The organism is Sphingobacteriaceae bacterium (assembly GCA_002319075.1).
In the GTDB taxonomy this organism is placed as follows: Bacteria; Bacteroidota; Bacteroidia; order B-17B0; family Aurantibacillaceae; genus Aurantibacillus.
Genome location: NVQB01000001.1, coordinates 4,552,280 through 4,782,965 on the forward strand (window position 1 = coordinate 4,552,280; position 230,686 = coordinate 4,782,965).

The following is a 230,686-nucleotide window of genomic DNA, read 5'->3' on the forward strand; positions in this document are numbered from 1 at the left end:
GGTATGCTTGTAGCGTTTCCTTGCAAGTTAATTTCCGGATTAGCTGCAGCAGTTGCAGGGTTATAGAATGCCAATAACTGACCACCATCTACCGCAGGTCCAGGAATAGAATAATGCGCCTGATCAAAAAGAATAAACCAACCGGCACCTAAAATACCTTGCATATCTATTATTCCTGACGATTCTTCATCAATGGTTAATGAGTTGGTACCAGTTGTTGTAAAACGGTTAGGGTCTTGATCCGCAACTAAAGTTAAAGCGTCTGTAGAAATTTTGTACTGCCAGATTTTTGCAGTATGGGTTTGTCCACCTGGATCTTCCTGGATCATAATATGTCCGTGATTGTCCATTACCATGTTATCTGCCATTTTTTGCCCTTCTGTTCCATCTAATACAGCAGTAATAGTTCCACCAAGCTCAGGATTGTTAATATCATTAAAACGAAGTCTCCACATACGGCTTGGAGCTGCAAAAGAGTTTGTAGTAACAAAATAGAAATCTCTTGGATTGTTAGGATCCCATGCACCATCTTCGGGACGTAAAAAATTAGTTACTCCAGCGTTGTTGCTATTTGTGTTAAGAGTTGCACCTGTAATATTGTGCACAACACCCATATCAACGAGGTTAAAAGGTGTTCCTGCTGTAGGAGTACTAGTGCTTTGTTCATTTACTAATCCTACTACAGAAACCCCGTACAATTTACCACCTGTTAAGCCGGCCTTTGCAATGTCAGTTCCTGTTGTGGCTTTACTTCCTACATAGATATAAACTTGTCCCGGAGTTGTATCGTCCATTCCGGCTACAATAGTTTTATCCTGAGCGAGCGGACTTGCCACTGAATTCTCCCAAGAGAACTTTCCTAAATGTGGAAGTTCATAGGTATTTCCTGCAGCTGGCCCGGTACTAATGTGAGCAAAAGCACGGCCCTCGTTACCGCTTTCTTCTCCGTTCATAAAAATGCGTTCTTGTGTACCTTTTCCCGTTGCACTATTATAAAATGCAGTTACTGCTGGAAGGTCAGCGGCACAAAATCTTCCGAATTGAGTAAGCGTTGATGTGTTTGCAGAATTGTACATCGTATAAGTTGTACCGGTCCACAAATAAACGTTTTGAATTAGATCGGCACCGCTTACTACAGAAAGGTTAGATTTGTTGATCACCCATTTTGAAACAAAGGCGCCTGTCTGTCCATGAGCATGAACAGCCCCAACAGCCGTTCCCATTTCGTGGTTCATAAGCAGCGTAAATGTACCTCCGCCATTGTCATAAGCTCCAAGGCCGTCACCAAGTCCAGCCAACATATAGCCAGAAACGGTTTCTGTCACAGTTAAAATCGAAGTCATTGTTGATCCAGGGACAACTGGAAGCATATAGGGCGTATGCGCCGTGCTAGGCCCTGTAAGCGTAGTTTGAGCCATTGATGTGGCACCTATTCCCAGACCCACCAATAGCGTTGATAAATGTTTTTTCATAATTTTTAATTTTTATGCTACAAAGCTAGATAAGCCACAGGCAGTGGATATCACTGAGAATTGATGTAATCATTAAGGAAAAGAAACGCATATTAAATGTAAAGTCCAGATTTAACGTTCTCTTTAAAATTCGATTCCATTGAAAGCTATCTCTTTAAATATTTGATTCCATTGGATTGTGAAAAAATTGCTACCCTTGCGTGAAAAGATCGCTAAACAATTGTGAAACCCTTTGTTAATAAGCATTAGCAAGTAAATTCTACTTCATCTATCGCAATTTAACGATGCTTTAACACGTGAACTTGATCTTATACTGAACTTTGCATTGCAGTTTAAAAATCTTTCACTAAAAAAATCAGCATGAAATTACCTAAGACAATAAAAATCTTTGTAACGCTAGTAGTATTTGTAGTAAGTGGCGCATTCACTCCAATTAACAACAAAGTAAATTTTTACAAAGACTTAAAAAAGTATTGCAGCAGTTTGCCAAATGAGTTTAACCAGATAAATGAAGAACGGAAAAAGGAACTATTGGAAATAGCAAATTACATTATCGAAAAACAGATCTCGCACAGGAGTAGCCGTTTGTTATTTATCTGTACAAGCAATTCCAGGAGAAGTCATATGGCGCAGATTTGGGCGCAAAGTGCTGCTATCTATTATGGTGTTGACAGTGTAATGACTTTTTCAGGTGGCACAGAGGCTACGCGCGTTCACCCAAACACCATTGCTACGCTCAGACGTTGTGGTTACAGTATAACTACAAGCCAGGCAAATGATAATCCTTACTATTCTGTTAATGCAGGAAACAAGGTTTCTTTAGGATTTATATATTCCAAAAAATATAACAATACAAGGAATCCTAAGAGTAATTTCCTTGCCGCAATGGTTTGTTCAGATGCTGATAAGTCATGCCCGGTGATTGATGGTGCTGATACACGTATAGCTTTACCCTATGAAGATCCGAAGTACTATGATAATACACCTTCACAAGATCAGAAATACGATGAACGTTGCCGTCAGATCGCCAGGGAAATGTTCTTTATAATGGATTATGTAAAGCAAAAGCTGATTCTTAAGGTGGAAAGCAATCGTTAGGTAAGCTGTTTAAAATCAGTTATTTGTAAACAATTTATCAAGCAGTCTTTTTAGTGTAAAAATAGTATCGTAATTTTACGATTATGGAGAGAAAATTTCAAAACAACAAAGAGCAGATTATTTTTTCGAAGATGTGCAGTGCGCTGAGTAATACAACTCGTATAGCAATATTGCAACAGGTGGCAAAAACTGACTCCTGCATTACCGGGGATTTTATGGAGATGGAAGAGATTTCAAAATTCACTGTAGGACAGAATGTAAAACAGTTAGCCAAATTAGGGCTAATCAATGGTTCGTTCACAAAAAAGACAATGAGCTACTGTATCAACTACGAAAAACTAGAACAATGGAAACAGGGAGTGGATGAACTTTATCTGTCCTTAATAAGAAATAAGGATAAAGTAAATCCCAACAATACACCCTGTTCAAATGAAGAATGTTAAAGAATAACTATGGGAACTACAAAAACAGAAGAATTTACAATTAAAGACAATAAGATTGCCAAATATGCTAAAGCCCTTGGGCATCCTGCGCGTGTTGCCATATTGCAGGTTCTTATTAAAAAACAAGCCTGCATTTGCGGAGACATTGTAGACGAGCTCCCTTTGTCTCAAAGTACGGTATCGCAACATTTAAAAGAATTGAAAGAAGCGGGCCTTATTAAAGGTGATATTGATGGCGTGAAGGTTTGCTATTGTATTGATGAAAAGGAATGGGCAAATGCTCAAAGTTACTTAAGCACATTTTTCGAAGCTTATAAAATAAATAAAAATAAATGCTGCTAAAAAATAGCTGTATCGAATTAGAATGCCAACCAAATAGTAAATACAAAGAATATGAAACTCTCTGAATTAAAAGTAAAACTAAACACTATCCAGGAAATAAATTTTGAATTGCCGAATGGCACTATTGTTCCTCAATATTTCCATGTCACAGAAATAGGTGAAGTAACCAAGCACTTTATAGATTGCGGTGGAACGGAAAGAAAAGAAAAGGTGGTGAATTTCCAATTATGGGAAGCCGGTGATTTTGATCACCGTTTAGCGCCTAAGAAGTTAAACGACATTATCACCCTATCGGAAAGAGTATTAAAAATTGAAGATGGAGAAATTGAGGTAGAATATCAGGGAGAGACTATCGGTAAATACGGTTTAAGTTTTAACGGTAAGAACTTTGTATTGTCTAACAAGCAAACAGACTGTCTTGCTCCTGATAAATGCGGCATTCCTGTTGACAAGCAAAATATAAAACTCGCAGATCTACAAACGGCTAGTCAAAACGCTTGCACCCCAGGCGGTAAATGTTGCTAATTAAATAAAAAAAGTAGAATGATGGATGCCGTTTGGGACGTGTTGGTAATAGGCGGCGGGCAAAGTGGCCTCGCTAGTGGTTACTACCTTAAGCGGGCCGGATTAAATTATATAATTCTTGATGATCGGGAAACAGGCAGTGGAGCATGGCTGCATGGTTGGGATAGTTTGACACTTTTTTCACCAGCTCAACACAGTTCACTACCAGGCTGGATGATGCCAAAATCTGAAACTATTTTTCCCTTAAAAAAGGAAGTCATTAACTATCTTTTAGAGTATGAAAAACGGTATTTACTACCCATTAAGCATTCTGTAAAAGTAAAACATGTAGTTAAAGAAGGTAAAAAATTTAGGATAGAAACAGATAAAGGAGATTTTTTTGCACGCACTGTTATTTCTGCTACGGGAACATGGAGCAATCCATTTATACCTAACGTAAAGGGTATTGAACTTTATACCGGTGACCAAAGCCACTCAGCCAGCTATAAAAACTCAGATTCATTTATAGGATCAAAAGTATTAATTGTAGGTGAAGGCAACTCAGGCGCACAGCTAATAGCGGAAGTATCTAAAGTAGCCAGCGTGAAATGGTCAACCAAAAGGCCGCCTGAATTTTTACCGGACAATGTGGATGGGCATGTGCTATTCAATGCAGCTTCAGCAAAGTATCATGCAGAGAAGGAAGGTAAACCATTTGATCAAACGCAATACAGTCTCGGAAATGTGGTAATGGTTCCACCAGTAAAAGAAGCCCGCGAAAGAGGCGTTCTTCATTCTGTTGGTAATTTTAATGAACTCTACGAGCGTGGGGTGATCTGGGCGGATGGGACAAAGGAGGAATTTGATGCAATCATTTGGTGTACAGGTTTCGGTTATGTTACCCAACACTTAGCATCTCTTATTCATACAGACGAAAGAGGAAAAGCAGAAACGCAGGAAAGCAAGTCGATGGAGGTTGATGGTTTATGGCTTGTGGGCTATGGCGGCTGGACGGGCTTCGCATCGGCTACTCTTATTGGAGTTGGCAGGACAGCAAGAGATACAGTTAAACAAATTGAAGACTATTTAAAAATAAATTAAGAATGTTTACAGCAATAAAAAACTATTGTGATACCCTTAAAACACAGTTCGATGAAATACCAAAGGAAAGAAAAACCTTATTGGAAAAAATATCTCAATACATAGCAAAAAAAGGTTTAGGCAATGAGCCTGTTAATCTTATATACATTTGTACGCATAATTCTCGTCGTAGTCATTTTGGACAGATTTGGGCGAAGGTAGCCAGTCAATATTATAACGTTCCAAATATTACTACTTATTCTGGTGGTACTGAAGCTACAGCGTTTAATAGCAATGCCATTAATGCATTAATCAGAGCGGGCTTTCATATTAAACCAATAAGCTTTGATAAGAATACTATTTATCATGTGCATTACGATGATAATCAAAGTCCGCTAGAGTGTTTTTCTAAAGTTTATGATGATCCAAAAAATCCACAAAAAGATTTTGTAGCAATTATGACTTGCAGCGATGCGGAAGAAAATTGCCCGTTTATTCCAGGTGTCGATTTAAGAATTGGCACTACCTATGACGATCCCAAAGCATTTGACAATACAGAACAACAAGATGCCAAATACGATGAAAGATGCCGGCAGATTGCTTTAGAAACTCTTTACGTGTTTTCTAAAATTTAAAATAGTGCATGCAAGGGCTTAATTTTATATTCATTTCGTTCTTCTTATTTTGTGCGTTAATTCTTAACTCGCAAAACATTAACGATGGAGGGGTCTTTCCCACAATAGATCACTCAGGAAGTTTAATAAGTAAACTGACGGATAAATTTTTACTAACAGGAAGTTATGTCTATCCATGAAAAATTATATTTCACTGCTTATGAGGAAGCTTTTTTCCAACACATTTATAAACCCCGGTGCTGTGTATGGAGAAAATTGGGCGTATGCAGCATCAGGAAAAAAACTAAACAAAAGAAATAAAATTGAAATAGGTATTTTGTATATCACCTGGAACATTGGAAATAGAAATTGGTTTAATCACTATTATTTACAAGCTACCCGGATCACCTACATAGATTTTACAAAAAACAAATAGTAACAAGATATGACAGCAAACGATTGTGCTCCCGCAGCAGGAAGAAAAAAATTAAGCTTTCTGGACAGATACTTAACTTTATGGATATTTTTAGCAATGGCAATTGGTATTGCCATTGGTAACTTCTTTCCTTCTTCTGCAACCTTTATTAATTCGTTTTCAAGTGGCACAACAAATATCCCATTAGCTATTGGATTAATTCTGATGATGTATCCGCCATTAGCAAAAGTACGGTATGAAAAAATGGGCGAAGTGTTTCGCAATACAAAAGTTCTAGGAGCGTCACTGTTTCTTAATTGGATCATCGGACCGATTCTAATGTTCGTGCTTGCGATTCTTTTTTTACATGATTATCCTGAATACATGATTGGTTTAATTCTTATTGGATTAGCGCGCTGTATTGCAATGGTTGTAGTGTGGAACGAATTAGCCGACGGTGACAGGGAATACGCAGCCGGATTAATCGCACTGAATAGCATCTTTCAAGTTTTGTTGTATAGTGTTTACGCCTACTTTTTTATAACAGTATTACCACCGTTAATTGGAATGAAAGGTTTGGAAGTAAATATTACTATTGGAGAAATTGCAAAAAGTGTCGGCATTTATCTCGGCTTGCCATTTGCAGCGGGCTTAATTTCACGGTTGGTATTGGTAAAGCTAAAAGGTATTGATTGGTACGACATAAAATTTATACCTCTCATTTCACCAATAACATTGATAGCATTGCTGTTTACAATCGTTGTTATGTTTAGCTTAAAAGGGGAGTTAATAGTGCAGATTCCCTTTGACGTGTTGCGAATCGCAGTGCCTTTAGTCATCTACTTTGCTATCATGTTTTTTATCAGCTTCTTCATTGGGAAGAAGATGGGTGCTGATTATTCTAAAAGTACCTCTATAGCTTTTACAGCGGCGGGAAATAATTTTGAACTGGCCATTGCCGTGGCCATTGGAGTATTTGGAATCAATAGCGGGCAGGCGTTTGTTGGGGTTATAGGGCCATTGGTAGAAGTACCGGCCTTAATTCTATTGGTAAATGCCGCATTTTGGATAAGAAATAGATATTATAAAACAAACAGCTAATAAATGGAAGGAAAAAAATCGTTTTGGACAACACTAACAGGAGGTCTTGCATCGGCAGCTCCGATTTTGTTTTCAGTATGCAAAGGGGGCGCTTGCGTAGGTGTTTGTGTAAGTCCGGTAGCATCGTTATTTGGAATCTCATCCGCAACCGTGGCCGCATCGCCTATTGTAAATGCACTTGAACCATTGTTGATCGCTCTTAGTGCTGTTTCATTTACTATTTCTTATTATTCGTTGTACGTACTGCCAAAACTAAACTGCACTACTCCGAACGGTTGTGCTTGCGAGCCCAGTGTAAAAGAGAAGCGTAAATTAAATATTAATAAAGCTGTTTTCTGGATCGGTCTTATTTTGAGTAGTGGGTTCTTAAGTTATTTTGAGATAACGAAATACCAAGCTAATGTTGCTGCTGCCCAGCCAACTGAATGCAGTGCGGGAGAAGAATGTACTCCCGGATCATGTTCGGAAGAAAAGGAATCGGCAGTAGTAAGTGAATGCGATTCCACGTCGAATTGTTGCACCTCAGAAGATAATAATGTAATGGGAAAACCTAAAGAAATGGCTTGTAAACTCACAAGTCCTGAACTAAGAAAACGAAAAGAGACCGTTTTGGCCGAGCTCCGAAAAGCGGTGATTGAAAGAAAAGAATTGGTAAATGGCTATGCCTTTAAATTCAATTGTTCAGACCAAATGCTTGATAAGCTGAATGAATTTATAAAATCTGAACGCCAGTGCTGCGATTTTTTCACCTTCAACGTTTTGACTTCAGGTGAAGAAGTTTGGCTGGAATTAACAGGAGAAGAAGGTGTGAAAGACTTTATTAAAACTGAACTGGAACTTGTAGAATAATTAATCTTACCAGTTACAAGTTTTTTCACCTATAACTGGTTTCCGTAAAAGTCCCAAAATTTGAGCAAGAACCCGCTTGTCTTCTAGTAAGTCGTTCGTAATTTGTATCTGAGGGGCTACTAAAGGAAACCTTTCAGTTGAGCTGAAAGGTTTTTTTATTTTATCACCGCACGCAAGCTCGCTTGCAGGCCGGGGGAAAATAAAAAAGGATCAGGCGCAAAAGTTGTGGAAGCAAATATGGATCAGGTGTTGCCCTATCGTAAAAGAAAATGTTAACTCCACTAAACATTTCAAAACGATCGTTTATTGCGAAGGAGTGTCGGTTTTAAAATGGATCGAAACTTTTCTGGCTTAGGCCTGTAAGCGACAGGATATTGTCAAAGGAGTTGAAAGACCTGGAAGCAAATAAACTCATTGTTCGAAAAGTTTACGATGCATTTCCTCCTATTGTTGAGTATTCCGCTACCAAACATACAGACACATTGCCTACGGTTATTGATGCGCTTCGTAAATGGGGGCATTTTCACAGAAAGAAAATTATCGGGAAGTAGTTTTTTTCTTATCAAGTTTTTTTATTTTGGATCAATCGCCAAGCTTGCTTGAGGGTGAATTTGATTGCTGCGCAAGGGGTTGCTGAATGCCAGCATAGATGGATCAATAGGCATAAAATCGACTCTTACATGAATGATTAAGTTTACACCACTAAAATGTTAAAATCGAAAAGGGGCCGGTTTTTCTGCCTGTTGTATCCAGGCCATATTGAGCGACGTTCGGAAGAATTTCTTTAATTCTTTTTTGAACATCTTCCGTCATGCTATTGATGAGATGTGTTGCACCAAGTTCTTTAGCAAATAGCGACCATAATAAAATCTCTTGCCACCCTATCGGTGTGGCAAATTCCTGTCGCCATAATGCGAACCAGAATTTCGTCTGGCTTTGGATCATCGAGCAATACCTTTTTGTAATTCAAATTTGCCACCCTTTTTGCCGACTACCGCGGCTGTAATTTCTTTTTGCATAATAAACTATTTTAATTGGTTAGTATTTAAATAGTTTTAGTTGGCGTTAAACCAGCTATTTAAGTCATTCAGTTCCTGTTCTATAATCTGATGTCCCATTGCGTATTCGTGATAGCTTAACTTTACCTTCTGCTGCTCTAAGTAGGTTTTAGCAGCTTTAGCATAGGCTACCTGTAAAGTTCCATCCTGATTGCCATGCGCAAGAAATACATTGAGTTGCTGGAGATCTTTTGCGTTCAACACAGAAGGCTTAATTTCATCCATCAATCTTCCGCTAAGAACTGCAATGCCTTTGAGCAATTCCGGATGCGTTAGTCCAACATTAAAACTCATGATCGCACCCTGGCTAAAACCACCCAGATACACTTCATCAAGATCATACTTCTTTTTAATTTCCGTTATAAAATCAATTATGATCTTTCTGCTTGATATTTCCTGCTCATGGTTAAAAACGGGTTTGCCAGTTGAAAAGTCAACCTGATACCAGGCATAGCTGCCTTCGCTCAGAGTAACCGGACCTCTTGCTGAGATGACTATAAGGTCTTTTGGAAGTTGAGAAGCCAGGCTAAATAGGTCCTGTTCGTTACTTCCAACTCCGTGTAACAGAATTACTGCTTTATGTTTTACCGATTTGATTTGAGGTTCATGCACCAAATATTTTAAGCCGGACTTGCTGGATATTAATTCGTTCATTTTTATTTCTTTTCCTTTAGTTGTTTGTGCTGCGATAATGCCTGTAATAAAAAGCATTATTGAAATGTATTTTAGTTTAAGTGTCATTAGCCGATTTTTACCGATGTCATTGTTAAAGAACCTCCAACTGCCTTGTCATTAAAAAATGATACCGGCTCATTTTTTCCTTGCAAGCCGAGCGAATACATTAATGGTAAATAATGTTCGGGGGTAGGGATAGCCATCAGTGCGTCTTTTCCAAGGGAAGAATAATTGATCAAAGGTTTGTGATCTCCATTTTGGATAAAGCCTTTGAATTTATTATTGATACCGATTGCCCAATCGTATCCGTATTCGGTATCATTCAATTTATCCCAAGCCACCATGCCAAGGTTGTGAACGATATTGCCACTACCCATAATTAAAACTCCTTTTTTGCGTAGTGCATAAAGTTCTTTTGCAAGATCGTAATGGTATTGAGGCCCTTTGTTATAATCTATGCTTAACTGTAAGACCGGGATATTAGCATCAGGATACATGTGTCTGACAATAGTCCAGGTACCGTGATCTAAACCCCAGTCGTGATCCATCTCAACTTTAGCAGAGTGAATTAATTTTACAGTTTCAGCAGCTAAAGCCGCATTGCCGGGAGCGGGATATTGTACCGCAAAGAGTTCTTTTGGGAAACCACCAAAATCATGGATGGTTTTTGGAAAATCCATTGCGGTAATCTTAGTGCCATTCGTAAACCAATGGGCTGAAATGACCAATACAGCTTTAGGAGTAGAAATTTCTTTCGCCATTTGTTTCCAGCGACGATTAAATTCTGAATCTTCAATTCCGTTCATTGGAGAGCCATGACCTACAAATAAAACCGGCATCACTTCTTCCTGTTCTTTCAATTCTTGTGTAAAGTTTTTAAAAGCCGAAAGTGTTGTGATTCCCATTGCTGCAACTGCTGCTGATTGTATGAATTTTTTCCTGTCCATGATTTCTATGTTTTGAAAAGAAGAGGTACTTGATAGCACCTCTTCTTTTGATTAATTATTATTTTAAACCTAATTGTGTGGCGTAGGTTTGATTGTCCCAGAACAAATGTTCTTCTATCATCACACCGTTTTCCCAAAGTCCTACAGTTGCCATTGGCATTTTAAAAGCTTTGCCAGTTGGTTGAATAAATTTGCCACCACCAATTGGCATTGGTAATGTGAATGTTCCTTCAAAAACGCCGGTTACGATGGTGTATTTTCCTGAGCCAAATTTAATTGGATGTTCTTTGATACGTGTATCAGGAGCATGTACAAATAATTTTTTCAGATCTTCAATATGCGTTTCAATACCTTGCGCAAGGTGTCCATCAGGCCAGAATACTTTAATGTTTGCTGCATGGCTTTCTTTTAATCTGTCCCATTTTTGGTTGCTGAATACATCAAAATCGAGTTCGTCAAATGTTTTTAAGTGTGCAGCGATGCTGTCGTTTTCAGAAGCAACTTTTAAAGCAAGTTGTTTCAAACTTTCGATTTCTTCGTTAGAAACTTTAGAAGAATTGTCCGCTGGTTGTTGGCAGCTTTGAAAAAGGCCTGCTGAAAGCGCAAGAGTTAAGATTGTCAGTTTAATTGTTTTCATGTTGATTGGTTTTATTTTAAGGTTAATTGTATTTGAATTATATTTTTGATTTTGCTTCTTCAAGTGTGACAGCTTTACCCATAGCTCCGAATTCATGCAGATCTCCGAAAACTTCCATGCGAATAGATTGATCTAATGCCCCAAGTCTTACAGGTTCAAAGCCGTTATCTTTTATAAGTTGCTCAATGGCTGGATTGATTGTAACATCGTCTGTAGCATAAAATTCTACTGAAACTGGATTACTAAAAGCAGCAATCGAAAGAGAGGCAGCACCGAGACTTCCGAGAGCTTTTGCCAACTTTGCGTTTTCAGGTAACAAGGTTGAAAGAATTTGCCCGGACGATTCATTTTGTCCGATTATTTTTTTGAATCCGCCTTTTTCGTCCGGTGCAATTGGATTAGAAGGATCGATAATGATTTTGCCTTCTAATTCAGTAGCATATTCGATAAACAGTTCTTTAATAGAAGCAAAGTAAACGGCAAATACAATAATATCTGCCCCTTTAATAGCATCTGCTATTTCCGCTGGTTGAGCAAGTGTACCTAAAGTTTCAGATAGTTCTTTAGCTTTTGAAAACGTTTTATCTGCCAGAATTACTTCGCGTTTGCTTTTTACAAGATTTGTAGCAAGTGCGTTTCCTATATTGCCTAGCCCAATAATGGCTACTTTTTGTTTTGTTGAATTTTCCATGATCGTTTGTATTAGATTAAATTTCTGATACAAAGATCGGTAGAGTGAAGACCTCGGGCCAATGACCTAGTTTAGGAAATACTCTTAAACTAGTTTAAGGGTGCTTCTGGGATACCCGCTCATTGCGGATTCGGCTTAGAAATTCGGGCGTAATGCCGAGAAAAGAGGCTATGTAAGTATTAGGTACACGGTTCACAATAGTGGGGTATTGTTTCAGAAAGGACTCGTAGCGCACCCGCGCATCGGTACTGATGTTTTGTAATAGTCGCTCTTGTAAACCCACAAGATTATTTTCCATCAATACTCTAAAGATCTGGTTGAATTTTGGAGCAATTTCGTAAAGATTCAATAGGTCATCATGGCTAATCTGCAAAACTACCGTTTCTTCTATGGCCTCTATATTCAACGCAGAAGGATACCGTTTGTAGAAACTTCCAAGATCTGACACCCACCAGTTTTCAATAGCAAACTGAATAATATGTGTAGTTCCCGAATCATCTACTTTATACATGCGTAAACAACCTTTAACCACAAAGGAGATGGTATTGCACAAATCACCTTCCTGTAGTAAAAATTGTTTTTTTCGATACAGGCGGGAATGAAATTTATTTGATACTAACTCTGTTTCCTCTGTCGTTAACGGCATAATGCGGTTAAAATAATCCACCAAAGGCGCGGCAGAACTGGGTAATGGAGTTGCTTTCATTATTTAGCCGTTTTTCTTTTTACTGATTTGCGCGTGGATATTTTCTTTCTGATCTTACTCAGAAATTGTGGTGTAATACCAAGATAGGAAGCAATCTCTGTATTGGGCAGCCTGTTGATCAATTGCGGATATTGTTCCCTGAATGTAACATACCTGTCATCTGCCGTAGAGCTGATGCTTTGCAACACGCGATTTTGCAATTCGATATATTTTTGTTCAATAATGATCCGAAAATTACGATCAAACTTATGGTAATTGATATACAGGTAAAGCAGATCGTCATGCGCAATTTGCAGAACCAGCGAGGGCTCTACAGCCTCAATATTCAGCTTGCTTGGGCTCATCTCATAAAAGCTTTGAAAGTCTGCTATCCATTCGTTTTCGGCAGCGAACTGCAAATTATGTTCAACACCTTTTAGATCAACAGCAAACATTTTAAAACATCCTGACACAACAAATGAATAGTGTTTGCAAACATCGCCCTCCTGGAGGAGATAGTTTTTACGTTTTATAGTACGTTCAGTAAACAGACGTGTGACTTCATCACGCTCTTTTTTATTCAGAGGGAAAAACTCTTTAAAATGACGATAAACAATCTCCTGAGACTCTTTTGATATTTGATTTTGGGCTGCGATAGCGGTAGTTTTGGTTATTGGTAAAGGTATGAAAAAACCGCTTTTTAGTTGTCTTTCATACAACTTTTAAGGTCTGAAATAGTCTTGATTTTTAGTGTACTGGCTTGTTGCTCTCGCATCATAAGCGCATAGGTATTATTGAAGCCAAGCGGCATTAACCATTTAAGTCTGTATTTGTTTTGAAACTCTGTACTCACATAGTTGTAGGTACTTTTGGAATCGGCAGTCGCTCTTTTCACAACTTCGGGCGAGGGATTCAGAAGCACCAGTAGACCGGTTCCTGTATATTCCGGATAGAAGTCAATGCCATCATTCATTAAAGCGTCAAAGCATATTTTAGTGCCGCCTAAGCCTGTTTTTGTTTGTACTTTGTAATTGGTATAGCCTTCAACTATTATTCTATAGAGTTCTACCAGGATATACTGTTCTCCAAATATTTTCGAGCCAATTCGGACAGTGCCGTCATGACCACCTCTTGGCTCCTTATAAATACCGGCGCTAATTAAGAAATCCTTAGCCACTTTTTCGGGAGTTTGATTTAAATAGTCAGTTTTATAATTTAAATTAGTCATTACTGAATCGGTGATTCTTCCAGCCAGCAGGTTAAGTGTTTCTTCCAGATCAGGAAATTTTTGGAGCGTTGTGAACTTCATTATCGGTGCGGCCTGATAAGGTGGAAAGATCTTTTTATCATCATCAAGCACAGTAAGATTGTAAGCCTTGATCCTTCCATCCGTTGAGTAGCCACTGATCACATCCAGCTCTCCTTCATAAACAGCTTTATACATGATGGCATCACTAACAATGGTTGGATTCATATGCAGGCCATATACGGATCGTAATCCAAGATCGCCATCCTGCCGGCCCATAAACTCAGGTGTGAATGCTGCCACTAATTTTGAATTTGACCTTGGTATAAAAAACCAAAGACATGGAATAACAAGTATAATAACAGTAACAAACAGAACTTTTTTAAAAGCTCTGTAACTCAGGCGCTGCAAGCCCGCAATAACAGTATCAAGCACTATTGCCATAAGCGCAGCGGGTATAGCGCCTGCCAGTATCATGTTTGTATTGTTTAGAGAAATGCCACCAAATATAAATTCACCCAGACCTCCTGCCGCAACGAAAGAGGCCAGTGTAGCAACCCCAACATTAATAACAGCAGCCGTACGTATCCCGGCTATTATTACAGGCAGCGCCAAGGGTAATTCAACTTTAAAAAGAATTTGCGATTTACTCATGCCCAATGCGCGGGCAGCCTCCGTGGTGTCTAAGCTGACACCAACAATGCCGGTGAACGTATTACGAATAATGGGAAGTAAGGCATAGATTAAAAGCGCAACGATGGCGGGTTTTGCGCCAATGCCTAAAGCGGGAATCATGAAGCCTAGTAATGCAATGCTTGGTATGGTTTGCAACACACCTGCAAGGCCAAGAACCGGTTTTGAAAATCCTTTTCTGCGGACGATAAGAATACCCAATGGAACACCTATTGCAATCGCAAAGAGGAGGGAAATAAAAGTTAAGCCCAAATGTTGAAGTACTTGAGTAAACAACTTTTCGTGTTGATCGGAAATGAATTGCCAAAAACCTTGTTCTTCCATCAGTGTATAACTTTTTTTCGATAGTCATGAAATGCTTTGATCAGTTCATCATAGCTGTCGGAATATTTTTTATCGCTGCTCAGCTTTTCCATAGCAGCCCATACGCTCGCATTTAGGGGGAGAGCTGTGTCGATATATAGCTGTTGTGGATTTGCATGCAGGTGACCAAGATCTTGTAACTTTACGACCTGGTATTCCAACAAAAGCCTGTGGCTATTTAAAAACGTTTTCGCAAAATCATTTACCGGATTAAATAATAGCTCGGCAGGACTGCCTGTTTGTACGATAGCTCCTTTATCCATAAGGCAGATCTTGTCACCAAGTTTAAATGCTTCCTGCACATCGTGTGTTACCATTACAATGGTTTTGTTTTTCAGCTCTTCCAAAGCTTTAAATTCTGATTGAATGGCTGCTCTGGTAACATTATCTAAAGCACTGAAAGGTTCATCCATTAATAACACCGGACTATTGGAAATGAGTGCACGTGCGATACCAATACGCTGCTGCTGACCACCGCTTAATTCGCGAGGATACATATCAAGGATTTCTGTAGCGAGATTCAGCATTTGTAAGAGTTCGTATGTGCGCTTAGATATTCTTTTCTCATCCCATCGAAGTAGACGCGGAACAATTGCGATGTTATCGCGGATGGAATAATGAGGGAATAAACCGCCGTGCTGCATTACATATCCAATGCCTCTTCTAAGTTCTTCAGGTTTTTGATTCCGGATATCATTACCGTTCATTAAAATAGTCCCGGTATCTGGTTCGATCAGCCTATTCAGCATTTTAAGCGTGGTTGTTTTCCCGCAGCCACTTGTGCCCAGCAATACCAAGGTTTGTGATGAAGCAGCGCGAAAGGAAATGTTGTCTGCCGCTAATGCAGTACCAAATTTTTTTGAAATTTCCTTTACTTCTATCATCCTGTAATTATTTTGCTAGTCTTATACCTGTGAATTGCCATTTATGCCAGGGCTGAAAAAAGTTCCGGTAGGTTGGGCGGCTATGTTCTTTTGGTGTAGCAACAGATGCTCCGCGAAGTACCATTTGATTTACCATGAACTTCCCATTGTATTCACCAATAGCGCCGGCTTCTTTTTTGTATCCCGGATAGGGCAGATAAGCGCTGCCAGTCCACTCCCAGCGCTGCCCCCAGTTCGTTTTATCAGAGGCAACTTCCCATTCAAATTCGGTAGGAAGTCGCATCCCTTTCCATGCTGCAAACGCAGAGGCTTCGTAAAAGTTGATGTGGCAAACAGCTTCTTTCGGTGCTATTGGTTTTAACCCATTTAAGGTATAATTCATCCAGCCTCCATCCATTTGATGCCAGTATAATGGGGCTACAGCATTATGTTCATTTACCCATTGCCAACCATCGGCGTGCCAAAAGCGAAAATCGGTATAGCCTCCGTCTTTAATAAACTCAAGATATTCTTCATTGCTCACCGGTTCTGAAGCTATTTCAAAATCATGTAAAAACACTTTGTGACGTCCTAACTCATTGTCAAAACAAAAGGCGTTTTCTTTGAAACCGATCTCGTAGATACCTTCTGGTATTTTTATTGATTGTGCTAAGGAGATAGATTTTTCGGAAATTGACAACTCATTACCGTAGGCCGGAAATAAAGGATTGTGTCCTAAGATATATTTAATGTCAGAGTATAATAATTCCTGATGTTGTTGTTCATGGTTGAGACCTAATTCGAGCAAATCTTGCAGTTCAGAAGAGAGCGAGTGATTTTTTAAAAAGAGAGCCATTTCCATATCAACGTGCGTGCGATATTTGTAAACGTCATCAACGGAAGGCCTGCTTAAATTTCCCCTGTCTGTTCTGATCACACGGGCCCCAATGGTTTCATAGTAGCTATTAAAAACAAAATTATAGTGCGGATTGAATTCCTTATAATCCGGAAAATTAGGCTTTAGTATAAATGTTTCAAAAAACCAGGTCGTATGACCTAAGTGCCATTTGGGAGGGCTTACGTCTGCAATAGGTTGTACCACGTAATCTTCCGTTTCTAATGGGCTGCAAATTGCTTCAGAATGTTTTCGGACTTCGGCATATTTCTTAATAAGCTCTTGTGTGCGGGTATCTATTAAGGCTTTATTTTCCATGACTGTAATATAAATTTAAATTGCGAGCCAAATTGAATCGACAAACCACTTTTTAGAATCCATTACCTCGCTAACTGGCTCAAATCCTGACTTTTCAGCCATATCACGTGTATTGGAGAGTGAGAATTTCTGAGAAATTTCCATAAAGATAGCCTCATTCTTTTCGAAACAAATAGTTGCATTGTCTATTTGGACCTCCTGTTTACTAAGGCTTATCAGGTAACTCTTGCAGGCACCGGTTTTGGGATCGTAAGTTTGATAGTGTTGAAATTGTTTAAGATCGAAATTTGCATCTAGCTCCCTGTTAATACGTGTTAGCAGGTTCAGGTTGAATTTAGCAGTAACGCCGGACTTGTCGCTGTAAGCGTTTAAAATTGTTTGGGGATATTTTTTTAAATCAAAACCTATGAGAACCAGATCTCCGGGATGGAGTCTTTGTCTAAGTTCACTGCAAAATAAGTAGGCATCTTTTATCGGCATGTTACCAAGATTGCCACCAAGAAAAAGCACTACTTTTCTGCGCGATGATAAGGTGGATGCTTTGGAGAGCATATCGAAATATTCGCCCTCTAAACAAACAACATCTAAATCGGGAACCTCTTTACAAAGTTTTTCATCCAACACTCTGAGAATATTTCCAGAGATGTCTATCGGCATGTAGCTGAATTTAGCATGGCGCTTAACTAGTTCCTGGAGCAGGTAAGAAGATTTTGTCGCATCCCCGGCACCCAACTCGATAAGGTCGAATGAGTCGCCTTGTTTAGTGATCGCAGCAATGAGTTCTTCTGTTTTGTTTTTAAAAATGTCCAGTTCGCAACGTGTAAGATAATACTCCGGCAGTTCCATGATCTGCTGAAAGAGCTTGTCACCCTCTTTGTCATAAAAATATTTTGAGTGAAGGTGCTTAGGGCTGTTTGTCAGACCGTCGAGAATTTCTTCACGGAATTTATCAGAGGAATTAACCGGAGAGTGTTCCCGGTTTAATGTGGTTCTGTTTTTGTTTAAGATCATGATCAATTTTTTTATGTTACAATAACTATTTTACCGCCTCCCGTATTGCTTTCCATATAGCGGTGGGCTTCTGCAATATCTTTTAATTCAAACACCCTTTTAATACTTGGAATAACCGTGCCATCGGCCACAGCATCTACAAACTGCTGAAAAAACTTAGCTTCTACTCGCATTTGTCCACTATCATACACCGTGAGTCCAACAGTGGCGGGAATCACTTCCATTGGAGCGAAATCTTTAAAAGACCATTGCTCGGCCAGCATTCCCGTCATGCAGACAAGTCCGCCTTGTATAACGCAACGCAGCGAGTCTTTTAAAGTTGAAGTACCGATCAGTTCAAGCACTTTCTGCACTTTCACATGGGCATTGATCTTTATTCGTTCCGAGAGATTTCCATCATCCATAAGAACTTCATCAGCGCCGTTTTTAAGCAGCAAGTCCTTTTTCTCTACATTCCGTGTGGTGGCAATAACTCTTAATCCAGCATTTTTAGCGATTTGAGCTGCTAACAGCCCGACAGAAGATGTGCCGCCACGGATCAGCAATGTTTCTCCTGCCTGGATTTTAAGGCCGAGGTGTAATGATCCGTAGGCCGTTTGAAACATTTCGGGAAGTGCGCCCAAAGTCGACCAGGGAAGGTCACTTTTAAATGACTGTATTATTTCAATGGGAAGAAGCGTAAATTCAGCATAACTTCCATCGTAATCTCTCCCCATTCCACCCATAAAAGCAGCAACTTTTTCCCCTTTTTTAAATGTGCCTGACGGATCAGCTTCAACCTCGCCCACACATTCTATTCCCAAAACCCGTGGAAATTTTACACCAGGTGAGAATCCCTTGCGAGTCATTAGTTCCGAGCGGTTAAGCCCAAAAGCTCTCACTTTGATTAGAACTTGTCCTCTACCGGGTTGTTCTATCTCTTTTTCGAGAAGCTGGAAGTTTTCTGATCCACCCGCTTGTTTTAAAACTACTGCCTTCATAGTATTATGTACTTTCTACATTATTAAAAATGTAGCGATGTATTTTCCAGTTAGTGTCTTCGTTTTTTAATACAAAAAAATCGCGGCTGGACTTTTTTATAGTCTTTCCTGAGATTGTATCCAAGCTACTGGTATGTGCAATTGCTTCTACAAATGCGAAAGAGCCCTCTTCTGTAACATTAACCACTGAATATTCAATTGCAAATTTGTTGCTAGATAAATTGTTTTCGCCAGCCTTTCTTAATAAACCCGGATGTAAAGTTTTTACCCCTTCAGGCATGAACCTGGCTTCTTTCGTATAAAAAGAAGGGATCAGGTCTGCTTTAGCTGAATTGAGTACTGCGGCATAATCAGATAAAGTTTTTGAGATTGAATTATTTTCCATTTTGTTCTTTTTTATAAATACAAATTTCGTCAGTCTTCATCATTCCCACCCATCAACTAGTTTCATAAATACAATGAATGTTGTTTCACAGTATTTCTTAAAATAGATCAAGTGACCAAAAGGTTTGATTGCTGCAACTTTGCACCCTAAAATTTATAACATGAAAAAAATAATCTTAACAACAGCAATCATCGCTTCGGTATTTGCTACACAGCAAGAAGCAAAAAGTCAAACAAACAATGTAAAAACCACTGAAGTAGCTAGTAAGTCTGATAAAGGCACAATTGACAAATTAGTGCACACTTACTTTGATGCCCTAAATGCAGGAGATGCAAGCAAAGTTACTGCTCTATTCACTAAAGACGGCGTATTATTGGCGCAAGGCGCTCCAACAGCATCTGGTAGCGATCAGGTTAACGGTACATTCAAATATGTATTCGATAACTTTAAGTATTCATTACAAGTTACTATTGGTGACATTAATGTTATTGGTAATTACGCCATTGTGAGTTCAACTTCTAAAGGTTCATTCGTAATCACTGCAAAAGGAGAAACTGTACCGGCTGAATACCGTGAAACATTTGTTATGCAAAAAGAAAACGGCACATGGAAAATTGCCCGTTACATGTATAACCAACCAAAATAATTTTTCTTAATCAAAATGAGCCGGAAGTATTGATTAATCAATACTTCCGGTTTATCAATTAAATAAACATAACTATGGATGGAATATTTGTTGTAAGATATGAAGTGGGCGCCGAAGAATTAGATGTCTTTGAGACGTGGAAGTCAAAAATGGAATTGGTAATTCGCACGTTTAGAGGGTATAAAAACATTATAGATATACACGCTTCACCGAATAACGCCTATCACTATGTTGTAGTGAGATTTGATTCGACGGAGCATGCAAATGCATGGAAGAGTTCGGAAGAAAGGAAAACAATGCTTGAAGATTTAGGTGCCATGTGGTTAAGTTCAAAAGAAGAAGCCATTCATGAGTGGGACACATTCTGGCTCAGCAAAATGGTGAAAGCAAAAAAATGGAAACAATGGTTGGTAACACTAATGGCAGTGTATCCACTCACGATAGTTGTTCCTGTTGTAGTGAATTTTATAGAAACGCTAATCCCGCTTTCCTATTTTGCCGGGATTTTAAGAGCGATTTTTATTTCCGCTGCAATGATATTTTTCTTAATGCCGTTTATGATTGGAGTGTTTAAAAAGTGGTTGCAGAGATAGGTAAACCTAGAATTTTTAATTGTTTTTATTAAGTTTGTAACTATAGTCCGGTTGAAGAGGCGATCTGTCAAGCTTTAAAATAAATTTCAGAAGTATAATTCAGATTTGAAGGAGATTCTGTTTTATTCAAAAATTAAGTACTTTTATTTTGATATAATTGCCAATAATGATGGAAAATCAACTTTTTCAAATAGTAGAAAAGGCCGAAATAAGCAATCTACTTTTTAACTATTTCAGAGCTATTGATGAAAAGCAACTCGATAAAGAAATTGTCGAAAACACCTTCACCAGTGATGCAAAGGTCATTAAACCTAATGGAGCAATATCAGTAGGGCCTCATGAAATACTTGAAGGACAACTAAAAAGCTTTTTACGATTTAAGGCTACACAACACGTGTGCACCGATTTCATTATTGAAATAGCAAATGATAGTGCATCCATCAGAACTAACCTAAGTGCTATGCATGTGTGGGGATTAATTAATGAAAATCCTTCACTGGAAGGCAAACACTTTCATGCAGGCGGTGTCTTAACGACTAAGGCGATCAAAGTGGAGGGTCACTGGCGAATTAGCGAATGGATATTCCGAAATACATGGCGCTCAGGAGATGGGTTGAATGAGATGGCTAAATTTGCCCGTCCTTCATAACATTTCCATACAAGTCCCAAATCTGAGCAAGAACCCGCGCGTCTTCTAGCTTTCCATTCAAATTGGGTCCTGTGTGGCGTACAAGAAGGATATTGGCAGTTATTGGCCGGTATTAAAAGATAAGGCCACCTATTGGTGGCCTTTTTTTTGTTTATTATTTTACAGCCAAGGAAAATATAGACTTTGATGTCTCAAGATTTGTCCGGTTTTTTAAGGGGTTAGTCCAGCTTTATAAACTTAGCTTGTCGCACCTTTGTAGCTTATCAAACTAAAATGAAAATTGAAAATCAGAATAACTCCGCGCAAACCGTACTAATTACAGGTGGCAACGCCGGACTTGGATATGCTTGCGCGACAGAACTACTAAAGTCAAAAAAAGGAGCGCACTGGCACGTTGTTATTGCATGCAGAGATCAGCAGCGCGCGAACGAGGCGGTGGGCAAATTAAAAACTTTAGCTGGAAAAGATGCAAGGGTTGAAGCGATGGCACTTGATTTAGCGTCATTTGCATCTATAAGAAATTTTGCGGCCGAAGTGAAGAGTAAATTAAATAACGGGTCACTACCTCCTTTACATGGCATAGTATGCAATGCAGGAGTGCAATCAGGAACTACAAAAACATATACAAAAGACGGTTTTGAAACTACTTTTGGAGTGAATCACCTGGGTCACTTCTGTGAGAACAGCGTCAACTATTGTTGAGGAATAAATAATTTTAAGTTAGTCTTAGAGCTCATCTGCACACTTTATGTTGGATCTGTTATATTTTTCATAGTTGGCAAAGACCCTTTAAAATTTATGTGAACGAGGAAGAATTTCAAGAAACAGTTTTGGGGATATATAAAGAAGGTTAGATTTGAATTCAATGAAAAAAAATGAATATGATATGAATAATTTGGCCGCGGGAATTTATTTTATAAATGTGAAAACCGGAAGTACAGTTCGTTTTTTTAAGATGATTAAACTATAATTGTTGCAAGAATTTTAATTATTTTCATAAACTTTAATTACAATCAACTAAGTGTCAGACTATCAAAAAATAAAGAGGTTAGCATTGTTTTTTCTGCCGATTGTTCTTTTCACGATTAATCTAGTTTCTAAATTCATTTTCTTAAATTATGAAGATATTGGCCTGGATGAACCGTTTACAATTTATCATGCTCAATTCAGTTTGTCGACTATCATTGAACAATTAAAGAATTACAATAACCCCCCTCTTTACGAACTAATTTTGCATGTTTGGATAGAGGTATTTGGAATTTCGTCAGTGTCTGTTCGCATACTTCCCCTTATTTTTGCTTCTCTATGTCCAGTAATACTCTATTTTTTTGGTAAGCGTTTTTTCTCACTTCAAGTGGGAGTTGTCAGTAGCTTTTTATTATCGTTTTCTGAATTGTCATCCTATTACTCCCACGATTCGAGGGTTTACAGCCTATTCTTACTTTTAAGTTTGTCTTCTATGTATTTTTTCATGGAACTTGTTCGTCAGGAAATCCAGAAGGTATCTACGATTGCCGTTTTCATAACATTAAGCAGCCTGTTAATTTACGCTCACTATTTTGGAATTTTTATCCTTCTTTTTCAAGGTATTTACCTCCTATGTTTTTTTCGAACGAAATGGATCAAATTTCTTTTTTATTACCTTACTATAGCTGCTCTCTATCTCCCTCATCTTTACCCTCTGCTAACCCGAATGGGGGATTCGGTGAAAAACGGAACGTGGTTGCAAAAGCCAAATGGTACTGAAAGCCTGTACAACATGCTTTGGGCTTTTAGTAATTTTCCTGCTATTACGGTTGCTTTAATAACGATTTTTGTTCTATCTCTGGCTAAATTAGTTATCACAAAAGATTTCTTCCGGTTAAAAAAGGAGTCGATCTTTATAGCTGTGTGGTTTCTATTTCCGTTTTTTGGCATGTTCGTTATTTCCTATTTCGTGCCGATGTATCTAAGTCGGTATTTAATTTTTGCGCTTCCCGCTTACTACATCATTATTACTCTGAGCATAAACTACCTTGTAAGGAATGTGATCCTGAAAAACTTTATTTTTCTTGCTGTTATTGTAAGTTTCAGCTTGTCAGTAAATTTCCGAAACAATAAAAAGCAAAAGATGCAGGAAGCGACTGCCTTTATTAAGTCGAATAAGGGTCCAAACACTGCAGTTATTATTTCACAGCACGATGCATTATTGTCATTAACTTACTATTATAACAGAGTTTATTTTGCGTCGATCTCTGACAATCGCGAATATCACATGATGGACAGCTTGATGCAGAGAGAAAATGTTTTTGTTTTATCTGAATCAGTTCGTGAAAGTATGACCGACGCGAAAAACTATACAAATATTATTTATTTTAAAGCTGGCAACAACAACGAAGAGTTAGAACGGAAATTTATAAGTGACTTAAAGCTAACTAAAACGCTTACCAAACAGCTAAGCACCACCCATCAAATATGGATTTTTACGAAAAGATAAGGAAGCTCTGCAACTTTAAATACCGTAATCAAAATAAATGGTCGCAATAAATATCTTATTTATAAGATTAGAGAGACTAATAAAGATTTTGAATGTCTTGAAAGTATTGATTTTATTGATGTTTTGGTGTTATTTTGTTTAGCGTATTCAACATCAAATTCCCTTTTGGTTTAGAAAATTCGGTTTACGAATTTAAAATAGACCTTCACTCATTGAAATAAAATATATTAAAAATATTTTCTGAATATTTAATAGGTCCTAAAGTATTAATTTTACTGGTGTTTTAAGGCTTGTTTAAAATCATTCCGAATAGTCATTCGTACTTTTCATAAAAAAAAATTATTGCAGAATAAAAAAAATGATTTACATTTGTGTCAGAAATTAAAAAACAGAAAAATGAAACCAAGTTTAACATATCATCAAAACCTACGCCAGGAGGGGATTTCCCCGGTATGCTGGAGTATGAGGTTATGTTAAAGCTTGAAAAATAATTATATTTTTTAAAACATAACCTCGGCTAAACACCGGGGTTTTTTATTGAGCAAAAATGAAGCAACCCAGTTTGCAGAATATATTTTTCTATCAAAAAGGTTTTACCTGACATGGGAATCGTATGCAATAGTGTGAACTATTTCAACCCGATCCCCTAAAGGATCGGGTTTTTTTATGCCGGGTAGTCAAAAAGGCAGGAGAGTTATCGGGAGCCACCCCGACAAAAAAAGAACGGGAAGTAGTTCAGTTGGCAGAACGCGGGCTTTGGGAGCTTGAGGTCGCAGGTTCGAGTCCTGTTTTCCCGACATATGTTGAGATTGGTGTAAGGGTTAACACACTGGTTTGTGGTACCGGCAATATGGATTCTCCCGATAGCTATCGGAACCTTATCTCAACCGGTAAAAATTATGAAGTGAAAAATAATTTTCATTTCATAATAAGGACAAGTAGCAGACGTGGTGTATGCGTTGCTCTGAAAAAGCAAAGAAAGTGATTCTCCCGATAGCTATCGGGATCACTCTTGTCCACAACTAAAAGAAAACGAATTAAAAAATTTTGCTTCACAAAAAAGAAATGGAAAATGAAATACATATGGAAGAACAGATCCTTGAAGTGGATAGACTGTACGAAGATGGTGAGTATTCAGAATGCAAACGCCGTTTACTCGACATGCTTGAGCAAGAGCCTGGTTTTGGTCGCGCGCATCACCTCATTGGTTGCCTGTATTACTACATATTGGATGACCAGGACAAAGCGGAAAAACATTTACGACTGGCAGTAATGTTTGCACCGACTTATCCGGCAGCATTTGTGAATTATGCACGCGTACTCAATCATCTGAACAGACAGGAAGCTTTACTGAAACTTGTATCAGAAGCATTGAAAGTAGAAGGGATGAACAAGTGTATTATTCTTATGGAAAAAGCAAAGTCGCATGAGATAAACGGAGATCTTAAAAAAGCTTTGAACAGTTACTATGATGCAGAACGTTTTGCAGTTTCGCGTTACGAGGTAGAAGAAGTGAAAATTGGAATTAAACGAATAAAAAGTAAAACGCTAAGACCATTCAAACGTTTGTTTTCAGTCAAGTAAACTATGATTTATGTACACAAATCCAACCTCTTGCTCTCCCTATAGCTAGCGGGATTGCCGCTTCTACCGTAATACTGAAGTGAACGAATGGGATTAGTTCTACCTCAAGGGTAGTTCTTTGAAAAAAATTGTTCCATACAATGGAACGAAGATCTTTCCTGAAAAGGAAAGCCGGTGCGTAAATGCGCGTACTGCCTTGTTGCGGGTTTCCAAAAGCCCCATAGTGTTGTCATCCCCTGACTGATAATATTCTGCAGTAGTGATTATTTAGCGTGCCACCAACACGTTGTGTGTTATGGGTTCAATTCCCGTTTCGCCTGAAAAACGAATAGCTCAATTGGTTAGAGCAACAACTCAAAGCGCAGGTTCGAATCCTGCCGCGATTTCTGATCGTGTAACTCAGTGGTAGAGTGCTGGACTGTTAATCCAGAAGGGGGGAGCAGGCTCGCTTCCAAAAAACAAATGAGTCAACCGAAAGAAGGAATAAAGCCGTTCTGCTTACACTTAGCAATAGGTAAAAAGCAATTGGCAATAAACCAAGGTATGCAGATACCGCTTATGCAAAAATGCTGCTTTCTATAAAGCAAACAAATCTTCACGAAGGTTTGCAGATGTTATAAAAACCAACATTGGAGGCTTTAGCTCAAGCAGATCCTCCGTTTAAATTTAATGAGCGATTTTGTTTCTTCTTTTAAATAAAATAAATAAACAATGAAGCGATATTCTGCTTCATTAGAAAATAAATATCAACCCGATGAACGTTGCCGGTACGTTTATCAAAAAACAAAAACAAATGAAAATAGTAAAAATAAATGCCTGGAAAAAAGGCTTAGTGTTTAAGAACGATAACCTGGTAAGGGTATTGAACGAAGGTGTATACTGGCTAAACCTGTTCGCCGAGGTAAAGGAGTATGATATGGCAAGACCATTTAATGCACCGTTGAATTTAAATATTCTGTTGAAGAACGAAGATTTTGTAAATGCAACTATTCTTGTTGAAGTAAAAAATAACGAGATCGCCTTGCAATATGAAAACGGTTTATTCAAAGATGTATTAACTCCAGGTAGATATGTATTCTGGAAAGGTTTGATCAACTACAAGTTTATTGTTGCTGATTTGAATGCCAGAGAAATGGATGTTGGAATTGATAAGTCACTGCTGTCAAGAAAAGAGTTGCTGGCATTTGTAAGATCGTACACTGTTGAACCATATGAAAAAGCGGTGATGTATGTAGATGGCAAGCTCACTAAAATAATTGATCCAGGAACTTACTACTTCTGGAAAAACAGCACCTCGATTGTGATCACCAGAGCTGACTTAAGAGCTATTCAAATGGAAATAGCCGGACAAGAAATTCTGACTAAAGACAAAGCTGCATTAAGAATTAACTTTTATGCACAGTACAATATCAAAGATATTGTTAAGGCAGTAGTTAATAACAAAGAATACGACAAGCAATTGTATGTATTAATGCAACTGGCTTTGAGAGAGTTTGTAGGTTCATTGACCTTAGATGAATTGCTGGAAAAGAAAGAGAACGTATCATCTTACGTTATAGAAACTGTTTCTAAAAAAGCAGAAGCGTTAGGTGTAACCTTAAATGGATGCGGTATCAGAGACATCATATTGCCAGGCGATATGAAGGACATCATGAACCAAGTATTAGTAGCTGAGAAAAAAGCACAGGCAAATACTATCATGAGAAGAGAAGAAACCGCATCGACCAGAAGCTTGTTGAACACTGCAAAATTAATGGAAGATAACGCGATGTTATTCAAATTAAAAGAAATGGAATATGTAGAAAAGATTGCAGAAAAGATCAACAACATTTCTTTGTCAGGTGGTTCGCAGTTAGTGGATCAATTAAAACAAATATTTGTTCCGGCTAAGTAATTAACCGAACAAAGATAAGCCCCTCGTCTCAGTAGGGACGAGGGTTTATTCCGGTATACCTTAGTGGTAGAGTTGCTGTTTGTAAATAGCGTGTTGCAAGTTCTCCGGATACCTATCGGGATTGCTATCGAATCAAACCGGTTTATGGCAGAAGGAGCGCTCAATAAGGTTAAAATGGCATAACTCGGTAACTTTATTGTTTTTCGGGGCGGCTGTGCCTAAATATAAATAAACTTACAAAAATTATTTTTTCTTCCCCACAACTTTTGCGCCTGATCCCTGATCCCCGATATCGGCATTTAAACCGACAACGGTCAAGAAAAAACCCCTGAAAATACTTGATTTTCAGGGGTTTAATTTTATTTCTGCGGACTGGACGGGACTCGAACCCGCGACCTCCGCCGTGACAGGGCGGCATTCTAACCAGCTGAACTACCAATCCGTTTGATCATTAAACTTTATTTCTAAATCTTAATGATTTCCCGTGGTTAAATCGGGAGTGCAAATTTAGCAGATTAATTCTAGTTTACAAAATTTATTTTCAAAAAAAATAATTTTAAAGAGATAAAATTTGTTGACCATGATTTTTACTTTCTACTTCTCTTATTATTTCTTTAATAAACCCCTTATAATCAATGATAAACGTTGTTCGCACGATGCCATCATAAATTTTCCCGAAAAGTTTTTTTGTACCCCATACATCATACGCTTTAATTATTTTCATATCAACATCAGCTAAAAGCGGGAAGGGGAGTGAAAATTTCTTAGCAAATTTCGCATGCGATTTTTCGTCGTCAGCACTCACTCCAACTACTGCGTAATTTTTTTGAGCAAGAACTTTGTACTCATCGCGTAAATTGCACGCCTGGTTAGTGCAGGTTGGAGTATTGTCTTTCGGATAAAAATAAAGGACCAGGGTTTTGCCAGAAAAGTCTGCTAAGCGAATAGTATTTCCATCCTGGTCCTTTGTTTCGAAGTCGGGAGCTTTATCTCCCGGTTTTAAAGAACTCGTATGTGCTTTAAAAGCCGCCTCGTTATTCTTCTTCTTCGTTACGGACATTTTTATCTCCACGTGCAATATCTTCTCCATCGTTATCATCATCATTTACTGATGAGTTCGTGTTCGCAGAGTGATCGTAATTGTTGTTTGCTTTTGTATCGTTTTCTTCGTCGTGAGAAGGTGTTATTTTTTCCATCACGTTGTGAGCTGCATTTTTTACAAAATCAGTAACAGCACCTGTTATTGCAGCAATTGTACTTATTTCTTTTTTAGGTGCCGCTTTTTTAATTGCTTTTTTTACCACTTTTTTTGCAGGAGCAATTTTTTTGGTAACAGCTTTCTTAACCGTTTTTACAGCTTTTTTCGCTGCTTTAACCACTTTTTTCGCTGCTTTTTTAGGAGCTACTTTTTTTATAGCTTTCTTAACCGCCTTTTTTGCCGCTACTTTTTTAACCACCTTTTTTGCAGCCTTTACTACTTTTTTAGCGGTCTTTTTTGCTGCGCCTTTTTTTGGTGCTGCTTTTTTAACGGCTTTTTTTGCCGTAGCTTTTTTAGGCGCAACTTTTTTTACTGCCTTTTTTGCTTTAGCTGCAGTTTTTTTAACCGCTTTCGCTACTTTTTTCGCTGTTTTCTTTACTGCTTTCTTCGCAGTTTTTTTAGCTATCTTCTTTGCCATAGGGTTTTTATTTTTTTAAATTATTGATTTGATCAGATTTTAATTTTTTCGTCGAAGCCTTAGTTGGCGGGGTGTTTGGCTTCTGTATGTTTATATAATTTTTTTCAAAATACTTACAATACATCGTAATCGGACAAATTTCGCACTTTGGAGTTCGTGCCAAACAAATATACCTGCCATGTAATATCAACCAGTGATGTGCTTTCGGTACCAATTGTTCTGGTATAAATTTAATTAATTGTTTTTCAGATTGCAAGGGATTTTTAGCATTCGTAGTTAAACCTATTCTGTTGCTTACTCTGAATACGTGTGTATCTACAGCCATAGTAGGTTTATCATAAATAACAGAAGCTATTACATTGGCTGTTTTTCGGCCCACTCCGGGTAAAGTCATTAAAGTTTCCACATCTGATGGTACTTTACTATGATAATCTTGTGCCAATTTTTTTGCCATGCCGGCCAGATGTTTTGCTTTGTTGTTGGGATAACTAATGCTTCTGATATATGTAAACAGAGTGTCAGAACTGGCCTCTGCCATGGCTTGCGCAGTAGGGTAATCTTTAAATAATTTTGGAGTTGTAAGATTTACCCGCTTATCTGTGCATTGTGCACTCAAAATTACGGCTACAAGTAACTCAAAGGGATTAGAATAAATGAGTTCTGTTTCAGCAGGTGCTGAGTGGGTGTCAAAATATTCCAATACTTTTTCGTAGCGCTCCTTCTTTGTCATAGAAAAAGTAAATTTAGTGTAATTTGTAATCAGAGCTATAAAGGAATCCTTAATTTTGTTTAAAGATATATTTATTTATTCTATGCGAGACTTCACTTTATTACTGTTTTTGTCAGCACTTATTTTTCTTCCCGCTGCATGTGAAAATCATCCTAAGGAAATTCCTCATCAACAAGATAACGCAGCAACAGACAAACAAATTCGTGAGCAATTTATCAGGGCCAATCAACAATTAGCGCAAAAAGAAAACGATGAAATGGATTACTACGCGAAGTCGCATAAAATGGCCTTTGTAAGAACTAAGTCGGGTATACGGTATTTTGTGTACAAACCGTCGGTAAAAGGAGATAGCATTAGAGATGGAATGACGGTTGGTCTCGATTTTGACATTAAACTTTTAGATGGCACTTTGTGTTACTCTTCCAAAACAGAAGGACGAAAAACTATTGTGATCGGACACGACGATGTTGAAAGTGGCATTCATCACGGGCTTCAGTATTTAAAAAGTGGGGATAAAGCTTTATTATTAATACCCTCGCCGTTAGCTCACGGTCTTTTAGGGGACTTTAAAAAGATCCCTCCGCAGATGCCTATTTTGTGTGACGTAGCTATTTATTGAGTAATCGCGTTAATGATTTCGAGCCAAACAATGGCACATTAATCATAGATGCAGAATAGAGTATCGAAAGATAAGAGGTAGCCTAAACCAGGAAGACAGAAGAAGAACACGAATTCGTTAAACCCGAACCCCGATCACCAAAACGTCATCTACCTGCTCTAAATCACCTTTCCATTCTTCAAAGCGATCTGTGATGATTTCTTTTTGCTTGTCGATTTGCATTTCAGAGACTTCCACAAAGATTTTGCGGAGTTGTTTGTGCATGAATTTTTTGCCGTCAGGTCCGCCAAACTGGTCCCCGTATCCGTCTGTAAAGGTATAGATCATATCACCTTTTTCAAGGCTTATTTCGTTAAATGTAAAAACGCCACTATCGTCATGTGATTTACCAACCGGCATTTTATCAGCCTTACAATTGATTATAGTTTTGTTACGAATAATGCAGAAGCTATTGTTAGCTGCCGCAAACTGTAATTTCATATTACGAATGTCGAGCTTGCATAAGATGGCATCCATCCCGTCTTTACTTTCTTCTGAGCTCCCTTCAGGATTAAGGGCTCTGATAATTCCCGCTTTAACTTCGTTTAAAACAAGATCGGGACGTGTAATTTTCTGATTGATGGCGTCATTCAGTTTACTAATGTTCAATAAGCTCATAAAAGCTCCAGGAACACCGTGACCTGTTGAGTCGGCCGTAATATAGATAAAACTGTCTGGTAAACGGGTAGCCCAGTAAAAGTCACCGGCAACAATATCTTTAGGTTTAAATAGTACAAAATGTTCGGTGAGATTAGCGCTCATCAAATTACTGTTGGCCATTAAAGCCGTTTGAATTCGCTTCGCATAATTTATACTATCAAGAATTTCTTTTTGTTTCTCGTCAACCAAATGTTTCTGAGTTTCAATTTCATTTTTTTGTTCAGATAATAATTTGTTGGCACGTCTCCTTTGATTGTTACTTCGGATAGTGAAAATTAATAACAGCACTGCAAAAAACGAAAGGATGGTAATTATGTAAATTACTGTACTCTGCTGTCCGATTTTAGCGACGTTGGCATCGATATCGGCTTGTTTTTCACGAATCTCTTTATCCTGTTTTGCCATCAGATCTTTTTGCTCCTGGATGCGCGTACTTACCTGGTCATACTCATGCTGCTTCGCTTTCAAAACTTCCAACTTTATACGCAGGGTATCTTCCATCTGCACAAGCATGGTTTCTTTTGCTTTCTTCTCTTCCTCAAGGGTTTTATAACTGGAAACTAATTTTTTAATATCGTCCTTGTCAACGGCTATCTGCCCGTTACCCGAAGATGCTATAGCGCTGAATTTATCGAAGATGGATTTCCATTCTTGTTCTTTTACAATGGCTTTTTCGTAGAGGTAGTCTTTAACGATCAAAGGCGACTCCTCCATTTTTGATTTATTGATAATGTATTTTATCCTTCCATCTGTTTCTACAAAAGAGATCATGGATTTTTTGAAATCCTGGAGCTTTTCTGCCACCATCAATACCGCCTTACCTCTGATTTTTGCATAAATAGACCAGAAATTATCGTTGCGGGAACCGTCTATAACAAGCATCTGGCAATTCGGACTAATGTCATTAACTGTTTTACAGTAAACAACTTTGATCGGAATTCTGCCACGAAATTTAACCAGATTTGGTATTCCTTTAAGTTGATAATGAAGAGCTTCTGAACTCATTACACAAATAACAAATTCATTCATTCTATCTTCAAATGGCCATGTAATGTAATTGGTAAACTTGTAGATATATACCGCCTTCATTTGAGCTGGGGTAATACCTTTCTTTTGAGAGAATGCGGAGAACGTGAGAATAAAGCTGAGAATAGCAAATAAGTATAACCTGATTTTTATAATCACTGTAAATTAAGGTTTAGAATAAAGTTAATTGTGTGTGCTCAGTTCTTTTGTGTGTGCTAATATACTTTTTCATTTTCAATTAATACAACTTTTTGAGTATTTTGAGGTCAAAAATCATTAAAAATTTAGTTTTATCGCGACTCTGTTTCTTAAAAAATGTTTATAGTCTTTTTTCGATTAATCGGTTTTAAATAACGACTAAGTTATACAATGCGTCTATAAGATTGCGGTAAATTCAATTAACCCCCCAATCCCCCTAAAATTACCACTATCGGGGGATAAATATATTGAGAAGACCTGTTTTTTTTTCTCTATTTTTGTTTTCATAACATTTTTGCACCGTGTGTGCGGTATGTTTTCACCCAGACGTTACTTTCGAAGAGGATATGATGAGTCAGAGATTTACTTTATTTTATGCCGGATTCACTGCTTATGCGCCTGCCCTTTATTTTAGTGAGCTTGAGTTTATAGAATTTTGTAAAAACGAGAAGGACGAAGTTTTATCAGAATACATTTCAAAATTTTCAGACACTCTGCAGGACAAGTACTACGAAAGTAATGCGCATCTTAAAACAGCTATAAGTGTTGCAGAACATCTTGATATTGACATTCAAAAACATCCACAATCTTTTGAAGAGTATTTTAATTGGGTGTCGCACTACACAGAGTGTTTTGAAAGAGAATTCCCGATGGCAAGAATTGATCACTACTACTTTTTGTTCGCGCGAAAAATCTCAGAAATTCTAAACAATCTTGGACTCTTAAAAATATATACGGATCTTAAAATTTCACACGAATCTTCTCCCGATCTTTCTAAAAAAATGGAGAAGTGTTTAAAAGATATTGAGTATATCCTTTTTAAGCTGATGGCTGCCGCAGCACTCTTATCAAGCGAACCGAGACAAAACTATTTTAATGTGTTTTATCGCAGTATTTGCCAGGAATTTCACGCTTTTAAAGGAATTGATCTAAACGATTTGCAAGAGCCGCAGCTTAAACAATTAAAAAAAATGGTGGAAGATTACAATCTTCACGTAATGGATGGTTTTAAAAATTGCATTAGTATGCTGAAGGAGTTGGGGATTTAAGAGAAGAGAACCTAAAACCTTGTTGCCTTCGCGTGTGTAGATGGTATTTATTGGATGATCTTAGATTTTATGCCATTTGAAAGCTCTAAATGAACGTCTTGATACCTGGAACCCTTCATCAATCAACGCCTTCAGTCCAATTTTACATTCCTCTGCAACTTTTAGCTAAATCAAGGGGGTTTTAATACTCAGCACCTTGTGAACCTTTGAGTAAGGTGATTTTGCCAGTTAAGGTTTTTGGTATTGCCGGAAAAATTGGTAATCGTAATTTTCCATGCATAAGCATCTGTTTTGCATAGTTTAGATTTGTAAGTTCCATCCCAACCCATCGCAAAATCGTAGGATTAAAAGATGCTTTCTCCCCAGCGATAAAAAATTTCAATGCTGTATTTTTTTATTGCACTTCCCTGCGGTTTAAATAAGTCATTTAGTCGATCGCCATTTGGAGTAAAAGCGTTTGGTATATATAATCCAAACTCGTCATTGATCAGAACCGGTTTTATAACTGTGTCTTTGCAACCCCATTTGTTTTGGGCAAATAATACTACTGGATAGTTCCCTGCGAGAGTGAATCTGTACTTGATGTTTTTTTTAGTCATTGCCTTAGAATCTAAGGTGGTAAACCAGCTCCACGAATTAAGACCATCACCGCGGCTGGTATTATAAAAAATTACGTCATCAAGCCCGGCAATGGGGTTTACTGGCTGAAATTCAAAATCCGCTTCTGGGTTTGGATGGGCAATTACTCAAATCTTAAATCCAATAACAAGAATATCATCCACCTGTTCATTTTCATGTTTCCAGTCTAAATGTTCTTGTTTGATATTTTTTTCCTGTGAATCAAAATCAAATTTCGAATTTTTAACCAGCAAATCTTTAAAGCGGGATGTGCTGTATTTTTTATCTTTTAATCCTCCAAACTGATCTGCGTAACCATCTGTAAAAATATAGAAGATGTCGCCTTTATTAGTCTCTAGAGTATGCGTAGTATACACGATGGTTTCTTCCCTGTCTTTTTGCTTGGTACCAATAGGGATTTTATCTGCTTTAATTTCTGATAATACACCGTTGGAATTTACTATCCAAAGTGGGCGCATAGCACCCGCGTATTCTAAAGTGTTTTTCGAATGATTTATTTTGCAGATCGCAATATCCATTCCATCCTTTGATTCAGATTCATTTTTATGTAGAACACCTAAAACACCATTGTTTAATGCCACTAAAATATCTTTCGGGTCTGTAATTTTTTCTTCGTTAACTATCCGGTTTAAAAGATTATAGCCGATAAGACTCATAAAGGCACCCGGAACCCCATGTCCTGTGCAATCTACAGCGGCAATAATTGAACAGTCTTCAAAATGTGTAAACCAGTAAAAATCACCACTCACAATATCTTTAGTCATGTATAGCACAAAAGATTCGGGGATATACGCTTTTATAAGATCATTTGCCGGTAAAATGGCGTGTTGGATTTTCCTGGCGTAAGAAATACTGTCGGTGATGTCTTTGTTCTTTTGAATGATGATCTGCTCTTGTTTTTTTCTTACAGAAACATCCGTATCGATAATGATAATTTTTTTAAGCTGACCCTGATCATCAAAGATCGGTGTAAGAGTGGAAGATTCCCACGTTTCAGCTCCGGATTCTATCTTCTTATTCAAAGACTCGTAATTTACAGAACGTTTGTTACGAACGGCATCCTCAATAATAGATCTAATATCCTTGTTGTTACTTAAAGAGTAGATGGTGTCCCCATAATTTTTCTTAAGCTCATCCAGATCCATTTTATTCAGCTTCACAAAACTCTCGTTTATGTATTCTAATTTGCCATCGGCTTCAAGAATTAAAACAACATTGTCGGTTTTACTTGCCACCAGAGAGAGTTGCTCGAGTTCAATATTTTTACTTTCGATAATTTGCGATTGTTTTTCAATTTGCGAAGTCCTTTCTTTTACGCGGCGTTCCAATAAAAGATTTTCACGTTGCAGGGCCTTTAAACGGTATTTTACGAACAAGTAAATGGATGAAGCTCCCACAGCTACAACCAGGATCCAAAACCACCAGCGCTTCCAGATAGGTGTGAGAATGATAAAAGCATGGCCGGTGGGGTCGCTCCAAACATCTTCTTCATTCTTAACCTGCACTTTAAACGTATAGGTACCCGGACTAAGGTTGTTATAATTTACGATGCCACCCTCGTCAGAATAAATCCAATCTTCGTCCTGTCCATGCAACATATACCGGAAAAGAAGTTTGCCGGGGTTTTTTAACCAGATGCCATTGTATTCGAAAGCAATATTATTTTGATTGTGTTTGAATTCATAAATAGAATCAAGAGGGAAAGGTTTAAAATTTAAGAGGAAGGAACTAATAAAAATTTGTGGTTTTATAGAATCGCTTGTCTCGGTATTAGTTCGAAAAGTGAGAACGCCATTGTTTGTGCCGCTGTAAATTTTATCCTGTGAATAAAATACCGCGTTTAAATTCGGTTCCATATCTCCGTCGTAAAGATCGTAGTAACTCACGGAATTATCTTTGCAGTTTATTTTATCTATCCCTTTTGAATTTATAGCATAAACCGTGTTGTCTGAAGCAACCAATTGCTGAGGTTGTTCATCTCTTAAACCATTTGACATTTTAATGCTTAACAAAGATTTGCCATCGTATTTTATTACGCCGTCGGCATTAGAAGTTGCCCAAATGTTGTTGTACTGGTCTTTGCATAGAGAAAAAACCGTATTGGAATTAAGTTTAAATTTTTTAGTCAGATCAATAAATTTTTCCTGTTCAAGTCTTTGCAGCCCACCTCCATCCGTTGCTAAATAAAGATTTCCTTTGTCATCGGTAATGGAGGCGTATACATAATTACTTCCCAAGCCTTCTGCTTCTGTAAATGTTTTTTCGATGGAGAACTTCTTTTTCATACCATCCATTTCTACTCTTGCTTTCACGAGTCCTCCGCCAAGTGTGGAAATATAAACGGTATTCTTATCGGCGAAATAAATGTTGCTAATGTTGTCATTAGCCAGTTTGTCTTCTTTAGAATTAATAATGACGGTGTTTTTTGTCTCAGAACTTAAAATAATAATTCCATTTCCATAAGTGCCGAACCAGATATTTCCATCCGGAGCCTTGGTAGCACAGGAAATCGTATATTTATTAAGATCCTGAATTTTATTCACGATGGTTTTACCTTCCGCATCGTTCATTATCTTCGAGATTCCTTTTGTAGTACCAACCCAAACGGCGTTATCGTTATCAATCGCCAGGGCAAGTATTTTATCATCACTGAGTCCTTTGGTGGTATTAATAAAATTAAAACGGCGCTCTGTAAAATGGCTGATTCCTTTTTTTGATGCTAACCAAATTTGTTTTTCACGATCAATAAAAACCTGATTAATGCCGGAACTTTGAATGTAATCTTCGTAGTTATATACAAAGATAGAACCCTTGTCAATTTGAATCAATCCGTTTTTTTCAGTACCAACAACCATCTTAGTCGTAGTCTGACTGAAAGCATTCATTACCGGACCCAGGGCCCAGCTCGTGAAGAAGGGATTACGTTCTATCTTCTTTTTCGCAAAGTTATAATAACAGATCCCTGAATCCTGCATAGAGATGAGTAAACGGCCATTATCAAAAGTAACGTCTCTTACAATGTTATCAGGTAATCCGAGTTTGTTTGAGATAATTGTAAAACGTGGATTTGTGATTACATTGTCAATTTCTGTAATCCCTGCGTCTGTGCCACACCAGATTTTATTTATAAGATCACTGCTTAATTTGTAAATAACATTATCACTAAGACCTTTTTCGCTGGTAAAATGAGTAAGTTGAGAACCAGACCAATAGAAAACACCGTTGCCATAGGTTCCAATGCAAACACCACTCTTTAACTCGCAGAAAGAAGTGATTTTTTCTTCATTAGGTTTTGTAAAGAGAAGAGAATCAATTTTATTTTTTTTGATATAATATACTTTACCCGATTTTGTTCCGATCCAAATGGTTTCTTTAGAGTCGATAAAAAGAGCACTGATTTCTTTTTTTAAAATTGCGTTTTCTTTAGCAACTTCTGTGCAGGAGCGACCATTGAACTTATAAATCCCGTCGCTAGTGCCAAGCCATAAATAGCCCGAAAAATCCTGCATTATTACGTTTACAGAAATGTCTTTTTTTCCTGTTAACGAAAAATAATTTTTAACCTGGAGTTGAGAGAATAGGAGTGAGGAATAAGCAAATAGAACAAGTGTTATTTTAAGTTGCTTCAACACAAATAAGAACTAGGCTTTAGGTTTTAAAGTGGCTTTTACTTCCACCATAATTACCGAAGCTATTTTTTGGTTTACGACTTTCGGAATTTTAATATTATGATCTTCAAGTGGAACTTCAAAAGAAGTTTCAACAAACATGTCCTTATCTTTTATAGTAACTTTTACTTTTATGATTTTTTCCTTGTCGGTACCGTGAATGGTAAAGATACCTTTTGCCCTTACAGATACCATTCCGTTTTTTGAAAAATCAATATCTTCAATAATTTTTCCTTTAAATGTAGCTTTCGGATATTTTACAGTTTCCATATAGTTTTCACGGAAATGCTCTTTTTGCAGGCCACTGTTAAATCCTTCGAATGAATCAATGTCGATGGAAAAGGCAACGTTTTTAGTTGCGCAGTCTACAACTCCGGTGGTTTTATTAGTATGGGCTTTAATAAGTTCCAGCGGAGCTTCTGAGGTAAACTTTGTTTCTCCATCTTTACACATAACCACTTGTGAGTGAAGCAGATTGCCAGCAAACAATAAAAGAATCAAGAGAAGTTGCTTCATGGGCTAAAGTTTAGATAAAAGTAAAAGTAAGCAATTTGTTTAAACTATTGCAGTAAAAAAAGCACAGCACAGATTTCTTATCCCAGTGCTTGTTTTAGGTCTTCAATTAGATCTTCAATGTCCTCAACACCAACGCTTAAACGCAATAAATTATCGGTAACACCGGCTTTTTCACGTTCTTCTTTTGGAATAGAGGCATGTGTCATGGTAGCTGGATGATTGATGAGAGATTCAACGCCACCCAGGCTTTCTGCCAGAGAAAAAACTTTGAAAGAAGAGGCGATTTTAAAAGTATTTTCGATGCTTTTGTCTTTCAAAACGATAGAAATCATCCCTCCAAAGTCACGCATTTGTTTCTTAGCAATCTCATGATTGGGATGATCTGTAAAACCAGGCCAGTATATTTTTTCAATTTTAGAATTGGTCTTAAGGTATTCGGCAACCTTACGTCCGTTAAAACAGTGACGTTCCATGCGTAAATGCAAAGTCTTGATGCCACGCATTACTAAAAACGAATCCATAGGGCCAGGATTGGCTCCACAACTGTTTAAAATAAAATAAAGTTGTTCGTGAAGTTTGTCATCATTGGTGATTAGAGCTCCCATTACAACGTCGCTATGACCTCCTATGTATTTGGTAACAGAATGCATTACGATATCGGCACCTAATGCTAAAGGATTTTGAAGATAGGGAGAGGCAAAAGTATTATCTACCACTAAAGTAATATTATTAGCTTTTGCAATGGTTGAACATGCCACAATATCAATGATCTGCATGGTAGGATTAGTGGGAGTTTCTGCCCATATCATCTTTGTATTAGCATTCAGGTATTTTTTAATATTGTCTGCATTGGTAAGATCTATAAAATGAAACTTAATGCCGTAATTTTGAAAGATCTTGGTAAACATCCGGTAAGATCCGCCATACAGATCGTCCCCGGTAATAACCTCGTCTCCCGGACGAAGTAGTTTCATTACAGCATCTGTTGCACCCATGCCACTGCTGAAACAAACGCAATGTTTGCCATTTTCAAGAGCTGCAATATTTTTTTGAAGTGCTTCTCTTGTTGGATTTTTTCCACGTGCGTAACCGTAGCCTTTATTTGTTCCCGGAGATTCCTGAACGTAGGTGCTGGTTTGGTAAATCGGGGTCATAATGGCACCGGTACTTGGATCTGGATCTGCACCCGCGTGAATAGCCCTGGTACCGAATTTGTAATTTGAAAAATCAGACATATGAATTTCGTTTTAAATTCTTTTTTTATTTAACTGGTTCTGTAGCATTAGCCGGAGCCGCTGCTTGTTGAGGTGTGGTTGTATTTCTTTCGTAAATGTAAATTACATTTTGTCCCTTTGGCTGAAAACCATTCAGTTGTTCTTTCCACGCGTAAGTGGTTTGCTGACCATCTACCATATCGGCAACACCAATAATTTTATAGTTTTCTGCAACGTATTTATTTACCCAATCAAAAATGTATTTATCGGTATTTGGTTGAACAAATAAAGAAATGCCATGGTTATAAAACACAAGGTATCTTGGCTTTGCTTTCTCAACGTCCTGGGCATATTCTCTTTGCCACTGTGGATGTTGTTTGAAGTCAGCTACAATAGCCGCAAAATAAGCGTGGCGTGACAGGTAATTTTTATTCGTGTAAATATAGAATTCCGGTTCTGAACCAATGATAGCCGTTTGATCCTCGGGTTTTGAATTCGCATTGATATAATTCGCTATCTCCAACGTTTCAGGGAAGGGATTGCTGCCATAAACGGTTCTTAAAATACGCTCGTAATTCGGGTGAAAATAATATGACTTTAATGCGCTTACATGTTTAATGGTAAGAATAAAAAAGATGGCCAGGTATGCATATTTTATAACAGGCTGTTTTAAATTCATAGAGTCGCGAAGGAAGTTTATAATTCCGAAATAAGCCAGGGCAGATAATATGGAAAGTCCCGGAATAAGCTGAATCCAATAGTGTCCGTAAAAATAAAAGCCGGGAACAATTGTCATGAACGAAAAGAAAGCAAGGGTTACGTAAATCAATTTATTTCTCCAGCTTATAGATTTTAAAAGGCAAACGAAAACGCCAAGAATGGCGTACATCCAGAAAAATTTGTAATTCTCAACAATGGCGTCGCGTGTGTATCCGAAATATTTTACACCGTCTTCGTACTTTATTTTTCCAACGTAATTTTTAGGCACTTCATAAGCCCAGAACATCATTTCATTGAAAGAACCTTTTAGCAGAATCAGCGCGAAGAAAAATAAAATCACCAGGAAACCACCGGCTCCGTAAATACCAATGTTGATCAGCAACTGTTTAACGCTCCTGTTTTTATCAAATACATAATTTAAGATCAGAGTGCCACCACCCCAAAGTACGAGAAACACGCCATTGGTCTTGATCATAAAAGCCATTCCAAAAGAGATGCCCATTAAAAAAAGATGAAGCCATTTTCTTTTGTCATTGTATAAAGCAAAAAATAACATCCCCAAGCTTATAAAAAAAGCAACACCATGTTCCGACTGAATAGTAAAACCGCTGAGGTTTGGAGTCAGTGATACGAAAGCGTAAGTAGTTGCGGCAATTATTGCCGCAAACGGATTAAAAAGTTTGCGTGCGGCAAAATAGATAAGGATAACGGAGGCCATGTTTAAAAGCATAAAGCCCATGTGAAGTCCTTTTACCGTGAACCCAAACAAACCAACCATTAGGCCGTAGAAATAAAATATCCCTGGAAATTTTTGTTCGTAAAAGTCAACGTAAGGCGTTTTGCCTTCAAGTAGAAGTTTCCCATAATAGCTATATGCCCCTTCATCTCTCTCAAAGCCAATACCCGAGAATTTTGAACGAATGCTGGCGATCACTATAAGGATAATCACTAAAATACCAAGTGAGATTTTCTCTTCGGGAGATAAATTCAAAAATGATTTTTTTGTCTCACTAGTTTTTTCTTTTTGAACAGTTGTTTTCATATAATTATTAAGCTTTCACAGCGCCTGGAATATTTGAATTTTGAATAAGATACAATGGACGATTAATAACGTTCTTGTTGATACGGCTAATATATAAACCGATAATTCCTATGGAAATTAACTGTATTCCTCCTAAAAACAAACTGCTTATGATCAGGGAGGTCCATCCGGTAAGTGTTCTGTGGGCTATGAAGTGACCGTGCAAGGCAACCAGAATCACAATGAAGGATAAAGATGATACAAATACTCCGATTTGCGTTACAAAGGTTAAAGGCTTGTCTGAAAATGCAGTAATACCGTCAAGAGCGAAGCGGATCATTTTACTAAGCGGATAGCCGGTAGTTCCGAATTTACGCTCGTCCCGGCTATATTCTACTGAGGCCTGGTTAAAGCCCAGCCAGGCAATTTGTCCACGCAAAAATTTATTTTGTTCAGGCATCAATTTTAGATAGTCCACAATTTTGCGGTCTATCAAACGAAAATCGCCTGTATCAATTGGAATTTTGATATTGGTAATATTAACCAAAAGACGGTAAAACAATTTCGCTGTAAATTTTTTGAAAAATGTTTCTCCTTTTCTTTGCGAACGGGTAGCGTAAACTACTTCATTGCCCTCTTTGTGTTTTTTATACAGCTCCGGAATAAGTTCTGGCGGATCCTGCAGGTCTGCATCAATAATAACTACTGCGTCGCCTACGCAAGCATCTAAACCTGCGGTTACAGAGATCTGGTGTCCGAAGTTTCTACTAAAATTTATAAAGAAAACTTTTGGATCGGTTTTCGAAAGGTCTATCAGCTTTAACAATGAGCGGTCTTTACTCCCGTCGTTTATAAAAATAAATTCGTAGTTACTTGTAATACCGGAGACACTTTTAGTTAAGCGGTCGTAAAGTTCGGGAATTGATTCCTCTTCATTATAAATTGGAATAATTACAGATAGATCTGTTCTTCTTTCTATATTCATTTCAGTGAGTTTAATTAAAAAGCGAAGTTAATTTCATTAGTCTAATATTCTAAAATTATTAAGATTAAACAAGATTATTTTAGCTTCCGTTGTGTGTATTTATTTTTTAAAGGTAAAAAGTAAAAATACTTATAATAATTGTATCCGGGTGCAGATTTAATAAGAGAAAGCAAAGAATTTCTTTTAAAAAAATAGGGAGGATTCGGGCCTGCTACAACGAGTCAGGATTAAATAAAATTCGTAGTTTTGGAAGAATAATAAATTTGACACAAAATAAAATTTTATGACAATTATTTTAGGGGCAGGTCTTGCGGGTCTTAGCAGTTCTTATCATTTGAACCATCAGTGTGAAATTTTTGAAAAACACAGTCATTCCGGTGGACATATACATTCTCAGAAAATTAATGAATTTACCTGGGATGAAGGGCCTCATGTATCTTTTACAAAGTACGATTACGTAAAACAGCTTTTTGCGGATAGCTGTGAATATTTGGAATATCCTACTTTTCCAACCAATTATTATAAAGGACATTGGGTGGCTCATCCCGCACAAACAAATCTTTATGCTTTGCCTGAGCCAATCCGCACCAGATCATTAGAATCTTTTCTTTCCTCAAGACAGGAAAATAATACGAATGCCAAACCCGAAAATTATAAGGAATGGTTGTACCAGGCATTCGGCGAGGTGTTTGCAGAAGAATTTCCGTGCATTTATACCCTGAAATACTGGACTACTTCAGCTGAAAACCTTACCACAGATTGGGTAGGAGAACGTGTTTTCTTTCCGGCTATTGAAGATGTAAAATCAGGTTATTTAAAGGCTCCGGAGAAATCAAAGCATTATTTAACCACTGCGCGTTACCCTAAGAAAGGTGGTTATTATTCTTATGCCGACAAATTGAAAGAGGGCGCTAAAATTCATTTCAATAAAGAGCTTGAGTATATCGATCTTGATAAACGACAAATTACCTTTAAAGATGGGAGTACTAAAATTTATACAAGGCTTATAAATACTATTGCCCTTCCAGAATTTATATTAAGGTCGAATGCTCCGAAACCGATTAAAGATGCGGCAGAAGAGCTCTCGTGTTCAGAGCTTCTCCTCATTAATGTTGTGGCAAATCATCCGGCAACCATCCTTAATCAATGGTTGTATGTGTACGATAAAGAAAAGTACTCTAGCCGTATTTCCATAACAGAGTTATTCGCAGAGTCAAATGGTTTTCGTGGTAAAACTGGTATTCAGGTGGAGGTCTATTTTTCTAAATACAGAAAACAAACCGAAAATCTTAATCATATTATAGATTCTGTTTGCAAAGAATTGGTTGAAATGGGACTTATTAAGAGCCTTGAGAATATCGAAGAAGTCAACACGAAGCAGATTTGTTACGCTAACGTTATTTTTGATCATCAGAGACGAGGTGCCCTGGAAAAAATATACACATATCTTTCTAATTTCGGCCTGGCGAGAGAAGAGGATGATTTAGAACCCACAACAGATTGGAATAAAAAATTAGACTCTGAAAATTCTTTAGGAGATTTGGTTATGGCAGGACGTTTTGGGCAGTGGAAGTACTACTGGACGGACGATTGCGTGATGCGTGGTTTAAATATTGGACAATCATTGCTTAAAACCTAAGTGCACATCAGTTTAAAATAAATTTGTACAAGATCTTTTTAAAAAAAGTTGAAAGTACTACTGCGAATAATCCTACTCTGTAGTTGAATTTTGTTAGTTGATACTCCGGAGCGGAAAACACTTTTCTAATAAAATTTTGTTGATCTGTTTTCTGCCTGTTAATTATTTTTGTGCTCTCTGATTCATTTGATACTCTGAAAATACATACGTTATCTGGTATGACAAATAAGTCGCCATGTAATAGCATTCTGAACCAAAGATCTAAATCCATAGTGTAATAAATACTGGCGTCAAACACGCCGGTTACTTCAAGAAGTTCTTTTCTGAACAATACTACACCAGGTTCTCCAATTATATTTCCTCCAGAACGGATATTTTTATTCACTGCATCTGTTTTGCTTACCCTGATTCTTTTTTTGGAAAAGCCCCGGCTAAAAATAATTTTCCCTTTAGCGTTTACAATATTTTTTCTTCCACTAACAAGACTTATTTCCTTTTTTTTATCCTGGTCTAAAATTTCGCACTGTAATTTCAGACAGTCAGGATAAATTGCATCATCAGCCGGCAGCAATTTGATGTACTCACCTGTCGCAAGAGTCAGAATTTTATTCCAATTTCCCAACATACCCAAATTTGATTCATTCTGAAAAAGTTTTATTCTTGGGTCCGTATAATTCTTTACAACAGCAACAGAATTATCTGTGGATTTATTGTCTAAAATGATAATTTCGAAATCCTGAAAAGTTTGGTTGAGAACGGAATTAATTGCTTCGCTGATATATTTTGCTCCATTATATACAGGAATACAAATACTTACCTTAACCTGGGCCATGTTCAATTATAAATGTAACTTATTTGGCGCCAAATATAAAATATTTTAGCTACATTCGACATCAATTTATTATCCAATATTACTTTCTATAGCATGTTTAATGTAGTACAAACAAAAATTTCCGGGTGTTTCGAAATCCAACTTAAAAAGATTGAAGACTTAAGAGGATCGTTCACAAAAACATTTCACGCACATATATTTAGGGAGTTAAATCTGGACATGAAGTTTACGGAAGAATTTTTTATTTATTCTCATAAAAATGTATTTCGCGGTATGCATTTTCAAAATCCTCCAACTGCAACTTATAAACTTGTTTATTGCGTTCACGGTGAAGTAACAGATTACATTGTAGATTTAAGAGTTGGCTCACCAACTTACGGTCAATATGTTTCATTCGAACTAAATGCAAAGTCTCCCAAATCTATTTTCCTTGATAAAGGCCTGGCACATGGCTATATGGTTAAATCGGATTTTGCAATCATGCAATATAAGTCATCTGAAGTTTTTGACCCCGCGACGGATGGAGCTATTGATTACAGGTCTTTTGATTTTGCAAAAGATATTGTAAATCCCATATTATCAGAGAAAGATATCAAAGCAGTATCTTTTGAAGATTTTAAAAATGATTTTAAATTTTAATAAACGTATTTGATTTATGAAAGTTCTAGTGACGGGCGCGACAGGAGGTTTAGGAACACTGATTGTAAATAATCTATTGAGTCGTGGAATCGAAGTTGTTGCAACATCCAGAGATCAAGCGAAGGCTGAAAAAAGTGACTTTTTTAATAAGGTGATATTTAAGGCTTACAGCATTGAGAACAATCCAAGAGAAGATCTTTACGCATATTTTGAAAAACCAGACGCACTCATTCATTGCGCCTGGGATAAGTTGGGAGCTGCCGAATATAAAAACCCCATGCACACACAGGTGATCCTTGGGCAGCATAAAGACTTTCTGAAAAATCTTTTACAAAATGGATTAAAAGATATTACTGTGATTGGAAGCGTTTACGAGTATGGAATTACCGAGGGAGAATTATCAGAAGATATGCCTTCGGAGCCCACGGTAGAATATTCCATAGCCAAAAATTTACTGCGGGAGTTCCTGCAGGAAGAACAAGCAAATTTTGATTTTGTATTAAAATGGATGCGTGTGTTTTATGTGTTTGGTGAAGTAAAGGGCAGAAAAAATCTTTATACTTTATTAGCCGAAGCCGTAAATAGAGAAGACAAAACATTTAATATGTCAGGCGGCCAACAAACACGCGACTTCCTTACTTCAGAAGAAATTGCGGATATTATTGTTCGTGCCTCTATTCAAAAAGAGGTAAATGGTATTATTAACTGTTGCAGCGGCAAACCAGTGGTGTTGATAGATATTATCCAGGATTATATCAAAAAACACAATTCAAGCATTGAATTGAACTTAGGATTTTATCCTTATCCGGACTATGAACCTATGCATACATGGGGTTCGGTCGAAAAATTGAATAAGATAAAATAGGTAAATTTTATTTACCTATTCTTTATTAACTTAATATTCTCCGTTCCATTCTCAGAAGATAATCTCGCGAAATAAACCCCGCTAGGATAAGACGCGATATCTATTTCAATATTTTCATTAAAAAATTTCTTTTCGAAAACTAATTTTCCGTCAGTACTTTTTACCTGCACAGAATAGGAACCTTTAAGGTTTGTTTTGTAATAACCATTTCCAGGATTCGGGAAAATTGCGGAACTATTATTTTTTTCTAAATCCTTTATGTCGGTGCACTTTGACACGCTAATGTTAACTGTAGAGTTTAAAGCGCAGCCAGATGAATGTTGGGCGTTGATTATGTAAATTGTAGATACGCTGGGAGTTACAGTCAATAAACTTCCCGTTTGTGAACCGGGCATCCATGTATACGTGGAGGCTCCTGATACTGTTAATGAAACCGTTTGTCCAGTGCAAATTGTATTGCTATTACCAGATAATGAAACCTGAATCGAACTCACATTTACTGCCAGTGACGATGATGATCGAGCACCGCAGCTACCACTTACCGATACGCTTATTACTCCTGAGTTTATACCACTTGTAGCCAATAGTGTGTTTGTACTTGAACTTCCTGTCCAGCCAGATGGCAAACTCCAGGTATACGATCCGGTGCCCATAGGCGTTACGCTATAAACAGACTGGGCAGATTGGCAGGGCGCAGTGTTTCCGAAAATGGGTGCTGAGCATGCGTTGTATAGCTGCTGAATATCAGCAAGGCTTAAGGCTCTGTCGTAAAGGTAAAAGTCATCCAGATCCCCCGAAAAAAATCTTGTCTGGGCATCATGTATTTTACCAATCGATATAGGAAACATAGAGCCTGTGTTGATGGTCTGGGTAGAGCCGGTTATAACACAAGTAATACTGGATAATAATATAGCATCTACATAAAAATCAACAGAGCTGAGTTGAATTCCTATTGAGGAGTTTAACACCGCCACAATATGATGCCATTGCCCATCAATGATACATGAATTGCCCCTAGTCAGAGCCTGATTATTAACGTCTATTCCAACTCCGGTGCAATTATAATTGTATTGAAAGCCAATTGCTTCACCAGCAGTTCCATTACCATAGGCAAATAAACACATCAGGTTTGTATTTGTAGTTTTTGCCCAGAAAGACAAAGAACGGGATGCACTGCCGGTTGGCCCGGCGCTTAACATGGAAATATAATCACTTGTCCCGTTAAAATGGTAGGCGCTATTTGGATTTCCACACCTGTCGTTTGTGAGAGTTGCACCTGAAACCGTTCCATGATTTAAATTTAAAGAAATATCATTAGCATTTCCAGAAAAAGGCCATGCTCCAACCAATCCTGAAGAAGGAATTTGTGATTTAACGAGTAAGTTTAAAGTGAGGAAAAAAATAGTTATTCTCATGGGATTTTTTTGTTAAATGTAATGCTTTTTCGATTTACCCAACCACTTTTTTTGATAACCCACCATTCCTTGAAAGATTTTTGGTTTAAATTCTTATATTCGCTTTTTAAAATTTTATGAAAGTTGTAATACTAGCGGGCGGACTTGGAACAAGACTCTCGGAAGAAACAGACATTAAACCAAAGCCAATGGTAGAGATTGGCGGTAAACCAATTTTATGGCATATCATGAAAATATATTCACATTATGGTTATAATGAGTTTGTGATTTGCCTTGGTTACAAGGGTCATGTTATAAAAGAATTCTTTTCGAATTTTTTCCTTCATAGTTCTAATGTAACTATTGATTTAGCAAATAATAAAGTAGAAGTCCATAATTCGGAAGCGGAGAACTGGAAAATTACTTTGGTGGATACAGGTAAAGAGTCTATGACAGGGGGCCGTATTAAACGCATTAAAGACTATGTGAATGATTCAACCTTCATGCTCACTTATGGTGATGGTGTAAGTAATATCAATATCCCTGAACTTGTTGAATTTCATAAAAAAAGCAAAAAGGCGGTAACGGTTACTGCTGTGCAGCCAGAGAGCCGTTTTGGTGTTTTGGATATTAATGCCGATAATGAGGTAAAATCATTCATGGAGAAACCAAAAGGAGAGAGTGGTTGGATTAATGGCGGATTTTTTGTTTGCGAACCGGCTATTTTTAAATATATAAAGGGAGATGACACGATTTGGGAGAGGGAACCTTTAGAAAATATTGCTAAGGATAAAGAGATTGCCGCATTTAAACATTTTGGGTTTTGGAAACCTATGGACTCGCTGAAAGATAAACAGGATTTGAACAAATACTGGGATACAAATAAAGCAGAGTGGAAAATCTGGTAAGAATTTCATAAATAAGTAATCGCGTTCAAATTATGACAGATCTGTTTTCCGGCATTTACAAGGGTAAGAAAATTCTGGTAACTGGTGACACCGGCTTTAAAGGCTCGTGGATGTGTATCTGGCTTAAAGAATTGGGGGCTGAAGTATATGGGTATGCCTTACCTCCCTTAACTGCCAAAGATAATTTTGTATCAACAGGCCTTGAAAATAAAATTCATCACCAAGACGGGGATATCCGAGATCTTACAAAGTTGAAAAAATATTTTGCTGAGGTGAAGCCTGACATAGCGTTTCACCTGGCCGCGCAACCGCTTGTTATTGAATCTTATCATAACCCCCATTATAATTTTGAAACAAATTTAATGGGTACAGTTAACTTTTTTGAAGCTGTAAGAGCATGTGATTCTGTAAAAGTGGCTATAAATGTTACCACAGATAAATGTTATCAGAACAATGAATGGATATGGGGTTACAGAGAAAATGATCCCATGGGAGGGGATGATCCATATAGCGCCTCAAAAGGGTGTTCCGAATTAATAACCAATTCTTACATAAAATCTTTTTTTACAACAGAAGGCAGCGCTCAGGTAGCTTCGGGAAGAGCGGGGAATGTTATTGGTGGTGGCGATTGGGCTGAAAACAGAATTATTCCGGATATTATAAGGGCTTATCAGTCAAACCAAACAGTTATTATAAGAAATCTGGATTCAGTAAGACCCTGGCAGTTTGTTCTTGAACCCATTTACGGCTATTTAAAACTTGCTCAGAAATTATTTAACGAGGGCAAGAAATTTAGCGGGGGCTGGAATTTCGGTCCTTCGGCTTTTGAAAACTATAGTGTTGGAGATGTTGTAGCCGAAGTTAAAAAAATTATTCCTTCGGTAAAAATAGACGCTCCGGAAATGAAGGGGAAGAAGCATGAGGCTGGTTTATTAAAGTTAGATATTACCAAGGCAGTCAATTTTCTTGACTGGAAACCTAAATTAAATTTTGAGCAAACCATTCAATATACTCTTGATGGATACCTTGATGAAATAAATGCGGTTGATAATTTATATTTGAGAAGAGCTTCTCAGCTAGAGATGTACTGCAGTTTATAATTAAATCGAAGCAACTTTGCCGCCCTCCGGGTAGCGGACCTTACCATCTATAATCGTTGGGGAAATGTAGTATATCGCAATAAAAATTACGATAACAGTTGGAACGGTAAGGCAAATGTTTCTACACTGAAATTCGAAAATGGACTACTACCTGAAAGAACTTATTATTACACACTTCTGATCGAAGAAGGTGCAAAGAAAAATTATCATGGATTTATAGTCATACGAAATTAAACAAAAGATTACCCGAACTTAGTTAGTAGGTCTTTTGTGTTTCCACCTTTTATGTGTCCATAACCAGGTGTAGGGCTGTTCTATAATATTTTTTTCGAGAGCTTTTGCATGAAGTTCAGAGATAGCCCCATCCGGAAGTTCATTTGGAGTTTCTGTGATAATTATAGCATCCATTTCGTAATAGCCTCTTCTTAATTTCTTTACCGGAACATAAATCATCGGGTAATTAAATTTTTTCGCAAGTTTTTCTGGGCCATTAAAAACAGGAGTGTCCTGGTTTAAAAAGGTGGTCCAGTAGGCGCTTTCGGGCGGCGGCGTTTGATCGGCGATTAACCCAACCGTTGTGGGAATATTTTTTTGTTTAAGACCAAGTAGTTCGCGGTAAAGATTTTTCATAGCTACAATGTTTCCACCTTTTCGTCCACGTAGTTTCAACATAAAAGCGTCAAAGCTTTTGCTGCTTAAAGGATGGTAAACGCCGGTAATAAGCTGGTCGAAATAAAATTGATGAGCGATGGCGCCCCATTCCCAGTTTCCGCAATGTCCCATCACTCCTATGATGCTTTGTTTCCTGGCTTCATAATTTTCAATTATTGCAATACCGTTCGCTGTAAAGGCGAAACGTTTTTTAAACTCGGCGTCTGAGATCGTCATAAGTTTTAAGATCTCAAAAATAACGTCACAGAAATGTTTGTAAAACTGTTTACTGATTTTTTTTATTTCTGCGTCCGATTTTTCAGGAAAAGAATTTTTCAGATTTTGGAGAACTACTTTTTTGCGGTAACCTACAACATAATATACTAGTACATAAAGTTTCCAGCTGAAAATATGGTGCAGCCAGAACGGTAAAACGGAAATAAAGTAGAGTAGAGGCAGTACGAATATTTTAAAAAGCCAGCTCACTAGAAATTTGGTTTGAGTAGATATTTGCTGTAAAAATCAACAATGTGTTTTGCCGCATCTTCGGCTGTATCCACGATTTTAAAAAGATCAAGATCTATCGCGTTAATATTATGCTCCTGATCGAGCATGGTGTTTTTCATCCATTCAATCATTCCTTTCCAATAATCGCTGCCCACTAATACAACCGGAAACTGTGCAATTTTATTGGTCTGAACGAGGGTCAAAGATTCAAATAATTCATCCATGGTTCCAAATCCCCCGGGCATACCAATAAATCCTTGCGAGTACTTAAGAAAGATTGTTTTGCGTACAAAGAAGTAGTCAAAGTTGATAGACTTGTCGGTATCAATGTAATCGTTATTGGATTGTTCAAAAGGCAATACAATATTTAAACCTACCGATTTCCCTTCACCCCTGCGAGCTCCTTTATTAGCGGCTTCCATAATACCCGGACCACCACCTGTAATAATACCATAGCCTTCTTTTACCAATCTAAAAGCTATTTCTTCTGCCAACTGATAATATTTATTTTCAGGTTTGGTGCGTGCGCTTCCAAAAATAGAAACACAAGGTCCGATACGACTCATTTTTTCAAAGCCTTCTACAAATTCGCTCATGATTTTAAAAATCTGCCAGCTGTTTTGTGCTTTGATGTCGTTCCAGTCTTTGTTTGCAAACGCGTCCCTGATTCTGTCTTCTCCTTCTGATGTCATTAACTAGTTTATAGTTTAAAGTTTATAGTCGATAGCCAATAGTCAATATTAAACAGTTAGTACACTACTTCTTTCTAACTATTTACTATTGACTGTTAGTTTTTAATTCTCCAATCCCCCTTCTTTCATACGTTCGGCATTTTCCGCGAATTGAAGTTTGTCAATCATCTCTTGTATGTCACCACTCATAAAACCAGTGAGGTCGTAAAGCGTTACATTGATACGGTGATCGGTTATGCGGTTTTGGGGATAGTTATACGTTCTGATCTTTGCACTTCTGTCTCCGGTACTCACCATGGTTTTTCTACGCTTGGTAGTTTCTTCCAGACGTTTCTGATATTCGATGTCGTAAATTTTCGAACGTAACATTTGCATCGCTTTTTCACGGTTACCGAGTTGATTACGTTCTGTTTGACAAGTAACAACGATGCCTGTGGGCTTATGTGTAAGAATAACCTTACTTTCTACCTTATTTACATTTTGCCCGCCGGCCCCGCCACTTCGCGCAGTTGCCATGTCGATATCAGAATCCTTTACATCTACATCCAGTTCTTCGGCTTCGGGCAGCACAACAAGAGAGGCCGCTGAGGTATGCACGCGTCCCTGTGCTTCGGTTGCAGGAACACGTTGTACACGGTGAACACCACTTTCAAATTTCATGGTTCCGTATGCACCGCTTCCTTTTACATTAAAAACAATTTCCTTAAAGCCTCCCATAGTGCCGGGACTAGAGTCCACGACTTCCAGCTGATATCCTTTTTTCTCGCAAAAGCGTGAATACATTTCAAAAAGATTTCCAGCAAATATGGCAGCTTCGTCACCACCGGTTCCACCACGAAGTTCCATCACACAATTTTTAATGTCTTCCGGATCTTTTGGTATGAGGAGTAAACGAATTTCTTCGGTCAGTTTTTCTTCTCTTTCACGATTCTCTTCCAGTTCAGCTTTCGCCATATCTAAAAAGTCTTTGTCCTTCTCGGTAGCAAGTACTTCTTTAGCACTTTCCATATTGGAAAGAACTTTTTTGTATTCGTTAATGTGCGTTACAATTTCACCCAGTTCTTTATATTCAATATTTAATTTCTTAAATAATTTCATATCGCTGATCACCTTTGGATCTGCAAGCTTCAGCTCAACATCTTCGTAACGGCGTTTTATTTCTTCTAGCTTTTCTAACATAGTAATTTTAGGAGTGTAAAGATAGGAAATTGCCCAATTCTTTTGGCTGTTTAGCTAAAAAATCCTAGTATTGAATTGCTGAAACAGTAAATTGACCGGAGGTCGCTGTAAAGCTTTATTCACCGCTACATGCCTGATTTTTTTCATAAAATAAAACCTCACTGCTTTTTTGTTTTTGCCGCCGTTTTATGTGAAATTTTGTTTAATTGGGTAACGCCGCCTTTGCAGTCGCCCGATGAATTCAATCATTTTTACCGCGCTTACCAGATTTCGGAGGGGTATTTTTTGCCGCAACAAAAGCACTCTAGATTGGGAGGCGATATTCCTTATGATGTTTCTGATTTTGTGGCGCCTTTTAAAATGGCAAGCAGAGTACCTGAATTAAGGCCGGCCAGAAATGGTCACTCAGATTCTTTTCCAAATGCGGTGTCTAATCAAAGCGCCTTCCGCGATTTTCCCAATACCTCCTATTATTGTCCTGTATCTTATTTGCCGCAGGCTTTAATCCTTTTTGTATTTAAACAATCTAGTGTCTCAACCGCCACATTGTATTATGCGGGCCGGATTTTTATGTTTCTGGTATGCCTATTTGCTATGGCTTTTGTCATTAAAATTATGCCGGTTTATAAGTGGCTCTTTACTCTTTTGGCCCTGCTTCCCATGAACCTGTTTATTATGAACTCTTTCAGCGCCGACAATGTGACCAATATTTTGTCTTTTTTATTTATTGCGCTTGTTATTAAATCTGTTTTTGGTAAAGATAAGATCACCGATCAGATCCTTATCTGGCTGGTGGTTATAGCCGGTTTATTAGCTCTTGCCAAACTGGTATATGTAGCTTTGATTTTCTTGCTTTTTCTTATTCCTGGGCAAAAATTTAAGTCGGTTAAACAGCGTGTCGTCGCTATAAGCAGTGTTTTTGGTGTGTCGATTTTATTTTTTTTGTTTTGGTCGTCGGTTGTAATGAAAAACTACCTGTTGTATGACGAGTATGCCCCTGCTTACCGCAACGCCGCAACAATAGTGCCTGAAGCTAACTATTACGAACAAAAAGCTTACATACTCAACCATCCAACTTATTTTCCGAAAGTGATTTGTAATACTGTTTCTAACCCGGATAAAACCTATTTGGCCACTTATATTGGTGCCTTTGGGGCTTTTTTAGATGTCACCCTTCCACTTTGGCTTATCGTTCTTTCTTACGGTGTAATTATTTTTGTAGCTTTTAGTGAGAAAAATGAATTGAGATTTTCTGGACGTCAAAGGCTTGTTCTTTTTATAGCTGCGTTCAGCTGTTTTGTTTTACTCTTACTTTCTCAACACCTAACCTGGGATAGTGTTGGAAGCGGGCGTGTAGAATTACTACAGGGCCGTTATTTTGCACCTTTGTTTCCTTTAATATTTATGGCTTTGGGCAATCCTTTCCCGAAATTAAAATTTAAAGTCGCTGCCATGGTTGTAGTTTCAGTTTTTTGTTTGATGGCTTTTTCGGTGTGGGCACTTTACGAACGGTATATCTCTGACCCTTATGATGATGTAACGGTCATTACCTGCGGGGCTGAACAGCTTGATGAATCAGGGAACTATAAAACCTCTTCTCCTGGTGTTTATCTCGAAGGCCGTTCCAATCAAACTTCTGTTGAAAAAAGAAACGGCAATTATTCCGCTGTAGTTTCACCAGCACTGCCTTATATTCTCACTTATGTTTTTAAAGGATTCCACACCGGAGATCTAATAGATATTAGTGCCTGGCAAAAAGGTGACGCTACTTTGTGCGTATTGGGAGGAAAAAAAGAGTGTGGCGATTTTTATAATGAATTCAGCGACGTGCAATACACTGATAGAAACGGATGGATAAATCTGCATGGTATTTTCGTAATTGATTCTTCGTGCGATACTGTGAATGTTGGATTTTTTATGCGAAGTAAATCTAACCAAACAGCTTACGTAGATGATCTTACTTTTAAGCTGAAACGAAAATTGAAACCTTAATTGGCACGGAAGTTAGCGATTAAGACGCATACGCAAGGTGATCTGAATTTTTAATGTTCACAGAGCGATGCGATCATTTTGCTGTTTGCAGGAAAAAGGGTAGTATTGAAATTTCAAAAAATAACCCATACAAAAAACTAAGCAGTTCATGTTTAAATCCCTTATTACTATAAAGCCCGCTTCGTTTTTTATTTTTGCAGCGGTAACTTTTGGCATTCTTTATGGCTGTGTAAGGCCACCTTTGCAGTCACCCGACGAGTTCAACCATTTTTGCAGAGCTTACCAGATCGCTGAAGGAAAGTTTTTTCCGGAAAAAACGGATAAAAGATTAGGTGGTCAAATTCCAATGAGTTTTGATCAATTAAGATTTTTATATGTTCCATGTACTTACCTGCCTGATTATAAAACGCGACTAAAAGAAATGAGGGAAGGTTTGGAAATTAAACTTTCAACTAACGATACAAAGTTTATAGATTTTCCTAATACGTCCTATTACTCGCCAGTATCGTATCTTCCACAGTCATTCGCGATCTTTATACTTAAACCATTTAATCCCTCGGTAGGCCTTTTGTATTATGGCAGTAGAATGTTCTCATACGTGGTGTGGCTGATAGCTATGTTTTTTGTGATCCGTAAGCTGCCAATCTATAAATGGCTTTTTGCTTTACTGATTCTTATGCCTGGAGATATTTATATTAACAATAGTTTTAGCGCCGATCTAATGACCAATGTTCTGACTCTGTTGTTGATTGCGCACATTCTGCAAAGAGCATTCGATGATAAGCCCTTCACCTTAAAAGATTTTTGTTGGCTATTGATTTTCGGAATTCTGCTGGCGCTAACTAAGATAGTTTACATAAGTTTAGTGTTATTGGTCTTTGTTATTCCTGCCGAAAAATTCGGTACACGTCGAAGAAAACTAATTTACAGTGGAATTATTTTTATTATTGCTTGTATTGTAGCCCAGTTATGGTCGGCACAGATCATGAAATATTATATTCCCTACAATGAGTATCATGAAGTAATGCGGGAATTCTCAACTGTACACGAGAAAGCGAATTATTACCTGCAAAAAGAACATTTAAAACAGCACCCTTTTCATTTTTTCGAAGTCATTCTAAACAGTTTGTTTAAGGATGATTTTTATTTGCACAGTTATATAGGCAGGTTTGGAACTTTCCTCGATAGTCCGATACCAAATTGGTTATCGCTGCTCTATTACATGGGGATCATTTTTGTAGCTTGCACAGAATTCACAAAACGATCGCTCTCTTATTTTCAAAAGATGGTCCTTTTTCTCTCAGCATTTGGAACATATGCTCTGTTATTATTAACGCAACACCTTACGTGGAATAGTATAGGAAACACTATTATTGGCTCTTTCCAGGGAAGATATCTGGTGCCTATATTTCCGCTCATCTTTTTACTTTTAAATAATAGCTGGCAAAAAATCAAACTGAATCCTGCTTTATTTGTAATGGTTTTGGTTGTTTTCAGTAACATCTATTGTTGTCGTATGCTTTATGTAAAGTATATAAATAGTTTTACTGAGATTACTGAACTTTTTTATAGTGCTGATTCTTTTAAAGAAGAGGAGGTGTTGAAGATGAACGGCGAAATTATAAATGTAAAAGGAAGAAGCTCCAATCAATTTAGAAGTGCCAGGTATTCTGTAGCGCTGGCTCCCGACTCTTCCAGAAGATTTATTTACAAATTTAATAAAGCACAAAAAAAAGATCTTGTAGAAATTTTCTTCTGGCGAAAAGGTGAGGGTGCAGAAATAGAAGCAACGGGTTTCGAAAGTTGTTCGCCCTATAAATTCCTTAATCATAATGTTAAGTTAAAAAGCGATAGTGGATGGAACAGGACGCAAGTGTTCTTTTCCTTTTCAAATGATTGTGCCGCTGACGGAGAGTTTTCTGTTTTTAATCGGGGCAACGACACCGTTTATCTCGATGACTTTCGTTTTAAACTCATTCGAAATAAATAATCTCAAAAAGCTTAATATTTGCTGAGTAAATTGGTCAGCTTATAATCTTCTTTTATCGAAAATCAAGCACTCTCATCGCATTAGAATTTAAAGTAATTACAAATTAACTATATTTGTTCGCATCCCTAATCTTCTTTATTATGAAAAAAAATCTACTACTATTAATAGTTCTTTGTTTTATTGGTACTGTTAAAGCCCAGGATTTTTTAGGACTTCAAAGCAGTAATTACGCCGGAGTTACCGGGGCTTATAGCAATGCCGCTAATATAGTTGACAACCGTTTTGTTGTTGATATTGCTCTGTTAGGTTTAAATACAGGAATTCACAATAACTATTTGGGAATCAAACGCAGTAGCATTGGCTTTTCAGACACGAGCTGGAACAACAGGGATAATAATTTTAAGCTCAACAATAATGGTAAGTCTAAGGCTATTTATATGACCAATAGACTTGTACTTCCTTCTTTTATGATTTCTTTAAACAGAAAAAATGCCATTGCTTTTAACTGGAGTGTACGTAATTTCATTAATGTGAGTGGAATTTCGCAGGATCTCGCAGATCTTTTATATAGTGATCTGTCCTTAACACGCCTTTTAAATAAAAGATTGCAAAATAAAAATCTTGACATGCAGCAAATGTCATGGGCAGAGTATGGTTTAACCTACGCAAGGGTTATAAAACCCGATGGTCCGCATTTTCTTAAAGCTGGGGTTACAGTCAAACTTCTTCAGGGCCTCGAAGCGGCTTATGTGTATGTGAGAGATCTCGACTACCAGGTAAGTACAAAAGATACCATGAGTTTTTTTAAAACAGAAGTAGCCTATGGTCACTCAGATAATCTTGATTTCACCAGCAATAACCCTGCAAGCGCCTACAAATTCACTTCGTCACCAGGTTTTGGTTTTGATTTAGGGGCAGTATACGAATGGCGACCAAAATATTTGGATTACCAGTACGAGATGGACGGTAAGTCTGGATTATTTCGCCGTGATAAAAATAAATACAAAGTAAAAGCCAGCTTAGCTATAAACGATATTGGAGGAATACGCTTTAAAAAAGGAGCTTTGTCTAATGACTTTACTGCTGATGTAACGCGCTTTAATATTGGCGTTTTTAATAATGCGGATAACATTACAGAATTTGATTCCATTATTAAAGCCCATCCACAGGAATTTCCGGCAAAAAACGATAAAAGAACTTTCACCATGCGTTTGCCAATGTCTGTAAATGCTCAGGTGGATTATCGAATATGGAAACCTTTTTACGTGAATCTGACGGCAAATTTTACTAATTTTTTTAAGAAACAAGAATCCAAAGTTTATGACTACACAAACATTAGCATAGCACCGCGTGTAGAAGGTAAATGGTTTGGGTTAGGTATTCCGGTTTCATACAACACCTTAGCAGCCAAACACGGACAATTCGTAGGCGTTGGAACTATGGTGCGTCTCGGGCCATTGGTTGTAGGTTCTAACAATCTTCTTAATTATTTTGCTTCAGAAATTTATGGTGCCGATTTTTATTTTCTCCTGAAAATTCCAATTCCATACGGTATGAAGAAGGATCGTGACCATGATGGTATTAGCGATAGAAAAGATAAATGCCCGAAAGTACCTGGTATATGGGAGTTTAAAGGTTGCCCTGATAAGGATGGCGACCACGTTCAGGATTCGGAAGACCGTTGTCCTGATGAGGCAGGGCTTGTTCAACTTATGGGTTGCCCTGACCGCGATGGTGATGGAATTACAGACAGGGAAGACATGTGTCCTGATTCGGCAGGAACAGCCGAGTTTAAGGGATGCCCTGATACAGACAATGATAAAATTATTGACCGGTTAGATGAGTGTCCTGCCGAAGCTGGTTTGTCAGAGTTTAATGGTTGTCCTGATAAAGATGCCGATGGCACACCAGATAAATTGGATGACTGTCCGGACGTATTCGGAACAAAAGAAAATAAAGGTTGTCCTGATAGAGATAATGATGGTCTCGTTGATAAAAAGGATGATTGTCCTGATCAGTCAGGTCCTGTTGAAAATAAAGGTTGTCCTTATCTGGATACAGACAAAGACGGTGTGTTGGATAAAGATGATGACTGTCCTCTAGTGGCTGGTGTAATTGAACTTAAAGGTTGTCCTGTTTCAAAACCATCCGATCCTGTAGCACAGGAGGTTCCAATGAAGGCCGCTGAGAAAAAAATTATCGAGAAGGCCTTTGCCAGTCTGGAATTTGCTTCAGCAAAAGATATCATTAAACCAAAATCCTTACCGGCATTGAACGAACTTGCCAAATTAATGATTGCGCATTCTACTGATTGGAAATTGAAGTTAGCTGGACATACGGATAATCAAGGTATAGCAGAAAAAAACATGGTACTGTCCGAAAAACGTACCTTGGCTGTGAAAAAATACCTGGCGAAAAAAGGTGTTAAAGAGGATCAATTAATCACCGAGTGGTTTGGACAAACAATGCCGATTGACGATAATGCAACTCCTAAAGGACGCCAACGTAACAGAAGGGTAGAGATGAAAATTCTTCTAAAAGAGTAAGCGGATGATTTATTTACTGGTGCTGGTATGGATAATTGTTTTACTTATTGTTGTAAGGTTTGTCATAAAAAGCATCAGGAAAAACAAACAGTGGAATAAAAGATCCAGATAGAGTTCTTATTTCATAAAATTAAAAGCACCTATGGGGAAGGGAATTTATTACTGAATTTTCTTCCCCATGTCTTTTAATAAGAATACTGAAAAGAAAATAATACTTGCTGCACCCAAAACAAGACACAAGCACAAAAAAGTTTTTGTTTCAAAAAAGGGTGGTTCAGCAACAACTACAATTGGCTCTGGCGCGATCTCTTTTAAATTTAAGAGCAAATCGGGCAGGAGTTGTGGAAGGGTTGATTCGAAAAAATCGGAATCATAGTTTGGGGCTCGTAGTTTTTGATTTCCACATTTCAAAGTATATCTATTTAAAGAGTCGAGGTAACACACCAAATAGCTTGCAAACTGCTGACAGCTGATACTTTCGATGGGCAGAGGAGCAAGATCTTTATTTTCAATCTCAAGGAAAATTTCTTTTTCATTTATAGCTGGTACATTCACAATCAAAGATTGGTTCGACGAGAGATCAAATTCGAAAAGGTTATCTCTGTAGTGAATTGTTTTGTGTTTTTGCTGCTCTGTTTTATTGGTGTAAACTGTTACGTGACGAACGAAAGCGCTCGTGTCTTTCATTCTAAAGGTTAGCCGGTCTATTTGCTGGTTTTTTTCAAAAGAAAGTCTAACAACGGTTAGTTTCTTTGCAGGCTCTTCCATAAACATACTTCTGAATTTAAGTGGAAAGGTCTCGCCAGCCAATAAAGAGTTTTTAAAGTTTCCTAAAGAAATTATGTTCAAGGAATCTGTGTCAGGACCTTCCAGCTTGATGCGGTAAAAACGGTAGTCAGATGGCGCAAAATAAACACAGCGATATAAAGAATCGTAACTGGCTAAATAAATTGTGTTTAATGCCTGAGAGTTGCCAACACTTAGCCATTGCAGAGAGTCAATGCTCCCTTCTACAGAACAATAGGTGTAAGAACCCGGCGACGAGGTTTTAAAAGCAAGATTTGTCAGTTCTTCATCGGCAGCAATTTTTACAAGCAGTTCAGTGCAGTTTTGAAAATGCTTTTCAGAAAGAATTTTAAAAGGCGTAAAATTTTCTTTTTCCTTAAACGGACCTTCACTTAAATAGTAATAGGGAACTTCATGATTTGCGGAGTCGAAAAGACGTACATCGCGCAGATCTCTGGTCATGTGCGTTTTTACTTCCGGATTCAAAGGAATTTTATAATAACTCGTGCGTTTGATCCCCTTTAACTCACCTTCATGCGAAAAATTTTGAGACCTGCTAAAAGTTCCGCAAAAAATAAAAAGTGCTATGTAGAAATAGTTTGTAAGCATACAGCATTTGTTTAGAAACCTTTATTGAAAACGGAAATGCGTTTACCGCGCTGGTCCGGCTTCCAGACCTTTATTTACACGTTGTACCAGGATAGCTGCGATTTTTGAAAAGTGCTTATCAATAATTTTTTTTGGATTGTTTAAAGCAGGATCAAACTCTTCCTCTACAATTCCTGAATTTATTTCTTTAGCATCGAACGTGTAAACCGTGTAATGCACAACGATTTTTCGGTTTGGATTTCCTGCACCCATTTCATTAGGGTCTTTTGATCCGCTGGCAAGAATGTCCAACTGATTTATAAAAATAAAAATATCTGTCTTGTATTTTCCGTATAGCAGAGGCACAACTTTGGGACTTGTTAAGCGGGCTTCCATGTAACGCTTGTCACTATTGGTTTCTACAATTACCTGGCCCTTCTCAATTTTCCTTTCTTCTTTTTCTCTTTTTGGGGCTTTGTAATTAGCCTGGTCCGGAACCTTTAGATACTCGTAACTAAGGTATTGATAAACGCCATCAAGTTCTTTTTTGTACTTAACGGTGTCTTCCATCAAATCTACCACTGTGTATTTGGCCGCTTTAAAAGCCCTGTACATTTGGTCATTTAATCCGTCACGAAATTTGTAACGGATTTCTCTAGACGAAAGTTTTGTTTCGGCATGTATGAACCGATCCACTTCACCCATATAAAGTTTGGGTTCAAAAGGAATCAACATCACTTTATGGGCGGTTGCAGTTTCTTTTTCGACAGGTTTTTTTTGACTGCGAGTTGTATTCTGAGCCTTTATCAGGATAGAAAAAAATAGAAAAACAGTTATGTAAAAATTGATTTTCATTTTTAAATCCTCTCGGGATTTTCTAGTTGCGTAACCAGTCGGTATTTGCGTAAATCATAAGACCGAGTACTATGAATAAACCAACGTTATTAGCGTAATAAATTATCTGATCAGAAACTTTTTTACCAGTGATCATTTCCCATAAAATGAACATAATGTAACCGCCGTCTAACATAGGAATTGGTAAAAAATTCATAAAGGCCAGTGCCAATGATAAAAACCCTGTAAACATCCAGAATTGTTGCCAGTCCCAGGTAGAATTCATTTGTTGAACCATTGTATAAAATCCACCAACTTGTTGATGCGCGTCTTTCACTGTAAATAGTACAACAAATTGTTTCGCCTGCATCACAATCAGTTCCATACCATCTTTTAACCCCTGCACGAAGGCTTGGCCGATGTTGAAGCTTTGTTCTTCCATTTTTACCTTTTCTATTGCAGTCTGAAAAAATCCAGGTGTTCCAATATCACTAATCATGCAGGAAGTGGTCACTGTATCTTTGCCGCGTAATAAAGTAAAATCTACTTTTTTATTTCTATTAGCGTCCATCATGCTTCTGTATTCGTCATAATAGATTATTTTTTGACCGTTCACTGCAAGAATGCGATCTCCTTTTTTTATATCCGCGTTGGCGGCAAAACTTGTTGCATCAACAGAGTCTATCTTAGCTGCAAAACGAGGCTGAACAAAGTTAGACTTCTTCATCCGTTTCAAAATTTTTCCTCTATCGTCGTTATTTACCGGGACAGAAAATTTTTCACCGTTTGCGTGCACACCTTCGATGCTGCTTACGCCATTCATAATTAATTCTACAGGAATACGATTTATCGAGCGTACAGGCCTGCCATCCAGTGAAGTAATAAAATCGCCATTTCTTAATCCCAGGTTATAAGCAGAGCTATCCACCATTAATCCATGAGTTATGTTTGTAATAGGTAGAGTTTCTTTTCCGTAAGCCAGTAAAGCCATCCAGAAAATGAATACCCCCAAAATAAGATTTACAAGAATTCCACCCATCATTACAAGAAGACGTTGCCACGCCGGCTTGCTGCGTAATTCCCAGGGTTGTGGCGGCGCATCAATTAAAGTTTTATCCATTTGCTCATCAACCATACCGGCAATCTGAACATATCCGCCAAATGGAAACCAGCCCAAACCATATTCCGTATCACCGATTTTCTTTTTCCAGATCGCAAAATTCATTACCGAAGCGAAAGGAAATAAGAAATCAAAAAATAAGTAAAATTTATCAACGCGGCATTTAAAACGTTTAGCGAACCAAAAGTGTCCGAATTCGTGAAGCGTTACTAAAATGGTTAGACTTAGAAAAAGCTGGGCTATTTTTATGAACATAGTGAGACTTAGTTGTGTGTTAGTGTTGTAGCTTACAATTCTCTACAAGCAGCGTAAAATTAATGTTTTTTGACTGATTTAATAAGATTTTGTTGGCTTTTAAAGAATATTATGATTTGCAATAGTGTACCGCTATTTCCCTGGTTTCCTTGTCGGTGGCAATAAATGCAGCGTAATCAGGTGACTTTATAAAGGCTGTTTTTTCGAGAACTTTCTCTATGATATCACTCATTTGTAAAAATCCTATCTTGTCTTCAAGAAAGGCCTGTACCGCAATTTCGTTCGCTGCATTCAAAGCGCAAGGTACATTTCCTCCTTTTTTCATAGCTTCATACGCCAGTCCAAGATTAGGAAACACGCTCATATCTGCTTTTTCAAATGTAAGTGTGGGATAGTTTAAAAAGTTGAACCGTGGAAAATTATTTTTTATCCTCTGAGGATAAGTCATAGCGTATTGTATAGGGAGCTTCATATCAGGCAAACCCATTTGTGCTTTTAAACTTCCATCTTCAAACTGAACCAAACTGTGCACGATGCTTTGAGGATGAACAATAACATCTATTTGTTCTGGCTTTAAATTAAAAAGCCACTTTGCTTCAATAACTTCCAGACCCTTGTTCATAAGGCTTGCAGAGTCAATGGTGATTTTTGCACCCATTACCCAGTTGGGATGTTTTAAGGCCTGCTCTTTTTTTACAGACGATAAAAAGTTTTTGTCTTTACCTCTAAATGGCCCCCCACTGGCCGTTAAATAGATTTTCTCTACTTTATTTTCCCACTCACCGGCAAGACATTGGAAGATGGCCGAGTGCTCACTGTCTACCGGATAAATATTCACCGCATTCTCAAGTGCAAGTTTTGTTACCAGTTCTCCAGCAACAACCATGGTCTCTTTATTAGCAAGTGCAATATTTTTTTTATGCTTAATGGCATTGATTGTACTTGCCAAACCTGCGTAACCCACAATACTTGCCAGCACAAGATCAATCGTGTCCATCTCTACAATTTGTTCAACGGCCTTCGCTCCTGCAAAAACTTTGATGTCGTGCGGAACTAACGCGGCTTTTACTTCTGCGTATTTTGATTCATCGGCAATTACAACGGCATTTGGATTAAATTCCAATGCTTGTTTAATTAGTAATTCCGAGTTTGAATTGGCAACCAGAACTTCTGCTTCAAAAAGATCGGGATGTTCTTTAATTACTTCTAATGCTTGGGTGCCAATACTTCCTGTGCTTCCAATAACGGCAATGCGTTTTTTCTCTTCCATGTGCTGCAAAACTCCGAATAATTTCGGTGTCGCAAAATTATTTTTTGCACAATCCATTTACACAACGTAATTTCGCCCCGTCTTAAGGGGTGCTTGATCAGGTTCAAGTTCGAAGTTTTTGGTTTGTAATTTCAAACAAAAAATGAGGAACAAGAAACTAACCAGGCTGAGATTAAACCCGTTAACAGTAAAATGACCAACATTTACTGTTAAACACCTGATCACGGTAATTCGTGCGGAGGGAAAACTAATTAAAAGTTGACACACCCCTGTGTCAATGTATTAATTAACTGGTTAAGCAGGAGCAAATACTCCGCTTGCCTAAAACACAAAAAAATGAACCACAAAAAAATTGCAAAAACTTTTTTTGCAACCGCATTGGCTTACTCCATGAGTTCGCATGCACAATCTGTTCTTTCAGGGCAAGTAAAATCAACAAGCGGAGAGCCCGTTCCCTTTGCCGTTGTTGGAATTAAAAACACGCAGTTGGCTTCTACGGCTAATTCAGATGGCAGTTTTAGTTTTAAAAATCTTAAGAACGATGTCTACATCCTTACAACAAGAAGCGTGGGTTTTCTTGAAAAAACGGATACGATCACACTTACAGGCGACTTTTCTTTTAGTCCCGTGCTTGTAGAATCGAACAAGCAACTCGATGTGGTAGTAGTGAATGCCACGCGGGTGGATAAGAACAACGGAATGGCCTACAGCAATGTGGATGCAGAGACTTTAAAAAAGCAAAACCTTGGGCAAGACGCTCCTTACATGCTAAATCAGCTGCCTGGAGTTGTTGTAAACTCAGATGCAGGTAATGGTGTTGGATATACGGGACTTAGAATTCGTGGTTCGGATGCAACGCGTATTAATGTTACCATAAATGGTGTTCCAGTAAATGATGCAGAGTCGCAGGGAACTTTTTTTGTAAATATGCCTGATTTTGTTTCCAGTGTCAACAATATCCAGGTGCAGCGTGGAGTAGGGGCCTCAAGCAATGGGGCAGGTGCTTTTGGAGCTAGTATTAATTTTCAGACAAACGACTTAAAAGATAAACCTTATGCAAACGTGATCTCTACAGCGGGCTCTTTCGGAACGTTTAGAAATACGCTTGCTGCTGGAACTGGTTTACTAAACAATAAGTTTACACTCGATGCCAGAGCTTCAAATATTTCCAGCGACGGATACATCGATCGGGCCAAATCAAATTTACAGTCTTATTATATTGCTGCGGGTTATTACGGAAAAAAGTCCGTGCTTAAATTCATAAATTTTTTGGGACAGGAAAAAACCTACCAGGCCTGGAATTATGTTTTGGAAGATTCAATTAAAAACGGAAACCGCACTTATAATTCCTGTGGCGAATATTACGATGCAAATGGTAAAGTGAGATACTATAAGAACGAAACCGATAACTACAAGCAAAATAATTTCCAGTTACATTTTATTCATCAGGTAAATTCAAGAATAAATTTCAATATCACCGGCCATTATACCAAAGGAAAAGGATATTACGAGCAATACAAAGAAGATCGTAATCTCGCTGATTACAACATTGCAAACGTTATTACCCCTAAGCAGGACACGATTTCAAAAACGGATCTCATCCGTCGCTTATGGCTAAATAACGATTTTGCAGGTGGAATTTTTAATTTAAATTATACAGCAAATTCAAGATTAATATTTACCCTTGGCGGCGGTTATAATACGTATTTTGGCATGCACTATGGAAGGGTAATGTGGGCACAGTATGCAAGTGATTCAGAAATTGATCACGAATACTACAAAAACACAGCGAACAAAAATGACGGAAATATTTATCTCAAAACAAATTATAAACCCCTTTCTAATTTAAATGTCTTTGTCGATTTACAAATTAGAAAAGTAGACTACCGGTTTTTAGGATTTAACGATACTATAGCGGGAGCTTCGGAATTGAAAATGCAAAGTCAGGCCTACACGTTTTTTAACCCGAAAATGGGTTTGAGTTATGACCTGAATAAAAATGCAAACCTCTACGCATCTGTTGCAGTTGGTAACAAAGAACCCAATAGAAATGATTTTGTGGAAAGTACCCCCTCAAGCCGTCCAAAACACGAGCAACTAGTAGATCTGGAAGCAGGATTAAAATATAATTTTAAAAAATTATATTTTGCGACCAATTTTTATAACATGCAATATAAAAATCAACTCGTGTTAAACGGGCAGATTAACGACGTGGGGGCATATACAAGAATAAATGTAGACAAAAGTTTTAGAAGAGGTGCTGAGATCGAAGTGAACTACACATTTAACCGATTCGTAAATCTTGGTGGAAACATTGCTCTCTCGCAAAATAAAATTTCGAAGTTTGTAGAATTTATTGATAGCACCGACGCCGACTACACAGTTTACTCGCAATTTAAAAAAGAATATACTAATACGGATATCTCTTTTTCACCAAACGTGGTATCATCTGTTATGTTAGGCCTCAGACCTTTAAAAGGTTTGGAAATATCTCTGATCAATAAATATGTGGGCCAACAATTTTTGGATAACACAACTAATTCGAAGAGAAGTATCAGTGCCTACAATGTTGTAGACATTCGTGTAAACTACACGATCAAAACAAAAGTTATTCCTGAAATTAGTTTCATGCTTTCGGTATACAATGTGCTGAATAAAAACTATGAAACAAATGGCTATACCTATAGTGCTTACACCGATGCTACGCTCTATACAAGCAATTATCTGGCTCCGGCGGCCCCTGTAAATTTTTTGGGTGGTGTAAGTCTGAAATTCTAAAAAAACATTCCTTAAAAATCCCGGCATCACCGGGATTTTTTTTTCACCCTGCAAACATAATTGGGAATTTTATACCTATTCAGAAACTATTCATTACCCGGAATTTGCAATAAATCGTATTTTGCAGGATTAAACTATGAACCTCTGAACGCGAAGTTTAAAACATACTTGAAAAAGATAGGACTACTAGGATTTGTATTTTTCCTTTTGAAAGGCATTGCCTGGCTTTTTATTTTTTATTTTGTAAAAAGTAAACTTTGAATTTACCTTATAAATGGTTAGCAGATAAATTATCAAAAAAAAAGTCCCGGAAAATAATTTCCAGGACTTTTTTATAGATTGCACTGCGATTAGTAAATCGAGCCGATCACCTGCATTAACTTTTCAATCTGGCTGTGCCATAAAAGTTTAGAAGATTCTCTGTCGCTAACTGAATCCGCAAAATCAGTAATAATTAAAGAAATATCATTTGTAAGATCATCACGTTGAATTTTAAACTCAAAATAACTTCCATCGGTCTTATCTACCCATTGGAAACGAACCAATTGCAAATCTATTGTTTTAAGTAAACGTGCTTGCTGCAATTGATCTTCCCAGATAAAAGTATAAATGCCATTACGAATATTTAAATCATCGCAAAACCATTCAGAAAGTCCACTTGGTGTCGACAAGAATTCATATAACATCTCCGCAGAGGAATGTACAACAAATTCTAATTCAAATTTTCCATTTGGTTCTTTCTCTGGTTTTATTGCATAAGAATCTGTTTTTTTAATCGGATTCGTTATAGAGTGAGATATAGAAGCAATTTTCGATGCTGAAATTTCGTGCTTTGCCTTTACAGGTATGGTATTTGTTATGGCTAAAACTTCAGTTGACTTTTTCTCAGCCAATTGTTTTTTAGTAGCGATAGCTGTTGCAACTTCTGCTTTTCTTAATTTTTCATCGGCCGCAGCACCTTCCTTCTTTGCAACTGGCGCACTAATTGACGGGGTTTTCCCTGATGTTGCAGCGCTTGTTCCGTTAACTTTCGCGGCTGTTTTCTTAACCGGTAATGTAGGTTCTTTACTACCTGACTTTGAAGGTTTCGTAACAGCAATCACTCCTTTGGGGGATGCTTTTTTGCTCTCAACTTTCTTAACCACCGCTTTTTTTGATCCTTTAGAGCTATGGTCAGCTTTTTTTGCAATTTCTTTAGGCTTATTAGTTTTAACAGCAGCTTTGGGTTTTGATGCTTTTACCGGAGTACTTTTTGTAGGTTTAGCAGCCTTAACACCTGTTTTTTTAACAACTGGTTTCGCTTTTTTTGCATTTATAGGCTTAGAAGTTTTAGCAGCATTTTTAGTCGGAGCAGGTTTGGTCGAACCTTTTTTCAAAGCCTTTTTATCCGCGGTCTTTTTTCCAGCGTTTTTTGACTTTTCTTTATCCTTTTTCTTTTTCGACATACTGTAAAATTTTGTGAAATATATAGAAAAATTCCTACAAAGCAAATTAAAAGCTTAAAATAAATGTTTTGGCGATTATGCACGAATGTTTTATATTTGCAGCCCGAAAACGGCGGGATAGCTCAGATGGTTAGAGCGCAGGATTCATAACCCTGAGGTCTCGAGTTCAACTCTCGATTCCGCTACAATAAACCCTTGAAGATTAGATCTTTAAGGGTTTTTTTTATGTGATTTATGCCTGAAATTGGCAGCTACACTAAATGTCTTTTGAAAGCGATAAAAGCAAAAAAACTCATTAAATACCTTTAAATGAGTTAGTTATAAGTTAATTTCTTCGAAAAGGAATTTTAGATCAGCTCGGCTATTTTAACTTTTGATTCCGCACTTACAAGAATGTTGTTGCGGTTAATCCAGTCATTAATGCCTTGTGCGAAATTTTCACGGTACCGAATATGCTCTAATTTTATAGCGACAGTTTTACGGTTCTTTTTTACAAAATAAAAAATATCGTGTCTGAATTCAATGATCATAATTTCCGAAGCAAAAACTTTGGTGAATTTGCTTTCAACAATTAATAGATAGTTAGCGTAAATATTAACGAAACATAGACCCTTTTTATATTTCAAATAAAGAATACTTGCTTCAGTAGCTGCAACAATAATACAAATAGGATAGAACAGTTTCACACTGCTGCGTGAAAAATAAAGTAACAAAGCAAAAGCAACAAAAATGCTGATTTTTAATGAACGAAACATAATGAACTTACTGGTGAAATACGGATAACGCTGCACTGGCAAAGATGCCTTGTAGCTGGCGTTGAGGTACTCGTAACAACTAAGAAATATGTATGCTAAACCCACCAGGCTTTGCACGCCAAGTAGTTCTTTCCAATTTAACCAGGTATAAAAAAAATTAAAGGCCGAAAGAAAAACGATCGCCACTAAAATAAGATTCTTTCCAATGGAAGCCAGTGCAGAGTTCATAATTTTGGTATTAGCTATGTAAATATACAAAAAAAGTACATGCTAAGTAATTATTGTAAAATTGAACAGATCTTCCTCTAACGTAGTAACTACGTGCCCCTGGCGAAATCTTTCTTAAATTATCCTAAAGGGTGTTTGTGCAACCGCGATCAAATTAGTATTTTTATGATCTATGACGTTTGTTTCTCCCTTGTTTTTGTGGGCTTTAGCGGCAATCGCTGTACCTGTTATCATTCATTTATTTAATTTCAGAAAATACAAAGTTGTTTATTTCAGCAATGTTAAATTTTTAAAGGAACTTCAGCAGGAAAGTAAATCTAAATCGCGTTTAAAGGAACTTCTTATACTTGCTGCACGCTGCCTGGCAATCGCCTGTTTGGTATTCGCATTTAGTCAACCTGTTATTCCCGATAAAAACAATCCGGTAAAAAACGCCGGAGCAAATGCCATTAGTATTTACATTGATAATTCCTTCAGCATGGAAAATGTAAACAAGCAGGGCCCTTTATTGGAACTTGCTAAAACCCATGCAAAAGAAGTAGTGAATGTTTTTGGCAATGCAGATAAATTTCAAATTATCACAAATGACTTTGAAGGACGGCACCAGCGTTTTCATAGTAAGGAAGATGCACTCAATGTGCTGGAGGAAATTAAAATTTCTTCGGCAATAAGGGATTTGAGTGACGTTTTGAAACGTCAATCGGATTTTCTGAATAATTCCAATCTTATAAATAAAAAGATTTATGTTTTTTCGGATGCGCAAAGCTCAACGTTTAATCTCGCTAAAATTCAACCGGATACTTCTATTTTAACGACGCTGGTTCCTCTGGTAGCCAACCAGGTAAACAACGTCTTTTTAGATACTTGTTGGTTTGAATCGCCGCTGCAACAAAAAGGATTTATTCAAAAACTCCATGCAAAAGTGGTTAATAACGGAAATACGACCATACATGTTTCGTCAGCCAAATTATTTTTGAATAAACAGCAAATTGCTATTGCTACTTTTTCTTTAGAACCCAATTCTCAAACCGAAATTAAATTTACCTTCGAGTGTAAACAAAGCGGACTAAATTACGGCTCCATCAAAATTGAGGATTATCCGGTAACTTTCGACGACGAATTGTTTTTTGCCTTCAACTCTAAAGTAAATATTGCGGTAAGCCTCATCAATGGCCGGGAGCAAAACCCCGTTAATTCCTTTTCATCACTTTTTAAAAATGATAGTCTCTTCAACTTTACTTCTTTTTCCGAGCAGACTATCGATTATACTGCTTTTAAAACAAGCGATGTTATTATTCTCAATCAATTGGCAGAACTCAGCAGCGGTCTGGTTTCAGAGCTGGTAAAATTTTCAAATAAAGGTGGAGCTCTTGTTTTAATTCCTTCGCAAAAATCAACTATAGCCTCTTACAATCTTGCCCTTAGTTCATTGAAACTGCCTGCACTTGTTGCTTTAGATAGCAGTACTGTAAAAACAGATAAGATTGAATTAGCTTCTAAATTTTACGATGGGGTTTTTGAAAAAAATGAAGATCGTCTGAATTTACCCGTAGTTACAAAACATTATTCGCTGGCTAAAACAAGTCGCAGCGATTTTGAGCCCATCTTGTCTTTACAAAACAACGAGGTGTTTTTAGGAAGAGCAAGATTTGGAAACGCAGTCCTTTATTTGTTTTCAGCACCGCTCAACGAGTCTTCTACCAATTTTAATAAACACGCTTTATTTGTGCCTACCTTTTACCAGGTTTGTTTCAACAGTTTAAAATCGGCGCCTTTATTTTATCAAACGAGTTCTAATGTTGTAGTTAATTTAAAAAATGCGGGAAATATGACCGAGCAGCCTCCGCATATTAAAAAGGCAGATAATACGCTCGATGTAATTCCCGAGATGCGCATCATAAATAACGGCGTATTCCTTTATACACAGCGACAAATAGGTACTCCCGGATTTTATGAAGTAAGTCATAAGGGCCAGGTTTTACTACCGATGGCATTTAATTACTCACGTAAAGAATCTGATTTAAAATGTTATTCTGACGACGAACTAACAAAACTTCTTTCAGAAAAAGGGTGGAAGTCGGTGAGCCTTATTAACGATACACAGACCGATATCTCTAAACAAATTTTGCTTGGTGCTGAGGGAAAAAAATTATGGAAATTATTTATAATTTTGACCCTGCTATTTATCGCATTGGAAGTAGCATTATTACGGTTATTAAAATAAAAACGGCATGAATATTTTAATTAAGGACGCAACAATCATCTCAACAAACAGTTCGTTGAATACTAAAGTAATGGATCTTTTGATTGAGGGTGGTGTTATTGTAGAGATAAAAAAGAACATCAATCCCAAAGCAAATGTAAAGGTGATTGAAGAAAAAGGGTTACACGTTTCAGCCGGCTGGATAGATATGCAGACCGTAAGCTGCGATCCGGGATTTGAATTCAAAGAAAATCTTGACACACTTATTAAATGTGCATCATCTGGTGGATTTACCGCAGTATGCGTTCACAATTACAATCAACCCGCACTGCACAATAAAAGTCAGATAGAGTACCTGATAAACAGTACACGAAATAAAGTTGTGGATGTTTTACCTTTTGGAACTATTACAATTGATGGAAAGGGAAAAGACATGGCGGAAATGTATGACATGAAAATGTCAGGGGCCATGGCTTTCAGCGATTACAAAAATCCTATTAAGGATGCAGGGATGGTAATGCGGGCTTTGCAGTATGCCGGAGGTATCGATTCCTTGATTATTACACATTGTAACGATGAAAGTATTTCTCAGGGCGGACAAATGAATGAGGGTGAAACTGCAACTGCTCTTGGTTTAAAAGGCATGCCCGCGCTTGCCGAAGAGTTAATGATTCAGAGAAATCTGTCTATTGCAGAGTATACTGAAGGTAAATTACATATTCCAACCATTAGCACTAAAGGAAGTGCAGAGCTGATTAAGAAAGCCAAAGCCAATGGAGTGAATGTAACTTGCGGAGTAGCTGCGGTAAATCTCTTTCTCGATGATTCGGCTTTAAAAGAATTTGATACTAACTATAAATTAGATCCACCTTTAAGAACTAAGAAAGATGTGCAGGCTTTACGCAATGCCGTTGAAAGTGGAATTATTGACGTGATTGTAAGCGATCATTTACCACAGGACATAGAGAGTAAAGAGTTAGAATTTGATCATGCCGATATGGGGATGATAAATCTACAAACCGCGTTTAACTGTGCGCTTGAAGGCCTTAAAGAAAAAGGTATTGAAAGCATCGTTCGTGCCTTCACAACCAATCCAAGGGCAATTTTGGGAATGGATGAAGTAGAAATAAAAGAAGGGAATGAAGCTAATCTTACTCTATTTACGCTAAGCGATCAAACTACCTTGACAGAGCGAACTAATAATTCGCGCTCGCGCAACTCTCCGTTTTTAGGACAAAGTCTTAAAGGAAAAGTTATTGGAATTTTGAATGGAAGTAAAAGTTTCTTTAACTAAATTAATCTTCCTTTTTACCGTTAATTGGTCTTCCGAGTGCTTGTAGAAAATGCGGCAAGGTCTTCTTATTATTTTCAACTAAGAAACACCCGTAAAAGTCAAGGCGTTTAATAGTAAAATTATAAAGGCTGTCATATCCTCTTCTATCGAGGTCATAATCAGCACAAAGTATGACGAACCTTGGTGTAAGGCGTTTCTTCTCTTCCTCAATCCTCCAGGTTCTTCTTTCTCCATGCGTTAACAGAGTGTTGGGAAAGTTTTTATCTATTGCAGGACCACCGAACCCTAATTCTTCTTTGCAGAAAACATCATCCATGATAACGAGATCGTTCACTTTATTTTCTAAACAAACCTTTTTATAATGTTGAGTAATTTCCAGTGTATTTTTAATAGAACCAAGATGCATGAAAATCCACTTTTTGTTATCTGTTTGGTAGGCAATATTTTTTTCAAAAGAAAATAGTTTAAATCCTGTAAATAATAAAGCAAGTGGAATCAAAATATAAAAAAACTTTTGTGAACTAAAAGAAACAGTACTGAGAAAAAGAGAAAGGATTACCGGAATGCCAAGATACATGCGACTATACGAAAAATAGACCCATGTAGAACCATCAGCAACTTTCGAAGAAAAAAAGCTCAGGAGTATAAAAAGTAGGAATAAAGTATAAGCATAAAATACTTTTCTGTTTTGCCTGAAGAATAAAACTCCGCAAATGAACAATGTCAGTAACAGGTAAATGCATTTTTCGTCTTCGAAAAATGTAATATTTGCAAAGCGCTGATCAAGGCTATTAAGAGCTTCTGTAAAATAGTATCCTGAAAATTTATTTTCGAACGGATGCTGAATATAATCAGGGTGTATAGTGTAAAAGTGATTTAGCAAATAGGCAAAAGGTAACACCAATAAAAAACCTGTAGCTACATACAAATAAGCTTTTTTAGATTGAAAATTAATCAGAAAGAGGTAAAAAAATAAGGGAAAGCTAATAAGAAGTGAGTTTGGATTGACAAGATATGCAAGCCCGGCGCAGAAGCTATTTAATAAAAGATAACGAAGCTTCGTAGGATTCTGAATACTTAGGATAAAAGGAGTGGTAAAAAAAATTCCGCTTACAAAACCCCTGGGAATGGCATTCATAATATCATACCCAGTAGGTAGAAATAGTAAAAGTATTAACACCAGTAAGGCCTGTAATTTTTTTTGTAAGTGAAATAAATAAACGGCCATGAATAAAAAAGGCACCAAAGATAAAATATGCGTTACTATAGGCACAGCATAATAAACCGGAACTCCTATTCTTACAAACGGCACAGCCAATAAAGCCTCCAGCAGAGTATTGTAGCTTTGACCATAAAACCTGGGTTCATAAAAAAGTCCCTCTGAAAAATGTCGTGCCCCAAGCCACATAGTGGGTTGATCGGAATCAATATGATCAAGGTTGAGAAATGTAAACAGAAGTACTCTGTTTCCTAAAACGAGGAGGATAAAAAAATAAAAGAAAAAGTCGAGCCAGCGAAGTCTTTTGACAAATGAGGTATGCACTACTGATTCCAATGCCTGAAATTACTAAAAAATCAGAGTTCTTTTTTTAGGCGGTCAAGACGATAATGCGCTTCGAGATCAAATTCGTTATGAGTGAGGTCATCTGTTATAACCTGATATAAGAAGAGCGTTTTCAGTTTTAAAGCTTTATAATGTTCCAGATCTCCAATTTCCTGGTAGTAAGTCATTTTTTCGAATAAAAGATTGGCAAGAATTTTCTTCTGATCGAATTCTAAATGGGAAGAATTAATTTTTTGAGAGAAGGCGTCTAATGAGATATTTTCAAGTTCCAGGATTTCAAAATCGGTAAACTGCTTCACAGCTTCGGCCATTTCTTTTTCAAAAGCATCATAATCATTGAGAAGCTTTTTAGCCAAAAGGCTGGCAAGTACCTTTCCAAACTGCTCAAATTGTCTTTGTATATAATCTTTTCTAAGCATGCTGAAACTTAAGCAGGTCTTTGTAAACAGCAACTACCTGTGGAGTAAGTAACTGCGTTGAAGAATTATAAATGACGTAATCTGCTTTTTTTATTTTTTCTTCCTGTGGCAATTGACTGTCTATTTTTTTTAAAACTTCCTCCCGACTTATTCCGTCGCGTTGCATAACACGTTGAATGCGGGTTTCGTCGTCAGCCACAACAAGAATAATTTTATCCATTTGTTTTTCCAGCTTTGCTTCAAAAAGTAAGGCCGTTTCTTTGATCACGATCTTACCAGGATTTGCGTCCACAAACAAACGTGATTTTTTGATAACGGCAGGATGAATTATGCTGTTAAGAGACTGCAGAAGCTTTGCGTCTGAAAATATTTTGGAGCTAATGTACGCTTTGTTGAGAGTGGTTTCAGACAAATAACTTTCTGCCCCAAGCAGCCCTATCACCTGCTGACGCACCTCCGGATCAAAATAAATTTCTTTAGCCACTACATCACTTTCAAAAGTAAGGCAGCCCATAAGTTCAAAAAGCCTGGCAACTATGCTTTTACCGCTACCAATGCCTCCTGTTAATCCTACAACCATTATTTTTTAAAGATTAAGATTTCTACTTCATGAGGCTCAACGCTCATAATGGTAACATGGCCGGGGTATGTACTGAGCAGCACGGGACATTTTTTACTATCGCGGTTTATTTTCCGACTGTCAATTGTGGCTTTAAACAAGCTGGTATCTTCAGCGTTAAAAGAATTTTGAATAGATGTAAATTTTACTTTAACGGAAGAAGGAAAGATGTTAACCCTTTGCTGAAGAGAGTTATGAATGTCCTGAACAGGTAAGATGAGTGTTTGTTCTACAAGCTTGGCTACTTCAATAAAAATACTGCCTTCACCTGAGCTTGTGTAGATCATAGGATTGGGTTTTAATAGCTCCAATTGTGCATTTACATTTTTACTCAGATTACTGAGAGTGAGCGGTTGGGTATAAATAGTATCGATTTTGCTAATCAAAGCACTGTCGCCCCACATGGTTACAAAAGCCGGATTGATGACAGGTTTTTTATAGCCATAGCCTTCCTGGCATTTGATATAAAGTGGAACTTTAACCGGGACATTTTTTTGAAAACCATTCTTCTCCGAAAAATAAAGTGTGTCAGGACTAATGTGTTTTATTTGAGTCTCAAATTTAAAAATGCTTTTAAAATCAAGATGAGAAGACGAGAGCACATAATTTTGATTCCTGTTAACTGACTTTAAAGTATTGAAGTCAATTTCCAGTTGTTTAAACGGTTTGTTCAACAAAATCAAAGTCAGTTTAAGTCCGCTAGCCTTTACATCCAATAATAGATGTTCCGGAATTTGAAAAAGAGGTTTTTTATTTTGCGGTTGATTTTTAAAAACCACCGGTACCCTTAAAGAGTAGGTGTATACCGTATTCAAAGAATGTACGAGCCATAAGAACGACGCAATGAGTAAACAAATAAAAAAAGCCTTGGCTTTACCAGGCTTTTTTTTATCAGATGAATATTTTGTACCCGGTGTACTCAAGTTTTTTACAGTTTGTTTTCAGCATTTAAACCTGCTGTAGCGTCGTTAGATACTGCGTTTTTAGATATCTTTAATTTTGATCCATCTTCTACTTCCATAATAATGGTAGCATCATCGCGCACTTCAACAATTTTGCCGTAGATACCGCCGATGGTTAAAATTTTATCTCCTTTTTTTAAAGCTTCAATATATTTTTTTTGATCTTTTGCTTTTTTCATCTGAGGGCGGATCATAAAGAAGTAAAATACCACTACGATCGCGATCAAAGGTAAAAAAGACATTATTCCTCCGCCACCTGATCCTGCTTGTGGAGCCATTAAAATTAGTAATTGATTCATTGTTTGTTTTTTATTTTTGATTGATTTTTACTTGGTTTGTTCCGGAACAATAATTTCCGTTTTAATTCTGATCACACGCGTTGCCGGTTCACAATTAGTTATCACAGTAACTGTTTTTTCCTGCATTCCACTTTTTCCTTCACTGCTGAATACTACATTGATCGTGCCTTCTTCCCCAGACTTTATTGGTTCTTTAGGCCACTCAGGAACTGTGCATCCACAACTTCCGCTTGCACCACTAATAATTAAATTACCCTTTCCTGTGTTCTTAAAAGTAAAGGCGTGACTCACTTTTTCACCTTGTGTAATTTTTCCAAAATCGAACACTTCTTCCGTAAATTTTATTTCAGGAAGATCGCCTTTTTCATCACCGTTAGCGCTGGCTGAATTGCTTACAGAATCCGTATCCACACCATCGACATTAGAATTAGTGCACGAAAAAAAAGCTAAAAAAGAGAGAACAATAAATGATTTCTTCATAATGGGCGTAAAGATAAATAGTTTATGATGGAATAAGAAATAAAAAATCCCAATTTAAAAACAATTGGGATCTTTAGTTTCAAAAATATAAAGAATTAGAATTTTGCTCTGATCTTACGCATCTTACGCTTTTTACTGAAGAAGCCGCTGTTTCTGGTTCTGTAGAAACTGCTTTTGCCTCTCAACACATAGCTGTAAGAAAGACCCATAGTTAAATACGCATCTTTATGTTTACTGTCTCCGCGCTTGTAACCGCCAAACTGATGAGACTCAAATGCTCCTGGGTTACTTGCTACCAACTGAGGATCTGTGGTTTGTAATTCTGTAGTTCTTAAAATTAAACCATCCTGATAAGGGTCACCCGTAGCTTCTGGGTAGTTCCCGCTGATGTCATCCAGGTAATCTGTAAACGTTTTTCTATAGTTAATTTCAAAACCAATTCTGCTTTTCTTGTTGAAAGTAAAATAAAAACCAACACCCATAGGAATGTTCATTACGAATTTCCTGTACTGAACGCCTTCTGTAGCTAAAGGTTGTAATGCAACCCAGGAGCCCTTGTAATACGTTTTGGGATTAGAATAAAAACCTCCAACACCAGCAAACACATACGCTCTGAATCCATTTCTGTAACGGTAAGTATTTCCTAAGTCATTGTTCTCATAGAAAAAATACTCTCCTGTTAAACCTACATCATAAATATCATTTCTGAAGTTAAAGTTCCTGAATCTACGGCCAGGGTTGCTAGACAGCTTATCGTCGCCTTCAAGACGAAGATAATCTACAGCCAGTTTTAAAGAAAGTTTTGGTCTCCATTTATAACGCGCAAAGCCGCCGAAATTCCAACGTGTTTTAGCAAGTTTTAAATCGGATACAAAGCCACGGCGGGTTCCAGCGCCTCCACCAATATCGCCAAGATAATTAGCAGCCGACGCATTCACTCCAAAGTCCCATAACCACTGCGATTGCATGGATAATGTGAAAACGGAAAACAAAAGAAGTATATATAGTTTCATTCTTATTAACAAATTTTAAAGCCAGTCTCAAATATAAAAAAAATTAACGGTTTTATAAATAAAATCATCGTTTTTTGGAGCTTTTACATTAAAAAGCGTTAATTTTCTCCAAAATTAGTGAGTTTTGTTTATGAAAAATAACCGCATTTGCGAATTATTTAAAATTGAAAAGCCCATCATTCAGGCAGGTATGATCTGGTGTAGTGGGTGGGAACTGGCGAGTGCTGTGAGCAATGCCGGTGGATTGGGACTTTTAGGAGCCGGAAGTATGTATCCTGAAGTACTTCGAACACACATACAAAAATGCAAATCTGCAACCTCCAAACCCTTTGGTGTAAATGTTCCTCTGCTTTATCCCAATATTGAAGACCATATGAAAGTAATCATCGAAGAGGGGGTGAAGATTGTATTTACTAGCGCGGGAAATCCTAAAACCTGGACAAAAATTCTGAAGGAAAAAGGAATTACTGTAGTGCATGTAGTCAGTGCAGTAAAGTTTGCTCTTAAATGTGAGGAAGCGGGTGTTGATGCTATTGTTGCAGAAGGGTTTGAAGCGGGGGGACATAATGGTCGCGAAGAAAGTACAACACTGGTGCTTATTCCCATAATTCGTAAGGCAGTAAAATTGCCTTTAATTGCAGCCGGAGGTATTGGTTTCGGATCTCAGATGGCTGCCGCTTTTGCACTTGGTGCCGAAGGTGTGCAGGTGGGCAGTCGTTTTGTTGCGACGCCGGAAAGCAGTGGTCACCAGAATTTTAAAGACGCTATTTTAAAAGCAAACGAAGGAGATACACATCTTACTTTAAAACAACTTACACCTGTACGATTAATTAAAAACAAGTTCTTTAACCAAGTGCAACAGGCCGAAATGCGCGGAGCTACCAACGAAGAGCTTACTGATTTGTTAGGAAGAGCGCGTTCTAAAAGAGGAATGTTTGAAGGCGACCTCATTGAAGGCGAACTTGAAATAGGGCAGGTAAGTGCCGGCATTACGGAAATAAAACCCGCGGCCGAAATTGTAAATGAAATTTATTCGGAGTTTCAGAATGTTGTTAAGAATTTAACTAGCCTTAGTGCTTAAGGAATTACGCGCACAGGTTAGAATTTAAGCTATTTAATCTTTAATTTTAAAGTTTCATTATTTCTTTATGATCCAGTTCGACAAATTCAAATTAAAAAATAATCTCACTGTTATAGTTCACCAGGATAAAAGTACCCCTTTAGCCTGCCTCAATATTTTATATGATGTAGGTGCACGTGACGAAGACGAAAGTAAAACGGGTTTTGCGCATCTTTTCGAACATTTAATGTTTGGCGGAAGTGTAAATATTCCTAATTACGATGAGCCTTTGCAGCTGGTAGGTGGAGAAAATAATGCTTTTACTACTAACGATATTACAAATTACTATTGCACTGTTCCTGCCGAGAATATTGAAACTGCGTTTTGGTTGGAGAGTGACCGCATGTTGAGCCTTGCCTTTACCGAAAAGAGCCTTGAAGTACAACGAAGCGTTGTAATTGAAGAATTTAAGCAACGTTACCTGAATCAACCTTATGGTGATGTATGGTTGTTATTACGTCCGCTTGTGTATAAAAATCACCCTTACAAATGGGCAACTATCGGAAAAGAAATTTCGCATATTGAAGACGCTACGATGCAGGATGTAAAATCTTTTTTTAAAAAACACTACAATCCTTCAAATGCCATTATGGTTATTGCCGGCGATGTGGAATTGGAGCAGGTAAAACAGCTTTGCGAAAAATGGTTCGAACCCATTGAAACTACTGAAAAACCAAAACGTAATCTTCCTGAAGAACCGAAGCAGACAGAACCACGCAGATTGACTGTAGAACGCGATGTGCCTGCGAATTCGATCTACAAAGCTTATCATATGTGTTCACGCAAAGATCCAGAATACCACACCATCGATGTGATCTCAGATATTTTAAGCAGGGGAAATTCTTCGCGTCTCTACAAAACTCTCATTAAAGAAAAGCAACTTTTCACAGAGATCAACGCATACGTAATGGGCGATTTTGATAAAGGACTATTCGTGATCAGCGGAAAAACGCCTGATCATGTGAAAATGGAAGATGCTGAAAAGGCCATCTTTGAAGAGCTCGAGAAAATCAAACAGGAATTAGTGGATGTTGACGAACTTCAAAAATGTAAAAATAAAGTTGAATCAAGTGTGACATTTAGCGAGACCGATGTGTTAACCAAAGCAACTAACCTTGCCATTTCAGAGTTGTTAGGTGATGCAGCTCTGATTAACCAGGAGATTGAAAAGTATGCAGCCGTTACACGTGAAGGCATTAAAGAACAAGCGAATCTTGTGCTGGACGAAAATAATTGCAGCACCTTATATTATTTAGCGAAAAAATGACAGAATTTAAAGACTCCTCTTTTTTTAGCGCAGAACATAAACTCGATGCTGTTATCAGCCACGAGCTGGAACAGTTTCACTTACATCAATCGCTACGTTTGAAAGAGTACATTTCTTTAAGGTCGGAATTCTTAAGAAAACAAACTTACGCTCAATTGAGTCTGGATTATTTAAAAGTTTTTGCTCCAAAAATAGCGGTCTTCGCCGGCAGCTTTAATCCTTTTCATAAAGGTCATTACAACGTTTTGCAAAAGGCAGAAAAGATTTTCGACAAAGTCATTATTGCCTTTGGACAAAATCCTGAGAAGGAAGAGAGTATTAAGAATGCCCCCAATTCTATTAAGAACCGGCAACTTGAAAATTATGATGGATTACTTACAGATTTCGTAGGGTCACTCGAACACGAAGTAGTTGTAATACGTGGTCTGCGAAACTCTACCGACTTCAACTATGAACAAAATCAGTACCGGTACATACAGGAGTTAATGCCAGATATTAAGATCGTAAATATTTTTTGTGATAAAGAATTTGAGCACATCAGTTCTTCTGGTATCCGTACATTGCAAAAATATAATAAGCACCAAAATTATCTCTTAGATTAAGATGTCTGTCTTCCCCGAAAAGCATTTTGATAAATTTTACTGGCTCAGTTGTGCTATAGTATTTATACTTGTTGTATTACGTTGTATTTTAGTTCCTTTTTCTCACGATGAAGTAGCAACCTTCAATTTCTACATTCAACCCGGAAACTTCCTTCCCTTTTTATCGCATCCCGATGCAAACGGACATTTTCTTACCAGTGCTACGAGTTGGATTTGTTTTAAACTCGTAGGTTCCTCTCCACAGGCATTGCGCATTCCCGATATCGCTGCTTTTGCTGTTTTATGTTTTGGTGTTTTTAAAATAAATAAACTATTTAGCGGACTCTTTACTAAAATTATTTTTAGTTCCGCATTTATTCTATCCTACAACTTTATCTGTTTTTATTCCCTTTGTCGCGGCTATGGTATCTCAATGGCATTTTTAACCGTAGCGCTTTATTACTTTTTCGTCTATCTGCGTTATGGTGCTTTTAATCACTTCTGGAAATTTATTCTTTTCTCGCAAATTGCATTAAGCGCCAATCTTACCTTGGTTTTTGTGGTAATGGTTACAACAGCATTCGTTGTAATCATGCAGCTTAAAAATAAATTATTAAGCGATGCAAAAACACTGATTATTCTTGTTACGCACGCAGCACTCACAATTTTTTGGATCAAGTATGCGTTTTTTCTTAAAGAAAGCGGTGCTCTTTATTACGGAAGTGGCGAAAGTTATTGGAAGGTTACTTTTGAATCATTGATAGAGACCATCTTCTTTAAAGACAACATGGTAAATATAATCATGGTGGGAATCTTTTTTATCATGCTTATTTACTGGGTTTATAAATGCGCCAAAGAAAAAATGGACTTTGTATTGAACAGTAGCTTTTCTATCTCCTTCCTTACGTTCTGTACATTAATTGTGTTATTTTATCTTTTGAAAAAATTAGTGGGTGTAAATTATCCAGAAGACCGCACCGGCCTTTTTTTCTATGTGTTCTATTGCATCTCATTTGCATTTATGATCAGCGAATTGAAGAAGTATCTGCAGGCTTTTTTACTTGTAATACCATTTGTATACCTGGCGCATTTTGCTTTACATGTAAATTTAAGAGTACATCCATGGCGCGTTTATGAAACTATGCCCGCAGAATTTTTCAGTATTCTTAAGTCAGAACAGGCTACCGCCGATCACCGTATTACTATTGGCGGACACCGCGTGCGTGAGTTCTTTTATGCTTTTTTAAATTACAAGAGCAGCATCAAGTTAAATCACATGACGTCTCCGGAAGCACTTCAGATGAATACAGATTATGCACTTGCTTACAAAGAAGATAAGCCCTGGTACGATCCTTACTATACGGAATTAGCTTCCGAAGACGATTGGGGTTTCCGTCTTTTAAAACGAAAAACAGCCTTGCAAAGACATGTTTTATATGCAACTAAAAATAGTGCTGATTTTACAGGAAACTCAGAATATTACAATGCATACGAAAAACTGGATACCACATTTAATTCGGAAAATCCTTTGGTTGCAGAGTTTAATTTTGATGTGAAACTGGCACCTGAACCACTTAATGCATTTCTTGTTTTGCAAATAGATACAGAGAATGGCGAAAATAGTTTTCTGCGCATTCCTATGAATCTTGTGCGCTACGATTGGAATGGCGCCAATAACTTTACACTTTCTATTACCAGTGGAAACATTCCATTGAAAATTAAACGCATCGTTGCGTATTTGTGGAATATTGATAAAAAACAACTTCATATTAAAATAAACTCTTTCCGTCTTTATCAATTAAAGGGCGATGGTGTTAAAGTAATTTCAAAAGCTAAAATTTAAAGTTATGTTGAACAGAAGCAGTGCTCCCTCTTTTAAAACGATTGATAAAATTGATGTTATCAAAGCAGAACATCAAAAACTAAATAATGGAATAGATCTTTATTCTGTATCTGCCGGAAGCCAGGAAATAGTGAAACTTGAATTTACATTTCGCGCGGGAATGTACCATCAGCCGGCAACCCTGATAGCCTCTACAACCAATGTAATGCTCGAAAGCGGAACAAAATCTTATACTGCAGATCAGTTAAGCGATGGAATCGACTTTTTTGGTTCGTTTCTCGAATTGCAGGTAGAGCAGGATTTTGCAACCATTACTTTGTTCTCTTTAAATAAATACCTGGATGAAAGTCTGAAGTTTATAGAAGATATTATTAAATATCCTGTGTTCCCGGAACATGAATTTAAAGTACACATTACAAATAAAAAACAAAAACACGCCATCAATTCTCAAAAGGTAAGTGTATTGGCGCGTAGAAAATTTTCGGAGTTATTGTTCGGTCCTGAGCATCCTTATGGACGCGATGTATATGAAGCAGATTTTGATAGAATCAGTATAACTGAACTTAAAGATTTTTTTAAGAGCCACTACAATGCCCTCAACTGCACCATTTTTGCGTCTGGAAATCTTCCTTCTACTTTACGGGATACTTTAAACAAGTATTTTGGTAAGGATAAATGGGGTGGCGTGCAGGCCGAACCATCTAAAGCACTGGTTGCATTAGATACTACCAAACAACAAAAACACTTTATTCAGAGAGATGATGCGATTCAATCTGCCATTCGCATTGGAAGGATTTTGTTTAATAAAACACATCCCGATTATTTTAAATTCCAGGTACTGAATACTATTTTGGGAGGTTATTTTGGCTCGCGCCTTATGGCGAATATCCGTGAGGACAAAGGTTATACCTATGGCATTGGTAGTGGTTTAAATAACCTGGTGCACAGTGGTTACTTCTTTATCTCCACAGAAGTGGGAGCAGACGTAACAAAAGCAACCCTGACAGAGATCTATAAAGAAATAGCTTTATTACGCGAAAAACTTGTTGACCCTTCTGAATTAGAGACGGTAAGAAATTACATTCTCGGTAATTTTTTAAGAAGTGTAGACGGACCTTTTTCTCTTTCTGATAAATTTAAATCCATTTGGGAATTCGGTCTTGACTATTCTTTTTTTGACAACTATTTTCACGCCGTAAAAACGGTGACACCAGAAGAACTTAAAGACCTGGCAAACAAATACCTTCAGGAAAAAGACCTGATTGAATGTGTAGTTGGGAAGATGTAAACGCGTTTGGGCAATGGCATGTTACTAATTCCGAAATCCGATCTTGCGCGTTACAGACAAAATAAGGTTGGTGGAATTTGTTTTAATTGTTTTACCGTTTAAATAACTTGCTACCGGGGTTATGTTTCGAAGACCTGCACCGTGCCTTACCTCCAGACCTAAAGCTGTTTTGCTGCCGAATAGAAATGAGCAACCTAATTCACGACTGATACCATAGTCTGTTTTTTTTTATTTTTCCGGATAATAGATGACGTTACCCCGGGGTTGAGTTATCAGAAGGAAATTTGTGTAAATACCAGGATGCAAAACAAACAAAGCAGTGGTCGGAATAATGTCATTATTTTAAATTAAAGTAGAGGTAACTATGGGTGATAAGCTTGTAACTATATAGAAATTATTTGCTTTCCTCTTTAAACAAAAAAGCTCCTGTGATCTTTCACAGGAGCTTTTTTTAATGTTATCAGAAATTATTTTTTTGTTGTTTTTGTGTCGTTTGCTTTTTCAGTAGAGGCTTCTTTTTTGCAGCAGGATTTTCCTTCTTTAGAACATCCTTCTTTTTTTTCGCCAGCACAAGATTTACCTTCTTTAGCGCATTCTTTTTTTGCTTTTTTGTCTTTGTCATCACCAAAGGTGTTGGCAATTGCTGAGCTTCCTAACAATCCTGCGAAAGCAGCCATTAAAAATATTTTTTTCATTTTGTTTTGGTTTACGTGATTCATACAAATATAAAACATTATTTGCCTGGCAGTTGTTAAAAAGAATCAATTAATGTAGCCCATAAGCTTGATATTAATCAGTTTAACTCCATTATTTGAACCAGTCGATGTTATCAAAATATGCCGTTATCGGGTAATGGTCGGTAAATGTTTCATCGCTTCTTTTATATTTACTACAATGCAATCCTTTATCATGCAGAATGTAATCTATCCTGAATTGTGGCCATTTGCCCGCATAAGTTCTTCCAAAGCCCAACCCTTTTTCTACAAAAGAGTCTTGGAGTTTCCGCGCAAGTTGCTGATAAGAGTAGGAGGCAGCCGTTTCGTTAAAGTCACCACACAACACAATCTTATAGGGACATAACTTCATATGCAATACAATCATATCTACTTGCATTGTGCGTTTTAAAAAGGCCCTTTTTAAGCGGCGAAGGATGTTTTTACTGTTAACTACTTCATCCTCTGCATTTTTTTTCTCAGATATCACATCGTCCAGGAATTGGTTATCAGATTTACTGAAACTTATGGATTGCAGATGTACATTGTAAACTCTCAGCGTGTCTTTATTCACCAATATGTCGGAGTATATACAAATGTTATTACTCGTGGTATTAAAAACTATTTTGCCTTTTTTAATGATGGGGTATTTACTAAAGGTAGCAATACCCCAGTGATCAAACTTCCGGAGCGTGGTGGTATACTCACAGTGATAATAAGGTGTATTTAAAATCTGTTTTACGCTGTCAATATTGTTAAAGTCTCCTTTTTCTTCAGAGGTGTAAAATTCCTGCAGACAAAGAATATCTGGTTTAATATCTACCAGACTGTTCATGATTTTAGGACGGGTCTCGTGATTTTTTTTCCAGTTATAGAGATCAAACAACATGCTATTGTAAGAAGTTACTTTAAGTTGCTTGGTTTCTACTTTGGTTCGGGTAACGCTAACCTGCACATATCTTAAAGCAGTAGGAGTGCCAATTACAAAAGCCGCGAGTCCAAACACAAATGCGGGTTTAAATTGCACCATCCAGTAAAGGATGAAGAAAAAATTTAACAGGAATAAAAAAGGAAAAGCGAGTCCGAAAAAAGCGGGTAGCCAGAAAAGTACGGGCGAAATGTATTTGGCAAAAACAGCAATCAGCAGACTCAGAATGATAAGGTAGTGAAGCCACAACACAATTCTGTTAAAAACAGAGAGCTTGCGCTGTTCTCGGGAAATTACCAGGTACCGTAATTCGCGGATAGATATTTTATTAAATACGGAGATCTAAAAATTATTTTACCAGTGCCAATGCCTCTTCAATATACGCGTAGGAACTAAGTATTTCAGGTTTTCCATCAATCACCGCTACATCATGCTCAAAGTGGGCACTCGGTTTATTGTCAGCTGTAATAATCGTCCAGCCGTCGTTTAATTGTTTAATGTTTTTTGTCCCCATGTTAATCATAGGTTCAATAGCGAGTACCATGCCTTCTTTAATTTTAGGACCATCCCCGCGTTTTCCATAATTAGGAACTTCTGGTTCTTCGTGCATAGTTCTTCCAAGACCGTGACCCACTAACTCTCTCACTACGCCAAATCCGTTTTTTTCAGCGTGTTGCTGAATGGCGTGACTAATATCTCCAATCCGGTTACCACTTACCATTTGCTGGATGCCGAGGTAAAGACTTTCTTTGGTTACTTCAATCAGTTTTTTCACTTCGGCGCTCACTTCACCCACGGCAAACGTGTAGGCGTGGTCTCCATAAAAGCCATTTTTCTTAACACCACAATCCACCGAAATAATGTCTCCCTCTTTTAAAGCTTGTTTGGTTGGAATACCATGTACTACAGCTTCGTTAATTGAAATACAAAGTGTTGCAGGAAAATCAGGAGCGCCTCTGGGACCTTTAAAGCCTTTAAAAGCGGGAATTCCGCCATTATCACGAATGTATTCTTCAGCAAGTTTATCAAGATTGGCAGGAATAACTCCTGGTTTTATTTCGCGGGCAATAATACCTAAAGTACGCGACACCATCAGCGCCGACTCGCGCATCAATTCAATCTCTTCTCTATTTTTTAAGTAAATCATTTTGTTCCGAATATTTTTTTAAAGATAGAGCTTTCACTTTTCTTATAATTGTGATGAGCCTCTGCATTTTTTAATTGATGAGAGAAGTCGCCCCCTTCAGGATGAAGTGCTTGCCAGACCTCGCTCCAGCCTATGAAACCGCCTATGCATCTGTCGTCGATGAAAATATCTGCATTCAATTTGCGTGAGGTTTTTTCATCAAGTACTTCTTCAGGATAATTTTTATTTACGGCGTAAAATTCCACACCATTTTCTTTGCAGTAATTTACGGCGTCCTGCAAAAGATCGCCCGTGCGAATGGTCCACAAAATAAGCTTGTGACCTTTTTGCTGCAATGCCTTTAAAGTCGCAAAAGCGAAGAGCATCTCTTTTCCAATGGCTGGATACTTATGCTCTACAACAGTTCCATCAAAATCGATGGCCAGTACTTTGCTATTTTCACTTAAAAAGGATTTCATTGTTTTATAAATTTTTTGCTGATAAAACCTTCATGTCTTTATCCAGTTCATAAAGCCGAGGTTGTGCCGTGCCAATTTCAAATTCTAAAATTTGTTCTGGGGTCATTTTTTCAAGATACATGATCAACGCACGAAGACTATTGCCATGAGCAGCGATCACAACATTTTTTCCGGCCTTTAATTTCGGAATAATTTCAGATTCAAAATAAGGAATCACACGCGCCGCCGTGTCTTTAAGACTTTCTCCGTTTGGGGGCGGAATGTCGTAACTTCTGCGCCATACTTTTACTTGTTCTTCACCGTATTTGTTTGCGGTTTCTGTTTTATCAAGTCCTTGCAAGTCGCCGTACATGCGTTCGTTCAGCGCTTTATCATAAACGGGTTTAAGAGGCGCGTGTTCTGCTGTTTCTAATGCCAGGTTCAAAGTGTTTTGCGCTCTTTTAAGGTCAGACGCGTAGGCATAATCAAAGGACATTCCTTTTAATTTTACTCCCGCATTTTTAGCTTCTTCAATGCCTTTTGGAGTTAATTCAACATCTACCCATCCTGTAAATTTGTTTTCTAAATTCCAGGTGCTTTGTCCGTGACGGAAAATAATTAATTGTGCCATAATTTTGAGGCAACAAATATAGGGTTAAATAGCTAAAATTCAGGGAGATTTTAATCAAACCGAGATCAAAAAAAATATTAAATTATGATGCGTTAGGCCTTAAAGTGTGAATAGATGAAAGCCTGGAGAACTCAAAATTACAACTGAACACACTTAGAGCTAGATCTCAATTGCCTTTTTAAAATCAACAAGATTGTCAGCAGTTCCCGGTAGTTCTTGCAGGCTAAAAGTTTTGCTTTCGGCTTCAGCTGATTTTCTAAAAAGTTCTTTGTTGCAGAGGTACAGCTTATTTTTAGTGAACACGCAAATAGAATAGGTCTTTTGGGGATCATAAACCATTTTAAAGTTAGTGGCTTTGTCTAAAGCATACACTGTTTTATTAGAATGATCGATAAGATAAATGAGATCCGGGCTAACTGCTTTTTGACTTTCCTGCATTACAAAAGTAGGAACTGTTGTATTTCCAGCAGGGGCAGAGTGTGGACAATCGGAATTATAAATACCAAAACGTGATACCTGGAAGAGCCGGGTAGCTTTAACCTGCAGACTCATGGCATTAAAATTAGAAGCCATCTCATTTTGTTCTGCCACATTGTATTTAGCCTGCATGGCTGCTTTTTCTTTATCGTAATCTGCTTGTTTTTTCTTTTGTTCAGCCAAATAAGCAGCTTGTTTGGATTGCATTTCGGCTAGTAATTTTTTTTCTTGTTGCACCCGTTTTTCAACAAGACTTTCGTAAGCCTCAAATTTTTGCTGGTAAATGGTTTCAGCTTTTTCGAATTCATTTTCCGGAAGAACAGGATAGACAACCAGTTTTTCAGAGCGGTTACGGTAGATCAGGTTCAGGATATAATTTTTTCCTTTTACAGGTCCCTGCGAAATTTTCACATCACTCCACGTGATCTCGTGTAATTCCTTAGTGTAATTTTTATTTTCGGGTCCCACTTCAAAAACGATATTATCGAAAGCTGCGAGTTCAGGGAACTCAGAATAACTGCCATCTAACTTAAAGGTAGGCTTGCCGGGATTGAATTTTACAGGTTTTGCAGGCTCTTTAGGTCTGGGTAGTTTATCTGCCTTTGCTGTATATACTACTCTTACGCTGTCAATTTTCTTAGGAATTATTTTTTCTATTTCATTTTTTAAGACCTCAAGCTTTGTATTCCTCGCAGCTGGTAAATTGACAGCAGTTTGTGCTTTCTTTTTATTTTCGAATGCCTTATCTTTTTGAATATACTTCCAGTTTCTTTCAAGTGTATCGAGGTAGTATTGATTGAATTTGTCTTCAGTAGTTGCAGAAGCCAATTCTACCTCAAGACTTTTATCGGATTTAATAAAAACGGGTTCGCCATCCTGAGAGCCTTTTATATCAAACATTCCGGCGCTTTCAAGATTATAATGCCTTCCAGAACTATCATAGGCCATAGGAATACCGCTGGCGATAACATCTCCCATATCATGAAATTCCTGGTACTCAATAGTTACGTCTCCAACAATGTCTTTCCCGTTTTTATCTACAAAACTATTTTTGGGAACTTTGATTTTAGAGGATGTTGTATGCGTAATATTTCCTCCTTTTGCATTATTTACCTTGTAGGTGGAGTAAGAAGGTTTTAATTTTTGCGAAGGAGCATTTATAAATGCTGGCTTACTGGTATTTTTTGGAGTAGTATTCTGAGTAATTAATGTTTCATGCGTTTTGTTGTTTTGTTGTTGATTGCTGAATAAAGAAAAATAAGTAACGGTACAAACTACCGTTATTCCGGCTATTACCGTGGAGTATCGGATTTTCTTATTCTGCCACCAACTCTCATCCCCGCGGGCCTGTTTTAAACTTTGCTGTTTAAAGCGTTCAACTAATTCAGTAAAATTCTGGTGTTGCTTAATCTCCTCGTCGCTTACTTTCGGTCTGTCTATATTAAATTTAGGGCTCATACTACACTTTTAATTTACTCAATGATTTTTTTAATTTCTCAATAATCCTGTACATGCGTACTTTGGCGTTAACTTCGGTAATGTCTAATATTTCGGCGATTTCTTTAAAAGGCCTTTTCTCAAAGAACCGTAATTCAACCATTTGCAAATCATCGCTGTTTAACTCAAGGATAAGTCTTTTTATAGCCGGAATATATTCTTCAAAAAAAGGCTCTTCGTTTTCTTCGCAAATAAAACGCAGATCGCCAATGTCAGCATTTACAGCACGTTTGTCTTTCTGTGTTCTAAAAAGCTGCATCACTTCGTTATGAGCGATACGGTACAGCCAGCTGGCAAAAGGCACACCTTTAAACTGGTATTTAGGGAGGTTCGTAAGTGCTTTTAGAAAAACCTGCCCCGTAATATCAAAGGCAGTATCTTTTGAATCCATACGTTGATGCACGTAATTAAAGATCTGCTTGTAGTACTTGTTATACAAAGGAGCAAATTTTTCCGGATTAAGCTTCGCAGCTTCGATAATTACTAACTCCTCGTTAAGCTGCTGATTAGTGTGGTGAAAATGGGGGTTAATTGCCATAGTGGAGGGTTAAAACTGCTTATAGACTTATAACCTAAATAAGCCCGCAGGGTTACGCCAAAATTTCAAATAACTTTACCTTTATAATTAAGTACTTGATACTCAGTTACATTTTTTTTATGTTAAATGAGTGGAATGGCTTTTATTTAGGGTGAAACGTATGTCTCAATGAGTGAAGTGATTTGTTTTATGTAGCAGACCGCTCAAAAAAGCTAATTTTAATCTCTTCTCATTAAAAAAGGCAGCTCGTTGGAAGCTGCCTTTTTATTAAAACCTTTAGCGTATGACCGTGACGTGGCCAACCATGAAATGATTTTTATTAAAGACATCTGTTACCTGGGCTTTCCAGGTGTAAGTATCTTCTTTAATGCTTTCATCATCTTTCGATTGACCGTTCCATACATCTGTAATGTCATTCGTTTTAAATACCTGGTGTCCCCAACGGTCATATATTTGCAAAGTAAATTTAATTATACCTACTCCTTTGGGTCTGAAATCATCATTCACACCATCGCCATTGGGTGTAAAAACGTTTGGAAAATAAACCGTGTAAGATGGTTTGATATCCAGAACCTGCATGATCGTATCTATGCAACCGAATTGATTTTTTGCTATCTGCACAACCATTGGTTTGGTTTGTCTCAGATTTTTAATGAGGTGTGTGAAGTCAGGGGTACTGAAATTAGATCCATCACTTACATAATAACGTATGCTATTTGCATCTGCGGAAGCCCCATTACTAATGGTAATAATAGGCTCATCTTCGTCAACCTGCTCTGGTTCAACTTTAAAGCCGGCCTTAGGAAGGGGATAAACGTTGATGTAACCCGGAAAAAGTTGTCTGGTTCTGCAACCAGCATTGCTCACAAGCGTTAAGTCTACATCGTAATTTCCGGAAGCAGGGAAGCAACGTGTTGCAGCAGAGAATGTGGTAGTTGGACTGCCATCACTGAAATCCCAGGCAGTAGTCCACGATCCGGTAGCAATACTGGACGCATCTTTAAAATTAACGCACAGGGTAGGACAGCCAGATTTAAAATCAGAAGAAACGCCTGCTATTACTTTTGGATTTACTGTTACCTGTCTTAAAGTATCGTCAGAGCAACCAAACTCGCTCGTTACAGTAAGATGGATCTGGTAATTACCAGGAGCACTATAAACATAACTTGGTGTAAGTGTTGTTTGATCTGGTATATTATCTCCGTTAAAGTCCCAGTCAAACCTTGTAAGAGCTCCATCCTGGGTGGTAGATAAATCCGTGAAGGATAATTTTTCCGTAGCACAAATGGTGGTGTGGGTAAAGTTAGCGGTAGGTTTATTATGCACAATCACATTCGAGGCAAAGTTGCTTGAACAATTTTTATCGGTTACGGCAATCAGTGTTGTTGCATAGGTTCCTGGGCTGGCATACTGATGCGACGGAGTAATTAATCCAGAGGTGTTAGCTGAACCAGAGGACGGATCACCGAAATTCCAGGCATAAGTCACAATATTACCCTGCGTCAGGTTATTAAATTGGGTGTTCTGCCCTATGCAGGTCTGGGAGTTCGTGAAACTCACTGAAGGTAGAGGATAAACCGTAATGGTTGAATTAAAAGTACTAGAACAGCCAAGGTCTGATGTTGAAGTTAACCCCACCGTGTAGGTACCGGCACTTAAGAAAGGGTAAGCCGCGTCAGTAGTAGTTAAAGTCGTATTGTCAATAGCCCAACTGAACCCTGCTGGAGAACCCTCCGGAAAGCTCGTGGAGTTTGTAAATACACTAGGCAAACCTAAACAATTATTAGAAGTGGTGTAAAATGCAACCGGATTCTGATAAATTTTAACTACATCTTGAAAAGTATCTCTACACCCAAATGTATTTAAAACAATAAGCGCAGCGGTATAAGTCCCGGAGTTAGAGTAGGTGAAAGAAGGGTTAGGAGCAAGACTGCCCAATACCCCATTGTTATATTGATACCAGGAGTAACCAGCTGTGTTAAGTGTTGGCGTTAGATTTGTAAATTGAGTAGGACTTCCTAGGCAGACTGCATTGCTTGCGAAATTTGCTACAGGCACAGGAAACACTGTGATAGTCTTGGCAACGATAAGACTGCAAGTTAAAGGTACAGCGAGTAATGTTCCTTCGGGATAACTCAGTTCGGTCAACGAAACCGCATAGACACTGTAAGAGTTATTTGTCTGGAAAAAATGGGTAGGATTTGATAAGGTGGATGTTGGAGTTGCGCTGTTATCATTAAAGTTCCATAGATGTGAATCAATAGTATAACCTGTTGGTATGGTACTTGAATTTGAAAATTTCGTAGAATCACCATAACAAAATTTACTAGCGGTCCAGTTTACAAATGGTTTAGGGTAAACGATAATAGGAGCGCTAGTGTCCTTTTTGCAACCGAAAGTAGAGATGGCAGTTAATATAATAGTGTAAGTATTATAAGCTGTATATTTATGATTAACAGAATAGGTAGATGAAACATTTGTGTAAGTTGTAGTTTGTCCATCGCCAAAATTCAAAGAGTAAGATTGAACGGCATCGGCAAAAATGTCGATATTCGTGTTTATACGAATAGAATCATTTACACAAGAGTTATGGGTAGGCGTAACGGTAACCCCAGGATAAGGATGAATAGTCAGACCCCCAACGGTTGAACTGGAACATCCTAAAAGCGAAGTGGCACCTAGTGTAACGGTGTAAACCCCATAGGTACTATAATTAGCAGCTGGGAGCATTTGGTTGGAAGTAGTTCCGTTGCCAAAATTCCAGGTGTAAGTAGTAATGCTTCCGGTTAATATATTTTGGGTAACCGAAAACTGAACGGGGGCTCCCTGGCAGGCATCGTGGGGACTGAAACTCAGTTCTGGAAGTGGATCTATCACGAGTGTATTTATTACGGTAGCGATACATCCCTTGTCGGATGTTGCCATAACTGTTGGATTTTTGGTTCCGGCAGTTGTGTAGGTAAAAACTGGATTTTGAGAAACTAAAGAAGCTGTGCTTGCAAAGAAAGTCGTGTAGCTTGCTATAGAACCGGGCGCCGGTACAGTAGCGTTTGACGTAAATTGGCTAGGAGTATTTAAACAGCCCCCATTAACTGCAGATGTGAGGGTTGGAACTGGGTCTACGGAGACGGATTTTGTAATCGTGGTTAAACACTCATTGTTGGTTATGAGTGAATAGGTCACAACGTAGTTGCCAATCGCGGCGTAAGTATGGCTTGTGATGGCGTTTGACCCAAAGGTTCCATCCCCAAAATCCCAATTCATAGCATAAATAACACCAGGAGGAGCTATCGTGGGGTTGCTGGTAAATTGCACTCCACTATTCAGGCAGGTTGTACCGCTGGTTGTAAAATTTCCGACTGCTGAAGGATAAATGTCTATTGTTTTCTGCGCAACAGAAGTACATCCCATATCACTGGTGGCCGTGAAAGTAACATTATAGTTACCTGGTACAGTCCAGGTATGCGAACTCAGGGTTGTTGAACTTGGCAATATGGCAAAATTTCCGTCTGCATAATTCCAGAACAAGCTACCTACAGAGGCGGTGGGTAGAGGAACAGGGGAAATAGTAGCCGAAGTGTTGATAGTAACAGGTAAATTAACGCAACCTGAATTTAAAGAAAAACTTAACTGTGGCAAGGGATGCACCTGTATAACATGGGTTGCCGTATCCTTACAATTACGATTTGTAGTAGTGATATGTGTGACTGTATACGTGCCATAACTTGGAAAATTAATTGTCCCCGGATTTGAAAAGGTACTAATACCCGCAGGGAAGCCGAAATCCCAATAGCTACTGGCAATACTGCTCGCACCAATACTTGCGACGGATGAATTGTTGGTATAGGTGAAAGGAAGCGAACAATTATTTAATGTGGCGTAGGTAAATGAGGCAACGGGATTTGGATAAATTGTTATAAGAACCGTCTGGGTCGAAGGACAATTGGCATTACTCACTATGCTAAGGGTAAGTACAAAAGTATTTGTTTGGGCATATAGATGTATGGGATTCTGCAGGGTCGATGTATTCGCCGCTCCTGAAGAGGGTTCTCCGAAATCCCAGGCATAACTAGTGATGGTTCCACTCGATGGATTTGCGGAAGCTGTAAAGACCGCACTTTCACAAGAAGCAGGGACAGATACGGTTAAAGTTGGGAGTGGGAAAACCTGGATCTTTTGGGTAACAGTGTCGCCGCAACCTAAATTAGAAACACCAATAAGTTTTACCGTATAATTACCAATAGAAGGGAAAAAATAAGTGGGATTTGTTGCAGTAGTCGTATTTGTTCCCCCGAAACTCCAGGTGTAAGTTACAAATCCAGAAGAGATACTTGAATTATTTGTAAAGGTAAAGTTCTGAGTACAGGCATTAACAGAGGTTGTGGTAAACGCGACAGTAGGCGAAGGTGAAATTTGCAGGCTATGGCTAATTGCAGCATAACAATTGTGATTACTCATGGCTAATAAACTTACCGTATAAATGCCGGGCGCGGTATAAGTGTGCACGGGACTAGGTTGTGCAGAAGTTTGACCATCACCGAAATTCCAACTGAAACCAGCAAGGCTTCCGGCCGCAACCGAAGTGGATATAGATGGCGTAAATGCTGTACCATTTTTATCGCATAAAGGATTTGCAGTAAAGTCAATAATAGGAGGTGGAAAAATGCCCATAGTTTGGGTAAGTGTGGAAATACAGCCCTGGTTACTTTGTCCCACGAGGGTTAAAGTGTATATCCCAATAGTGGTGTAGGTTTCCGTTGGATTATCTGTATAGGTGGTTTGTACAGAAGTATTCCCTGTGCCTAATGACCAGGTGTAACCAACAATAGATCCAACTGGGATATTCGAGGTGTTGGTAAACTGAACAAGGCTGTTTATACAATTTGTAAAAGGAACAAAGCTAAGGTTAGGGTTAGGATAAATGGTTACAAAACTTATAGTAGAGTCTGCACAGCCCCGGTTGGATACGGCTCGTAGTTTAACAGCATAGGTTCCTGAATTCGCATACACGTGAACTGGATTGGGGGCGGTTGATACAGGCGTTCCATCTCCAAAATCCCAGTAAAAAGATTGTATAAAACCGCTGGAAATGGTCTTAGTGCTTATAAAGCTATATGTTGGTGCGCAGGCACTGGCGTTTCCTGCGGTGAAAGATAAAACCGGTGCAGGTAAATTCGTTAGAGTGTGCGAAAATGTTGGTCCTGGGCAACCTGGTACCAATAAAGTTGTACAGGTGTAAACACCAGGAATGGTTGCAATAATACACTGGTTAGGATCATTCACAACACCTGGTCCATTCCAGTTAGTTGTCAAAAAACCGGCAGGAGCGCACATAGCAACAGGAGTGTTAGGACAGGCAGTATCCTGCACTGCAGTTTCGTAACTTGTACAAATACCGTCAAGATAAGCATACGCAAAGTGACCGGAAGGACCACAGTCATAAACGGTAAACTGAAGCGTAACATTTTGACCGATGTTTGGAGTAAGGTCAACCGTAACGTTGGTCCAGGGTTTATAAATTACGGGAGAATTATTTCCGGGAGCTCCTAATGCAGAAGTACTGTAACCGGTAACACCGCTTCCGGCAGAAACCTGGTAAAATGTACAGGTAATAGGGTTGCCCAGTGTATCAATAATCTCACTGGTAAAGCGGGGTTGATCTGCCACGCTATGTCCACCGTCGTTTAAAACAGCTGCGTAACGGTAAGTAAAATTTGCAGTTGCCGCGGTAACAAAAAAGGTTTGTGAAATACGATCCGCCCTACCACCGGTGGCAGTGCTTCCCAGTCTTGCCGAAGAACTTCCACCACCTGGATAAACCATAGGAAAACCACCATAAGGATCATTCCCGGTGGTGCTGATTATCGTTTGATCTCCATTTGCAGTGCCACAGCAACCGGCCACATTGGTTAAGGGATTAAAACCGGTGCTTCTTGTCCAGCCTGCAAAAGTGCCTTGCTCAAAATCAATGTTGGTACAGGGTCCCGCGTTTGTATAAGCTCCGTTATATTTTTTTCCCTTAGCGCCAACAGGTTCGTGGGTCACCCAAACCAGATCTTCATCCTTTACGTGTTTATGAGTGAGTTGCTCAAGGTAAATAGATTTCTGACCCGCAATCATTTCAGCCCTTTCAGCTGCTGTCATGTGTTTTTTGTCAGCAACTCCGTTCCAGTACTTATAATTAAAGAAACCGGTATCTGCCTGCAAAGCTTTCTGTTTCTGAGAAAAAGCGGTGACTGAAACAAAAAAAGTCAATATAAAAAGAAGGTAAATTTTTGATTTCATTTTTCGGTGCAATTATTTCTGTGTGTTGTCACTTATATTCTGTTTTTTATAGGTATACTTAAATATCTGTAAATTAGTTTTTTACATTACTTTAAGAGCGCTTTTTTTATAAATAGTCACTACTCGAAAAGAGTGTTAAAGATAGTAAAATTACTGATTCAAAAAAGAGCATTTTTTATATATTTCTGTTAAGGTTTTTCTTTTTAAGGTCTATTTCACAAATGTTTACGGACTAATACGGAAAAGGTTTTTAACAAGTTATGCAATTTAGACGAAGCATTGTTTTTTAACCTCGAAAAACTGAGAATTGCGTGCGCTCAATCCATTTTAACAAAAAGAGCTTCAAATTTTAACACTATCTTAACAAAAATACGGCTTTAAACTTTTTATCAGGAAATTTTCTTTGAAGCTTCTTCGCCTACGTAACTGCCAATGGCTATTCCCATTCCGCCCATACGCACTGCCGCCAGAACATTAGCACTTACAAACTTAATAATAGGCTGTTTTTCTGAACCTACACCCATTATTCCACTCCATCTTTGATCAATTTCGAAACGGGTATCAGGCAAGATCATTTCCTTTAATAATTTTTGCAGGTGATCTTGAATTTTAGAATTTAGTCCCTGTTGTTGAGTTGTTTCTTTTTTGAAATCCAGATTTCTACCCCCGCCGAACAAAATCCTGTTATCTATGTTTCGGAAATAATAGTAGCCCTTAAAAAAATGAAATGCCCCTTTTATTTTAAGGTTAGTAATAGGTTTTGTTATTAAAACCTGCGCTCTTGCAGGTTCAACGTCCTTTATAGAAAGAAGTGTTTTGGCAAAACCATTCGTTGCAACAACTACTTTAAGGGCTTTAAAAATTCCTTTGTCGCTAATTATTTCAACGCTTCTCCCCAAATCGTTAAACCCTGAAACAGTTACACCATTTAAAATTTCAATCCCTTTTTTGCGGGCGAGCAGTGTAAGGTTTTTCATCATCAACTGCGTGTCAAGTTGTCCTTCGAATGCGTTTAAGATTGCGCCCTTTGTTCCATTGAAACGCATTTTTCCAGTTGAAACTTCAGAGTAACATGTTTTAAAACCTAGAACGCGTTTCATTTCCTTGTTTAAAAAAGGAAGTTGCTCCCTGCATTGCAGAAATTCTTTTTCATCGGTGAATAATTCAAAGCCGCCATATGGCCTATAATCTATGTTTTTATCTTTCAGGCGATCTCTTAAAATTTGGAGGCCATCGCTTCTCATTTTTACTGTTTTCCACACGCTTGTTTCAGGCATCTGGCTGAGGTCATCCAACACTTCGCCCGCACTGCCAAAACAGGCAAAACCGGCGTTTTTGGTACTTGCTCCATTAGGCATGAATCCCGATTCAAGAATTAACACAGAGGCCCTGGGATTCTTTTCCCTGAAAGAAATGGCTGTACTAAGCCCTACAATCCCGCTTCCAATGACCAGTAAATCAAAGGGATTAAAAAAATGTTTTCTTTCCCAATAGCTATAGTTTTGGTCGTTAATAAATTGCATAAAACGTGCGTTTAAGGAAGGATTTTTTTTGTAAATTTATTTCCTTAATTAGAGTATTCCAATAGACATGTTTTTTAATTTTAAGCGGGTAGTATTTTTCACTTCTTTAGTATTTAGTTGTTTTTCTTTTTTTGCACAAGACATTTTGGTCGAAGTTCAGGGTACCGTCTCTGATGAAACTTCCGATTTGAGTGGAGTGAACCTCCAGGTTAACCAGGGAGGCAAGGTTCTTAATAATGCTTTAACCGATCCAACGGGAAAGTATAATTTCAATGTTCCCCTCGGCGGCGAATTTTTGATTGTAGTTTCCAAAGCCGGTTATGTATCGAAAAAATTCACCATTAGTACTAACGGTGTAACACCTGAGCGTGCAGCTTTAAAATTTAAGCCCATTGGTGCAGAGATCTCTTTATTTAAAAAAGTGGATGGAGTAGATTATTCTGTCTTAAATCAACCTATTATTAAATACGTTTATAATCCCACAAAAGAAAACTTCGAATACGATAAAGGATATTTAAACCAGATGCTTGAAGCCCTTGAAACTGTTAAAGAAGCAGAGAGAGCTGTCAAAAATAAGGAAAAAGCATTAGCGGGAAATTACACGGACCTTTTAAAAGACGGTGATAAGCTTTTTGCTGCAAAAGATTGGCCGGGAGCAACAAGTAAATATCAGGAAGCCTTAAAATTAAAGCCAGCAGAAACCTATCCTAAGACACAGATAGCAGCCATTAACAAGGCAATGGCAGATGCAGAGGCAAAAGCAAAGGCAGATGCGGAAGCAAAAGCAAAAGCAGCGGCAGATGCAGCAGCTAAGAAGGCGGCCGAGGAAGCAGCTGCGAAGGCAAAAGCAGACGCAGAAGCTAAAGCAAAGGCAGAAGCAGACCGATTAGCAAAAGAAAAGGCAGCTGCAGACGCTGCAGCTAAGGCCAAGGCAGAAGCAGACGCATTAGCAAAAAAACAAGCAGAAGAAGCAGCCGCTAAAAAAGCCGCAGACGAGGCAGCAGCAAAGGCCAAAGCAGAAAAAGAATTAGCTGACAAATTAGCAAAAGAAAAAGCAGAAGCAGAAGCAAAAGCCAAAGCTGACGCAGAAGCAAAAGCTAAAGCCGAGGCAGCTGCACTTGCAAAAAAACAAGCAGATGAGGCAGCAGCAAAAGCTAAGGCTGAAGCAGAGGCCAAGGCAAAAGCGGAGGCTGAAGCAGCCGCTAAAAAAGCGGCCGAAGAGGCAGCGGCTAAAGCAAAAGCGGAAGCAGAAGCATTAGCGAAAAAACAAGCAGAGGAAGCAGCAGCTAAAAAGGCAGCGGATGAAGCAGCTGCAAAGGCAAAGGCAGATGCTGAAGCACTAGCCAGGAAACAAGCAGAAGAAGCTGCGGCTAAAAAAGCAGCGGATGAAGCGGCGGCAAAAGCAAAAGCAGAAAAAGAATTAGCAGATAAATTAGCAAAAGAAAAGGCGGAAGCAGAAGCTAAAGCAAAAGCTGAAGCAGATGCCAAAGCAAAAGCGGATGCTGAAGCATTAGCGAAAAAACAAGCAGAAGAGGCAGCGGCAAAAGCTAAGGCTGATGCCCTGGCAAAAGCAAGGGCTGAAGCTGAGGCAGCAGCAAAAAAGGCAGCCGATGAAGCGGCAGCAAAAGCCAAAGCAGATGCGGAAGCATTAGCGAAAAAACAAGCAGAGGAAGCTGCGGCTAAGAAAGCTGCAGAAGAGTCTGCCGCCAAAGCCAAAGCAGAGGCTGAAGCATTGGCAAAGAAACAAGCAGAAGAAGCTGCGGCTAAAAAGGCGGCTGACGAAGCAGCGGCAAAAGCAAAAGCGGAAAAAGAATTAGCAGATAAATTAGCAAGGGAAAAAGCGGAAGCTGAGGCAAAAGCAAAAGCCGAGGCCGAGGCAAAGGCGAAAGCAGATGCAGAAGCTTTAGCGAAAAAACAGGCTGACGAAGCAGCAGCAAAAGCTAAGGCAGAAGCCATGGCAAAGGCAAGAGCAGATGCAGAAGCCGCGGCTAAGAAAGCAGCAGATGATGCAGCAGCAAAGGCTAAGGCAGAGGCTGAAGCATTGGCAAAGAAACAAGCTGAAGAAGCTGCGGCTAAAAAAGCGGCAGATGAAGCGGCAGCCAAAGCAAAAGCAGCGGCAGATGCGGCAGCCAAGGCAAAAGCCGACGCGGAAGCTTTAGCAAAAAAGCAGGCAGAAGAGGCAGCTGCTAAAAAAGCAGCTGAAGACGCAGCTGCGAAAGCTAAGGCAGAGTCAGATGCGAAAGCAAAAGCGGAGGCAGAAAGATTGGCGAAAGAAAAAGCAATGGCAGACGCAGCCGCGAAAGCCAAAGCAGACGCAGAGGCAGCTGCGAAAGCCAAAGCCGAAGCAGATGCGTTAGCAAAAAAATTAGCAGATGAAGCAGCAGCTAAAAAAGCAGCGGAAGATGCAGCAGCAAAAGCGAAAGCAGATGCGGATACTAAAGCCCGATTAGAAGCAGAAAGACTTGCGAAGGAAAAAGCCTCTGCCGACGCGGCCGCCAAGGCGAAGGCAGATGCTGAAGCAGCAGCGAAATTAAAAGCAGAAGCAGATGCGAAAGCGGCGGCAGAAGCGGCAGCAAAGGCTAAAGCAGCAGCTGACGCAGCCGCCAAGGCGAAGGCAGATGCTGAAGCAGCAGCGAAATTAAAATCAGAAGCAGATGCAAAAGCAGCAGCAGATGCAGCAGCTAAGGCTAAAGCAGAGGCGGATGCCAAAGCAAAAGCAGATGCTGAAAGAATAGCAAAAGCCAAAGCGGATGCCGACGCAGCCGCCAAGGCAAAAGCAGAAGCAGATGCAAAAGCGGCAGCAGATGCAGCGGCTAGAGCAAAAGCTGAAGCGGATGCCAAAGCAAAAGCAGATGCTGAAAGAATAGCAAAAGAGAAAGCAGCAGCAGATGCAGCGGCGAAAGCCAAAGCTGACGCAGATGCGAAAGCGGCAGCAGATGCAGCAGCCAAAGCAAAAGCAGAGGCGGATGCCAAAGCAAAAGCAGATGCTGAAAGAATAGCAAAAGAGAAAGCAGCAGCAGATGCAGCGGCGAAAGCCAAAGCAGACGCAGATGCGAAAGCAGCAGCAGATGCAGCAGCTAAAGCAAAAGCAGAGGCTGATGCTAAGGCAAAAGCAGAAGCAGATAGAATTGCGAAAGAAAAAGCAGCAGCAGATGCAGCGGCGAAAGCCAGAGCTGACGCGGATTCAAAAGCAGCAGCAGATGCAGCAGCTAAGGCAAAAGCAGAGGCTGATGCTAAGGCAAAAGCAGAAGCAGATAGAATTGCGAAAGAAAAAGCAGCAGCAGATGCCGCAGCGAAAGCTAAGGCAGATGCTGAAGCAGCGGCGAAAGCCAAAGCTGACGCAGATGCAAAAGCAGCAGCAGACGCAGCCGCTAAAGCAAACGCCGAGGCAGATGCTAAAGCTAAGGCCTTGGCTGACGCCGCTGCCAAAGCCAAAGCAGCAATGACAGCGGGTGCAGCCGATCAGAAATTTAAAGATGCCATTAAAAAAGCAGATGGATTTTTCGCAGCGAAACGCTATGCAGACGCTAAGGGTGTTTATGAAGAAGCTTTATTATTGAAAGGTGGAGATGCTTACGCAAAGGCTCAACTTATAGAATGTGAAAAAGTAATTAATGCTGATGCTGCGCAGAAAGTAGATCAAAGACAAAAGGCATTATTAGCAAAATATCCTGCAGGGGTTACGGAAGAAATGCTCCCTGGTGATGGGGTGGTTATTATTAAACGTGTACTGGTTAAAGGTCAGGTGGCTTATGTTTACGAGAAGAAGATCTTCAATTGGGGCGGGATAGCTTGCTTTAGAGATGGAAATTCGATTACTGAGGTTGTATTTGAGCAGGAAACAAAAAAATAAGGTTTAGTATGTCTGGTTTACCCGCCTTTATGGCCGAAGAAATTTACTGTTCTGTTTGTGGAAATAAAGATCCGAATCATTTTACAGTCAAGTATGAAAAAGAGAATTTTGCGGTAGTTACCTGCAATACCTGTTTATTCCATTTTATACCGCCGTATTACCGTAAAAAGATTGAATACACACAATATAAAAATGCCGATGTTACTGCTGCCGTGCGTGCAGGAAATAACTGGATTAAAGTACAAAGGCATAAGTTAAGGTTTAAGTTTATTCAGAAATTTATCAAGTCCGGAAAATTATTTGATCTCGGAGCTGGGTGGGGACACTTTATGCTTGCGGGAAAAGAGTTAGGTTATGACGTTTATGGGGTAGAGATTTCAGAACAGCCTTATTTATATTGTGTAAACGATTTAAAGTTACCTGTAGATCACATTGATTTTTTTGAAATGGACGAGTCTAAAAAATTCGACGTGATAACCATGTGGGACGTTTTAGAACATATAGATAAGGCGAATCCGTTTTTAGCAAAATGCTCGAAGCTTACAAAGCCGGGTGGTTACTTGTTTTTGCAAGTGCCGCAAATAGATAGTTATTTCGCGAAAAAACATAAGGATAACTGGAAAATGATGGGTCTCGATCACGTAAATTATTTTGGAAAAGAAACTATCACTAAAATTCTTGCAAATAATGGCTATGAAGTGGTGCAGATAAAATCTTCTTTCGAGATCAAGTTATTTATCATGTACACATTACTGCCGCTTATTAAAAAACTAAGGAAAAATAAAAATCAAAACCTTCGCCAAACTAATACAACCATTAATGCTGCTGAACGTCAGCAGTATTTCAATAAGTTTACAAGCCGACCTATGTGGCAACTGAAACTTTTCGTTTTTGTGCATAACCTTATTTACAACACCTTATCTTCTTTAAATGTTGGTGAAGAAATGATGGTGGCTGCCAGAAAAATAAAATAGAACAATGAGTAGGTGGAAAGTCTTTTGTTTAATGTTTTTGATTGTAAGAGCTGTCGCTACCTCTCAAAACTTAGTTCCTGCAGTAGTAGAAAGTAATTTAATTTTTGTTTCAGAAGACAAGGCTGGTCACGCGGTTAAATATTCGGTTGGCAATGCTTATATGCTTTTATCGCTTTCGAACGGAGATTTTACTTTAAATGCAGATCTCTCTGCAATTTCCACAGGAAATAAAAGACAGGATTCTCTTGTTTCCAGTTATGGTAGTCAGATGCTTTCATTCAAAGGAAATATCGGAGAAAATTTAATGGTCTTTAACCGCCAGGAAAATGATGAGAAATCTTATCCTATGTCGGGTGTTCTAACTGTAAATACTAATTCAGTTTCGGGCGTGGCTCAATTCGATCCTATAAATCTTGCTGAAAAAGGAGAAACTAAAAATTACAGAATGGATTTTCTGCTTTCTATTGACCCTTCCAAAATAGTAATCAAAGGCATGGAGAATATGTTTGCCAAGCAGATCGTTTTGGAGATTGTAGCAGGGAAATTGAATGTTCAACAGTAGTGTTCTCGACTACGCTCGAACTGACATCCTGCTATGCTCGAACTGTTCTCGACTACGCTCGAACTGACATCCTGCTATGCTCGAACTGTTCTCGACTACGCTCGAACTGACTCCCGCTATGCTCGAACTGACATCCTGCTATGCTCGAACTGTTCTCGACTACGCTCGAACTGACATCCTGCTGCGCTCGAACTGACTCCTGCTATGCTCGAATTGTTCTCGACTACGCTCGAACTGACTCCTGCTATGCTCGAACTGACATCCTGCTGCGCTCTCATTGACATTTTGCTATGCTCGCACTGACGTTGCTTGCGCTATTGCTGGCCTTAACATCCGCTGGATGTTAATCCTGCTCGAACTGTTCTCGACTACGCTCGAACTGACATCCTGCTGCGCTCGAACTGACATCCTGCTGCGCTCGAACTGACATCCTGCTATGTTCGAACTTACATCCTGATACGCTCAGCAAGACAACATCTGGCAATGTCACTTCGTGGTAGTGGCGAAAATAAAAAAACCGTTTCGATCTGAAACGGTTTTTTTTATGTGTTGAGGTTTGTTATAAATTAAGCTTTGATACTTGCTCTGATAATGTTAAGAGCGCCACCGGCTTTAAACCATTCAATTTGTTGCTGGTTATAAGTATGATTTACACTTATTTCTTCCTTACTTCCATCCGCGTGGTTTAATACCAGTGTTAATGGTGTATTTGGAGCGAAAGAGGTCAAACCAATAATGTCAATTGTATCGTCTTCTAAAATTTTATCGTAATCCGATTTTTCTGCGAAAGTTAAACCCAACATGCCTTGTTTTTTCAAATTGGTTTCGTGAATACGAGCAAATGATTTTACAAGTACAGCACGTACACCTAAGTGACGAGGTTCCATTGCCGCGTGTTCACGTGAAGATCCCTCGCCATAGTTCTCATCGCCCACAACAATAGATCCGATGTTTTGTGCTTTGTAAGCACGTTGAACAGCAGGCACAGCTTCGTGTTTACCGTTTAATTGGTTTTTAACGCTGTCAGTTTTTTCGTTGAAGAAATTAACGGCGCCAATAAGCATGTTGTTAGAAATGTTATCTAAGTGTCCGCGGTATTTTAACCATGGACCCGCCATAGAGATATGGTCTGTAGTACATTTCCCTTTTGCTTTAATAAGAAGTTTTAGTCCTTTTAAATCAACACCTTCCCAGGGAGTAAAAGGATCTAACAATTGTAAACGATCACTTGTTGGAGAAACATTTACCTGAACACCACTTCCATCTGCTGCAGGTGCCTGGAATCCTGCGTCATCCACAGCAAATCCTTTTTTCGGTAATTCATCTCCTTTTGGCTCATCTAATTTTACATTTTCTCCTTTTTCATTTACTAAAGTATCTGTTAAAGGATTAAAAGTAAGATCACCTGCAATAGCCATAGCTGTTACGATTTCAGGTGAGGCTACAAAAGCAAATGTGTTTGGATTACCATCGGCACGTTTCGCAAAGTTTCTGTTGAAAGAGTGAATGATGGTGTTTTTTTCTTGTTTTTCGGCACCCATTCGGTCCCACATGCCAATACATGGTCCACAAGCGTTGGTAAATACTTTTGCTCCGATTTCATCAAAAACATCTAAAAATCCATCACGTTTAATCGTGAAACGAATTTGTTCTGAGCCTGGATTGATCAGGTATTCTGATTTTGATTTTAAGTTTTTTGCGGATACTTGTTTTGCCAGGCTTACTGCGCGAGAAATGTCTTCATACGATGAGTTAGTGCAAGATCCTAAAAGTCCCACCGATATTTTTAAAGGCCAACCATTTTTAATAGCCTCTTCTTTTAATTTTGAAATAGGAGTCGCTAAATCCGGGCTGAAAGGTCCGTTTACATGCGGCTCTAGTTCAGATAAGTTAATTTCGATAATTTGATCAAAATATTTATCAGGATTTGCATACACTTCAGGATCTGCTGTTAAATGCTCGCGGATACCATTTGCTAATTCAGCAACGTCGGCACGACCAGTAGCTTTAAGGTAACGCTCCATAGAATCGTCGTAACCAAAAGTTGAAGTAGTAGCTCCGATCTCAGCGCCCATATTACAAATAGTGCCTTTACCTGTGCAGCTCATTGAAGTTGCACCTTCACCAAAATATTCAACTATTGCACCTGTTCCACCTTTTACAGTAAGAATACCAGCTACTTTTAAAATCACATCTTTTGGCGCTGTCCAACCGCTTAATTTTCCTGTTAACTTAACGCCAATTAATTTTGGAAATTTTAATTCCCATGCTAAGCCTGCCATCACATCGCAAGCATCAGCTCCACCAACACCAATTGCTAACATACCTAAACCACCGGCATTTACCGTGTGAGAATCAGTACCAATCATCATTCCACCTGGAAAAGCATAGTTTTCTAAAACTACCTGGTGAATGATACCTGCTCCTGGCTTCCAGAAACCAATTCCGTATTTATTGGAAACAGATCCTAAGAAATCAAATACTTCTTTACTTTCTTTATTAGCAAAAGCTAAATCTTCAGCGGCGCCATTTTTCGCTGTGATTAAGTGATCACAGTGTACCGTAGAAGGTACTGCTACTTTTGGTCTGCCTGCCTGCATAAATTGCAGTAAAGCCATTTGGGCAGTTGCATCCTGCATAGCAACTCTGTCTGGTGAGAAGTCAACATATGATTTTCCTCTTTCAAAAACATCCGGACTTTGATCGCTGTGTAAGTGCGAATAAAGAATTTTTTCTGTAAGTGTTAAAGGGCGGCCGACCAATTTGCGGGCGGCTTCAACTTTAGAAGGTAATTGTGCGTAAACCTTCTTAATCATGTCAATATCAAAAGCCATAGGAGTTATTTTTATAGACCCCTAAATTATGTAATTATTGGGAATATTAAAACATACATAAACTAAACTTTTGAGTTTTTTGACTGTAACAATAGGGCAAAGCCCTTAACAGATAAGCAAATCGGGACTAATTAGAATTGAAATAAATATCGCTAAAAAGGTATAGTCTAAAGTCTATTGCATCTTGCAAGCAGCAGGAAGTCAGCAATAACGAGGGCAGCCATGCTTTCTACAATAGGAACAGCCCTTGGTAAAACACAAGGATCATGCCTGCCTTTTCCTTCTAATATAATTTCTTCGTTGTTTTTGTTTATGGAATTTTGTTTTTGAAGAAGGGTTGCCACAGGTTTAAAGGCTGTATTAAAGTAAATGGGCATTCCGTTACTTATACCACCCTGAATGCCGCCACTGTTATTGGTTTTAGTAAGACCAGCCGTGTTTTGTTCTTTTGAATTAAAAAGATCGTTAAGTTCAGAGCCTTTAAAGTTCACACTTTCAAATCCGCTTCCAATTTCAAATCCCTTTACTGCATTTATACTTAACATGGCATGGCCTAGTACCGCGTGCAACTTGTCAAATACGGGTTCTCCAAGACCAATGGGTACATTCTGAATAACGCATTGAATAACTCCACCAACAGTATCGCCTTGTTTTTTTATTTCTTCAATGTAAGCAATCATTTTTTCAGAAATCTCCGAATCAGGACATCTCACAATACTTTGCTCTGTTTTTGAAAGATCCAGTTCTGAAAACGATTTTGTGACTTTAATTTCACCAACCTGTTTTACAAAAGCCGCTACAGTTATATTTTTTTGCCTGAGAAATAGTTTGGCGATGGCTCCGGCAACAATTCTGCAGGCTGTTTCACGTGCGCTACTTCTTCCGCCGCCTCTGAAATCTCTGAGTCCATATTTATGTTCGTAGGTAAAATCTGCGTGAGAAGGACGAAAGGCATCTTTTAAGTGAGTGTAATCATTTGATTTTGCGTCTTCATTCTTGATTGTAAACCCTATGGGTGTACCGGTTGTTTTTCCTTCAAAAATTCCGGATAAAAATTCTACGGTATCTGGCTCTTTGCGTTGTGTGGTAATGTGCGATTGTCCGGGTTTTCGGCGATCAAGTTCTGATTGAATAAAAGCGACGTCGATTTCAAGACCTGCCGGACAACCTTCAATGGTTCCTCCAATTGCGGGACCATGACTTTCGCCAAAAGAACTCAGTTTAAAAAGTGTGCCAAAAGAATTTCCTGCCATAAGCAGTAAAGATATTAAAATTAAACCAGAGGTTTTTTTATTCTCCGGGTTTTCGAATCTAGAATTTATAGAATAAACTTACATCTGAGATCAGGCCATTAAAATTCGTATCTCCCATGCGCGAAGTCCCTTGAGGAGTCTTAACGTTATAAGTTTTGAATGAAACAAGGAGGCCTGTGGTGATGACCCATCTTTTTGAGATTTGGTATCTTAGAGAATAATTGAGATTGATACCGAATTTATCGAAGTTCTGCGATCTGTTCACCCTACCAGAATCCAGCGTTGTGGTATGTGCGAAAACATGTCCCTTTGAATCAATAGAATCGCTGGCAGTAGAATAATAAGTTCTTTCGCGTTCAAATTTGTTATTGTAAAGAAGGTCAAGTCCAATTACGTGTTTAATTTTTCCTTTACCCAGAATGTATTCATATCCCAAACCCATTTGAAAATTGGAAGGAGTGGCTTTTTCGTAGGTGGAATAAAGCGTAGTATTATTTACGCTGGATAATTTTGTCGATTCCAGTTTATTTGCTTCCGAGTTAAAAATACTGGCACCTGCAAATAATTTAACAGCCTGTTTTTCGGTAAACAAATAGCGGTAAGTTACGTTGGTATATCTTTCATTAAAGTCAGAAACACCCGCTAACAAAAAGAAAACGGAAGATACACTAAATCCTATTTCGTGAGGTTTTGCTGGTTTCTTTTTTATGGATAAAGTGTCCTGGGCTGAGACAGCAAATGTGAGTGCTACAAACACCAAAGTGAAATTCTTTTTACGCATCATGGCATTTAATTTAAAACGGTTTTTATACCTTAGGGCGCTTTAGAACAGGGTATTATCGGTACTTTAATCCCTTTGAACCTCTAACGTATAAAATAGAATTTTAGTATGCAAAAATTGCTTTTAAAAAATATCAAAAACCTTATAGGAGTGCATGATATAGCACCTGAGCGCTTGAAAGGAAAAGAAATGAAAGTGTTGCCAGGTATAGAAAATGCCTGGCTAGCCTGCGATAACGGATTGATAGCAGATTATGGAAGTATGGACGATTTTCCCGGAATTACAGACTGGAAAGGGCTTGAAGTAATTGACTGCGCCGGGAAAATTGTGATGCCATCGTTTGCTGACAGTCATACACACATTGTTTATGCAGGTAATCGTGAACAGGAATTTGTGGATCGTATCAGTGGTTTGAGTTATGAGGATATCGCAAAGCGGGGAGGGGGAATTTTAAATTCAGCAAAAAAATTACGCGAGACTTCAGAAGACGAGCTGTTTGAACAATCTAAACAAAGGCTGAAAGAAATTATTTCTCAAGGAACCGGAGCGGTAGAAATTAAAAGCGGTTATGGCTTGAACCTGGAAAGCGAATTAAAAATATTGCGTGTTATCAAGCGTTTAAAAGATCTTAACTGGATTCCGGTAAAAGCTACTTTTTTAGGCGCACACGCGGTGCCTGTTGAATTTAAAGATAATAAAAAAGGATACATCGCTCTTATCATTTCTGAAATTTTGCCTGCAATTGAAAACGAAAAGCTGGCTGATTTTATTGATGTGTTTTGCGAGAAGGGGTATTTTGATGAATTTGAAACGAAACAGATTTTAGAAGCCGGCAAAAAACACGGGCTCACCGGCAAAGTGCATGCAGAGCAAATGAGTCATGCTAATGGTATTAAAGCCGCTGTTGAATGCGGTGCCATTAGTGTTGATCACCTGGAATTTTGCAATGATGACGACATTCGTTTACTCGGTAAATCTTCAACCATGCCAACCATTTTGCCGGGAGCCGCCTTTTTCCTGAGTTTACCTTTACCACCTGCCCGTAAAATGATTGATGCAGGATTATCTGTTGCTTTTGCAAGTGATTATAATCCTGGAAGCTGTCCGAGTGGCAATATGAAGTTGGTTTTAAGTATGGCTTGTGTACAATACCGTTTAACTCCTGAAGAAGCCATTAATGCAGTGACATTAAACAGTGCTTATGCTATGCATTTACAGCATCAAGTTGGTTCAATTACTCCAGGTAAATTGGCTAATCTCATTATTACAAAAGAAATAAGTACTTACGGTTACCTGCCATACGCATTTGGAAGTGACCTGATTGATAAAATAATTCTTAACGGAAAGATATGGGCATAAAAAAACCGCCCAGCGATCACGAGGGCGGTTTTTTTACTAAGTTTAGGTTTGATTACTTAATAACACAAACAACTTTAGAAGTGTAACCTCCTGAGCTAGCATCAGAACTTCCGTTTTCACATGTTGTTTTTGCATCATCTTTTTTGTCCTTAATAGTTGTGCTTGCAGTAGTCGATGTAGTGCTACCGTTTTGACCTACAGTTGCTGTACACTCGCAAGTGTATTCTTTTTTACATGAAGTCATTGCGAACATTGCTACAGCAGCTACTAATAATACTTTTCTCATAATTTGGTTTGTTTAGGGGTTATAATTCCGGTAAATATATATGTGGGAAATTACTAAACAAAATAGTTGGTATTAATTTTGTATGATAGTTTGTGGATGGCTGGTTTTAATTTGTGAAAATGCAGTCTGAGTTTGTGGAATGATAAAACGGAGGATTTCTAAAATAAAAAAGGCCCCTGAAGCAGGGGCCTTTTTTACTCATAATTTAATACTTCTTTTTGGTAATAATTAATCAATAACAATCACAAGGTATTTTGAAGCATCCCAAAACTCTTTTGCGTTTGTAATTTCGATTTTTTCAATAGGTTTTTCACCCACCAATTTGTATGAGTTTTTAGGGTGAGTAGATAACAATTTTACTTTTTTAGCACCAATGTTAATGCTCGTAGTTTGCTCGATGTTGATTTTGGTAAAGTATTCTTTGTTAAAATCGTCAGTTACTTTCGTTGATTTACCTAAACCAATAAAGCCACCTTCTTTAGAAATCACTTTTTTGTCTTGTAATTCTTTGCGGGTACCAATAGTGTAATAGGCTGTATTTAACATATCTGTTTTTTGCAAGCTTTCTCCTTCTACAACTTTATAGTTTGTGTTAAGGTTAGCCAGTTCAATGTTCAGACCTTCCATTCTTGTTTTTAACTCAGCAATTTCTTCGTCTTTTAGCGTAATAGTATTTTGAAGATTCTCAATCATCTTCTCCATGCCAGCAAGTTTGAGGTTGCTTTGTTTCAATTTTGCGCTTAAAGAAGCAATCCTGTTTTTATTCTTGGCCATTAAATCATAGATAGCCTGAATATCTTCCTTAATCTGGTTGCCTTTATTTTTAACATCGCCTTTGCTGCTTGCGTTGTCTACAATTTTTTCTTTTTCTTTAATGGCATTTAGGTTTTCCTGGATCTCGTTAAACGATTCAATAAACTCCTGTAAGGCAGCTGATTTTTCGTTGAGTTGTCCGGATAGATCTCCGTTAGCTGTTTTTAGACTATCGGCCAAAGGATTTCCTTTATCCTCTTCTTTACAATTTGTAACGGTAAGACTTGAGAATGCAAGAAATAAGCAGGCAATAATAATTTTTATACTTTTCATAATGTTAAGTTTAAGTTTTGTTGGTCGTTGGTTCGGGACAAAAGTAAAAAATTATTCTTCGGGAAATGAAAAAAGACGCTTAAAGCGTCTTTAAAATTACTAGTTTGGTCTAATGTCTAGCAGAATTCGTCATAAACCGCCTTCAGATGTTCTGAAATTGCGTTTGCATTATGACCTTCAATATTGTGACGTTCAACAAAGTGAACCAATTCTCCGTTCTTAAACAAAGCAATAGCAGGACTGCTAGGAGGATAAGGACTAAAATGTTTTCTCGCCTGGTTTACAGCATCTACATCATACCCTGCAAACACAGTAGTTAACTTCGATGGTTTTTTTGCATTGTCAAGACTTTTCTTAACACCCGGACGGGCTGCACCTGCAGCGCAACCGCAAACAGAATTTACTACTAAAAGAACAGTGCCTTCATTTTGAATGGCTTTGTCTACATCTTCTGGATTTATTAATTCCTGAAAACCGGCGGTAGTTAACTCGGCCTTCATCGGACTTACAATAGCTTCTGGATACATGATTTGGTTGATTTTGTTTTACAAAGGTAGCTACAATTTATCAACCCTAGTCAGAAGCATGTTAAATTGTTTTAAAACGTTTTAATTTATGAATTGCAAAATTCTACTCTATATTTGCCGGACAAAATTCAATTCATGCAAAAATCAATTATTACCGGTGCCCTGTTATTGTTTGGTTTAACGGCGGCCATTGCTCAAAAACCCGCTTCCAATACCAGCACCAAAGCGAGTGAAAAGCCCGTGTTCTTGGAAGAAGTTAAAAAGACAGGAAATGAGATTGTTATTCCCTACAAGCGCTATAAATTACCGAATGGTTTAACGATCATCATTCACGAAGATCATAGTGATCCGATTTGTTACGTAGATATCACTTATCATGTGGGAAGTGCTCGTGAACAGGAGGGTAGAAGTGGTTTCGCCCACTTTTTTGAACACATGATGTTCCAGGGTTCTAAGAACGTAGCAGACGAACAACATTTTAAGATCATAACAGAAGCAGGTGGGACTTTAAATGGTACAACCAACACCGATCGGACCAATTATTTTGAAACAGTTCCCAGCAATCAATTAGAAAAAATGCTGTGGCTGGAAGCCGACAGGATGGGATTTTTATTAGACTCTGTAACACAGAGAAAATTTGAAGTACAACGTGCTACTGTAAAAAATGAAAGAGGTCAGCGTTACGATAATGCTCCTTACGGTGTAGTTGGCGAAAAAATCGGAGAAGCGCTTTATCCACAAGGCCATCCTTACAGCTGGACCACCATTGGTTATATCGAAGATTTGAATCGCGTAGATGTAAACGATTTGAAACGTTTTTATATGCGCTGGTATGGGGCTAATAATGCCGTGTTAACAGTTGCCGGTGATGTAAAAACAGAGGAAGTATTAGTTCTAGCTCAAAAATATTTTGGAAAGATCGATAAAGGTCCTGCTGTTACCAACCAGGTGGTGGCCCCTTTTAAATTAGACGCAGACCGTTATATTTCTTATGAAGACAATGTGAAGTTTCCGATGTTAAACATCGCATATCCTACAACTCCGGCTAACACCAAAGACGATGCCGCTTTAGATGTACTTGCTGAAATTTTATCTGGAAGTCAGGGATCTCCTTTGTACAAGTCTTTTATTGAAAGTAAAAAGGCGGTAAGTGCCCAGGCGTACCAGTATTCGCGTGAACTGGCGGGGCAATTTCAAATTGTTATACGTGCAAATGCTGCCAGTTCTTTAGCTGATATTGAAAAAGAGTTAAAAACAGTTTTAGCTGAGTGGGAGAAAAAAGGCGCTACAGACGATGATATTGTGAAATTTAAGGCACAATTTCAAAGCAATCTTTATAACCAGTTAAGCACTGTTCAGGGTAAGGGCGCAAGTTTAGCTTCGTATTACACCTTAACAAAAGACGCTAACAATCTTAAAAAAGAAATTGCGCGCTACATGTCGGTTACTAAGGCTGATGTTATGCGTGTTTACACTACTTACGTTAAAAATAAGCCGGCTGTTATTTTAAGTTGTCTTCCTAAAGGAAAAGGAGATATGCGCGCTCATGAAGATACCTGGAAAATGTACCAGCGTAAAGTGGAAACAGAAAGCGCCGAGTATAAAAATTTAAGTTATATTGAACCAAAAGATGACTTTAAACGTTCGGAAATGCCTGCTGCAAAAGCGGCCGTAGCTATTTCTGTTCCTGATTTTTATACAGCGAAAGTTAATTCTACTATACCTATAATTGGTATAAACGAAAATGAAATTCCAAAAGTAAATATCCTGATCACTTTTAAAGCAGGTCATCGTTTTGAGCCGAAAGAAAAGTCAGGTCTGTCACAGTTGTTAGCATCAATGCTTGAGCAAAGCTCTCAAAAAACAAATGCTGAAGAAGTAGAAAATAAATTAAACCGTTTGGGGTCAACTTTAAGTATCTCTTCTGGTGATGAAGATTTTAACATCAGCATTCAGGCTCTAAAACAAAATTTAAAAGCCACTTTAGCAATTGTGGAAGAAAATTTATTTGAACCAAAATTTGATGCTTCAGAATTTGAGCTTGAAAAGAAAAAACAATTGGATGGCATTACGCAAAGTCAGACTAACGCTTCGGCAATTGCCGATATGGCTTATCGTAAAATACTTTATGGTACTAATCATGCTATGGGATATACAAGCAATGGTACTATTGAAACGGTAGCGGGAATTACTTTAGATGATGTGAAAAACTATTATGCCCAATTAAATTCGGGAATGGTTTCGATAGCAGTGAGTGGCGACATCAGTAAAGATGAAATTACAGCCGATCTTGCATTTCTTTCAAAACTAAAAAGTGGCAATGCATTAATGGCTGATGTTTCTCCAACGCCTACCATAGAAAAAACAAGGATTTATTTTGTAGACAAAAAGAACGCGGCACAAAGTGAAATTCGTATCGGTTATATAGCTATGCCCTATGAAGCTACCGGCGAATTCTTTAAAAGTACCATCATGAATTTTAGTTTCGCTGGCGCTTTTAATAGCCGAACCAATTATTTGTTACGTGAGATCAAAGGCTGGACTTATGGTACACGCGGCGGATTCAGCGGAACAAGATACCCAGGTGCATTTACTATAAGCGGCGGCTTTAAAGCCAATACAACTGACAGTGCTCTTGTAGAATTTTTCAATGAATTTAAAAAATACACAGCAGAGGGGATTACGGATGAAGAAATAAACTTTACAAAAAATGCCATGGCACAAAGTGATGCTTTAAAATATGAGTCTCCGATCCAAAAACTAGGATTTATTAAACGCGTTCTGGATTATGATCTTCCGAAAGATTACGTGGCTCAGCAAACTGCTATTTTAAATTCAATTTCAAAGGAAGAAGTGAATATACTTGCTAAGAAACGTCTACCGTATAATAACATGGTTGTTATAGTGGTAGGTGATAAAGCCAGCAACTTCGAGAAAGTGAAAAAACTTGGTTTTGATGTCATAGAGATCGATGCTAATGGTAAAATTATTAATTAAGAGAACTATTAAACCTTATAAAATTTAATAGTAAATTAGAGCCTTTAAAAACAAGCACACATGAACTACGATATTATAGTTATAGGCAGCGGCCCTGGGGGATATGTAACAGCCATCAGAGCTTCTCAATTAGGATTTAAAACGGCCATTATTGAAAAAGAAAGTCTTGGCGGAATTTGTTTAAACTGGGGTTGTATTCCAACCAAAGCATTGCTTAAAAGCGCACAAGTATTTGAATATTTAAACCATGCAAAAGATTATGGTATTGGAGCTGATAATATTAAAGCCGACTTTAGTGCGGTTGTGAAGCGCAGCCGCGATGTGGCAGAAGGCATGAGCAAAGGTATTCAGTTCTTAATGAAAAAGAACAAGATCGATGTAATTATGGGCACTGCAAAAGTAAAAGCAGAAAAAAAAGTGGAAGTAACAGGAGCTGATGGAAAAGTAAGCAGCCTGGCCGCTAACCACATTATTATTGCAACTGGAGCACGTTCAAAACAACTTCCAAATTTACCACAAGATGGTAAAAAAATTATCGGGTACCGTGAAGCGATGAGCCTTCCGAAACAACCGAAATCATTGGTAGTTGTTGGTAGTGGAGCGATAGGTGTAGAGTTCGCTTATTTTTACGCTACTATGGGCACTAAAGTAACCATCGTTGAGTTTTTACCGAACATTGTTCCTGTTGAAGATGAAGAAGTAAGTAAACAACTGGAAAAATCTTTCAAAAAAGCGGGTATTGAAATCATGACTGATGCTTCGGTTGAAAGCGTTGACACTAAAGGAACAGGTTGTAAAGTAAATATTAAAACAAAAACCGGAAATATCAGTCTTGATGCCGACATCGTTTTATCAGCGGTAGGTATTGAAGCAAATATAGCTGGAATTGGCCTGGAAGAAGCAGGAATTAAAACGGACAAAGGCAAGATTGTAACAGATAAATTTTACGCAACCAATGTAGCGGGATATTATGCTATTGGTGATTGTGTAAGTGGACAAGCGCTGGCTCACGTAGCAAGTGCTGAAGGGATTACCTGCGTGGAAAAAATTAAAGGCATGCATGTTGAAGCTATTGATTACAATAATGTACCGGGTTGTACGTATTGTCAACCAGAGATTGCAAGTGTTGGATTTACTGAGAAAAAAGCAAAAGAAGCGGGTTACGAAATCAAAGTTGGTAAATTTCCATTCTCTGCGTCAGGAAAAGCGAAAGCTGCCGGGGCTGCTGATGGATTTGTAAAACTGATTTTTGACGCAAAATATGGTGAGCTTTTAGGAGCGCACATGATTGGCGCGAATGTTACCGAGATGATTGCTTCAGCCGTTGCAATGCGTAAACTGGAAACTACAGGTCACGAAATCATTAAAACTATTCATCCTCATCCAACCATGAGCGAAGCTGTTATGGAAGCTGCTGCTGCTGCATATGGTGAAGTGATTCATTTATAGTTTTCAACCACTTCAAACAAATTAGAATCAAAAACGCTCCCTGTGGAGCGTTTTTTGTTTCCTTTTTTATACTTGTCATTACGTATATTTATAAAGACTTAAACGGCTGCCAGTAAAAAATGATTCAAAGTAAATATTATAGTAACAAAAACTTACTTGTAATAATTTGTGTTTTGCTCTTTGTTTATGCCGTGGCGCGGGCCTGTTTGGTTTCGCTGACGCATGACGAAGCATTGACTTACGATCTTGTAAAAGATCATGACTACTTTGGCTTTACGGCTAATAATCATTTAATGAACACCTGGCTCATGGCTCTTTTTATCAATATTTTTGGTGAGAAGGAATTAGTTTTGAGACTGGCATCTATCCTTCTTTTTGCTGTTTATTTGTTTTACAGTGCTAAGCTGTTTCTTAAATCCACCAAATCTGTTTATATTTTTTTCGCTATTCCCCTGGTCTTTTTAAATCCATTTGTAATAGATTTTTTTGGTCTGGCGCGCGGCTATGGAATTTCCATGGGCTTTATGATGGCAAGTGTTTATTATTTTCTAAGATCAACTTACATAAATGAGAAGACTTCATCATCTGTAATTATAGACTCTGCTTTTTCTTTGTTATTTGCTGCCGGAGCCCTGATTGCAAATTTGTCGCTTATAAATTTCTATATAGCCTTGATCGTACTTTTTTGCGGGGACTATTTTTTTGTGCTCAAAAAAAACAGAACTGGAAAAAATAATTTGAAATTTGCCGGACTTCTTTTACTTGCTTGTGTGCCCTTATTTTTTAGTTTTAAACGGTTATTGGTCTTAAAAGAAGCCAATGATCTTTATGTAGGAGCGAGTGATTTTGATGAGACAATTTCTACACTTATAGAGCGATCAAGTTATTTTATGCCTTATCCTCTCTGGTTTACGGAGTTTCTTCAAACATTTATTGCCTATATTTTTCCTGTTGGACTCATAATCACGCTTCTTAGAAAAAATTACAAGGGTCCGCTTTTTAAGCTGGGAGTATTGATGACTTTACTGTTATTAGGATTTCAAGCTGAACACTTTTTATTTTCTACGCTTTTTCCAATTGGACGCACCGGTGTTTATTTTATTCCTTTGTTTGGATTATTTATCTCTTACCTTTTTATTCAGTTTATCGAAAACAGAAAAGTTTCTCAGAAGCAAGCTTTTTTAGCTGCAGGTTTGATCATAGTTTCTTTGCCATTAACCATTCATTTTTTTAGGACAATGAATCTTAGTCAGACTTTTGAATGGAAATATGATAAACATACCAAGGAGGCGGTAATGACTATAAATGATCTGAATAAGACTGCGGTAGTTGGACATAACTGGATTTTTGGTCCAAGCATCAATTATTATATCCGCTCGCGTAATTTAACTATCAAAGCTGTAAAACTGGAAGGTGCTCCGTACGATCAAAATTTTATTTACGAGTTCAAAGACCAGCTAACTGATACCAGCTGGTTCTCAGTGAAAAAATTTGTAGACACAGGATCTGGAATTTATAAACACGATTAAAATACTCTCAGCCTTTACGAGAACTTTGTTAGCCGCCACCGGGAGGAGGTCCTCCCGGAGGTGGGCCCTGAGGCATTCCCGGAGGTCTTCCATTTGGAAAAGGATTGTTTGGGTCTTCTGATGTAGGCGCTTTGCTGCCATTCTTAAATCTCTTGATGGTATAAGTTAAGGTCACCATGCCGTAGCGCCTCAAAACAGACGTATAGTTGTCTTCGGTGTACGCGCCGGTTACCGTTCTGCTGATGCTTCTGTTTTGATTTAAAATATCGAAGACAGAAATTTTTGCTTCAAGTGCGTTGTTTTTCAGGAATTTATAACCAATGTAAGCATTCCACAAAAAATACCTTTGGTTGAAGCTTTGACTTAGTCCGTTGTATAAGGTCTGACTAATATCACTGTTAATCACAAAGCCTTTATAGATGTAATTTATCTTAGCAGTGGCGGTATGCGTGAAATAGCTGTTATCTGAATTGGTTTGCGTAGTGTTTTTTACAAGGGTGTAGTTACCACTGTAACCCAAAGAGAAATCAAGGTATTGACTTACATTGCTTCCAATAAAAATTCCACCATTAGTAGCGTAAGTATTCGAATAATTTAAAACGTCGTTAATGAGTGTAGGCGTATGATTGTAGTTTACGCCTCCGTTTACATTCAAATTGCTTTTAATGGCTTTGAGAGGAAAACCATAAACTCCGAATGCTCTCATGCTGTAAAATCCATCTACGTTAACAGGTTTCGTTAATTGACTTCCTGCCGACACTGGTAATCCCTGAATTACTGAATCATTTTTTAAAATGTAGGTGGCGTTGCTAATGTAATTCTCTGTGTAATTACCATTTATAAAAATCATAGCATTACGCGCTGTTTCTTTATTAAAACCACCAAAACGAATATTCAGATTGTTTTCGAAGGTTTGTTTTAAGGCTGCATTTCCTGATTTTACCTGTAGAGGATTAGAGATGTCGAGTACATTTTGCAATTGGGAAATATTGGGAATGTTTGTGGAGGTTCTGTAGAAGACGCGCAAGTTTTTTGTTTTGCTGAATTTGTAGTTCAGCATAGCGTTTGGTAATATGTTTTGAAATGATTGATTCAGATCAAAATCATTGGGATAGGTTTGTTTGCCGGTTAACGTAGATTGCTGGGCATCTGCACCGAAACTCAGGTTTAATTTATTTTTAGTGTAACGGTATCCAAGTCCCGCACGCTGCGTTTCATAAACATTCGTGTATTTATTAGATAGCGTTGTATTAAAATCAGAGTATGTATTTGTAACAGCATCGTAATCGTTTGTTGATTTATCAGATTTGCCCTCGGTATAAGAAGGGTTGTAGTTTAATTGTATTTGCGCGTATTTACTTAAAGGTTCGGTATACGAGAGATTTGCAGAAACCTTCTTATTATAACTATAAGTGTTATATTTCTGATCGCGAATAGTTTCTGCTGTGTCGCTATACAATGAGTAATAACTTCCATTGTTATCTCTTTCAGAAAGTGTGGTTCCAACGTTCAAAGAAATTGTTCTGCCCTTTTTTTCGAACTTGTGCTGGTATAAAATAGAATTATTAAAATCATAACCTGTATTTAAACTTCTTGAGTTTGTTTGGGCGTTGTTTAAAATAATGTTGTCCAAATGACTGGTTGTTCCATTCATGGCGGTTTTTGCATCATTGTTTTGAAAACTCAGGTTCGGAACAATGGTGAGTTTATTTGAAGAATCAATAGCGTATTCAAATCGAAAATTAAAACGGTGGTTTTGATTAATTCGGCTTGTGTTATTTGTTTCTTTGTAAAGTAGATTGTCTTCTGTAAAATAACTGCGCGTGGTATTGGATATATTTTTATTATCGGTGTAATTAAAGAAATAACTTCCCGAAACATTTATCTTTTTTCCCCAGGCATCAGAATAATTTAAGCCCGCCGACTGCGTGGCAGTGTTGCCATTTTGTGGAGCAGTTAGTAAACTCGAAGCGCCACCGCCGCCACCACCGGGACCTCGGCCACCGCCTCCGTTGCCACTTGAACCTGTGTTGCCAAGAGCGCCGGTTATATCAGAGATGCTGAAATTTTGCTGGTTAATATTATTCGACAATAATAAAAGAGAAATTCTTCTTTTGTCTTTAAAACTGTTTAGTGTTGCTCCTCCGTTGTATCTTAGTGTACCCTCTTCATCCGCACCAACACCTCCATAAACTTTGCCAAACTGCCCTTCATTCTTTCCTTTTTTGGTAACGATGTTAATCGTTTTTTGCTGATCGCCGTCGTTAAAGCCTGTAAACGCTGACTGATCACTCATTTTATCGAATACTTCCACACGATCTACAATGTCGGAAGGTAAATTTTTAAGAGCGGCATTTGGATCATCGCCAAAAAATGGTTTGCCATCTACCAGAACTTTTTGAACTGTTTCACCATTTACTTTTACACCGTTGTTATCGGAAGTTACCCCGGGCATTTTTTTAAGAAGATCTTCGGCTGTAGCGTCAGGATTGGTTTTAAAAGCATCGGCATTAAAAGCTGTAGTATCTCCTTTTTGCTCGCCACGCTGTTGCAATGTTTTTATTTCTACTTCCGATAACGTAGTTGCATCTTCCTTCAACGAGATCTGTCCCATATTTAATGGAGCTGCCGTTACTTCAATGTTACGGAATTTGTCGCGGTAACTTATATATGAAAAAACGAGAATGTATTTTCCCGGAATGAGCGACAGGCTGAATTTCCCTTCAATATCTGAAGCAATTCCCTTAACGTACCCCGAGTCGGAGTTTAAAATTTTTACCGTTGCCCCTGGAAGTACTTGTCCCACTTTATCCATCAGCGTTCCAGTAACTTCAGTTTGAGAGAAAAGTTTTGAGGAAATTAAAAGGAAAGTAAGGAAACTAAAAAATGATTTGAGAGAAGGTTGCATGGTATTTAGAATGTGGGCGGATTTTAGTGAAATGATTTTGTGTCAATGAATTCCTGGAATTTTGTCTTGTATTGTTCTGCAACGGTAATACGCTCGTTGTTTATAAGGATTTGCCCGCGCTCGATGGCAGTTATTTTATCAAGGGCAATAATAAAGGAACGGTGTACGCGCATGAATTTTTCTGAGGGAAGTTCTTCTTCAAGATTCTTCAAACTCATGAGGGTTAAAATGGGCTTGGGTTGGCTGGTAAGCCAGATTTTTATATAGTCTTTTAACCCCTCAAAATAGAGTACTTCATTAAGATTAATTTTTATTTGCTTGTACTCTGATTTCACAAACATAAAATTATCGCGGGAGTTCTGATTTGTTTTTTCGTCGCCGGGATAAATGCGTTCTATAGCTTTGTTGGCAGATTTTAAAAATTCGGCATAGTTAAATGGTTTCAGTAGAAAGTCTATAGCATCTACTTTAAAGCCATCAAAGGCGTAATCTTTAAAGGCTGTAGTGAAGATTATTTTGGTATCTGAAGAGAGCGTCTTACTAAAATCGACGCCATTCATATCTGGCATTTGTATATCCAGGAAAATTAAGTCAATTTTTTGGCTATTAAGAATTTGCATAGCTTCAAAGGCGTTAAAGCACTTTCCTTTCAATTCGAGAAAGGGTGTTTTCAATACGTAGCCTTCAACCAGATCAAGCGCTAAAGGCTCATCATCGACAACAATACAAGTTAATTTTTTCATCGTTATTTATCTTAATTCTTAGGCCTTAGTGTTAATCTCAAGCAAAACAGTGAATACTCTTCCGTCTGACTTTGTTTCAAATTTGTAATTTCCGGGATAAGTAAGTTCTAACCTCTTTTTCAAGTTGAGTAAACCAATTCCCGAGCCACTCTTATCTTTCTCTGTTTTAGGAAAATTAGTATTCTCTGAAAAAAAACGAATGCTGTTATCATTCACCGTAAGACTGAAAAACAATTCGGAAGGATGTGTGGCTGAAATTCCGTGTTTAAAGGCATTTTCAAGTAAAGAGATAAAGAGAAGAGGAGTAATCTGGTGGGATTTTGACAACGTGGGGAAATCTACTTTTATTTTAGTTTTATCAGTTAAACGCAGTTTCATTAACTCTACGTATTGCTTCATAAAATCAATTTCTTCGTTAAGGTTCACCTTACCACTCTCGGTTTCATAAAGCATGTAACGCATAAGTTTGGCAAGACTGTGCACCGTTTCTTGCGCTACGGCTGGAGATCTTTCAATAAGCGCATAAATGGTATTCAGTGAATTAAAGAAAAAATGAGGTTGAAGTTGGTACTTCAAATGTTGAAGTTCAGAATTCAGGATATCTTTTTCTTTTTCTTTTTTCTGAGCTTCTGTTTCTGCCACCTTCTCATTTGTCTTTACAGCATAAGCTATTATAACAGGAATAAGCATAGAAATAATGTCCTTGTAAATAAACAGTTTAAAGGGCGGTTTTTGAGGCGGCGGCATTCCACGCATTGGGGCAGGCTTTATTTCTGAGACCATTTTTAAAAAATCTTTTATCTCGATCTGTAAAAATGTAAATAAACTTATCAGGGCGATATTGATCAGCACAAACCATAAAGTTTTTTTTCTGAAGAGAAGTTGCTCTGTGAGAAAAAAATAATTCGTGTAAAAAATAGCAGCGTAAAGGAGAAGTGGCAGCCACGCAAATCTTAAAAGATGAATGAGGTTTGCCGGAGCATTTTGATCCTGCGTAAGTACAAGAGGAAACAAGAAGAGAACAAACCAGGTTGTAAAATGGAGTAAGATTTTAAGAAGAGGGAGATTTTTATTAGTTAAAACCATTGTTATAATTTACTCAAATTTCGGAAAAAGGAGGGACCTATGTTCATCAAATGGACGTTTGGGGGGTTTTTACCGACAAATATCCACTTTTGTTGTAACAAATAGAGCTGATTTGTTAACCACTCTTCTGGGCCAGTATTTACTATGGTTCTAAGCATGTTAAATACTCATAAAAATAAACTTGTTTTTCTATAAGTGTACGGTGAAAAAAACCGCAAATTCTGTTGTGTTTTTAGATTCTTATTTTTTAGTTGACCATAGTGCTGCAATTCCCTTTAAGGAAGTCGCAGCAGAAATCAGAAAGCAATTGTATGTTTTAAATGGTAGACGGACAAGTAGATTTATCATGTGAAAAAATGGAGTTAAGTGTAGTCAGGGAATAGTTAGTTTCAGTTATTTTGCTTTATTTTATGAGCTACTATTTACCCAAATGACCTTTTGTTAGCGTTGACGGATGATCTGATAAAATGGAGAATAACTTGTTCATTGCTAGTCAAAAGTCTGGTATCAATAAAATAATTTAAAATGGCAGTTTTTATTTCAATTGTTGCTTTTGCAATACTGGTTTATTTAATCAACAAGAATAGTTCCCTTAGAATTAAACAAGAGGAACTTACCGCCCACTTAAAAAAACTGGAAGTCCGTATTAAAAAATTGGAGCTAAACGAGACTAAACCAGCAAAGGAAACTTCAGAAATTAAGAAAGAAGTAGAAAAAATAAATCCACCCGAAGATAAACTTCCGGACTTGCCTTTTATTGTCACTGAAGTTGTAGAGACTATAATTCCTGTAGAAGAAGAGATAAAAAAAGAACTTAAAGAAGTTCCTAAGGTTGTTCTAAATACTAGCGAAAAAGAACCGGTTGTACCTCATTTAACGGAAATCGATCAAGTTGTACCAGAGATAAAGGTAGTTAAACCGGAAAACGTTGTTAAAGATGAACCTGCAAAGGCTTATTATACTGCGCCCGTGCCAAAGCCAACTGAAGTTAAAAGGCCTGTAGTTAAAAAAGAGAAAAGCGAATTCTGGGCAAAATTAGAAAAACAATTTATCGAAAACTGGACTGGAATTTTAGGGTCAGTGATAATGGTAGTAGGTGTTGGTTTTTTAGGAGTTTATGCAGCGTTAAAAATTTCAGCCCTGGGAAGATTTATTTTAATTTCAGGATTTGCGGCCACCCTTGGAGGTTTGTTTTTTTATCTACATAAGAAACCGGAGTGGCTTAAACTTGCATTGTGGCTAAGAAGCAGTGCAGGTGCGATTTTTCTTTTTGCCTGCGCAGGATCTATTGCCGTGCCAGGTTTAAAATGGGTTGAAACCGAAGCCATGCAGTTAGTTATTCTTTCGTCGGGAGTGTTAGTGAATTTATTTTTAGGATACGTCGGTAAGAATCAGGGTCTGGCTTCTTTGCATGTACTATTGAGTTTAGTCGGCGTTTGGATACTGCCTTCTTCACCGATGACCCTTATAATTGCGGGACTTATCACACTGTTTGGAGTTGCCCTCACTTATCGCGAGAAATGGGATTATCACTTGTTGTTGACTATTTCCAGTTTTTTTACGTTCCATTTACTCTATTGGATAAGCATTAAAAGTACTTTCTCAAACACTGACCGGATCTATGGAATAATAACTGTTCTTTCTGTGGGAGTAGCGGTAGCATTGGTTCATTACCGTGAAGCTTACTCGAAAAAAACCTTTGAAAGAATTCCGTTTATCGTACACTTATTTAACTGGTTTTATTTTGCTTTAAGTTTATACCTCTATTCAAATGGAAGCAAGTTTTCAACCTTTGTACTGGCAGCGGGATCAGTAACAGCGTATCTTTTATCAAGGAGGGCAAAAAAACTGGATATCCGCTGGCTCTTTCTCACGGATAGTCTGGTGGCGCAGATTACGGCCATCGTTGCGATTATTACGCTCACCAGATGGGAAGTAGACAACTCTATTATATTGGCCAGTATATTTATGGAAGGGCTTCTTTTCTTAGTCATTGCCAGAAAAGAAAACGATTCAGTCTTGTATAAGATTGGATCTGTTGCCATTAACCTGATAGGAATTGCCTTGCTTTTTTATTGTGTAGCTTCCTCCAACTTTTCCTACACTATTTTACGCTACAGACAATCTGCATCACTTTTAGGATCGGCAATAGTTGGAACCATTTTTCTATTTTACTCCACCACTTCGAACACCCTCGATGTAAGTGGTCTATTCAAAGCATTCAATATTAACGTAGACGAAAAAACCAAGCATCCTATTTTAAGTCTGCTTGTTGGTATTTTCTTTGTGACGTCTTATGCCTATGTTTTTCAAATTAGCTGGACTATTTATGTTGTTGTTTTCTTACTCGCAGGCATACTTTATTTTCGAAATAAATCACAATCTGCAGAGTTTAATTTAATAACCCTTATTTTTCTTTTGGGTTCTCACTTTGTAAACTGGGTAGCACTTTCTGATTTAAAGAGTCAACCTGTTTCGCAGATGTTAATTGTGGGCGCTCCCATTCTGTTAGTTGCACTTTTAAGTATTAAGTTTTCATTTGTCAATGCAGTGTCGAAATATCTCAACTGGATAGGATTATATCTGTTTTCTACTCAATTTATACTTCTGAGTTATTACTTGTTCAATGCTGTTTCTCCACTAGCGGTGAGTGTGGCGTGGTTGGTTTTATCGTTAATTGCTTTGGGAACAGTTAAGCTTATAGCTAAAAAAGCACTACGGTACCATCATCTCGATCGCTATATTTTGCATGTTGGTTATTTGCTGATAGGTCTCTTCTTGATACGCCATACATTTTATAATTTAAATGTCAATGAATTCTGGGGGCCTTTAAAAGGCCGTGTCTGGACCGAACTAACTGCTTTTGTTGTTTTTCTTATTTGGACTATTGCGAAAAATAAAGAAAACGCTAAGTACAAATCCTGGCTCTATCTTCAACCCTTAATGGTGGAATTGGTTCTGGTATTTTCAATTTTGTCTTTAGCCTATGAAGTAAACTATCAATTTTTATCGCTTATATTTTTAGGCATTTCGGGCATTACTTTTGCTTTGGCGAACTGGAAATATCAATCTGTTGGCAGACTTACGCTCTATTCTTTCGGCTTGTTTCTTTTCGCCATAGCTCAGCAAATTTACATTTGCTCTATCATGCACTTTAAAGCTAACAATGCCACTCCTTTTCCAGTTCAGGAGCTCATAGTTGCCAGTGTGTTTACAATTATGGCTTTAACTTACCTTTTTGTATTTTATAAATATGCCAGACTTTCAGATATCCCCACACCGGGTTTACTTAGTAATTTAAAATACCTTGGCGATAAGCTGCAGGCCTCAGCAGCTTTTATGGGTGTGTATGCCTTCGGCGTATTTATATTACTGATCACGTATTTTATGTTCGTGCACGTATCAGAAATAGTTCCTGGAGTTATCTGGCTTTTGTTGTCGCCACTCATCGCCACTTTATCACTTTATTTTTATGGGAAACGATCTGCTATTCTCAATGTTGACAGGTATATGCTGCAAATAAGTTATTTTTTTATTAGTGCTTTTGTAATCAGACACTTATTGGTTCATATTCAAATAGAAAGTTATCTTGGCGGTGTTAAAATCAGGTTGCTAATCGAATTATTGGCTTTGGCTGTATTTACTTATTGCGCCACCCTAAAGAAACCCGAAACCACAACTTACAAGAGTTGGGAATACCTACATCCTCTATTACTTGAGCTGTTAGTTTTGTTTTCTATTTTTACAATCGCATTAGAGGTCGATGGTATCTGGCAGCCTTTAATATGGGTAGCGCTATCGTTTATTTTTTCCCTGGCCGGAAATTCTAAATATGAAAATCTTTCCCGTTTTTTATTTTACGCTCTTGTACTTTATTGGGTGGCCGCGTTTCAAACGGCATTTATAACGAGTTCTTATGTTGTGCCGTCTAATGAAGTTTTCGCGCAGCCTTGGGTTTACGGAAGTTTATCTCTTTTGTTTCAGTTTGCTTTCTTGCTTTATTTTTATCTGAAATGCAGTTTTGAAAAAGTTGTTTTACCAAAATCCTTATCGTTCTTAACAGAGCTTATTGCTAAAGTTGACAAGAGCAGGAATACTTATGTTTTTTATCCGCTCATTATTTGTACTGCGATATTTTTATTCTGGACATTTGATAAGTCCTTGCTCACACTGCTCTGGGTAATTGAATGTCTGGCTATTTTTATGATAAGTTTGATACTTAAAAAACAACATTTTCGTTACGTAGCATTGGGGGCTCTTGCCCTGTGCATTGTTCGCCTGATATTTTTTGATCTGGCACAATCCAGTACGCTTACCCGTGCTATCGTTTTTTTAAGCGTCGGAATAATAATGTTGGTGATGAACTCGCTCTACAATAAATTTAAAAATAGGTTTGAATGAGTAGATGGAGACTAATTTTTCTATTGCTGATCTTGTTGGGAGGTTTAGCTGTGGTTTATGTTTTATCTAAAAATAAATTGCATGCACCCCTGGGCGCTAATTTTTCGCCTGCTTTTCAATTACTTGGCAAATCTACAAAAAGCTTAAATACAGCTCTAACAAGAGTAATGCCGATAAACAGATCAGATGAGATGGCTTATGGTGATGCTATTGCAGAGAGTTATTCAGCCGTGGCAGATTTAAGTGATACAGATTATGTGTATTTAAATAAGCTCATAAAAGAATTAGCTGTATTTTCAAAAAAAGGTTTTGACTATCGGGTGTTTCTAATTTCAACTTCGGCACCTAATGCATTTGCCCTGCCAGGCGGGGTTATTTGTGTTACGAAGGGATTGCTAATCACTTTAAAATCAGAAGCGCAGATCATCTCCGTTCTCTCGCATGAAATGGGACACATAGAGCGCGGCCATTGTTTTGAAGCTATAAAATATGAGCTAAGTTTAAAAAAAATTAAATCGCAGGCTGTTGGGCAGTTTGCCGATGCTGTTTTCAATTTATTTTTAAGACATAGTTTTAGTAAGACTCAGGAAAATGATGCGGATGAATACGGCTACGCACTTTTGTTGAATACGAAATACAATCCTATGGCTTTTAGTGAAGCCTTTGTGGAACTGGAAAAATTGGAAGGAAGACGAACTTCCCGGTCTACAACCATTATTAGTGATTATTTAAGCACACATCCTCCCTTGCCTTTGCGTATTTCAAAATTCAATCAGATGGCTGCAGAGTGGTGGATGGTTAATAAGGACCTTGCTAGACGTTATGTGGGAGTAGAAAACTTGACTTGCCGTGTTCCGTTAAAGGAACATTCTTTTCCAGGCGAGTGGGTGAGCAACTTGTAATTTTCGGAAGGGCATTTGGCAGATGAGTACACTAAAAATTAATCGGCCAATAAGCTCAATGAAATTAGGCCATATTATTTTGGCATCAATGCTAGTTAAGCGCCTACCTCTTCTTGTAAATGTGAAGGATGTTTTTCATTCAGGCGAAGCATTTTATCATACACCGCTGTCATCTGTTCAATACAAGTTTTAAAATCATAGTTATCTAAAACATGTTGTCTGCCGAATTTTCCGAGACTCTTTCTCAACTCAGGTGATTCAATTAATTGCATAATGGCCTTTGCCAGTTGTTGCGCATTTTCTTTTTCTACCACAATTCCAATATCGCTCACAACTTCTTTTAGTCCGGGAGAATTTGAAACAATAACAGGTTTTCCGCAGGCCATGCCCTCTATTACCGATACGCCAAAGCTCTCGTTTACAGTGCTCACATTTAAAAGAATGTCGAGCAGGTTGTGATAAGTCGCTATGTGTGTATAGGAGATTTTTCCTGTGAAGACAAAAGTTTCCTGCAGATTTTTAGAAGCAATCATTTTTTTATAGTAACTAGAACGTTTGCCGGCACCAATCAGGTAAACCCTTAAACTAGTATCCGGCATACATTTTTTTACCAGATCAACAGCTTCTACAATAGTTTTAATACCATACATATCTTCCATGGCCTTTATAGTGCCTAAGCGAATAACATCTCTGTTCTCCTCAGGCTTTTCGCGCATCGGATAAAATACTTTAGTATCCACACCAAAGGGAATAACGTCAACCTCTTTAGAACTGTACTTCCAAAGTTCTCCCTTCATGACATAACTCGTAGATAAAATTTTATCGGCACGCTTAAGGTTAAATTTTAAGATGGCTTTATGAAAAAAAGATTTTTGAGGAAATTCATATATATCAGATCCCCAGGCTGAAATAATGAAAGGGCTAAATCCGCACAAGCTTCCCAATAAGCCGTAGCTGCTGGCGTAATGCGCATGTACAAGGTCTGGTAAAAAACTTTTAATGCAGGAGTGGAGATAAGTAATATTAAATACGTACGATAACTTTTGAATAAAGCTGCCTGTTATTTCCTGTGGACCATCGTATAATACCTCAATATTTTGATAGGGGATGTACCACTGCGTTAGTGATTTGTTTAAACTGAAGATACCGATGTGGTAGCCTTTTTTTGCCAGGCCTATGGCCCATTTTTCTGTATGTGATGAAGAAATGTCGGCAAGTAATAGAACGCGAGGAGCCATAATAATGTTTTATAAAACCGGAAAAAAAGTATGCGATTTCTAACTTAATGCCACACACCTAAATAGAAACAATGCATCTTCTTCGCCGGTTATTTTTTTAGAATGAATTCTAAGGTTTGACTTTACAATTCAACGAAAGTTTAATCTTAAAGAACTTTACTTTTAGAAAACCGGAATAAAAGAGTATGGAAAAAAACCTTTTGCAAGGCGAAATAACTCTTTCATCCCGGTCGTATCTAAACCTGCATAAAGGTAAAACAGGCATCAACTGATTTAAAACGCAATATAAGTTCAAGCTTTTTTTACCGATGATTGCCCCTAATTAGTCTTTGGATTTTTTTAATACCCGTAAAAAGTCAAACTTTTTATATTTGTATAACGAATCAACCAACGACTTTACTTCGTTTTAATTGTACTTTTAGCAACAATGAATTCACGAATTATTTCCTTTCCTGTTTTAACGCTGCTGTTGATGATTTCAACGGTAATAAAGACTCAAACTTACACACACGCAGACACTTTAAAAGGAACGGTCTCGGCTGAGCGCGCCTGGTGGGACGTTCTGCATTATGATCTGGATGTTACTTTTAATAATGCAGATAGTAGTTTGAAAGGAGTTAATAAAATAACTTATAAAGTTTTAGGAACGAATGCAAAATTGCAACTTGATCTTATGACGCCCATGATTCTTGATAGTGTTCTTCTGGATTCTAAAAAGTGCAGTGTTGAACGGGATGGTAACGCGCATTTTATTTATATCGGTGAAATACAAAAGAAGAATGACCTTAAAACCATTGTCGCTTACTTTCATGGTAAGCCCCGCGTAGCTAAACTTCCCCCCTGGGAAGGCGGTGTTATCTGGTCACGTGATCTAAAAGGAAATCCATGGATCTCGATCGCCTGTCAGGGAATGGCTGCGCAGGTTTGGTTTCCTAACAAAGACCATATGTATGATGAAGTAGATAGTGCTTCCGTTCATATTACTGCTCCCCAGGGTTTGGTAGCGGTTGCCAACGGCCGGTTAAAATCTTCAAAAGTCAACGCTGACCAATCAGAAACGTATTTCTGGAAAGTTGTAAATCCTATCAATAATTATAACATCATTCCTTACATCGGCAAATACACCAACTTTACGGATACCATTCGTGGTGAGAAAGGATTACTGGATCTTTCCTATTGGGTGCTTGAAGGAAACGAAGCCAGGGCAAAAAAACAATTTCAACAAGCTAAAACCATGTTGCATTGTTTTGAATACTGGTTTGGACCTTACCCTTTTTACGAAGACAGTTATAAGTTGGTAGAAGCGCCTTTTCTTGGCATGGAACACCAAAGTGATATAGCTTATGGAAATGATTTTATGAATGGTTACAAAGGACGGGACCTTTCGCTTACCGGATGGGGCTTTAAATGGGATTTTATCATTGTGCACGAATCGGGGCACGAATGGTTCGGAAATAGCATCACTGCTAAAGACGTGGCAGATAACTGGATTCATGAAAGCTTTACGGCTTACGCTGAAAATTTATACACCGAATATTTGTATGGGAAAAAAGCAGGGGCAGAATATGTGATCGGCACACGCAAAGCAATAGCAAATGATAAACCCATCATAAGCGACTATAATGTAAACGCTGGAGGCTCTATAGATCTATATTACAAAGGGGCAAATATGTTGCATGCTATGCGACAGATCGTAAACAACGATTCTTTATGGCGTGAAATGTTACGCGACTTAAACAGAACATTCTGGCATCAGACAGTAAGTACCAAGCAGATAGAAATTTATATGGCCGCTTATTTGCGACTTGATCTTCAAAAAATATTCGATCAGTATTTAAGAACCACAAAGGTGCCTGAACTCGAATACAAAGTCGTAAAAGACAAATTGCTGTACCGCTGGACCAATTGCGTAAAAGGATTTAACATGCCTTTAAAAGTTAGCGCTTCACAAAAAGAATTTGTGTTAAAGCCTACCGATAAATGGCAGTCTGTTTCTTTTGATGATACTTTCCTTAACGCGGATGTAAATTTTTATGTCACTACAAAAAGACTGGAGTAGTGGATCTTTGCAAGTTGATGTCCTTTGATAAAAGCTCGTTCTTAACAATTTGGTAACCTGTTTTTTGGAGTACTACCACATTTCGGGTATTGTTTATAATTGATCTAAATAAGATCTTTGCTGCGGAAAACAATCTAAACCAAATCGAATAAAAATGAAAAGAATTAACCCTGTCCTTTTAGCGGCTCTTTCCACTTTCGTGGTATTTACAAACTGTAAAAAAGACGAGAAAGATCCTGAACCTGAACCAGTTGTTGAAACTCCGGCTAGCTATACTGTGCCTGTAACTTATGACTTCGGGGCAAACATGAGCCTTACAAGTTCGAACCAGCGTGTGGCTATGTTCAGAGAACTTATTACTTATGTAAGATCTACTCATACTGCCACTGCAAATGTTACTCTCTCAGAGCAAAAAATGATAAATATGTTTTCCAATACAGGAAACCCTTTTGCTGATGCTGGAAATTTAGGGTTAAATGCGAGTGGAATTTCATTGAAAGAAAAAACCAACAATATCTACGGGGCTGCACAGGAATTAGAAGCGATTTTTAAAGAAGCTGCGACCGTTAGTCAAACAACCGTTAGTGGAACAAATGGAACTGCCGGTAAAGTACTAGGCCCTGTGCCAACCACTACAGGAGCTGTTCAGGCTGCTTATTTAATGAGTTCGAAAGGTTTTGAATACAAAGAACTTGTTGAAAAAGGCGGAATGGGTGCTTTAATGTATTCTGAAGCAATGACACTTCTTAAAAATATTGGCAGCTATGATAACACAACCGTGATTGCCGGTAAGGGTACTGCTATGGAACATGCATGGGACGAGGCTTTTGGTTATTTCTCAGTTCCGGTTAGTTTTCCAACTACTACTACAGGTGTTGCTTATTGGGGAAGTTACTGTAATTCTGTAAACGGTGTTCTTGGTACCAACGCAACTATCATGAATGCCTGGTTAAAAGGTCGCGCTGCTATCAGTAACAAAGACGTGGCCGGTCGTGATGCGGCGCGTGACATTGTTGTAGCTACCTGGGAAAAAGTGGGTGCGGCACGTTTTATCACTTACATGAAACAAGCGAAAACAAATTTTGCAAACGACGGTGCACGCAATCATTCTTTATCTGAAGGTGTTGGTTTTATCCGCGCATTCAAATACAATCCGGCTAAAACTATATCTGATGGAGACATTAACCTTTTAATGGGATACATCGGAAGCAATTTATACGAAGTAACGGAAACTAACATCCAGCTTTCAATTGATAAGATGGCTGCGGTATTTAACCTTGATGCTACTAAACTTTAATACATAGTTACTTACACAAAAACAGATCTGGTTTTTTCCGGATCTGTTTTTGTATTTTATTACAAAACACCGCAACATGATTTTTACTAAAAATAAGCTTATAAAATCCTTCACCGGCGTACTTTTACTGGCTTCCCTTACGCTTATTGTTTGTTGCAAAAAGAAAGATTCAAAGAAAGAAGAAACGCCTGCAGACGAAACGTTTGATAAACAGGCTCTGCTAACCAACCTGGCAGACAATCTTATTTTACCGGCATATAATGAATTTAAGACAGCATTAGATAGCGTTACACAAACATTCGAAACGTTTAAAGTTTCCGGGTCCAAATCTGATTTTTTAAGCGTAAGACAAAAATTTGCTATCGCCTATTTAAAATATCAGCGCATCAGTATCTTCGGCTTTGGTCCGGGTGAGGATGCCGGTGTAAGAACAAATTTTAATATTTTTCCCTGCGACACAACTAAAATAAAAGCAAATATCAGCTCTGGAACCTATAACCTTTCTTCGGCTACAAACTTTGCCTGCAAAGGCTTACCGGCGCTTGATTACCTTTTTTACGACCTTAATAGATCGGATGATGTGATTGTTCAATCCTTCACTGATGCAAAACGCAAAGCTTATGTTAGTGATGTTATTGGTGAAATGTCGGCGAAGCTGGCTACCGTTATTACAACCTGGAATTCAACCTACCGCACAACATTTGTAAATTCTTTGAGTACAGATGTAGGAAGTTCTTTGGGCTATGTAATCAACCAAATTAATTATGAACTTGATTATTTAAAGAATTCAAAAATAGCAACACCTTTGGGTTTGAGAAGTGCCGGAACTCCCTTACCAGCCAATAGTGAAGCATATTATGGCCAACAATCCATGCAGTATGCTTTAGAAACTTTAAACATGATGGAAAATGTTTACCTTGGCAGAAGTTTAAAAAATGCAGACGGCTTGGGCTTTGACGACTACCTCGATCATTTGGGAGTAATGCATGTGGATGTTTCATTGAATACGGCTATAAAAAGCCAGTTTGGAGTGGCACGCGCAAAATTTACTGCGGTTGGAAATCCTCTTTCAGAAAAAGTTTTGACAACTCCAACTGTTGTAAATGAAGCCTATACGGAATTAGTGAAATTATTAGTGTTATTAAAAACAGATATGCCGTCCAGTCTTGGAGTGGTTATTACATATCAGGATGGAGACGGCGATTAAACGCCTTTTAAAATATTTAAGTTTCCCCGTAAACATTGCCCCGCTGGTTATCTTCAGGATTGCCTTCGGGGCATTGATGTTTATTTCTATCAGCCGTTTTATCTATAAAGGCTGGGTTTATTCCATGTATATTCAACCGAAACTATTTTTCCCCTATTATGGTTTCGAATGGGTAAAGCCTTTTTCGGCAATGGGCATGTACCTTGTTTTTGCACTTTTGTTGTTGTGTAGTCTGGGAATTATTTTGGGTGCCTTGTATCGTGTTTGCATCCTGACATTTTTCGTTTTGTTTACCTATGTGGAGCTCATCGACAAAACAAACTATCTCAACCATTATTATTTTGTGAGTATCGTCTCTTTTCTTTTGATTTTTTGTCCTGCCTCAGATAATTTTTCGCTGGATACAAAAATTTTCAGAAAGGAAGAGCATTTCACTATTCCACGATTTTACATTTTTATGCTTCAGTTGCAGATGTTTTTGGTTTATTTTTTTGCAGGTGTTGCAAAACTAAATGCCGATTGGTTGTTTGATGCAAAACCTCTCAGTATATGGCTTCCGGCGTTTTCTCATTTTCCGGTTATTGGAGGGTTTATGGAAGAAAAATGGCTGGCCTATGTTTTTTGTTGGTTTGGCTGCACTTATGATCTTCTTATAGGGTTTTTGTTATTCAATCGCAGAACTGTTAACGCCGCCTACCTGGCTGTACTTATTTTTCACCTGGCAACTGCTTTGTTTTTTAATATTGGCATGTTTCCTTACATCATGATCACCATCACCAGTATTTTCTTTAAAGAAGAATTTCATATAAAATTACTTCACGGTTTAAAAAAACTGACGTCTTATAAAACACACCTCGCCGAAAAATTTGAATCGAATCCTTTAAAGAAATGGATTCCAGCATTTTTTCTACTGTATTTTGTTTTCCAATTTGTTATGCCTTTTCGTTATCTGCTTTATCCAGGCAAGTTATTCTGGACCGAACAAGGGTATCGTTTTTCGTGGCGTGTAATGTTGATGGAAAAAGCAGGCAGCGCTTTTTTTTATGTAAAAGATACAGCAACAGGACGGCAAACCATTATCGATAATAAAGAGTATCTCACGTTTATGCAGGAAAAAATGATGGCGACACAACCTGATATGATGGTAGATTATGCGAAATTTTTGAAAAAGGAATACCAGGCCAAAGGTTTTACCAATGCCAGTGTTTATGCGCAAAGCTATGTTACCATGAATGGGTCAGGATCGCGCGAATTTATTGATCCTACAATTGATCTTTCGGCGCAAAGCAATTCTATTTTTGTTTCTAAAACCTGGGTTAAGAGTTACTAGTGAAAGCGTTTTATCTGCAAATATTTATTTTTCTGAATCTGACTTTTTTTTCGCAGACTAAAGTTACTGTGAGCGGCTCCATACAGAATTCTCAATCGGGTTCTTTTGTTAAGTCTGCAATTATTTCCCTCGATAATGTTACGGTAAGCGCCGATTCCAACGGCTACTTTAAACTGGAGGCAATGCCGAATGCTTTATCACATCTAAAAATAAAACACGCTGGATTTAAGGCGTATTCCATCTACATAAATTTTAAGAAAGATACTGCGCTCAGTATTTTTATGGAACCTGATCTTATTTCATTAGAAGAAATAACCATCCAGGCTGAAAAAGATAACAGTTTCGGTATATCGCGTTTAAACAATGTAGAAGGCACAACAATTTACGCCGGAAAAAAATCAGAAGCCATTTATGTTCAGGATTTAAACGCAAATCTTGCATCTAATAATAGTCGCCAGATTTTTTCAAAAATTCCGGGCATAAATGTTTTCGAAAACGATGGTTCGGGAGCAACCATAGGAATAGGAGGAAGGGGACTCGATCCTAACAGGATCTCCAATTTTAATGTTCGCCAGAATGGGTATGATATTTCTGCTGACGCGCTGGGCTATCCCGAAAGTTATTACACGCCGCCAACCGAGGCTATCGAACGCATCGAGATCTTAAGAGGCGCCGCGGCTTTACAATTTGGAACGCAATTTGGCGGCATGATCAATTATAAATTTGCTGAAGCGCCTGCCGATAAAAAAATAGCGGGTAACTTTAGACAGACAGGCGGCTCTTATGGTTTTGTTAACTCTTTTAACCAGCTATATGGTACAGTCAAAAAACTTTCTTACAATGTGTTTTACCAGTATAAGCATTATGATGGATGGAGAGCCAGGTCAGAGCTCAATAGTCACACTGCTTTTGGAAGTTTAAAATACCAATTCACTGAGAGGTTTGCAGTAAAAGCGGAATATACCAAATTAAATTACCTTGCCCAGCAACCGGGAGGACTTACCGATAAACAATTTGAGTCAGATAATTCTTTGGTGACCCGCTATAGGAACTGGTTTAAAGTCAACTGGAATTTAGTTTCAGTAAGCGCAGATTATAAATTGAACGATAGAACGCGCATTGATCTAAGAACGTTTGGATTGTATGCCGGAAGAGATGCTTTAGGAGTGTTGGGTCGCGCCAACCGCCAGGACGATACCAGTGCGAATAGGAATTTATTAAGTGACGTTTACAAAAATTATGGTGCAGAGTTTCGTTTTTTACACCGTTACACATGGTTGAAGAATAACAGTCATTTCTTAATTGGGGCCAGGTACTATCATGGGCAAACGGTGAGGCGGCAAGGCGATGCAGATAAAAGCAATAAAGCCTCTTTCACATTTTTACATCCAGACAATCTTGAAAATTCTTCCTACACTTTTCCGTCGCGCAACTACGCTGTGTTTATTGAAAATATCCTTCAACTTACAAAAAAATGGATGATCACTCCGGGCTTACGTTACGAATACATCAATACTGCCTCTCAGGGATATTACCGTCTTATTAATAAAGATCTTGCAGGAAATAATCTGCTGGATCAAAAAATAGAAGACACTCGTAAAAGTGAGCGTCATTTCTTATTGGCCGGCATGGGCACACAGTTCAAACTTAATAAAGCAATTGAGTGTTATGCCAACTTTAGTCAGAATTACCGCGCCATAAACTTTAACGATATGCGGGTTGAAAATCCCAATTTTCAGGTAGACCCAAATATCAAAGATGAGAAAGGATTTACAATAGACGGAGGATTTCGAGGTATTATAAAAGATGTTTTATATTTTGATGCCAGCGTTTTTTATTTAGGATACAATAAAAGAATTGGTACTACCTTGATTGTAAATCCGCAGACCTTTCAACTTATCCGCTATCGCACAAACATTGGCAGGAGTCGTACACAGGGGGTTGAAGCTTTTGCTGAACTGGATTGGATAAAACTCATTACGAAAAAATCAGCTCACAAATTTTCGACCTTCGTAAATTTCTCAGTCATTGATGCAAAGTATATCAGCAACGAAAAAGCATACGATGGCAAAATCGTAGAATTTGTACCTAAAACTATTTTGAGAACAGGATTTACTTATGCTTATAAAAAGTTCGGAATGACTTGTCAATATTCACATACGGGCGATCAGTTTTCAGAAGCAACGAATTCCACCAGCGACAGAGACGGGGGAATTTATGGAATAATTCCAGCTTACAGTATCGTCGATCTTTCTGCAAATTACACGTATAAAAAAGTGGGTATCATAGCCGGAATTAATAATATGGCCAACTCCAAGTATTTTACACGAAGAGCAGAAGGGTATCCCGGACCCGGTATCATTCCTGCCGATCCCATCAATTTTTATGTGACTTTGAGGGTTAAGTTTTAGGTGTGCGCGAAAACTGACGCAGATTTCACAGATGCTTTTAACTTCCTGCAAGCGAATTGATTTATCTGATTTTTATGCGCACAGATCTGTGTTATCGGCTTTAATCTGCGTCAAACTTTAAGCATACAGATTCTTGCGATCAACGAATCTGATAGTTATAGAATCTGCAACTAAAAGTACGTCGAGAAGCCAAACTGTATCCCCGACGTCCTGGCCGCTGGATTCCCAAGCAGGTCCGTTTGCCAATGATAGCGATAGTTTACACGAATTACCGTTTGTTGTGAGGGACGAAAACTGAGTCCCGGTACTACGGCAAAAATATGATCAGAAATAGTTCCATTTGTTTCTTTAAAAGTCCCGACGTTGTAATCTGTATACTCTAAACGCGCTGCAACATTGACTGTACTGTTTTCCCAGCCAAATAATTTTCGTTTTATAAGAGGTTGCACAATGTCTAAAAAACCTCCTTGTTGTTGACTGCCGTATTGCTGACTATACGTGCCCGGAACATCTACCAGCACCCAGCACCATTCACCGGTTATATAAGTTTTAATTCGCGGAATGACAGAATTAAAATCAATCGCAAATGCATCGACCCTTCTCCTTTTATCCAGCACTAACCCATCGTCTTCAAATTTATTGTAGATGCCTCCCATCCAGGATAAGCCGATTTCTCCAACCTTTCGGTGTCTGAATGCCGTTTTAGCTGTAATCAAAGGCACACCATTAAAACTTTCTTCAAACCTATCCCGATTCGGTTTGCTGGCCGCTAAATGAGTTCTGTTCTGTGCATTAGAAATTATTTTATCATCAAAACCATTGCTTGCATAAAATTCGTAAGCCCAAACAAAATTATTGTGTGCGTATTTTCCAAACAAACCAAAACCTGCTGTGCTCCAGGTGGCTGGAAGAATAGTGGTAGCCGACAAAGGACGGCTCACAAATTCCCATTTCGGCCCATCGTGATTTTGATTAAAGGCACCAATAGGATTCATAACAATACCGCCACGTAAATTAAGCAGAGGGTGTAATTCAATATCCATCGATGCAAACTCAATAGAAATTTCTTTCCCACCTTCTTCAAATTCGATCTCCGATAAAAACTTGATCCGTTTTTTTATACTAGAGGCGACAAACAAAGTCATGCGCGGCACCTGGAACGATAGTCCGTCTGTTACCCCGTCTGTAATAAAATAGCTGCTATTGGCTTCTAAATACCCTCCAAGCGAAACCGGTAGTTTTCCGGCTTGCAGAAAAGGACGGTTATAAACTGCATCCATATTCAACTTCATTTTAGAAGTATCTGCCGGAACTCGTTTAAACAAAGCACTGTCGCTTTGCGTAAAATTCTTTGTGAAAGACAATATTAAAATTAAAAGTAGTGTTGTTTTCATTGTTGTTTCGTGTTTTTGTTCCTTCATGAATCTCTTCAGTCTCTCCGGTCCTGATTCCCTTCAGTCCTGGCTCCCTTCAGTCCCCTTAGTCTTGTCTCTGCTCTAACTCAAATGCACATAAATCTTCAATTCATCACTCGTCACCTTAAATGCATGCAGCTTCTCTTCAGCCGGACCTTGAATAACTTCCCCTTTGTTGTTAAACTCACTGCCATGAGCTGAGCAGGTCATGATGTCGCCATTTAGGTTCAACTCACTGCTTTGATGCGTGCAGCGTAAGAGCAGGGCAGAATACTCCGTATCTGAAAAACGGTAAACGACAATCGGAAAATCTGAATGCTCAGGTTTAGTGACAATGCTTCTGCGGAATTTTTTTTTCTCTTTGTGAATGACTTCAAATTCGCTCTTGTTAATTTGCAATTGGTTATTGGAAGTCACACTTTGAACTTGTTTTGCCGGCTTGCAATGTTGTAATAATGACATTGCTGTAACACCAAGACAAGCAGTCCCGCAGGTTTTTATAAATTCTTTCCGGTTCATATTAAAGACTTTCTAAAAATTGAATGAGATTATTTTTATCTGTAACCGAGAGGCTCTGATAATTCAGTTTACTTTTTTCTCCTTCACCGCCATGCATTAAAATGGCTGACTCAATAGAGGTAGCTCTGCCGTCATGCATTAAATAGTAATTGCCACCCTGCGAATTTTTTGATAAACCTAAACCCCAAAGCGCTGGTGTCCGCCATTCGGCCGTTGTTGCTGAGCCTTCGGTATATCCATCGTCCAGACCAGGTCCCATATCGTGCAACAATAAATCTGTATAAGGATAAAATGTTTTGTTAGCTAACACTGCGATTTTATAATCTCCGGTTTTTAGTTGTGCTTTATGGCACGTTTCGCAGCCCAGTGACGTAAATACTTGCCGGCCACTTTCTACTTTCGCAGGCTGACGCTGGATAGGTGCTTTTAGTGTTCTTAAATAAAAGACCACACTATGAATGGCAGCGTTACTTATCTCAGGATCTACTTCTGAATGCGAATAAGTGTCTATAGGTTCAAAAGAGGAATTAATCCCCATGTCCTGGTTGTAGGCATTCGCCGTTTGTTGCAGCAGATCGTAAGCGGCTCCTTTTCTTCCGAAGCGACCAATGTGTTTTCCATTGCGCTCGATGCTTTGCGCACGGTAATCACAATAAGAGGGTGTATGAACCCAATTTGCTACACCAGATATGCCATCTCCATCGGCATCATAAGGATCTGCCATGGCTAGAATATCTGCATCACTAACCGCATCCAGATATCCAAGGCCTGTATTGGCAGGAGGTAACAGTTTGGAGCTTCTTGCGCCCAGTGGGAGTACTTCAGGGTTATATCCTGGGATCGCGCGGTTCTGCAATTGTGGACCGCCAAAATCTAAATACTGATTGCCGGTGCTATCGTATTGACCAAAGCGTATTAAAGAAGTAAAAGGGTGTCCCTTACCATCACCGGCATGGCAACTACCGCAGGAGTTGGCCACGAAGATCGGACCCAGCCCGTTTTCTTTAGTGAAAATGTCATTATTGAATGCACGATCTCCTTTTAAGAATTGTTCTTTCTCCTGTCCGCTTAATCCTTCCACCGGACCATCCAGCAGCTCTTCTTCCGCTGCGGCTTTTGGTCCTGTTTTTTTACAGGCCAGTAAACTAAGACACGCCATCACGATACAAACTATGTATTTTCTTTTTATCATTTTCATTACTTAAAGGTCTATTTTAATTTATGAATAAGAATTATTAAATTTGGTAGACCTAATATTTTTTTTATGCGGAACGAAACCATTGAGAATTACTTAAAAACGATCTACCATTTGTCGCAGGATAATAAAGCTGCGGTAGGGAATTTTCAACTTGCTAAAAAACTAAATATTAAACCTTCGTCGGTTACTGAGTCTCTTCGTAAATTACATGAGCTTAATTATGTGATCTATGAAAAATCTTATGGAACACGTCTCACAGCGCAAGGTTCAAGACTGGCTTTAAATATTATACGCCGTCATCGTATCTGGGAAACTTACCTGGCAAAAGAACTAGGATTTGGCTGGGACGAAGTGCATGAAATAGCAGAAGCTTTAGAACATGTTCAAAACGATAAGCTCATTCGGAAGCTTTCTGAAATATTAGGTAACCCTAATTATGATCCGCACGGAGATCCGATTCCTGATGAAAAAGGAAAAATCATCAAAAGTAATTTCCTAAGTCTGACCGAAGTAAAAGGAAAATCGGAGTACCGTATCATGGGTGTTTCAGATCACTCACCTGCTTTTTTAAAATACCTCGACAAAAATAAACTGGTTATCGGCGCACGCATAAGCATTAAATCTATAGAAGAGTTTGATAATTCTATGATTATTTTATGCGATAACAAACAACTCATCATCACACCTAAGGTGGCAGAAAATATTATTGTGGAGGAGGTTTAGGAGTTGGGGTAAATAGTTGGGAGCCTGCATGCAATTTCCTTTCCCTTACCCTCGCTGGTTATAAATGCAATTAGAACGTATTGAACTAGTTAATATTCTTACCATCCATCATCATCAACTCCCTAATATATTTCACCGGGGCACTTCCATAACTTAAAAATTTCTCATGAAAAACTTTGAGATCAAATTTATCTTTTTGTTTTGCTTTTAAGTCTTCGCGTAATTCATAAATTTCTTTAAAGCCGGTGAAGTAGGAGCAGAGCTGTACCTGGCTCAGGGTTACGCGTCTCCATTTTCCCTCCGCTTCGGCCTTTTGTTGAAAGGCTTCTTTGGTCAAGAGGTCGAGAGCTTCCTGTTTCTCCATGTTTTTGGCATGCACTGAATAATCTAAAATGGTATTGCAGGTACTTCTTAAATTCCATTTATAATACATGAGCCACATTTCGGCACTAGCCGTCTCTGCTCCGTTATCAGCACCATAGCCATTTTCCAGCATCATACGTTCTGTGTAAACAGCCCAGCCTTCTACCATAGCACCGTTACCAAGTAGTGCTTTGATGATACTTGGTGATTGGTTCGAATAAATAAGTTGCGTATAATGTCCGGGAATGGCTTCGTGTATGTTTAAGATCTGTAAAATGTAATGGTTGTATTCACGTAAATAACTTTCCGATTTTTCCTTGCTCCAGCCATTCATGCTGCCTACGTTGTAATAAGTGTTTCCGTTTTTATCATAGGGACCCGGAGAAGAAATCGAAGCGCCTGCCAGTCCAGCCATATAAGCCGGTTCTTTGCGCACTACTAAAGGTTTTGAGGGGTCTAAATAAAGGAGTTTCTTTTTGTTGACGAAGGCCACAAGTTCCGGAATTTGATGTTCGATGGCCGACTGAAAGGAATCAGGTTGCACATGTTTTACAGATAGCACCTCAATCATTGACTTAATGGCGTCTAATTTGTTTTCAGGAATAGGTGTGTCTTTTAAATATTTTGGCCAGAGTTCCTGGGTCAAAGCAAACATTTTTTCATGCAGCTCTTTTTTATGGGCCAGGGCCTTTTCAAAGATCTGATCAGCGCTATAGCCAGACTGAATATCAAACTCAAACTTTTTAGCATAGAGCTCCTTTCCTAAACGAAAACTTCTTGGATTTTTATTTTTGTAAGTCTTTAAAAATACTGCGTAGTCTTTAACAGCTGCGGCACAGTTCTTAGAGCGGGTTTTTAGTTTTTCTTTTTCGTCAGCACTTCGTTTCGATTTTTTTAAAACCTCTTCCAGGTCCGCCTCAAAAGTGGACACTCCGCCAAGATTTTGACTGATCGCCAATTCGGTATGTTCTAAGGTAGGACTTTTGATATTTTTCTTCGCGGCTTCATAGTACCCTGGAACTGCGGCCATTCTCAAATAAAAATTATCGAGCCGTGTATCAAGACTATCGTAAGTGTTGTTCATCAACTCTGCAAAACTTCCGCAGACATTATAAGTAGAAGGATCCAAGTCTTTTAAATTCGGCCGTCTTGTATTGCATTATTTCTTTATCGGTAAAATCAGGGTTTTTGTTTGTTTCTAATTCTGGGAATCTTCTCAAAAAATCGGAAATTTTCTCCATTTCACTTAGAAGAGCACGTATACTCCTTTCTTGAAATTGGATTTCCAGTTCTCTTGTCATGGCCTTAATAGTTTACTCTTTCAGCCCAAACAATGTTGTTAATATCAACCTTCTCTTCCAAAGAGTTTTGTTTTTGCTTGTTCCCGTTTTCTTCAGCTCGTTTCCACTCAATCATATTAAATGTTGGAATAAAGCGATAAACGGTTCTAGATTCACCATCCTCATGATGCGTCGGGTCATAAAGCACTCCAGATAGTTCCTTTCCATTTTTAAGTTTAAAAACGATGTGCTTGTTATGATATGGAAAAAAATCTACCTCATTCATTTCTTGAAAATTAAATAAAAAATATGAGTATCCAAAATCATTTGGCAATGCTATCAACGCCTAAGCTTATCAGGATAATTCTTGGGTTTTAGAGGGGTTGTACGACCACTTGTATGAGATCATCCAGCTTCGTCGATCTCATCAGCTCTTTCTTTAGGGATTGGCTCTCCTATCAATTCTTCGGCTGCCCCTTCTTTAATTTCTTCTTCCTTTTTTATTGACTCACCGTATTTTTCATTTAAAGCTATTGAGATGTATTCCCGTAATTTCTCTTCACTACCTGGAAGGGTTGCCTCTGCTAATTCTGTTTTGTCTTGGAAGTTTGCCTTTCGCTGGCCTGATTCAGGGCCATTTCCACCTTTGGCTTCACCTACCTTGACAGCAACCGTTTGAGCATTTTGACCATCTGAGCCAAGTTCATTGGCCATTTGATTCATTTTAATGTCAGAGATTGGATCACCGAACTCCTGAGCTTTAGAATTGTCTTCTAGCTGTTTGGTGTTAGTTTCTGCATCTTTTTGAAGGAAATTATTTACTCCTTCCATCAATGTTTTGCGGACTAGGTTTCTTATTTCTTGTAGTTTATTCATAACAGCATTTTCTTATAAATAGAAAAAAAAAGACTTTTTTGAGTGGGTTATTTTTACTAATTTGAAATAAAGTAGGATAACTATGTCATCAAAAAAGAACAACAAAAATATAGCAGAACATATACGGCAATTACGGAGCCGAAAAGAGTTTGAGACTTTTTGGGAACTAAGAGAAGCATTTACCAGAATTGGTAAAATTTTAATAGAGTTGAAGAAATCTGACACTCCTGTACATAAGGAACTGATAAAATATGTGCCAGTCAATTTAGTCGGATCAATGGAATCATTTTTAAGATCAACCTGTGCCAAGCTCATAAATCATGATGAGAAATACTTGAACAATGCAAAAGATCTTCTTAAATCAAATTTGGACTGGGAGCTAATGCGGCAAATTCAAAAAAGAGAATTTACTTTAGGGGAACTCATATCGCATCAACTTTCTTTTAGCAACTTCGATCAAATTGCGACAAATTTTAAGACGATTCTTGGCACAAATTTTATTAAAACGCTCCAAGAATTTGATCCAACTCCATACTTTATTAAACCATACTTCAGCGACAAAATCAAGAGTTTTAATTCAATTTCAAAACACATTTTTTCTGATCTGAATGATCTTTTTGAAATTCGACATATCGTTTGCCATGAGATGGCTTCAACAATGGAATTAGATTTAAAAAAGGTAACTAGGATTGTAACGAGTACAAGATTATTTAATTACCAGGTGTACTACTTTGTTTATCCGATCCTCTTTCCAGATACCTTCGAAGAAGAAGAAATTTTGGCAGAACGAGCAAAAGAAGAATTTTTTAAAGCGGAAAAAGACTTGGAAGAATATGTGGCTGCTATTAAAGAAAACCCTATGGGTCCTATGGAGTGTAACGTAGACTATGATTTACTTATTAAGTCACAAGAGCACTGGATAAACTATAGGAACACGTATTTGGAAGCGGTATGTGCGAACTTAAAGGATGATCCCCGTAATACCCTCTACTATGAGGAGGCCAGAGACTTAACAATAGAAAGAATTACAGACTTAAAATTTGATTTTGAAAATCTTGTAGTAAAACCTTAATCTTAAGAATAAAGTGCAGCTGATAGAATATTCGTTTCAAATTTATAGTCGGCATCTGCTATATTTTTAATCTCACTTCTTTCGAGAGTAACTGTATAAAAATCAACGAAATTTAAATTGGGTATATTAGGTATAACTAATTTTTCAAGTGCTCAAAATGTCCGTTATCATTAAAATCGCCGCAAATGCCATGTTTCTTCTCAATTTTTCCTTGGGCGACATGTGTGCCTAATTTCTTGTATAAATTAGGCTTGTCGTGACATATTCTATCTAATTCCTTCACCGCAAAGTCTTCAGCGGTAAACAAGGACAGTGACCAGCCACCACATTCTTTGCCAATTTTTTCTCGACTGGGGTTTGAAGGGTCCATTACTCTTGGTCTAAAGTTGCGTTCATCATTAATATCTTCAAATGTCCAACGATAAGTATCACAATCCATCTCCGAATAATCTTTCCCAACACAAGGAGTTTTTTTTGCGTCCTCCACAGTAGATATTTGCTCTTTATACTTTGGTACTTTCGCCATTCATACTAGTCTACAGCGGCACAATAAATGTCAGGTTGGCCTCCAAATGGAACACTATCAATTGAACAATTATAAATGTAAAGATATTTACGCACTAGAACGAAATTTCTAATCCAATTATTCCTTAAGGATTTTAAACACCTTATGTTTATTACCGTCTTGAACTTTTAAATAATATAATCCGGCTGGAAAATTACTCAAATCTATTTCCTTGTATTGTATACTATTATCAAAACTGCAAACGGTTTGACCTAGAGAGTTAATTAACTGCAAAGTGATCTTATTCGTTTCAAAACCTGAGAAATCTAATTTTAATTTGTCTTTTACAGGATTAGGGTAAATATTCATATTAGATTTATTTATACTCTCTCTTATACCAACTGTACTCATATAAATACCAACATCTTGACTGCATTCGGTCACGGTATTTCCACCATTCCATTTTAAAAACCCCAATACTGAATCGTTGCCCATCTTTTTTATTGCTCCAAAAAGATAGACATCATTGTTGTATTCTATTAATCCATTAATTTCATTATCTGACGGAGGGCTAAATAAACACCATTTTTGGCCGTCAAATTTCGCAATGTTTGTATACAATGGTTCACTTGTTGGATTTCCTATACCCTCAATATAGTTGAAGACGCCCATTGCATAAATTTCTCCATTAATTTTTTTCACACTTTTAATAGTTTCCCAACCACTATTAGATAAACCAGACCCAAATCCATACCAATTTTTGCCGTTATAAGCTGCCAGACCCCTACAATTTGTTCCGGCAATACTATTGAATCGTCCATAAACATATAACATAGAATCAATTACTGTCATTCCTGCAACATACTTCGCAACATCCCCCGATACCCCGACCCACGGCACCCACTTTGCACCATCATAGTAAGATATATTCGCTGAAGAAGATTGTTCAGTTATTTGAGCTGCAATGTATGGAACGCCCTTAAATACTTTCATAGCAGTTACCAGATTGTCTTTCACGGGGTGACCGATATTATACCATTGATTACCATCATATTTTGATATACAATTGGATGCAATGCCACCTATTGTATCAAAACTTCCTGCTACATATAATTCATTATTGTAAACATCAGAAAACCAAATATCCCCACGTGGCTTAAAGTTAACTGAATCCCAACTTATCCCATTCCATCTACCAATAAAGCGACAAAAGTACTTACCTGTTTTTTGAAAAGTTCCAAAAACGTAAAGTTTATTTTGAAATATTTGCATTGATCGCACGACAGTACCACCGTGATCTTGATCATCTAATCCACTCTGCAAGGTGTCAAATACCATTCCATCGTAACGAATTATTGCATTTGTATTATGTTGGTTGACTCCTGAGAAGTCTCCTCCTAAGTATAGAATATTGTTAGTGGAATCCACGATTGAAGAAGCAAACCAGCTATAGCTGTTTGGGCCAACATTTGAAATAACATTATTCCAAACCTGCCCCTGCATAAAGCAGAGACAGGTTGAGAATGTGATGATGAAAAATACTCTCATTAATTTTTTATCAATTTATAAACTGTTTGAGAATTATTATTAGTAATCTTAATTAAATATACTCCATTTGTCCAAGACTCACAATTTATTGCGGTTTTATTATTATCAATTGTTTGATCCAACAATATTTGACCCATTAAATTATATACCTGAATTTTAGCACTTGACAATAACTCGCCTTCTAACTCTACAATAAATTGGGTACTGGTTGGATTAGGATAAATACTTAAAAGTGCTTTATCAAAGTCAACATTTGATAAACCTGTAACTTGATAATTTATCAAATCAAACCGACTGATATAACCATCATTCGACCCATTATAACTCTGATCAATTAATAAAGCATTTGAAGAGTTATATGCTATCGGAAAGTCATTACTCGTGGTGTTACCTACTACCCATAATTTGGAATTTTGACCAATATCGGAGCTAGCAATCCTATCATCGGACGAGCCGCCAAAATAATGTGCGTGATACAAGGTTTTGCTCGGTGAATATACTGCAATATACCCATCTTCGGAGCCATTTATTGCATTGTCGTTATAAACGACATTAGTTGGTGTACTAACTGGATATTGTAAGGTATCGTTGTTTGTCCATCCACTTAAATATGTAACACCGTAGTCGTCAACTGACAAGCCTGTTACATTGTAAGTTTTATTCACACCTTTACCGTAAAAAGACGACCATAACTTAGTTAAACTCCCATCCATCATTCCTATAAACGCATTTCTTTTCACGCGATATTGGCTGTTGGTTGCACCAGTTTTAGTATGAAAAGGAAATGCAGAGGATGAGTCGGATTCACCTGCAAAATAGATTTCATCATGGAGAGAATTATAAGCAAGGCGGGTAATTTTATCTTGGCCCTTTCCACCAAAAAAAGACCTAAAGTCAGGTGTACCAGATGTTGAAAAGCGAATTAGAAGACCATCAACAGAACCTTTTCTAGTACTTTGATAAAACGTGTTAGTATTTCCAGTGGAATTGCCAATAGGTGTGCTAAGTGATTCTGTCCATCCCGCACCAATGAGTCGGCCACTATTATCAACAACCACATCAAGAGCCTCCTCATAAGCAGAACTTGTATTTGTTCCGTTAGCTGCACTGCCATAATAAGTCATCCAAGAGGTTTGCAGATTAGTATTTATTTTCCCAAAAATAGCGTCTCTATTATAAACAACATTCCATGTACCCATCGAAGATTGCCAAGCATTGGTCATAATCATGTCCGGTGAATCTGCATAACCACCAAAATATAAAATGCCGTTTACATCTACACAAACGCTATTAATGCAATCCGATCTTGAACCTCCAACATAACGGCTCCAAGGGAGTTTGTTAGTTGGAGCAGCTGAGGGAACGTATTTGAACAAGAACCCATCCGCCTTGAAACCTAGTCCCGGGTTCCCCGCATACCCATTCACTGTTTGGTTAGAAGCTCCTGTTAGGTAAGCGGTGTAAAAATCTGTTGAAAAAGTTTGACCTCCTACGAATACGTCTCCGGATGAGTTCAACGCTATTGAATTACCCACATCCGCACCGGTGCCACCGAGAAATGAGGCGTACTTTAAAGTGTCATTAGCAAGATATTTCACGAAAACCACGTCTTTATTGCCTTTATAAGGCTGTAGGGAATTTACGGCCGGAAAAGTAATTGCATCGGCGTATCCTACAGCATGTCGGTCACCATTATTAGCAGCAGCTATATCGTTGAACCATTCATTCCCTGGCCCACCGTAGTAAGTTGAATATGCAAGGTTACCTATACTTCCATTAGGTGTGGAAGTAGGAAGGGTTCCTGATGAGACCTGAATTATTAATGGTAAGGTGGGAGTATAAACAGGTGGTATAATTTTATAGGTATTGCCCCCAAGACTAGACCAAGAGGCACTTCCGGCGATAGACACTACCTGCCCTAGATTGTCAACGGTATATGCAATTGGTTTCTTGAGCTGTATGTCATCTAGAACGCCTTGAATTTTCAAGTTGCCAGTTGTTCCGTCTAGTGAAGTCGATGAAGAGCCGTCAACTTGTAAATGCACGTTATCAAGCAAGGCACCGGGTTTAACCACTAGATAATATTTTATCCCACTTGGTCCACTAAAGTAATGTAAGTCAATATATGGATAAAAGTTCGGCACAAATACTCTTTGATTCCCTTTAATATCGGTTATTTCCGGTTTGCTAGCGTAGCCTAGGAAATAGTTATATTCATATCCTGAAGGCACAAAGTCGTGATGATTTGCAAATGAATTTGAATGAAGAAATTTGCATTTAATTTTTTCGACCGTGTCTGTTGCAGTTCCGCCTGTATCGGGTCTGTTAATATCTGTTTTTCGATAGACAATATCAAAAGCATCTTTCTCAATAAATATTTCCGGGTTAGCGTTTGCTGTATAATAAAGCACTTCGTTAGCTCGGCTTGAGTTGGTTTTAAGTAGTTGACCTTGGTTTTTAATATATAAATGATTCGGATTTACTGGATCATTATTAAAATCAGGCGGCCAATAAACAGGAGTTTGATTTAACTTAATAGTTGTGTAGTCAAACTGAGCACTAGAATTTCTGGACATAGCCCCAACGTAAACTACTCCAACGCCGTTAACAGCTATAGCTGTTCCAGCATCATTATCGGTATCAATTCCGTCAATGTTCTGACGCCAAGAGGTATTGCCGCTCGGAGTTATCTGATAAACATAGATATCTTTCGTACTCATCAGTTTTTCCCCTGCAACATACCAATGATGTGCAATGGTATCATTAGCAATTGTAGGATCTGTAACAAGTATTCCTAACCCTGTACTTTCTATGTTCACGGCATACTGAAACCCAAAGCTCGAATATAAAACTGTATGATATTCATAGGATGCACCGTTTAACACAGTTCCTACAACACCAATATTTCCCATAGAGTCCCTAACCAAAGCAGTGGCCCGGTTAGCCGTATTATTGTAGTCGTAGGAATTTTGCCATAAAATTGTTCCACTAGCTCCGCTGTATTTAATAACAGAATAATCGAGTCCAGTAGTAGCATTAGTTTTTTCGCCACAAATGATCACGTCCGTCCCATGCATCATTATTGCATTACTTCTGTCAGTGGCGTTAGCAGAACCATTTGTGACTATCGGTGAAGACCAATATGATGTTCCACTTCCTGTGTTTAACGCATGAGTTACTATATTCCATCCTGTGCTAGAATTAAATGTATTACCTGTTATGTAAAGATAGGAACCATTAGGGGACAATGCCAATGCTACGCCGTAATCATCGAAACCACTCCCTGTGTAGGCGGTCGACCACGTTGTTACTCCTGTAGAGCCATTCAGCTTTAGAGTAACTATGTCATAATTTCCACTTGAATTTTTGCTTTTTCCAGTTACGTAAACATTTCCATTAGCGTCTACAGCTAAATCGCTTGCTTCGTCATCTCCATTAACGCCGCGATCATAAGTTTTCACCCATTGTTGAGTTCCTGACGAATTCAATTTCACGATTATATAATTTTTTGCAGTTGTACCGCTTGTCGCTGTTGTCACTCCTGCAACATAAACATTTCCGGCAGAGCTAACTTTTATTGAATTACCGACATCGAAAGAACCCCCATTGTACGTGTAAACAAATTGTTGTACACCCGTAGAATCGTATTTAATTGCCACTAGATCAGCTCCGCTTGTAAAGCCAGAATAGCCTGTTGTATAAACGTTACTATTCGCGTCAATTGAACTTGGCGCACTGCTGACGGTGTCTCGCTGACTATAATAATTAATCCAATCTATGTTTGGAACAACATAAGGTGTCGGAAATTGAGCTTTCGCGGTTATAACCACTATGGTTAACACGCAGAATAATATTTTTTTAATCATTTTAATGTTAGGTTTTTGAATGAATAATTAGTTAAGAATACAGTTCCGGTTTAATTTTGTAACCTCCTTTTTTAAAAATTATAAGATTGAATATAAATTGTGTTAGTTTTCTGTCAGAAATAATGGGACAATTGACATAAAAACTTATTTAGCAATTATAAAGAGAAGTATAATATCTTGTATACGTAGAATTACGTGACTTTTGGATTTAACATTCACGTAATTTTACGTGATTTCTTTGCGGAAATACGCAAAAAAAATTTCGTATTAATACGAAAAGAAGACTTTTTGCAAATTAAGTTATGCGATTAAATTGTGCTCTAACGCATACGTGATAAGGGCGGCGAGATTTTTAGATCCTGTTTTATGCAAAAGATTATATCTAATACCTTCAACAGTTCTTTCACTGATATATAAAAGACCTGCAATTTCTTTATTTGTTTTATTCTGCCTAAGTAATTCTAAAACTTTTAATTCGCGAGTCGATAATTTGATTTTAGATTTCGCAGGATATTCGGAGTTTAAAATGTTTCTAATCTCGTTAGCTAAAATTTCTGATAAATATTTGTCGTAATAATGACCAAATTCATAAACTGCTTCTATCGCTTCAATAAGCTTTTTTATTCCGCATTCTTTTGGCAAAAATGATTTCGCGCCTATTTTAATAAATTCGATTATAAGATTTGCTGAGTAATGCTGACTTAATATAATCACTTTAATTTTAGGATATTGATTTACGATTTGTAGTAAAGCTTCCTTACCACTCATGAAAGGCATATCAATATCAAGAATTATAATGTCCGGGATATTATTTGCGATTTTAAGTTTTTTCAAGAGGTCTAAGCCATTATTTGCGTCGAGAGAAACCGTAATATTTTCAGTCCTTTTTAACAGAGCAACAAGACCTTCCCGAGTTATAAGATGGTTATCGGCTAAACCCACTCTTATTTTTTTTCTCATTATAATAGTTTCAGTATCAATTAGCAATATTTAGTTAATAGCTCTTAATCCTAGCATGATTTTCATATTAGAAAAGAAGGAATGTTATTTATTCCACTATATAACACATTCGTTTATATCAAGCTTTATTTTTTTATTCAAGATTTTTTTTCTTAAATAAGACCCGGCATTATTAGTTTCTTTTGATAATTCCGCCTTAATGGAATCCTTAAATTTCAGAACATTTAGAAAAACCTTTTCGTTGCAATAACCAAAATCATTAGCGTATTTCCATTGAATCTGTTGAATTGTCTTACACGAAAACGATTTTAATTTACCTTTGAAATCTTCGTCAATCTTAAGCTTATATATTGGTGTGTTGAAAAAATCATCCCAACCATGATCAAGTGCTTTTTTAATTAAGCTAATTTGAAAAATTTTAACAATCATTTTTTTGTAATTTTCATAGTTGTCATGTAGCCATTTTACAAGGGTATCTATAAGATGCTGTGTAATCAAATCCCTCTCATAGAACATTTCTAATGCCTTACTATTAATTAAAAAATTATTGTCCCGGTAAATTTCAATAGCGATAACTTCTTTTTTGTTCATTGTATTTGTGTAGGTTTTCCATTCAGACCAAAAGTCTTCATAACGTCCGTACCAAACTTTTAATTGTTCTAATTGCAACATAATTATGGGGTTTTGTTTCGAGGTAAAATTATTGAAGAAAAAAGTATTTTACACCTAGCCGCGTGGCTAGTTTTTTCAATGATGAATTTTCTCTAATTTCGTTTAAACCCCAGATTTTGAATAAAGGTTTAAATCGCCAGATTTATGAAAAAAATAAAAATGATGGTTGCAGAAGACCATAAACTTGTTAGAGAACTACTTTTCAAAGAGATTCCATTGTATTCTGATCGAGTTGAAATGGTTGGCGCGGCCAAAAATGGAATCGAATTGCTTCAATTGTTAAAGGAACATATACCGGATATAATACTTCTTGATATTTACATGCCTGAAATGGATGGCTGGAAAGTACTTAAGGTTCTTCAAACTGATTATCCAAATATTAAGACAATAATGTTAAGCAGTGAATTCGATACCCTTACAGTTAAAGAAGCGATTTTGAAAGGAGCTCGCGCTTATATTGACAAGTTAGATGGGACAATGGAGGAGATAGTAGCAGCGATTGATAGCGTTTCTGAGGATGGATTTTACTTCAATGATTTGATTGCACAGGAAATAATAATTAAGCTCAGAAGTGGAAAGGACATTTCATCATTAGAAGGCGAGTCGTTTTCAGATAGAGAAGTAGAAATAATGAGGATGATTTGTGACGGAATGCAAGTTAAAGAGATTGCACATAGTATGAATATTAGTGCAGGCACGGTTAAATATCATAAAGCAAATGTATTTCGAAAAACTGAAAGTAAAACAAACATGGATTTACTAAAGTATGCGATAAGAAAGGGCATATTTAATAACAATATTCAGCAGCCAAAACCGCGCAAAAAACGAGATTAATAATCCCCTAGCTACAGGGCTAGTTTTTTTATGGTTCATTATAAGCATTTTACTTTGCAACAGTGTCAATTTGAAAAAAAATTGACTTATAACGTATATATTTAAGTCATTAATCCTCAAAGATAAATTACATGTTTACAGACTTCGACCAAACAATCACACTCGCACAAGCAGTAGCATTAACCCAAGCTTTCCGAGCAGCAAACCCTCCAACAGCGGTAAAGGCTGAAGTATCAGGAAAAACCATAATCGAGCAAATCCTTGCGCAAACCGGTTGCAAGGGGATTCGGGTCTATAAGGGTTTAGACGCAACCGGAGTACCTTCTAACGTATTGGTAGGAATTGATGCAAATGGCAACGACATGGTTGATGGTGTATTGGGAAATAGGTCAGTTAAAGACCTGGGTTCACCAAACGTTTTGAATTCTTGATGCTTTCAAAAGATTTTTATAATTCACTTACTTACATTTCCATTATAAGTGTAATTATTCCAATTGCAGCCTGTTTTTACATGCGAAAAGCCCTTAGCATAACACTAAGGGCTTTATTCGTTTACCTGTGTATCTGTCTTCTTTCGGACATTTTAAGTTATTTTTATTCGGAGTATGACGAAATTCAAAATCTATTTCGAAATGGTTTTACAGTGATAGAATGCGTTATTATATCACTTATTTACTATATAGAATTTAAAGATCAAAAAATAGAAACTTTCGTGATTGCTTCTTTATTGCTATTCATAGGACTTTCGTTGTGGCAGTTTCTGTATTTAAATTTATCTACAAAAATCGAGACAATTGCTAGCACTTTTGAGGCGGTTATTTTGAGTATTTTTTCTATAATTTACCTTTTAAAATTTCTATTTACTTCGGATGTAAATAGTATAAACTATCAATATTTCTTTTGGATTGCTTTCGCTAACCTTTTATATTTTGGAACGGCTTTTATTTTTTTTATGTTTAGAAATTTTATTAAAAATGCGCCGGACGAAAGCTCTGATTTTATTTGGGGGATTCACGATGGTATTAATGTTATTTGTAATACTTTATTTACCATTGCGATATGCAAGACACAAAGGAAATAACACTATTTATTGTTTTAACTGTTTTTGCAATTCTTTTTCTTATAGTTCTTATTGCTGTAGTTATTCTTTGGTCAAAGCGCAAAATTTTAGAAAAAGAAAATAAGTTCGCTTATTTAGAGAAGCAAAGACAAATAGAGCTGATTAAAACCATTGTTGAAACAGAAGAATCACAAAAGACAAAGATTGCAAGCGATCTCCACGATCAAATAATACCAGTTCTTACTTTAACGGCATTAAACCTTATAACAGAAATTGAAAAATTAGAAAAAGGCAGCAACGATTTTTCAAAAGTTAAGACTACAATAGACAATTTTGCTAATCTTGCTGATAATGTTAGAGAAATTGCTCATGGGATAATTCCGAAAATGTTTACTACGTTCGGTTTACTTAAATCCATTGAAATTGCACTAAAACAATTGAACAACGAAAATATAAAGGCTGTTTTTAAAGATAATTCACTTAGCAATATAACAATTCCATTATCTCTTAATAAACAATTAACCATTTATAGAATATTTTTAGAGCTTTTAACTAACTTAGTTAAGCATGTAAAATATAATAATCTAGTTGTTTCTCTTGAAGAAATGCCAATATGTTTTAGTTTAGTATTTACACACGATGGAATTGGAATTACAAACCAAACAATTGAAAACCTTACAAATCAGAGTACCGGAATAGGGCTAAAGTCATTAAAAAGTAGAGCGTTATCACTTAACGCAACAATTGATTATTCGATTGAAAAAGAGGTGTCATTTATAATATTGAGAGTTCCGATAGATCATGAAATCATTAATTAAAATAGCACTGGCAGAAGATCATGGTACTCTGCGACAAGGTTATATAAGCTTGTTAGAAGCTAAACAGAAATTCGAAATACTTTTTGATGTTAGTAACGGTAAAGAGCTGTTAGAGAAACTCAAAGAAATTAGACCTGAAATATTATTATTGGATTTAGAAATGCCTGTAATGACAGGACAAGAAGTTCTAAGAGTTATAAGATCGAAATACCCTAAATTAAAGGTGATTATTGTGAGTGGCCACTTTCAAAAGGATTATATAGTCGAGTGTTTTAAACTTGGAGTTAAAGGGTTTTTAAGAAAGGAGTATAAAATTGACAAGATTGTTGAAGCGATTGAAACTACCCATATTGCAGGTGGATATATTGATAATGAAGTAGCACTCATTTTAGCTAGCGAACTCAGCACACTTTACGACACTCAAAAACTGGATCTAACCGAACACCAAACAGAAGTCTTAAAATTAATTTGTAAAGGCCACACAAATAAAGAAGCTGCTGAGATTTTGGAAGTTTCGGTGGCTGCTATTAAATTCCACCGGGCAAATATTATGGATAGAACCAAGTGTCAGAATTTACAGGACTTGATGGCGTTCGCTATATTTAATAAATTGATTTAAATAAGAATTACCGTGGCTGACAAAACAGTAAATCATATGACTGAAAATAAGTATAACGAAGCTAAAAAAGACGACAAGAATCTAATTGTTATTTCTATTTCAATATTTTTCTTAATTATAGCTTTATGGTTATTGACATTGTATACATTGAGCGGAAAGACAGAGACGGCCAGAGGTACTTTCGGCGATATGTTCGGTGGTGTTAATGCACTATTTTCAGGTTTGGCTTTTGGAGGAATAATTATTACAATTCTCCTACAGCGTAAAGAGCTGGCTTTGCAGCGAGAGGAGTTAAAAGATACCAGAGAAGAGTTGAAGCGATCAGCGGATGCACAAGACGCGCAAAATACAGTCTTGTTAAGTCAGCAATATCAAACAACTTTTTTTAGTTTACTTAATGCGCATACTACATTAATTGAAGGCCTAAACTTTCACAATAAGATAGGTATTCAAGGCCTATCTAATTTCTACAATGAGCTTTTCCACGATACTTCAAATTACAATGAACGGATAAAAAAGAGGCATTTTGAAAGCGCGAAATTCACTAATAATAATCCCTTCTACACCTTACAAAATTATAGCCATGCATTTCATTCGTTTTTTGGTGACTTAATTACTTTAATAAAAGTAGTAGACGAGAAACTGCCAGAAACCTTATACTATGACATTCTATTCAATTATTTAACTGTTTATGAAAAATTTATAGTCGGATTATACTGTGATTGTATTGAGGACGAATACAGCAGCTTTATAATTAATCATCAGTATGACTTTCTCAAATATTATAAAGCTCAGAAATCGAAATACAAACTTGAACCTTCTAATTATTTCCCTAATATAGTTATTCAGAGAAAGTCAATAAATACTGTATACATCAACGAGACTCTAGCTCCTGACAATTTTTTTGAATTTAATATTTGGATAGAATTTGACTTCTATTCACGCGCTTTAACTGTTGAAAAAGTTAATATACATTTATATGATTACGACAGTGATAATAATGTAAAAACACTGTTTCAGAAAACCATTGACGGGTCTGCTCCACCTGCAATAGGGAATTGGCAGGATAATTATGAAGTCGATCTTACCAGATTTGTAAGTGAAGAAATTATTAAAAGTCAAAACGGCTATTATTACGTCGATTTTAATTTTCATTTTAAATATCAGTTACAAAAATATACAGTTCTTTACAGAAGCAATTTTAACTTGCTTACTAATCCACCGATAGTTAAAGACCGGAATGAGGGGAGAATGTTAACTTTCCTTCATGGGGAGTAGAGGACTTAATATTAGTAAAGAAAACTGGTGTCTATAAATATTCAGAAATTTTATATTACAATTGGCTATTGTTTAACTATGGAAATAAAAGCGTACCATGCTATTTGAAAGTAAAGAACGATATGATAATGCAATTGGCTCCCAGTCAGAAAGTCAATATGACTTTTTAGATCGATTCCCTAATGAAGAGTGCGAGAAAATAAGAAACTGCTTAAATGAGTGGTTTTCTGTTTATCCCACTGCTGAACAATCTGAACTCAGGACTCGATTTAAAGATTCATTTTCGCCTGCATTTTATGAACTCTATATCTATACTCTATTCATTAAACAAGGCTTTAAACTATCATGTCATCCTGAGATTTTAGGGTCCCTAAAGCGACCAGACTTTTTAGCTACAAAAGGGGGCATCCAATTTTACATTGAAGCCACAGAAGTTAATCCATCAATGACAAAGAAGGGCGTTAATAATCTTAAAAATTCTTTATACGATGCATTAAATAAAATAGAGATTAGAGGCATGCTATTTAGTATTGAGGAATTTTCTTTAAAAACGTCAAATCAACCAAATAGTAATTTAATTGTAAAATTTTTCAAAACTGAGTTGGCTAAGCATTCTTATCAAGAAGTGAGTTATAATTTGATTAATAATCATCAAAAAACTACTATCAAATATGAAGATTCGGCTATTCTGGTCATAATTTCATTAATTCCTGTGATAGAGAATTTCAAAGAAAACAAAATCGCTCATCCAATAGGTATTTTTCCCGCTGAGGAATATGAAAGTCCTACAGAGTCTATAAAAAATTCAATAATAAAAAAGTCAAATAGATATGGCGCTTTGGATAAACCATTGATTCTCTGCGTTAATTCACCTTACTCATTTGGATTTTCTGAAATATTAGTGAATGATGTATTCTACGGTGCAAACAAAATTACGTATTCGCTCGATGCACCCCATAAAGACGAGAAGATGGAAAGGTGCTGGGAAGGAGTATATGGGAGTCCAAAAAATCCAAAGCTAAAGCGAGTTTCCGGTGTATTAATATCACATGTGACCGCAAGTTCAATGTTGTCAAATAATTCTTGGTTATCTAAAAATCCTTTCAGCAGCAAAACACTTGATTTTGATTTATTATCCTTATCCTATTCAACGGTACAAGACAACAGAATAAAAAAAATTGCAAACAAATCTATTCAAGATATTTTATTGCCTGATCAAATTATGAAATAAATAGGGCTTACAAAAGGATACTTCGAAAAACCTGCAACAAAAAAGAATTGCAGCTTATCATATCAGACATATTAAAAGATATTTAATTGTCATTTTTTTCCTATTTATTTTTTCTCTTAGCTATAAGCTAAACTAACAAGTAATGAAGCTTTGCGAGTATTTACACGACAGGGGATTTTTTATTTAGTCCTTTAAACCATGAATGCATCAGATACTTAATTAATTTAAAAAGAAATTTTATCAAAAGCATCTATATTACTTGCCCTTTCTTCGTTCCATGCGTCTTTCGTCTTATTAATATTTGTGAAGAAGTTTGCGATACTTGTGATTATTTTTTCTACGGTTTTATCGTGAAATTTATATGCTGTGATGTAAGTGGTAATTTGATTTTGCTTTTTATCCTCATAACCAGTATACTTAAAGTCAAAGAGGTTTTTGGCAAGACCTAAACCAAATTGTGCTTGAAAAATGGTGATGAGAACCCCAAAAGAAACGCCACGAACATCTAGAGATTTAAAGTGGATCGAAAGGGCGATAATGTCGGCATGCTGAAAGTTTATACTATAATGCGTGCTGTATTTATCCTGTTGAGTAAAAGCATCAATAAAACTGAAAACTGAGCGCTTATTTTCACGCTTTGTTGTTTGTAGCACATCATTTAAGGAAAATATTTTCTTACTATCAGCTGCTTTTACTATTTCAATTTCCAATTCGTCTCTGACCGTGTGATAAAAGTAGTCTCCACCATTTCCCTCCGTAATTTTATAGTTATCTAAGTTTACCGACTTTACCCAGCTATCTTTATTTTTTGCAATTTGGACCTTCAGTTCTTCGAAAACCTGTTTGCGAATTTCTAACGGAACGTCAGGGAAGTGTTCTTTGCCTATTTCAGTTTTCTTTAAATCCTTTTTATTTTCCATAGTTTTATTAGGTTTAATTTTCTCAGAAATACCGACTTTTTTTGAGGAAGCTTTTACTTTTTGAGTTTCGGTAATAATCGCAAATGGATAGAGACCTATCGCTCTACTCTCAATGACAGGCGTCTGTTTGAACTTACTGTCTTTAGCAGTTTCTCTAGTTACCGAATCCATTATTCTATTTACGGTAAGTGTGCCTTCTTCATAGTTTTTATCATTTCTTATAGCGCTAAGAAAATGATGAGTAAAGCGGCCATGCTGCAAGTTGCCTAGCTCTGTTGCTGACTCATCTTCTGCGGCAGCAAACATAAAACATATTCCCTTACTCTTATTTAAATAGCTAGTAATTATTTCTTTGGAATTTTCTTTGGTACTTCGAGAAAGAACTTTTGCACCGGATTCACAAGCATCGATAACATAGCATTGATATTTTGGCTGGAGTGCACTAATTTTATCAAATATTGCTCTCATTTCTACAAAGCTGTCATTAAATAGTAGGGAAGAATTTTCAAAGGAAAATTTACCGTGACCAGCAAAGTAAAAAAATAAAGAATCCTCATTTTGGATCATTTTTTCTTTTATTTCGTCAAGAGCTTTTTCAAAATTCTTCCAAATATCCTTAATCGATAATTCTTTGCTACTTGTGATTAAATAAATATCATCTTCCAAAAAACCGCACCGCTCGATCATCACCGATGAAACTGCGTTAGCATCATTTACACAGAACTTCAGAGGCCTGTCATCATAATCGTTGATTCCTATGATTATAGCGAATCTCCTATCGAGCACTGGTATAGTTTCGTTACGTGATTTCTTATTCATAAACTAGATATGGGATTTAGCCTAACTGATTGTAAAAATAATGACTTTTCAGATTCAAAACTTCCTTCTATATGTATTTGGCTTGAAATTTTTTGGGATAGGTTAAAGAATCTTTCGGTTAAACAACTTTTAAGTTTAGATTTGGTACATTCAATTACGCACAAATATACCACAACTTTCAACAATAGATCGTTATGAATAAAAAGGGGATCGAATCGAAACGACTCAAAAACTATCGAGAAGGCCAAATATCAAACGTACAAAGATTTCTACAACTTTATAAGGTTTTGGATGAAACTCAGAATTTTGAAGAATTTTTATCAGGGAATTATATTAAAATACAATCTAAAATCGACGAGTATTGTTGTAAACAGAAGAGCAACGGTGCAATAGTGAATTTGGTATGGCTTGTCACCCTAGCTGATGCTTTACACACAACTACAGAGCAAACTAAAAAAAGTGTTGTAGTATCTAATGCTGATAGATTAAAAGATCTCATTGGCTTAAAGATAGTTGACGAGCTCAATCCACAAATGCGGAACATTTTAACTTGGGATTTTGAGCGCCGAACGTGGAAAAATAAAGAAAATAAAATAGCTTTTCTTAATGCCACAATTGAAACAATTAAGGCAGAAATAAACGGAGAAAAGGACAATCTTATTGAGAAATACATTGGAATATTACTAGATTTTTGTCTTTATCATTTTGATAAGATTATCAATGACTTGAAGGATATTGATTTTCAAGGTAGAGGTTTCGACAGAGAGAGTGTTCACGACACCTGTAATAAACTAAAAGAGATTTCCAATAAAACTATGTTGAAAGACGCTATTGATGATGAAATGAAATCCGGATTTTTAAACATGTATAAGCCTATAGCACAATCATTTTTAGAAGGACTTTTTAAATCGTCAAAAAGATATGATTATATTATAACTGCATTCATAACAGCACAAGACGATTTTAGAAACTACATGGAGGGTTTGCTTGGTTCAATAACAAGTAACAATATTTCGAACTTAAAAGCGAGTCTTCAAAATGAAAACGTTGACGAGTTTATTGATATTATTCACACAGTTTTCGCAGGTATTCCTTACCATTTATCCAAAAAATCTGGCGAGAATTACTATCACTCAATTATTCATTCAATGATGTACGTCACCGGATGCAACGTAAAGTCAGAAGAAGCTGTAAACAATGGAAGAATTGACTCGGTTGTTGAGTTTGATAATCTTACTTATATAATAGAATACAAAACTTCTGACAGTACTTCTGCTATTAAACAAATAAAAGAACGCAGGTATTACGAGAAATACTCTGGTAATAACAAAAAGATTGTTATGCTGGGAATTTCGTTTAGTTTATCTGAGAGAAATATTAATCGAGAGTATGAAAAGGAATATTATAATAACGGACAATAAAGGTAGAACTTCAACATGGCGTTAAGGTATTCTTAAGCAGTTTTCCGTGGATGTACACTAAAATTAAGAGAAGAAATTATATTAAACATCTGAGGTACTCAAAAGGTAACCAATCAAAACAGGCGAATTATCCATCAATATTGACGGATAATATTTAGAATACAGCTTTTAGTCTGTAGATTTTTAGCATATCTTTGTACAAGCGACTTCGACATTTTGACCCTCCGCCTGACAGTCAAACCGTGCTTAAATGCGCTGGTCATGGACTACGCTCGATCTGACAGTCAAACCGTGCTTAAATGCGCGGTCATGGACTACGCTCGATCTGACAGTCAAACTGTGCTTAAATGCGCGGTCATGGACTACGCTCGATCTGACAGTCAACTGTGCTTAAATGCGCTGGTAATGGACTACGCTCGATCTGACAGTCAAACCGTGCTTAAATGCGCGGTCATGGACTACGCTCGATCTGACAGTCAAACTGTGCTTAAATGCGCTGGTAATGGACTACGCTCGATCTGACAGTCAAACTGTGCTTAAATGCGCTGGTAATGGACTACGGTCGATCTGACAGTCAAACTGTGCTTAAATGCGCGGTCATGGACTACGGTCGATCTGACAGTCAAACTGTGCTTAAATGCGCTGGTCATGGACTACGCTCGATCTGACAGTCAAATCGTGCTTAAATGCGCGGTCATGGACTACGGTCGATCTGACAGTCAAACTGTGCTTAAATGCGCGGTCATGGACTACGCTCGATCTGACAGTCAAACTGTGCTTAAATGCGCGGTCATGGACTACGCTCGATCTGACAGTCAAACTGTGCTTAAATGCGCGGTCATGGACTACGCTCGATCTGACAGTCAAACTGTGCTTAAATGCGCTGGTAATGGACTACGCTCGATCTGACAGTCAAACTGTGCTTAAATGCGCTGGTCATGGACTACGCTCGATCTGACGGCGCACACGCCAATTGGCTTTAAATCCATTGGATAGTAATGCTGCTCCATCTGACCGAGAGCTCACCCATAGTCTCGTGTGAAAATTATTTTCCGTCGGTTGTGTAGGTCACTGTTTTTGTCGCAGCGGCGCTATCCTGAGAAAGCCCCATGTCTTTGACTTTTCCCTGCCCGGTACCAACAGGGTCGTCTGTAGCGGTTTCTGGTTTGCAGGCGCTCATACAAGCGGTAAGAATAAAAATGGTGATTAAAGTCTGAACAAGTAATTTCATAAAAGTTTTTTCTGGTATACTGAAAAGATGATGCCATGTGGTAATGCGATTCAAAGAGCAGTATTTCGCCACCGACCAAAGCGGGATATAGCGGCGGGCAGGGCCCTCAGAAGCGAAAGGCCAGAGGGAGATAAACCAGGCCCTTCTGCTTCATAGGGAGGCGCCCAAAAAATTCCTGGATCAGGCTCAAAAGGAGTGGTTTAAAATTCACCCGCTTTATACCAGCTCCCTGGTTCCTTGCACAATACTCCCTACTTACCCCGTACATATCCCGTCTTTTAGTACGAAACACATCCATTCACTCAGCTTCTCATACACCTTCCCTCAGAGGTCAAGGCACTCTTACTCATTCGTCCAATTTTTCGTCCAATTTCCAGCTATCTTTGTATATGGCATTTCAGGTCGGTGATATAAAACTCTCAGGTACTGTATATGGTATTTCTTTTTACCACAGTGTCTTTGGCTGGCTGGCCAGGGCCAAGGGAGGGCCGGGCCGCAAACAATTCAAAACCTCACCGGCATTTGTCCGATCAAGAGAGAACAGCGAGGAATTCACAGCCTGTGCCCGCGCTGCTGCTGCTCTGCGCCGCCTGGTAATAAGACACACTGGTTATAAAGATAAAACCCTTTACCACCGCCTTATGAAGTTGATGCGCCTGCTCGCCGATAACGATAAGGTCTCCCTTCGTGGAAAGCGCGACCCAATGAAAGGGATGCAGACAAGCGAAGCCCTGTCACTTTTAAAGGAATTCAAAATAAGCGAAAATCTTTGCTTGTATGATCTTCTGCTTATAAAAGGGTTGGTTAAAAAAACTCATGAGAAAGTGAAGGAATGCAAGACAGCTGCTATTAAACGAAGACGAACCAAAAAGCTATCGCCTTTTTATCCTCTTCACAAAGTTCTGCCGCCACACCTGTCTTTAAGCCCGGGCCAGAAACACATACAGGTTAACACTGCTTTCGGTTAAAGGCGCAGAAATTATTTATAGGCTTAGCACCTGCATTACAATCAAACTTTATTTTCTTCCCCACAGCTTTTGCGCCTGGTCCAAAGAATTTTTGTAAAGAAAATTTTGAGCGATTATCTAAAAAGGAAAAGGGGATAGAATTTACATAAAAAACAAATGCTCACACAACGCAGTTTATTTTTATTTTAATTGTAAATTCTATCGCCCTTTTTTTGCTGAGTAAATAGACATCTAAATAATGTCAATAACCATACCATAACGTAAATAAAGGGCTGTAGCCTGTGTTGGGGAAAAACCTGTGAAAAAAAATCTACATTGTGAGTATTAAAATCTTCAAAATGAGATTTTAACGCTTTATTTGTGCTTTAACTGCGTGATAGTTTCGAGAGGTTTTGGAGAATTAAAGACCGTATTACCGGCAACCAAAACATCGGCACCGCAATCTATTAAATTTTTGTAATTAACCAGGTCAACCCCACCGTCAATTTCTATAAGAGCCTTTGAATTTTTTTGAGTAATCATTTGTTTCAGGCGAATCACTTTATTGTAAGTGTTCTCAATAAATTTTTGTCCGCCAAAACCAGGATTCACACTCATCATGCAAACCAGGTCAATGTCTTGAATGATATCTTCGAGTACATGAACAGGGGTGTGAGGATTGAGAGCCACACCGGCTTTCATGCCCAGATGTTGAATGTTTTGAATTGTACGGTGTAAGTGCGTGCAAGCTTCGTAATGCACGGTTAAAGTCTCAGCGCCGGCATCTTTAAAGGCCTGTGTGAATTTGTCAGGATCCACGATCATCAAATGCACATCAAGTGGCTTTTTAGCGAACTTCTGTAATGCTTTAATAACAGGGAAGCCAAAGGAAATATTGGGTACAAAAACCCCATCCATAACATCCACGTGAAACCAATCAGCATCGCTGCTATTTATCAATTCAATATCCGCTTGAAGATTAGCAAAGTTTGCAGATAATACCGAAGGAGCAACAAGATGTGACATAGAAAAACTAATTTTTGTGTCGGCAAAGATAAAGAATGATCGGCAATTTAAGTTGTTTTTTATTTTTCACAGACTTAATTGAGAGATAAATAAGCAAAAATTTAGTGCAGGTACATCCTGTTTTTGAGAATAAAATAAGCCATGTAATTGTATTGCTGCTGTGTAAATCTGCAGCGCAGTCCGTAGTGCGACATCAGGTTGTCGCAGGGTGGCAGATAAAAATCGCCATGGCCGTCTTTTAATCCTTTGGTATTGGAGCAATTCCAGGTTGCAGAGACAAAAGTTTGAGTGGTAGCAACTGATGGGTAGGGGTCGGCTTCCGTATCGCAAAAACCATCACCATGTTCCTCGCAATTTTGCATATTAATACGGTTAACAAATTCGCGCGTACCGATCGGAGTACTGACATTTGTAGGTGGCTGTGGAGTAACGGCAGCTGCGGTACCTGGATTGATCTCAGCGTAAGTATGCGGAAGACCAAAAAAATGGCCCATGGCATGGAGCAAACCCTCACCCTTAAACCCGAGTGCATTTGGTTTCGCCACATCGATGTACTGAACAACTATACCATTAATTGCGGGTGGCGTAGTAGGGGTAGCTGGTGTGGACGTGTAAGCGTAATTGTTTTCCGGCACGTCGGGAAGTGCTGGCACAAGCTCGTTTGGAAGATAGATTCCCAAAGTATTTTCCATATAATAATTATTCATGGCGACCTGGCCATTTCCGAAGGGCTTCCATTTGTCGTAATTATAGTCCGGTATAACTACAAGCTTACAGTATTCGAACGACACACAGATATTGCTAAAAGCATTATTTAAAATAGTAATTACCGAATTGAGCTTTGCCTGGATAATGGGAGTATTTGTAGTATTCAGCAGGTTAAAGGTCGTATCCTGTATCAGGTAGAACACAACAGAGAATTTTTTATCCAGACAGGTATCATGCAGAAGCTTATTTACGAGAGCGGCTTGTGTATTTGCCGGCTGGTATTTTTTCTGGGAAGTTTTAGGAGCTTCTTTTGTAGCTTGTTTTGGAGCATTCTGTTTTACCTGGCCAAAGAAACTGGATAGTAAAAAAGTAAACAAAACTATCAGGGAAATTTTTTTCAAGGCCTTTGGGTTAAGGTTAAATAATTATTATATTTATAATTGATAAGCCCAAATTAATAATTTTTCCCAAGATGTACAAGCAAAGATCAGTCTCCTTTCTTTTTCTATGTTTGCTTTTATGTTTTAAATCAGGTTTGGGACAGATTACGGCAACACCGTCTTTTACAGGTTGCGCGCCCTACTCGGTATTACTGTCAGGCCCCGCAGGAGCTACCAATATTTATTGGACATTTGGATCAGCAATGGGTTCGGCTACTTTGAGTACTCCAAATCCCATTTTTTCAACTCCCGGAACTTACAATATAACCTATACCGCTCTTGTAAATAACGCGCCTGTTAACTATACCGCGCAAATTTTGGTAAAGGCGAAACCGAGTGCAAGTTATGTCGCAAACATTGCTCAAAATCATTGTGCTCCTGTGGCGGTGAGCTTTAATGGGTCGGGGGGAAGCCCCGGAAGTATTTATGTATGGGCTTTTGGAGATTTGAGTGCTCTCGGGTCAGGAGCGAGTGTTACGCATACTTACCTTACAGCTAATAGTTTTGTGCCCATATTAACAGTGATTGACGCTGTAAGTGGTTGCACTGCTACAGCACTTAATGTTACTACCGTCAATGTTTCGTCTCCGCCTGTCTTAACTCTAAATTCTTCCAATGGTTTTAATGCCTGTGCTCCTCCCTTTACAAGTAACTTCGATGCTAATGGCAGCGCTACGGGATCACCTTTGGGCGGTGCACTTACTTATGCCTGGTCATTTAACGCAGGTAATCCCTCTAATGCCGCTGGTGTGTCATCAGGAGCTATTACTTTTGGCGCCGGCATTCATACAATAACGCTAACGGGTACAGATAACAACCAATGCAGTGGTACCAAAACAGAGTACGTGTCTGTTGTAAGCCCTAGTTTAACAGCTAATTTTCCTGGTACTGTATGTATTAATGCTGCTATACCAGGCACCATCACAACAAATCAGTCTATCGCTACCGTTAGTGTCTTGGGAATTCCGGGGTCAACGGCTCTTCCGGTATTTAATGGTGTATTTGTAGAGGACACCGTATTTCTTTCGAACATACCTCCGTTTATAGCAGGATTAAATACTCTGGTAGTTAGCGTTCAACCTGCGGGTTGCCCTGCACTGACTTACACACAGGCTGTATTCGTCGAATCGATTACTGCAAGTTTTTCATGGGTAAACCCCACAGTTACCTGCCATAATCCGCTTATAGCTAACTTCGTAAATCAAACTACTTTAAATACCAGTAGCATTCTTACCTATACCTGGAATGCCGACAATGCGCCGATTAACTATAATCATGGAACTCCTTCAAGCTCGATCATTGTAGGATCGGCAAGTCCTTCATTCACTTTTACTCAGAATCATCCAAATCCTTACACCATTTACCAACCTTTCCAGCCCATGATTACGCTTATTGCGGAATCGCCTTTTGGTTGCAAATCTAAATTTTTACTGGATGGCTCTATCCTAATAAGACCCACCGCGTTTTTCAAGAAAGATACAATGCAGGGCTGCGTGCCTTTGGTCGTCACATTTACGGATGTGAGCACCTCGCACACCAACTTTCCAATTACAAGTTACACCTGGTGCAGTGGCACAGCGCCACCTACCTACACAACAGGTACCATCTCTAGTCCACCCCCTTTTGGTAGTGGAATTCCAACCATCAGTGTCACGTATTCTATCCCTGGTACCTATCACCCTTATTTAATAATTGCGACTGCCGGAGGATGTTCGGATATTTCATTTCTGGACTCCATCGTAGTAGCAGCTCCGCCTGTTTTAAGCGCTACTTTTCCTGCGTCTGTTTGTGCCGGACAACCCTTTACGATGTCGTTGAGCAGCACACCGAGCTCTACTTTGGTAGATCACTGGCATGTTACTACAGATACCTCTTTTTTCTCCGGATGCGTCACCTCCTCAAATCCCTCTTTTGCAATGACACATCCGGGAACCCACTCAGTCACCGTAACAGGATATACGGCCGGCTGCAAGGGTGAAACGGCTTTAGCACAGACTGTACTCGTAAAGGGGCCGGTTGGAAAATTCAGGATGATCACGGATTGCAGTGGCAACAAACGTGAGGTAAATTTTAATGTTCGCCTTCAGGAAGCTGCCTCTGCGACACTCAATTTTGGAGACGGCAATAGTACAACCTTATCTGGTAATCCATCCGGTTCTGTAAGCTACACCACCGGTATTAGTCATATTTACGCTATAAGTGGAAATTACACGGTTACGCTCACCAGCTCCGGCAATAATGGGTGCGCACCTTATGTGTTTCAGCAGATCGCCAAAATAAGAAGTGCAAAAGCCAACATCCTTTATAATGGCAATCCCATTCCCGCCCTACCAGCAGCTATGGCATGTGTGAGGGATCCCTATGATTTTACCGGAAAATATTCAACCGATCACGATCTAAGCTGCGAGAGTCATTACACCTGGTTTTATGAAGCGCCCACTTATACCCTGGCTCCTGCGCACATGAATTTTATTTCATCACCTCCACATCCGAGGGAAAATTTCTCCTCGGTAATAATGCCGCCGCCGATTTATTTTATGGTTGTTGACCCCATCTCGCGTGATACTTTTCGCTATGCAGGCACTTACACCATTGGTTTGCGTGTAAAAGATATTAATGGCTGCATCGACGAACAAAGAATACCATTTCGAATAAGCAGTGCTGTACCTGTATTTACCTTCGCGCAAAATCCGGCATGTTTATCTGCCGGTGAAGTTACTGTGATAAATACGACACAAAACGCGCAGATCCCTCCCGATACCATTACCAGCTATACCTGGAACTTTGGCGATAATACCGCTGATACGAGTGGTAACAATCCTTATTTTATTCCCAAACATAAATATTACAATACACCACCTCCAAGCCAAACCTTTGCAGTAATGTGTATCGCGTCGAACGATGCGGGCTGTATTGACACGACGATTCATGCTATTCAAATAAATAATCCTATCCCTAACTTTTTTCCGAGTACCTCCTTTCCATGCGTACCAAAGGGTTCGGCCGGACTGGTTTCTTTTTCAGCAACATCCGGCTATGCGTCTTATAGTGTTAATTATGGTGGACCGGCATCTACGTGGAGCAACACGAACACTTACAATGGCGTTATAAAAAGTTTTTCGCCGCCCGGTATTTATATTCCAACCCTTACCGTTACTGACAATGCCGGGTGTAAGGCAAGTGAATCTTTAACCATTACGGCTCTTGGTCAGCCTACCGCGAGTATAGCTTTTCCGGATGGTAGAATTGGTTATTGCAAAGGCTCAAATGTTATCTTAAAAAGTAATTCCAATATTCATGTTACTCCTATCACGAATTTTAGCTGGCATGTTGGGAGTATTATCAGCAGTCAGAATGCAGATACTCTTGGAAATACTTATTTTGCGCCGGTTACCACGGTGAGTTTAATCGTATCTATGACGAGTCTTTCGTTCTGTCCGAGTACAACAACCGTGAATGTTTATATTTATGATCCTCTAGCGTATGCTAACGTTAGCCCAACACTCATTTGCCTCGGAGAAAAATTAAATGTCAGTATACAAATTGAACGTGATGTGGCGCACTGGCAATGGTTCTTTGGCGATTTTGTACAACAACCCATTCGTTACAACACGGCCTTTACACCAACTTTAGAGAGTTATGCTTACACCACATTTCCAACATCCGGAGTAAACGGAAATGCAGTGGTGACCTTGTCTTACAATGCCACTAATGATGGAAAAAATGGCTGCCCTCAATCAGTTGAGGTCCCCATTCGGATAATTAAGGTGGAATCTGATTTTAAAAACCTGGCGGACATCTATGCTCATTGTTTAAAAATCGGCGACACCTTCACCAGCACAGCTACCAATTTTCCTGAACTGAATTTAAATTACGATTGGAATTTTGGCGATCAAACTACCGGTAGTGGTCCGCAGGCTGCGTATACGCACACTTATACAAATGCCGGAGTATACACAGTCACACTAACTACGCGCGACATAGATTACGGGTGTAAAGCGATCTCCACAAAACAGATGACTCTATTTCCATTGCCTTCCGCCACAATAAGTGCCAGGCCAAATGTTTGTCCGAATGCACAGTTTCTTATTGAAGGCCAGGGAACACCGGGAATTTCAGGCTTACTTACAGGAACTATGAATCCTGTGATGAGTGACACTTTAAAATTTAATGCAGCCAATACTTTTACCAGCATAGGAACTTTAACACTCAGCGGAAATATTTATTTAACCGTAACTGACGAGAATAAGTGTAGCAATGTATCGAATAATTATTATGTAAATGTTCAAAAAGCAGCTCCTCAAATCATTTGGGATACAACCGTAATTATTGGCCAGATTGTGCCATTGAATGCTTTTGTGGGCGCTGGCTACACTTATACATGGACACCTTTGACTTCCTACCTAAATTGTGATGTCTGTAACATTTATAACCCGGTTTCAAGCACTACTGCAAGTATTGTTTACAGCGTAGCCGTGGAAGATGAATTGAATTGTTCGGTTGTGAAAAATACTTATAGAATTAATGTGGAAATAAAAGTTAGTCTTGATGTGCCCACCGCTTTTACGCCTAACGGGGATGGCATTAACGACATCATTTATCCAAATGGTTGGGGCCTTCGTAAACTAAATTACTTTAAAATTTTTAACCGCTGGGGTCAGCTTATTTTTGAAAGTAATGATCTGAATATAGGTTGGGACGGGGTTTTTCAGGGTGTTCCGCAAAATATGGAAACTTATGTTTACCAGGTATCGGCTGAAACTTTTTCGGACAAACAGCCCACACTCTCTAAAACAGGAACCTTTAAATTACTTCGCTAAACTCAATGCAGGTAATGTCGCTGCGTTAAAACAATGGTTGCCATAAAATTATATTGTTCCTGAGAGAAACGGCAGCGGCAGTTAAAATAACTCATGTAATTATCTACAGGAGAGATATAGTAGTCGTTATTTGCGTCCTTTGCTCCCGGTGAATTATCACATGGAGGGCCGCCTCCTGAGTTTTGAGGATAACCATCGGCCTCGGTATCACAAAAGCCATCTCCTTTGGTAGTGCAGTTAGTTCGGTTAACGAGTTCCTGGCTTGGCGTTGATGTAGACGTTGAACTTATTTCAGAAAAGGTATGTGGTAATCCTAAAAAATGTCCCATTTCATGAATCGCTACAACTCCGGAAGTATCAGCCATGGAAGCTTTCTCCACAACTATCACATCTTTACCACCCGGATAGTAAGCATAGCCAGCTGCTTCTCCTAAAATTGTCTGAGGAATATAAAAGTTAATGGTATTCTCTGTGTACCAGTTTTTGGTAACTACAGCTTCTATTGTGTCTTTAGACCAGCGGTTATAAGGATGCACCGGAATTATAACAGTACTGCAATTCATAAACGAAACACAAATGCGTTTGAAAGTTCTGTTCAAACGGTTGATGATATCATTGAGATTGGTCTGAGTTACACCATTGTTTCCGCTGCTGTCGGCAATGATGTAAAATACAATGGAGAGTTTTTTATTTACACAAATGTCATGGTTTAGTGTATTGACAAGGTTTTGGGTGTTAGCAGCATTATATCTTACCTGCATATAATTTGCCGGAAGAACAGCTGCGCAACCTGAGTTGCCCGCTGATGGAGCGGTTTGAGAATATCCTTTAAAAAAATAAAGTATAAAAAAGAGGAAGAGTTTGTTTTTCAAAATTTGGGTAGATCTGATGTAAATGAATTTTTTAATTATATTTGACTTTCAAATTTAGAATTTTTCTTAGATGCCCAAACAAAAAAGTTCCATTTGGTTTATATTATTTTGTCTGGTACTTAGCAACACTCTTCTTGCACAAATAAGTTCAACAAGCGGACCCATTAATTTATGCGCTCCTTCCAGTGTTTCCTATAGCTCACCGGCAGGCGCTTCCAGCGTCACCTGGAATTTCGGAGCCTATGGAACTTTCAACATTCCCTCTGGTAACTTTAACGTAACCACCGCCAGTACTTTTAACGCTGTGTTTAGCGGAATAGTAAATGGCAGTAACGTCACTTTTACGGTTCCTGTTGCTGTACACGCGAAGCCTACAGCCAGTTTTAGTGTTAGTGAGCCTGCAAATTCCTGCGCGCCAAAAACAGTGACACTTACCGATGTAAGTACTTTTTCTTCTCCACTGCAAAACTGGCAATGGGTTTATGGAGACGGTAACCAGTTAGTTTCCTCCACCGGAGGTACCCATGCCTATACTTATACGTCTCCCGGCGCATATAGCATTGCGCTCATTGTAACGGATGCAAATGGCTGTGATGCACAATATACCTACGGGCCCATTACCGTTATAAATCCGCCTATTGCAATAATTAATTCTAATCCTGCTTTACTAACAGGCTGCTCTTCGACTTTTGCTGCGGCGTTCAGCGCCAGTAATTCAGTGGGATCCAATCTTAGCTACAATTGGGATTTTGGCAATGGTCAAACATCCACACAGATGACCAGTTCCAGTATTACCTTCACTTCTCAATCGCAATCTTACCCGGTAACTCTAACAGTAAGCGCAGGCGGTTGCACTGCAGTGGCATTGACTTATGTGACCGTTAGTCCTGCTACATTAAGTGTTGTTATACCCGGTACCCTTTGCCTGAACGCACCTTCAGCGGCTACAGTAACAACCAACCAACCATTCACTTCCTGGAATCTTGGTAACGGAAATTCTATTTTTCCGGCTTCCAATTCATCTGTTACGGTCATCTCTATTCCTGGTTATACAGCTTCAGGAATTTATACCATCACCGTGTCGGCGGGAAGTGCTCCTTGCATAGCTACCCCGATTATACAAACGGTAATTGTAGATCAGGTAACAGCCGCGTTTACAGGTCCTTCGAGTGTGTCCTGTAGTTCCATAGCAGCTTTAACTTTTACGAACCAGTCTTCAGCCAACGCTACGCAGTATTCGTGGACTTACAGCAAATATCCCACGGGTAGTTCACTTACTAACACACTGGCAAATCCAACGCTCACATTCACCCAGGGGAGCATAAATCCTTATACCATTTTTTACAGTGCTTATGTTTCTACAGTTAACCTGGTAGTGAACTCGGCGGCGGGTTGCATAGGTACTGCCAGCCATGTTTATACTGTTATAGAAAGGCCTACAGCCTGGTTTAATAAAGATAAAAAAGAAGGCTGCAGTCCGCTAACCGTTAATTTTAGAGATAGCAGTTTTATATTTACAGCAAATACACCTAGTCCAAACCCTATTACCAGTTACACCTGGAATAGCGGGGAAACACCCCCTGTTATTGTCTCAGGAGCGGTTGCCCCTCCAAATAAAATTCCTGCACAGTCTTTTACCTACAGTGCAGCCGGAACTTATACGCCTTTTTTGATTATTCAAACAGCTAATGGCTGTACTGACATCTCTTTCATTGACACGGTAATTGTTGTGAACACTCCTACTATAAATTTTTCATTTGCTCCTGCAGTTGTATGTCCGAATCAGGCTGTACAAATAACCAACCTCACTACAAACTCTACGGCTATACAACACTGGCATGTGGAAAGTGATGATGGTTTTTTCTCAGGCTGCGTGAATGATGCACAACCTTCGTGGAAATTTACACATATCGGAACGCATACCATTTCTTTGTCAGGTTACCTGCACAGTTGCAAAGGTAGTTCGCTGTCTCCGCAAACCATACAGGTAAAGGGTCCCATCGTTGAAACCAGATTTGAAACCAATTGCACTAACCGTTTAAATGTTGGTTTTGTTTCTACATTAGAAGGAGTTAGTAATGCTACGCTGAATTTTGGAGATAATAGTTCTACGACCTTTACAGGTAATCCAAATGGCGTTGTTGTCAATTCTTTTCCCGCGCATACCTATTCGGCCAGTGGCGATTATACAGTAAAGATCGAAGGCAGTAATGCTACCAGCGGATGTGGTAACAGTACATTTACAACAGTGGTGCAGGTAAGGGATGTTTCCGCAAGTTTCTCAAGTTCTTCTGTAAGTTGTATTTCGTCAAATGCTTCCTTTAATGCAAGTGCGTCTGCTGATGTTCTTGTTTCCTGCCGGAGAGGGTATGTTTGGTATGTTGATAATCTTCCTCCTGTTGAAGATGATTCTCCTTTTTTTAGTAAGGTATTCACAAGCACGGGTATTCATACTATAACTTTATGGGTAAAAGATGTAAACAGCTGCAGTGATACCGTGATAAAAACCATTCGGGTAAGTAGCGTGACGCCGGTTTTTTCAATGAATTCAAACACGGTTTGTTTGTCTACAAGCACTATTCAACTTACTAATACAACTTCGCAACTTACCGATCCGGTTACAAACTACAGCTGGAATTTTGGAGATGGCCAATCATTTACTACTACCTCCCAGGCACCTATTACACATTCTTATAACTCTGCCATTGTTCCTTTCACAAATTACACTGTAAGTTTAACGGCCTTAAATTCTGTAGGTTGCAGCAAAACGGTAAGTACTAATCTGCAAGTAATACTTCCTCCGGTTGGTTTTTTAGCTTCGCCACAGAATCTTTGCCTTGTAGGAACATCACCTGGAACCGTAAACTTTACTTCTCAAAACGCGAATTCCAGTTATACTTTAAATTATGGCGTTAGTCCGGGTTCAACCCTAATAACAAGTGCTGCCAGCACATCTTATACTTACGCAAATGCTGGAAGCTATTTTGTAACAATGCAAGTGAAGAATGCGGCAGGTTGTTTAAATTCCGGCAGCCTTACCATTAATGCCGTTGTAACGCCCACTGCCGAGTTTCTGTTTAATGGCGCAGGTTCTACAGGAGGCTATAATTTTTGTTCTGGCAAACTGGTAACTTTTACAAATGTAAGTCTCCCTGCGCCTGGCACTCCCACCTGGAATTTAGGTTCTGGTATTCTTACAAATAATGGGGATGTGGTGACTGCTTTTTATACAACACCAACCTCAAGTGTCGTAGCAGTTACTCTAACGGTTGGCACCGGAGCACCTGCTTATTGCAGAGGCTCTGTCACTAAAAATTTTACCATCACTGCTGTGAGTGCAGAGATAGCGCTTAGCAAAACACTTGTTTGTGTGGGTGATTCTATTAAGCTTACAATTGCAAATGCAAATAATGTTGGTTCGTGGATTTGGGATTATGGAGATGCTACGCCAAGCGGAACTGTTTTTGCGGGTGGATCTGCAACTAATTATACAACCCATGCTTACACAAATTACACCTCTACTACAGCTGGAATTGCGAGTGTGTCGTTAATCTATTGGTCAAATGGTGGCGCCTGTAAGGAGGGTACAGATACGCTTGTAAGAATTGTGAACATTGATCCGGATTTTAAACGTAACAACGAGCTCTTAATGGTAGACTCTATGCACTGTGTGAATGTGCCCGATCTTTTTACAAATGCTTCTGTGTCTAATTCATCCTTCTTAAATTATGCCTGGAAGTTTTCAGATGGTTTTAATTCAACATTAAAAGATCCTGCTTACACTTTTACAAATGCGGGTTCTTACCAGTTAACACTCACCGCTACCGGAGAAAATAATTGTAAAGTTTCTGCCATAAAAAACATGACGATTTTTCCTTTGCCTACGGCTACAATTTCAGGTGGAGCGAATTGTCCGAATCTTCCATTTTTAATTTACGCCAACAGTGTGCCCGGAGTGGTCAGCGGCACCTGGTCGCCGGCTTCAGGCATGGTTAGTGCTCCTGCATTTACCACCGCATCTTCTGCATTCTCGTCTTCTGCCATAGCCTCGTACGATGCTACTTATTCTTTAAGTGTTACTGATGAAAAAGGATGTGTGAGCATGCCCACATCAACAACTATTACTATTCAGCAGCCGCCTCCGGTTATTATCTGGGATACAACGGTGGTTGTGGGAGAACCTGTACCTATCAATGCCTATGTTGGTGATTACAATTATACATGGACTCCCGTTGTGAGTGCACTCAATTGTGTAAATTGTTATAGCCCACTATCAACGTCAACTGTAGATATTACTTACAGTGTTTCTGTTGAAGATACTTTGCATTGCTCTGCTATAACAAGTAAATACAGTATTAAGATTTTACCTAAGTCGAGCATCGATGTTCCTACTGCCTTTACGCCCAACGGAGATGGTATTAACGACGTGATATATGTAGCAGGTTGGGGCATAAAAAAACTAAATTATTTTCGTATATTTAATAGGTATGGACAATTAGTATTTGAAACAAACGATTTAAAAACAGGTTGGGATGGGGTGTACAGAGGTGTAATGCAGAACATTGAAACTTATGTTTACCAGGCTTCTGTAGATACTTATATCGACAGTGAACCCATTTTAAAAACCGGAACTTTTAAATTAATAAAGTAGTCTTGAAAAAATTTAGCTTTTATAGTTTGTTGATGGTTCTGTTTTTAATAAATACAGCATCGGCGCAGGATATTCATTTCAGTCAGTATTATTTTTCCCCTTTGTCTTTAAATCCTGCAAACACAGGCAACTACCACGGCGATTACCGCATCTTCGGAAACTACCGTAGTCAGTGGAGAGAATTAGACAAGGCTTATAACACTTATTCAGCTGGAGGAGATCTTAATCTTTATCCTAACAATGTAAATGTTAGTCCTGGCTTATTATTTATCAGCGACCGCTCTGCGAGTTATTTGTCGGTAACCAAAATATTACCTTCTGCGGCAATACATTTAAAACTGGCTGGTTTTAAATTGCATGCAGGTGTGCAGCCGGGTATTGTTATTAAGACTATTGATTTTTACAAACATTCTTTTCCGAATCAGTTAAACTGGAATACAGGAGAATTCGACAACACGCTTCCTAATACAGAGCCTAATGTTGGTCAACGTTTCACCTATTTCGATCTCAATGCTGGGTTTGCAGCTTCCCGGAAGATTGGAAAGTTTGAACCCGAGATTGGCTTTGCCGCCTTTCATTTAAATCGTCCACGCGAAAGTTTTTTAGACAATAAAAATAATAAGCTTCCGGTAAGAGAGGCTCTCAATGGGGCCATCAGCTATTCAGTAACTCCCAAAGTGATTCTCAAACTTCACAGCTTATATGGCTACACTACCAAGGCTAACGATTGGGTAAGTGGTTTAAATGTGGAATACGTTTTATCGCGTACAGCCTTTTTCGCTAATTCTGTATTTGTGGGGTTCATGTGGCGCGATGGTTTTAAAAGAAATTACGATGCAGGAATTGTAACAGCGGGATTTAACTATAGTCATTATACTGTTGGGTTTAGCTACGACATTACGCTGTCGGAATTAAAAACAGCAGTTAATAGTAAAGGAGCCCTGGAGTTGGCTTTTATTTACCGCGCAAAAAGTACACGTCTGACCAAAAAAGTTATTCCTTGTGAGAGATATTAGGCTTATATGTTTTTTTATGTTTTTGGTTGCGACGTGTTGGTCGCAAACTGATAGTACTACCTTAAAAACGGCTGGTGGTAAGTCTTTAAAACGCCTGGGAAAAAGCGCTTTAAAGCAGAATGATCCCAGCTCTGCCATCATTTTTCTGGAGGCCTACGTGGCAAAAAATAAAAAAGATGCCGAAGCCCAGGCTTTACTCGGAAAAGCTTACATGGAAATTCGTGACTACGACCGTGCTCAGCACATGTTTTTGAAGGCTTACACCACCGACAAAGCAAAGGCTCCAGAAGCCTTGTATTATCATGCTTTGATGATGAAATCGAATGCCCAATACGATAGCGCGAGAATGAATTTTCAAAAGTTTAAAAAAGAATACAAAGGAGACAATAAAAAATTAAAAAAATTGGCGACGCGTGAAATCGTTTTTTGCGATTCGGTTGTAAGAATTATTGGTTCAGAATTTAAAATTGTTATCCAACATCTTGATACTTCTATAAATAAAATAAATACAGAGGGCGCTCCTGTAAACTTTGATGACGATAAGCTTGTTTTTACCTCTCTGCGTACAGAAAAAGAAGAGTATCTCATCGAAGACGATACGGCGGCGGCGATTAAAAGAAAACTTTATTTTGCGAAAAGAGTAAATGACAATTGGCAGTTTGGCAGTGAATACGCTTCCAATCTTAACGACCCGGATTTTAATACAGGAAACGCCAGTTTTAGTCCCGACAGGCAACGAATTTATTTTACACGGTGCAAATTAAATATTATGGAAAAAATGGTCTGTGCCATTTATGTTTCTGAAAAAAGTGGTGATGGATGGACTGAGCCAGTGAAACTTCCTAAAGAAATTAATAATCCGAAATATACGTCTACCATGCCGGCGGTAACCATCGATCCTGTAAAAGGAAATGATGTTATTTATTATGTAAGTAACAACAAGGAGGGCAGGGGAGGTCTGGACATCTGGTACACGGTTTATGATAAGAAAAATAAAAAATACAAAGCCCCTAAAAACGCGGGATCCAAAATAAATACTTCGCAGGATGAGATCAGTCCTTTCTTCGATACAGAAACGCGTACACTTTATTTCAGTTCTAATGGACTAGGTGGACTAGGCGGTTACGATATTTTTAGAAGTAAAGGAGACGGTAAAAGATTTACAGGCAGCGAAAATATTGGTCAGCCTATTAACACTGGCGCTGACGATATTTTTTATACGATTTCTACCAATAGGGGTGAAGGTTTTTTTGTGAGTAACCGCAAAGGGGGGAACGCTTTAAAAAATAAAACCTGTTGCGACGATATTTATTTTTATAAACACGCTGAGTACGTTCGTTTATTTGTTGCAGGAAACATAAGTAATATTTTAGATAAGAGCGATGCTGTTAAAAACGCGACCATAGAATTGTATATTAAAGATAAAAAAACAAACGAAAAATTTCTTGTAAAGACAATAAACACGGATGATCTGGGAAATTACAGAACCGCAGTAGATGCCGGTCAGGAATATTTCCTTGTGGTGAAAAAAGATGATTTTCTGGGAACCAGCGAAGACGTATCTACAGTAGGTATTACAAATTCGAAAGATATTATCAGAGATTTACAAATGATTGAGAAACCGAAAGAGCCGGTTAATATTCCAAATATTCTTTATGAGTTCGATAAATCTAATTTGTTGCAGGAAAGTAAATCTGCTTTAGATGCTACTATATTAAAAACAATGCTATTAAATCCGGAAATTATCGTCGAGATTCAGTCTCATACCGACAATAAAGGAAGTGACGCCTATAACCAGAAACTCTCTCAAAAACGGGCAGAGAGCGTTGTATCCTACTTGATTAGTAAGGGTATTGATGCTAAGCGTTTAAGAGCTAAAGGATTTGGCGAGAGTTCTCCCATCGCTCCAAACGAAAAACCAGATGGCAGCGACAACCCAGAAGGCCGGTCAAAAAACAGACGTACAGATTTTAAAATTGTCGGTGTTGTGGATGCTGAAATTATCAATTATTCTAACGAGGAGTAATCGCGCATTCGCATATCTGTAAATCTTTTGTCGGGTAAAAATTCTCTTTCTAGTATACTTTCAGTAGGGATGCGTTGGTTAATTTTTGTTGAAGGAGTTTAAAAAGCACTCGTTTTAATGTATAAATGCTCAGCCTTATTTGACGGTTCAAAAAGGTTAGGTTATTCTATTTTTAGCGGGTAAAACAAAACGCGACTAATTAAGTCAAACAGTGGCGATATTGAAGAGAGAATGGGTGAGAGCTTACGCACACTGATTTCAAAATCGTGGGTGTTATAGATGCAGAGCTTATTTACGATGAAAATGGAGATCAATAGTTCACTCCTGGATCTGCAAATCTTCTATCGTATAAAAATTCTTTGTCTGTAAGCGTCATTAAAAAAGCGAGAAGATCTTTCTTTTCTGTCTCATTTAGTGTTCCTATTTTTAAAAGGGAAAGATCTGCAGATTTCTCAAAATTTTTTGGACTGGAATAGTAGTTCACTACTTCTCTTAAATTCCTGAACCGCCCGTCGTGCATGTAAGGATAGGTCATCGCAATGTTTCTTAAACCGGGTACTTTAAAACAATTTTTATCTTTTTCCACACCAGTAATTTTAAAGCGTCCGGAGTCTTTGAGTGATGTATCTGTTTTTATGCCGTTGTTTCTGTAACTATTGTCTGTAAACAGCGGCTCTGTATGACAATTAGCGCACTTTGAGCGGAAGAGTTTTAATCCCTGTAATTCAGCTTTTGAAAAGGTATCCTGATGGTTTAAAAATTTATCGTAGCGGGAATTTGAACTAACCATAAGTCCTGTAAATTGTGCGAGAGATTTCAGAAGACGTTCAGAATTAATGATTGTATCGTGGTAGGCTTTTTTAAATAACTGTGCGTAAGTGGAATCCCTTTTTAGTTTTAAGAGAACATTGCTCAATGTTTCGTCCATTTCAAGGGGATTTGTAATAGGATTTAAAGGCTGAACTTCTAAATTATTTACGCCGCCATCCCACATATAACTGTCTTGCCAGATCAGGTTTTGTAATGCTGGAATATTTCTTGTCCCTATGCGTCCATTAATGCCATGACTTAAGCGGTGATCAATGTGCGCAAATGCTGCAATACGCTGATGACACGAAGAACAGCTAATGGAATTGTCTTTTGAAAGTATGTTGTCGTAAAATAATCTCCGCCCCAATATAAAAACATCGGGACTCAATTTATTTTTAGCAAAGGTATACTTAGGTTTAGGAAATCCTTTTGGTATTTTTAATTCAACATCCTTCGCTGTTATATTGAAAAAGGGATTGTCATTCGTAAAGCTTACAAAGAACAAGCAAAGCAGGAGAAGTGTAAAAGAGAAATATGTAATTTTAATTCTCATGCTTCGAAGTCAAAAGTTTGAACATCTCTTTGTAATTGTCTGCAATGCCGGGAGCGTTATGAAAGTCTGTTACAGAAGGAAGTTTTTCAAAATCGACTGGAGTGTTGCTCATTAAAACTTTTAACACGTCTGCTTCTAAATAAAGTGATTGCCGCGAATCTTTCTCAGTGAATTTTAGATCTTTTAGCGGAAGGTAAATTTTACGTATGCAGTTATTTGCGTTTTTATAGCCACCAATATGGTATTCCAGAATATGTGCGGGCAGGGGCGAAACAGGAGAGCTTCCTTCCAGTTTTAAAAAAATGTAGCCGCTATTCCAGGCCCAGAACATAGCATTAACAGGGTCTAAAGCGCCTGACTGGGCACCACTGCAATTATGCAAACTGTCTACTCCAAGTATAAAACTTAAAGAAGTAAAATTCCCAAAAGGAATGTTTTCAAGGATCAGATGTTTTGATTGCTGCTCGTCTTCGTTTACTAAAAAATACAGGTCTGATTGAAAAACTTTACCGTTGTCCTGCATTAATTGAAATTGTCCGAGATAATATTTGAACTTGCTAATAGTAAAAGTTTGATGAAGTGTGTTGGTATAACTCGTCGAGTCTAGCTTTAAGGGAAGAGATCCAACAACATGTGAAATAGCGAGTTCTAGTTGCCCCTTATTTTGAGCACTTAAAAAGAAAGAAAAGCCGGATAAGATTACCAAGTAGATCACTCGTAGCAAGGAGCCTGACCCCATTTTTACCCGGCTTTTCACTAGTTATTTTTTAATGATTTTCTGAGTGATTTTGTCTTTGCCTGCCTCCATAACCAAAGAATAAACTCCCTGTGGAAGATCTGTCATGTCAAGTGTGTAAGCGATACTTGGCTGTAAATATTCCATTGTTTTAACGAGTTTGCCGCTAACATCATACAAGTTTCCTTTTACATTGTTTTTACTTTGCTCATCCATATAAATAAAAACATAATCCTGGGTTGGATTCGGCATCATCTTAAATTTAATAGTACTTAATGGATTTTCTTTTAAGCCGGTTGCAAGAGGACTATAAACAGTAGTTGATTCCGTAATAGTATTGTGTCCTCCCGGATTGTTTGGTCCAGCGGCTATGTTACCACTTTGCACCACTCCGTAATAGGTTCCGAAAAGTGTATAAGGAAATACCGGGTTCAGGTTCGCGTCTATTGTAACGAAGTACGCATAAGTCCCATTCGGATATTCAGGTGTTTTACAAAACCTTCCGTTTCTGAAATCAAGGTCTCCTGAAGCTGCAGTGAAAATATGATCTTCAATAAAACAGCCTGCAGGATAAGTAGTGTTTACTGCAGGTCCGTTAACACGGGTTGTTGCTGTCGAAACCGAATAACTGCTTACCATACGTTTAATTCCGCCTGTACCATCTGTATTTGCATACCCATAGGCGCCATAAACAGGAAAACCGTCAAAAGCATAACCGATAATTGGAGAATGTTTTGTATTATCATTCACATCGTATAAACACTTAGGACTCACATGATGATGGTATTCGCCCTGTTGTTGTGCATGACCCAAGCAATTATCGAAGCTCGGCTCTTCAAAATAATAGGCATTTCTATTCCAAACACCAGCATTGTTATAAGATTGAGCGTCGGACACATTAAAAATGCTCACGCCATTACTAAAAACGCCAATGTGCCCATTTCCAATGGCAGTTGCGGTACCTGTGTTTTGTTGTGGATTGCGCGTTATTTTAAAAACGAAATTCTGGTTACTTGCCACATTTGGATTAGACCAGGGACCAATGGCATAACCCGGAATGCAGGTACAACTCACATAAACGTCGTTGCTTGAGTACTGCACGGTTTGCACGTTGGAAAGAATACCAGCATAACCCGTAGCGTTAGTTGTGTTACGGATCCAGGAACTGATTTCTGGACCTACCTGTGCCTGTGCGGTGAATGCCGCTGAAAATGCGACTGCTAAAAATTTTGTTTTATTCATGTGTGTTAGTTTATTTTTGACTGTTGTTTGTTTAGATGTTCTTTTAAAATAAAACTTGCGCGCTTCTGAAAATTTATTTGGGTGGACCATTGTGAGCAAATAAAGCTGCAAGATCATCTGCTAGTAAATTGAATTTTTCAAGTTGATCTTTTTTGCAAAGGGCTTTAATTTCGAGAAAGTGATTAAAATTTACATGATCAATCGCTTTTTGGTTTAAGGCAATGAGGTTCATTAATGAGTCGGATTTTTTCATATACTCTGGCTCCTTTAAAAGAGAAAAAAGTTGCTGATGAAGTGCGCGCGAGGCTTGTTCTAATTTGCGACTATTGCGACGGTGCGCGTCGATGGTGATTTGGTAAGCTTTCTGTTGCGCCGCGTCATAGCCAAGACGGTCAATAATAATTTGTTTTGGTCCTTCGCCTCGTGGTGGCCTCCCGAAATTTTCGTGTCTGGCCGTTTTGCTGAATAAAACGAATGCAAGGGTAGCCAGGTTTACTAGCACTAAGATCGTCACTGTTAGGATTATTAATTTTGAGCGCTTCATTTTAATTGTAATTAATGCTGTTTGTATTCATTAATTGTAAATCGTGCGATAAAGGTTCTAGTCCGCTGTTAGTTGTGCCAAAACCGGATATGCTGATAACGAGCAGATTTATACAAAGCAGCAAAAGCAGCGTTGCTCCTGCAAGCCAGGCCAGGCGGGTGGGAATGGATTCCTTTTCCTCACTCTGAAGTCTGTTTAAGATTTTAGAATACAAATAAGGGCTCGCCTCAGCCGGACGTATACGCTCCAGGCTATTTTCGGTTTCGTTTATCCACTTTTCTTTTGCGTTCATATACTATTAGATGTTTAATAATTTAAAAACTTGCGCTATTTTTCATTTTCTTCGTAATAATTTTTCAAAAGCCCTTGCAGTTTTTGTTTTGCCCTGAACATAAGAGATTCTACAGAACTTAGTGAAATATTCATAACACCGGCTATTTCTGCATAACTCAAATCTTCGAGCTTATGCAAGATAAAAGCTGTTTTTTGATTTTCAGAAAGCTGGTCGATTGCCTTAAATAAAATAACAGCTCTTTCTTTATTTTCGAGCCTCACTCTCGGATGATAAAAATCAGAAACAGGCAATTTCATTTCTTCACCTTGATTAGTGAAGAGAGACTGTAAGAACGCAAATCTTTTTTTTCGTTTTTTTCGTCTTAAAAAATCAAGCGCTGTGGTAACTGTAACACGATAAACCCAGGTGGATAAAGAAGATTCGCCTTTAAAGCGCTTAATGGATCTGTAAATAAGAATAAAGACTTCCTGACTAAGATCCTCCGCATCTTCAGTGTTTTGAACAATTCCAAGACAGGTATTGTAAACCTTGGTTTGAAACTCTTTTACAAAAGATTCGAAAGCAAACGAATCACCCGATTTTAGAAGCGCTATTTTTTCCGACTCTGTCAAAATTATTAAGCAATGATAAACTTCTTTATGCAAGGAAAAAAGAAGTAACGCTTTATTTCACCTCATTTTTTGAGTGTTTGTTTTCTTCATCGCATTGTAGTATTTTCGCGCGTTCCATTTATTTAAAGACGCACACATTTTATGCTGGAGACCCATCTGCATGAACATCATTTATTACGTTTTTCCGTGGAGATAAAGAGTTCTTCGACGGTGTTAACTTCCGGTGCGCTTAAAACGGATAAGAGTGCAGCGATCGTTTTTTATGATGAGAACGATAAACGCGCGTCCACATATAATTTATCCGTTCTTTCTAAAGAAGAAATATACGAGCGTATTAGCAAGGGGGAGACTCTTAATCTGGATAATTCCTACATCAAAGATTTTTCACTCAGCGAATACCGCAGACTCAATCATCTGGATGAGCACCAACTCGTTATTCTTCATGATCTTTCAGCAAAAAAAACATTTTTTGATTGTGATCTGGAAACGGATTTTTCTTACGCGCAGTTTGAAGGTGCCAAAACAAATTTCGAGTCTACTGTTTTTGCAAATGGTTTTACAAATTTTTTTAATGCCAATTTTGGTCACGGAGATGTAAGTTTTCGCAAAGCCAAATTTGGAAGTGGCAGCACAAGCTTTCGGTCTGTTAAGTTTGGCGACGGACATATTACTTTTAATAACGCCAACTTTGGAAGTGGCGACCTGAGTTTTGTGGATGCTGACTTCAGCAATGGCAATGTGGATTATAAGAACACTTATTTTGGAGATGGCAACGTGGATTTTAAATTCGCGAAATTTGCAAGCGGTGATATTACTTTTGAAAAGGCCAGCTTCGGAAAAGGCAGGAAAGATTTCAAGAATGTTGAATTCGGTGGGGGAAAGATTGATTTTAAACGTATTGATTTTAATGACGGGGACGTTTGTTTTGAAGGCGTTGAATTTGGCGATGGTAAAGTGAGTTTTAGAAGTTCCGTTTTCGGTGAAGGGCATAAAACTTTTGAATTTGCTGATTTTGCCAGGGGAGAAGCACAGTTTGACCTGGTGAAGTTTGGAAAAGGAACAATAAGCTTTAATCAGGCTTCAGCTACCGATATTTCTTTTAGGAATTGTCATCTTGATGCTTACATGGATTTACGCTTTGGAAAATGTCATTTAATCGATCTGCGAAGTACAATTGTGAGAGATATTCTGGATGTAAAACCCGAAGGCGAAAAAGTGGTTATTAAAGAAATGATCCTTGCCGATATGCGTATTCTCGGACGTCTCTTTATCGACTGGAGAGGCAATGATGTGTATGATCTGATTTACAATCAAAAAACAACTTCCATGTTTCAGAAGGCGGAACAGTTTCGCATCTTAAAAGAAAACTTCCGCAATAACGGGCAGTATGAAGACGAAGACGCGGCCTATTTGGAGTTCAGACGCTGTGAGGCAAAAGCAAATTTGCAGGAAGCATTTTCGAAAAAAGGCATTGAAAGGTTAACAGCCTATCCCATTTATTATTTTCAAAAATACGTTTTTGATTTTGTAGGCCGTTACGCAACTGCTCCCACTCGTGTACTCCTGAACGCTTTAGTAGCGGTAATTTTATATGCATTCCTGTTTTATGGGTTCACCGAATTTTTCCCAGACTTAGGAACAATTGGTTCAACCTTGCCTCCGGATTTAAGTCATGTTCACGATTTTTGGAACAGTGTGTATTATAGCGCGATCACATTTTGTACGGTAGGCTATGGCGATTATTTTGCGCAAGGCTATCTGAAAATTTTCGCGGCCTGCGAAGGATTTACAGGGATATTTCTGATGAGTTATTTTACGGTTGCCTTTGTAAGGAAGATTTTGCGCTAACTATTCCCCATTCTAAGGCGTTAGATTTGAAAAGTTTTACAATAAATCTACGTAAACTTTACCAAATTTATTCCATAAAAAAAGCCGGTGTGTAAACCGGCTTCTAAAATTATACTGTTCTGTTAATATCCCATTGCTCAAGGTAATCAGCAACGCGACGTAAGAAGGTGCCACCTAAAGAACCATCCACAACACGGTGATCGTAGCTTAAGGACAAGAACATAAATTGTCTTATAGCAATTACATCTCCTTGCGGAGTTTCTAGTACTGCAGGTTTCTTTTTAATGCTTCCTACTGCAAGAATGGCTACCTGAGGTTGAAGAATGATAGGGGTGCCCATTAAATTTCCAAAACTACCCACGTTGGTTAAAGTAAATGTACCACCCTGAATTTCGTCAGGCTGCAATTTATTTGCACGTGCACGGTTAGCTAAATCGTTAACCGCTTTAGTAATGCCTAAAAGATTTTTCTCATCTGCATTTTTAATTACCGGCACAATTAAATTTCCTGTTGGTAAAGCCGCAGCCATACCGATATTAATATTTTTACGTTTAATGATCTTAGTTCCTGTTTGATCTACAGATACGTTGATTAACGGAAAATCCTTGATAGCTCTTGCAACCGCTTCAATAAAGAGTGGGGTGAAGGTTAATTTTTCTCCATCGCGTTTTTCAAATTCTTTTTTCGCTTTGTCTCTCCACATCACAAGATTTGTAACATCTGCCTCTACATAAGAAGTAACGTGTGGCGACACGTGTTTACTCATTACCATGTTGTCGGCAATCATTTTACGCATACGGTCCATTTCCACGATCTCATCACCAGCACCCACCGATACCGCAGGACGATTTACAATGATAGCATGTTCTCCTACCATAGTTCCGGCACCTGTAGATTTTGTTTCTGTTTTTTGTGGAGCAGGTGCAGAGCTTGTTGAAGTTTCAGTAGCTTTTGAAGCTCCTTGTTTATTACGGTTAGGTAAATAAGCTAAAATATCCGCTTTGGTAACGCGACCTTCTTGTCCGCTGCCCTTAATAGACTCAAGCTCTTCCAAAGAAATACCTTCTTCTTTAGCAATACTTTTAACAAGTGGCGAATAGAATTTATCAGAGTCAGCATAGTTTGTATTGGCAGCAGCTACAGGAGCGCTAACGTTTGCGTTCGCTTGGCTGGTTTCCGTTTTTGCAGTTTCTGGAGTAGAAGTTTTTGGCGCTTCACTTACAGAAGCATTAGCATCGCTGCTAATCACACCAATTACGGCGCCTACCTGAACAACGTCACCTTCATTAAACAGACGTTTTATCAAAGTCCCTTCAAAAGGCGAAGGAATTTCGCTATCCACCTTATCAGTAGCGATCTCTAAAACTGTTTCATCAATTTTAATTTTATCGCCTTCGTTTTTAGTCCATTTAATAATAGTAGCCTCAGCCACACTTTCGCCCATTTTAGGCATGATCAAATCAAAATTCGCCATTGTTCCTTTTTCTTTTTAAGAGTTACAAAAATAGGTTTCTAAAGGGGAATAGCCAATTTTTTGTTTTAGTATTTTTCATATCTTTAATTAAATTACCGGATATTTATTTTTGATAAAAAGATATCATTGTAAAACCCAATTTTATGAAGAAGTGTCTCGTTTTTGTTTTTTTCTATGTGCATCTGATGGTCGGAGCTCAGGTTCCCCCTGTATGTTTTAATGGTCTTACAAGTGCTAACATATCAACCGTCGGATCTACGCCAAGGGAGGTGTGTTCAGCGGATGTTAATAATGATGGAAAGCCTGATCTTATTACGGCTAATGAAGGATCGAATAACATATCTGTACTTATTGGTTCGGGTACCGGTAGTTTTGTATCGCGTACAAATTATACTGTTGGGGCGGCTCCGCGCTCCGTTTATTCGGCAGACTTTAACAGCGACGGGTATCCTGATTTGGTTACTGCCAATTCCGGCACAAATACTATTTCGGTTTTGTTCGGATCTTTGTCGGGAACCTTTGCCACAGCTTTGAATTACAGCGTGGGCACAGCTCCTTCTTGCGTTCGCGGTGGCGATTTTAATCTTGATGGAAATAGTGATCTTGCTGTGTCAAATTCTGGTTCCTCCGACATTTCGGTGTTATTAGGTTCAGCAAGTGGTACTTTCGCTGCTGCGGTGAGTTATACAACTTTCGGGGCGGGCGGTGTGTTGTGCATTGCCGATTTTAACAACGATAGCAACTCAGACATTGTTATAACGGGGTCTGGAAATGGATGTGCATTATTACTCGGATCTTCAACAGGAACTTTTGCATCGTCTTTTAGCATACTATCAGCGGCTTTGCCTTACAATGCTTCATGTGCAGACCTGAATGTTGATGGAAATGTAGATCTTGTAGTATGCGACTATGGATGGAATCATTTTGTTGTTTTATTAGGTACAGGCACAGGAACTTTTTCAACTCCGGTCTTCTATCCCATACCCATTGGTTTCGGAGCGATACCGAATGCTATTGCAGATTACAATGGCGACGGGCATCTTGATATAGTTACAGGTAATTACGCTGGCCATAGCGTTTCGCTTTTCCTTGGAAATTCTACCGGGTCTTTCACTCCCTCAGGAAACTATCAGTTGACCGATCAGTCGATGGCTTTAATAGCAGTTGACCTTAATTCTGATGGTATACCTGACCTCGCTTCATGCAGTCCTCAGTCAGGTAAGGTAACTGTTATCATGAACGAAGGAGGTAACTCTTTGGGTTCGTCTAATGTTTATCAGGCTGCTTCTTTTCCAACAACGTTAGGATCGGGTGACTTTAATTCAGACGGAAAAATCGATTTGGTTATGTGCAGCGGTTCTACTACTATGTCAATTTTGTTCGGACAAGGAGATGGGGTATTTTCTCCACCCGTAAATTATACTGTAAATGCCGGAGCAGGCAATGCACTAGTTGCAGATTTTAATAACGATACGCATCCAGATATTGCAATCACTGTAGGCAGCCATTCTATTTCAATATTGTTAGGCTCTGCATCGGGAACATTTTCACTATATGATAACTACTTAGTGGGATTAATACCTGAGGAAATTACCTTCGGGGACTTTAACCAGGATGGAAATATTGACCTTGCAAGTGTAGATCTAGTTTTCAACACCACATCTATCTTATTAGGACAAGGAACAGGAAGCTTTTCAGCTGCAATAACCTACACAGTTGGAGAATCTACTGGTATAGCAGCCGGTGATCTAAATGGAGACGGATATGACGATCTGGCTATTTCACTTCAGCTCAATTCGAGTGTGAGTGTGCTCTTTGGTTCGGCCTCGGGAACTTTCGCTGTGGGAGGAACTTTTTCGGTGGCAAGTAGTCCGGCAGATATAAAAATTGCAGATCTCAATGCAGATCTTATAAATGATATTGTGGTAGTAAGTGCGAGTCCGATCAACAGTCTCACAGTATTAGTAGGTCTTGGTTCTGGCAGTTTTGCTGCACAATCAAATTACGCTACAGGTAATAACCCTTTTTCAATAACTACGGGCGATTACAATTCAGATGGGATTAAGGATATTGTGGTTGCCAATTACACAGGTGCAACTATATCTGTATTCCTGGGAACAGGAAACGCTGTCTTTGCACCACATGTGCAATTTACAGCTGGATCGAGTGCTTGTAAAATAATTTCCGAAGATATAAATAATGATGCTAAAGCAGACCTCGTTATATTAAATGCAGGCATATATTATTTACAGATTATTTTAAATGCGCCGCCCACACTAACACTTAGTACTACCAATATTGCTTGTCAGGGAAACAGCGTTTTGATAAAAGTAAAAGGTGCTAGTACTTACACCTGGAACACCGGAGCAACTACTCATTCTATTTCAGCTGCTACGAGTGTCATCACTACTTATACAGTAGTGGGCAAAACTTTCGGAGGATGTTACGCGTCGGCTGTAACCACCGTTCCAGCCAATACTCTAACAACTACTTTACCTTTACCCACAGTTACTGCAAACAGCGGTAGTATCTGCCTTGCACAAAATTTTACTATCATGCCATCGGGAGCAAATTCTTACACCATTTCAGGTGGCCAGGCAATAGTGCATCCCACTGTTACCACTTCATATACCGTTGTTGGAACTAACACACTTAATGGTTGTATATCTCTTCCCGTTTCTATTGATGTTACAGTTGTTCCATTACCTGTAATTAGTGCGAGTGGCGGAACTGTCTGCCAGGGAAAGAGTTTCACTTTAAGTCCATCGGGTGCCGCGTCTTATACTTTCGCAGGTGGTTCGGCAGTAGTATTTCCCGCTGCAACAACATCCTACTCGGTAATTGGTTCGGGTACACTTAATAACTGCGTCTCACTTCCAGTGTCGATAAATGTTTCGGTTATTCCTTCTCCTGTTATTAATGCAAGTGGTGGAACGATTTGTTCCGGTCAGAGTTTTACATTAAATCCCTCGGGAGGCACTACCTTTACATTTTCCAGTGGTGCGGCTGTGGTAAGTCCTTCAGTAACGAGTTCTTATTCTGTAACAGGAACAAATAGCAGCGGATGCGTCTCAGCAATTGCGGCTGTTGCTATTGTTACTGTTAATAATCTGCCGGTTATTTCGGTAAATAGTGGAACAATTTGCAGTGGTCAATCTTTCATGCTTATTCCAGCGGGAGCTGCCACATATACTTTTTCTTCAGGAAGTTCCGTTGTTTCGCCTGTCTCTACTACGACGTTTGCAGTTGCCGGCACAAATAGCCTGGGGTGTATTTCTTCAGGCAGCGCTATAAGCCAGGTGTCCGTTATGCCTTTACCGATTATATCTGTAAATAGTGGCTCTGTTTGCGCGGGAAATTCTTTTACATTTATTGCTTCAGGTGCCGATACATTCACCTATTCAGGGGGACAAGTTGTGTCGCCCGTTTATAATAGTTCTTATTCAATTACAGGTTCAACCAGTTTTGGCTGTATATCTTCGGTACCTGCAATAGGTCAGGTAACCGTAGTTGCGCTGCCAGTTTTTAGTGTAAGTGGAAATTCTTTTGTCTGTCAGGGTTCTCCTTTGAGTTTAATTGCAAATGGAAGCGCCACCAGTTATAGTTGGAGTAATGGTTTGACAGGAAACCTGATAACTTTTACGCCAACTGCTTCAGCTGCTTATAGTGTAACCGGATTTTTAAATACCTGTTCGGTAGTTGTTACAAAGTCTTTAACAGTTCTCAACTTACCAATAATTTCGGTAAATAGCGGATCTGTTTGTGCAGGCGAATCTTTTACTTTTAATGTTTCAGGTGCAAATTCATATAGTTATCCAGGTAATTCTTCAGTGTATAGTACGGCCAACAGTACTGTAGTTTCAGTGAGCGGTACAGACGCTAACGGTTGTGTAGGTGCCGCAAATTCATCCATTACGGTAAATGCATTGCCCATAATAAACGTTTTAAGTACGCAACCTGCTATTCTATGTTTAGGTGAAACTGCTACCCTCACAGCCATTGGAGCTGAAACTTATGCCTGGAGCGGAGGTGAAAATACGAATCCAATTGTTATCAGTCCTGCACAAACTCAAACAATCACAGTAACAGGTACCGATAATTTGGGTTGCACTAATTCTATGCAGCTTGTTCAGAATGTAGACGCTTGTTTATTTGTGAGTTCTTCAGTGCTAAGTACTTTTCCTTTGTCAATTTACCCTAATCCCAACGCCGGAGAATTCACTATAGAAAGCAGTTACGAAACTTCCATTCAAATTTTAAATGCTTTGGGACAGTTAATCAGAAATGAAGAACTCATTAGCGGAAAAAACAAAATCAATCTAGAAGCGCAGCCGAATGGTATCTATTTTGTGCGCTGTTATAAAAACGGAAGTCAGCAAACCTTGAAAGTCATAAAACAGAACTAACTGAAATCCGGATACAGTAAGTACCGTTTACGCATCTCTTTAAAGGTATCCAGACCCGGCTTCCAGCTTTCGCGAATCTCAGCTTCTGAAACCCTGTTTTTGATTTGCTCCTGCAATAAAGCGTTTCCGGAGTGGTAATTAAAATTCATTTCGAAGAATGCCTGGTTACTGAGATTTTTATAAGCGGTCATCAACCATTGCAGATTTAACTTTCGGGGATGTTGTTTTAAATAACTGTCTTTTCTTAAATCTACGCCATAACAGCGTTGATTAAAATAACGCGGTCCTTTCGAAAGTTTTGTGGGCTTAGGAATAAAACAAAAACTGGTGTCTGGATACTGTGGATGGCCAATAACCTGGAAAGGAAAAGAGGTGCCTCTGCCCAAGCTCATTATAGTGCCTTCAAATAAACCCAGACCCGGATACAAAAGCACTGCTTCCGCATTAGGAATGTTTGGAGAGGGATTTATAGGAAGCCTGTAAGAGGCGTTACGATCATAATTTTTCAGGGTAATCACAGTGAGCTTACAACTTATTTTTCCTTTCAACCAGCCTTCGTTATTTACCATTTGCGCATACTCCCCGCAAGTCATACCATAAACAACCGGCACATGATGCAAGCCCAAAAAACTTTTAAACTCATCATTTAAAATGGGACCGTCAATATAAAAACCGTTAGGATTCGGACGATCCAACACTATCATTTCTTTGTTGTTTTCAGCACAAGCTTCCATGGCATAAGCCATCGTAGAAATGTAAGTATAGAAGCGAACGCCTATGTCCTGGATGTCATAGATCACAACATCAATGTCTTTTAATTGTTCCTTGGTAGGTTTTTTATTAGCGCCATAAAGCGAAATCACGGTTAAACCCGTTTTAGGATCTTTGTTGTTTTTAACTTGAGCGCCAGCCTCAGTATCATTGCGAAAGCCGTGTTCGGGTCCGAATATTTTTTTGATGTTTACCTTTAATTTTAAAAGTGTGTCTACAATACTGGTTTTTCCAACCAGGCCCGTAAGATTAGTAATTACAGCTACTTTTTTGCCCTTTAACTTTGGAACGTAAGCTTCGAATTGCTGCGCTCCTATGATTACTGTACTGTACTCTTTAATGGCTATGGGACCCTGCGCCAGGCTTAAAGAAGATAAACACATTAAAAAGAGGCTTAAGCGAATCAATTTATTATTTTTGTGAGATAAGTATATTTTTTTGAGCATAGAAAGATTAATAGCGGCAAGGATTTCAGATCCTAAACAAAACAAAGGTAGTATCTCCAAGCCTATTGTAAAAATAGGAATTATTGGCATTACAACAGGTATTTCTGTGATGCTTTTAGCCCTTAGCATTGGTTTGGGCTTTAAGAAAGAAATTATCTCAAAAATTACAGGTCTTACCACGCATATAGTCATAAGCAGCATCAACCTTAATTCGAGCAATGAGCCGGAACCCATTTATATCAGCGACGACACAATAGAAACAATTCGCAATTTGCCTTTTGTGAAACACATTCAAAAAACAGGCTTTAAAAACGGACTTCTTAAAACAAAAACTGAGAATGAAGGGGTGCTTTTAAAAGGAGTAGATGAAAACTACGATTTTACTTTTCTTAAAAAGCACATAACGGAAGGAGTGTTACCGAAATTTAAAAAAGGCGAAGCCAGCAAAGATATTTTGATAAGCGAAGTTCTGGCGAAAAGAATGGATCTGAAAGTTGCCGAAAAGGTTTCTGTTTATTTTATTTCTCAGAAAGAAGTTTACGATAGCCTTGCGAACGAAGTCATAGTGCGAACCGGACAGCTTTCACGAAAGTTCACCATTTGTGGAATTTTTAAAACTGATTTTTCTGATTTTGACAAAACATTGAGCCTGGTAGATCTGCGTCAAATTCAAAATATAAGTGGGTGGGACAGTTTAAGCACTGGTAGTTATGAAATAGAAGTTAAAGATTTTAAGCAGGTGGAAGCTAACCAGGAAAAAATAGAAGAACTAATAGGTTACAATTACTCAATAAATAATGTTAAAGAAATTTACTCCAATATTTTTGTTTGGTTAGAAAAGCTCGATATCAATGGCGTGATAGTAGTGGTGCTTATGATACTGGTAGCTACCATGAATATGATCACTGCCCTGCTAATACTCATTTTAGAGCGTACAAACATGGTTGGTCTTGTTAAAGCACTTGGCATGACTAATCCTAACGTTAGAAGAATCTTTCTCTACATCAGCTTCAGATTAATAGGCAAAGGCATGTTGTGGGGAAATGTGATTGGTATAGGATTCTGCTTATTGCAATACTATTTTAGATTTGTAAAACTCGATAGTGAAACCTACTATGTAGACCATGTAGTAGTTTATATTAACTGGTTTTATTTCCTGCTTCTGAATATTGGAACATTCATCATTTGTTCGTTGATGTTGCTATTACCAACCCTCATTCTTACAAAACTGACTCCGATTAAAACATTGAAATTTGATTAGGAATACAGATTTCTTTTTTTGTCAAGACTCTGACGCTACAGTAGATTATGAAGCTGTTTCTTTATCCGAAAACTTCTCTGAATAGATCATAGTTATCAATCCAACTATAATACTAATTCCTGAACCCTCAAAGAACACGAGTAGGGGAGGCACTAGTCGTGACATTCCCTCAGTATCCATAATAAACATGCTATTAAGATAGGGATCAGAAAACGAGTAAAAAAACAGAAAAATGCTAAATAAAAAGAAGGAGATAGTCCCTGTAAAAAAAGTGATACTCATTACCTGGAGAAAAGGGATGTATCCCTTTAATTCCTTAATAAGGCGATTAATGTGCAGCAGTGAAAACACGGTAAGGAAAACATAGTTAACAGTTCTTAACCCTGTAATATGCAACAAGCCCGTGTATTTTACCAGCATCATAAACCCAATAAAAAATAAAAAGTTCAGCGCAGAGAAAAATACAATTGTTTTTCTTGCCTTAAAAATGGTTATACGGGCGGCTTTGAGCATCGTTTTTTTTCTAGAATACCTATAAAATCATACCGTTTATTTTACCCGCATTTGTCTTTAAAAACTGTGGGAAAATTAGTACTATGAGGTTTTTATTGCTCAATCGTTTAGCTGATGGATTGGGAGCAAAAAAGTTATTTCACAAATCTTGTCATATTTACCTTTCTGTTTGGAAAATTTAGTGTATCTTTACACAACTTCTTTTGAAGATTGTATCTCAATCTATTTGTAAAGCTTCATTACTTTCAATATTTTTTTACACATTTTTTCAGGAACAGGCTTTCTCTGCGAAGACGCGGCCGCTTTAAAAACATTAAATAATAACCGTCACCAATTGGTGGCAAAAAAACAAAACAAAATGAATAAAGGAACAGTAAAATTTTTTAACGAAGCAAAAGGCTTTGGATTTATTAAAGGTGAAGATGGACAAGATGTATTTGTACATGCTTCAGGACTTGTACACGAAATTCGTGAGAACGACGAAGTAACTTTCGACATGCAAGATGGTAAAAAAGGCCCTAACGCCGTGAATGTAACCAGAATCTAGTGATTCATATAAATTAGAATTAAAACGCAGGCTTTTTGGTCTGCGTTTTTTTTATGATAAATCCGCTGGAGCTCACACTGTCTGGCGCAAAAGTCTACCTGTGCCCATTTAAAGCACTCCTGAACACTATTACGGGTTGCGAATCTGTAAAATCAGTGGATCTCGATTTAAAAGTTTTCTTGATTTGTCTTACAGCTCCTCCGGTATAAATACCACAAACTTCGATCCCACATTTGGTTCACTTTCGGCGTAAATAAATCCTTTATGATTTTGCACCAGTTTTTTGCAAATAGTTAGTCCAATACCGGTTCCCTCATAGTTTTTAGAACTTGAATGCAATCTCTGGAATAACTCAAAAACTTTTTCAGCATAGTTTTGATTAAATCCAATACCATTATCCTGTACCACAAATTTCCAGTAAGCTTTTTTATACAACTTTCCCTGTATGGTAACGTCGTTTACTTTATCAAAAGCAATAGTGATTTTAAGCGGCTCATTTTTCTTAGAATACTTTATTGCATTGCTGATAAGATTCGAAAACAGCTGGCTGATTAAAGGCGCTGCACCTTTAATAACCGGTAATTTCTGGTAATCCATACTTCCCCGTATTTTCTCCAGAGCATCCTTGTATTCTTTTCTCAGCTCGTCAAAAATAACATTCAGATCTACTGGCTGAAAGTGCACATTCGTTACATGGGTTTTAGAAAAATCCATCAGGGCCTCAATCAAAGCCTGCATGCGGGCGGTAGAGCTTACCATACGGTCAAGGTAATGTTTACCGTTATCTGAGAGTTTTTCATTCTCGGCATCCATCAGTAATTTAGCAAAGGTCTGAACTTTACGAAGAGGTTCTTTTAAATCGTGACTGGCAATGTAATTAAATGACACTAAACTATTATTAGCTTCTTGTAGCTCCTCATTTTTTTGCGCTAACAAGTCGTTCGTATTACGAATTGTTTCGTTTGCTTTCTCGAGTGATGTAATATCCTTTGCAAGATTAAGAACTCCTACTATGCGCCCTTCGATCCATAGAGGAATAAAGGTGCTTTGAATTTTTATGTTTTCATTTACTACTGTTGCAATCACATCAATCTGGTTCGTCTCGCCTTCAAGAGCTTTCAACATATATTTGTGGCGCTGATCATTACGGGCCTGCGGGTACATGTCAAACGCGTTTTTTCCAATAAGCTCGCTTCTGGTATGTTGCAGATATTTTTCACCGGCATTATTAATCGAGGTGTAATTAAGATGCTCATCAAACGTTAAAATAATGTCTGACGACGAATCTAAGATCGCCTGCAGGTAAGTCTTTATACCTGTTAATTCTTCATTTTTACGATAAATGTCTGATTTGTCTTTTCTGATCTTAAAAAACGAAACTATAATAATTGCCAGGGTGAACGTAATTAACGATAGGGAAAAGGCCGGTGTAATCGAAATGTAATTATCCCGAACGGTAATGCGTTTTGCTAAAAGAACTTGCTCTATCTCTTCAATCTCCACCACTTTATAACGGATCATATCCATCAAAATCTTGCCTTTTTTAAGAACAGGTTTGAGATTTGCTTTCCATTCGGGTGAAGAGATCAAGCTATTAATGTGAACTATCTTTAAGGCAAGTATTTTATCCAGCGTTTTAATTTTTTCGTGTTGAATGACATTGTCTTTGCTCAATGAATCCAACTCATACATAAGCATTGGAATTTTTGGAAGGGCCCGGTGATAGGGTATAAGAAAGGAAGAATCTCGCGTAAGTAAGAAGCCACGCTGACCGGTTTCTACATCTTTAATAAGAGAGAAAACCTGTTCAAGCCTTAAAACTAAAGCGTTAGAATGATTTACATAATCAGAAGACCGGATAAGGTCGTTAATACGTTTAAACGATAAAAGTGAAACCGCAATGATAATAAAAACAAAGAGTAAAAGAATTAGGTCGAAAAACGGAGTCTTGCGTTTCATACGAACCAAATATAAAATTTATTTATTTACTGAAAAAGACAAAACCCTTGAAACCACCGTTATATTTACGATTTGACCTCATAATTGTTTAATTTTGCCTCTATAGATTTACATGACTCCACTATTTTTTGAAACACCGGCGCTGTTTAATTCCTGGCTGAAAAAACACCATAAAAAGGAAAAAGAACTGCTTGTTGGTTTCTATAAAATTGCTACCGGGAAAAAAAGTATAACCTGGTCTGAATCTGTTGATGAGGCTCTCTGTTACGGCTGGATTGACGGCGTTAGAAAGTCACACGATTCAGAAAGTTATACCATACGCTTTACCCCGCGCAAATCAACCAGCAACTGGAGCAGCATTAATATCAAAAAAATTTCCGAGCTTATTAAGCAAAAAAAAATGCAGCCGGCCGGACTGGAAGCCTTTGAAAAACGTACCGAGCAACGCTCAAAAATTTATTCCTACGAGAAAGCCGAAGCAAAGCTGGAACCCTCTATGGAAAAGGAATTTAAAAGCCATAAACTCGCCTGGACATTTTTTCAATCTCTTGCACCGGGATATAAACGCTTGGCCATTCATCATATTACGAATGCAAAACAAGAAGTAACGAGGCAAAAAAGACTTCAGCAATTTATTAAAGATTGCGAGGAAGGAAAAAAAGTACGCTAATTCTGTTCCAACAGGTGCTTAAAATTTTTTGTCACCCTTTTTTAAGTTGTCTTTTTGCTGATGAGGCCTAAAGCTTCGTATCTCAAGGAACCAAGGCAATTAATTTTTTTTTCGGGGTAGTGTGACTTGATCGAGGAACAGCTTAACTCATATTTGTTTTGGATTCCCTCAGTACAAACCGCCTTTCCCTAAATCACAAATGCTATCTCTTTTCTTTCGTTTACTTTTGGCAAATGAATAGACTTTTACTCCTTTTTATTTTCCCTCTTTTGTTAACCGCACAAACTCCTTATAAAAAAATAAGGGTGCTGTTTATTGGCAACAGTTATACCTATGTAAATAATCTTCCATTATTAGTGCGCGATCTGGCCCTGGCCAAAGGCGATACGCTTGTTTACGATAGTTATGCCATTGGTGGTTATTCTTTTGGAAACCATTTTACGGATGCCAATTCAAAGGCCAAGATTGCTTTAGGCACCTGGGATTATGTTGTATTACAGGCACAAAGCCAGGAGCCTTCGTTTCCACCTTCGCAGGTTAACGCGCAAACCCTGCCTTATGCCAGGAAACTTGACAGTCTTGTAAAACACTATAATCCCTGCGCTCTCACCGTTTTCTACGAAACGTGGGGACGTAAAAACGGCGATGCTCCCAACTGCGCGTTCTATCCTCCTTTATGCACTTACAGTGGTATGCAGGGGCGGCTGCGCGATTCTTATATACTATTTGCCGATACTTGTCACGCTTTATTAGCTCCGGTAGGGGAGGCCTGGAAGCTGGCACGGGCAACCAATACGGCCATTGAGTTTTATCAACCCGATGAGAGTCATCCTGCACTAGAGGGTTCCTATTTGGCAGCTGCCGTTTTTTATGAAACACTGTTTCAAAAATCAGTACTTACAAGTACTTACACTGCCGGACTGGCATCACAAACAGTTTCGCTTTTAAACCAAATTGCGCATCAATTAGTGAATGATAGTGCAGCCATTACTAATAGTCCTAAATATATTACCAAGGGTTCTTTTACGGTGACAGCCCAGGGTGCCGGAGCCTTTCAATTTCAATCAGCAACGCCCGCAGTGCAACATTTCTGGAGTTTTGGAGATGCCACAACATCCACTTCCGTAAACACCACTCACACTTATACAGCTTCCGGAAATTACACGGTTAGTTTAGTCATAAGAAATTCACAAGGCTGTAAGCTCGATTCCGTAAGCTCTATGGTGACTGTAACAATTGCCACATCTACCACAGGATTGAAAGAAAATACACTTGAGCACATAAGTTTGTACCCAAATCCTGCTAAAGAGATTTTAACTATTAAAGCGGACATTGTTTTTTACCAGAAAAATACAAAGATTGAAATCACTAACCTTATGGGGCTGGTAATTTTTGTATCTGATTTTACGGAAGCACTCACTATCAGTTCACTTCCGGCAGGCTTATACTATATTAAAATTTATAACTCCCAGGCTGAATCGAATTCTTGTTTTATTAAAAACGAATAGTATTTTTATACTCTGCAATGGTACTACTATTGCTGAATAAAACTATGATTCGAAAAATTGCTTTTTTTACCTGCCTCTTATTTTTGATTCTTCCCAAAGCGCATGCCCAGGAAGTCTTAAACAGCACGCTATTGAGAGCGGATAAATTATTTATTAACCGCCATTACGAGGAGGCTGTTCAGGTTTATCTTAAATACCTTGAAAAATATCCCAGAGATTATTATGCCGAGCGCCAAACCGCGCTGTGCTACAACCGTTTAAACAAACCCGATGACGCCATTGATCACTGGCCAATCGTAGCAGAGAGTAGCGAAGCTACCGAACAGGATTACCTGGAATATGGAAAATCTTTACTGGCAAACAACCGTCTTCCGCAAGCAAAGAAAATCTTCATGGTTTTGAGTCGCAGTGCAGACAAATCTTTAGCAGCATGGGGCAAAATGTATTTGAATCCCGCAGCACTTTATATCGATTCGGGAGCAACGCGCATAGTAGAAGTAAAAGGGCTGAACACAGAACTTCCAGAATCTTCGCCGGTAATCTCAAAAGGCAAACTATTTTATGTTTCTGAAGCGCTGAGGTCTCCAAGACTTTTTTATGCTTTAAGTGATGAAGAAACCCAGCATGTGGGAGGTGCACTGCAAAAAGACTCCTTAAATCTTTTTCCAAGTATTATATTCGAGAAACTTCATATTTTACCAATCAGTGGAGCCTTTTGTTTTTCACCTGACGGAGCCTATTTGTATTTCACGCAGGCAGTTTCTAACCGCGAATTGAAAGTGAAAAGTTCGGTGCCGTTTTTTAAATATCAGATGTATGTTTTAACGATGAGTACGGTAAATAATCTTCAACCTGAAATAAAAAAATTCAAATACAATCTTCCCGATTACGATTTTATGCATCCTAATATTAGTAAAGACGGGAAGCGATTATTTTTTGCAAGTGACATGAAAGGGTCGTTGGGTGCAAAAGATATTTTTATGTGCGAATGGACCAGCAATGGCTGGGGAACGCCTGTAAATGCTGGTCCGGAAGTGAATAGTCCCGGTAACGAAGTGTTTCCGTTTATTACAGACGAAAATACCTTGTATTATTCAAGCGATCATTTACCTGGTCTTGGAGGATTAGATATTTTTATTGCGGGACCATCTTCTACAAAAGGTAAAATTTTTGAAGAATCAGAAAACGCGGGAGCAAATATGAACAGCCGTTTTGACGATTTTGGTGTATTGGTTTTAAAAAACGGCTCCAGGGGCTATCTTTCCAGTAATCGCAAAAACAATACCGACGACGATATTTATTATTTTTACAAAACCCGGTAGAATTCACGCGATCGGGATTAAATTTTATCTAGCATCCTCTCACGACTAAATGCTTCATTCGGAAAGTGTAGAAGTTTCGGAACACAGATTGGTTTCGCTACCCTGCCAGGATAATCAATCCAATTAAAGCTACCCACAAAATCACGCTCACAATGCCCAATACAAAACCAACCCGGGCTTTCTTTTCCGCGCCATAATGTTCCGGATCGCCTGCAATGAGATGCAGTTGAATGGACGAGGTTATTATCGCAATAATTCCGCCAATAATAACCAACGGATAAAAACCAAGAATACCAAATATCAAACTATTCGTTGCCAGAGCTGTTCTCTTCTTCACATACCGCTGCGGAGTGTAATTATTCGCCTGAGCAGGCTGCTGCGCCGGAGCTTCCTGAACTTTAAAAACTTCGTTTGTGCCATTAGAGTATTTCAGCATAAACACATTGCTCTTCTCAACAATGTAGTCGGGACCATCAGGCATAGAACATTTTTTATATTTAATGGTTGTACCTGTCACTTCCAGAATTTTTATTCTATCCTCAGAACCATTTTTATAAATGATCACGTCGCAGGAATCAGTAAAAGATTTAAAAACAGAAGTTTTCTTTGCAGGTTTAAACGCAATAGTTGCCGACGCATCAGCATTAAGTTCAGTTTTCTGCTCTTCTTTAACAGCTGAAGGAATTTCCGTGGAATTTTTTTTAGTCAGCGCTAAGGTTGGTTTGTTGCTCTGGGTTTCTTTTGCAGGAGCATGCTTTTTCCAACTAACAAAATACCCCTTTTGATAGTGGCGCTTTTGTACACTGCAGGAGAACAGTAGCAGTAGTGGAAGGAGAAATAAACTGTTTTTCATAAGAAAGTAAAATTAAATTACTACAAGTAATAATATAAGTAAAACAAGCAGATAAATACTTGCAATCACCATCCCGATTATCATACCTGGCATAGCAAGTCCTTTGCCTTTGTATAGCTCGGGCTGTTGGTTGATTTTACGCAACGCTACAATTCCGGTAATTATCGCAATCAATGCAAATAGAAAAGGTAAAAGATATATTGCGCTAACAGCTATTGCACCCAGCGCCCCAAGATAAAGTATAAACAGCGCGAGAGACGAAAATACAAGTGAAGCAATAGCTGCCGGATGAACCTGCCTGGCATACTTACTTTTACGGTAATCAGTAGTTTGATTGCTATTTGGACGTGAGCGCACCGGCTCAGGCGATTGAACGCGCGGGGCAGGCTCTGATTTTATAACTTCCCGAGTACCATTGGAATATTTGATCATGAAAATTTCTGACGTCTTACTAACGTAAGTGGGACCATCGGGAATATCGCAACGTTTGTATTTAATTTCACTGCTTCCTATTTCCTTTACTTTTCCTTTTATCTCTGAACCATCTTTAAAGACCAAAACATCGCAAGTGTCTTCAGGAGGAGTATTGGCTTTTATAGATTTTTGAAAAGTCAGGTCATTACGATTCAGAGCAGGTAGATTTTCGTGTGCTATTTCTTGTTTTTCTTGAGTTTCGGCAGCAGTAACTGGAGCCTTCTTATAAGTTCTGGAAGCGTAGGTTTCTTTCTTTGAATTTTTAGCATGCCAGTCTACATAAAATCCATTTTGGTATTTACGTTTCTGTACGCTGCACGACAGTAAAAGAAAAAAAGGCAGAAATAGAAATAATTTTTTCATCAAACAAATGTACTATTTTAATAAAAGTGGTTCTGTTACAAATAGCACAATTCTTAGAAGCTAAAGCCGATGGCGAAACCGGTCCAGAAATAAAGGGATACGGGATTGGGCAGCGGATTGATCGCCTGGTTGGTTCTTGGGTCAACAACCTGTTTGCTTAATCGGTCGCTTTTAAAACCAAGGGATCCAAACATGTTCAGCATCAATCGGGATTTGGTACGAAAAATTAACCCATTGGTAATACTGTAGCAGTAGCTTGACAGCGTTGAGCTTTCCGTTATAACAGTTCCTGCCTGATAAGGATTAGAAGGGTTATAAGGTGGTTGGTAATAATACGTCTGATCACAATCATATTGCAGGAAGCGAAACGCTGGTCCTACATAATAATTAACCGGAAAACGCAACGAGGGGTAGTAATTAATTCCAAAACCGGCTTCAATAATTTTATGATTTAAGGTAAGGTTGGCGTTTCCATTATTGTAATAGATAGATTCAGTCAATACAGGCTTGTCGAGACCAAAAGCCACTGGAATAATAATATTAAAATTGCTCTTGTAAAATTCGCGTTGGTAAATTAAACTGATTTCGCTGTTAATGAAATTAAAAAAGTTAAGAGAAAGACTTGAAGCGTGGCGGTAATATTTTAATGAGTCCGCCTTCGTCATCCCTATGCTGCTTCGGGGCTGCGCTGGCATCACTACAGGTCTCTGGTCATAAGTGGCTGGTTTAGGCGACACATCTATTACTTCGTGCTGACCATTCTCATAGATCAGCAAACTCACTTCACTTTTATTTACAACATAAGCGGGACCATTGAGGTTGCTGAACAGTTTGTACTTAATCTCCTCTGGGGAAACCTCTGTAATTTTTACCAGTAATTTGGTATTGTCTTTTTTATAAAGTTGATCCTGCGCCTTGCTTACGAAAGCAAGAGTCAAAAGCATACAGAGAAGCGTTAGTTTGTTCATGGGTTTAGGTTTAAAGTAAAGATATTAATTTTCACCAAATTAGCCTCATCCGCTCAGAGATTCCTTTGACATTTGTCAAAAAGGAAAATCACCCTGATAGTGTAGAGCCTTAGCCACTATTTAATTTATACAAGTGTAAAATAAATTGAAAATAAATAGTTTAACCCTCCGGATATTTTTTAAATTTAAAACTTAAGAATCCGGCTCTGGTATTAACTGGGCCGGGCAACCTTTTCAACGACTACTAAAAACAATTTAAAAAAGAAATGAAACGCTTTCTCAACTTTTTTCTTCAAGGTCTCATTTTATTTATTCCCTTAATCATTACTGGAATTATCCTGGTGAAACTTTTTGATTTCTTTGCAGGCCTTTTCTCCTTCATTGGATTCAGTAATTATCCCATATTAAACACATTGTTAGGCTTTCTGGGCACCCTTGGTTTTGTGTTGATCCTCGGTTTACTGGCCTCGTCGTACATTTTTAAACAAGTATTCAGTTATTTTGAAGATAAGCTCGAACACGCGCCCTTCATCCGGCACATTTATTCTCCCGTAAAAGATTTTACCAATGCCTTTGTGGGAAATAAAAAAAAATTCAATAAGCCTGTTTTAGTACTTACCAATCCTGCGGCGGGTATTTATGAAATCGGATTCATCACGCAGGAAGATTTAAAAGATTTTCATATTCACGATAAAGTGGCGGTTTATTTACCTCTATCTTATTCTTTATCAGGTAAATTAATTATTGTTTCTCCCGAAAATGTAAAACCTTTAGAAGGCAACGCCTCAGATGCTATGAAATTTGTTGTAAGCGGTGGTGTTACCGATGTCGATTGATTTTGCCCGCTCATGTAAATCTTATTTGCGGCTGTATAAATTCTTTAAATTTGAAAATTATTTTTTAACATGTCAGAAATTCTAACGATCAATAATGTTTCAAAGCGCTATGGCAGTCACGTAGCTTTAAATAATGTATCATTAAGCGTTGCTGAAAAATCTGTGCTTGGTCTACTGGGCCCAAATGGCGCGGGTAAAACCTCTCTTATACGCATTATCAATCAAATTACTGGTCCTGATAGTGGAGAAGTGCTTTTTAAAGGAAAGAAATTAAAATCAGATGATGTAGAACAAATCGGTTATCTGCCGGAAGAACGCGGCCTTTACAAAAAGATGACAGTTGGTGAACAGGTATTATATCTCGCGCGCTTAAAAGGGTTGAGTCGTCAGGAAGCAAGAAAACGTATAAACTATTGGTTTGCCAGGTTCGAGATGGAAACCTGGGCGAAGAAAAAGGTAGAAGAATTAAGTAAAGGGATGCAGCAAAAGGTTCAGTTTATTGTTACGGTCATTCATCAACCGGAATTACTTATTCTCGATGAACCCTTCAGTGGTTTTGATCCGATTAACGCTGAGCTGATAAAAAATGAAATTCTTGAATTAAGAAAAAATGGAGCAACCGTTATTTTCTCCACTCATAATATGGGTAGCGTGGAAGAACTGTGTGATACTATTGCTTTAATAAATAAGGCAGAAAAAATTCTCGATGGTTCTGTAAAGGATATTCGTAAAATGTACAGGTCTAACACCTATAAGATCGCTTTTAAAGGCAATGCTCTGGGGTTTACCAATGCTTTGTGGACAGGAGGAGAGATCCTTCAAAAAAACACAGAGGACGATATTCATAGTTTTATAATTAAACTGGCTCCCAATTTTTCATCCAGTAATTTTTTACAGACGGTGCTGCCAACTTGCGAAATCGTTTCTTTTAATGAATTGATTCCAAGCATGAATGATATCTTTATTACCAAAGTAAATGAGGGTAATGGCACTGTAGTGGGAACTAAGAGTAGTTATACGGAGTAAGTCAATAGTGAATAGTTATAGTTGCAAGTCGATAGAAACAACACGAAATAAAAAACACGAAACTCGAAATAGATATGAGTAAAATAGGATTAATCATAGGACGAGAGCTGAAATCAAAGCTGTATAATAAAACTTTTATTATCATGACTATTTTAGCGCCGCTGCTACTTACGGGCTTTATAGCTTTTATAGTAAAAATGTCGGAGTCTGAAAAAACGGAACAAAAAGTCTTAGTGATAGATGACTCAGAATTATTCAAAAACAAACTCTCAGGTAACGACTATATTTCTCTTTCTTTTTCGAACCTGAAAATTGACGAGGGCGTTGAAAAGTTTTACAAGCAAGGTTACACCTGTTTGTTATGGATTCCCAAAACCGTAGTAGGTGGCGCTGCCGGAACAGTGAAACTTTATTACAAAAAGTCACCGGGATTTGGATTTCAAACTTACATGAAAGATCAGCTTGAGAAAATTATTTATGAAAACTCTTTAAGTGCAAATAACATCGATCCTAATATCATTCATAATTCAAAACAAAATGTCCGGATGGTGATGGAAAAAGTCGACGATGTAGGTAAAACCCAGGAACAAACGGGCTTTGGCTTTATCGGTTTTATCTCCGGAGCGTTGATGTTTATTTTTATCCTGCTTTATGGCATGATGGTTTTTAGAAGTGTTATGGAGGAAAAAGCAAACCGGATTGTTGAAGTGATCGTGTCTTCAGTAAAACCTTTTGAACTCATGCTTGGTAAAATTTTGGGCGTTGCCATTTTGGGAATCATTCAGTTTGTGATCATGGGAATTATAACCTTTGCCTTAAGTACTTTGTTAAGTGTCTTTTTTCTTAAGGATTCTATGGCACAGCTCCAGGTTTTTAAGCAGCAGCAAGAACTGGTTAAAAAAAATGGTACAAACGTGGATTTTACCAAACTCGAAAAATTTGATGACAAACTTGAACTTTTTGAAACACTTGAAAAAATTCAAAAAATCAATTTTACTCAGGTCTTTATATGTTTTTTCCTCTATTTTATTTTAGGCTACTTATTCTATAGCTCCATAATGGCGGCCATTGGCAGCGCGGTAGATTCAGAGGCAGACTCCCAGCAATTTATCACTCCGGTCATGATCCCGCTGATGATAGGCTATTTCCTCGCTATAAAAACGATGACCGATCCCGATTCAAGCTCTGTTTTCTGGGGATCCATGATTCCCTTTACTTCGCCAATAGTGATGATGTCGCGTATTACAAGTGGTGTGCCGCTTTGGGAACTTATGCTCTCACTATCATTATTATTCCTTTCTTTTCTGCTAACCACATGGCTTGCAGGTCGCATCTACCGCACAGGTATTTTAATGTATGGTAAAAAAACAAGCTGGCGTGAAGTAGGAAAGTGGCTTTTTTACAAATAGAATCTAGTTGTTAACTAACAATCTTAAAATTAAAAGCTCCGGTTTTTTTTACACCATACACTCTAAGCCATATCAGCATGAGGCTTTCTGTGGCTCTTGCGCCGCTTATATCGCCAAGGTCAAGAATAGATTCGCTTTTCCAACCCAGTTCATTTAAAAAAGAAATTACTTTTTGTTTTGCTTCCTCATCGTTGCCACAGATATAATTGACATGTCCTCCATTGTCAATCATCGCAGGATTCAACATTAATCCATTCCACATTGTATTTAAAGTCTTCACTACTTTTGTATCGGGGAAGTTCTTTTGTATTTCTTCACCCAGCGAATAGGTATTGCTTAAAGATGGAACTAATGATGGAGGCATGCCATTGCTGAAGTCTAGTGGGTTAGAAATGTCAACCAGAATCTTCCCTTCCAGATTTTCTTTCCCGGCTGCCTTAATCACATCTAAGGTAGTTTCGCCTTTGCTTACATTGATCACAAATTCTCCAAAAGCTGCCGCATCAGCAAAAGTTCCCAGCTTTACTTTTGAATTGTTTTCGAGGAACGCTTTAAATGTTTTATCTCCTTCTTTAGAAAGAGTAGCCGACACATTTCGTGTTCCTACCATCACTTCATGTCCGAATTCCGTTAACTTTACTGCGAAGGCTTTGCCAACGCCGCCTGTGCCTAATACCGCTATTTTCATTGTAAGTGTTTTTGTTAATGTGAAAAGTAGAGCGACAAAACTAAATACTCCATCATTCATAAACAACAGCCCTGGTCTAAACCCTTTAAAAATAGTTTCTAAATCCTACTGACAATCTTTAGGAATTTCTTTACTTTACATCATGTCTGAACACAAAATAGAGTTTAATACTGCCGTTTCAGTGGTTATTGCCAATATGATTGGTACGGGAGTTTTTACAAGTCTTGGTTTCCAGGTAATGGGGATGAGTTCGGTATTTTCTATTTTATTATTATGGGTTTTGGGTGGTGTTATCGCTCTTTGCGGGGCTCTTACCTACGGTGAGATTGGTTCTGCTTTTCCCGAAAGTGGGGGAGAATACAATTATCTTTCTAAACTTTATCACCCTGCTCTCGGATTTTTAAGTGGTTGGGTGAGTGTAACCGTTGGTTTCGCCGCGCCAATAGCTGCAGCCTCTGTGGCACTGGCCCGCTACGTAACAAAAATTTATCCCGCCGTAGATGAAATGGTTTTGTCTTGCTCTGTAATTGGTGTTATCACCATTATTCATTCTATTAACCTGAAAGCGGGCAGTGTTTTCCAAAGGGGGTTTACATGGGTGAAAATTATTTGTATCATTATGTTTATTGGGTTTGGCTTGTTCTATATTCCAGAACATACCATTAGCCTTGTACCAGGAGCCGATGCCTGGAAAGATGTATTTTCAACTGCGTTCGCAGGTTCTTTAATTTATGTAACTTATGCTTATAGTGGCTGGAATGCAGCCGCCTATATTTCGGGAGAAATAAAAAATGCACAAAAAAATTTACCTCGTGCTTTGATCTTAGGGACGCTTTGCGTTATGGGCATTTACACGTTATTAAATTATGTCTTCCTCTATACTGTGCCGATTAATGAATTAAAAGGTGTATTGGAAGTGGGTTACTTAAGTGCCGGGAAAATTTTCGGATTACAAGTGGGACAATTTATGAGTCTTGTAATAGCTGTTCTTTTAATTTCTACAATCAGCGCTATGATCCTGGCGGGACCGCGGGTTATGCAAAGTATGGGGACAAACATAAGCGGACTCCGGATTTTTGCAAAAGCTAATAAAAATAATGTACCCTACGTTGCTATTATTTTTCAATCGCTAATTGCGCTGGCTCTGGTTACAACTTCTTCTTTTGAATCGCTGATAACCTATGTAAGCTTTACACTAAACATGTTTACTTTTTTAACCGTGTTCGGAATTTTTATCCTGCGGTACAAATTCAGGCATATTAAAGCATGTTATCGCACGCCCCTTTATCCTTTAACGCCCATCATCTTTTTAGTGATTATTCTTTGGGTGCTTATTAATATAGTTATAGAAAAGCCAATAGAATCCTTGTATGGTATGGTAACGGTCTTGGCTGGACTGGCCATTTATTTCCTGACGAACAAAAAGGATACGTCATCTTCCATCTCAGTAAGAGATTCTGAAAACTAGTTTGTTGAGCCTGCAAATTTAGGTTGATGCTAAAAATTGAGTTCCTCCTCATCTCTGAATCGCTGTGTTAAATTTCTATCCTGGATTCGCGATCAGCGGATCTTTAATGGCTATATAAACTTACATTTTCTGCTTGCAAACGCGCACATGCGCAACAAGATCACACCATGTTTAAAGCGCGAAATATTTGTAGACCCATATGTTCTTTCTCTGTAGCGAATGGGAACTTCCACAATTTTTAAATTTAATTTGTGCGCTCCGAATAACAAATCGAAATCACCAAATGGATCAAACTCTCCAAAGTATTTTCTGTTTTTGGTGAGTTTAATATAATCGGTTCTGAACATCACTTTAGTGCCGCACAGCGTATCCTTAAAGCGCTGATCAAGCAGCCAGGTAAAAGCCCAGCTGAAAAAATGATTTCCCAGATAATTTAAGAAACGCATTGCTTCTTTATCCATGGGATAAACCAGGCGCGTTCCATTTATAAAATCGCCTTTGCTGCTGGCAATCGCATTGTAAAATTTAGGAAGGTCTTCAGGCGGTACTGTAAGATCGGCGTCCAGGATCATTAAGATATCGCCAGTCGCAATTTTGTATCCTTCGCGCACCGCATCGGCTTTTCCTTTACCTTTTTGTTGCCCAATTTTTATGTCATGCGTCGCCGCATATTTTTTCTGAATCTCCTGAATCTTTTCCCAGGTATCGTCTGTGCTATTTCCTTCAATAAAAATAATTTCCACATGCTTTCCAAATTTTGGGAGACGTAAAATGGCATTCTCAATATTTCCACTTTCATTACGTGCAGGAATTACAACGGTTGTAGAGTAGTTTTGCAGATAATTTTCTTCGTGTATCTCTGGTAAGGGCTTCGCGAAGCTGTATATATTGATACTAAAGAACCTGAAAATAGGGAACTTTGCCAGGTACTTATTAAAGATAAAAGATAGGATAGGGAAGAAAAAGGGGATGATCAAACGCTTGCTATTTCTGTAAACATCAAATCCTGAAATGTACAGTAAGTTATTAATGTCGCTGGTACTTAACCAGTTTTGTACGGGTGTTTTTTGTTTCAATCCAAGCAATTCTGCAACCTTGAAAAAGGGTTCCCATAAAGAATTGTAGAACTGCACAACAACTTTGGTATTTGCATGCGAACATTTTTTAACCTGTTCGAATACATTTTGAATATCGTCGACGTACCCAATTAAATTACTGATTACAATTAAATCGAATTTTTGATCGAATTGAATGTCGTTAGCATCCATCACTAAAAACTCTATATTTTTATCGCCGTGTTTTTCTTTTGCCCAACGGATGTATTCTTCACTAAAATCAATTCCAACTTTTTTCTTTCCGGCAATTCCGGCTAGTAAATCGCCACTTCCGCAACCCACTTCAAGAACGGAGCTGTCTTCATGAGAAAAATAATTGGTATAATTGGTTATTTCATTCCAGTAATAAGCACTGAATTTTCTTTTCTGACGCTTAGCGGCGAGGGTATTAAAGTATTTTGTTGGTTCTTCCACTTAAATTTTTTCTATTTCAATAGTACAAAATAATCCTAACTGTTTAGCGAATGGCGAGAGTAACCATTCCGACAATTTTACAAAGCTATACATAAAATATGGAAGCATAGCACTGCGCGAAACGCCACCACTAATTACGTAAGAAAAGGGAGAGTGGTAGTTTACAGACACTATTTTTAAATGGGGATAGTCTTTTTTAAAAAGATCGAGATCACGTTCAAAATAAATGTAGGGTAGGGCCTGGTTACTGTTCGATAAAGGATTTCCGGCCTCTATTTCACGCCCTCCGTTTTCTTCAAAAGGTTCGTGGTGATAGTTTTTATAAATAAACCTTCCCAAAGCACTGTTGGCAGGTTCCGTCATAATTATCTTACCACCCTTAACCAGGGTACGTTGCGCCTCTCTTAAAAAGGCATGCGGTTTTGGAATATGATGAAAAACATTTAGCATCATGATGGCCCCGAGCTCATTTTCTTTAAAAGGCAATTCTTCAGCGCTAAACACCTGGTCTACATTAGGCAGAGCCAAAATGTCACTAGTGATCACTTCCGGGAATACGTCTTTTAAAAAACCACCTCCTGAGCCAATCTCAAGATATTTACCAGTCTTTACCTTTCGGGCCTGTTCTATAAAAACAGTATACCAGTCGAGATAAAGCTTCTTTAAAAATGGTTTTTGTAAAATAATATCACGGTGAGCCAGTGTTGTTTTTGGATCATCGAGGTCAAAGGGTATAGTGTATTTTTTAAACATTTGAACGGCTTGCAAAAATATTAAAGTAAGTCTCTTCTCCTAAGCCTTCAAAACTTAAAACTTTGTCGAGACTTAATTTTTCAAGTGAGTTTTTTGTAAGCAGGTAACAGTTGAATCCCTGTTCAGTTAAAAATGTGAAATAATCAGTCACCGAACTACCGGCTTTTTTTAATCCGTAAGGCCAAAATTCGGAAATGATTTTGATGTCGGTGTTTTTTCTTAATATACTTTTCATGCCTTGAATAGCCTGCATTTCGAAGCCTTGTATATCCATTTTTATAAAATCAACGCGACCAGCTTCCGCGGGATCTTTTTTCACCCAGTAGTCATCCATGCTTACAGCTTCGATTTCCAGCTCCTGATCAAATTCTTCAGGCTTGTAAGTACGGTGATCGACATTTAGATTTTTGGAAGTGTAAATTTTTAGTGTTTCGGTTTTAGGACCAGCGGCAAGATTATTAATTAAAATGTTTCCATAATTTAACGTGGCATTCTCGAGATGTGAGAAGTTTTTCTTATCTGGTTCAAAACAATGCACGCGTCCTTTTTCACCAACCAGTTTAGCAAGAATTAAAGCGTAATAACCAATATTGGCGCCAATATCAAGAACTACATCGCCGCGCTGAACATATTTTTCAAGAAGTTGAATTTCAAAAGCATCCTGCCTGTTTTTAAAGCTGGTATAAAGCGGCTTGTAGAGTGCAAAAGCATTTTTATAAAGAAAATTACCGAGTTTTATACTGAATGACATTTTTTTAATTTTTTTTAATAACACTGCATGCCCTAACTATCAATTTCTAATAGAGAAATTCGTACAACTCTGTTTGCTCATAAGCGCCTTCTGTATGAACCAGGCGTAATTTGTCAGGATAAGCTTCCATGATAGGCACAATAATGTGGTGAACCGTATTTATAATGCCCATACCAGGTTCATTTGGATTTGCTCGCAAACTTCCCAGCATAACATGGGTTACTTTATTTTTCTTGAAAAAGGCGAGTGCACTGTCGGGGTTAGACATGCGTGTGGCTGTGTCTCGGTAAATTACACTGTAAATAGGAAAGAATTTTTTTCCTTTGCCATATACAAAACTCATCGGTGCTTTACGACTTGCCACAAGCGCACTGGAATTAAGACTGTCAGCACACCATTCACTGCATTTTAAAAAGTTCTGCCAGTCTGCTGTATAACCAAAATACTTATCGCCTTTAAGATTTTTTTGAATGACAGGAATGTTCTTAAATCCCCGTTTAAAAGAAGACAAGCAAACAGAACCAATTACAAGAGCGGCAATCACTATATATATGCTTTGTCCGATACCTGGTTTGAGCGTTAAGCTGTAAATTGCGTAAAATATCAGAATTAAAACAATTGGCATACACACCAGGGTAATACGTGGTTGATCCCATTTGGTTTGCAGTATTAGAAAAGAAAGTACAAGCTGAGCTCCGGTAAATAAACTGAAAAGAAGCATGACTTTGTTCCGCGATTTTACAAGTTTATAAAATCCAAAAAGGACCAAGGCTACAGTTATCACAGCAAGAATACCGTGGGTATCTGTGTTCATCTCATCTTTCCAACCTATTAACTGATAAAATCTTTTGCTTAAAGAGAGATTTGTGTTCTGAAAAAAACGTACAATAAAACCTGCAAGGTCTTCATCTCCCTGAGATTTATCGTAGGGGTCTTTTTGCAGGAGAATCTTACTTTGTCCTGCAAATTGATTTTGCGCAGTCCACACAGTTCTTACAATGAGTTCATAGGGAATTTTAAAAACAAGATAACCTGCCAAAGAAAGACCAAGTGCTTTCCAGTTTTTTTCAAGCGTAAAAAATAATAAAACCGCTGGAATAACAACAATGGCGGAACTTTTGGCGGTGCTTATTAAAAACATACTAAAGCCAAACATCAGCCATGTTTTCAGTTGCGGCTTAAGATCAACACCATCGCGTTTTATAAGATCAAGAAGTTTTACAGCATAAAGAAAGAAAAGACCCTGCAGGAAAAAATAGAAAGCTTCCGTAAAAGTCATACTGGCATAATAAATAATCAAATAATTGCAAGCCTGAAAAATAATAACAGGAATAAAAACGATAGCCGGAACCCTTCCTTTTAACGCTTTGTAAAAGAAGATAAATCCAAAAACGTTAAACAAGGTCGAACAAAGTTTAAAGACTATCAGTTTAAAACCAATAATTTTAATCAGAAAAGCCAGGAACAAAGGGTAGAGCGGTGCATTCTGAGTGTAAAAATACTTCGGAAACTCATTTACATAGCGCCAGCCGCCTTCCAGGTAAAGAGCGTCGTCATGCGCTTCACTTATGCGTGCATTAAAAGATATAAAGGATAAAAAAATACTTAGGATGACTAAAGTACCAAAGATCTTTTGATCGTTTTTGGCTGCCCAGTTCTCAAACTTTTCGTAACTCGTTTGAGGGTTCTTTATCAGTATAGGAGCCACTTTTTTGTTCGCGTTCATAGTGGGCAAAAATAACAATTTATTGTATCACAACTAGTCTGTTAATCAGTATTTTTAAGCTTTATTCAGGGTAATTGTTCTGAATTTTGAGAGAAGTAATGCCTACTCTTGAGTGGTAGGATATGCTGCCTTTTCCGTGCCGTTTTGATCTTGTTAAAGCGCATATCTCAGCTAAATTAAGATCAGGATAACTATTAGCGCATCAGCACCATTTTGCCAAATTCTTTTACAAAAAACTTATCAGCACCACTGGCATTTCTCTCAATGTTTTGCCCGTTAAGTTTTGTGTTCACTTTATATAAGTAAACACCATTGGCCAGCCGGTCTCCATAATTATCCCGCCCATCCCAGGCATAATCTGTAATATTTCTGCCAATGTGAATGTTGCCCAATTCGGCACGGGTAATTTCTCGAACGATCTTCCCGGTAATGGTCATTATTTGTATAGTAAACACTTCGGGCACTTCACTACCTGTTAAAGTAAATACAAAACGCGTGCTGGTGCTAAAGGGGTTTGGATAATTTAAAACCTGTGTTACCGTTGGATGATTGTTTACTTCGAATTGAATGCGGTAGTCCCTGGCAGCAGAGGTATTTGCACTGCGATCTTTAGCCTGAACAATTAAAGTGTATTTTCCGTCTACTCCAAAGGTAGGACTGTAATTGATACTACAACTGTTTTTTGGAAGATTAGCCGGTGTGAAAGTCAGTTGCTCCCCAAAATAAATCCTTTGCTGCAGACTCTGATCCGGCGACTGCAAATAAATGGTGAATGCACTGGTGTCATTCAACGCCAGGTATTTATTTTCATCTTTGAGTGTAATAAGAATATTAGGTTTTGCAGAAACAATATCTCCATTCAATATTCTAACCCCGTCAAAAGTCACATCCAGTAAGGGGTTAGTGATGTCGGAGTTTACTTTAAAAGGATAGCGTCCAATATTGTTAAATTGACTCTGTTCGTACTGATACTTCGAATCAGTAATGGGGTTTACATAAATCCACAGCGCATTGTCGCCTTTATACTGATAGGTATTAATGGTAACTGTGTCAATCAGTATTTGTCCCGCAGCGAATGGCGCTGCTTTTAACTTATGCGGAAGTGGAATTTTAGTACGGTCTTTATTTTCGATCCAATAGGTAATGACTAGACTATCTTTGAAATTTTTCGCCCCGATATTTTCAATAGGAAAGCGGAAAGAAACAGCGTCGCCTTCCTGAAGTGTATCATTAATGCTTGCAAAGCCTTTTAATGGATTGATGGCGCATTCAGGAGCTTCGTCATACAATACCTGCCAGCGACTCAGCTGCGGAGAGGTACGGTATACGTCATCCGACATAAAGGCCACTAGTTTTAAATAAGGATAAACAGAAGCATCGGCATAAGCCGAAAGTGCCATTACATCCGAACTGTCTTGGTTAAATGTTACGAGGGTGTCTACTTGTCCATTGGCTTTTATCCCAACTACTTTTAAAAGCGTTGTATCTCCAGCTGTATTGTCCAGGCTTTTTAATTTCCAATGCAGACTGTTCCATGTATTAGAAGGACCAATAATTTCGGAAGCAACAAAGCCACTGTGCCAGCGGCTTTGTATACTGTCGTCGAGAGTGATAATAGATTTTTTGTTGGCACCGATTAGAACATGACCTTGTCCGGCACTCATTCCTTTTCTACCATACAGAATATAAGGAACTGTATCTGATGTGGTACGTATATTTTTAGCTCCAAAGCTTTCAAAAGCCGTATAAAGAGAATTACTGTAGGAAGAAATCTGGGAATAAGTAGTATCCCCAAATAATTTTGCACCGGTGGTGTAAGCCAGAATGTATTGATTATGTGGAATGGAATTCAGGAAATTTTCCAGGTTTGCCTTCCACACAAGAGATGATGTTCCGCAAGCATTTATACTTCCAAATGAATAAACATAACGTTCGCCATACTCTACGCAATTGTTATACTGTCCAACCCCTGTGTTAGGGGTGTTAAGACTATAGATCTTATTTGGTTGCCCGCTGTTCGTATCAAAAACCGCAATATTCCATCCATTAAATGCCGAGGGCCATTCTTCTTTTAAGATGTCATCAAAAAAGAAAGTGAATTGATTTAGCTTCAGAGTCGGGAACAGGCCAGAGGTTGCCTTTAAAGTATGTTTGTCATTAAAAAAAATAAACTGCCTCTGAGCTTTATTGTAGCTCACATATTGATAAGCATCATTCTTAAACTGATGAAATTGTGCCTGTCCCCAACCGCGTTTATCGCCAAGGGTTTGAAAAGAACTTTCTTTCCAGATGAATGCTTTTTGAGGGGAAATACTGTCGCGGCTGATGCGCCAGAAATAAACCGTACTATCTTTATATGGTAAATTTACTTTCCATTCTACAACGCCACCGGCACTTGTAATGAGAGTGGTACTAAGCAGACTGGTGAATTTGTCGCAGGTATCTAATTGCAAGCGGTAGGTAGTTAAGGGGGCAAAGGGATCGGTTGTAGAGGCTTTTAAAGTGATGGTTTGCGTTTTTGGAACCACGGCATATTTATATGGATACACTGGTAAGACGTCACCACCGGGAATAAATAATTCTAACGCCCCAACGGTATTATTGGTCTCAGATACTTCCGTAATTTTTTCGTACTGATCTACTTTTACAGAGAATTTATTTAAACCAATGCCCCTGTTAAAGTCGATCGGAAAATAATAAGTAAGGCTATCCATGTACATGGCAGCTTTCAATCTTTTAAGAACGGTTGCTGTGTCTCCGTTTGCCAGTGTGCGCACAATTTTTAGTCCCAGCGTATCACGGATGCCCTTGCCCAGGTTTTTGTATTTAATACGGATACCAACAGAGTCTGTGTATTTTTTTAGATCGAACGAAACATCGTTGTTAAAGATTTGGTAATCGGGCAGTAAACCATTGCTGATCCTCACAGCCGGATCACCACTTAAAGTCATTTCAAGACATACGAGTTTATTTAAAATATCTCCGTTAGAATTTTTAGATGAAGTTTCTTTAATAAGATCTCCAACGCCCTGATCGTAATTGGTTTTGGACAAAGCTTGATAAAAACCGTTTGTGAATTTGTCAAGATTCCAGGGAAAACCATAAGACGTTGTTGCTAAAAATCCAATACTTCCTTTTTGATTCGCAATTACAAAACGTTCGCTCACCGACCGCTCCTTGTCTACATGAATGTCGCCCGAATAACAGGAGTTCGCTATTACAAAAGGATATTTGTCTTTATTGTTATATGTTTCAGGATCATCTACGGCCTGGTCGAATCCGCTTACGGAACCGTGTCCGAAAAAATTAATTAAGGCTGCCCCTCTGTTAATCACATTGCGCAAACTATCGCTGATGTTACTTTGAACAGGAGCAGTTGTGTTTTTTTTAACGGTTGTCACATTGCCGCCAAAAAGAGAATCTTCAATAATTTGCTCAAAACCTGTCATGTACCCACTGAGCTGATTTAATAATACTTCATCATCGCCACCAACAAAATGCAGAACCTGTTTTTTCCAATCTACCAAAGCCGCTGGTTCTTCGTATTTTTGAACCTTCGCAAGGTAGGTCATTACCTCGCTGTTAGTAATCATAGCAAGTCTCCCAATCGGAATTTCAGGATAATAGCCGTTTGTATTGGTCGCTGTTAGAGAAGCCACTAAAAGATTGTCAGCGCTGGGAATTCCGATGGTAGGTACTAAATTGTCTTTTTCACTCGCGCTTTGTAAAAGGTAAGAATAGCCCATGGCTTTTCCAATTATCATAACATATAAAGGTTCCTTCGATAAACTATCCTTCAAGAATTTTATAAAATTCTGAATCGACAGTGGATGTTTTCTCACCCCATAAGAAAATTGTTCGTACAAAGTTTCTATATCTACGTCTATTACGTTAAAATTGCCGCCAGCCTGACTCTCCCTGTATGATTTATAACTCATCGCAGAATTTTGCAGAGTCTTATGATAGATCATTACATAAGGCCTTGCAGCATTGATGGTTTTGTAATTGAAAAAGCTCCCACTGCCATTTACTTTACTAAGTTTTCTAACTACAATAGTGTCCTTTTCAGAAGCAAGAAAAAGTTTTTTAGAGCCTCCGCCATTCGGAATAACAGCTCTCAATAGCGTGCCGTTTACCACCACACTTATACGTTTACCATTTGTTAAGTCAAGCAGGCTTGCGTTTGGATTGCTTCCTGAATTAAAACTGCTGAAATTGTAAAAGGTTTTTTGCGCAGACGAATTGTCATCTACAACAAGATGCATTTTCGAATCATAATTTAAATCGGTAGTGTGCGGATAATAATAGTGCAGGTAATGCATTACTGTACCATTTGTATTGGTGAAACTTGGTGCAGCCACAGAGCTAAAGGTAAGTCCTGCAGTCTGACTCACGTTTGGCGCATTTAATGTGAATTTTTTTCGCGCAGGAGCATAACCAAAAAAGGTACTGTCGTGTAATAAAACAGGTGCGTTACTTTGATCATGATAAAAAATCTGTACCTGGTGATCGGGACTGTAGCTGCCGGAGAGACTAGAACCGGAATAATTTACGGTAACATAAAAAGGAAGTGGGTTTGCTGTATAAATATTTAAACCAGAATGGGATGAAGTATAAGAAGCGTTCTTTGAAAAGAAAAATCCTTTTCCTTCGGACTGTGTTAAATGCGGATCGCTGCTGGAACTCGAATGTTCTAATACCGCATTATACCATTCATTCAGTGTAAAAACTTTAGTTGTATAATAATGATCTGCTGTAGGATAAAGAGCGGATGCCGTATCTGTTTCGAGTATAAAACGTTTGTTATTCAGAGATGAATTTACAGTGAGGAAGGCACATAAAGTATCATTGTAAATGCTGAGATAGGGATTCGGCATATAAGCGATATTAGTGTACACCAGCGAGTCAATATCTCCCATAAGAGGATTGGCATAGAACTCCAAATAATCACCTGCATTTATTTTCCCATCCGCTTCGCCTTTAATATAAAGATGTTGTTCCCTCCCTTTGAAAAACACCTGGAAGTTTCTGGGATCAACGGTAGTGAGATCGTAATAATTTGATAGAGTGGTGGAGTCAATTCTATGAATGCCTTCTTTGGCAATCGGAATTTTATAATACTGTTGAGAAAAATTGATCCACTCATTGCCGTATTTTTGAGCGTTTCCGGCAAATGCAAAAATGAAACTTATGATTAAGAGAAGTACGAATCTCACTTGTTCATCTTTTTATTTATGTCAACTTTTAATGAAAAAATATTTGAATACAATGCTGTTGAGTGGTCTCCAATATCCGTTAAAGCATAATCTAAAGTGAATATTTTATATTTTACACCCACCCCAAAATTGGGCTGCACAGTAGTTATATAAAGTGTTGCTCTATCGTTTAATTGCTTTTGAATGTTGCCTAATCCACCGCGTAAAAAGATAAAGCCTTTATATCCCACTTCCAGACCAAAAGCAGGCTCCATGCTCCAAACCTCCGAATTAATTACGGTGTTACGCATACCGTCGAAAGTATTTATGAAATTTACTTCTCCTAGAATTGAAATCCGATCCTTCCACACTTTATAATTCCTTGCTACACCCAAAATCAATTTAGGCACCGTAACTTCCAATGAAGAGCTTGGAATTTCATTTCCGGTCTGTTGTAAGGTAGCTATCTGTTTTTGATCCAGATTAAAAGTCCATGCGTTAAATGTTCCGGTGATGTCGCGGGCCATAGCTGCGAAGGTCCAGTGTTTGTAAGAGTATTTAGCCCCCGCATCTAAACCAAATCCCCACGCTCCGGCAAGATCTCCCAAACGGCGACGGATAACTTTAAAATTTCCACCCACTTCAACACCTTTAAGTTTAGGCATTACGCGCGCATAACTTAATAAAGCTGCAAAATCAACAGCGTTAAATTTGGTAATTCTGTCATAATCAAAATTTCCGTTAGCATCTACAAGGTCTAAAGTGTTGGGAATATTGTCCACTCCGAAACGTAAAATAGAGATCCCAGCTACGCTATTGGAATCAATCCGTTTAGAGGCTCCTATATAATCGTATTTAGCAATGCCGGCAAAGTACTCGGCATGCATTAAACCTACTTCAATATCGTTCTTTTGCTTCAGAAGGCCTGCCGGATTCCAATACCCCGAATTTACCCCCTCAACGGAAGCTATGTTGGCATTACCCATGCCTAAAGCTCTGGCACCCACACCTATACTTAAAAACTCATTACTGTATTTACGAACCTGCGCTTGCAGACCAAAAGAAAGAAAAAGAAGGAAAAATGGGGTAATTCTATACATATCTAAGCAACTAATTTAAGCTAAAATTCTCAATGTTGACCTTGATTTAACGAATGATTTGCAATTTTATTGTTAAGATCCACGCACGTTTTTCCCAAGCCTGATCTCGGATTTATTTACGTAAACCGGGCTTTTTTCGATTTAATAAAAATTGCTTTAAATCATCAGAATAATACAAAGCTCCAAGGAGTAGAAATAACATCGCCGGACTTCTGTACCTAAAGATGGCGCCGCTGTTAGGCGCCGTAAATCCTATTAAAAGACAAAGTGCTAGAGTGAAAAATAAAAACACCAGAACTAGAAACTTCTGCCTTTTTATTTTTATCAAACCGAACAACACGATGATTAGAGCCGCAAGGATGACTAGGTTTTCAGCCGCCGCGAGTACTTGTATAGCGCTTTTTGCTGAGAAGAATGTCGGGTAAAATAAGGTGTAATAAAGACAAGCACCCGCAATCGCCACTATATTGGAAGTAGGCAATAGTATATTAGAATTGCTTGGCTCAATACTATAGGCTAACTCATAAACAGAAGTTGTATCGCTGTTTAAGGGCACAAACAAAGTGTCGTTTTCGCTTCCCCGCCAATACATATAAGAACTATTTTTTTTGATCCGGAAGTGATTTTCTTTGTCACGGATAATTTGATTTGTGTCGTTGGTTAAACGTATAAAAGTGATCGAATCACTTAAGAAAATGCCTCCTTTTGAGATACCAGTGAAGCGCTGTTGGTGCCTGGTTGCAGCTTCTGAAAGAGATCTGTGTTTTACCAAAATGGATAGTGTATTAGCAGTCATAATCAGCACACAAATAATAGAAAAATATACAAGTATTTTTTTATTGATTTTTTTAGAATGATGAATCACAAAAAATAATCCAAAACAAAACACTGAAAACAGAAGCAGATAGGGTTTTAAAAGCAGCGATAAGAATAAAAGGAAAAGTAACCATAACCCTTTAAAAATAAAGAACTTGCCGTCGATGAAACCTTTCAGCTGAAACAAAACATTACCAAGAATAAAAATGGTAATTCCTTCTTTTAATAATGCTCCGGTATAAAACCAGAGCGATGGAAAAAAGCAAAATAGGAAAAGCACTTGCACTTCTTTGCCAATAAACCATTCTTTGAATGTTTTGTATAAAAAAAAGAGGCCTCCGAAACTTAAAAAGCAACTAAATAGAGCGTGAACAGGGTAGCACCCAAAAGTAAACACGTTAAGTAAAACATGTACTCTTATAACAACCCGGTTATCATTGTAGAAATAATCTTTTGCAGTACCATTGTCCCAATTCAAAGTGTTTTTTAAAACATGCTCGTAGTCTGCAGAGCCAGGATTGTCGTTTTGTAATCCAAAAATAAGGCGGACCAAAAAATTAAAATCGGTTTTGCCATAATCGTAAATTGTTGTTACATCATGGTAAAATTTACCTGTGTCCAGATTGTTTATCCCACCATACAGTTTTGTATGCAGATAGAGAAAAACAGGAACAGCGAGCGCTTTTCCAAAAAAGAACAAACTCAATTTTTTACCGGTAATACTCGTATCTTCAAGTAGCCCAAAGAAGCCATTGAAGTAGATCAGGCTTAAGAATATTAGCAGGTATAAACTATAGACGATCAAAATTCAGGAAACCGGAATTAATAATCCGTTATCTTTTTACGCATTTCTTTTTTTTCACCGCGTTGCTTTTTATTATCCAGTTTTTTCTCCTTTGCCCCTTTCCCTGGTTTAGTGGGAACGCGTTTTTTAACAGGTTTCAGGAGTTTGTTAAGTAAGGCAATAAGTTTGGTTTTTGCCTCTTCTTTATTTTCAAGTTGACTGCGGTGTTTGTTGCCAACGATCTGGATCACCGATCCTCCAATAAGATCCGTGTACTTTCTTAAGATCGCTTCTTTTTGTCTTTCACTCAGGGCAGTGGAAGCATTTACATCGAAATCAATAGCCACTTTTGTTTCTACTTTATTCACGTTTTGCCCACCTTTACCGCCAGAACGGGAGGTTTGAAAACTTAATTCTTTTTTCAGGATTTTAAATTCCTGTTCTTCTGTCAACATAATTGGCTCTTCTTGTTTTTAAAAATACAAAAAATTCTTCCATGTATTCTTAGGATTTCATGGATCAGATTAGCACAACTGTTAACAAATAAAGACTCATAATACTTCTCAATTGCTGTATTTTATCTATTCCGGCGCTTTAAATTTATAGCGATGAAATTTTTGTACCTCTTTTGTCTTTTAACTTTCTTATCAGCTGCACAAAGCATTCAACAATGCAAACAACGCTTCGATACTTATCTTAATTTTCGTGGATCTTTAACCGGGGAGGTTAAATTTGAATCGGATGCTATTTACCTGCTTAATGCGGGCAAGAAGGAATTCGCTGTTTACGAAAATGAAATAAAAGTGTTGTCAGAATTCCTGCAACACAGTTCTATCAAACAACAAGAGCAGTTATTTCGAGCAAAAGGAATTAAAAGATTGTCAAAACAACAAATCGATAGTTTGACACTAAGTTTAAGAAAGCCGGAACAACCCAATCTTAAAACACCTGAGCAGCCTCTCAAAGGATACAGAATAGCGCTCGATCCTGGACATTTTTCCACGAATATGACCGACGCACAGTCTGAACAAAAATTTCTTTTTTTTGTACCCGATAGTTCACATGGTAGAGATACCGTCAGAATTTTTGAGAGTCTTCTTACTTTCAACACGGCTCACATTTTAAAAAATTTATTGGAAGCTAAAGGAGCTGAAGTTTTTCTCAGCCGTAATCAATCTGATTTCACTTCTTTTAACTGCACTTACCCCAACTGGATTAAAAATCACCGTAAACGTCATCTCGACAGTTTAAAACAAAATGGATCCTTGTCTGCTGAAAAACACGCTAAACTTTTAAAATGCAATAATTACACCCTGTTCTGGGATTTTTTCAGGGACTATGACCTGGCTAACCGAGCAAATAAAATTAATGCCTATGCGCCAGATGTTACGATTATTATTCATTACAACGTGGACGAGAAAAACGCGCCCTGGAAACAGCACACTAAAAAGAATTTCTCTATGACCTTTATTGGTGGCGCTTTCACAGATCTGGGCAAAATGGAAAGTAAGGTCAACTTTACACGTTTATTACTAAGCGACCAGTTAAATCGTTCAGAAGATCTTTCCGCAAAAACGGTTTCTAATTTTAATAAAATCCTTGAGATTCCAATAGCTAAAGCTATGGATGCAGATTACCTGAAAGATAATTGTCTCATAACTGCCAGCCCGGGTGTGTTTTGTCGTAACCTTGCACTTTGCCGTAAAATTAATTCACCCCTGGTATACGGAGAAAGTTTATACCAGGATAATGAGAAGGAGTCTTCCATGCTTATGCGTTCAGATTTGGACATGTACGGCGTAAAGGCAAACGAGCGCTTAAATAAAGTAGCAACAGCCTATTATAATGCGGTCTTCGATTTCCTGAAAAAATAACACGCTGCTACTTTTTCAATACAGGAACATCCAAATGTATTTCCACCTTATTTCCCATCATCCTGCTCTTTTTGCCTAGGTCATAATCTAAACGATTAATCTCGAAGTCGCCACGAAACCAAGCTGTATCTTGATTTGTAATAAATTCAAAAGGAATGGTAACCGGTTTTGTGAGGTCTTTTATAGTCAGATCTCCTTCTACAATAAAATATTCTCCCACTTTTCTAAAGCTCGTTGAAGCAAAGCTAATTGCGGGAAATTTTTCCACATCAAAAAAATCAGGACTTTTTAAATGGCTGTCTCTTTTTCTGTTTTTTGTAAAGATACTCGATGAGCTTACACTGGCTTTTATAGTAGAGCGCGAAACTTCGTCGGGATAAAATTCAATGTCACTTTTTAAATTCGAAAGACTTCCTTTCACATCCTTTCCAAATGGACCATCAATTTTAAAAGTCACCCGGGCACCTCTCAAAGGCTGCCAGTTGGCCTCAATCAAAAGGCCAGCCGAACAAAGAATACCTATACAAAAAAGCGCTACAATTTTTTTCATGGCTAAATCTTTATCTAAGATAACGATTCTGCCAGAATAAGGCTGAGCAAAGCTTATGCACACTCTAAAGTTTGTGAAAACAGATTTAGATCATTTCTGCCTGCGGAAAATAAAATTACCTTTACCCACATGGAAACAAAAGATAGTAATGGCAATATTCTTGCAGATGGAGATTCAGTAACACTTACAAAAGACCTCAAGGTAAAAGGATCTTCCATCGTTTTAAAAAGAGGCAAAACGGTTAAGAATATTAAGCTTACGGAAGATCCGGCAGAAGTAGATTGTCGTGTTGACGGAAGCAGTATAGTTTTAAGAACAGAGTTTTTGAAAAAAATTTAAACATCCATTTAGTATATGGCACCAAAAGGAAAGCTTCTGATTATTGGGGGACATGAGGAAAAAGGGGACGAAGAAGAAAGCTTAAACGTTGTAAAACGCGTAAAAGGCTATGAACCTTTTGAAATACTTGGCTCTCTTATTAATAAAACCGCCGGGTCAGAGACGATAATCGAAATTATCACATCTGCTTCCTCCGTTCCTGAGGAGATAGAAGAGTGGTACCTTGAAGCTTACAAGCGAGAAGGCTTTCATAAAATTGGCTTCTTACATATGGATAAGTGGACAAGGGATGAGGAAACGGTCTACCTCGAACGCATTAAAAAAGCACACGCCGTTTTTTTTACCGGGGGCGATCAGGTAAAACTGGTTAAAACTATAAAAGGAAGCGAAATTCTTAAAGCTGTTATAAAAAAATACCAGGAAGACGAACAATTTATACTTGCGGGTACCAGCGCCGGAGCCATGTCTCTCTCTGACATTATTATTGAAGATGGTTTGATCGGTGAAGTTCTTTTTAAAGACGATTTGCAGATAGGAAAAGGATTTGGTTTGATTAGTAATATGATTGTAGACACACATTTTATTCAGCGCGGCCGCTTTGCAAGATTAGCGCAGGCAGTGATACAAAATCCTTCCTGTCTGGGGATTGGTCTGAGTGAAAATACATCGTTGCTAATTAGTGGTGAGAATGAAGCAGAATGCAAAGGTTCGGGTATGGTTATTATTATAGATGCCAGTAAAATGGGGCAGAATAATGGTAACGATGCCAACGAGAATACGGCAATAGTGGCTGAAAATCTCACCGTGCATATCCTTGCAGATAGTTGCAAGTTCTTTTTAAAAGATAAAAAATTTGTTATGGCCTAATACTACTTTAGCCCTTTAGAATTTTTTGTTGTCTCTGAACTTTGTCTTTCTCCAGAATTCTAATCACGTATATACCATTTGGAACGTCGTCAATGGCTATAGCAGTGAGTTCTTCAGAGATTTTACTACTATAAATTAATTGACCCAAAGCATTGTAGATCTCCACTCTTGTATTTTGGGTAACATCGCCCAAATGAATTGTAAAGGCTCCGTTATTTGGATTAGGAAACACAGAGAAAATTGATTCTCCCGTTTCCTCTAATGGGAAAGAATTACTTTTTTTACTTACCGAATTTGCCAGGTATTCTGTATAACACAAATCAACATGTTGTGTGAATTCTACGGTACTTTTACATCCAGCAGTATTAATACCGGTAACTTTGTAGGTTTGCGTCTCAATAGGGGTAATAGTCATTTGCGAAGCAATCGGACCAAACTCCCATTCATAATAAGTGGTACCGCTTACAGTAAGCGTTGCTGTTTCATTAGCACATACACTGGTTGCATTACTTGTAACTGTTAAACTTGGACTGGGATAAACCATCACCACCTCCATAGATGTAATTTCGCTGCGAACCCCATTATTTTCTGCTACAGCATAGTAAGTATAATAACCGGTACTGAGAATGGGAGTTATAAAAATCGGGCCTGTTGCTACAGGAGTGCCAAGCGGCGGTGGAACGGTGTACCAGTATATAGAATGCCCGCTGGTTGCCGTTAAACGTGTGCTGTGACCTGTACAAATTTCTAGGTCACTCGCATGGCTGGTTAGTATAGGAGCCGCGGGTTGTGCAAAAGAATTGTAAGTTGATAGGTTTAATCTCTCCAGGTCCGATAAATAAGAATACTCACCTCTCTCAAAAAATAATCCCGATGAATAGTCTAACGACAATAGGTTTTCATGTACAGAAGTGTGCGTTGCGGGAAATATCTGGGCACTGATTGACAGGCTATAAAAAACAAGCAGTATTGAAATTTTGCTTTTCATAAATTGGGTCCTTATGAATACAACAGGCATTCTTTATTCAAATGCCGCGTTGTTTTGTCTATTTTTTTAATGTGTTTAAGAGTAAAACAATCTGTATGGTGTGTCGCCAAACAGTTTGTGCCTGGCTAAAAGTACTTAAAAAAAATAAAATGCCAAACAAATTTTTCGCTGAAAATTAGATAAAGGTTGAAAACCACCCTATGAAAAGGGGGTTTTACCGGAATAAGATGAGAAAATGTGGTTTTATGAAGGATTTAAAATCATTGTCCTTTGCCGCGAAGCTCATCCAGCAAGGTATTAAGCTGTAGCACCTGGTCAGGGTTCAGGCTTTTAAAAATATCTTTCGTCGATTCGTCAATGTAATCAAGCTCTTTCAGCAACTTAAGTCCCGAATCAGAAATAAGTAAATTCACACTTCTACGATCACTCGGGCATTCATTACGTATCACGTATTCTTTTGCTACAAGCTTGTCTACAATACGTGAAGCATCGCTCATACGGTCAAGCATACGTTCTTTCACAAGTTTTAAATGACAGGGAGTAGGGTGCTGGCCTCTTAAAATGCGAAGAACATTGTATTGTTGAACGGTAAGGTCCAGATTCTTGAAAAATTCACTGTAATGATTGTTCAGCCAATTAGTCGTGTAAAACAGGTTCACAGCCAGTTTTTGATATTCTGTCTTGAACGATTTTTGTTGTATTTCATCTTCGAGCTTCATGGCGCTAAATCAGACTTTAAAAAAAAAGGACACAAGGCGTCTGAATCCCTGTGTCCTCACCAATAAGAACTATTATTTTTCTTTGTTTAACTCAATGTTCAGGTTAATTTGAACCTCTTCACTTACAGCAACACCACCAGCTTCTAAAGCAGCATTCCAAGCTAAACCGAAATCTTTACGGTTGATAACACCTGTAACTTTGAAACCATTTTTAATGTTTCCGTATGGATCTTTTACTGTTTTTGCAGCACCAATCGCGTTTAATTTTACTCTTTTAGTAACACCATGCATAGTTAAATCACCTTCTAAAATATAAGCTGTTTTACCACCTTTTGGATCTGGTTTCATGCTAACACTTTTAAAAGTAATAGAAGGAAATTTTTCAACGTCAAAAAAGTCAGCACTTTTTAAGTGACCGTCACGCTTAGGATCTTCTGTATTGATAGAAGCTGGATCAGCAGTAAATTCAATTTTAGCATCTGTAAAATCCATTTCACTTTTTGAACTTGCAGTTCCGTCAAATACTTTAAATTTTCCTTCTGTTTCGCTAACCATCATGTGGGTTACAGAGAATCCAAGTTTTGAATGGGAAGCATCTACTTTCCAGTTAACTTGTGCAAATGTTGCAGACATCATTAATAACGACGCAGCTGCAGTTGTAAATACTTTTTTCATTTTTGTTTGTTTTATAATTATAGGGCAAATGTATGTTATAACATCTAATGTTTAAACATCTAATTGTTAAATTTTTGTAAGCGAAATGTTATTGTAATGATTTTTAGTCGGTTACTTTAGCTTAAAGAAAATAACTTTTGCTCACCTGAACCGAGATCGTTAAGCTCGTAACTGTCAACACGAATTCTTTTTAATTCGGTTACAGTAAATCCGAGGGTCTTGCACATACGCCGTATTTGTCTGTTCTTGCCTTCTTTTAAAATGATCTTAATTTGATTGTCATCCATTCGCACACAATAACAGGGTGCGGTAAGGTAATCTCCTAATTGAACGCCGTTTTGAAAACTGGTAAAAAAATCTTCCGTAGGTGTTCTATTTAAACGCACCAAATATTCTTTTTCTTTTTCAAATTTCGGATTACACATCTTTTCTACCCATTTTCCATCATTGCTTAAAAGCATCAGGCCTTCCGATTGTTTGTCGAGTCGCCCCGCTATTGCCAGATCAGGATTATTGGGAAAGAAAGTGGAGAGATTTTCTGAGATGTTTTTGTTTAAAGTGCTTTCATATCCGGTTGGTTTATGAAATTTTAAATACACAAACTCCTTTTTCAAACGCTCAATTTTTCCATTCACTTTTATTTCAGAATGATCTTCGAGAAAAACGTTTTCGAAAATTTGCAGAGAATCAATTTCTACCAGGCCTTTTTCAATAAGTTCTGCGGCTGCCTTATTACTGAGCATTAAGGTATGCACTAAAAAATATTTTATTCTTCGGTAAAAACTCATTTTAAAAGTTTAAAGTTAAATGTTATTATTAAACGCCGTAATCTTAAATCCATCAAGGTTTTAATCGAACCATCTTTTTCTGCAAAGCCTGAAGCATTAAACAAAATATCCGAAATTGTTACGAGTGGTTTTTTAATCATGTTGTAAAGGCCTAATTTTACAGCAGTGGAAGAACTCATTTCAATAAGAAGTTTAAAAAAGACTTATAAAATAGGCGACGAGATCATAGAAGCGCTTAAAGATGTGTCGCTAAGTATTTATAAAAATGAGTATGTAGCACTCATGGGTCCTTCCGGCAGCGGCAAGTCTACCCTGATGAATACCCTTGGTTGTCTCGATAGTCCTACTTCTGGTCAATACATTTTAAATGGTCTTTCGGTAGCGCAAATGACGGACAATGAATTGGCAGAAGTGCGCAACAAAGAAATAGGTTTTGTTTTCCAGACTTTTAATTTGTTGCCCCGGGCTACAACACTGGATAATGTTGCTCTGCCGTTGGTTTATGCCGGTTTCAGCAAAGCAGACCGGGAAAAACGCGCAAAAGAAGTTTTAGAAAGTGTTGGCTTGGGTAATCGCATGAATCATAAGCCAAATGAATTAAGCGGTGGACAACGCCAGCGTGTGGCCATTGCCCGAGCACTGGTTAACAATCCCGCCATCATTCTTGCCGATGAGCCAACCGGAAATCTCGATAGTAAAACTTCTGTCGAAATTATGGGGCTTTTTGAAGAGATACACAAAAAAGGAAATACAATCATTCTTGTTACTCATGAGGAAGACATAGCTCTTCATGCCCACCGCATAGTACGTTTAAAAGATGGGCTTGTAGAAAGCGATTCTTTGAATACAAAAATCACCACCTACAAAAACCGCATGGAAGAAATGGATAAAAACTGATTGTTTTTGTCATTTCCATTTTTTGCCCGATTTTAACCAGATAAACAGATTTTAAGCAATTTGGGTTAATCGGTTTTTTAATCCCATAATATCACTTAATTTTAAGGCCTTATGAGATTCCTGATTCCGCTCTTATTTTTATCTTTTTTCCTGCAGGGGCAAAAGGATTCTGCAATAACTGTTCCTTTAGTTGGAGTTAATTTTGGAGGACAAATCCCTTATGGAGATTTAGCCAATCGTTTTGGTTTAAATTTAAGGGCCGGTGGTTCTTTCCTGATCAAAACAAAAAAGAACTGGATCTATGGCCTTGATGCATTTTACATATTTGGAAGAAATGTAAAAGAAGATGTTCTTGTAAATCTTAAAACCCCCGAAGGCTATGTTACCGACAATGAGGGCTATCCTGCAGATCTGCGGATAACAGAGCGTGGCATCGGAGTTCATGCACACTTCGGACGCATCTTTAATATTGATAAGAGCTTCCCCAATTCGGGTATTATGGTAACCGTTGGCATAGGCTATTTGCAACACAAGGTTAATCTTTACGACGCACAAAATCGTGTAGCGGCTATATATAAAGATCTTAAAAAAGGCTACGACCGTTTTAGTGGAGGGCCCTCCATAAGTCAGTTCATTGGCTATTTGCATCTCAGTGAGAATAGGCTTTTAAACTTTTACCTCGGTTTTGAATCATACCAAACCTTCGCGAAAAGTTTCAGAAAATTAAACTACACCACGGGACTACCTGATACAAAACAACGCTTCGACGGACTTTTAGGCTTCAGGGCAGGTTGGATTCTTCCACTTTACAAAAAGAAACCTAACGAATTTTATTATAATTAATTCTGAATGTTTTTTTACAATTTTATCGTTCGTTTATACGGCTTTGTAATTCTTGCAGCTTCTCTCAGAAAAGAAAAAGCAAAACAATGGGTGCGCGGAAGAAAGAACTGGAGATTGGAACTTAGCCGCAAAATCGCCCCTTTTGCAGGACGTAAAAGAGTATGGGTGCATTGCGCCTCTTATGGCGAGTTCGAGCAGGGACGACCGCTAATGGAAGCCATTCGTAAACAACATCCGGATTATGTAATAGTGCTTAGTTTCTTTTCACCAAGCGGATATGAAGCATTTAAAACCTGGAGCGGAGCTGATCTTATTTGTTATCTTCCGTTGGACACCAGGGCGAATGCAAAAGCGTTTATTAGTAGTATTAATCCGAACATAGCTCTTTTTATTAAATACGAATTCTGGGTAAATTTTTTATTCCGCTTAAAAAAACAAAATATTCCAACATTCCTGGTTTCAGCGGTTTTTAAGCCACACCACCCTTTCTTTAAATGGTATGGAGGCTTATTCAGAAGATCTTTAAAAACGTTCACAGAATTATTTATCCAGGATGATGCCTCCGCTGCTTTATTGCAAAGTATAGGGATGAAGAACTACGAAGTGTGCGGTGATACGCGTTTTGACCGGGTGGTGGAGATAAAAAATAATTTTACGCCGCTTCCGTTTTTTGAAGAATTTTGCGGTAACAAAAAAGTAATTATTGCGGGAAGTACCTGGCCCAAAGATGAAGAACTTTTAATTGAGATGTTTAAAAATTTAAATGATCCTGATTTGAAACTAATTTTAGCACCGCATCATGTGGATGATAAAACCATTCAAAACCTTGAGAACCTGCTTTCAAAAAACGATCTCGTTTATACTTTGTATAGCGACCAAAAACAAAATTCCGCTTCGTCCATCCTAATCGTAAATGCGATGGGTCTCCTAAACAAGATTTACCATTACGCGACTGTCACTTATATTGGCGGTGGTTTCAACTCCGGTATTCATAATT

At 38.1% G+C, this 230,686-nt stretch carries 185 protein-coding genes, 3 tRNA genes and 3 pseudogenes (2 of these 191 cut by a window edge); 84 read left to right on the forward strand and 107 right to left on the reverse strand.

Annotated features, from left to right (window positions below; translation table 11 throughout):
• A protein-coding gene (locus CNR22_19730; protein PBQ33919.1) for a hypothetical protein crosses the window boundary here: on the reverse strand, positions 1 to 1,472 show its 5' portion. 988 nt of this gene lie to the left of the window's left edge; the window shows 1,472 of its 2,460 coding nt (coding positions 1–1,472); the start codon lies at positions 1,470 to 1,472; the stop codon falls past the left edge of the window.
• Positions 1,473 to 1,955: 483 nt separating this feature from the next.
• On the opposite strand from CNR22_19730, the pseudogene CNR22_19735 reads away from it, so the two are divergent.
• The 10 genes and pseudogenes from CNR22_19735 (at position 1,956) to CNR22_19780 (ending at position 8,469) form a co-directional block, all read left to right on the forward strand.
• Positions 1,956 to 2,507 (forward strand): annotated as a pseudogene (locus tag CNR22_19735) (protein-tyrosine-phosphatase).
• A gap of 146 nt (positions 2,508 to 2,653) precedes the next feature.
• Positions 2,654 to 3,013, forward strand: a complete 360-nt coding sequence (locus tag CNR22_19740; protein PBQ33920.1) for a hypothetical protein — start codon at positions 2,654 to 2,656, stop codon at positions 3,011 to 3,013.
• Positions 3,014 to 3,022: 9 nt separating this feature from the next.
• Positions 3,023 to 3,355, forward strand: coding sequence for a transcriptional regulator (locus CNR22_19745; GenBank protein ID PBQ33921.1), 333 nt, complete (start codon positions 3,023 to 3,025; stop codon positions 3,353 to 3,355).
• Positions 3,356 to 3,406: 51 nt separating this feature from the next.
• On the forward strand, positions 3,407 to 3,880 hold the full coding sequence (locus CNR22_19750) for a hypothetical protein (GenBank protein ID PBQ33922.1): 474 nt from the start codon (positions 3,407 to 3,409) through the stop codon (positions 3,878 to 3,880).
• Between the two features lie 21 nt (positions 3,881 to 3,901).
• The gene (locus CNR22_19755; protein ID PBQ33923.1) at positions 3,902 to 4,960 is read left to right on the forward strand and encodes a pyridine nucleotide-disulfide oxidoreductase; all 1,059 of its coding nucleotides are present in this window, start codon (positions 3,902 to 3,904) and stop codon (positions 4,958 to 4,960) included.
• A 2-nt stretch (positions 4,961 to 4,962) separates the two neighbouring features.
• Positions 4,963 to 5,574 (forward strand): protein-tyrosine-phosphatase, encoded by a 612-nt coding sequence (locus CNR22_19760; GenBank protein ID PBQ33924.1) that lies wholly within the window; start codon positions 4,963 to 4,965, stop codon positions 5,572 to 5,574.
• A 175-nt stretch (positions 5,575 to 5,749) separates the two neighbouring features.
• Positions 5,750 to 5,989 (forward strand): hypothetical protein, encoded by a 240-nt coding sequence (locus CNR22_19765; GenBank protein ID PBQ33925.1) that lies wholly within the window; start codon positions 5,750 to 5,752, stop codon positions 5,987 to 5,989.
• A gap of 9 nt (positions 5,990 to 5,998) precedes the next feature.
• Complete coding sequence (gene arsB, locus CNR22_19770) at positions 5,999 to 7,069, forward strand: arsenical-resistance protein (protein ID PBQ33926.1); 1,071 nt, start codon at positions 5,999 to 6,001, stop codon at positions 7,067 to 7,069.
• Positions 7,070 to 7,072: 3 nt separating this feature from the next.
• Complete coding sequence (locus tag CNR22_19775; protein PBQ33927.1) at positions 7,073 to 7,918, forward strand: hypothetical protein; 846 nt, start codon at positions 7,073 to 7,075, stop codon at positions 7,916 to 7,918.
• Between the two features lie 371 nt (positions 7,919 to 8,289).
• On the forward strand, positions 8,290 to 8,469 hold the full coding sequence (locus tag CNR22_19780; GenBank protein PBQ33928.1) for a hypothetical protein: 180 nt from the start codon (positions 8,290 to 8,292) through the stop codon (positions 8,467 to 8,469).
• A gap of 151 nt (positions 8,470 to 8,620) precedes the next feature.
• Here the strand turns inward: CNR22_19780 and CNR22_19785 are convergent, their stop codons facing one another.
• From CNR22_19785 to CNR22_19845, 13 genes and pseudogenes are all read right to left on the reverse strand, one after another.
• Complete coding sequence (locus CNR22_19785) at positions 8,621 to 8,863, reverse strand: hypothetical protein (protein PBQ33929.1); 243 nt, start codon at positions 8,861 to 8,863, stop codon at positions 8,621 to 8,623.
• Positions 8,864 to 8,973: 110 nt separating this feature from the next.
• On the reverse strand, positions 8,974 to 9,687 hold the full coding sequence (locus tag CNR22_19790) for an esterase (protein PBQ34955.1): 714 nt from the start codon (positions 9,685 to 9,687) through the stop codon (positions 8,974 to 8,976).
• Positions 9,688 to 9,716: 29 nt separating this feature from the next.
• Complete coding sequence (locus CNR22_19795; GenBank protein ID PBQ34956.1) at positions 9,717 to 10,550, reverse strand: 4,5-DOPA dioxygenase extradiol; 834 nt, start codon at positions 10,548 to 10,550, stop codon at positions 9,717 to 9,719.
• Positions 10,551 to 10,656: 106 nt separating this feature from the next.
• Positions 10,657 to 11,235, reverse strand: coding sequence for a polyketide cyclase (locus tag CNR22_19800; GenBank protein ID PBQ34957.1), 579 nt, complete (start codon positions 11,233 to 11,235; stop codon positions 10,657 to 10,659).
• A 92-nt stretch (positions 11,236 to 11,327) separates the two neighbouring features.
• A pseudogene (locus CNR22_19805) lies at positions 11,328 to 11,926 on the reverse strand (NADP oxidoreductase coenzyme F420-dependent).
• 94 nt (positions 11,927 to 12,020) lie between these two features.
• The gene (locus CNR22_19810; protein ID PBQ33930.1) at positions 12,021 to 12,632 is read right to left on the reverse strand and encodes a cyclic nucleotide-binding protein; all 612 of its coding nucleotides are present in this window, start codon (positions 12,630 to 12,632) and stop codon (positions 12,021 to 12,023) included.
• The gene (locus CNR22_19815) at positions 12,632 to 13,228 is read right to left on the reverse strand and encodes a cyclic nucleotide-binding protein (protein PBQ34958.1); all 597 of its coding nucleotides are present in this window, start codon (positions 13,226 to 13,228) and stop codon (positions 12,632 to 12,634) included. Before CNR22_19815 ends, CNR22_19810 begins: the two co-directional genes overlap by 1 nt.
• An 83-nt stretch (positions 13,229 to 13,311) precedes the next feature.
• Entirely contained in the window at positions 13,312 to 14,874 is a 1,563-nt protein-coding gene (locus CNR22_19820) for an ABC transporter permease (GenBank protein ID PBQ33931.1), read from the reverse strand.
• A complete protein-coding gene (locus CNR22_19825; protein ID PBQ33932.1) occupies positions 14,874 to 15,797 on the reverse strand; it encodes a glycine/betaine ABC transporter ATP-binding protein in 924 nt (307 codons plus the stop codon). Before CNR22_19825 ends, CNR22_19820 begins: the two co-directional genes overlap by 1 nt.
• 7 nt (positions 15,798 to 15,804) lie before the next feature.
• The gene (locus CNR22_19830; GenBank protein PBQ33933.1) at positions 15,805 to 16,989 is read right to left on the reverse strand and encodes a sulfatase maturase; all 1,185 of its coding nucleotides are present in this window, start codon (positions 16,987 to 16,989) and stop codon (positions 15,805 to 15,807) included.
• Positions 16,990 to 17,004: 15 nt separating this feature from the next.
• Positions 17,005 to 18,000 carry an L-histidine N(alpha)-methyltransferase gene (egtD, locus tag CNR22_19835; protein PBQ33934.1) on the reverse strand — a complete coding sequence of 332 codons (996 nt, stop codon included), beginning with the start codon at positions 17,998 to 18,000 and terminating at the stop codon, positions 17,005 to 17,007.
• Between the two features lie 11 nt (positions 18,001 to 18,011).
• The gene (locus CNR22_19840) at positions 18,012 to 18,980 is read right to left on the reverse strand and encodes an NADPH:quinone reductase (GenBank protein PBQ33935.1); all 969 of its coding nucleotides are present in this window, start codon (positions 18,978 to 18,980) and stop codon (positions 18,012 to 18,014) included.
• Between the two features lie 4 nt (positions 18,981 to 18,984).
• On the reverse strand, positions 18,985 to 19,365 hold the full coding sequence (locus CNR22_19845; GenBank protein ID PBQ33936.1) for a hypothetical protein: 381 nt from the start codon (positions 19,363 to 19,365) through the stop codon (positions 18,985 to 18,987).
• A gap of 160 nt (positions 19,366 to 19,525) precedes the next feature.
• On the opposite strand from CNR22_19845, the gene CNR22_19850 reads away from it, so the two are divergent.
• The 8 genes from CNR22_19850 (at position 19,526) to CNR22_19885 (ending at position 27,207) form a co-directional block, all read left to right on the forward strand.
• Complete coding sequence (locus CNR22_19850) at positions 19,526 to 20,011, forward strand: DUF4440 domain-containing protein (GenBank protein PBQ33937.1); 486 nt, start codon at positions 19,526 to 19,528, stop codon at positions 20,009 to 20,011.
• 74 nt (positions 20,012 to 20,085) lie between these two features.
• Positions 20,086 to 20,604 (forward strand): hypothetical protein, encoded by a 519-nt coding sequence (locus CNR22_19855; protein ID PBQ33938.1) that lies wholly within the window; start codon positions 20,086 to 20,088, stop codon positions 20,602 to 20,604.
• Positions 20,605 to 20,770: 166 nt separating this feature from the next.
• A complete protein-coding gene (locus CNR22_19860; protein PBQ33939.1) occupies positions 20,771 to 21,253 on the forward strand; it encodes a hypothetical protein in 483 nt (160 codons plus the stop codon).
• Between the two features lie 273 nt (positions 21,254 to 21,526).
• Positions 21,527 to 21,955 (forward strand): hypothetical protein, encoded by a 429-nt coding sequence (locus CNR22_19865; GenBank protein PBQ33940.1) that lies wholly within the window; start codon positions 21,527 to 21,529, stop codon positions 21,953 to 21,955.
• 319 nt (positions 21,956 to 22,274) lie between these two features.
• Complete coding sequence (locus CNR22_19870) at positions 22,275 to 23,729, forward strand: hypothetical protein (protein ID PBQ33941.1); 1,455 nt, start codon at positions 22,275 to 22,277, stop codon at positions 23,727 to 23,729.
• Positions 23,730 to 24,453: 724 nt separating this feature from the next.
• Positions 24,454 to 24,526: transfer RNA gene (locus tag CNR22_19875), tRNA-Pro, on the forward strand.
• A 268-nt stretch (positions 24,527 to 24,794) separates the two neighbouring features.
• Complete coding sequence (locus CNR22_19880) at positions 24,795 to 25,313, forward strand: hypothetical protein (protein ID PBQ33942.1); 519 nt, start codon at positions 24,795 to 24,797, stop codon at positions 25,311 to 25,313.
• A 793-nt stretch (positions 25,314 to 26,106) separates the two neighbouring features.
• Entirely contained in the window at positions 26,107 to 27,207 is a 1,101-nt protein-coding gene (locus CNR22_19885) for a peptidase (protein PBQ34959.1), read from the forward strand.
• Between the two features lie 368 nt (positions 27,208 to 27,575).
• Here CNR22_19885 and CNR22_19890 read toward each other — a convergent pair.
• The 4 genes and pseudogenes from CNR22_19890 to nth form a co-directional block, all read right to left on the reverse strand.
• Positions 27,576 to 27,649: transfer RNA gene (locus tag CNR22_19890), tRNA-Asp, on the reverse strand.
• Positions 27,650 to 27,763: 114 nt separating this feature from the next.
• Positions 27,764 to 28,267: a thioredoxin-dependent thiol peroxidase gene (locus tag CNR22_19895; GenBank protein ID PBQ33943.1), complete on the reverse strand. Its 504-nt coding sequence runs from the start codon at positions 28,265 to 28,267 to the stop codon at positions 27,764 to 27,766.
• Between the two features lie 202 nt (positions 28,268 to 28,469).
• A pseudogene (locus CNR22_19900) lies at positions 28,470 to 28,883 on the reverse strand (hypothetical protein).
• A 7-nt stretch (positions 28,884 to 28,890) separates the two neighbouring features.
• On the reverse strand, positions 28,891 to 29,613 hold the full coding sequence (nth, locus tag CNR22_19905; GenBank protein ID PBQ33944.1) for an endonuclease III: 723 nt from the start codon (positions 29,611 to 29,613) through the stop codon (positions 28,891 to 28,893).
• 82 nt (positions 29,614 to 29,695) lie between these two features.
• On the opposite strand from nth, the gene CNR22_19910 reads away from it, so the two are divergent.
• Positions 29,696 to 30,232, forward strand: coding sequence for a peptidylprolyl isomerase (locus tag CNR22_19910; protein PBQ33945.1), 537 nt, complete (start codon positions 29,696 to 29,698; stop codon positions 30,230 to 30,232).
• Positions 30,233 to 30,349: 117 nt separating this feature from the next.
• Here the strand turns inward: CNR22_19910 and CNR22_19915 are convergent, their stop codons facing one another.
• Positions 30,350 to 32,116, reverse strand: coding sequence for a hypothetical protein (locus tag CNR22_19915; GenBank protein ID PBQ33946.1), 1,767 nt, complete (start codon positions 32,114 to 32,116; stop codon positions 30,350 to 30,352).
• 341 nt (positions 32,117 to 32,457) lie between these two features.
• Between CNR22_19915 and CNR22_19920 the strand changes: the two genes are divergently transcribed.
• Positions 32,458 to 33,204, forward strand: coding sequence for a hypothetical protein (locus CNR22_19920; protein PBQ33947.1), 747 nt, complete (start codon positions 32,458 to 32,460; stop codon positions 33,202 to 33,204).
• A 344-nt stretch (positions 33,205 to 33,548) separates the two neighbouring features.
• Here CNR22_19920 and CNR22_19925 read toward each other — a convergent pair whose 3' ends face one another.
• The 6 genes from CNR22_19925 to CNR22_19950 form a co-directional block, all read right to left on the reverse strand.
• Positions 33,549 to 33,803, reverse strand: a complete 255-nt coding sequence (locus CNR22_19925; GenBank protein ID PBQ33948.1) for a hypothetical protein — start codon at positions 33,801 to 33,803, stop codon at positions 33,549 to 33,551.
• A gap of 147 nt (positions 33,804 to 33,950) precedes the next feature.
• Positions 33,951 to 37,475 (reverse strand): hypothetical protein, encoded by a 3,525-nt coding sequence (locus tag CNR22_19930; GenBank protein ID PBQ33949.1) that lies wholly within the window; start codon positions 37,473 to 37,475, stop codon positions 33,951 to 33,953.
• A gap of 9 nt (positions 37,476 to 37,484) precedes the next feature.
• The gene (locus CNR22_19935; protein ID PBQ33950.1) at positions 37,485 to 38,027 is read right to left on the reverse strand and encodes a hypothetical protein; all 543 of its coding nucleotides are present in this window, start codon (positions 38,025 to 38,027) and stop codon (positions 37,485 to 37,487) included.
• A 77-nt stretch (positions 38,028 to 38,104) separates the two neighbouring features.
• Positions 38,105 to 39,262, reverse strand: a complete 1,158-nt coding sequence (locus tag CNR22_19940) for a cystathionine gamma-synthase (protein PBQ33951.1) — start codon at positions 39,260 to 39,262, stop codon at positions 38,105 to 38,107.
• 25 nt (positions 39,263 to 39,287) lie between these two features.
• Positions 39,288 to 41,003, reverse strand: coding sequence for a hypothetical protein (locus CNR22_19945; protein ID PBQ33952.1), 1,716 nt, complete (start codon positions 41,001 to 41,003; stop codon positions 39,288 to 39,290).
• Positions 41,004 to 41,010: 7 nt separating this feature from the next.
• Positions 41,011 to 41,967, reverse strand: coding sequence for a glycosyltransferase (locus CNR22_19950; protein PBQ33953.1), 957 nt, complete (start codon positions 41,965 to 41,967; stop codon positions 41,011 to 41,013).
• 283 nt (positions 41,968 to 42,250) lie between these two features.
• Here CNR22_19950 and CNR22_19955 point away from each other — a divergent pair, with 283 nt between their 5' ends.
• Positions 42,251 to 43,606 (forward strand): hypothetical protein, encoded by a 1,356-nt coding sequence (locus CNR22_19955; GenBank protein ID PBQ33954.1) that lies wholly within the window; start codon positions 42,251 to 42,253, stop codon positions 43,604 to 43,606.
• A 7-nt stretch (positions 43,607 to 43,613) separates the two neighbouring features.
• Here the strand turns inward: CNR22_19955 and CNR22_19960 are convergent, their stop codons facing one another.
• Positions 43,614 to 44,438 (reverse strand): glycosyl hydrolase, encoded by an 825-nt coding sequence (locus tag CNR22_19960; protein PBQ33955.1) that lies wholly within the window; start codon positions 44,436 to 44,438, stop codon positions 43,614 to 43,616.
• 93 nt (positions 44,439 to 44,531) lie between these two features.
• On the opposite strand from CNR22_19960, the gene CNR22_19965 reads away from it, so the two are divergent.
• On the forward strand, positions 44,532 to 45,077 hold the full coding sequence (locus CNR22_19965) for a dTDP-4-dehydrorhamnose 3,5-epimerase (protein ID PBQ33956.1): 546 nt from the start codon (positions 44,532 to 44,534) through the stop codon (positions 45,075 to 45,077).
• Between the two features lie 16 nt (positions 45,078 to 45,093).
• Positions 45,094 to 45,942, forward strand: coding sequence for an epimerase (locus CNR22_19970; protein ID PBQ33957.1), 849 nt, complete (start codon positions 45,094 to 45,096; stop codon positions 45,940 to 45,942).
• 11 nt (positions 45,943 to 45,953) lie between these two features.
• Here CNR22_19970 and CNR22_19975 read toward each other — a convergent pair whose 3' ends face one another.
• Positions 45,954 to 47,357 (reverse strand): hypothetical protein, encoded by a 1,404-nt coding sequence (locus tag CNR22_19975; protein ID PBQ33958.1) that lies wholly within the window; start codon positions 47,355 to 47,357, stop codon positions 45,954 to 45,956.
• A gap of 116 nt (positions 47,358 to 47,473) precedes the next feature.
• Between CNR22_19975 and rfbF the strand changes: the two genes are divergently transcribed.
• From rfbF to CNR22_19990, 3 genes are read left to right on the forward strand one after another with little or no spacing between them, the layout of a single operon-like run.
• Positions 47,474 to 48,244 carry a glucose-1-phosphate cytidylyltransferase gene (gene rfbF / locus CNR22_19980; protein PBQ33959.1) on the forward strand — a complete coding sequence of 257 codons (771 nt, stop codon included), beginning with the start codon at positions 47,474 to 47,476 and terminating at the stop codon, positions 48,242 to 48,244.
• A gap of 32 nt (positions 48,245 to 48,276) precedes the next feature.
• A complete protein-coding gene (gene rfbG, locus CNR22_19985) occupies positions 48,277 to 49,344 on the forward strand; it encodes a CDP-glucose 4,6-dehydratase (protein ID PBQ33960.1) in 1,068 nt (355 codons plus the stop codon).
• A 45-nt stretch (positions 49,345 to 49,389) separates the two neighbouring features.
• Positions 49,390 to 49,578, forward strand: coding sequence for a hypothetical protein (locus tag CNR22_19990; GenBank protein PBQ34960.1), 189 nt, complete (start codon positions 49,390 to 49,392; stop codon positions 49,576 to 49,578).
• An 18-nt stretch (positions 49,579 to 49,596) separates the two neighbouring features.
• Here the strand turns inward: CNR22_19990 and CNR22_19995 are convergent, their stop codons facing one another.
• The 3 genes from CNR22_19995 to CNR22_20005 all read right to left on the reverse strand — a co-directional run bounded on the left by CNR22_19995 (position 49,597) and on the right by CNR22_20005 (position 52,373).
• Positions 49,597 to 50,505 carry a lipid A biosynthesis acyltransferase gene (locus tag CNR22_19995; GenBank protein ID PBQ33961.1) on the reverse strand — a complete coding sequence of 303 codons (909 nt, stop codon included), beginning with the start codon at positions 50,503 to 50,505 and terminating at the stop codon, positions 49,597 to 49,599.
• Positions 50,481 to 51,194: a TIGR00730 family Rossman fold protein gene (locus CNR22_20000; protein ID PBQ33962.1), complete on the reverse strand. Its 714-nt coding sequence runs from the start codon at positions 51,192 to 51,194 to the stop codon at positions 50,481 to 50,483. The genes CNR22_19995 and CNR22_20000 overlap by 25 nt, the downstream gene beginning before the upstream one ends.
• A 102-nt stretch (positions 51,195 to 51,296) precedes the next feature.
• A complete protein-coding gene (locus tag CNR22_20005; GenBank protein ID PBQ33963.1) occupies positions 51,297 to 52,373 on the reverse strand; it encodes a peptide chain release factor 1 in 1,077 nt (358 codons plus the stop codon).
• A gap of 129 nt (positions 52,374 to 52,502) precedes the next feature.
• On the opposite strand from CNR22_20005, the gene CNR22_20010 reads away from it, so the two are divergent.
• The 3 genes from CNR22_20010 to CNR22_20020 all read left to right on the forward strand — a co-directional run bounded on the left by CNR22_20010 (position 52,503) and on the right by CNR22_20020 (position 58,901).
• Positions 52,503 to 54,365: a hypothetical protein gene (locus tag CNR22_20010; protein ID PBQ33964.1), complete on the forward strand. Its 1,863-nt coding sequence runs from the start codon at positions 52,503 to 52,505 to the stop codon at positions 54,363 to 54,365.
• A gap of 148 nt (positions 54,366 to 54,513) precedes the next feature.
• Positions 54,514 to 56,355 (forward strand): hypothetical protein, encoded by a 1,842-nt coding sequence (locus CNR22_20015; GenBank protein ID PBQ33965.1) that lies wholly within the window; start codon positions 54,514 to 54,516, stop codon positions 56,353 to 56,355.
• Between the two features lie 140 nt (positions 56,356 to 56,495).
• Positions 56,496 to 58,901 carry a hypothetical protein gene (locus CNR22_20020; protein ID PBQ33966.1) on the forward strand — a complete coding sequence of 802 codons (2,406 nt, stop codon included), beginning with the start codon at positions 56,496 to 56,498 and terminating at the stop codon, positions 58,899 to 58,901.
• 159 nt (positions 58,902 to 59,060) lie between these two features.
• Here CNR22_20020 and CNR22_20025 read toward each other — a convergent pair whose 3' ends face one another.
• From CNR22_20025 to CNR22_20040, 4 genes are all read right to left on the reverse strand, one after another.
• Positions 59,061 to 60,296, reverse strand: a complete 1,236-nt coding sequence (locus CNR22_20025) for a hypothetical protein (GenBank protein PBQ33967.1) — start codon at positions 60,294 to 60,296, stop codon at positions 59,061 to 59,063.
• Positions 60,297 to 60,338: 42 nt separating this feature from the next.
• Positions 60,339 to 61,130, reverse strand: coding sequence for a hypothetical protein (locus tag CNR22_20030; GenBank protein PBQ33968.1), 792 nt, complete (start codon positions 61,128 to 61,130; stop codon positions 60,339 to 60,341).
• 22 nt (positions 61,131 to 61,152) lie between these two features.
• The gene (gene rseP, locus CNR22_20035) at positions 61,153 to 62,484 is read right to left on the reverse strand and encodes an RIP metalloprotease RseP (protein ID PBQ33969.1); all 1,332 of its coding nucleotides are present in this window, start codon (positions 62,482 to 62,484) and stop codon (positions 61,153 to 61,155) included.
• Positions 62,485 to 62,593: 109 nt separating this feature from the next.
• The gene (locus CNR22_20040; protein PBQ33970.1) at positions 62,594 to 63,754 is read right to left on the reverse strand and encodes a 1-deoxy-D-xylulose-5-phosphate reductoisomerase; all 1,161 of its coding nucleotides are present in this window, start codon (positions 63,752 to 63,754) and stop codon (positions 62,594 to 62,596) included.
• 336 nt (positions 63,755 to 64,090) lie between these two features.
• Between CNR22_20040 and CNR22_20045 the strand changes: the two genes are divergently transcribed.
• Positions 64,091 to 66,532, forward strand: a complete 2,442-nt coding sequence (locus CNR22_20045) for a TonB-dependent receptor (protein ID PBQ33971.1) — start codon at positions 64,091 to 64,093, stop codon at positions 66,530 to 66,532.
• A gap of 350 nt (positions 66,533 to 66,882) precedes the next feature.
• On the opposite strand, the gene CNR22_20050 is transcribed toward CNR22_20045, so the two are convergent.
• Complete coding sequence (locus CNR22_20050) at positions 66,883 to 67,218, reverse strand: hypothetical protein (GenBank protein ID PBQ34961.1); 336 nt, start codon at positions 67,216 to 67,218, stop codon at positions 66,883 to 66,885.
• Between the two features lie 870 nt (positions 67,219 to 68,088).
• Between CNR22_20050 and CNR22_20055 the strand changes: the two genes are divergently transcribed.
• A tRNA-Met gene (locus tag CNR22_20055) sits at positions 68,089 to 68,165 on the forward strand.
• Between the two features lie 159 nt (positions 68,166 to 68,324).
• Here CNR22_20055 and CNR22_20060 read toward each other — a convergent pair.
• Complete coding sequence (locus CNR22_20060; protein PBQ33972.1) at positions 68,325 to 68,960, reverse strand: hypothetical protein; 636 nt, start codon at positions 68,958 to 68,960, stop codon at positions 68,325 to 68,327.
• 172 nt (positions 68,961 to 69,132) lie between these two features.
• On the opposite strand from CNR22_20060, the gene CNR22_20065 reads away from it, so the two are divergent.
• Both CNR22_20065 and CNR22_20070 read left to right on the forward strand, forming a co-directional pair.
• Positions 69,133 to 71,184, forward strand: coding sequence for a hypothetical protein (locus tag CNR22_20065; GenBank protein PBQ33973.1), 2,052 nt, complete (start codon positions 69,133 to 69,135; stop codon positions 71,182 to 71,184).
• Positions 71,185 to 71,191: 7 nt separating this feature from the next.
• The gene (locus tag CNR22_20070; protein PBQ33974.1) at positions 71,192 to 72,457 is read left to right on the forward strand and encodes a dihydroorotase; all 1,266 of its coding nucleotides are present in this window, start codon (positions 71,192 to 71,194) and stop codon (positions 72,455 to 72,457) included.
• A 1-nt stretch (position 72,458) separates the two neighbouring features.
• Here CNR22_20070 and CNR22_20075 read toward each other — a convergent pair whose 3' ends face one another.
• The 7 genes from CNR22_20075 to CNR22_20105 form a co-directional block, all read right to left on the reverse strand.
• A complete protein-coding gene (locus CNR22_20075; GenBank protein PBQ33975.1) occupies positions 72,459 to 74,012 on the reverse strand; it encodes a hypothetical protein in 1,554 nt (517 codons plus the stop codon).
• A gap of 20 nt (positions 74,013 to 74,032) precedes the next feature.
• Positions 74,033 to 74,440, reverse strand: coding sequence for a hypothetical protein (locus CNR22_20080; GenBank protein PBQ33976.1), 408 nt, complete (start codon positions 74,438 to 74,440; stop codon positions 74,033 to 74,035).
• Positions 74,433 to 75,020 (reverse strand): dephospho-CoA kinase, encoded by a 588-nt coding sequence (locus tag CNR22_20085; protein ID PBQ33977.1) that lies wholly within the window; start codon positions 75,018 to 75,020, stop codon positions 74,433 to 74,435. The genes CNR22_20080 and CNR22_20085 overlap by 8 nt, the downstream gene beginning before the upstream one ends.
• On the reverse strand, positions 75,020 to 75,982 hold the full coding sequence (locus CNR22_20090) for a hypothetical protein (protein PBQ33978.1): 963 nt from the start codon (positions 75,980 to 75,982) through the stop codon (positions 75,020 to 75,022). Before CNR22_20090 ends, CNR22_20085 begins: the two co-directional genes overlap by 1 nt.
• A gap of 5 nt (positions 75,983 to 75,987) precedes the next feature.
• A complete protein-coding gene (yajC, locus tag CNR22_20095; protein ID PBQ33979.1) occupies positions 75,988 to 76,320 on the reverse strand; it encodes a preprotein translocase subunit YajC in 333 nt (110 codons plus the stop codon).
• A 27-nt stretch (positions 76,321 to 76,347) separates the two neighbouring features.
• Positions 76,348 to 76,800 (reverse strand): hypothetical protein, encoded by a 453-nt coding sequence (locus CNR22_20100; GenBank protein PBQ33980.1) that lies wholly within the window; start codon positions 76,798 to 76,800, stop codon positions 76,348 to 76,350.
• A gap of 95 nt (positions 76,801 to 76,895) precedes the next feature.
• Positions 76,896 to 77,813, reverse strand: a complete 918-nt coding sequence (locus tag CNR22_20105) for a hypothetical protein (protein ID PBQ33981.1) — start codon at positions 77,811 to 77,813, stop codon at positions 76,896 to 76,898.
• A gap of 130 nt (positions 77,814 to 77,943) precedes the next feature.
• Between CNR22_20105 and CNR22_20110 the strand changes: the two genes are divergently transcribed.
• The 5 genes from CNR22_20110 to CNR22_20130 all read left to right on the forward strand — a co-directional run bounded on the left by CNR22_20110 (position 77,944) and on the right by CNR22_20130 (position 83,912).
• Positions 77,944 to 78,894, forward strand: coding sequence for a nitronate monooxygenase (locus CNR22_20110; GenBank protein ID PBQ33982.1), 951 nt, complete (start codon positions 77,944 to 77,946; stop codon positions 78,892 to 78,894).
• A 67-nt stretch (positions 78,895 to 78,961) separates the two neighbouring features.
• Complete coding sequence (locus CNR22_20115) at positions 78,962 to 80,200, forward strand: peptidase M16 (GenBank protein ID PBQ33983.1); 1,239 nt, start codon at positions 78,962 to 78,964, stop codon at positions 80,198 to 80,200.
• Positions 80,197 to 80,802 (forward strand): hypothetical protein, encoded by a 606-nt coding sequence (locus CNR22_20120; GenBank protein ID PBQ33984.1) that lies wholly within the window; start codon positions 80,197 to 80,199, stop codon positions 80,800 to 80,802. Before CNR22_20115 ends, CNR22_20120 begins: the two co-directional genes overlap by 4 nt.
• 1 nt (position 80,803) lies before the next feature.
• On the forward strand, positions 80,804 to 82,624 hold the full coding sequence (locus tag CNR22_20125) for a hypothetical protein (protein ID PBQ33985.1): 1,821 nt from the start codon (positions 80,804 to 80,806) through the stop codon (positions 82,622 to 82,624).
• 4 nt (positions 82,625 to 82,628) lie between these two features.
• Positions 82,629 to 83,912 carry a peptidase M16 gene (locus CNR22_20130; protein ID PBQ33986.1) on the forward strand — a complete coding sequence of 428 codons (1,284 nt, stop codon included), beginning with the start codon at positions 82,629 to 82,631 and terminating at the stop codon, positions 83,910 to 83,912.
• 467 nt (positions 83,913 to 84,379) lie between these two features.
• On the opposite strand, the gene CNR22_20135 is transcribed toward CNR22_20130, so the two are convergent.
• The 9 genes from CNR22_20135 to CNR22_20175 form a co-directional block, all read right to left on the reverse strand.
• Entirely contained in the window at positions 84,380 to 84,631 is a 252-nt protein-coding gene (locus CNR22_20135) for a hypothetical protein (protein PBQ33987.1), read from the reverse strand.
• Between the two features lie 88 nt (positions 84,632 to 84,719).
• Positions 84,720 to 85,802 (reverse strand): hypothetical protein, encoded by a 1,083-nt coding sequence (locus tag CNR22_20140; protein ID PBQ33988.1) that lies wholly within the window; start codon positions 85,800 to 85,802, stop codon positions 84,720 to 84,722.
• Positions 85,803 to 85,902: 100 nt separating this feature from the next.
• Positions 85,903 to 86,700 carry a type I methionyl aminopeptidase gene (gene map, locus CNR22_20145; GenBank protein PBQ33989.1) on the reverse strand — a complete coding sequence of 266 codons (798 nt, stop codon included), beginning with the start codon at positions 86,698 to 86,700 and terminating at the stop codon, positions 85,903 to 85,905.
• Positions 86,697 to 87,158, reverse strand: a complete 462-nt coding sequence (locus tag CNR22_20150; GenBank protein PBQ33990.1) for a hydrolase — start codon at positions 87,156 to 87,158, stop codon at positions 86,697 to 86,699. The genes map and CNR22_20150 overlap by 4 nt, the downstream gene beginning before the upstream one ends.
• Before the next feature lie 4 nt (positions 87,159 to 87,162).
• Positions 87,163 to 87,771 (reverse strand): 2,3-bisphosphoglycerate-dependent phosphoglycerate mutase, encoded by a 609-nt coding sequence (locus CNR22_20155; protein ID PBQ33991.1) that lies wholly within the window; start codon positions 87,769 to 87,771, stop codon positions 87,163 to 87,165.
• A gap of 156 nt (positions 87,772 to 87,927) precedes the next feature.
• Positions 87,928 to 89,703, reverse strand: coding sequence for a hypothetical protein (locus CNR22_20160; GenBank protein PBQ33992.1), 1,776 nt, complete (start codon positions 89,701 to 89,703; stop codon positions 87,928 to 87,930).
• A 1-nt stretch (position 89,704) separates the two neighbouring features.
• Positions 89,705 to 90,280, reverse strand: a complete 576-nt coding sequence (locus CNR22_20165; protein PBQ33993.1) for a heat-shock protein — start codon at positions 90,278 to 90,280, stop codon at positions 89,705 to 89,707.
• Positions 90,281 to 90,556: 276 nt separating this feature from the next.
• On the reverse strand, positions 90,557 to 96,565 hold the full coding sequence (locus CNR22_20170; protein ID PBQ33994.1) for a hypothetical protein: 6,009 nt from the start codon (positions 96,563 to 96,565) through the stop codon (positions 90,557 to 90,559).
• A gap of 389 nt (positions 96,566 to 96,954) precedes the next feature.
• Positions 96,955 to 98,088, reverse strand: a complete 1,134-nt coding sequence (locus tag CNR22_20175; GenBank protein PBQ33995.1) for an FAD-dependent oxidoreductase — start codon at positions 98,086 to 98,088, stop codon at positions 96,955 to 96,957.
• Between the two features lie 67 nt (positions 98,089 to 98,155).
• On the opposite strand from CNR22_20175, the gene CNR22_20180 reads away from it, so the two are divergent.
• From CNR22_20180 to CNR22_20190, 3 genes are read left to right on the forward strand one after another with little or no spacing between them, the layout of a single operon-like run.
• Positions 98,156 to 101,941, forward strand: coding sequence for a hypothetical protein (locus tag CNR22_20180; GenBank protein PBQ33996.1), 3,786 nt, complete (start codon positions 98,156 to 98,158; stop codon positions 101,939 to 101,941).
• 8 nt (positions 101,942 to 101,949) lie between these two features.
• The gene (locus CNR22_20185) at positions 101,950 to 102,915 is read left to right on the forward strand and encodes a hypothetical protein (GenBank protein PBQ33997.1); all 966 of its coding nucleotides are present in this window, start codon (positions 101,950 to 101,952) and stop codon (positions 102,913 to 102,915) included.
• Positions 102,916 to 102,946: 31 nt separating this feature from the next.
• Entirely contained in the window at positions 102,947 to 103,477 is a 531-nt protein-coding gene (locus CNR22_20190) for a hypothetical protein (protein PBQ33998.1), read from the forward strand.
• Positions 103,478 to 104,043: 566 nt separating this feature from the next.
• Here the strand turns inward: CNR22_20190 and CNR22_20195 are convergent.
• The 3 genes from CNR22_20195 to CNR22_20205 form a co-directional block, all read right to left on the reverse strand.
• Positions 104,044 to 106,311, reverse strand: coding sequence for an aconitate hydratase (locus tag CNR22_20195; protein PBQ33999.1), 2,268 nt, complete (start codon positions 106,309 to 106,311; stop codon positions 104,044 to 104,046).
• Between the two features lie 167 nt (positions 106,312 to 106,478).
• Positions 106,479 to 107,564, reverse strand: coding sequence for a chorismate synthase (locus CNR22_20200; protein ID PBQ34000.1), 1,086 nt, complete (start codon positions 107,562 to 107,564; stop codon positions 106,479 to 106,481).
• 58 nt (positions 107,565 to 107,622) lie between these two features.
• A complete protein-coding gene (locus CNR22_20205; GenBank protein PBQ34001.1) occupies positions 107,623 to 108,348 on the reverse strand; it encodes a hypothetical protein in 726 nt (241 codons plus the stop codon).
• 105 nt (positions 108,349 to 108,453) lie between these two features.
• Between CNR22_20205 and CNR22_20210 the strand changes: the two genes are divergently transcribed.
• Complete coding sequence (locus CNR22_20210) at positions 108,454 to 109,704, forward strand: imidazolonepropionase (GenBank protein PBQ34002.1); 1,251 nt, start codon at positions 108,454 to 108,456, stop codon at positions 109,702 to 109,704.
• A gap of 52 nt (positions 109,705 to 109,756) precedes the next feature.
• On the opposite strand, the gene CNR22_20215 is transcribed toward CNR22_20210, so the two are convergent.
• The 3 genes from CNR22_20215 to CNR22_20225 all read right to left on the reverse strand — a co-directional run bounded on the left by CNR22_20215 (position 109,757) and on the right by CNR22_20225 (position 111,603).
• Positions 109,757 to 109,990 (reverse strand): hypothetical protein, encoded by a 234-nt coding sequence (locus CNR22_20215; protein PBQ34003.1) that lies wholly within the window; start codon positions 109,988 to 109,990, stop codon positions 109,757 to 109,759.
• Between the two features lie 228 nt (positions 109,991 to 110,218).
• Positions 110,219 to 111,076 (reverse strand): hypothetical protein, encoded by an 858-nt coding sequence (locus CNR22_20220; protein ID PBQ34004.1) that lies wholly within the window; start codon positions 111,074 to 111,076, stop codon positions 110,219 to 110,221.
• Between the two features lie 116 nt (positions 111,077 to 111,192).
• Positions 111,193 to 111,603: a hypothetical protein gene (locus CNR22_20225; protein PBQ34005.1), complete on the reverse strand. Its 411-nt coding sequence runs from the start codon at positions 111,601 to 111,603 to the stop codon at positions 111,193 to 111,195.
• A 135-nt stretch (positions 111,604 to 111,738) separates the two neighbouring features.
• Between CNR22_20225 and CNR22_20230 the strand changes: the two genes are divergently transcribed.
• The 3 genes from CNR22_20230 (at position 111,739) to CNR22_20240 (ending at position 117,578) form a co-directional block, all read left to right on the forward strand.
• On the forward strand, positions 111,739 to 114,600 hold the full coding sequence (locus tag CNR22_20230; protein PBQ34006.1) for a peptidase M16: 2,862 nt from the start codon (positions 111,739 to 111,741) through the stop codon (positions 114,598 to 114,600).
• Positions 114,601 to 114,660: 60 nt separating this feature from the next.
• Complete coding sequence (gene lpdA, locus CNR22_20235; protein ID PBQ34007.1) at positions 114,661 to 116,049, forward strand: dihydrolipoyl dehydrogenase; 1,389 nt, start codon at positions 114,661 to 114,663, stop codon at positions 116,047 to 116,049.
• Between the two features lie 119 nt (positions 116,050 to 116,168).
• The gene (locus CNR22_20240; GenBank protein PBQ34008.1) at positions 116,169 to 117,578 is read left to right on the forward strand and encodes a hypothetical protein; all 1,410 of its coding nucleotides are present in this window, start codon (positions 116,169 to 116,171) and stop codon (positions 117,576 to 117,578) included.
• 28 nt (positions 117,579 to 117,606) lie between these two features.
• On the opposite strand, the gene CNR22_20245 is transcribed toward CNR22_20240, so the two are convergent.
• The 3 genes from CNR22_20245 to CNR22_20255 are packed head-to-tail and all read right to left on the reverse strand — an operon-like array spanning position 117,607 to position 122,315.
• Positions 117,607 to 120,486, reverse strand: a complete 2,880-nt coding sequence (locus tag CNR22_20245) for a hypothetical protein (protein PBQ34009.1) — start codon at positions 120,484 to 120,486, stop codon at positions 117,607 to 117,609.
• Positions 120,487 to 120,509: 23 nt separating this feature from the next.
• Positions 120,510 to 121,229: a DNA-binding response regulator gene (locus CNR22_20250; protein ID PBQ34010.1), complete on the reverse strand. Its 720-nt coding sequence runs from the start codon at positions 121,227 to 121,229 to the stop codon at positions 120,510 to 120,512.
• Positions 121,230 to 121,247: 18 nt separating this feature from the next.
• Entirely contained in the window at positions 121,248 to 122,315 is a 1,068-nt protein-coding gene (locus CNR22_20255) for a histidine kinase (GenBank protein ID PBQ34011.1), read from the reverse strand.
• Positions 122,316 to 122,840: 525 nt separating this feature from the next.
• Between CNR22_20255 and CNR22_20260 the strand changes: the two genes are divergently transcribed.
• Positions 122,841 to 126,716, forward strand: a complete 3,876-nt coding sequence (locus CNR22_20260; protein ID PBQ34012.1) for a hypothetical protein — start codon at positions 122,841 to 122,843, stop codon at positions 126,714 to 126,716.
• Entirely contained in the window at positions 126,713 to 127,618 is a 906-nt protein-coding gene (locus CNR22_20265; GenBank protein PBQ34013.1) for a peptidase M48, read from the forward strand. The genes CNR22_20260 and CNR22_20265 overlap by 4 nt, the downstream gene beginning before the upstream one ends.
• A 95-nt stretch (positions 127,619 to 127,713) precedes the next feature.
• On the opposite strand, the gene CNR22_20270 is transcribed toward CNR22_20265, so the two are convergent.
• Entirely contained in the window at positions 127,714 to 128,856 is a 1,143-nt protein-coding gene (locus CNR22_20270; GenBank protein ID PBQ34014.1) for a glycosyl transferase family 1, read from the reverse strand.
• Positions 128,857 to 129,283: 427 nt separating this feature from the next.
• Here CNR22_20270 and CNR22_20275 point away from each other — a divergent pair, with 427 nt between their 5' ends.
• From CNR22_20275 to CNR22_20295, 5 genes are all read left to right on the forward strand, one after another.
• Positions 129,284 to 130,915, forward strand: coding sequence for a peptidase M1 (locus CNR22_20275; GenBank protein ID PBQ34015.1), 1,632 nt, complete (start codon positions 129,284 to 129,286; stop codon positions 130,913 to 130,915).
• A gap of 154 nt (positions 130,916 to 131,069) precedes the next feature.
• Positions 131,070 to 132,212, forward strand: a complete 1,143-nt coding sequence (locus CNR22_20280; GenBank protein ID PBQ34016.1) for a hypothetical protein — start codon at positions 131,070 to 131,072, stop codon at positions 132,210 to 132,212.
• A 76-nt stretch (positions 132,213 to 132,288) separates the two neighbouring features.
• The gene (locus CNR22_20285) at positions 132,289 to 133,419 is read left to right on the forward strand and encodes a hypothetical protein (GenBank protein PBQ34017.1); all 1,131 of its coding nucleotides are present in this window, start codon (positions 132,289 to 132,291) and stop codon (positions 133,417 to 133,419) included.
• Positions 133,403 to 134,749: an HTTM domain-containing protein gene (locus CNR22_20290; protein PBQ34018.1), complete on the forward strand. Its 1,347-nt coding sequence runs from the start codon at positions 133,403 to 133,405 to the stop codon at positions 134,747 to 134,749. Before CNR22_20285 ends, CNR22_20290 begins: the two co-directional genes overlap by 17 nt.
• Entirely contained in the window at positions 134,749 to 137,160 is a 2,412-nt protein-coding gene (locus tag CNR22_20295) for a hypothetical protein (protein PBQ34019.1), read from the forward strand. The genes CNR22_20290 and CNR22_20295 overlap by 1 nt, the downstream gene beginning before the upstream one ends.
• A 170-nt stretch (positions 137,161 to 137,330) precedes the next feature.
• On the opposite strand, the gene CNR22_20300 is transcribed toward CNR22_20295, so the two are convergent.
• The 3 genes from CNR22_20300 to CNR22_20310 form a co-directional block, all read right to left on the reverse strand.
• Complete coding sequence (locus CNR22_20300) at positions 137,331 to 138,554, reverse strand: hypothetical protein (protein ID PBQ34020.1); 1,224 nt, start codon at positions 138,552 to 138,554, stop codon at positions 137,331 to 137,333.
• 102 nt (positions 138,555 to 138,656) lie between these two features.
• On the reverse strand, positions 138,657 to 139,094 hold the full coding sequence (locus CNR22_20305) for a Rieske (2Fe-2S) iron-sulfur domain-containing protein (GenBank protein PBQ34021.1): 438 nt from the start codon (positions 139,092 to 139,094) through the stop codon (positions 138,657 to 138,659).
• A 1-nt stretch (position 139,095) separates the two neighbouring features.
• Positions 139,096 to 140,292: a thiol oxidoreductase gene (locus tag CNR22_20310; GenBank protein PBQ34022.1), complete on the reverse strand. Its 1,197-nt coding sequence runs from the start codon at positions 140,290 to 140,292 to the stop codon at positions 139,096 to 139,098.
• A 66-nt stretch (positions 140,293 to 140,358) separates the two neighbouring features.
• Here CNR22_20310 and CNR22_20315 point away from each other — a divergent pair, with 66 nt between their 5' ends.
• A complete protein-coding gene (locus tag CNR22_20315; protein ID PBQ34023.1) occupies positions 140,359 to 141,015 on the forward strand; it encodes an iron-dependent repressor in 657 nt (218 codons plus the stop codon).
• 85 nt (positions 141,016 to 141,100) lie between these two features.
• Here CNR22_20315 and CNR22_20320 read toward each other — a convergent pair whose 3' ends face one another.
• From CNR22_20320 to CNR22_20335, 4 genes are all read right to left on the reverse strand, one after another.
• On the reverse strand, positions 141,101 to 142,462 hold the full coding sequence (locus CNR22_20320) for a DUF885 domain-containing protein (GenBank protein ID PBQ34962.1): 1,362 nt from the start codon (positions 142,460 to 142,462) through the stop codon (positions 141,101 to 141,103).
• Between the two features lie 25 nt (positions 142,463 to 142,487).
• On the reverse strand, positions 142,488 to 142,679 hold the full coding sequence (locus CNR22_20325; protein PBQ34024.1) for a hypothetical protein: 192 nt from the start codon (positions 142,677 to 142,679) through the stop codon (positions 142,488 to 142,490).
• A gap of 4 nt (positions 142,680 to 142,683) precedes the next feature.
• Complete coding sequence (locus CNR22_20330; protein PBQ34025.1) at positions 142,684 to 142,944, reverse strand: hypothetical protein; 261 nt, start codon at positions 142,942 to 142,944, stop codon at positions 142,684 to 142,686.
• 119 nt (positions 142,945 to 143,063) lie between these two features.
• Positions 143,064 to 143,534 carry a hypothetical protein gene (locus tag CNR22_20335; protein ID PBQ34026.1) on the reverse strand — a complete coding sequence of 157 codons (471 nt, stop codon included), beginning with the start codon at positions 143,532 to 143,534 and terminating at the stop codon, positions 143,064 to 143,066.
• Positions 143,535 to 143,616: 82 nt separating this feature from the next.
• Here CNR22_20335 and CNR22_20340 point away from each other — a divergent pair, with 82 nt between their 5' ends.
• A complete protein-coding gene (locus tag CNR22_20340) occupies positions 143,617 to 144,606 on the forward strand; it encodes a hypothetical protein (GenBank protein PBQ34027.1) in 990 nt (329 codons plus the stop codon).
• 136 nt (positions 144,607 to 144,742) lie between these two features.
• Here CNR22_20340 and CNR22_20345 read toward each other — a convergent pair whose 3' ends face one another.
• From CNR22_20345 to CNR22_20365, 5 genes are all read right to left on the reverse strand, one after another.
• Positions 144,743 to 145,132: a hypothetical protein gene (locus CNR22_20345; GenBank protein PBQ34028.1), complete on the reverse strand. Its 390-nt coding sequence runs from the start codon at positions 145,130 to 145,132 to the stop codon at positions 144,743 to 144,745.
• A gap of 117 nt (positions 145,133 to 145,249) precedes the next feature.
• Positions 145,250 to 146,659 (reverse strand): hypothetical protein, encoded by a 1,410-nt coding sequence (locus tag CNR22_20350; protein PBQ34029.1) that lies wholly within the window; start codon positions 146,657 to 146,659, stop codon positions 145,250 to 145,252.
• Positions 146,659 to 150,525 (reverse strand): hypothetical protein, encoded by a 3,867-nt coding sequence (locus tag CNR22_20355; protein PBQ34030.1) that lies wholly within the window; start codon positions 150,523 to 150,525, stop codon positions 146,659 to 146,661. The genes CNR22_20350 and CNR22_20355 overlap by 1 nt, the downstream gene beginning before the upstream one ends.
• Before the next feature lie 300 nt (positions 150,526 to 150,825).
• Positions 150,826 to 151,485, reverse strand: a complete 660-nt coding sequence (locus CNR22_20360; GenBank protein PBQ34031.1) for a hypothetical protein — start codon at positions 151,483 to 151,485, stop codon at positions 150,826 to 150,828.
• 96 nt (positions 151,486 to 151,581) lie between these two features.
• Positions 151,582 to 152,157, reverse strand: coding sequence for a hypothetical protein (locus tag CNR22_20365; GenBank protein PBQ34032.1), 576 nt, complete (start codon positions 152,155 to 152,157; stop codon positions 151,582 to 151,584).
• A gap of 144 nt (positions 152,158 to 152,301) precedes the next feature.
• On the opposite strand from CNR22_20365, the gene CNR22_20370 reads away from it, so the two are divergent.
• From CNR22_20370 to CNR22_20400, 7 genes are all read left to right on the forward strand, one after another.
• Positions 152,302 to 152,991, forward strand: a complete 690-nt coding sequence (locus CNR22_20370; GenBank protein PBQ34033.1) for a hypothetical protein — start codon at positions 152,302 to 152,304, stop codon at positions 152,989 to 152,991.
• Positions 152,992 to 153,122: 131 nt separating this feature from the next.
• Entirely contained in the window at positions 153,123 to 153,422 is a 300-nt protein-coding gene (locus tag CNR22_20375) for a hypothetical protein (GenBank protein ID PBQ34034.1), read from the forward strand.
• On the forward strand, positions 153,422 to 154,072 hold the full coding sequence (locus tag CNR22_20380) for a hypothetical protein (GenBank protein PBQ34035.1): 651 nt from the start codon (positions 153,422 to 153,424) through the stop codon (positions 154,070 to 154,072). The genes CNR22_20375 and CNR22_20380 overlap by 1 nt, the downstream gene beginning before the upstream one ends.
• On the forward strand, positions 154,051 to 154,869 hold the full coding sequence (locus CNR22_20385) for a hypothetical protein (GenBank protein PBQ34036.1): 819 nt from the start codon (positions 154,051 to 154,053) through the stop codon (positions 154,867 to 154,869). Before CNR22_20380 ends, CNR22_20385 begins: the two co-directional genes overlap by 22 nt.
• Positions 154,853 to 155,488, forward strand: coding sequence for a hypothetical protein (locus tag CNR22_20390; protein PBQ34037.1), 636 nt, complete (start codon positions 154,853 to 154,855; stop codon positions 155,486 to 155,488). Before CNR22_20385 ends, CNR22_20390 begins: the two co-directional genes overlap by 17 nt.
• Before the next feature lie 12 nt (positions 155,489 to 155,500).
• The gene (locus tag CNR22_20395) at positions 155,501 to 156,766 is read left to right on the forward strand and encodes a hypothetical protein (GenBank protein ID PBQ34038.1); all 1,266 of its coding nucleotides are present in this window, start codon (positions 155,501 to 155,503) and stop codon (positions 156,764 to 156,766) included.
• Positions 156,767 to 156,863: 97 nt separating this feature from the next.
• Positions 156,864 to 157,997 (forward strand): hypothetical protein, encoded by a 1,134-nt coding sequence (locus tag CNR22_20400; GenBank protein ID PBQ34039.1) that lies wholly within the window; start codon positions 156,864 to 156,866, stop codon positions 157,995 to 157,997.
• A gap of 224 nt (positions 157,998 to 158,221) precedes the next feature.
• Here CNR22_20400 and CNR22_20405 read toward each other — a convergent pair whose 3' ends face one another.
• On the reverse strand, positions 158,222 to 159,736 hold the full coding sequence (locus tag CNR22_20405) for a hypothetical protein (GenBank protein PBQ34040.1): 1,515 nt from the start codon (positions 159,734 to 159,736) through the stop codon (positions 158,222 to 158,224).
• 194 nt (positions 159,737 to 159,930) lie between these two features.
• On the opposite strand from CNR22_20405, the gene CNR22_20410 reads away from it, so the two are divergent.
• Entirely contained in the window at positions 159,931 to 161,157 is a 1,227-nt protein-coding gene (locus CNR22_20410; protein ID PBQ34041.1) for a hypothetical protein, read from the forward strand.
• A gap of 1,045 nt (positions 161,158 to 162,202) precedes the next feature.
• Here the strand turns inward: CNR22_20410 and CNR22_20415 are convergent.
• The gene (locus CNR22_20415; protein PBQ34042.1) at positions 162,203 to 162,388 is read right to left on the reverse strand and encodes a hypothetical protein; all 186 of its coding nucleotides are present in this window, start codon (positions 162,386 to 162,388) and stop codon (positions 162,203 to 162,205) included.
• A gap of 389 nt (positions 162,389 to 162,777) precedes the next feature.
• Here CNR22_20415 and CNR22_20420 point away from each other — a divergent pair, with 389 nt between their 5' ends.
• A complete protein-coding gene (locus CNR22_20420; protein PBQ34043.1) occupies positions 162,778 to 163,356 on the forward strand; it encodes a hypothetical protein in 579 nt (192 codons plus the stop codon).
• 354 nt (positions 163,357 to 163,710) lie between these two features.
• Here CNR22_20420 and CNR22_20425 read toward each other — a convergent pair whose 3' ends face one another.
• Positions 163,711 to 164,361, reverse strand: a complete 651-nt coding sequence (locus tag CNR22_20425; GenBank protein ID PBQ34044.1) for a ribulose-phosphate 3-epimerase — start codon at positions 164,359 to 164,361, stop codon at positions 163,711 to 163,713.
• Positions 164,362 to 164,462: 101 nt separating this feature from the next.
• On the reverse strand, positions 164,463 to 165,470 hold the full coding sequence (locus tag CNR22_20430; GenBank protein PBQ34045.1) for a hypothetical protein: 1,008 nt from the start codon (positions 165,468 to 165,470) through the stop codon (positions 164,463 to 164,465).
• A gap of 71 nt (positions 165,471 to 165,541) precedes the next feature.
• Between CNR22_20430 and CNR22_20435 the strand changes: the two genes are divergently transcribed.
• On the forward strand, positions 165,542 to 170,329 hold the full coding sequence (locus tag CNR22_20435; GenBank protein ID PBQ34046.1) for a hypothetical protein: 4,788 nt from the start codon (positions 165,542 to 165,544) through the stop codon (positions 170,327 to 170,329).
• 2 nt (positions 170,330 to 170,331) lie between these two features.
• Here the strand turns inward: CNR22_20435 and CNR22_20440 are convergent, their stop codons facing one another.
• A complete protein-coding gene (locus CNR22_20440; GenBank protein ID PBQ34047.1) occupies positions 170,332 to 171,201 on the reverse strand; it encodes a hypothetical protein in 870 nt (289 codons plus the stop codon).
• A 70-nt stretch (positions 171,202 to 171,271) separates the two neighbouring features.
• Between CNR22_20440 and CNR22_20445 the strand changes: the two genes are divergently transcribed.
• Genes CNR22_20445 through CNR22_20455 form a run of 3 tightly spaced genes read left to right on the forward strand, consistent with a single transcriptional unit; the run spans position 171,272 to position 178,894 of the window.
• Positions 171,272 to 175,852, forward strand: coding sequence for a hypothetical protein (locus CNR22_20445; protein PBQ34048.1), 4,581 nt, complete (start codon positions 171,272 to 171,274; stop codon positions 175,850 to 175,852).
• Between the two features lie 32 nt (positions 175,853 to 175,884).
• Entirely contained in the window at positions 175,885 to 176,868 is a 984-nt protein-coding gene (locus CNR22_20450; GenBank protein ID PBQ34049.1) for a hypothetical protein, read from the forward strand.
• A gap of 16 nt (positions 176,869 to 176,884) precedes the next feature.
• Entirely contained in the window at positions 176,885 to 178,894 is a 2,010-nt protein-coding gene (locus tag CNR22_20455; GenBank protein PBQ34050.1) for a hypothetical protein, read from the forward strand.
• Between the two features lie 310 nt (positions 178,895 to 179,204).
• Here the strand turns inward: CNR22_20455 and CNR22_20460 are convergent, their stop codons facing one another.
• From CNR22_20460 to CNR22_20485, 6 genes are all read right to left on the reverse strand, one after another.
• Positions 179,205 to 180,257 (reverse strand): cytochrome-c peroxidase, encoded by a 1,053-nt coding sequence (locus tag CNR22_20460; GenBank protein PBQ34051.1) that lies wholly within the window; start codon positions 180,255 to 180,257, stop codon positions 179,205 to 179,207.
• A complete protein-coding gene (locus CNR22_20465; protein PBQ34052.1) occupies positions 180,247 to 180,780 on the reverse strand; it encodes a hypothetical protein in 534 nt (177 codons plus the stop codon). Before CNR22_20465 ends, CNR22_20460 begins: the two co-directional genes overlap by 11 nt.
• A gap of 237 nt (positions 180,781 to 181,017) precedes the next feature.
• On the reverse strand, positions 181,018 to 182,352 hold the full coding sequence (locus tag CNR22_20470; GenBank protein ID PBQ34053.1) for a hypothetical protein: 1,335 nt from the start codon (positions 182,350 to 182,352) through the stop codon (positions 181,018 to 181,020).
• Positions 182,309 to 182,779, reverse strand: coding sequence for a hypothetical protein (locus tag CNR22_20475; protein PBQ34054.1), 471 nt, complete (start codon positions 182,777 to 182,779; stop codon positions 182,309 to 182,311). The genes CNR22_20470 and CNR22_20475 overlap by 44 nt, the downstream gene beginning before the upstream one ends.
• 1 nt (position 182,780) lies before the next feature.
• Positions 182,781 to 183,071 (reverse strand): hypothetical protein, encoded by a 291-nt coding sequence (locus CNR22_20480; protein ID PBQ34055.1) that lies wholly within the window; start codon positions 183,069 to 183,071, stop codon positions 182,781 to 182,783.
• A 35-nt stretch (positions 183,072 to 183,106) separates the two neighbouring features.
• On the reverse strand, positions 183,107 to 183,688 hold the full coding sequence (locus CNR22_20485; protein ID PBQ34963.1) for an RNA polymerase subunit sigma-70: 582 nt from the start codon (positions 183,686 to 183,688) through the stop codon (positions 183,107 to 183,109).
• Positions 183,689 to 183,826: 138 nt separating this feature from the next.
• On the opposite strand from CNR22_20485, the gene CNR22_20490 reads away from it, so the two are divergent.
• Positions 183,827 to 185,533, forward strand: a complete 1,707-nt coding sequence (locus CNR22_20490; GenBank protein PBQ34056.1) for a hypothetical protein — start codon at positions 183,827 to 183,829, stop codon at positions 185,531 to 185,533.
• A gap of 109 nt (positions 185,534 to 185,642) precedes the next feature.
• Here CNR22_20490 and CNR22_20495 read toward each other — a convergent pair whose 3' ends face one another.
• The gene (locus CNR22_20495) at positions 185,643 to 187,007 is read right to left on the reverse strand and encodes a diapophytoene dehydrogenase (protein ID PBQ34057.1); all 1,365 of its coding nucleotides are present in this window, start codon (positions 187,005 to 187,007) and stop codon (positions 185,643 to 185,645) included.
• Between the two features lie 143 nt (positions 187,008 to 187,150).
• Between CNR22_20495 and CNR22_20500 the strand changes: the two genes are divergently transcribed.
• Entirely contained in the window at positions 187,151 to 191,413 is a 4,263-nt protein-coding gene (locus CNR22_20500; GenBank protein PBQ34058.1) for a hypothetical protein, read from the forward strand.
• Here CNR22_20500 and CNR22_20505 read toward each other — a convergent pair.
• On the reverse strand, positions 191,410 to 192,591 hold the full coding sequence (locus tag CNR22_20505; protein ID PBQ34964.1) for a hypothetical protein: 1,182 nt from the start codon (positions 192,589 to 192,591) through the stop codon (positions 191,410 to 191,412). The two genes, CNR22_20500 and CNR22_20505, sit on opposite strands and share 4 nt — an antisense overlap.
• 31 nt (positions 192,592 to 192,622) lie before the next feature.
• Between CNR22_20505 and CNR22_20510 the strand changes: the two genes are divergently transcribed.
• Positions 192,623 to 193,891 (forward strand): hypothetical protein, encoded by a 1,269-nt coding sequence (locus CNR22_20510; protein ID PBQ34059.1) that lies wholly within the window; start codon positions 192,623 to 192,625, stop codon positions 193,889 to 193,891.
• 45 nt (positions 193,892 to 193,936) lie between these two features.
• Here CNR22_20510 and CNR22_20515 read toward each other — a convergent pair whose 3' ends face one another.
• On the reverse strand, positions 193,937 to 194,404 hold the full coding sequence (locus CNR22_20515; protein ID PBQ34060.1) for a hypothetical protein: 468 nt from the start codon (positions 194,402 to 194,404) through the stop codon (positions 193,937 to 193,939).
• 358 nt (positions 194,405 to 194,762) lie between these two features.
• Here CNR22_20515 and CNR22_20520 point away from each other — a divergent pair, with 358 nt between their 5' ends.
• The gene (locus tag CNR22_20520; protein ID PBQ34965.1) at positions 194,763 to 194,951 is read left to right on the forward strand and encodes a cold-shock protein; all 189 of its coding nucleotides are present in this window, start codon (positions 194,763 to 194,765) and stop codon (positions 194,949 to 194,951) included.
• Positions 194,952 to 195,140: 189 nt separating this feature from the next.
• On the opposite strand, the gene CNR22_20525 is transcribed toward CNR22_20520, so the two are convergent.
• The gene (locus CNR22_20525; protein PBQ34061.1) at positions 195,141 to 196,910 is read right to left on the reverse strand and encodes a hypothetical protein; all 1,770 of its coding nucleotides are present in this window, start codon (positions 196,908 to 196,910) and stop codon (positions 195,141 to 195,143) included.
• A 112-nt stretch (positions 196,911 to 197,022) separates the two neighbouring features.
• Here CNR22_20525 and CNR22_20530 point away from each other — a divergent pair, with 112 nt between their 5' ends.
• From CNR22_20530 to CNR22_20540, 3 genes are all read left to right on the forward strand, one after another.
• Positions 197,023 to 197,580: a bacteriocin-protection protein gene (locus CNR22_20530; GenBank protein PBQ34062.1), complete on the forward strand. Its 558-nt coding sequence runs from the start codon at positions 197,023 to 197,025 to the stop codon at positions 197,578 to 197,580.
• Between the two features lie 233 nt (positions 197,581 to 197,813).
• A complete protein-coding gene (locus tag CNR22_20535) occupies positions 197,814 to 199,088 on the forward strand; it encodes a hypothetical protein (GenBank protein ID PBQ34063.1) in 1,275 nt (424 codons plus the stop codon).
• A 44-nt stretch (positions 199,089 to 199,132) separates the two neighbouring features.
• Positions 199,133 to 200,410 carry a hypothetical protein gene (locus CNR22_20540; GenBank protein ID PBQ34064.1) on the forward strand — a complete coding sequence of 426 codons (1,278 nt, stop codon included), beginning with the start codon at positions 199,133 to 199,135 and terminating at the stop codon, positions 200,408 to 200,410.
• A 97-nt stretch (positions 200,411 to 200,507) separates the two neighbouring features.
• On the opposite strand, the gene CNR22_20545 is transcribed toward CNR22_20540, so the two are convergent.
• From CNR22_20545 to CNR22_20555, 3 genes are read right to left on the reverse strand one after another with little or no spacing between them, the layout of a single operon-like run.
• On the reverse strand, positions 200,508 to 201,263 hold the full coding sequence (locus tag CNR22_20545; GenBank protein ID PBQ34065.1) for a hypothetical protein: 756 nt from the start codon (positions 201,261 to 201,263) through the stop codon (positions 200,508 to 200,510).
• 12 nt (positions 201,264 to 201,275) lie between these two features.
• Positions 201,276 to 202,100 carry a hypothetical protein gene (locus CNR22_20550; GenBank protein ID PBQ34066.1) on the reverse strand — a complete coding sequence of 275 codons (825 nt, stop codon included), beginning with the start codon at positions 202,098 to 202,100 and terminating at the stop codon, positions 201,276 to 201,278.
• Positions 202,101 to 202,153: 53 nt separating this feature from the next.
• Entirely contained in the window at positions 202,154 to 203,068 is a 915-nt protein-coding gene (locus tag CNR22_20555; protein ID PBQ34067.1) for a hypothetical protein, read from the reverse strand.
• A gap of 266 nt (positions 203,069 to 203,334) precedes the next feature.
• Between CNR22_20555 and CNR22_20560 the strand changes: the two genes are divergently transcribed.
• The 3 genes from CNR22_20560 to CNR22_20570 all read left to right on the forward strand — a co-directional run bounded on the left by CNR22_20560 (position 203,335) and on the right by CNR22_20570 (position 206,339).
• Positions 203,335 to 203,904: a hypothetical protein gene (locus CNR22_20560; protein ID PBQ34068.1), complete on the forward strand. Its 570-nt coding sequence runs from the start codon at positions 203,335 to 203,337 to the stop codon at positions 203,902 to 203,904.
• Positions 203,905 to 203,973: 69 nt separating this feature from the next.
• A complete protein-coding gene (locus tag CNR22_20565) occupies positions 203,974 to 204,930 on the forward strand; it encodes an ABC transporter ATP-binding protein (protein PBQ34069.1) in 957 nt (318 codons plus the stop codon).
• 74 nt (positions 204,931 to 205,004) lie between these two features.
• Positions 205,005 to 206,339 carry an ABC transporter permease gene (locus CNR22_20570; GenBank protein PBQ34070.1) on the forward strand — a complete coding sequence of 445 codons (1,335 nt, stop codon included), beginning with the start codon at positions 205,005 to 205,007 and terminating at the stop codon, positions 206,337 to 206,339.
• A gap of 10 nt (positions 206,340 to 206,349) precedes the next feature.
• On the opposite strand, the gene CNR22_20575 is transcribed toward CNR22_20570, so the two are convergent.
• Entirely contained in the window at positions 206,350 to 207,027 is a 678-nt protein-coding gene (locus CNR22_20575) for an NADP oxidoreductase (protein ID PBQ34966.1), read from the reverse strand.
• A gap of 142 nt (positions 207,028 to 207,169) precedes the next feature.
• Here CNR22_20575 and CNR22_20580 point away from each other — a divergent pair, with 142 nt between their 5' ends.
• Positions 207,170 to 208,495 (forward strand): amino acid permease, encoded by a 1,326-nt coding sequence (locus CNR22_20580; protein PBQ34071.1) that lies wholly within the window; start codon positions 207,170 to 207,172, stop codon positions 208,493 to 208,495.
• Positions 208,496 to 208,605: 110 nt separating this feature from the next.
• Here CNR22_20580 and CNR22_20585 read toward each other — a convergent pair whose 3' ends face one another.
• The 8 genes from CNR22_20585 to CNR22_20620 form a co-directional block, all read right to left on the reverse strand.
• On the reverse strand, positions 208,606 to 210,024 hold the full coding sequence (locus tag CNR22_20585; GenBank protein PBQ34072.1) for a glycosyl transferase: 1,419 nt from the start codon (positions 210,022 to 210,024) through the stop codon (positions 208,606 to 208,608).
• Positions 210,025 to 210,777: an SAM-dependent methyltransferase gene (locus CNR22_20590; protein PBQ34073.1), complete on the reverse strand. Its 753-nt coding sequence runs from the start codon at positions 210,775 to 210,777 to the stop codon at positions 210,025 to 210,027.
• Positions 210,770 to 211,552 carry a hypothetical protein gene (locus CNR22_20595; GenBank protein ID PBQ34074.1) on the reverse strand — a complete coding sequence of 261 codons (783 nt, stop codon included), beginning with the start codon at positions 211,550 to 211,552 and terminating at the stop codon, positions 210,770 to 210,772. Before CNR22_20595 ends, CNR22_20590 begins: the two co-directional genes overlap by 8 nt.
• Positions 211,553 to 211,574: 22 nt before the next feature.
• Complete coding sequence (locus tag CNR22_20600) at positions 211,575 to 213,254, reverse strand: hypothetical protein (GenBank protein PBQ34075.1); 1,680 nt, start codon at positions 213,252 to 213,254, stop codon at positions 211,575 to 211,577.
• A 194-nt stretch (positions 213,255 to 213,448) separates the two neighbouring features.
• Entirely contained in the window at positions 213,449 to 218,470 is a 5,022-nt protein-coding gene (locus CNR22_20605) for a hypothetical protein (GenBank protein ID PBQ34076.1), read from the reverse strand.
• Positions 218,467 to 219,549 carry a hypothetical protein gene (locus tag CNR22_20610; GenBank protein PBQ34077.1) on the reverse strand — a complete coding sequence of 361 codons (1,083 nt, stop codon included), beginning with the start codon at positions 219,547 to 219,549 and terminating at the stop codon, positions 218,467 to 218,469. Before CNR22_20610 ends, CNR22_20605 begins: the two co-directional genes overlap by 4 nt.
• A 112-nt stretch (positions 219,550 to 219,661) precedes the next feature.
• Positions 219,662 to 221,071, reverse strand: a complete 1,410-nt coding sequence (locus CNR22_20615; protein ID PBQ34078.1) for a hypothetical protein — start codon at positions 221,069 to 221,071, stop codon at positions 219,662 to 219,664.
• A 116-nt stretch (positions 221,072 to 221,187) separates the two neighbouring features.
• Positions 221,188 to 221,604, reverse strand: a complete 417-nt coding sequence (locus CNR22_20620; GenBank protein PBQ34079.1) for an aminoacyl-tRNA hydrolase — start codon at positions 221,602 to 221,604, stop codon at positions 221,188 to 221,190.
• A gap of 153 nt (positions 221,605 to 221,757) precedes the next feature.
• Between CNR22_20620 and CNR22_20625 the strand changes: the two genes are divergently transcribed.
• The gene (locus tag CNR22_20625) at positions 221,758 to 223,023 is read left to right on the forward strand and encodes a hypothetical protein (protein PBQ34080.1); all 1,266 of its coding nucleotides are present in this window, start codon (positions 221,758 to 221,760) and stop codon (positions 223,021 to 223,023) included.
• Between the two features lie 7 nt (positions 223,024 to 223,030).
• Here CNR22_20625 and CNR22_20630 read toward each other — a convergent pair whose 3' ends face one another.
• Positions 223,031 to 223,573, reverse strand: coding sequence for a hypothetical protein (locus CNR22_20630; protein PBQ34967.1), 543 nt, complete (start codon positions 223,571 to 223,573; stop codon positions 223,031 to 223,033).
• A 129-nt stretch (positions 223,574 to 223,702) separates the two neighbouring features.
• On the opposite strand from CNR22_20630, the gene CNR22_20635 reads away from it, so the two are divergent.
• Positions 223,703 to 223,912, forward strand: coding sequence for a PhnA protein (locus CNR22_20635; protein ID PBQ34081.1), 210 nt, complete (start codon positions 223,703 to 223,705; stop codon positions 223,910 to 223,912).
• Between the two features lie 15 nt (positions 223,913 to 223,927).
• Positions 223,928 to 224,779: a cyanophycinase gene (locus CNR22_20640; GenBank protein PBQ34082.1), complete on the forward strand. Its 852-nt coding sequence runs from the start codon at positions 223,928 to 223,930 to the stop codon at positions 224,777 to 224,779.
• Positions 224,780 to 224,786: 7 nt separating this feature from the next.
• On the opposite strand, the gene CNR22_20645 is transcribed toward CNR22_20640, so the two are convergent.
• The 5 genes from CNR22_20645 to CNR22_20665 all read right to left on the reverse strand — a co-directional run bounded on the left by CNR22_20645 (position 224,787) and on the right by CNR22_20665 (position 228,128).
• The gene (locus CNR22_20645; GenBank protein ID PBQ34083.1) at positions 224,787 to 225,797 is read right to left on the reverse strand and encodes a hypothetical protein; all 1,011 of its coding nucleotides are present in this window, start codon (positions 225,795 to 225,797) and stop codon (positions 224,787 to 224,789) included.
• Positions 225,798 to 226,027: 230 nt separating this feature from the next.
• A complete protein-coding gene (locus tag CNR22_20650) occupies positions 226,028 to 226,486 on the reverse strand; it encodes a MarR family transcriptional regulator (GenBank protein PBQ34084.1) in 459 nt (152 codons plus the stop codon).
• Positions 226,487 to 226,558: 72 nt separating this feature from the next.
• A complete protein-coding gene (locus CNR22_20655; protein PBQ34085.1) occupies positions 226,559 to 227,161 on the reverse strand; it encodes a hypothetical protein in 603 nt (200 codons plus the stop codon).
• 116 nt (positions 227,162 to 227,277) lie between these two features.
• A complete protein-coding gene (locus tag CNR22_20660) occupies positions 227,278 to 227,949 on the reverse strand; it encodes a hypothetical protein (GenBank protein ID PBQ34086.1) in 672 nt (223 codons plus the stop codon).
• On the reverse strand, positions 227,946 to 228,128 hold the full coding sequence (locus tag CNR22_20665) for a hypothetical protein (protein PBQ34087.1): 183 nt from the start codon (positions 228,126 to 228,128) through the stop codon (positions 227,946 to 227,948). The genes CNR22_20660 and CNR22_20665 overlap by 4 nt, the downstream gene beginning before the upstream one ends.
• Here CNR22_20665 and CNR22_20670 point away from each other — a divergent pair.
• The 3 genes from CNR22_20670 to CNR22_20680 all read left to right on the forward strand — a co-directional run.
• Positions 228,115 to 228,846: a macrolide ABC transporter ATP-binding protein gene (locus tag CNR22_20670; protein ID PBQ34088.1), complete on the forward strand. Its 732-nt coding sequence runs from the start codon at positions 228,115 to 228,117 to the stop codon at positions 228,844 to 228,846. The genes CNR22_20665 and CNR22_20670 overlap by 14 nt on opposite strands.
• Before the next feature lie 111 nt (positions 228,847 to 228,957).
• Entirely contained in the window at positions 228,958 to 229,689 is a 732-nt protein-coding gene (locus tag CNR22_20675) for a hypothetical protein (GenBank protein ID PBQ34089.1), read from the forward strand.
• A 6-nt stretch (positions 229,690 to 229,695) separates the two neighbouring features.
• On the forward strand, positions 229,696 to 230,686 hold the 5' portion of the coding sequence (locus CNR22_20680; GenBank protein PBQ34090.1) for a 3-deoxy-D-manno-octulosonic acid transferase. It continues 257 nt past the right edge of the window; only the first 991 of its 1,248 coding nucleotides appear in the window; it begins with the start codon at positions 229,696 to 229,698; its stop codon lies beyond the right edge, outside the window.

Excerpts from the sequence above, each read along its gene's own strand:
- CNR22_20610 (PBQ34077.1), bottom strand. The coding sequence starts at position 219,549 with ATGTATAGAATTACCCCATTTTTCCTTCTTTTTCTTTCTTTTGGTCTG.
- CNR22_20270 (PBQ34014.1), bottom strand. The coding sequence starts at position 128,856 with ATGGCTCCTCGCGTTCTATTACTTGCCGACATTTCTTCATCACATACA.
- CNR22_19775 (PBQ33927.1), top strand. The coding sequence starts at position 7,073 with ATGGAAGGAAAAAAATCGTTTTGGACAACACTAACAGGAGGTCTTGCA.
- CNR22_20370 (PBQ34033.1), top strand. The coding sequence starts at position 152,302 with ATGAAAAAAATAAAAATGATGGTTGCAGAAGACCATAAACTTGTTAGA.
- CNR22_20025 (PBQ33967.1), bottom strand. The coding sequence starts at position 60,296 with ATGCTTACAAACTATTTCTACATAGCACTTTTTATTTTTTGCGGAACT.
- CNR22_19910 (PBQ33945.1), top strand. The coding sequence starts at position 29,696 with ATGCGAGACTTCACTTTATTACTGTTTTTGTCAGCACTTATTTTTCTT.
- CNR22_20545 (PBQ34065.1), bottom strand. The coding sequence starts at position 201,263 with ATGAAAAACAGTTTATTTCTCCTTCCACTACTGCTACTGTTCTCCTGC.
- CNR22_20660 (PBQ34086.1), bottom strand. The coding sequence starts at position 227,949 with ATGAGTTTTTACCGAAGAATAAAATATTTTTTAGTGCATACCTTAATG.
- CNR22_20330 (PBQ34025.1), bottom strand. The coding sequence starts at position 142,944 with ATGAATGAGGTAGATTTTTTTCCATATCATAACAAGCACATCGTTTTT.
- CNR22_20160 (PBQ33992.1), bottom strand. The coding sequence starts at position 89,703 with ATGAGCCCTAAATTTAATATAGACAGACCGAAAGTAAGCGACGAGGAG.
- CNR22_20365 (PBQ34032.1), bottom strand. The coding sequence starts at position 152,157 with ATGTTGCAATTAGAACAATTAAAAGTTTGGTACGGACGTTATGAAGAC.
- CNR22_20590 (PBQ34073.1), bottom strand. The coding sequence starts at position 210,777 with ATGTTTAAAAAATACACTATACCCTTTGACCTCGATGATCCAAAAACA.
- CNR22_20565 (PBQ34069.1), top strand. The coding sequence starts at position 203,974 with ATGTCAGAAATTCTAACGATCAATAATGTTTCAAAGCGCTATGGCAGT.
- CNR22_19940 (PBQ33951.1), bottom strand. The coding sequence starts at position 39,262 with ATGTCTGATTTTTCAAATTACAAATTCGGTACCAGGGCTATTCACGCG.
- CNR22_20580 (PBQ34071.1), top strand. The coding sequence starts at position 207,170 with ATGTCTGAACACAAAATAGAGTTTAATACTGCCGTTTCAGTGGTTATT.
- CNR22_20450 (PBQ34049.1), top strand. The coding sequence starts at position 175,885 with ATGGTTCTGTTTTTAATAAATACAGCATCGGCGCAGGATATTCATTTC.
- CNR22_20020 (PBQ33966.1), top strand. The coding sequence starts at position 56,496 with ATGAAAAAAAATCTACTACTATTAATAGTTCTTTGTTTTATTGGTACT.
- CNR22_19925 (PBQ33948.1), bottom strand. The coding sequence starts at position 33,803 with ATGACTAAAAAAAACATCAAGTACAGATTCACTCTCGCAGGGAACTAT.
- CNR22_20425 (PBQ34044.1), bottom strand. The coding sequence starts at position 164,361 with ATGTCACATCTTGTTGCTCCTTCGGTATTATCTGCAAACTTTGCTAAT.
- CNR22_19810 (PBQ33930.1), bottom strand. The coding sequence starts at position 12,632 with ATGAAAGCAACTCCATTACCCAGTTCTGCCGCGCCTTTGGTGGATTAT.
- CNR22_19825 (PBQ33932.1), bottom strand. The coding sequence starts at position 15,797 with ATGATAGAAGTAAAGGAAATTTCAAAAAAATTTGGTACTGCATTAGCG.
- CNR22_20300 (PBQ34020.1), bottom strand. The coding sequence starts at position 138,554 with ATGAAAACAACACTACTTTTAATTTTAATATTGTCTTTCACAAAGAAT.
- CNR22_19895 (PBQ33943.1), bottom strand. The coding sequence starts at position 28,267 with ATGTCCGTAACGAAGAAGAAGAATAACGAGGCGGCTTTTAAAGCACAT.
- CNR22_20350 (PBQ34029.1), bottom strand. The coding sequence starts at position 146,659 with ATGAGAGTATTTTTCATCATCACATTCTCAACCTGTCTCTGCTTTATG.
- CNR22_20310 (PBQ34022.1), bottom strand. The coding sequence starts at position 140,292 with ATGAAAATGATAAAAAGAAAATACATAGTTTGTATCGTGATGGCGTGT.
- CNR22_19820 (PBQ33931.1), bottom strand. The coding sequence starts at position 14,874 with ATGGAAGAACAAGGTTTTTGGCAATTCATTTCCGATCAACACGAAAAG.
- CNR22_20040 (PBQ33970.1), bottom strand. The coding sequence starts at position 63,754 with ATGGAAGAGAAAAAACGCATTGCCGTTATTGGAAGCACAGGAAGTATT.
- CNR22_20230 (PBQ34006.1), top strand. The coding sequence starts at position 111,739 with ATGCAAAAATCAATTATTACCGGTGCCCTGTTATTGTTTGGTTTAACG.
- CNR22_20185 (PBQ33997.1), top strand. The coding sequence starts at position 101,950 with ATGTCTGGTTTACCCGCCTTTATGGCCGAAGAAATTTACTGTTCTGTT.
- CNR22_19975 (PBQ33958.1), bottom strand. The coding sequence starts at position 47,357 with ATGAGAATAACTATTTTTTTCCTCACTTTAAACTTACTCGTTAAATCA.
- egtD (PBQ33934.1), bottom strand. The coding sequence starts at position 18,000 with ATGATCTTAAACAAAAACAGAACCACATTAAACCGGGAACACTCTCCG.
- rseP (PBQ33969.1), bottom strand. The coding sequence starts at position 62,484 with ATGTTCATAAAAATAGCCCAGCTTTTTCTAAGTCTAACCATTTTAGTA.
- CNR22_20115 (PBQ33983.1), top strand. The coding sequence starts at position 78,962 with ATGATCCAGTTCGACAAATTCAAATTAAAAAATAATCTCACTGTTATA.
- CNR22_20210 (PBQ34002.1), top strand. The coding sequence starts at position 108,454 with ATGCAAAAATTGCTTTTAAAAAATATCAAAAACCTTATAGGAGTGCAT.
- CNR22_20190 (PBQ33998.1), top strand. The coding sequence starts at position 102,947 with ATGTTTTTGATTGTAAGAGCTGTCGCTACCTCTCAAAACTTAGTTCCT.
- CNR22_20665 (PBQ34087.1), bottom strand. The coding sequence starts at position 228,128 with ATGAGTTCTTCCACTGCTGTAAAATTAGGCCTTTACAACATGATTAAA.
- CNR22_20560 (PBQ34068.1), top strand. The coding sequence starts at position 203,335 with ATGAAACGCTTTCTCAACTTTTTTCTTCAAGGTCTCATTTTATTTATT.
- CNR22_20375 (PBQ34034.1), top strand. The coding sequence starts at position 153,123 with ATGTTTACAGACTTCGACCAAACAATCACACTCGCACAAGCAGTAGCA.
- CNR22_19830 (PBQ33933.1), bottom strand. The coding sequence starts at position 16,989 with ATGGAAAATAAAGCCTTAATAGATACCCGCACACAAGAGCTTATTAAG.
- CNR22_20150 (PBQ33990.1), bottom strand. The coding sequence starts at position 87,158 with ATGAAATCCTTTTTAAGTGAAAATAGCAAAGTACTGGCCATCGATTTT.
- CNR22_19785 (PBQ33929.1), bottom strand. The coding sequence starts at position 8,863 with ATGATCCAAAGCCAGACGAAATTCTGGTTCGCATTATGGCGACAGGAA.
- CNR22_20530 (PBQ34062.1), top strand. The coding sequence starts at position 197,023 with ATGACTCCACTATTTTTTGAAACACCGGCGCTGTTTAATTCCTGGCTG.
- CNR22_19860 (PBQ33939.1), top strand. The coding sequence starts at position 20,771 with ATGATGGAAAATCAACTTTTTCAAATAGTAGAAAAGGCCGAAATAAGC.
- CNR22_20290 (PBQ34018.1), top strand. The coding sequence starts at position 133,403 with ATGGAGACGGCGATTAAACGCCTTTTAAAATATTTAAGTTTCCCCGTA.
- CNR22_20475 (PBQ34054.1), bottom strand. The coding sequence starts at position 182,779 with ATGAAGCGCTCAAAATTAATAATCCTAACAGTGACGATCTTAGTGCTA.
- rfbG (PBQ33960.1), top strand. The coding sequence starts at position 48,277 with ATGACAGATCTGTTTTCCGGCATTTACAAGGGTAAGAAAATTCTGGTA.
- CNR22_19790 (PBQ34955.1), bottom strand. The coding sequence starts at position 9,687 with ATGCTTTTTATTACAGGCATTATCGCAGCACAAACAACTAAAGGAAAA.
- CNR22_20635 (PBQ34081.1), top strand. The coding sequence starts at position 223,703 with ATGGAAACAAAAGATAGTAATGGCAATATTCTTGCAGATGGAGATTCA.
- CNR22_20110 (PBQ33982.1), top strand. The coding sequence starts at position 77,944 with ATGAAAAATAACCGCATTTGCGAATTATTTAAAATTGAAAAGCCCATC.
- CNR22_20335 (PBQ34026.1), bottom strand. The coding sequence starts at position 143,534 with ATGAATAAACTACAAGAAATAAGAAACCTAGTCCGCAAAACATTGATG.
- CNR22_20225 (PBQ34005.1), bottom strand. The coding sequence starts at position 111,603 with ATGTATCCAGAAGCTATTGTAAGTCCGATGAAGGCCGAGTTAACTACC.
- CNR22_20325 (PBQ34024.1), bottom strand. The coding sequence starts at position 142,679 with ATGACAAGAGAACTGGAAATCCAATTTCAAGAAAGGAGTATACGTGCT.
- CNR22_20360 (PBQ34031.1), bottom strand. The coding sequence starts at position 151,485 with ATGAGAAAAAAAATAAGAGTGGGTTTAGCCGATAACCATCTTATAACT.
- CNR22_20245 (PBQ34009.1), bottom strand. The coding sequence starts at position 120,486 with ATGCAACCTTCTCTCAAATCATTTTTTAGTTTCCTTACTTTCCTTTTA.
- CNR22_20015 (PBQ33965.1), top strand. The coding sequence starts at position 54,514 with ATGTTTAAATCCCTTATTACTATAAAGCCCGCTTCGTTTTTTATTTTT.
- CNR22_19955 (PBQ33954.1), top strand. The coding sequence starts at position 42,251 with ATGACAATTATTTTAGGGGCAGGTCTTGCGGGTCTTAGCAGTTCTTAT.
- CNR22_19750 (PBQ33922.1), top strand. The coding sequence starts at position 3,407 with ATGAAACTCTCTGAATTAAAAGTAAAACTAAACACTATCCAGGAAATA.
- CNR22_20315 (PBQ34023.1), top strand. The coding sequence starts at position 140,359 with ATGCGGAACGAAACCATTGAGAATTACTTAAAAACGATCTACCATTTG.
- CNR22_20470 (PBQ34053.1), bottom strand. The coding sequence starts at position 182,352 with ATGATCTTGCAGCTTTATTTGCTCACAATGGTCCACCCAAATAAATTT.
- CNR22_20050 (PBQ34961.1), bottom strand. The coding sequence starts at position 67,218 with ATGTTATATGAATTCTTGTCGACACCAAGTGGACTTTCTGAATGGTTT.
- CNR22_19800 (PBQ34957.1), bottom strand. The coding sequence starts at position 11,235 with ATGAAAACAATTAAACTGACAATCTTAACTCTTGCGCTTTCAGCAGGC.
- CNR22_20340 (PBQ34027.1), top strand. The coding sequence starts at position 143,617 with ATGTCATCAAAAAAGAACAACAAAAATATAGCAGAACATATACGGCAA.
- CNR22_20285 (PBQ34017.1), top strand. The coding sequence starts at position 132,289 with ATGATTTTTACTAAAAATAAGCTTATAAAATCCTTCACCGGCGTACTT.
- CNR22_19850 (PBQ33937.1), top strand. The coding sequence starts at position 19,526 with ATGAAAAAAATAATCTTAACAACAGCAATCATCGCTTCGGTATTTGCT.
- CNR22_20455 (PBQ34050.1), top strand. The coding sequence starts at position 176,885 with ATGTTTTTGGTTGCGACGTGTTGGTCGCAAACTGATAGTACTACCTTA.
- CNR22_19765 (PBQ33925.1), top strand. The coding sequence starts at position 5,750 with ATGAAAAATTATATTTCACTGCTTATGAGGAAGCTTTTTTCCAACACA.
- CNR22_20420 (PBQ34043.1), top strand. The coding sequence starts at position 162,778 with ATGGCATTTCAGGTCGGTGATATAAAACTCTCAGGTACTGTATATGGT.
- CNR22_20650 (PBQ34084.1), bottom strand. The coding sequence starts at position 226,486 with ATGAAGCTCGAAGATGAAATACAACAAAAATCGTTCAAGACAGAATAT.
- CNR22_20525 (PBQ34061.1), bottom strand. The coding sequence starts at position 196,910 with ATGAAACGCAAGACTCCGTTTTTCGACCTAATTCTTTTACTCTTTGTT.
- CNR22_20480 (PBQ34055.1), bottom strand. The coding sequence starts at position 183,071 with ATGAACGCAAAAGAAAAGTGGATAAACGAAACCGAAAATAGCCTGGAG.
- CNR22_20535 (PBQ34063.1), top strand. The coding sequence starts at position 197,814 with ATGAATAGACTTTTACTCCTTTTTATTTTCCCTCTTTTGTTAACCGCA.
- CNR22_20445 (PBQ34048.1), top strand. The coding sequence starts at position 171,272 with ATGCCCAAACAAAAAAGTTCCATTTGGTTTATATTATTTTGTCTGGTA.
- CNR22_20620 (PBQ34079.1), bottom strand. The coding sequence starts at position 221,604 with ATGTTGACAGAAGAACAGGAATTTAAAATCCTGAAAAAAGAATTAAGT.
- CNR22_19950 (PBQ33953.1), bottom strand. The coding sequence starts at position 41,967 with ATGAATATAGAAAGAAGAACAGATCTATCTGTAATTATTCCAATTTAT.
- CNR22_20045 (PBQ33971.1), top strand. The coding sequence starts at position 64,091 with ATGAACCACAAAAAAATTGCAAAAACTTTTTTTGCAACCGCATTGGCT.
- CNR22_20410 (PBQ34041.1), top strand. The coding sequence starts at position 159,931 with ATGAATAAAAAGGGGATCGAATCGAAACGACTCAAAAACTATCGAGAA.
- CNR22_20135 (PBQ33987.1), bottom strand. The coding sequence starts at position 84,631 with ATGAATCACGTAAACCAAAACAAAATGAAAAAAATATTTTTAATGGCT.
- CNR22_20105 (PBQ33981.1), bottom strand. The coding sequence starts at position 77,813 with ATGAAACTATATATACTTCTTTTGTTTTCCGTTTTCACATTATCCATG.
- CNR22_20065 (PBQ33973.1), top strand. The coding sequence starts at position 69,133 with ATGACGTTTGTTTCTCCCTTGTTTTTGTGGGCTTTAGCGGCAATCGCT.
- CNR22_20675 (PBQ34089.1), top strand. The coding sequence starts at position 228,958 with ATGAGATTCCTGATTCCGCTCTTATTTTTATCTTTTTTCCTGCAGGGG.
- CNR22_20250 (PBQ34010.1), bottom strand. The coding sequence starts at position 121,229 with ATGAAAAAATTAACTTGTATTGTTGTCGATGATGAGCCTTTAGCGCTT.
- CNR22_19865 (PBQ33940.1), top strand. The coding sequence starts at position 21,527 with ATGAAAATTGAAAATCAGAATAACTCCGCGCAAACCGTACTAATTACA.
- CNR22_20200 (PBQ34000.1), bottom strand. The coding sequence starts at position 107,564 with ATGGCAGGAAATTCTTTTGGCACACTTTTTAAACTGAGTTCTTTTGGC.
- CNR22_20000 (PBQ33962.1), bottom strand. The coding sequence starts at position 51,194 with ATGACATCAGAAGGAGAAGACAGAATCAGGGACGCGTTTGCAAACAAA.
- CNR22_20415 (PBQ34042.1), bottom strand. The coding sequence starts at position 162,388 with ATGAAATTACTTGTTCAGACTTTAATCACCATTTTTATTCTTACCGCT.
- CNR22_20630 (PBQ34967.1), bottom strand. The coding sequence starts at position 223,573 with ATGAAAAAAATTGTAGCGCTTTTTTGTATAGGTATTCTTTGTTCGGCT.
- CNR22_20435 (PBQ34046.1), top strand. The coding sequence starts at position 165,542 with ATGTACAAGCAAAGATCAGTCTCCTTTCTTTTTCTATGTTTGCTTTTA.
- CNR22_20465 (PBQ34052.1), bottom strand. The coding sequence starts at position 180,780 with ATGCAGGACAACGGTAAAGTTTTTCAATCAGACCTGTATTTTTTAGTA.
- CNR22_20180 (PBQ33996.1), top strand. The coding sequence starts at position 98,156 with ATGTTTTTTAATTTTAAGCGGGTAGTATTTTTCACTTCTTTAGTATTT.
- CNR22_20345 (PBQ34028.1), bottom strand. The coding sequence starts at position 145,132 with ATGGCGAAAGTACCAAAGTATAAAGAGCAAATATCTACTGTGGAGGAC.
- CNR22_19880 (PBQ33942.1), top strand. The coding sequence starts at position 24,795 with ATGGAAAATGAAATACATATGGAAGAACAGATCCTTGAAGTGGATAGA.
- CNR22_20390 (PBQ34037.1), top strand. The coding sequence starts at position 154,853 with ATGAAATCATTAATTAAAATAGCACTGGCAGAAGATCATGGTACTCTG.
- CNR22_20280 (PBQ34016.1), top strand. The coding sequence starts at position 131,070 with ATGAAAAGAATTAACCCTGTCCTTTTAGCGGCTCTTTCCACTTTCGTG.
- CNR22_19945 (PBQ33952.1), bottom strand. The coding sequence starts at position 41,003 with ATGAAAACAACTGTTCAAAAAGAAAAAACTAGTGAGACAAAAAAATCA.
- map (PBQ33989.1), bottom strand. The coding sequence starts at position 86,700 with ATGATTTACTTAAAAAATAGAGAAGAGATTGAATTGATGCGCGAGTCG.
- CNR22_20540 (PBQ34064.1), top strand. The coding sequence starts at position 199,133 with ATGATTCGAAAAATTGCTTTTTTTACCTGCCTCTTATTTTTGATTCTT.
- CNR22_20120 (PBQ33984.1), top strand. The coding sequence starts at position 80,197 with ATGACAGAATTTAAAGACTCCTCTTTTTTTAGCGCAGAACATAAACTC.
- CNR22_20640 (PBQ34082.1), top strand. The coding sequence starts at position 223,928 with ATGGCACCAAAAGGAAAGCTTCTGATTATTGGGGGACATGAGGAAAAA.
- CNR22_20005 (PBQ33963.1), bottom strand. The coding sequence starts at position 52,373 with ATGTTAGAAAAGCTAGAAGAAATAAAACGCCGTTACGAAGATGTTGAG.
- CNR22_20240 (PBQ34008.1), top strand. The coding sequence starts at position 116,169 with ATGATTCAAAGTAAATATTATAGTAACAAAAACTTACTTGTAATAATT.
- CNR22_20385 (PBQ34036.1), top strand. The coding sequence starts at position 154,051 with ATGCAAGACACAAAGGAAATAACACTATTTATTGTTTTAACTGTTTTT.
- yajC (PBQ33979.1), bottom strand. The coding sequence starts at position 76,320 with ATGAATCAATTACTAATTTTAATGGCTCCACAAGCAGGATCAGGTGGC.
- CNR22_20130 (PBQ33986.1), top strand. The coding sequence starts at position 82,629 with ATGTTGAACAGAAGCAGTGCTCCCTCTTTTAAAACGATTGATAAAATT.
- CNR22_20215 (PBQ34003.1), bottom strand. The coding sequence starts at position 109,990 with ATGAGAAAAGTATTATTAGTAGCTGCTGTAGCAATGTTCGCAATGACT.
- CNR22_20575 (PBQ34966.1), bottom strand. The coding sequence starts at position 207,027 with ATGAAAATAGCGGTATTAGGCACAGGCGGCGTTGGCAAAGCCTTCGCA.
- CNR22_20570 (PBQ34070.1), top strand. The coding sequence starts at position 205,005 with ATGAGTAAAATAGGATTAATCATAGGACGAGAGCTGAAATCAAAGCTG.
- CNR22_19935 (PBQ33950.1), bottom strand. The coding sequence starts at position 38,027 with ATGAAGCAACTTCTCTTGATTCTTTTATTGTTTGCTGGCAATCTGCTT.
- CNR22_20520 (PBQ34965.1), top strand. The coding sequence starts at position 194,763 with ATGAATAAAGGAACAGTAAAATTTTTTAACGAAGCAAAAGGCTTTGGA.
- CNR22_20555 (PBQ34067.1), bottom strand. The coding sequence starts at position 203,068 with ATGAACAAACTAACGCTTCTCTGTATGCTTTTGACTCTTGCTTTCGTA.
- CNR22_20320 (PBQ34962.1), bottom strand. The coding sequence starts at position 142,462 with ATGAACAACACTTACGATAGTCTTGATACACGGCTCGATAATTTTTAT.
- CNR22_20010 (PBQ33964.1), top strand. The coding sequence starts at position 52,503 with ATGCCTGATTTTTTTCATAAAATAAAACCTCACTGCTTTTTTGTTTTT.
- CNR22_20175 (PBQ33995.1), bottom strand. The coding sequence starts at position 98,088 with ATGCAATTTATTAACGACCAAAACTATAGCTATTGGGAAAGAAAACAT.
- CNR22_20645 (PBQ34083.1), bottom strand. The coding sequence starts at position 225,797 with ATGCCTGTTGTATTCATAAGGACCCAATTTATGAAAAGCAAAATTTCA.
- CNR22_20195 (PBQ33999.1), bottom strand. The coding sequence starts at position 106,311 with ATGGCTTTTGATATTGACATGATTAAGAAGGTTTACGCACAATTACCT.
- CNR22_20165 (PBQ33993.1), bottom strand. The coding sequence starts at position 90,280 with ATGGCAATTAACCCCCATTTTCACCACACTAATCAGCAGCTTAACGAG.
- CNR22_20080 (PBQ33976.1), bottom strand. The coding sequence starts at position 74,440 with ATGCTTAGAAAAGATTATATACAAAGACAATTTGAGCAGTTTGGAAAG.
- CNR22_20060 (PBQ33972.1), bottom strand. The coding sequence starts at position 68,960 with ATGAACTCTGCACTGGCTTCCATTGGAAAGAATCTTATTTTAGTGGCG.
- CNR22_20275 (PBQ34015.1), top strand. The coding sequence starts at position 129,284 with ATGAATTCACGAATTATTTCCTTTCCTGTTTTAACGCTGCTGTTGATG.
- CNR22_20070 (PBQ33974.1), top strand. The coding sequence starts at position 71,192 with ATGAATATTTTAATTAAGGACGCAACAATCATCTCAACAAACAGTTCG.
- nth (PBQ33944.1), bottom strand. The coding sequence starts at position 29,613 with ATGACAAAGAAGGAGCGCTACGAAAAAGTATTGGAATATTTTGACACC.
- CNR22_20655 (PBQ34085.1), bottom strand. The coding sequence starts at position 227,161 with ATGAAAAAAGTATTTACAACTGCAGCTGCGTCGTTATTAATGATGTCT.
- CNR22_19740 (PBQ33920.1), top strand. The coding sequence starts at position 2,654 with ATGGAGAGAAAATTTCAAAACAACAAAGAGCAGATTATTTTTTCGAAG.
- CNR22_20380 (PBQ34035.1), top strand. The coding sequence starts at position 153,422 with ATGCTTTCAAAAGATTTTTATAATTCACTTACTTACATTTCCATTATA.
- CNR22_20355 (PBQ34030.1), bottom strand. The coding sequence starts at position 150,525 with ATGATTAAAAAAATATTATTCTGCGTGTTAACCATAGTGGTTATAACC.
- CNR22_19755 (PBQ33923.1), top strand. The coding sequence starts at position 3,902 with ATGGATGCCGTTTGGGACGTGTTGGTAATAGGCGGCGGGCAAAGTGGC.
- CNR22_19760 (PBQ33924.1), top strand. The coding sequence starts at position 4,963 with ATGTTTACAGCAATAAAAAACTATTGTGATACCCTTAAAACACAGTTC.
- CNR22_20515 (PBQ34060.1), bottom strand. The coding sequence starts at position 194,404 with ATGCTCAAAGCCGCCCGTATAACCATTTTTAAGGCAAGAAAAACAATT.
- CNR22_19970 (PBQ33957.1), top strand. The coding sequence starts at position 45,094 with ATGAAAGTTCTAGTGACGGGCGCGACAGGAGGTTTAGGAACACTGATT.
- CNR22_20460 (PBQ34051.1), bottom strand. The coding sequence starts at position 180,257 with ATGAGAATTAAAATTACATATTTCTCTTTTACACTTCTCCTGCTTTGC.
- CNR22_20495 (PBQ34057.1), bottom strand. The coding sequence starts at position 187,007 with ATGGCGAATTTTGATTTGATCATGCCTAAAATGGGCGAAAGTGTGGCT.
- CNR22_20265 (PBQ34013.1), top strand. The coding sequence starts at position 126,713 with ATGAGTAGATGGAGACTAATTTTTCTATTGCTGATCTTGTTGGGAGGT.
- CNR22_19840 (PBQ33935.1), bottom strand. The coding sequence starts at position 18,980 with ATGAAGGCAGTAGTTTTAAAACAAGCGGGTGGATCAGAAAACTTCCAG.
- CNR22_19845 (PBQ33936.1), bottom strand. The coding sequence starts at position 19,365 with ATGGAAAATAATTCAATCTCAAAAACTTTATCTGATTATGCCGCAGTA.
- CNR22_20100 (PBQ33980.1), bottom strand. The coding sequence starts at position 76,800 with ATGAAGAAATCATTTATTGTTCTCTCTTTTTTAGCTTTTTTTTCGTGC.
- CNR22_20600 (PBQ34075.1), bottom strand. The coding sequence starts at position 213,254 with ATGAACGCGAACAAAAAAGTGGCTCCTATACTGATAAAGAACCCTCAA.
- CNR22_19965 (PBQ33956.1), top strand. The coding sequence starts at position 44,532 with ATGTTTAATGTAGTACAAACAAAAATTTCCGGGTGTTTCGAAATCCAA.
- CNR22_20490 (PBQ34056.1), top strand. The coding sequence starts at position 183,827 with ATGCTGGAGACCCATCTGCATGAACATCATTTATTACGTTTTTCCGTG.
- rfbF (PBQ33959.1), top strand. The coding sequence starts at position 47,474 with ATGAAAGTTGTAATACTAGCGGGCGGACTTGGAACAAGACTCTCGGAA.
- CNR22_20400 (PBQ34039.1), top strand. The coding sequence starts at position 156,864 with ATGCTATTTGAAAGTAAAGAACGATATGATAATGCAATTGGCTCCCAG.
- CNR22_19855 (PBQ33938.1), top strand. The coding sequence starts at position 20,086 with ATGGATGGAATATTTGTTGTAAGATATGAAGTGGGCGCCGAAGAATTA.
- CNR22_19960 (PBQ33955.1), bottom strand. The coding sequence starts at position 44,438 with ATGGCCCAGGTTAAGGTAAGTATTTGTATTCCTGTATATAATGGAGCA.
- CNR22_20030 (PBQ33968.1), bottom strand. The coding sequence starts at position 61,130 with ATGAAAATCAATTTTTACATAACTGTTTTTCTATTTTTTTCTATCCTG.
- CNR22_20500 (PBQ34058.1), top strand. The coding sequence starts at position 187,151 with ATGAAGAAGTGTCTCGTTTTTGTTTTTTTCTATGTGCATCTGATGGTC.
- CNR22_20125 (PBQ33985.1), top strand. The coding sequence starts at position 80,804 with ATGTCTGTCTTCCCCGAAAAGCATTTTGATAAATTTTACTGGCTCAGT.
- CNR22_20085 (PBQ33977.1), bottom strand. The coding sequence starts at position 75,020 with ATGGTTGTAGGATTAACAGGAGGCATTGGTAGCGGTAAAAGCATAGTT.
- lpdA (PBQ34007.1), top strand. The coding sequence starts at position 114,661 with ATGAACTACGATATTATAGTTATAGGCAGCGGCCCTGGGGGATATGTA.
- CNR22_20305 (PBQ34021.1), bottom strand. The coding sequence starts at position 139,094 with ATGAACCGGAAAGAATTTATAAAAACCTGCGGGACTGCTTGTCTTGGT.
- CNR22_20205 (PBQ34001.1), bottom strand. The coding sequence starts at position 108,348 with ATGATGCGTAAAAAGAATTTCACTTTGGTGTTTGTAGCACTCACATTT.
- arsB (PBQ33926.1), top strand. The coding sequence starts at position 5,999 with ATGACAGCAAACGATTGTGCTCCCGCAGCAGGAAGAAAAAAATTAAGC.
- CNR22_20170 (PBQ33994.1), bottom strand. The coding sequence starts at position 96,565 with ATGAAATCAAAAATTTACCTTCTTTTTATATTGACTTTTTTTGTTTCA.
- CNR22_20260 (PBQ34012.1), top strand. The coding sequence starts at position 122,841 with ATGGCAGTTTTTATTTCAATTGTTGCTTTTGCAATACTGGTTTATTTA.
- CNR22_20220 (PBQ34004.1), bottom strand. The coding sequence starts at position 111,076 with ATGAAAAGTATAAAAATTATTATTGCCTGCTTATTTCTTGCATTCTCA.
- CNR22_20405 (PBQ34040.1), bottom strand. The coding sequence starts at position 159,736 with ATGAATAAGAAATCACGTAACGAAACTATACCAGTGCTCGATAGGAGA.
- CNR22_20550 (PBQ34066.1), bottom strand. The coding sequence starts at position 202,100 with ATGAAAAAATTATTTCTATTTCTGCCTTTTTTTCTTTTACTGTCGTGC.
- CNR22_20625 (PBQ34080.1), top strand. The coding sequence starts at position 221,758 with ATGAAATTTTTGTACCTCTTTTGTCTTTTAACTTTCTTATCAGCTGCA.
- CNR22_19885 (PBQ34959.1), top strand. The coding sequence starts at position 26,107 with ATGAAAATAGTAAAAATAAATGCCTGGAAAAAAGGCTTAGTGTTTAAG.
- CNR22_20255 (PBQ34011.1), bottom strand. The coding sequence starts at position 122,315 with ATGGTTTTAACTAATAAAAATCTCCCTCTTCTTAAAATCTTACTCCAT.
- CNR22_19745 (PBQ33921.1), top strand. The coding sequence starts at position 3,023 with ATGGGAACTACAAAAACAGAAGAATTTACAATTAAAGACAATAAGATT.